Below are 220,712 nucleotides of genomic sequence, written 5' to 3' on the forward strand. Positions count from 1 at the left end.
GAGGCCGCCGTGTTCGACGCCCACGTGCAGTTCCTCAACGACCCGCAGATTACCGACGGCGTCACCGACGCCATCGAAGGCGGATTACCGGCCGAACATGCCGTCCAAGAGACGTTCACGGGGTTCGTCGAGCAGTTCGAGAGCATGGGCGGGCGCATGGGTGAACGCGCAGACGACCTGCGTGACATCCGTGACCGACTCGTCCGCGTTCTCTCGGACGGCGAACGTGTCGACCTCTCGTCGCTCCCGAAAGGGAGCGTCGTCGTCGCCGAACGTCTCACGCCGAGTGACACGGCGCAACTCGACCCGAAGCGGGTTGCAGGATTCGTGACCGTGACCGGTGGACGAACTTCGCACGCGGCCATCTTCGCTCGGTCGCTCGCCCTCCCCGCCATCGTCGGCGTCGGGGACGAACTGGAGTCGATAGAAGACGGGACTGAAGTCGTCGTCGATGGCGACGCGGGTGACCTCATCGTCAATCCCGACGACGACACGAAAGCGGCCGCCACCGCCGAGGCGGACGTTCACGTCAGAACCGGTCCTGCGGAGACGGCCGACGGCGTCGGCATCGAAGTCGCGGCCAACGTCGGGACACTCGCCGACCTCGAACCCGCAGTCGACCGTGGGGCCGACGGTATCGGCCTGTTCCGAAGTGAGTTCCTCTTCTTAGACCGGGAGACGCCACCGGACGAAGACGAGCAGTTCGACGCGTACGTCGACGCACTGGAGTCGTTCGAACACGGCCGCGTCGTCGTCCGAACCCTCGACATCGGCGGCGACAAACCGGTTCCGTACCTCGACTTGCCGGAAGAGGAGAATCCGTTCCTCGGTGAGCGCGGGATTCGACGGTCACTCGGCCCCGACGCGTCGCTCTTCGAGACACAGATTCGCGCGCTATTGCGGGCCGCGGGAAGCACCGACGGGACGCGTCTCTCGGTGATGCTTCCCCTCGTGACGACGCTGGACGAACTCCACGAGGCACGCGAGCGATTCGAATCCGTCGCGTCCGACCTCGCCGAAGAGGGACTCGCCCACGAGGTGCCCGAGTTCGGCATCATGATAGAGACGCCCGCCGCGGCGTTCATGGCCGACCGATTCGCACCGCACGTCGACTTCTTCAGTATCGGGACGAACGACCTCGCCCAGTACGTGATGGCCGCCGAACGCGGTAACGAACGCGTCTCTGAACTCGGCGACTATCGCCAACCCGCGGTCCTGCACGCCATCGATGCGACTGTCGCGGCAGCAGACGGTCACGACTGTTGGGTCGGCATGTGTGGCGAGATGGCAGGTGACCCGGACCTCACCGAACTCCTCGTCGGTCTCGGGTTAGACGAGTTGAGCATGAGTGCCGTCACGGTCCCGCACGTGAAAGCGGCCGTCACGGAGACGAACACGGGAGACGCCGAAGCGCTCGCCGCGAACGTTCTCGCGGCTGACACCAAAGATGAAGTCACTAACATCCTAACCTCAGACCAATGAAATTAGTCGCAGTCACATCCTGTCCGACGGGTATCGCACACAGCCAGATGGCGGCAGAGAACCTCCTGCAGACCGGTGAGCGTCTCGGCCACGACATCGACGTCGAAGTCCAAGGTGCCATGGGGACTCAAGACGAACTGTCGTCTGAGGCCATCGCGGAAGCCGACGCGGTCATCATCACCTCAGATACGTCGGTTAGTCGCGACCGATTCGATGGCAAACTCGTCGTCAAAGGCACCGTCAAAGACGGCGTCAACAACGCCGAGGCAATCGTCGAGCAGGCAGTCGAACTCGCCGAAGCAGGGAAGACCGGGTCCGTCTCGTTCGGTTCCGACGGAAGCGACGCCGAGTCGGCGGACGACGAATCGGGCGACTCCGAGCCCGAAGTGGAATCTGAGGAACCGGTCCGCCGTGGCGGCGACCCCGAAAAGGGCCTGTTCGCACGCCTGAAGAAACTGTTCTCCTAACTCTCGCCGCGTTGTCGCTCCGTTTTCTTCACGGTTCTGAGCGGCGCGTCTCGTGCTCGCTGAAAATTAACTCGAAAATGAACGAACGAGAACGTGCAAAACCGAAACCGGTTTCCCATAGATTATTATCCTCGCGTTCGTTGCCGAACACGAGGTGAACGCATAATGCCGTTTTACGGCGGGGAGGAACTCGCCACTGTATACGACGAGGCGCTCGACGAAGGGTTCGGTCTCATCGCGAGTAACGTCGCGGAACCGAACGTCATGATGGGACTCATGGAGGGTGCCGACCGGATGAACTCGGACCTGCTGCTCCAACTCAGCGGCGGTGCGTGCAAGTTCGCCGGTAACGGTGACCCCGTCGCGGGCCTGAAGTCCATGGGTACCTACATCGAGGCAATCGCCGAACAGTACGACATCGGCGTCTTCCTCAACATGGACCACCAGACGGACCTCGAGTTCATCGAACAGCAGATAGAACTCGACATCCCGTCGTCGATTATGATAGACGCTTCCCACGAACCGTTCGACGAGAACGTCGCGACGAGTCGGGAAGTCGTCGAGATGGTCGAGGCCGCGGACTCCGACACCCTCATCGAGGCCGAACTCGGCCAGATCAAGGGTGTCGAAGACGAAATCGAGGCTGAAGAGGCGTTCTACACGGACCCCGAGCAGGCGGTCGAGTTCGTCGAGAAGACGGGCGCTGACCTCCTCGCTATCTCCGTCGGCACGCAACACGGCGTCGCCAAGGGCAAGGACCTCGAACTCCGCCCAGACCTCGCACACGACATCCGGCAGGCCCTCAAGGACCACGGCCTCGACACGCCACTCGTCCTCCACGGGTCGTCCGGCGTCCAACCCGACCAACTCCAAGAGATGCTCAAACACGGCATCTGCAAGGTCAACAAGGACACGCGCTACCAGTACGAGTACACGCGTACCGCCTACGACCTCTACCGCGAGAACCCCGACGCCATCGTCCCGCCGGAAGGCGTCGAGGACGCTCGTGACACGTTCTTCAACGAGACCGAGTGGTCGCCAGACAAGTCGGTGTTCGACCCACGCGTCGTCGGACGTGACATCCGCGCCCGTATCGCGGACGTGCACGCTGGCCTGACGGAAGTCTCCGGCAGCGCCGAACAGACGCTGTTCAAGTAACGCCGCGTCGTTTCAGGTGCCGGTCTTCCGCCGTCACCTTCGCCGCCGTCTTTCATTTTCGCTGCCGCCTACTCGTTTCGAGGACCACCCGCGACACACCGATTCGCCGGTCGTCGATTCGATTTCCCCGGCCGCTTAAGGTGTCACGTGGCGTGGGAGTACGTATGCCACAAATCCACGTCGACGACTCCACCATCGAACGACTCGACAACCTGCGCGAAGAAGACGAAGACTACGACGAACTCATCAACGAACTGATGAACATCTACGAAGCGAGCGAGCGGACGCTGTTCCACGCCGGCGACGAGTACTGAGAGACGGTCTCGTCGACTCGTGGCCTCCTCGTCGTGCTACTGAACAGTCACTCTTGATACGCGATTCTGACCTGTTCCCACTTGCCTTTCTTCTCGAGATGGTCCTGTAGGGCGTCCGCGTAGGCCTGTGTGAGTCGCTCGGCGTCTTCGAGTTTCTCCTGTTGTCCCTGTTTTCCTCCGTCTCCGAGTCCGAGTGCGCCTTTGATGGAATCGACGATGCCACCACCCGACGACGAGTCCTGTTGCCCGCCGGCACCGCCCATCGCCCCCATCTGTTTGCGGATGTTGTCGAGTTCGGGGATAATCTGTGGAACTTTTTCGGTGTCTGCGACGATTCGCGCCGCCTCCGGGTCGTCCGCGTTCTCGATTTCGAACTCCGTCGCCGTCATGATGAGGCCCCACTCTTGACTGTTGAAGCGAGAGTTCATCACGTGGTCGTTGAACTCGCGGTCGACCGTCATCCGGTCACCCACGATACTGTCAGTCCAGTGTGCCATGTGCACACGTCGTCGTCCAGTCAGTATCAGGGTTGCGGGGTCGGTCGACGACGGCGCGCCGGGTCCCGACACGAATCGCCGGCCACGCGGGTTTAATGCGACTGCGTAACCACCCCGTCACATGGAGCGGTACGACCTCCTGTACCGACTGTACGGGAACTTCGACGCAGACGCAGTCCGCGACGCACAGGATTTCGTGGACCTCTTGCCCCCACTCGACTCCTCGGTGGCACTCTCACACTGGCAGGAGGTCGACGACGAACTGACCGACAGAAAAGACCGTATTCGACGTGGCATCCCGGACGGCGACCGGTACGCCGAACTCGCCGCCCGAGCGACGAGAGACCAGGCGTTCACCGCCCTCGACCTGTACACGAAGTACGGCAAAGCGGTCAACGCACTCGTGCTCGACGTGGACGAGACGCTTCGGTCGGCAGGGCGGACTGACAACGAGATTCCGCGCGAGGTGCTCCACCTCCTCACCGAATTCCACGAGATGGACGTTCCCATCGTCATCTGTACCGGCCAGACGTTAGAGAACGTCAAGGGATTCGCCATTCAGGGCCTCGGCAACGAACTCGTCCACTCTGGCGACGTGAGCATCGTCTACGAGGCGGGGACGGGCGTCTTCACGCCCGGACACGGGCCGAACACGAAGTGCCTCCTGTACGAGACGCTCGACGACGCGGTGCAGTCTGTCTTCGAGTCGGTTCGCGGCCGTGTGATTCGTGACCTCCCGGACGGCCTCCGAGGGCGCGTCCACCTCCAAGGCAACGAGTTCAACGTCACGCTCAAGCCCAACTTCGAGACCGGAAGCGAGGACGCGGAAGGAGTTATCGACGACTCACTCGTGTACATGTTGGACCTCCTCGGTGAGGCAGTCACCGACGACCCTGACGGGCCGACGTGGACGCGTGCGTACTACGCCGAACGCGACCCAGAAATCGAAGGCGTCCTCGCCGACAGAGACGAACGTCCAGACCCAGAGACGACCGTTCCCGACGACGTCGCTGAGACGTTGGACCGAGTCACCGTCGCCTACTACCACGCCGACGCCGCAGAACTGTCTGCGGTCGATTTGAACAAAGCGGCAGGCGTAGAGGCCGCACTGGAGGTTCTCGGCGTGGACGACCCGTTCGTGCTGGTCATGGGTGACTCGAAGTCGGACCTCGACGTGATGCGGTGGGCCGCAGACGGGAACCGTGGACTCGCCGCCGCACCGGACCACTCGTCTCCCGGCGTCCTCGAACACGTCGAAGAGACAGATGGCCTCGTCTTCGACAGAGGCGACGCGGCGTCGATGCTCCGAACCGCCTTCGCCCTCAACGTACTCGTGGAGTAAGGAGAGAACAGAACGAACCGTGCGGGAACGACTCTGGAAAAGTGGGGGCGACCGGTGAACTCCGTGGGGTGTTCTCGCCGAACACCTGACTGTGTCTCAGACGTTACACAGTGCACATCCCTCCTGAGTCGTCGTTCGGCGTCGATTCGTCATTATCGTCGTTCGGCGTCGATTCGTCGGCCGGCGTTGAGTTGTCGTTGTCGTCGTTCGGCGTCGATTCGTCGGGGGTGTCAGTCGGTGTGGAGTCGCCATCGGTCGACGACGAGTCGTCGGTCGTGGTAGACTTTGTGTCGTCACTGCGGTCGTTCGTGGCCCCGGTATACGGCGGGTCGTCGTCTTCATCGTCGTACTCAGAGGAACTCTTGTATCTGAGGACCGTGGTCGTTTGACTCTTCGACGACGACGTCGAGTCGTCTGTCTCGTCGACCGATTCGAACGTTCCGCTCGCACGTTCGGTGTCGTCGGCGTCACCTGACGAGTCCTCGCCATCTGTCGCCGGGTCGTCTGGACCGTCGTCTGCGACGAGGGGTTCTTCGACGTCTCCACCGTCGTCGGTGCGTGATTCGTCAGTCGGGTCTGTGGTCTCTGCACCGAGACTGGCGTCTGCATCCGATGCAGGTCCTTGCTCGTTGGGGGCGTTCAAGCCGCCCGAGAGGAACGCAAAGGCAACGACGACGACGACGATACCGGCCACACCGAGTTGTACTCTGTTCATCGGTGGGCACTCCCTATACTGCCGTCGTCGTGGGCACGAGCGTGACTGAACTCCGCGGGGAGTGTGGCGACTCGAACCGGGATGGAACCACCGAGGACTGTTCTTGATGACAATGCAACCGAGGGGGTCGAAGACATGTTCACCCTCGTATTCGTGTTCCGTCGGTTTCGTTACGAGTCATCTACCCGTCGGTGCGCACAGACAGTGGTGTGACCCATCGACTGTCTGGCTGTCTCCCACCCCACTGACGACCATGGACATTCCCTCAGCCGATAATTACCGTTCCTAACGAGTGTTAATGCGAGAATACCCGTGCCAGCAGAGTGTCTGTGAAGTTGCAACTTTCACGAGTTCATGATAGTCGTGATGTCGTGTGGTTTTTGCTTCAGACCTGTCCATACGTGTCTGGATACCTACTAGTTCCTCCGTGGGAAAATAGTTCTCTATTGATAACAAATGAGATGACATGGGTATCTCGTTTCACCGGGAGCAAGAAGAGACGGACCGATTGCTCGCGTTGAGCGACGGCGTCATCGCCATTGCAATCACGCTGTTGGTTCTCGAAATCACTGTTCCGGAGATTCCGGTGGGGAGGCCCGTGTCGATACTCTCGAATCTTGTCTTCGACCAGTGGCACGAGTTCTTCTCGTACGTGTTGAGTTTTCTCGTAATCGGGAATTACTGGGTGTTACACCGCCGGATATTCCTCCACATCGAAGCGCACGACAGAAGCGTCGTCTGGCTGAATCTGTTGTTCTTGCTCCTGGTGGCGTTCGTTCCGTACGGGACGAGTCTGTTCAGCATGTATCCGACACGATTCGGTGTCGTGTTCTACGCGGGCATCTTGGCGCTCACCGGTCTGATTCTCACGCTGTTGTGGAGTTACGCCTCGCGGCACGATATCCTCGAAGAAGGTCTCACGTCGACGCTCGTCGTCCTCGAAGGTGCGCGGTTCCTCGCATCGCCGCTGGTGTTCGTCTTCTCCATCGTCGTCGCAAACTTCGACACGACACTCGCAATCCTCTCGTGGTTTCTGTTGCTTCCGATAAACGGCGTCTTGCAGTCGCGGTTGGTCGAGAACCTCGAACAGCCAGAACCGGTCTGACCGCGTTCCGATTCTCTAACACTCGCTTATGCTCTCGGCGAGCGTACGTTCTCCATGACCGCTACGATAGACAGCATCGTCTCACACGTCCGGCAGTGGCCGGGCGTCGACACCGCACCGCACCGATTCGGTGGCACCGAGTTCCTCGTCGCCGACAAAGAGATTGGTCACGTCCACGACGTCGGTATCGTCGACCTCGCCATCACCAAGCGGGTCCGTGATAGCCTCGTCACCGATGGCCTCGCTGACCCCCACCATGTTCTCCCGGACTCTGCGTGGGTGACCTACCGCGTCCGAAGCGACGCGGACGAACGGGACGCGATACGACTGCTCAGACTCGCGTATCTCTGGCGTGTGCTCGCACTCCGTCGCCGCGGCATCGACGTCGACCCATCGGTGGCCCCTGAGGACGAACTCGTCCGACTCGACTTCCCACCCGAACTCGACACTCTCGTTCGAACGACGTTCAGTGACTCACTCGACGGACGCGCATCGGCCTGAACGCCTAGTAGACAGCCTGTTCGTCCGCCGGCGCTGACAGCAGAACCAGTGCCTCTGTCGCAAAAACTTTACTAATGACCGAGTAAACCCCTATTCATGGGAAAGAATTACGCGGACCTTCACGACCCCAACGCGGAGTATACGATGCGAGAACTCTCCGCAGACACGATGGGCGTGACCGCGACGCGCGGTGGCGGCCGAGACGTGGAGATTACGGACGTACAGACGACGATGGTCGACGGCAATTTCCCGTGGACACTCGTCCGCATCTACACCGACGCGGGCATCGTCGGCACCGGTGAGGCCTACTGGGGCGCTGGCGTCCCCGAACTCATCGAGCGCATGAAGCCGTTCATCATCGGCGAGAACCCACTCGACATCGACCGTCTCTACGAGCACCTCGTCCAGAAGATGTCCGGTGAAGGCTCCGTCGAGGGTGTCACCGTCACGGCTATCTCCGGCATCGAAATCGCGCTGCACGACCTCGCGGGCAAGATTCTCGACGTTCCCGCGTACCAGTTGCTCGGCGGAAAGTACCGCGACAAGGTTCGCGTCTACTGTGACTGCCACACGGCCGACGAGGCCGACCCGCAGGCCTGTGCCGACGAAGCAGAGCGTGTCGTCGAGGAACTCGGCTACGACGCCCTGAAGTTCGACCTCGACGTGCCGTCCGGTCTGGAAAAGGACCGCGCGAACCGCCACCTCCGTCCCGGCGAAATCCGTCACAAGGCCGAAATCGTCGAAGCCGTCACCGAGCGCGTGAAGGACCGCGCAGACGTCGCGTTCGACTGCCACTGGACCTTCTCGGGCGGCAGTGCGAAGCGTCTCGCGGCCGCCATCGAGGACTACGACGTGTGGTGGCTCGAAGACCCCGTCCCGCCGGAGAACCTCGAAGTCCAAGAAGAAGTCACGAAGTCCACGCTCACCCCCATCACGGTCGGTGAGAACCGCTACCGCGTGACCGAACTCCGCCGTCTCATCCAGAATCAGGCCGTCGACATCGTCGCGCCCGACATGCCCAAGGTCGGTGGGATGCGCGAGACGCGGAAGATTGCCGACGTCGCGAACCAGTACTACGTGCCGGTCGCCATGCACAACGTCTCGTCGCCTATCGCGACGATGGCGTCCGCCCACGTCGGTGCGGCTATCCCGAACTCGCTGGCCGTCGAGTACCACTCCTACCAACTCGGCTGGTGGGAGGACCTCGTCGAAGAGTCCGTCATCGAGGACGGTTACATCGAGATTCCCGAAAAGCCGGGTCTCGGCCTAACGCTCGACATGGACGCCGTCGAAGAGCACATGGTCGAAGGCGAGACCCTCTTCGACGAGGAGTGAAACGACTCGTCGAGCACGTGAGTCCCTGCCTCACATTGTTCGACGAAGCGTAAGCCGCGACCACTCTCTCCTCGATACGGTTGCGTTTTCGAACTCGCCCCTCGACAGCTAGCTAGCTTTTGTCACTATGGAACGTTACTCGCTAGCGCATGCCATCGTACACCGTCGACTACGAACTGAGCGACGCCGACGAGAACATCCACAACAAGTGGGACAACAGTCTGGACCCACTCGTGACGGTCGAACCCGGCGAAGTCGTCCGGTTCGAGTGCCGTGACGCGCTGGACAGACAAATCACACCGGAATCGACTGCCGACGACCTCGCGAACGCGAGTTTCGACCCAGTGCACCCACTCACCGGTCCTGTCGCCGTCGAAGGTGCAGAACCGGGCGACGTACTCGCTGTCGAGTTCCTCGACTTCGAACACAAAGGCTGGGGATACACTGGTTACATGCCCGGTGAGATGGGTCTGGGCCTCCTCCCCGAGGACTTCGAGGAGGCCGGCCTCCACATCTGGGACCTCGACGACGACGTGGCGCACTTCGTGAACGGAATCGAGGTGCCACTGGACATGTTCCCCGGTATCGCGGGCGTCGCACCCGAGGAAAACGGCGCACACAACACACTTCCGCCGCGTGACACTGGGGGGAACTTCGACATCAAGCACCTCACGAAAGGGTCGACGCTGTACCTGCCCATCGAAGTCGAAGGGGCACTGTTCTCAACTGCCGACTGCCACGCCGCACAGGGTGACGGCGAAGTCTGTGTGACGGGCATCGAAGCGCCGATGTTCGTCACGGCGCGGTTCGACGTACTCAAAGACAAGTCAATCTCGCAACCCGAGTTGAAGACGACGGGACCGTTCACCCCGACCGGGTCGGACGAACCGATGTACGGCACGGCCGGTATCGCGGACGACCTGATGGAGGCGACGAAGAAGGCCGTCCGCCACATGATTTCGCACCTCGAAACCGAACGTGGTCTGACCCGTGGCGAGGCGTACATCCTCTGTTCGGCGGCGGTAGACCTCAAGATAAGCGAAGTCGTGGACGCGCCCAACTGGACGGTCACAGCGTACTTGCCGGAGAGTATCTTCCCCGAGTGAGTCGAGTCCGTTACAGCGCGTCGACCAACCGGACACCGCCACTCGGGCGGCACGAAAACACCTGTGCGTCTGCTCCGACACGCTCCGGGAGTGCTGCCCGAACCCCCGCTTCTGTCCGGCCGAGTGCATCTTCTGTGACCAGTGCAACCGCGCTCCCGCCGAACCCGCCGCCAGTCATCCGAGCACCGTAGACACCGTCGAACGCTGTGAGAAGGTCGATGGCCGCGTCGAGTTCCGCGCAACTCACTTCGTAGTCGTCTCGTAAGCTTTCGTGTCCGGCGACCATCTTCGCTCCGACCTGCTCGAAGTCGTGCGCAGAGAGCGCCTCACAGGCGTCTCTGACGCGTTCGTTCTCGGTCACGACGTGTCGGACGCGTCGGTACAGAACGTCTCCCAGCGCGTCGACGTGGGCTTCGAGCAAGTCGACGTCCGCGTCTCTGAGTGACTCGACGGGGGTTTCCGACGACTCTCGAAGTATAGAGACGGCCCGTCGACACTCACGAACCCGGTCGTTGTACCCCGAGTCAGCCAATTCGTGCGAGACGCCGGTATCGACGACGAGGATTCCAACGTCGCCGCTGAAGTGGACCTGTTCGAATTCGCGCGTTCGGCAGTCCAAGAAGAGCGCCGAGTCGGGTTCACAGAGGCCGACGGCGAACTGGTCGAGGATGCCGCACTCGACGCCGACGCCCTCCCGCTCGGCCCGCCAGCACGCGAGGGAGAGGTCGATGGTGGGAATTTCTGTACCGGCGACACCGAGCAGCGCTCGTCCCACGGCGAGTTCGACGGCAGCGGACGACGAGAGACCGGCCCCAGAAGGAACGTCCGACGCGATTGCGAGGTCTGCACCGGGAATCGACTCGTCTTCACGGAGGACCCGTGCGACGGCGGCGACGTAGGCGACCCAGCCGTCCGGGTCGTCGTCAGGGCCGAACGTCGCCGTCTCGCCGAAGTCAGTCGCGTGGACGCGAATCTGGTCGTCGTCGCGTGCCCTGGCCGCCACCGCGACGGTTCGGTCGACGGCCATCGGAAGACACAGGCCGTCGTTGTAATCGGTGTGGCCGCCGACGAGGTTCACCCGGCCGGGAGCGAGGGCGACGACCGGGTCGGGTGTGTCGTCAGCGCCGGCGCCAAATGCCGCTTCGAATCCGTTCAGCGCGCGCTCGACCGGCCCCTCGGATACCTCAGATGCGCTCTCGCTCACGCTTCGTCACGCTCCGTGTGTGTCGTCTCTTCGTTCGTGCCTCCCAATCTGGCGGCGATTCGCTGCCCAATCTCTCGCGGGTTCGCCTCGGTTATGCGAATCTCGTCGCCGACGCTGACCTGTCCGGACGTGACCACGTCGGCGCAGATGCCGCCGCGGCGCTCCCGAAGTGCCTCGACGACGCTCTCGTCGCCGACGAGTTCGCCGAGGTACGCGCACGGTGGTCTAAGCCGAGTCCCGCGAAGTTCGGCGGTGCCGACCCTGAACGTCGCGTCGAGGAAGTCTGTCGGGTCGATACCGCGGACGACGATGTTCCGCCGATGACGACCTTCCGAGAGGTCGATGTCGAACTCGTCGTGGGCATCGTCGAGAACTGCGGCGTCGACGAGCGTCACCTGACACCCGTCGGTGGCCGAGTAGTACCCCGTCCCACGGAGGTAGCGGTCACCGTCGATACCACCTTCTCTGACGGCTATCGCCTCGTGTGCAACCATCGGTTCGCCCTTCGACGGTGCGGTGTAGAGGCCTTCGACGACTCCGTCGGCCGCTGTAGTCATAGCTCTGGGTAGCACCGGTTGGGATGAATACGTTGGGTCGCGGCGAGTGCGTGCTGAAACGTCGGTGTGACCGGACTCAACAGAGTGGCTTCGGGTCCACGCCGAGTTCTGCGAGACCGTCGGCGTAGTCGTCGTACGCGACCTGGACGACGTACTCGGCGACCATCTGCGCACGCTGCCAGTCGTCGTCGTCTTCACACAACTCGTCGAGTAGTTCGAGTCCCGTCGTGAGCGTGTCTTCGGTCTCGGTCTTCAATTCACGAAACAGGTCCGCGCCCTGCCTGTCAGCCTCGTTGACGAAGAACCCGATGACCTGCGTGTGCGTCCGTAGCGAGACGAGTCCCCTCCCGACCATCCCGGCGGCGATTCGCTCGACGGTGTCGTCGCGCCCGCGGAGGTAGGCGTGCATCGGCCCTGCCGCGTCAGGGAGTTCGATATCATCTTCGAGACTGTCGAGGACGCGACGCAAGTGCTCGGCTTCCTGCTGTGCCGTCTTCTCGAACGCCGCTTTCGCGCGTTCGTCACGCTCGTCGGTGGCCCACACCCGAAACGTCTCGCGAGCGGCGTGTTCGGAGTTCGCGGCGGCGCGGAGCACGGCCGACTCCGAGAGGTCCGCATTCGTCACCGAGAGGAGCAACTTCGAGGACCCGAGGCGGTCGAGTTGCGTTCGCTTCGCCGACTCGACAGCCTCACGAAACGATAGAGCGTTCATACACGACGTATCGGGCGCTGAAGACGTGAACCTTGGGCCGAGGGTGTCTGAGCCGTGTCGGATATATTGCCCCACGCTATTGTGGTATCAGTCCTGATAGTGGGCAGTGAGGGTTCAAATACGGGAAGGGACGATTCGTTCAGTATGACGGATTCCTTCGACCGAGTGACGGCCGACGCCCGTGCCAACGTCGACGGGGCACATCTCCTCTCTCAGTTGGGTATCGGCGAGTCTGAAATCGAGCGCAGAAAGTCGTTCGTCCGCCTCTCGGACGAAGACGAACAGTGCCTGCGCGAGTGTAAACCAATCTTCGACGAGTTCGCAGAGGAGTTCGCCGAAGAGTTCTATCAGCACCTCGGTTCACACCCCGAGGCCGAATCGTTCTTCGACAAATCGACCAAGACCGTCGAGATGTTGAAGGCCGACCAAGCGGCGTACCTCCGCGAACTTGGTCGTGGAGAGTACGACACGGAGTACTTCTCGCGGCGGGCGCGCATCGGGAAGATACACGACATGATAGACCTCGGACCGAAGTTCTACCTCGGGGCATACTCTGTATACTACGAGGGACTCACCGAGGCACTCGCGGCAGAAGTCAAAGACGAGTTCGCCACCACGACCACGGCAAGCGGGGGATTCCTCGATGGACTGGTCGGCGGCGGCAGCGAAGACGAACCCGACGCGGTCGAAGCAGCTATCGACACACTCGTCGAGCGTCTCCTCCCGGTCTTGAAACTTCTCTCGCTCGACCAGCAAGTGGCGATGGACACGTACATCCAGTCGTACAGCGAGGCCGCACGGGAGGCCGCAGCACGCCGGAAGGAACTCGCTTCGGAGGTCGAATCCGACGTCAGCGCCCCCATCGAAACCTTGCTCGAGACGTCCGAAGAGGTCACAGACCGGACGACCGATATCAAGGAAATCGCCGAGTTCCAGGCCGACGACATGTCTACCGTCGCCGACGAGGTGTCGAACATGAGCGCCACCGTCGAGGAGATTGCAGCGACTGCGGAGGAAGTCGAACGGACCAGTTCCGACGCCGCCGAACGCGCCGCAGAGGGCGAAGATGCCGCCGACGAAGCAATCGACGTGATGCGTGACGTGAGTGAGGCGGCCGAGACGGCGTCTGCGGACGTGCAGGGCCTCCACGACCAGATAGAAGAGATAGACGAAGTCCTCGACGCCATCAACGACATCGCCGAGCAGACCAACTTGCTCGCGCTGAACGCCTCTATCGAAGCGGCACGTGCGGGTGATGCCGGTGAAGGGTTCGCCGTCGTCGCGAGCGAAGTGAAGAACCTCGCCGAAGAGTCGCAGGCCCGTGCGACCGAAGTCGAAGAGACGGTCGACCACATCCAAACCGAGGCACAGGAGACTATCGAGAGTCTCTCGCAGACGACCGACCGCCTCTACGACGGTATCGACCGGGGTGAAGACGTGATGCGCAGTCTCACGGACATCTCGGCTGCGGTCGAACAGACCTCTGCCGGTGTCAGCGAAGTCGCTGCGGCCACAGACGACCAGGCGGTGAGTGCCGAACAAATCGCCGACATGGTCGACCGTGCGAACGAGATGGCCGTCGAAGTCTCCGACCAGATTGGAGAGATTGCCGAGGCGAATCGCTCGCAGACCCAGCAGGTACTCACCATCCGTGATGCGGCACACCGTCTCGGCGGTGACAACGCCGTCGACGGAGACTCGACTGCGGACGAACCCACGACAGACCCTGCGGGGGAGGTGCCCGTCGATGGGCCACCGGCCGACATTCTCGAATCGGAGGAATTCGACGGCCCACCCGACCACCTACTTAGCAACGACGGCGGAACCACACAGTAGACCTGTCGCACTCGACGGAGTGTTCTTGCGGCGCGAGTGCGTAGTGTGACGGATGACCCCCGACGAACTCGCCGCCCGCCTCCACCGCAGGACACCGACAGCGATTCTCGACGTACGCGACCGCGACGAGTTCGACGAGTGGCACGTCGATGGGCGGTTCGTGACCGCGACACAGATTCCGGCGATTCGTTTCACGCAGGCGGAAGTCCTCGGGACGGTCGACGACGTTGCCGACCAGTTCCGCGACGCGCCCTCGCCGGTCGTGGTCGTCTGTGGGGAAGGACGCGCGAGCGACCACGTCGCCGACCTCCTCACAGATGCCGGTGTCGAGGCTGTGAATCTCGAATCAGGCATGAACGGGTGGGCGCGAGTCTACCGGGTGTCGAGGATTCGCCACGCAGATGCGACAGTGCTCCAGTACGACCGGCCGTCCAGTGGGTGTCTCGCGTACCTCGTCGTCGACGGTGACGAGGCAGTCGTCGTCGACCCACTTCGGGCCTTCGCCGACCGGTACGTCGAAGACGCACACGACCACGGTGCCGAACTCGTCGCCGCTATCGATACACACGTCCACGCCGACCACGTCAGCGGCGTCCGCGCCGTGGCCGAGCGAACGGGCGCAGCAATCGCTCTCCCTGCTGGCGCGAAGGCGCGCGGTCTCACGTTCGATGCCCGACTGCTCGAAGACGGGGACGCCGTCTCTCTCGGCGGCGTCGAGCTCGTCGCCGTTCACTCCCCGGGGCACACGAGCGAGATGACCGCATTCCGTCTCGGAGACCTCCTGTTCGTCGGTGACGGCCTCTTCGTCGAGAGCGTCGCGCGACCCGACCTCGAAGCGGGCGACGAAGGGGCACCCGCCGCCGCACGGCGACTTCACCGGACGCTCGTCGAACGGTACGGCGAGTTCGCCGACGAAACACGAATCGCGCCCGGCCACTACAGCACTGCTGCGGTCCCGAACGAAGACGGCGTGTACGTGGCGACGCTCGGCTATCTCCGCCGACACCTCGATGCGCTGTCGATGGACGCTGACGAGTTCGTCTCGTACACGCTCTCGGAGATGCCACCTCGGCCGACGAACTTCGAGCGTATCGTCGCGACCAACCTCGGACAGGAGTCGCTCGAAGACGACGACGCGTTCGAAGTCGAGTTAGGACCGAACAACTGCGCCGCGACGACGACCCGTGCGTGAAGTCACTGGACAGTCGGTGCGTATAGTCAGTCCGTACGGTCAGTCGTGTGTGCACTCGCACGTCAGTCGTGGTGGACCGAAGCGAAACGAATCGACTGGTGACACGGCCACCCGTGTCGGACTTCACCGTCGTCAGTCGTCTGCGGCGGCGTCTGCGGCAGCAGCGTCCTCTTCGATGCTCGGTGGGTAGACGCCGCGTTCGAGTTTGAGGTCGCTCTGTGGACGTGCCATACAGGTGAGCGCGTAGTTCTCGGCTTCTTCTTCGGTCAGGCCACGGGCGGCGGGTTGGGTGACCTCACCTTCGAGAATCTCGGCGGTACAGGCGATACACATGCCGACGCGGCACGAGTACTCTTGTGCGATACCCGCTTCGAGACAGGCTTTGAGGATGGTCTGCTTGTCGGAGACCGTAATCGTGTCCCCCGTGCCGACGAACTCGACGGTGTACTCGGTCATACCGCGGCGTATGAGCGACCACACCAAAACTGTTTATCAAAGCAGTGCCGCTTGCTCGATTCTGACCTCGGTCGAGGGAGTTATTCGTCCGCTTCGTCCGTCGGTGCCGTTTCGGCTTCCGCTTCTGCCTCTGCTTCTTCGTCTCCCAGTCGGACAGTGAGCACCGGAACCGGTGCCGTGCGGACGACGCGTTCGGTGACGCTGCCGAGCAGATAGTGGCTGAGGCCGGTTCGGCCGTGGGTCCCCATGACGACCAGGTCGATGTCGTGGTTCTCGATGTAGTCGTGAATCGACCGGTACGCCGTCCCAGTCACGACTTCGGCGTCGACTTCGACGCCCGCTTCTTCGGCGGCCTCTCGGACGTGCCGAGTCGCAACCTCGCCCTCGCGTTCGAGTGCGTCGATGACGACGTCGGCCCCGGCGTCGAGGGAGGTGTAGATACTCGTATCGACGACGTACAGCGCGTGGATTCGTGCACCGTAGGTCTCGGCGATGTCGAGTGCGTGTTCGATGGCCCGTTCGGCGGCCTTGCTCCCGTCGGTGGGCACGAGGATTTCGCTGTACATGACAAATTACACTTAGTCCGGAACGGGGTTAATTCTACTCCTCGTTCTCGTCGTTCTGGAAGGACCGGACGGCGTCCTCACAGGCCTGCAGGCCGTCGATTCTGGCAGTCTCATCGTCGAGCGCGACTGTCTCGACGAGCGTCCACCCCGACACGTCGTCGTAGGCGACACCTTTGACCCACGAGTCGGTGGCGAACAGGACGCCGCGTGCCGGCCCGTCGCTCTCGACGGCGACCACGAGTTCGAACGCCTCGGCGCGATTCAGCGAGGTGAGTTCCTGCGGTTCGAGCGGTCGCGGTGGAAGCGAATCGATGAGCGTCATATTCCTGTGCTACCGGTCGGCGGGGTTGACGCTTTCGAAGGCATCGACGCCGGGACTCGGGGCGGTGCCTCCGAGTCGTAACCTTTCTGGCATCCGGCGCGACACGGTACCTCATGATACCCTCTCGCGCCGAGTGGCGCGCCGACCGACCGACACTCGCCGTGGGTGCACTCGCCCTCGTCGCACTCGTCGTCCGTCTGGTCGGCCTCGGCGACCGGCCACTCCACTGGGACGAGGCCCGCGTCGGGTACTGGAGTCTCCGTTATCTAGAGACGGGGTACCTGACGTACCGGCCAGTCGCCGGTGGGCCACTCGTCTACCTCCTCGGTCGGACGTCACTCGCCGTCTTCGGTCCAACCGACTTCGCGCTCCGTCTCCCCGTCGCCGTCGCTGGTGCCGCACTTCCGCTCGTCTCCCTCCTCTTTCGGTCCCATCTGGAGGACGACGAGACTGTCGCATTCGCCGCCGTCCTCGCACTGAGTCCGCTCCTCGTCTACTACGGACGGTTCGCCCGCGGTGACCTCCTCGCGGTAGGCTTTACGCTCGCTGCCTTCGGCTTCGCCCTCAGATTACTCGACGGCGACGGCCGGCACAACGCATACGGCCTCGCTGCGGCGAGTGCGCTGGCCCTCGCATCGTCTGGCTTGGCCGTCGTCACACTCGGGTGTCTCGGAATCGCCGGTGTGCTCGTCTTCGACCACGCGGCACTCCTCCAGTCGTCACGTCCCGCCGCGACGCGACTCGGAGAATTCGCCGCACGCATCCGTGGTGAATCGACGTACGCAGCACGCTCGGTGCTCGTCTTCGTGGGCCTCTACATCTTCACCTTCGCTCCGCGGGCCGGCATCACCGACGACGCTGGACTCTACACGCCGGGGACGATTCTGGCGGCAATCGACGTGGCACTGTTCGAGTCGGTTCGCCGTTTCCTCGGCGTCCGTGTCGCCGACCGCTACCCCGAGGGCACCCACGAGTACCTCCCGTACCTCGGTGACTTCGTCGAGACACTCGCCGTGGCGGCGTTGCCGGTGACGCTCCTCGCCGTCGCAGTCTTCGTCGCCGACCGCTACACGGCGGGGGGGCCACGACCCGTCGTCTCTGCGGCCGCCTACTGGGCCGGTGCATCGCTCGTGTTCGTCCCGATGCTGACCGAAGTGTCGGCCCCGTGGCTGGGTGTCTACGCCGTCGTTCCACTCGCCATTCCGGCGGCCATCGGCCTCGCTACCCTCGTCAGGTGGGGACGAGACGCACTCGATACGGGGAGTATCCCGCGGGTCGCCGCCGCGGCACTCGTCCTGTTGGCACTCGTTGCCCAGACAGGTGCCGTCGCGACCGGAGAGGTCTACGCACCGAGCGACCGCGACACCCGCCTCGCGCACTACGCCCAACCGTCGAGCGAGTTCACCGAGTTCCGCGAGAACCTCTCGACGTGGGTCGGACCGACCGACGACGACGAAGTCGACGTGCTCTACTACGGCAGTTCGATGTACGTCGCCGACGGCGCGGCGGACTATCCTCCGGTCCCCGACCGATGGGGTGAGCGACTCCCGATGGCGTGGTACGTCGCCCGAATCGGTGCGGATACTGCGTCTGTCACTACGCCGGTGGAACTTCGAGAGCGTCCGAACGAAGCACCAGTGGTCGTCGCACCCGCTGACGAGCGGTCGACGCTCGCACCGATACTCGATGGCTACGTCGCACACGAGTACGACACGGCGCTCTGGGGGAGGCCTGTCGTCGTGTTCGTCAAAAAGTAGTCGCGGGTTCTGTGCTGAACTGAATCTTGGCCGCGGCGCTGACTGGACTTAGCGGAAGCCCATCGCTTCGATTTGCTCTTGGTAGCGGTTGCGGATAGTGACTTCCGTCACCTGCGCCACGTCGGCGACTTCGCGCTGGGTCTTCTTCTCGTTACAGAGCAGCGAGGCGGCGTAGATTGCGGCGGCGGCGAATCCCGTCGGCGACTTGCCCGAGAGCAGGCCCTGCTCGGCAGAGACGTCGATGATTTCGGTGGCCTTCGCCTGTACCTCTTCGGACAGGTCGAGGGCGGAGGCGAACCGGGGGACGAACTGCTTGGGGTCGACTGGCTTGAGTTCGAGGCCAAGTTCTTGGGAAATGTAGCGGTACGTGCGACCAATCTCCTTCTGCGGGACGCGAGAAACTTCGGCGACTTCGTCGAGCGAACGTGGGATGCCTTCCTGCCGACACGCGGCATAGAGGGCGGATGTGGCGACGCCCTCGATGGAGCGTCCCCGAATCAGGTCTTCGTTGAGTGCGCGTCGATAGATGACCGACGCGACTTCACGTACGGACCGCGGGACGCCGAGTGCGGACGCCATACGGTCGATTTCGCTGAGGGCGAACTGCAGGTTTCGTTCACCGGCGTCTTTGGTCCGGATTCGTTCCTGCCACTTTCGAAGACGGTGCATCTGCGACCGTTTCTCCGACGAGAGCGACCGGCCATAGGCGTCTTTGTCCTTCCAGTCGATGGTCGTCGTCAACCCACGGTCGTGCATCGTCTCCGTGATTGGTGCGCCCACGCGCGACTTCGACTGTCGTTCTGAGTGATTGAACGCGCGCCACTCTGGCCCTCGGTCGATCTGTCGCTCGTCGAGAACGAGACCACAGTCGTCACACACCAGCTCCCCCTGGTCTGCATCTGTGACGATCTGGTCAGACCCACACTCCGGGCAGTTGAGTCGCTCGTCCTCTTGTGCCGTTGCCTCCTCTCGTTGACGCTGCCGGCTCGGACGTTCCATTAAAAGGTTTCTGGTGGAGCTCGAATTTAAACCTTTTTGTCACAATCATGATAGACTGCGCCGTCCCCCGATTACCGGCTCGCGAGTTTCGACGTGTTTGCCTCTCCTACTTATACGGTTCCCTGACTAACGGTTAATCGAATGGTAAGAGGTGCTACCGCGACACTTGTCATCGTACTACTCGTGGTGTTTTCGGGCTGTCTGGGTGGCGGAGGAGTGGCCACAGACCCTGCGCCGACACCCACGGAACCGCCATCGACCACGGCCACGTCGTCGCCGACGGACGCGACTGCGACCGGTGACGTATCTGTCGAAGTCGTCGAAGTCGTCGATGGCGACACCATCAAAGTCGTCATGCCCGACGGTGCGCGCGAGACGGTTCGACTCCTCGGCGTCGACACGCCCGAGGTGTACGGTGAGAACACACCCGGCGAGTTCGAGGGCGTGCCAGATACCGACGAGGGAATCGCGTGTCTCCGCGATGCCGGCCACGACGCGAGTGACTTCGCGAAAGACAGACTCTCCGGGAAGACGGTCGAACTCCGCTTCGACGAGAAAGCGGGTGAGCGAGGGTACTACGGCAGACTCCTCGCGTACGTCGTCGTCGACGGGTCCGAGTTCAACTACGAACTCCTCACCGACGGCCACGCTCGGTTCTACGAGAGTTCGCTCGAAGAACGCGAGCGATACGAACGCGCCGAGCGTGACGCACGCGAACGCGGTGTCGGCCTCTGGGCGTGTGCGACCGAAGGGTCGGCAGCAGGTGGGTCGGACGCGAGTACCGACGACGGGTTCTCTGTCACCATCGTCGCCGACGCACCCGGGAACGACAACGACAATCTCAACGAGGAGTACGTGACCTTCAGAAACGACGGCGACGAGGTACTCGACCTCTCTGGGTGGACTGTCTCCGACGCCGCCGGTGCGACGTACACCTTCGCCGAGGGGACGGAACTCGCCCCGGGTGGGGTACTGCGACTCCACACCGGGTCTGGAACCGACTCCGCCGAAGACGTCTACTGGGGGCGGTCGGGAGCAGTCTGGAACAACGGCGGTGACACGATTACCGTGCGCGACGCGTCTGGTGAAACGGTCCTCTCGTACACGTACGAGTAGCGAGGCAGTCGACCAGCGAACGCGAAACTCGTCACGGCTGACCAAACGGGCCCCAACGACTCCACGTCGCCGTCAGGGGGAGGGGGCTGAAGCGTGTGACCCCCAGAAATTCTACGGTGTAATGCCTAATGAGTCTCTAGGCCGGCCATACCCTCCGATTCCGACGTTTTCCAGACAGTCTCCCAGATTGATGTATTACCTCTGCGCATTCACAAAGTTATATGTATAACCAAAGGAAATGTGTGAACACCATGAGCACACTCGAGACGTCCCCCGTCGAAGCGGCCCTCTCGGCAGGCCGACCCACCGACCTGACGCCACTCACTATCGACGCAACGTCGCTCGACTCCACCGCTCCAGACCACTTGCGCGACCTGAAAGCCGGACTCGCAGACGAAGGGTACCTTCCGGCGGAACTCGCCGTCGACGCACGATTCGACGAGGACTGTCCGTTCGCGGTCCAGTCGGAGTCGGACCGTCTTCGTGAGTACGTCCGCGCGGCCTCGTTCCTCGGGGCCGGCCGTCTCGTCGTCGACGTTTCAGAATGTTGCCGACCAGACGACGTGGAGACGACACTCGCTGCCCTCCAAGAGCGTGCCCACCGCGAGGGTGTCGCTTTTGAGGCTCGAGGTTCCATCGACGCCTGATGGCAACCAAAGCCGCGTTGGAGGCGCAGTTGGCGGTGGTCGCTGGCTTCGAGAACCCGAAAGTCGCCCTCGAACAGTACCCGACGCCCCCGGGCCTCGCCGCGCACCTCGTCCACCTCGCAGACCTCCGCGGCGACGTCGAGGACACGACAGTCGTCGACCTCGGGTCCGGAACCGGGATGCTCGCCCTCGGTGCCGCCCTCCGCTCTCCTGCTCGCGTCGTCGGCGTCGAACTCGACCCCGAGGCGTTACAGACGGCGACGAGCAACGCCCGTCGTGTCGGCGCGAGTGCGCCCATCCACTGGGTCCGCGGTGACGCGACCCGCCTGCCACTGTGTCTCCCCGAGGACCAGCCAGTGACAGTTCTGATGAACCCGCCGTTCGGCGCACAGCGCGGTAACGAACACGCCGACCGTGCCTTCCTCGAATCGGTCGCCGACGTCGCCGACGTGTCGTACTCGGTCCACAACGAGGGGAGCAAGGAGTTCGTCGAAGCGTTCGTCGCCGACGCCGGCGGCGAGTTGACCGACGCCTTCCGGGCGACGTTCGACCTCGAACGACAGTTCGACTTCCACGACTCGGACCGAAAAGAACTGGACGCCGAAGTGTTCAGAATCGAGTGGTAGCGACGGGCTGACCGCGACGGTCGGTGTTTCGTCCTACTGGTACGTCTCTTGCCGAGCGACGCGAACGCGCGTCCCCTCGTACTCCGCGAAGACGAACGTGTCCTGCCGGACGAACCGAATCCCGTCGAGCGTCGTCGTCACGTTCTGCGACGGCATCGGGCCGCGAACCGACCCGTTTGCGGACGATACAGCGAGGTCGTATCCCGACTCCGTCGGGACGACTGAGATGTTTCGTCCGGCCACGACTGGTTCTGCTTGGATTGGGTCCGTCGTGTGCGCGAGCGTCACCGAGTCGTTCGACACGAGGAAGACTCGGTACGCCGACTCACCAGTCCCCGAGACGACGAATCCGTCGCGCACGGCGGTGACCGTGTCTCGCCACCCGAGGCCACCGACCCTGACCGTCGACTCACCGTCGAACGCCAAGCGTCCGGTCGAGACGGCAGTCGTCCAGATACCCCGCTGTTGGCTCTTGACGATGACGCCAGAGGTGTTCGTCGTCGTCGATTCACCGAACAGTTCCACGTCGACGACGGCAGTCAAGCCGTTCGGCACGTCTTCGGCGTAGGTAATCTCGTAGTCTCGGACCGAGACGCTCTGTCCGGGCAGGTCGTCTGCGGCGGCGGTAAACAGGTTGGGGAGGATTGCAGGCCCGGTCAGTGCCGCCGTCGCGAGGAGGAGGACGGCCACGCCGACTTGCCAGCGCTCCGCGGCGAACAACGAGTTCGCAGGTGCGTGGTCACGAAGCGGCTTGTTGGAAGCCGATACCGTGAGTGCGACCAGTAGCGCGAGCGAGACGACCAGTGCGACTCCGATAGCACGAAAGAGGACGAACGTGTCGGTTCCACGGAACCAGTACACCGCCCACATCGACTCGCTGACTGCAAAGAGGAGAACCCCGGCGAAACTCCGGTATGCGCTCGGGCGGTCGGTTCCGCGTCGGTGGACCAGCCAAATTCCGAGGAGGACGCCGAACAGGAGACCGATAGCGTGGCCTTGGATGGCGATTTGCGCCCACCACGGCGTCGAGAACACCGGACGCGCCGTGGCGACGACTTCTGGATTCTGTAAGGCATCGTAGAACAGTCTGACGACGCGCCCGGAGACGAACGCGAGAATCGTCGTCAGGGGACGCGTGACGAGTGCGAACCCGGCGAACGCGAACACGACGCCGGAAAAGCCGATGACCGGCCCGAGGGCGAACACCGACGTGAGAAGGCCGACGCCGAACACGGCCAGCGGGAAGATGACGAGCGCCCGTGCGTACGGGTTCTCGGCGAACGACCCAAACGACGTCGACCCGCGGCGTGTCGGATAGTGTCCCCACGCGTACTCGGCAATCGGGGCCAACGTCAACGTACCGACGAGGTTGCCGACGAGGTGCCCGGCGCTGGAGTGAGCGAACGCGGCGGTGACCATACCGAGCGGATAGAAGTACGACCACGCCCGAAACGGGATGACGAGTGGTCGGTACCACGTCGAGAGTCCTCCCTGAACGAAGAGGTACACGGAGAGGACGCCCCCGATGCTGACGAGCGTTCCGAGGGGGAGTCCGAAGAGGAACCGACGGCGCAGTGGTGCCGTCAGGCGACGCGGCCGGTCGACGAGCGAGAGAACGACGAAGGCGACGAGGAACGCGGCGACGGCAGCGAGCCGGTGGAACGGAATCCAGCCGGGGATGTCTAGCATTGGCTACCTGTGTCGTGCGAACGGGTGATAAAGAAACCCGCGGAGAACTGCTTGAGCACTGCTAACGAGCGACACAGCGGCTGACGAAGCGTGACGCACGTAGCCGAACGGACGAGCGTCGCTCGCGGTCAGATTTTGCCTTCGGCGTCTTCGGCCAACTCCTCCATCCGCTTGCCGACGCGGCCAGCACTCGAGAACTCGTCTTCGCTCATCGCAGTCGCGAGGGCGTTCCCGAGGACGAAGACGGCGTGTTTGTGCTCGCTCTTGGACTTGTGGACGTGAGACGGGTCGACGCCGAGTTCGTCGTACGGGTCGAACAGCGAGGAGTCTACGTGTTCGCGGGCGGAGAAGTGGTCTTTGATGATAACCATCTGTTCGTGCAGCTCCAACAGTTCATCCTTGTGCATGAGAGTCCGTTAGGCGCGAGGATGTTTTAAGAGTTATTGGGTACTGCTGTCATTCGGTTCAGAAGACGTACTCGTCTTCGTGACCCATCATCCCGTCGTCTTCGAACGCGCGGTCCTCGTCGGACATCGGACCGCTGGTCTTGTACGCACGGATGCCAGTCGAGAGCAAGTCTTCTATCGCTTCGTCACGGTTGACGAACTCACCTTTCTCGACGAGCTGGATGATCTGCATCTCCAGGTGTTCCGGCACGGTAATCTCTACTTTGGGCATCTGAACGTCCGACGGTTTGGAAGGGCCGTATATAACTCTACCGGGGTGACAATAGTGAATGTTGAACTTAGCCTTCCCCTAACCGAACTTCTGTTTTCGTTCTCCCGACTCTTGTTAGTAAATCCGATAGTCATCCGGTTCCGGAGTCGTTACAGATAGGTGCGTCGGGTCGAAGCATCGAACATGACCAAAGACGTCACGCACCTCTACGAAGAGTTCGGCGGTGACCGCTTGCCGCCGGGCCAACGTGAGACACAACGATTCCCGGTCCTCTCGAAGAGCGGAACCCCGTCGTGGGACCCCGAGACGTGGTCGTTCGACGTATGGGGTGCAGTCGACAATCCACTCGACCTCTCGTTCGACGAGTTCCGCGACTTGCCGTCCGAGACGCAGCGACAGGACTTCCACTGCGTCACCGGGTGGAGCAAGTTCGACTGCGAGTTCGAAGGCGTCACGTTTCCGACCCTCGCCGAGGAAGCGGGCGTCACCGACGACGCAGTGCACGTGATGTTCCACGCGCTGGATGGCTACACCACGAACCTTCCACTCGACGCGTGTATGCGGGACGAAGTGATGTTCGTCTGGGGCTACAACGGTGAAGACCTGCCAGCAGACCACGGTGGCCCGCTTCGGGTCGTCACCCCACACAAGTACGCCTACAAGGGCGCAAAGTGGGTCTCGGGCGTCGAGTTCCTCACCGAACCCGAACGCGGATACTGGGAGAAGCGCGGGTACTCGAACACTGCGAACCCGTGGAACGAAGAGCGGTACAGTTAGGTCGTCTTCTTTTTCCCCCTGTCGAGTCACCGAAGGGAGACTCTGACAGCGTCCGCGTGCGGCGCGAACGTCACCCTCGACGACCGAACATGTGGACTAATGGACAGAACCGTCGGCTCGGGGCCGCCGAGCGACACCGATAGCCCTCGGGACAGAAGGGAGAGTTTCAAGCGTCCCCGGTCCTGACCGTCCATCGATGGAACCGTTGCGGACAGACGAGGTCGCCACACGCCTCGTCAGCAGGTCGGTCCGACTGTCGTTGCCGCCAGTGACGGCATCTCTCGCGGCGGTAGGTCGCCCACGAACGCTGTGGACTGCCCCCGACGAACCAACAGTCGTCGGCGGCGGCGCGGCCGTGACCGTCGAGGCAGATGGTCCTGACCGCCTCACACAGGTTCGTGAGTCGGCGTCTGCCCTCCTCGACGGGGCAGACGTGGACGGCCCTGCTGCTGCGCGCCCCCGATTCTTCGGTGGTCTCGCCTTCCACGAGGAAGCGACTGGTCGCGACCCGTGGGCAGACTTCCCGGCGGCACGGTTCGTCGTCCCCGAGGTCCAACTCGTCTTCGACGACGACGCGGCGTGGCTGACCGTCAACGCAGTGGGTTCCGACCCCGAAACGGTCGAAGACAAACTCGCGGCGGTTCGAACGACGCTCGCCGACCTCGACGACTCGCCGCCAGAGTCACCGCCGGGCGTCTCGACACGCCACCGAACCACCTCCGTTGAGGCGTGGCGCGAAAGCGTCGATGCGGCCGTCTCGCGTATCCGCGCAGGCGACTTACGAAAGGTGGTCCTCGCGCAGGCACTGGAGGTCGAACTCGACCGTCCCGCGTCGGTGCCGGACCTGCTCGCTCGCCTCGGTGAAACGTATCCCGAGTGTCACCGATTCCTCGTCGAACCCGCCATGGGCGCGAGTTTCCTCGGCGCGACCCCCGAACGACTCGTCTCACTTCGCGGCCGAGACGTCGAAACCGGTGCGCTCGCCGGGACGACCGGTCGCGGCGACACCGACGACGAAGACGAGTGGTTGGCGAACGAACTCCTCGCGAGCGAGAAAGACAACCACGAACACGAACTCGTCGCGGAGACGATTCGGGAGCAACTCGACTCGCTCTCGGCCGAGATTCGCGTCGGCGAGCGCGGGGTTCGAAAACTCGCCACCGTTCAGCACCTCTGGACCCCAATCGACGCGACCCTCGAACGCGACGAACACGTCCTCTCGCTCGTCGATGCGCTCCATCCGACGCCCGCCGTGGGGGGCTTGCCACCCGAAGCAGCCCTCGACGTCATCCGCGACACGGAACCGTTCGACCGCGGATGGTACGCCGCACCTGTCGGCTGGTTCGACGCCGAGGGCGACGGCAGTTTCGCGGTTGCTATCCGTTCGGCAACCGTCGAAGACACGATGGCGACGCTCTTCGCCGGCGTCGGACTCGTCGCCGACTCCGACCCCGACGCCGAGTGGGACGAGGTACAACTGAAGTACCGACCCATCCTCGACGAACTCGAACGCGACGACTGACCGACCGTCTCGCCTCCGAGCACTGTCTTTTGACTACTCCACGCACACGACGACTTGCAACGAAACGAGATGACACACCCGAATCGTAACACCCTCTGGGCACGGACCTTCGTTGACGAACTGGCACGCACCGACATCGACGCGGTGTGCATCGCACCCGGCAGTCGCTCGACGCCGCTCACCGAAGCGTTCGACCGACACGACGATATCGAGACGTTCTCACACCTCGACGAACGGTCTGCGGCGTACTTCGCGCTCGGACGCGCCCGGCGAACCGGCACGGTCACACCAATCGTCTGCACGTCTGGAACCGCCGCAGCGAACTTCCACCCCGCGGTCATCGAGGCGTCGCAGGCGCGTGTTCCGATGCTCGTCCTCACCGCCGACCGACCGCCGGAAATCCGCGACAGCGGTGCCAATCAGACCGTCGACCAAGAGAAACTCTACGGCGACGCCGTCCGCTGGTACAAGGACATGCCCGAACCGGAGGCGACTGACCGGAAACTCCGCAGTCTCCGCACCACCGCCGCGCGGGCCGTCTCCGAAGCGACGGGCGTCGACGCGGGACCGGTCCACCTCAACTTCCCATTCCGGAAACCACTCGAACCGACGCACGTCGAAGGCGACGTGCCGACCGACCTCGACAGCGTCGCACTCGACGGGCGAGAGGGTGGCACGCCCTACGTCCGAACGACCGCCGGTGCACCGGAACTCTCCGAGGACCATCTCCGAAAACTCGCCGACGAAGTCTCTGTGGACCGTGGACTCATCGTCGCCGGCCCGGCCGACCCACCGGGATTCAATACCGAGGCCATCGCGGCGTTCGCGCACGCAACCGGGTTCCCCATCGTCGCCGACCCACTGTCGGGACTCCGATTCGGCGGCCACACGCGGACGACGACGGTCCTCGGTGGATACGACGCTTACCTCGACGACCGAGTCACCGCTAACTGGCCGGACCCCGAAGTCGTCGTCCGAATCGGTGCGTCTCCAACGTCCAAGCCGCTCCGAAAGTACCTCGCACGAACCGATGCTCGGCAGTATCTGGTGGACCCGACGGGCGGGTGGCGTGAAGCCGAATTCACGGCGACAGACCTCGTCGAGGCCGAACCGTCGGTCCTCGCGTGGCGACTCTCGCAACTCGTCCGCAACCGACCCGACACCGAGTGGAACCAGTTGTGGACGGACGCGGAGGCGGCGCACTGGGACGCCGTCGACGACGAGACTGCGGCGTTCGAAGGCCGACTCGCCGCCGACGTGGCCGAAATCGCACCAGAACCCTCGACCATCTTCGTCTCGAACTCGATGCCCGTCCGCGAACTCGACCGGTTCGCTCGTCCATCGACGAAAGCGCGAACCGTGCTCGGGAACCGCGGTGCGTCCGGCATCGACGGTATCGTCTCGTCCGCCCTCGGTGCCGGGTCGGCAGTGACGGACCACCTGACGCTCCTGACTGGTGACCTCGCGTACTACCACGACATGAACGGCCTCCTCGCACTCGGCCGACTCGGTGTCGATGCGACTATCGTCCTCGTGAACAACGACGGCGGCGGCATCTTCCACATGCTCCCCATCGAAGACTACGAACCCCCGTTCACAGACCAGTTTAAGACACCGCACGGTCTCGACTTTGCGGCCACCGAAGACCTCTACGACCTCTCGTTCGCCTCCGTCGAGATGGACGACTTCCGTGACACCTACGCCGAGTCTGTCGCGTCCGACGGCACCCACGTCATCGAGGTCAGAACCGACGCCGAGTCCTCACACCGCGTCCGCGACGACATCCGCGAACGTGTGGTGGACGGGTTGTCCGACTGACTTTTCCGCCGCCGGTTCGATGGCGGGTCTATGTCCTCCAATTTACGTCGCCAGTACGAACTGAGTGTGTACGTGGTCGCCGCAGTCGTCGGCGTTGCCGTGTTCGCCTACGGGGTAGTCGTCGTTCTCGCCCCGACGACCGGTTTCTTCGCCGGGACGACTGCCGGCCTCGGTGTTCTCCTCCTCTCGGACTTTGCCGAACGTGGCTATCCACGCACGCTTGGTCGTCGTGGAACGCTCGCTCTCGTCGCCGGTGTCGTCGTGTTTCTGGTGCTGTGTGTGCTGTCTCAGCGACCGCTTCGGGGCCTCGCACTCGCGCCACTCGTGGCCGTCCTCGTGTGGGGACTCACCCGGTTCCGAGAGCACGGCTATCCCGACTCGATGGGGCGCAGGCGGTCACTCACGACTGGACTCGTCTCCGGTGGTCTCGTCACCTACGGGTCGCTCTCGGGGGTGACAGGGTTTCTCGTGGGGATTTGCGCCGCCATTCTCGTCGCTATCGCCTCGTGGGTGACGAGTCCGCGTGGACCGGTCGCAGGCAGGTCAGTCGGTGAGTGACGCGTCAGATTACGACGGTTGACGGACGACGAAGTACGTCGAAACTCGGAACAAAAGAACGTCTACGAGGACGAGGACGGTACCGACGAGTCCCCCGACGAGTGCCGCTATTCCGCCGCCCAAGAGCGTGATGAGTGCGAACGGGAGTACGCCGTCCAACCGAACGGTCCACGCCATCGAGACGAGATTGACGAAGGCCACCGCGAGTATCGTCCCGACCAGAAATCCCGCACCGATGAGTGCCCCCGCAATCGCGCCTCGAACGAAGAGGGAACGGAGTTCTCCCGTCTGTCCCCTGTCGAGACCACCCGTCGACAGAGCCCATCGGGTCGCGAGTATCGTGAGCACCCACAGGTAGCCGAATACCAACACCCCTTCGAGCGTGCCGAACCCGCGAAGGACGTCGGCGAGCGACCCACTCAGATGCCCCGTGAGTACTCCGAGAAGCGAGAGGAGGACGACGTTGAACGTCGAAACCGCCCAGATTTCGAGTCGAGGGGCGTCAACCATGAGCGAGTGCCTCCGCCAGTGCAACGACGAGTATCAGTACCAGCGACGTTGCCGAGTAGAACTGTCTGAAACGGTCTTCGATGACCCTCCCGACCCCTCGACGTCGGGTGGTGAGAACGACCAGCGTCCGGACGAACGAACCCACGACAAACACCGTGACGACGCCAAGTTTCGCCGTCAAGATAGTTCCCCAACGGGTCGTCGGGCCGGGCGCACCGAGCGAACCGAGATTGCCCACGCCGGTGACGACCATCACCGCCATCGTCCCCCAGAATAGCCACTCGTAGTGCGTGGCGAACCGAACAGTATCGTACCCAACACCGACAGTCCGAATCGCGTTCCACACGAAGACCGACCCTCCGACGAGGAGTGTCACCCCCAGAACGTGGACGAATCGGACGACGAGGGGTGCCGTGGAAGACATATGATTGACATCTTCTCTGCGAGGGTACAATACGGTTTGGTTGAGGCGAGGGGACGACGCGGTGTGCGCCAGAGCGACACCGACGCAAGCGAATCTTTTTGCGCCGCCCGCGCCGCCTCTCGGTATGGTCTCGGAGATTTTCGACCCCGACCGCTGGGAACCGGTCGACGGGTCCGACGAGTTCGACGACATCACCTACCACCGCGCCGTCGACGTGCCGGCGGTTCGCATCGCCTTCGACCGGCCGGAGGTTCGAAACGCCTTCCGCCCGGGGACGGTAGACGAACTCTACGCCGCACTCGACCACGCCCGCAAACAGGCCGACGTTGGCTGTGTCCTCCTGACGGGCAACGGGCCGTCAGAGAAAGACGGTGGGTGGGCGTTCTGTTCCGGCGGCGACCAGTCCGTTCGCGGTGGGTCAGGCTACGAGTACCGCGACGACGACGAAGCGGACGCCTCGGACGACCCACTCGTCCGCGAGGCGAAAGCCGGACGACTGCACATCCTCGAAGTCCAGCGACTCATTCGCTTCATGCCGAAACCCGTCGTCGCCGTGGTTCCGGGATGGGCCGTCGGCGGCGGCCACTCCCTCCACGTCGTCTGTGACATGACCCTCGCGTCGGAAGAACACGCGAAGTTCCTTCAGACCGACCCCGACGTGGCTTCGTTCGATGGCGGCTTTGGCTCAGCGTACCTCGCCAAACAGGTCGGCCAGAAGAAGGCCCGTGAGGTGTTCTTCATGGGCAAGACCTACTCCGCCGAGGAGGCAGTGGATATGGGAATGGCGAACGAGGCGATTCCCCACGACGAGTTAGAAGATGTCGCGCTGGAGTGGGCCGACGAGATGACGAAGAAGTCGCCGACGGCGATGCGCATGCTCAAGTTCGCCTTTAACATGACCGACGACGGACTGGTGGGCCAGCAGGTGTTCGCCGGTGAGGCGACTCGACTCGGCTATATGACCGACGAGGCGCAGGAAGGCCGCGACGCGTTCTTGGAGAAGCGGCAACCCAGATTCCGCGACTACCCCTGGCACTACTAACTCACCGTTTTTCGGTTCGGGGTCGCTTCACGACCCACTCATCGTAAAACCCGGTCTTCGTGAGCGGCAGTGAGCGAAGGTTCGTGAGACGCGCCGCGTCTCACGGTGGGGGAAAAAATATCGAAAGTCTCGCTTCCCTCGCTTTTGGGCCACTGCAGACAGGATTCTACAGCACGGTCTCAGAAACCTACACAGACTCTGTCACAACTCGGGCGCAACAGACCGAGGATGAGTTCAGCAAACGGCCATTCATTTGTTTTTCGTTACGAGACGAAAGCGTGACAGCGTCGGTATATTCTCTCGTCAGGCCGAATAAAAGACTATGCCGAAATGGGGCCTATGACGATGTACGGTTGGGTATCGGCCGGACAGGGCCGACGTGGACGAAGCACGTTCGGCACGTCAGGTTCGTACTCCCGACGGTGATTCGGACATGAAACTAGAAGACAAACGAATCGCCATGTTGGTCGGCCCCGGTTTCGAGGACCTGGAGTTCTGGGCCGTCTACATGCGCATGAAAGAGGAAGGGGCACAAATCGACGTCGTCGGCATGGATGCCGGTGTGGAGTACACTGGAAAGAGCGGTGGACTCACCGCCGAGACCGAACTCGCGGCAGGTGAGGTTGACCCGGCAGCCGTCGACGCGGTCCTGGTCCCCGGCGGCTGGACGCCCGATAAGATTCGCCGCGACCAGTCGGTGCTCGACCTCGTCCGGAACGTCTACGAAGACGACAAAATCATCGGGCTGATTTGTCACGCCGGGCTGGTCGGAATTTCTGCCGGCATCGTCGAGGGTTCGGACGCGACAGGTTCGCTGGGTATCAAGGACGACCTGATAAATGCCGGCGCGACCTGGGTCGACGAACCGGCGTTCCGCGACGACAACATCGTCTGGGGACGCGTCGTCGAGGACATCCCCGATTACTGCCGCGTCCTAGTGGACGCACTGGCCGAGCACCCCGCCTAGGAAGCCGTTTCGACCGACTATGCACGCTGTATCGAGCACGACCACAGGAACCTACCCGGATACTGTGAGAGACGTTGTGTGAGAGACAGCGGGTGAGTTCATCACGCGAGTGCTGTTCGTTTCACGTGATTGTTTGCTTGATAGCCCGGCGACGTTGAGTGAGGTACACACTTACAGTTAGCAGATTCACGAGCGGAATGAACGAAACAACATACAGGATATTTGGTGTCCAGTCTGTATACTCTGCGAGGAACCTCCGGTCGTGGTAGATGACGACTGGAGCATACATTGAAACGGCAATGTTTGCTATGATTAGCCACTCTTGGAGAGTTACGACGTAGCCAGAGAGTCCGATGCTATAATCGGAGACGACGACAGTATTCAGCACGAAAAGGACTTGATGCAGAAGGAACAGCAAGGGTATCAAGAAGAGCACCTTCCACCACCCTCGGTTTGCAAAATGACTCTGAATATTCATCTAGCTCGGTAGTCTCAGTCCGGACTGGTGCGCAATAAGTCCTCGCAGGGAGGTTGATTTTATTACTTCATTCGCTCCTACAACTCGGGGTTTCCGTGTTGTCGGTGCGCGCTGTATGTCTCGATTGAACAAGGCAGATTCTGTGACCGACTCGCGCTCTCTATTCAGCACGGTCTCGTGCAATCATCAGTATCCAAACAATTCGATAGCGACTAGAACCCACGCGGTTCGTCGAGTCGTCTACAGTCACCCGTCTCACCCCCGCCACGGAATGCAAAATTTGACCCTCCCCGGTCCCTGAGTAACGCGCAATGAGTACGCAGGACATCTCTCGCAGGCAAGCGTGGGTGATGGCGTCGCGGCCTCAAACCCTTCCGGCCGCCGCCGCGCCCGTTTTCGTCGGCACCGCGCTCGCCGTCCACGAAGGCGTCTTCGCACCCCTACCGGCGCTCGCGGCACTCGTCGGGGCGCTCCTCATCCAGATTGGCACCAACTTCGCGAACGACTACTACGACGCGATTCAGGGTGCCGACACGGAGGCACGCGAAGGATTCACCCGCGTCACCGCGGGTGGTCTCATCCCGCCAGCGGACGTGAAGCGCGCGATGTACCTCACGTTCGCCATCGCCATCGTCCTCGGAACCTATCTCGTCTACGTCGGCGGCGTTCCCATCCTCGTTATCGGTCTCCTCTCTGTCGCCTCGGGCATCGCCTACACCGGCGGGCCGTACCCGCTCGGTTACCACGGGCTGGGCGACCTGTTCGTCTTCGTCTTCTTCGGCCTCGTCGCCGTCGTCGGCACCTACTACGTGCAAGCCGCGAGCGTCCTCGCAGACCCGTTCTCGATGGGCATCCCACCGGGAACGGTTCCGCTTGTCGCCATCCTCGCCAGTCTCCCAATCGCGGCCATCTCGACGAACATCCTCGTCGTGAACAACGTCCGCGACAAAGAAGAGGACGCGACGACGGGCAAGCGGACGCTCGCGGTCCGATTCGGCTACGGATTCGCCCGCGCGGAGTACGTCGGAATGCTCGTTGTAGCATACGCGATTCCGGTCGCCCTGTGGACGCAGTTCGACTTCGAGTGGTTCGTCCTGCTTCCGGTCCTCTCGATGCCCATCGCGGCGCGTATCGCCCGGACCGTCGTCACCGAGACGAAAGGCGCGAAACTCAACCCGGCGCTCGAAGACACCGGGAAGTTGCTCGCGCTGTACGCCGTCCTCTTCTCGGTCGGACTGGTCTTCGCGTGATGCGCGTCCGCGAGTTCGCTCTCGACTTACGACGCCCGCTCTCGACGGCGAAAGGCGATATCGACCGGCGTGAGGGATTTCTCGTCGCCGTCGAGACGGCGAACGCGACTGGCGTCGGCGAGGCGACGCCGCTCCCCGGATGGACCGAATCGCTCGCCGAGTGCCGCGACGCCCTCGAATCGGTCGACGACCCAGAAACGGTACTCGCCGGCGGAGCGCTGGACGACACACCGGCGGCCAGACACGCCGTCTCCCTCGCACTCGCGGACGCTCGTGCCCGCGGTGAAGGCCGGTCGCTCGCGTCGTCGCTAGCCACCGAGTCACACACCTCGGTTCCGGTGAATTCGACCATCGGCGACTCGGGTGTCGAATCGACCGTCGAGGCCGCCAAGGACGCCGTCTCCGCCGGATTCGACTGCCTGAAAGTGAAGGTCGGCGCGCGCGCACTGGCGGACGATATCGACCGTCTTCGCGCGGTCCGCGAGGCAGTCGGTCCGACCGTCTCCCTCCGGGCCGATGCGAACGGTGCGTGGGACCGCTGGACGGCAGACCGATTCTTCGATGGCGTCGCGTCGCTCGAACTCGAATACATCGAACAACCGCTCCCCGCCGAAATTCTCGACGGGCACGCCGCGTTACGGCGACTCCACGACACACCCATCGCGCTCGACGAATCGCTCGCGGCGGTGTCCCCCGAACGGGCCATCGCGTCCAATGCGGCTGACGTCCTCGTCTGTAAGCCCATGGCGCTGGGCGGGCCGGACCGCGTTCTCTCGGTCGCTGAACGGGCAACTGACGCCGGTGTGGGCGTCGTCGTCACGACGACAATCGACGCCGTCGTCGCCCGACTCGGTGCCCTCCACGTCGCCGCCGCAGTTCCCGGTAATCGGGCGCACGGTCTCGCCACCGCGTCATTCCTCGATTCCGACCTCGCTCCCGACCCTGCCCCTGTCGAAGCCGGAACGATGGCTGTTCCAGAAACCCCGGGTCTCGGCATCGACGTGACCTCACGCTTCGACTGAAGTTGGTCGACGGGGCTATTCAACTCTCCACGGGCCAAACGTTTTTCACGATTCTGCACGTCTGCGTCGAAGATGACCGAGGTGGAACTCGATTCCGACGCGGTACGACTCGATATCGACGCGGGCGTCGCCACAGTGACGCTGGACGCCCCAGCGGTACGGAACGCACTCACTGTGGAGGTGACAGCGGGCGTCCGCGAGGCACTCGACTCGCTCCCCGACGAGACGAGGTGTGTCGTCTTCCGCGGTGCCAACGGTGCATTCTGCGCCGGTGGCGACGTGAACGCCATGTTAGAGTTACAGGCCGGCGCGTTGTCGCTGCCTGACGCCGTCGACCACGTCGTCCACGACACCGCCGACTGTGTCCGTCGCGTCTACAACTGTGACCTCCCGACTATCGCCGCTATCGATGGGCCGGCGGTCGGTGCCGGGGGCGCGCTGGCTATCGCGTGCGACCTTCAACTGCTCCACGAAGACGCCCACGTCGGGTTCGGATTCCGCCGCGTCGGACTCGCCGTCGACTCGGGACTCTCGTATCTCCTCCCGCGACTCGTCGGTCGGAACGTGGCGATGGAACTCGTCTACACCGGCGAACTACTCGGTCCCGAACGGGCACTCGAACTCGGTGTCGTGAACCGCGTCGCTGGCGAGGGCGAATTCGAGGCCGAACTCGACGAGTTGACCGACCGAATCGCTGGCGGTCCGACGAAAGCACTCACCGCTTCTAAACGTCTGCTCCGCCGACCGGACGACTCAATCGAGGCGGCAATCGAACACGAGGCGGCGGCACAGGCTGTCATCTTCGAGACTGACGACCACACCGAAGGTGTTGAGTCGTTCATGGAGCGCCGAGACCCAGAATTCGAAGGGCGATAGTCCCCCACGGCGAGCGGTGCGGGGGGCCAACCGGTCGGGGTCGGTGCATACTTGACGCCACCGAGCGACGGCGAGTGTATGGTCACCGTCACCGTCTGGAACGAATTTCGCCACGAACGCGACAGCGACGAAGTCGCCGCAGTCTACCCCGATGGCATCCACACCGTCGTCGCCGACGCCCTCCGTGAGGATGGTCACGAGGTGGATACGGCGACGCTCGACGAACCCGAACACGGCCTGCCTGAATCCGTCCTCGACGAGACGGACGTGCTCGTCTGGTGGGGTCACAAAGCCCACGACGAGGTAGACGACGCCGTCGTCGAGCGCGTCACTGACCGCGTCCGCGACGGCATGGGACTGCTCGTCCTCCACTCGGGGCACTACTCCAAGCCGTTCAAGCGCCTGATGGGCACCTCGTGTTCCCTCAAGTGGCGCGAAGCGGGCGAGAGAGAACGCGTCTGGACGGTCGAACCCGGCCACCCCATCGCCGAGGGTATCCCCGAGTCGTTCGAAGTGCCGAACGCCGAGATGTACGGAGAGCGGTTCGATATCCCCGCGCCCGACGAACTCGTCTTTCTCTCGTGGTTCGAAGGCGGTGAAGTATTCCGAAGTGGGTGTTGCTACACCCGCGGCAAGGGCCGCATCTTCTACTTCCGACCGGGGCACGAGACGTACCCAATCTACGAACAACCCGAGATTCGGACCGTCCTCCAGAACGCCGTCGATTGGGCGGCACCCAGTGACGGGGCCGACCCGTACTTCGGTAACGCCGACCCACTCGAAGACCTGAACTGAGCCACGTCTTCCAGACTCGTTCTGTGTTTGTTGACTGTCTGCACCGCCTGAAAAGCGATTATTCTCTCGTGCGACTAATTCACACGGGCAGCGCCGACTACCCGCAGATTGGTGGTCGGTGTCGCGGTGATACTATGAAAGGAATCGACGGTAAGGTGGCACTCGTCACGGGTGCCGCATCGGGTATCGGACGGTCGACTGCGCTCCGTTTCGCAGAAGAAGGGGCGAAGGTCGTGGTTTCGGATCTTCAGGTAGACGCCGGTCAGCAGGTGGTCGCCGAGATAGAGGACGCAGGTGGTGAAGCAGTCTTCATCGAGGCTGACGTCTCGAAAGAGTCCGACGTCGCTCGTCTCGTCGACGAGACGGTGAGCGCCTTTGGGGGACTCGACTTCGCGCACAACAACGCGGGTATCGAGGGGAAGGCCGGCCCCATGGCAGAGATGGAACTCGAAGACTTCCAGCAAGTCATCGACATCAACCTCACCGGGGTCTTCCTCAGCATGAAGTACGAGATTCCACGTCTCCTCGAACGCGGCGGCGGGGCTATCGTCAACACCGCATCGGTCGCCGGGATGACCGGCGGCCCGAGTCTCTCGCACTACTACGCGGCGAAACACGGCGTCATCGGTCTGACCCGCTCTGCCGCCCTCGAAGTGGCGACGGAGAACGTTCGCGTCAACGCGGTCTGTCCCGGCGTCATCGAGACACCGATGATAGAACGGTTCACGCAGGGCGACGACGAAGCGAAAGCCGGACTCCTCGAAGACGAACCAATCGGACGCCTCGGAAAGCCCGAAGAGATTGCGAGCGCCGTCGTCTACCTCTGTTCCGACGACGCCTCGTTCGTCACCGGCCACCCGATGGTCATCGACGGCGGCTACGTCGTCCCGTAACGTCTTCTCGACCCCGTCGTTTTTGACCACGAATCGAAAGTTGACAACTCGCCGACTACGATAAGTACCCACAGAACGGAAGAATGCACATGGCACAACCGACGAGTGGGCAACGGCGACTCATGTTCGCTCTGTTCGCCGTGGCGACGCTCATCTTCCTCCTCGGCATCGTGGTTATCGGTTATCTCTCCGGCGCGATTTAAGTAAGCTGACGGGATGCGAACTGTTGCGTGCTGGTGTCAGCGCGTCGCGTCTTCCGGGCGGAACGTCTTCCCCGCTTTGCCGTCGGCAGTCATCCGGCGGAGCGTCGCGGCGGCGTTGCTCGCGTCGTACCCGAACAGCACGTCTTTGGCGTACTCGTCTGCGACTTCGATGGCGTGTACGAGGGCGTCCACGTCCACGTCCACGGCGTACAGTTCGATAGAGAAATCCACGTCGTACGGGTCGAGAAGCGAGACGAACCCTCTCGCGATGGTCTCGAGCCAATAGGTCGTCCCGTAGTCGATGTCGTAGAGAGGGACAACGAACTCGTCGACGTACTCGGCGAGGAATTCGATGTCGAGGCCAGCACGGCGGTAGAGGTGGCCGGGGTAGGGGTCGGGGTAGAGCGTCAGGTAGACGCGCCCGGGAATTCGGTCGGCGGCGTCGGCGACGAACTCGGTGATGACCGCGGCGCGCCACTCGAACCACGCGTCTTCGTCGTCCGCGTCTCGGCCGTTCTCGTCGGCCCACTCTGCGAAGCGTCGAGAACACCGCTCACAGTGGCAGTACTCGTCGCGCGGGAATCCAACGTCGTCGAGTCGAACGTCGCCGTTGGCGGCGACGGCGTCGTCGATGATTTCGAGCAGACCGGTGCGGTACTTCTCGTTCGTCGGGCAGATGTACGCCCAGTCGAAGTACGTCCGGTCGCGGGTGGCGAGGTTGCCGTCGGCGTCCACGGGAACGAGGTCCGGGTTCTCGTTGGCGGCGGCGTTGTCACCGAAACACGACACCATGTTCACCGCGTTCGACAACGGTTCGGCGGCGCGTCCGGTCACGTCTTTGACCTCGTAGAACGCGCGGTCGAACTCGGGCCAGTCGATTTCGTCTGCGTTGCGTGTGACGACCCCGTACATGCCCACCCGTTTGGGTGGCCCGCGGGTAAGTCGTTCGCTCCCGTGTCTGGACGGCGACTCTCCCACTCTCGCACGACGCTGGTCGTCACTCACGAACGAAGGAGGGCGGCACTCGGTCCGATGGAGACCGAGTGAAGGAAAACGGGGTTACTCTTCGATTTCGACTTCGACCGATTCACCGTCACCGGAGAAGACGGTGTACAGGAGTGCGACGACTGCCAGAACCAACACGAGTTTGGCTTTCTTGGACATGACTCGAAGTACGGTGGCACTGCACTAAGTGATTACGACATGATTTGTTTCGCGTCGAACGGTATCCTGAGCACTGGCCTCTCGGCAGGACAGCGTGACTTTCGGGTTCCGGACAGATACGAAGAGACCCGTCGAAGAATTAGTTGACGTTGAGGTTCGCCGCGACTTCGTCTTCGCGGACGATAGTGTCGCAGTAGTCGCAGCGAACGCCGTCCGAGAGGACGGTAAACCGGGCATGGATGGGTTCGTCGGCGTTGCTGATGCAGTTACGGTTCGGACACGAGATGATGCCCGAAACGACGTCCGGGCGGACGACGCGGTTCTTCTCGACCACTTCGTAGTCGCGGACGATGTTGATGCTCGCCGCCGGAGCGATGAGTGAGAGCACGTCCACTTCAGATTGGCTCAGTTCGCGTCCTTCGACCTTGACGATGTCCTTGCGGCCGAGGCGGTCCGAGGGGACGTTCATCCCGACGGAGACTGTCTCTCCTTTCGTGCCGTCGATGCCGAGGATAGCGAGGACGTTGAGTGCTTGCCCGCCGGCGACGTGGTCGATGACGGTACCGTTCTGAATCTTCGAGACGCGGAGTTCGTGGTCGTCTGTCATCGGTCTTGGGTGAGGAGGATGTCCAACAGCGCCATCCGGACAGGGATGCCGTTGTGTGCCTGTTCGAAGTACGTCGCGTGGTCGGTGTCGTCGATGTCGGGCGAGATTTCGTCTACCCGTGGAAGCGGGTGCATGATGGTGAGGTCGTCAGACGCCGCGTCGAGTGTCTCGGCGTCGATTTGGTACTCACCGGCCACTTTGCGGTACTCGTTCTCGTCGGGGAACCGTTCGCGCTGGATGCGCGTCACGTAGAGGACGTCGAGACTGGGGAGAATCTCGTCGAGTTCAGTGTGCTCTTTCACCTGCGACCCGGACGCGTGGAGGTCGTACCGGACGTTCCGTGGCAGGCGGAGACTCTCTGGGCTGATGAAGTGCTGGCGCGCGTCGAAGTTCGTGAGCGCTTCGGCCAGCGAGTGAACCGTCCGGCCGTACTTCAGGTCGCCCATGATACCGACGGTGAGGTCGTCGAGTCCCGCGTTCTCTCGGATGGTGTAGAGGTCGAGGAGCGTCTGACTCGGGTGCTGGCCGGCACCGTCGCCCGCGTTGATGAGCGGAACGTCGACGAACTCCGAGGCCATTCTGGCCGCGCCCTCACTTGGGTGGCGGAGGACGAGGCTGTCCGCGTAGCCTTCGACCACGCGGACCGTGTCGGCGAGCGTCTCGCCTTTCTTGACCGACGACGACTCGACCGGTCCCATGTCGACCGTCTGGCCGCCGAGGCGTTTCATCGCGGTATCGAAGCTCATCCGGGTTCGTGTGCTCGGTTCGAAGAAACAGAGCCCAAGAACTTTCCCGGCGTGCTGCTGCCGGAATGCTGCCGGATTCGCGTCGATTTCAGCCGCGCGGTCGAGCACCGCCTCGATGTCCTCCCGCGAGAGGTCTGTCGCGGAGATGAGGTGGTCCTGACGCATCGGTGAATGGAGCGACCTACACCGACTTGAATCTCCCGGCATCGGTCGGCGCGCGTGATATACAGGGGCGTGTATAACTCTACCAAGGAAACGGGTGAAGTGTCGAACGAAGAAGAAAACGGACGTCAATCGAGGGCCACGACAACCCAGTCAGTCGGCGACAGGCCCGTGTTCAGGGCCAGTTGCCGCTGGAGTCGTACGCGTTGACGACGCGCTGGATGGCGACGACGTACGCCGCGGTACGGAAGTTCGGCAGGTCGTGCGTCTCGTAGGCGTCGACGAGGTTGTCGAACGCGTTGACGATGACCCGTTCGAGTTCGTCGTTGACGCGTTCTTCGGTCCAGTAGAACCGCTGGCGGTTCTGGACCCACTCGAAGTACGAGACGGTGACGCCGCCGGCGTTAGCGAGGATGTCGGGGAAGACGTGGACGCCACGCTCAGTCAGCACGTCGTCTGCACGGGGCGTGAGCGGTCCGTTCGCCGCTTCGGCGATGATGTCGGCCTGCACGTCCTTTGCGAGGTCACCGTCGATGGCGTTTTCGAGTGCGGCGGGGACGAGGAGGTCCACGTCGAGCGTGAGCAGTTCTTCGTTCGTGAGGGGTTCAGTACCCTCGTAGTCCGAGACGGTTCCGGTCTCGTTCTTGAACGCCTTCACGTCGCGGGTGTCGAGGCCGTCGGGGTCGTAGATGCCACCGGACGAGTCGGAGACGGCGACGACGTTCGCGCCGAGGTCCTCGATGAGTTTCGCGGCGACGGACCCGGCGTTCCCGTAGCCCTGCACGGCGACGGTTGCGCCTTCGATATCTCGGTCGAGGTATTTGAACGCCTCACGCGCCGTGAGCATCGTGGAGCGGCCGGTCGCTTCGACACGGCCTTCGCTCCCACCGTTTGTCAGCGCCTTCCCGGTGATGACGCCGGGTGCGGTGGTGTTTTCGAGCGTCTCGTAGGTGTCCTTTATCCAGTTCATCTCGCGCTGACCGGTGTTCACGTCCGGTGCGGGAATGTCGCGGTCCACGCCGATGAACGGGCGGAGTTCCTTGGCGAACGACCGGGAGACGCGTTCGAGTTCGCCCTCGCTGTAGTTCTTTGGGTCGATGACGATGCCACCTTTGCCGCCGCCGTACGGGATGTCTACGACGGCGCACTTGTACACCATCCAGCCCGAGAGGGCCTTCACTTCGTCGCGGGTGACGCCCGGGTGGTAGCGGATGCCGCCTTTGTACGGTCCTCGGTCACCGTTGAACTGAGACCGATAGGCGCGGAAGAGTTCGATGCTGCCGTCGTCCATCTCGACGGACAGGTTCGTCTCGAGCACCCGTTCCGGATTCTTCAGACGCTCGATGACGTCGTCGCGCACGTCGAGGTAGGCTGCTGCGTCGTCGATCTGCTCCTGTAAACTCTCGAATGGATTCGCCTCTTGTGCCATGTCATAATACGCTCACGGCAGGCGTTTAAGCGTAGCGGAGATTTTACCATACGATAATGATAATACTCGTACCCATCGATAAAAGGAGACATGCAACGACGAGGTGTCGGTCGATTTCACCGACGAGTCGATTGAGCCGATTCGTCGGCGACGCAGTACGGTTCGTTCGTGGACCTCTCAGTACGATTCGCCTGCTCGGTCCAAGATGTTCTCCGCCTGTTTGACGAGTGGCGCGTCTATCATCTCGCCGTCGACACCGAAGACGCCGCGGCCCTCGGCCGCCGCCTCGTCACGGGCGCGAAGCACCTTCTTCGCCCACGTCACGTCCTCGGGGCCCGGCGAGAACGCCTCGTTGATTGTGGCGACCTGTGCCGGGTGGATAGCGAGTTTCCCGTCGTAGCCGAGTTGACGGCCGAATCGAGCGTCTTCGCGGAGGCCGGCGTCGTCCTGATAGTCCACGTGGAGCGTGTCGATTGCGTCGATACCCGCTGCTGCGGCAGCGACGACGACGCGTTCACGGGCGTAGAGTACCTCGGTCCCGTCGTCTGTTCGCGTCGCGCCAACGTCTGCGGAGAAGTCTTCTGCACCGAAGATGACCGCGACGGTGTCTTCTGCGGCGGCGACTTCGGGTGCAGCGAGCACACCGGCAGCGCTCTCGACGATGGCGATGACCGGACAGTCGGTCCCCGCGTCGCGGGCGGCGTCGGCGACGCGGGCCACGTCGTCGGCACTCGTGGCCTTCGGAACCACGAGTGCATCGGGCGGGTGGGTAGCGCAGACGGCAGCAACGTCGTCGAGGCAGTCGTCACCCGGGTTCACGCGGACTGTGACCTCCGCGTCGGGGTCGAACGCGGGGTCCGAAAGCACGTCGACGACGGCGTCTCGCGCCTCCGTTTTGCGCTCGGGTGCAACGGCGTCTTCGAGGTCGAAGACGAGTACGTCTGCGCCCGCGCCGGGGGCTTTTCGCATGAGTTCGGGCCGGTCTCCGGGTGAAAACAGGACGCTCCGTCGTGGCATAGATGAGAGTTGAATGGGGTGGAAATGAGTGTTTGGTGGGGCGGTATCGTGAAGCGTGTGGTGTCAGGACCGCAGAGCGCGTAGTGCCGTGAAGTCCGTCGGTTCGTGAACGACAGTGGGGGGACGCGCCGTGTTTAGGGCCAGAGGCCGCGGTGTTCGTGGGCGGCGGCGACGCGTTCGAGTGCGACCATGTACGCGGCGTCACGCCACGTCACGTCGTGGGTTTCGACCTGTTCGCGGACGGCTTCCCACGCGCGGAGCATCTCGGTCTCCAGTTCGTCGTGGACGCGTTCGAGCGACCACGAACGGTGGTTGAGGTCCTGCAACCATTCGAAGTACGAGACGGTGACACCACCGGCGTTGGCGAGGATGTCCGGGACGACAGGGATTTCGCGTTCTTCGAAAATCTCGCTCGCCGCGGAGGTGGTCGGGCCGTTCGCACCTTCGACGATGAGGTCTGCCTGCACGTCGCCGGCGTTCTCGGCGGTCAGCACGTTGCCGATGGCGGCCGGGATGAGTACGTCCACGTCGAGTTCGAGGAGGTCTTCGTTCGAGAGCGTCTCCGGCGCGTCGTACTTCATGACGGCTTCGGGTTCTTCCTCGTGGGTCGGCACGTCGTGGGTGTCGAGGCCGTCGGGGTCGTAGATTGCGCCGTTCACGTCGGAGACGGCGACGACCGTCGCGCCGTGGTCGTCGAGGAGTCGCGCGGCGGGTGCGCCGACGGACCCGAATCCTTGGACGGCGACGGTGGTGTCTTCGATGTCCCAGCCGAGGTAGTCGATTGCTTCGCGTGCGACGATTGCGACCGAACGGCCGGGTGCCGTATCACGGCCCTTGCTGCCGCCGACGACCGGTGGCTTGCCCGTGACGACGCCTGCCTGCGTCTCGCCTTCCTGCATCGAGTAGGCGTCCATGAACCACGCCATCGTCTGCGCGTCGGTTCCCATGTCGGGGGCAGGGATGTCTTTCGTGGGGCCGATGAACGGACGGAGTTCTTCGGCGAAGCGGCGGGTCAGGCGCTCCTTTTCGTCCGTCGAGAGGTCCTTCGGGTTGACGACGATGCCACCTTTGGCACCACCGAAGGGGATGTCCATCACTGCGCACTTCCACGTCATCCACATGGAGAGGCCGATACACTCGTCTTCGGTCACGTCGGGGTGGAACCGGAGGCCACCTTTGTAGGGTCCGCGGACGCTGTCGTGCTGGGCGCGATAGCCGGTGTAGACAGCGGTCGTGCCGTCGTCGCGTTCGAGCGGAACCGAGACGCGGTGGACTTGATTGGGGTGGTGGAGGCGCTCGATGACACCCGGGTCAACGTCCAGGTGCGCCGCCGCACGCTGGAGTTGGCGGCGTGCTGTTTCGAGCGCTGTCTCTTCCGTCGGTTCGTCGTCTTTCGCGGTGGATGATGCTGCGGATGCCATAGTGCATTCGTGCCGGTTTTTCGCCGGCGATGCCGGTCGACCCGGTTTCTGTCGCACACGACCACCGGCCGCCGGTTACGGGCGGCCAGTGAGCGCTTTCGCGACTCTCGACTGTGGATAATTATAATGGTTGTTATCTGCTTTTGCTCGGGGCAATAGTTGTCACACCTGCCGTTGCCACACCACGTGACGCCTCGCTGACCGGCACGGTTTTATCATGGTCTTACACAACCTGGACTATGACCGGTCTGTACTACGAGGAGTTCGAAGTCGGCCAGACCATCGAACACGAGAAGCGCCGCACCGTCTCCGAGTCGGACAACCAGCAGTTCTGCGACATGACGATGAACCAGCAACCGCTCCACCTCGACGCGGAGTTCGCGTCCCAGACCCAGTTCGGCGAGCGACTGGTCAACGGTCTCTACACGATGAGTCTCGCCGTCGGCGTCTCGGTTCCCGACACGACAGACGGAACCATCGTCGCCAACCTCAGTTACGACAACGTTTCGCATCCGAACCCCGTCTTCCACGGCGACACGCTCCGTGCCCAGACGACGGTCCTCGACAAGCGCGAAACGTCTGACGGCGAACGCGGCGTCGTCACGATGAAAGTCGAGGTGTTCAATCAGGACGACGAGTTGGTCTGTGAGTTCGAGCGAACGGCACTGTCTTTGAAGAAGGAGAACGTCGACGGCGAGTAACTCGCGGCGACTCGCTCACACCGCCCCTGAATCCTCTCGTCTTCGTCACTGCACTCGAATCGTTTCTCTCCTGCCACCCACACCGCTTTCTCTCCAGCGTCGCTACGACATCTATGGACTTCGACGCTGTCGGCGCGCGTCTCTCGGCGAGTGTTGCTCGTGCTCCTCCCCCGGCGTCCATCGCTCGAGTCGGCCTCGGGTCGATGGTGTTCGCTGCCGGCGTCCACAAACTCTTCGACCCTCTCGCGTGGACCGTGTACGTCGTGGACTGGCTTGCGCCCGTGCTCGTCGTCTCGCCTGTCGTGTTCATGCTCGTCAACGGCGTCCTCGAAATTGGCTTCGGGGCGGCACTCGTCGCCGACCGGTACACCGCCGTTGCGAGCGCCGTCGCCGCCGTCTCTCTCACGGCGACGTGTCTCTATCTCGGGGTCGTGTTCGTCCTCGAAGGCGGCCTGTTCGGCGACGTTCTCGCCCGCGACGTTGGTCTCGCCGGCCTCGCGTGGGCCGTCCTTGTCGACGCACTCAGTCGACCTACCCGAACAGGGTGACGAGGATGAGTTGCGTGTTCATCAGGCCAGCGACGCCCCACGGCACTGCGACGCCGATGGGTATCGCTGCTCGATAGTGGTTCGGGAGGACGACCCACGCGACGAGTGCCACCGTCAAGACGACGAGTTTCAAGAAGAGGAGTGCACCGACAGTGCCCATGCTGGGGATGAACGCGAGCACGACGGGGTTCAGTTCCGCCAGTCCGCGGCCGAGTCCGTACAGGGTCGTCACGACGTCGAGAATCAACGCCAACATCGTCACGGCCCAGAGGACGTTGTCGTCACTGACGACGTGCGAAAGAACGGAGCGTGGTGTCTCGGCCTGTGGAATTCCGTGACTCATTGTGGGCGCACCGAAGTGCGATACCCCACAGAGGCAGGCGACCTACCTCAGTATCCTCCGCTTAGGTCAATTATCGAGAGGTTACCTGCCGGAAAAACAGAATATTAACTCAGAGTATCGTCCCGTGTTTCTTGTCGGGAAGCGACTTCTCGACGGAGGCGTAGAACTCGAAGCGGTTGACGAGTTCGTCACGGAGCGACGACGGCGGGACGATTTCGTCGATGACGACTTCGCTCGCCATCCGGTGGACGTCGATGTCTTCGCGGTACTCCTCGCGGAGTTCGTCTTCGCGTATCTTGCGCTCGTCCGGGTCGTCGATAGCGGCGAGTTTGTTCGCGTACACGGCGTTGATAGCGGCCTCCGGGCCCATGATGCCAATTTCGCCGGACGGGAGCGCGATGACGCTGTCCGGGTCGTAGGCGGGGCCGCCCATCGCGTAGATGCCCGCGCCGTAGGCTTTGCGCACGATGACCGTCTGTTTGGGAACCGTCGCCGACGAGGTGGCGTAGATGAACTTCTTGCCTTTCTCCAGGATGGCGTCCTCTTCGACTTGCGACCCGGCCATGAACCCCGGCGTGTCACAGAGGTAGAGCAGTGGAATCTCGTATGCGTCGCACGTCCAGATGAACTCGGCCGCTTTCTCTGCGGCGTCTGGGAAGATTGCACCCGAGCGCTCAGTGGGTTGGTTGGCGACGATGCCGACCGGTCGGCCGTCTATCTTCGCGAACGTGGTGACGATTTCCTTCCCGTAGTCGGGTTTGAGTTCGAAGGCCGACTCGGCGTCCACGATACGCTCTATCAGGTCGTGGACGTCGTAGGGGCGGTTCGGCGACTCGGGGATGAGTTCGTCGATGCCCTCGGGCGAGAAGCGTGGCGGTTTCGGTTCCGAACGCGGTGGTTTCTCGCCGGCCTTGTTCGGGAGGTACGTGATGAGTTGCGAGACGAGTTCGCGGGCGTGCTCTTCGTCGCGGGCGACCAAGTCGGCACTGCCCGATTCTTGGGCGTGCATCTGTGCCCCGCCGAGGTCCTGCATCGAAATCTCCTCGCCGGTGACCATCTTCACCATGCGCGGCGAGGCGATGGCCATCGCGGACATGCCTTCGACCATGATGGTGAAGTCGGCGAAGACGGGTGTGTACGCGGCACCCGCGATACACGGCCCGTATAGGACGCAAATCTGCGGGACGTATCCCGAGAGCATCGAGTGGTTGTAGTAATACTTCCCGATGCCTTCGCGGTTTGCGAAGAACCCAGACTGCTGGTCGATACGACCTCCCGATGAGTCCATCAGGTACAACACCGGTTTCCCGGTCTTGAGGGCACGTTGCTGCATGCGGAGGAACTTCTCGACGCCGCGACGGGCCATCGACCCTGCCTTGACGGTGAAGTCGTTGGCCATGAAGTGCAGGTCACGGCCATCGAACTCGGCGGCACCGGTGAGGAGGCCGTCACCGGGCAGTCGCGTGTTGGGGTCCGTGCCGTCCACCTCGGGGGAGTTCTCGTGCCACGAATCGAAGTTGGCGAACTTTCCGTCTTCGAACTTCAGGCCCTCGGGGAACCACAGGTCGAGACGGTCACGGACGAAGAGTTTACCCGCTTCGGGAAGTCGCTCTTTGTACTTCTCGGGGCCACCACCGAGGATGTCGGCAATCTCCTCGCGGAGTTTCGCTTCACGCTCGGTCGGTTCCATGTCGTCTTCGAGCGGGAAGGTGTCCGCAGGCGGTTCGGCGTTCGCGACGGCCTCCTCGCCCTCGCCGACGAACACGTCCACGTCGGTCGCGAGATGTCGGGCAAGCGCGCTCGCGATGGCTTCGGCCTCTTCGCCAGTCGCGCCGTCGCCGATTCTGACCTTCATACCTTGGGATGCGACACCGTATTCAAAATGGTTTTCCATGCACGATTTGCCACCGAGTCGAAACAGCGATGTGTCACCTGAGGCAACACCTCGGTCGTGTCCCCTCCCTGGCCGTCCTCTCGCCGGTCGTTCCTCCACGCGACGGGTGCCGCCGTCTTCGCCGGTGTCGCCGGATGTCTCGGTCGCCCGAAGTACGACGCAGAAGCGCTCAGGGAGGTACTCGAAGACCCGATTCCACGACCCCCACCGGCGAGTCTCCCGCTCCCCGACGGCTACCTCGGTGGCGCCCGCGACACCGCAGAACGGAGTGCGGCGGCGCTGGCCGAGCGTCTGTCCTCGCTCCCCGACGATGTCTCTCCAGACAGTCTCTCCGTCGAGAGAGCGTCGAACCACTTGAAGGGAGGACGAGCGTCCATCACTGAGAGCACCCAGCAACAGTCCACAGACGCGATGCGGTCGATTCGTGAGGCACGGAGCACGCTCAGTGAGGGACGCGGATGGCTCGACACCGCCGTTGGCAAGGTGGAGACTGACGCGCTCTGGGAGCACGACGTCGACCTCGGCCGCGTGCTCGCCCGTTCGTGGACGGACGTGGAGTATCGTGCGACGACAGTTCCGGTCGGTATCTACGCTGCCGCCGAGACTGAGGCACTCCTCCTCGAAGCGGGGTCCTCGCTCGAATCGGTCGACCGAGCGCTAATCGGCACCGACAGCGTCGACGACGAGACGGAACGATATCGTCTGTTCGCTGCTGCGATGGGTGAACTCTCGCACGCCCGTGCCGCACTCGCGGACGCGAACGCCGTCATCGGCGGGCAACGCGAACGGGTCTTCGAGGGAACGCCCTCGCTTCGAGACCCGATGGCTACCGCGGCGCAGACCCTCCTCGAAACGACCGAAGCGGACATCGAATCGATGACCCCAGTCTCGGACGAACAACCACGGGTCGTCCACGAGGTACTCGACGAACTGTCCGTCAGGCCACCGCGAGACGTTCGAGACGCTCTCGACGCGAATCGGCCGGCGACGGCGCTCTCGAACCTTCGATGGCGGCGACAACGACTCACCGCACGGGAGGGAGTCGATAGGGAATCGCTGTCTGTTCCGGAGTCGAACGAGGCACTCGTCTCGTCTCGACGGGCGGCTATCGACGCACTCCGGCAGGCGCGTTCGACCGTCGGTGACCCAGTCGAGCACACCTGTATTCGACAGGCACAGTTCGAGGCGATACGTGGTGACCGTGACGTGGAGAACGTCGCCAACGAAGTGGGGAGAAGCGAGTCACGGGCCACCGAGTTTGCGACTCGGGGGTACGCCCACTACGTCGCCGCGAAGCACCTCGCGACGGCGGCGAAACCGACGGCTACGAGACTCGTGAGCGCAGTCGAAAACGAACTCGGTCGGTAGTCCAGCGCCGAGTCAGTCCAGCGCCGTTTCGAGTTTCTCTACGAGGTCCGAGTTCCCGATGTGGAGGGGCGTCCGAGCGTGGAGGTCCGGTTTGTCCACGTCGAGGAGTGACTGCGTACCGTCGGAGGACGCGCCACCGGCGGTTTCGAGGACGTAGCCGATGGGGTAGCCTTCGAACTGGACCCGGAGTTTTCCTTCGGGTGCCGACTGGAGGGCGGGGTAACTGAAGATGCCGCCGTAGGTGAGAATCTGGTTCACGTCGCCAATCATCGACCCGCCGTAGCGGAGTTTCCGGGACTCGTCCTGTTCGACGTCGCGGGCGAACGCTTCGAAGTCCTCGGTCCAGTCGGGGACGCGCCCGCCGAACCCGTAGACACTGCCGTCCTCGGGGAGGGTGATGTCCTCGCGGACGAGTTCGTAGGTCGCGTCGTCGTAGATAACGTACTCGTCGACGACGCCGTCGCGGGCGACAATCATCGTCATGACGGGGCCGTAGAGGACGTAACCTGCGGCCACGATGTCGCGGCCGTGTGCCGGAAGTGGCCCGTCGTAGACGGCGAAGATGGTCCCCATCGTATTGTTCGGCTTGAGGTTCGACGACCCGTCGAGTGGGTCGAGTCCGACAGACAGTGACCCGTTGCCAACGTCGATGGTATCGGGTCGCTCTTCGCTCCCGTACTCTCCGACGCCTTCGAGGGCTCCGATACGCTCGCAGAGCAAGTCGTCGGCGAACACGTCGGCGGCCATCTGCGTCTCGCCACTCGGGTTCTGTGCTTCGGATTTGACGCGTCGGCCGGGGAGGCCGGTGCGAATCTCTGGGGCAGTCGTCGCGATGACGTCGACCACTTCGTCGATGGTCTTCGTGTCGCGGGGGGAATCTGCGGTGTTCACGTCTTTGGTCGCCATTATAGACACCTCTCGGACGAGGCGTGTGATGGATACGGTTCGACCCCACCGAGACAGGACCGGCCAGCGGGGACGTTCGAGGACGTGGGGACCGTCTGCGGGGAGACGGCAGTCGTGTCGGCGCCGGGTATCATCTGGTTCAAAATCGTGTAACCAGATATTTAAAGACTGTGTATACGTGGATTTGGAAGAGAGTGCTGAATTTGGACAGTAGGACACCCATAACCGAATATTGCGACTATTTTTGAACCGAATATAACTTACTACTCAGATAGTAAAAGTTCGGGTCGGGGGGTCGTCACTTCGAGACTGGCTACTCGGTCGCGTCGCGTGCCTGCGATTTCCACTCGCTGATGACCGCGTGGTCCATCTTGAGTGCGTCCGCGACGTGTTCTGGGTCCGCCGTGGCGAGTCGGCGAACAGACCGGACACCAGCCTCGGCGAGGCGTTCGGCGTCCTCTTCACCGATTCCGTCGAGAGTCGTGAGCGGCGTCGGTTTCGACCGTTCACGCCACGCTGCCTCCGCAGCAATCGCGTCACCGGACCCGTCTGCTGACGCGTCGTTCTGCCCGCGGGGCGTCCAATCTCCCTGTCGCGTCGGACTCTCTGTCTGGGAGGCCGTCCCCGACGGGGTCCAGTCGCCGTCTGTGGTCGGGTCGTCCGGCGTGTCCGTCTCGCCAGTCGGAGTCCAATCGCCGGTCTGTTCGTCTTCGTCGGCGGCATCTTTCCACTCGCCAGAACTCGCGGCGACCCACGCGCGTTCGTCGTCTCCCAACCCGCGAACTTGTGACGAACGTCGGTCGAGGTCGTCGCCCGAGTTGAACGACCACGACAGGGAGTGCCAGCGACGAATCTTCGCTGCGACCCCCGGATTGGTCCCCGCTTCGACCAGGTCGCGGTAGCACACCTGCCCGTCGAGAATCGACTCGACGTCGATACCTGCCGACTCCAACGAATCCGCCGTCGCTGGGCCGACGAACTTCAGGTCTTGAAGGTCGGACGGTGCGTCGGTCTGCTCGTCGTCTGCTCGTGGCTTGAGTAGGTTTTCGATGGCCTCGTCGGTGTTCGTCGGGTCCCCCTCTGGTCCAGTCGGTTGGCCCGTCGCATCGACTGGGTTCCCATCGGCGTCGAGCGACTGGCCGTCGGTATCTAACAGGTTCTCGTCGACGTACAGTGGGTTCTCCGCAGTGTCCGTTTGGTGCCCCTCAGCGCCGTCTTCGTCGTGTGTGCCCGTGTCGTTCTCGCCAGTCACCGTTGCATGTCCACATTTCCGCGCGTGACTTGACTGTTTCCGTGAAAGTCATACATTTGTCATTATTTTGGACGGGTCGGCAAGTTTTACTTTGCCACCTCGCGCAGTCCAGCGCATGCGCGGCATGAACGAAATCGACACGATTGGCGTCGTCGGCGCTGGGACGATGGGCAACGGAATCGCACAGGTCGCGGCGATGGCCGGGTACGACGTGGTCATGCGTGACCTCGAATCCGAGTACGTCGAACGCGGCATCTCCGCCATCGACGACAGTCTCTCGCGGTTCGTCTCGAAAGACAAACTGAGCGAAACAGAAGCGGAAGCGACGAAAGAGCGTATCACGGGCACGACGGACTTCGCGGACCTCGCCGAGTGCGACTTCGTGGTCGAAGCGGCCGTCGAGAACATGGACATCAAGCGCGACATCTTCGCGGACCTCGACGACCTGCTCCCCGAGGACGTGATTCTCGGCACGAACACGAGTACGCTCTCGATTACGACCATCGCGGCGGCCACCGAGCGACCCGAACAGGTCGTCGGCCTCCACTTCATGAACCCCGTCCCCATCATGAAGGGCGTCGAAGTCGTCCGCGGCGAGAAGACCGACCCCGCAGTCGTCGAGTTCGCCCACGAACTCTCCGAGGACCTCGGAAAAGAGACGTGGGAGTCCGACGACAAGCCCGGATTCGTCACCAACCGCATCCTCATGCCGTGGTTGAACGAGGGTATCCGCGCCTACGACGAAGGCGTCGCCTCGAAAGAAGACATCGACCGCGGCATGACGCTCGGCACGAACGTCCCGATGGGACCGCTCACGCTCGCCGACCACATCGGTCTCGACATCTGTCTGGACGCGTCCGAGACGCTCTTCGAGGAACTCGGCGACCGCTACAAGCCCGCCTATCTGCTCAAGCGAAAGGTCGACGCGGGTGACCTCGGTAAGAAGACGGGCAAGGGCTTCTACGAGTACGAATAACAGCGAACGAGACGCGCGCAGCGCAGGAATTCACGCTTTTTTCAGGTATCGCATCACCCCCGCACCGACGACGCCGACGACCAGAAACACCCCGCCAATCCCAGCCAACGCCAGCGCCAAGCCAGTCACAATCTCCACACCGCCGCTGACGACGTAGGCGAGAATCGCCCCAGCGAAGAAAATCGCCGCCACGAATCCACCGACGAAGAGGACGAACGTCGGCGTGAGATAGTCGTCTGCAGGCATACCTGCCCCTTCGCAACCGGGGGACGAAACTGTTGTCCTACAGAGGGGGAAGTCTATCAGTTCTGAAACCCCGCGCGAACCCTTTTATCCCATCCCGCGTGAAGGTCTGCCAATGATAACGGTCGAGAATCTCCGAAAGACCTACGGCGACTTCCCCGCCGTCGTGGGCAGTGACTTCTCGGTCGAGTCGGGCGAGGTGTTCGGCATCGTCGGACCCAACGGCGCGGGCAAGACGACGACGCTGAAGATGCTCGCCGGACTCGTCGAACCCACCGCCGGCACGGCAGCAGTCCTCGGGATGGACCCCGAAGACCCCGAGATGCGACGCAAACTCGGCTTCCTCCCCGAAGAGTCGCCGCTCTACGAGGACATGACCCCACGGTCGTACCTCCGATTCTTCGCGGACCTCTACGACGTGCCCCGCGACGTCGCCGACGACCGAGCCGACGAAGTCCTCGACAGACTGGACCTCGAGTACCGCGACAGACGCCTCGGTGACATGTCGAAAGGGATGAAGCGCAAAGTGGCCATCGCGCGGTCACTCGTCAACGACCCCGACTTGCTCATCTACGACGAACCGGCGAGTGGTCTCGACCCACTGACGACGAACGTCGTCCTCGAATTCGTCCGTGAACTCCGCGACGAGGGAAAGACCGTCGTCTTCAGCGCGCACAACCTGTTCCACGTCGAGTCGGTCTGTGACCGCGTCGTCATCTTGAACCGCGGTGAGATAATCGCCCGCGGGACTGTCCCCGAGATTCGTGCAGAACACGGTGAGACGACCTATCACGTCTACACGACGGTCGAACTCCCGGCGAGCGACGACCACCCGGCGACAGAGCCCGAGGGTGACCGATTCGTCGCCACCGTAGACGACATGGCCGACGTGGAAGCCCTCCGCGAGACGGCCGAATCCGCCGACGGACGCGTGGTGGACATCCGAACAGACGAGGCGTCGCTCGAAGATATCTTCCTGCGCCTCGCTCGTGAGTCGCCGACGACGAGCGCTGCCGAAGGGGGTCGCGGTCGGTCGTGAGTGACCACGACTCGAAGAGAGACGACTCGACTGCCGCCGGCTCGTCCAGTTCCCGATTCGGTGACCTTCGAACGCGTACCGTCGCACACCTGCGCGCAGTCGCCCGCATCGCACGATGGGAAGTCTCGCGGTCCGCAGGAACGGTCGACCGAAAGACGATAGCACTCGGACTGGTCGCCGCCCTCGTCGCTGCCGGTATCGCCGCAGGCGCAGTTGGAAGCGGCGTCGCCATCGACCAGAACCTCTACCGCGTCGGCATCGCGTCCGATAGTCCGTACTACGACGCTGTCGACCAGTCGTCGGTCCTCGAACCACGACCACTCTCCGACCCGAACGTCGAACTCGTCGTGTCGGAGACGCACGTCTCTGTGGCGGACACGCAGACCGGCCGGGCGGCGTATCAGGCCTACCGTGAGGCGGTCCAATCGTACAACGAACGGCAGATGCGTCTCGAAGCGAATCAATCGGCGGCGTTCCCCGTCGTCGTGACGCTCCAGTACCGCGAGCGCGGAGCGCTGGTTCCGGCCGGGAGCCGAGTCGATGGTGGGAACGGTGGCAACACAGTGTCGGGAGACGGGTCGGTCGCTGCTGACGGTGGCGACGGTGCAGGGTCCGACGCAAGTGGTGGAACCGGTTCGGCCGGTTCGGGGACCGGCGTCGATTCGTCCGACGCCGCCGCCGCGGACGACACGAACGTCGGCGCGTCTGCGCTCGGTGGGGCCGCGGGTCTCTTCGGCGGCGACGCCAGTGGGTCGCCGGCGAGCATCAGTCCGCCGTTCCCCTTCGCGTCGCTCGTCCTCGCGTTCGCGTTCCTCGTCCCGATGAACTTCGTGATTCAGGCGTACGGGTCGAGCATCCTCAACGAGCGCGTGAATCGCCGCGGCGAACTCCTGCTCGTCGCACCCATCTCGCCGGGGGACATCGTCGCCGGAAAGACGCTCCCGTACCTCGCGGGCATGGTCGGAATCACCGTCGTCATTGCGGCGGCCATCGGCGGCGGCCCCGTCTCCGTCGCGGCGGTCATCCCAATCGGGTTGCTGTTCCTCTCGTCGACGTTCGTGGGAGCGATGTTCGCCCGTTCGTTCAAGGAACTCACCTTCGTGACGGTCACCGTCTCCGTCTTCTTGACGACGTACACGTTCGTGCCCGCCATCTTCACGAACGTAACGCCTATCGCGCTCATCTCGCCGTTGACGCTCGTCGTCCGTGACCTCGGTGGTGACGCCGTCTCGCTTGGTGACTTCGCGTTCTCCGTCGGCCCGATTCTCCTCGCCGCACTCGTGTTGTTCCTCCTCGGAACCGGCGTCTACCGCGAAGAGGACATGTTCACCCAGCGGTCGGTCCCGCTCAAGTTCCTCGACGCGCTCGACAGTCGAATCTCGCGCCCGCGGTCGATTGCGACGCTCTCGGCGCTGTCGATTCCGTTCGTGTTCATCGCCGAACTCCTCGCTATCGCCGTGTTGTTCGTCCTTCCAGTGGACGTGACGGTTCCGCTCGTCCTCGTCGCCGTCGCCGTGGTCGAAGAACTCGCCAAGAGCATGCACATCTACGCGGCCTTCGAGAAGGCGCGGTTCGCCCGAACGGTTCGCGTCTCACTCCTCCTCGGTGGTCTCTCTGGACTCGGGTTCTTCCTCGGCGAGAAGTTCACCGCCATCGTCCAACTCGTCGGACTGCCGTCGCTCACGCTGGGGCAGGCGGCCTTCGCACCGTCCGGCATCGGCCTCGCCACCGCCGCAGGATTGCTGGTCGCACCACTCGTCCTCCACGCCGTCACGGCCAGCGTCACCGCACTCGGCGCGAGGTGTGGCAAATCGACGTACGCCCTCGCGCTCGTCGGCGCGATTGGCATCCACGTCGTCTACAACATGCAGGTGGTGACGAACCTTGGGTAACCCACGACTCGCCATCGCACGGCGCGAACTCGGGAGTCTCCGCAAGGAGAAGACCATCGTGCTGGCTCTGGCTATCCAACTGTTCGTGGCGGCGTTCTCCTCGTTCCTCGTCGTCGGACTCGTCTCGCTGTACGACCCCAGTGCAGCGAATTATCAAGTCGATGTCGCCGTCACCGGTGGCGAAGCGGCGGTGAACGACCTCATCGTCGCAATCGACGGCGAGTCGGGTCTGGCCGCGCGGCCGTATCCGTCCGTCGACACCGCGATGACAGCGTTCGAGGAGCGCCAGGTAGACGCGGTAGTCGAGGCGTCGACCGGGCCGAACGGACGCGTCCACCTCGTCGCAACCGCTCCGGACTCGGGCGTCGAGACGACTGCAGTCGTCGTGCGCCTCCGGGATGCACTTCGGGCACTGGAGCGCACCGAACGCGCAGAGCGGAGCGCGTTCCTGTCGACGGACCCGCTTCCCGTCCCACCGGCAACGGAGTCGAGTCCGTACTTCGGGTTCACCTACACGGTACTCGTCCCGCTCCTGTTGTTCCTCCCGGTGTTCATCGCTGGGTCGCTCGTCGTCGACTCGTTGACGGAAGAAGTCGCTCGGGGGACGCTCGAACTACTGCGCGTCGCCCCGGTGAGTTTCTCGGCCGTCGTCGATGGCAAGCTCCTCGCTGCGGGCGGACTGGCACCGATTCAGGCCGTCGCGTGGATGGCTCTTCTCCAACTGAACGGCACCGGCATCGACAACCTGGCGTGGTTGTTCGGGATGGTCACTGGACTCACGGCCGTCGTCGTCACGCTCGGGGCAACAGTCTCGATTACGGCACCCGACCGGCGAATCGCGCAACTACTCTACTCACTGGGTGTCCTGCTCGTCTTCGCAGGAACGTCGTTGCTGCCGCTCAGCCCCGCAAACAGTGCTGCGAGACTCGCGCTCGGAACTGCGGGGCTCAGTGCGAGACTCGCTGTCGTCGGACTCGTCGTCGTGGGTCTCGTCTCGCTCGTGGGACTGCGTGTCGTCGTCGGACGGGTCGACCCGAACGAACTCGGGTGATGCCACGACTCAGCCTCGGGGTCTCGTCGCCCGCGGCGATTCAGCACCGGAAGGCGTACAAGGGCTGAGTTCGACGGGCGACACATGGGTATCGGAGGCACTGCGAAGAAGCTCCAGAAGGTCGCAGAGATGGCCGAAGACGTCTACAAGAAGCTCAACGAACTGCGAGAGCAAATCGTCGAGGTTCGTGAGACGGTCGGCGAGACCAAACAGCGTGTCGACCGCCTCGAAGCCGAGAACGCCGAACAACGGGCGATTCTCGAAGCAATTGCCGAGGAGCAGGACATCGACACCGACGCGGTCATCGCGAACACACACATCGCCGAAGCCGAGGAGTCGACGTCGACGACCGATTCGGACACCGACGACGCCACGAGCGCTTCCGACGACGACGACACCGAGACGACCGAAGAGTAACACTCAGTTTTCGCTCCGCCTCACACCGGGCTCGCGTCGCTACGAACCGGGATGATAACGTTCAGGACCGGGGGCAACATTTGCCCCTGTATGACCACGCACCGCGAACCCCTCGAATCGGTGCTCGACACTGTGGGCGAGACACCGCTCGTCAGGGTCCACGCGTCCCCAGACGAGGTTCCCGTCTACGCCAAACTCGAGTCGTTCAACCCCGGCGCGAGCGTCAAAGACCGCATCGGGACGTACATGCTCGAACAGATGCTCGACTCGGGCGAACTCCCCGAGGGGGGGACTATCGTCGAACCGACTGCCGGAAACACCGGTATCGGACTCGCCGTCGCCGCCGGACAACTAGGAATCCGAGCCGTCTTCGTCGTGCCCGAGCGGTTCAGCGTCGAGAAACAGACGCTCATGCGCGCCCTCGGTGCCGACGTGGTGAACACCCCGACTGAAGACGGGATGGGCGGCGCAATCGACAAAGCGCAGCAACTCGCCGACGAACTCGACGACGCCGTCGTTCCCCAGCAGTTCTCGAACCCACTCAACCCCGAGGCGCACTACGAGACGACGGCACCCGAAGTGTACGACGCTTTCGACGACGAAGTCGGTGCGCTCGTCGCCGGATGTGGAACCGCTGGGACGCTCATGGGGATGGCCCGCTACGGGCGCGAGAACCACGAGGACACGTTCGTCACCGCTGTCGAACCCGTCGGGTCGCTGTACTCGACACTCCACGGTCGTGACGTGGAGGAAGCGGCCTACAAGACCGAAGGTATCGGGACGCACAACCCCGCGACGAACGAGTTGTTCGAGCCCGAATTGGTAGACGAAATCGTCCAGGTCGGTGACCGCGAGACGCACACCGAGATGCAGCGACTCGCCACCGAAGAGGGCCACCTCGTCGCATCGAGTTCTGCCGCGAATTGCCTCGCCGCGCTCGACGTGGCCGAACGTGCTGCCGCCGGTGACCTCGACTTGCCGTACGACTCTGTCGTCACGGTGTTCCCCGACTCCTCGGAGCGGTACCTCTCGAAGGGCGTCTACGGCGACTTCGAGTCTTGGGAAGGATAAGACCGCCTCGGAGGCTCACTACCTCTCAGACGGCGAGTCTGGCGTGTTCGACTTTGTAGCACTTGTTCTGGACGAATTCGAGGCCGGCGTCTTCCGCGCGTGCCGCGGCATCGGCGTCTCGGATACCGAGTTGAAGCCACACTGCCTTCACGTCGCCCCGTTCGGCAGCGCGTTCGATAGCGGCGTCGACGACGGCACCAGCCTCACCCGACGGCCTGAACACGTTCACGAGGTCGATGTCTTCGTCAACGTCCGCCAGCGAGTCGTAGGCCGTCTCGCCGAGAATCTCGTCACGGAACGGATTGACCGGGATGACGCGGTAGCCGTGCCGTTGCATGTACGCCGGAATCTCGTGGGCGGCCTTCCCCGGCGTGGCCGAACACCCGACGACGGCAATCGTCTCGTAGTCGAGCAATGGACGCAGGTCGTCGGCACTCGTGATGGGCATAGCTACACCCACGTGGTACGCGGCTAAAAACCTCGGCCGAGCGTGCGTCGTTCGCACAGTCGCAAACGGTGGCGTGGCTCCAGTGTCGTGGTCCTGTGTCTCCCGAGTCTCGCTGTCGCGTGGTCAGTCGCCGGCGAGACGAACGTCGGGGTCGGCGTCTTCGTACGTCGTGATGATGCCGTCGAACAGTTGCTTGATGGTGTTCATCGTCCGGTCATCGTGGGCGTCCGCGTCGATAGCGAACAGACCGAGGCCACCGACGCTCTGGATTCGCCCGGTGAAGACGTGGAGGAAGCGGAACACCGTCTGGAGGTCGGCGTACATCAAGAGCGTCGACAGCGAGTGGAGCATGATGCGGTTCTGCTTGAGGCCGCGCTCTTGGTAATACTCCTGTAGTACCTCGGAGAGTTTGATACCGATTCCAGTCATGTCGACCGGAGACGACGTGTACTTGATTCGGTCGTCGTCGCGAACATCACCGACACCCTGTTGTCTGGTGACGCAGTCGACGACGGAGACCGGGTTCCCCTCGTAGGGGACGCGCTTGGCGAAGTCCTTGAGGACGCGTTCTGCGCCGTCTTTCGTCGTGACGATGATGGCACCTTCGCCCTGTTTTGTCCCCTCTGTGAGGATGTCGAGCGCCAACGACCGCTTGCCGGTCAGCGGTGGGCCGCTAATCAGAAGGTTCGTTCCCGGTTCAACCTCGACGTCGAGGTCGGGGCCAAGGTCATACATAGGAGTACCCCGGTTGAAGAGTGGTGACTCCGAGGTGTACTAACGCATGACGCTTCCGCTCGCCGGGGGTCATCGGATAGTACGACCATTCGGTGTGCCGGTAATATTCTTTTTGATTGGAGGGTGGAAGATTCCAGAGACGAATCGTGTCAGTGCGGTTATTAGATTCGACAATTTCAGACGGCGAGAGTGAGCGACGTCGCCCGCCCGACGATGAACGCGAACGCAGCGAGGAACATCCCGTGTTTGAGCCGGCGTTGTGCAGCACTCGGATTCTCGAACGACTGGGCCGACGCGAAGAGCATCACGCCATCCGCGGGGACGACGAAGCCGAGATACGCCAGTCCGAAATCCCCACGGGCGAACGGGACGACGCTCGCGGCGACGGCGACGACGAGGACGGCGACCCCAATCCACAGCGAGGGTCGTTCACCGACGACGATTGGCAGGGTGCGAAGTCCTTCTTCTCTATCGCCAGCGATATCTTCTACGTCTTTGACGATTTCACGGGTGAGCGTCGCTAACGCCGCGAGGATGCACAACACGAGTGCCCCCAAGGGTTCGCCGATGGACGCACCACCGAAGAGGAACGTCGACCCCGTCAGCGCCGCGACGACGACGTTTCCGACGCCCGGTAATCCTTTGAAGAACTCCGTGTACGCGAGGAGTGCGACGAGGTTCACCACCGCGATGGCGATGGCGACGAGGGGTAACGCGAGCGCAGACACGACAGCGCCGCCGAAGAGGGCGACGCTGAACCACTTGGTTTCGCCAGCAGTGACCGCGCCGCGGGGGATGGGTCGGTCGGGACGGTTGATAGCGTCGATGTCGCGGTCGAAGTAGTCGTTGACCGCGTTCCCCGCTCCTGTCGCGAACACCGTCGCGAGGACGGCGGCGACGACTGCGAGCGTATCGCCGAGCGTCGCGCCGGCGACGAACGCACCCGTGAAGGTGAGCACGCCCGCAGCGAGCGCGTTCCCCGGTCGGGTGAGTTCGACGAATCCGCGCGCCCGCGCTCCGAGAGACATACCGGGTAGTGTTCGGACGCTCCGTATAAATCGCGCGGAGTCGCCGCCGCGAATCAATCCATTTAAAACAATCCACGACAGACGAAGTGATGTAGGGCGCTTAGCTCAGTCTGGACAGAGTGCTTGGCTTCGGACCAAGTTGCCGTGGGTTCAAATCCTGCAGCGCCCATGATTCTTCCGCGAACAATGTGAGCGGAGAATCATCTCCGCGAAGGATTTGAACGAGACCGAGGTTCTGCGCGAAGCGCGGGTTCTCGGGCGTAGTTCACAATCCTGTAGCGCCCTTTCGAACTCCGATTCTACAGCGACTCCCGACACTATTCGAAACGCCTCACAACACCGTCGCGCCTCTCGAATCACGCACCCACCGACTCACCACCCATCCACGGAACCACAACCTCGGCAAGTCGTCGATGCGCTTCGTCGTACGAAATCGAAGCGGGCGAATCACCCCGCTGCCCCTGATACGAACCGAACTGTGAGTGGTTCATGCCCTGAATCTCGTAACTCGTCGCAGTCGGCGGTAACCGCGACTGCGCCGCCCGATAGTTCTCGCGGTTCAGAACGGTGTCTGCGCTCCCGGTGACGCTCAGCACAGCAACCGACTCCGTACTCAGGTCCACGTTGCAGTAGGACGCGAACAGGACGAGGCCCTGTACCTCGTGTGAACTGATGTACTGGCAGGCGGCGACACCCCCGAGTGAATGGCCACCGACGAACCACGTCTGAATCGCGGGGTTCTGACGCTGAATCTTCGCAGCAGCATCGGTGTCGAGGAGGGCAGTGTTGAGCGGCATCGCGGGGATGAACACCGTGGCATTCGTCTGTTTGACTACCGGTGCGAACGTGCTGTAGTAGGCGTCAGGCGCGACACGACCACCCGGATAGAACACGAGCCCGACAGTCGAGTCGGCATTCGTGGGGGAGAGGACGTGGACGCCGTCGGTCGTCTCGACGGACACCTGTGGGTCGTCTACGACCGCTTGGACCGACGACGACGGACCGTGAAACGGCAGCGAGAAGTAGACCACGGCACCGCCGATGGCGACGAGAAAGACGACAACCACGACGACAACTGCTCGCTTCCACCGACTCATACTATCTGCGAAGACGTGTCACGTGTATAAACAGTAGGCGTTTGGAGAACTCAGTACCCTCTCACTCGATTTGGACTCCCGTTGTCCGTCGAATTCACCACTGTCATACGTGTCGTACAGCGCCACCATTCGGTCGAAGAACACGAACATGGACACCATCGACGCGACGGCCCCGACCACAGTCCGGCCGAGGTTCAAATCCTGCAGCGCGTATCCGTGTCTCGATTCCCCGAGGTAGACTCGACACCGACTGTCTCGAACCTCCGCTATCGACGTATCAGACGAAAATCAAACTATCTCACACGATACGCGGAGAAGAAGGCTCAAATACTGTCCAGTTAAGCCGAAGTTAGAATGAGGCACTGCTCGCATCCCGGGTGTTCGTGGCAAGCGATTGCCCCCACAGCGGATGCTGCGCTGACGCAATACGCCGAACACCTCGTCGAGGAACACACCAGAACAGTCGACGTGGACATCCCAGACGGGATGGTCCAAATTAGGCTCGAAGAGGACGGTGAATGGATTACCACGACGTTCGAAGAGGCACGAAAACTCCACGACGCGGCCCACGACGAGTAATCTGGTGACGGTACAAATCGGATTGGCTCGCCGTCACCGAGGGGGCTCTCAAATAACGCGACGTTTAGCAGACACTCTGTCCAAACGTCATCTTCTCACGCGGTTGCTAACTAATAGCCAACACCACCGTGTCTCTGGTGGAGGGACACGAACGATGGCCAGAGAAGTCACCTGCAGAGATGCAGGATACGATTGCGACTTCGTGATTCGATCCGAGAACGAAGACGAACTCATCAAATTCGTCCAAGAACACGCGAAACAAACGCACGACGCCGACATGTCGAGTGCCGACATACGGAACGCGTGGAAGACCGTCTAACCCAGTTCGTTCGAACTCGACAGTCGAGTAGAGGCCGTGTTCATACACGGAACGTCATCCGATTTTTAGTCGATATTGCCAGCGGGCGATACCGATACCTGAGTGATGACTTCGTCACAGACTCTGCCGACTCGCTCACTCCCGGCGCTTCGCCCACGTCGATGGCACGTCACTCCCCCCTTCTACTGAAATCCGGCCTTCGAACTTCGCGAACGTCGGGTTCTGTACGAACTTGCCCCCCAACACCGTCTCACCCAATCCAAATTTCGTCGCCTCGTCGAGGAGACTCGCGGGCACGTGCGAGAGGATAGCCGACAGGTGGTCCAAGTCAGACTGCGAGTTCATCCGCATCAAGAGCAAGTTGTCACACTGCGAGAGGATGTTGTCGTGAATCTTTCCCGGTCGTTGAGTCGAAAGCAAGAGATACAGTCCGAACTTTCTGCCTTCCGCGGCGATACGGACCGAGGTGTCGGTCGAAATTGCCTGTAACTCGTCCGCCGGTTCCTGCGGGCAGATGTTGTGTGCCTCGTCCACGACGACGAGGGTAGGCCGGCGTCGGTTGCGCTCCCGCCAGAGGTGCGTCAAGACGGCGTTGGTGACGACCATCTTCTCCGATGCCGACCCGAGTGTCCCAACGTCGAGGACGAGACAGCGCCAGTCGGACCGGTCGAGCGTATCGACGAGCGACGATTCGCCGGGCGAACACCACACGTCCCAGTCTGCCAACCCGAGGTTCTCGATACGCAGGCCGAGTTGGCGGGCCTCCGCCGTGAAGTTGTGCGCGATTGCGTCCTGTACTTCGTCCCACGAATACTCTCGGTCGTCGAGGCCGTCGAGGACGTGCCAGAACGTGTTGAACTCCTCGCGGTCGTCGAGTGGGTCGAGTTCGAGGACTGTTCCTTGTTCGGTTCGACTGAGGTCACCGAAGCGAACCCGTAACACGTCGTCGTCCTCACTCGCCACTGTCTTCGGACGATAGACGTGCAACCCCTCGGTTGCTTCTCGATAGCGCCCGACCAACTCGTCGTACGCTTCGGGGGAAAGCGGGTCCGGACGGAAGTGATTCACTTCCTCGCGGGGGCGCGGTTCGTCCAGACCGATGAAGTCAGAGTTCGGGTCGACGACGATGATTCGTAAGTCGGTCTCGAGGAGTAACTGCTCGAGGACGATACCGAGCGAGAACGTCTTTCCCGACCCTGATTGTCCACAGAGGAAGGTGTGCCGATTGAACCCTCCCGCGTCGAGCCGGACCGTTGCGTCGCCGTCTACGTACAGCGCCTGTCCGATAGGGAGACTCGCATTTCGACGCGGTCCAGCCAAGTATCGACTCACCAGCGCGGCGTCTGCTCGGTCCAGCGTGGCTGTTTGAAAGGTGTCTGTGTTCGATGTCGGAGCAATCGAATCTGCGGTGACTGTCCCGAGGAGGACGCCAGTTCCTTCCAACGCCGAGACCCGCAACCGGTCTGTGACACTGGACATGTTCACGCCTTCGGGAAAGACGTCTCGTTGGATGTCCAGTTCGAGACCCAGTTCCGCACCCTCGCGCTTGACGACCGATTTCGTAATAATCTGTCCCAGATAGTGCTGGTCGTCGTCTGTCACTATCTGGACGTAACTCCCGACGGGGATGGGAAGTGTCAGCGGCGCTTCGTAGTGGAACGTTCGCCCGTCGATAGAGTACGCGAACTGCGCGACGTTTTGCGCCGCCCGCGATTGAAGATAGTCGTGAAACGCCCGGAGGTTGCCGCGAAGTTTCTCTAGTTGCTGTTCGTTCAGTTGGTTCTCGTCGTCTCTGTCGTGGTCGTTCATCGACGGTGTTTCTCCCGTACTACTCGCTGTGCGGCTTCGATACGGTCGGCTAGGAGTTCCGTACTCACTGAGAGCTCTTTGTTAGACTGTCTCAAACAGGGCGTGTGGAAGGATAGACGAGCGGTCTCGGGTCGGTGACAGTCGACCAGCGGGTGTCGAACACGCGCCACTCGACTCCCTCTCGCAGTACCTGGGTGCCGTTCGTACGACTGGAGTCGTCAGTACGAGTGAAGAGTGTGAACTCTCATCGCTCACTCTCGGTATGTGGAAATTATATCTCAATGTTTTTAGTGATATTGACGTCTATTCACGTATGACTCAACGCCCTCCTACTGCAGAGACCAGTGACGGTTCCACCGACCCAACTGTGCCCGCAATCCGGGCCGAAGGGCTGACGAAGCGCTTCGGCGACGCTGTCGCCGTCGACCACCTCGACCTCTCGATTCCGCAGGGACACGTCTACGGATTCCTCGGCCCGAACGGTGCCGGGAAGACGACGACGATGCGGATGTTGACGACGCTGATGCCGCCAACCGAGGGGACGGCATCGATTATGGGTACCCCGCTGACAGACCGGTCCGCAGTGACCCGGCATATCGGGTACCTCCCAGAGAACGCTCCAGTCTACGAGGAACTCACCGGAAGAGAGCAACTGTCGTACGTCGCCTATCTGCAAGACGTTCCCGACGACGTCGCTGCCGACCGAATCGACGAACTTCTCGACCGATTGGACCTGACAGAAGACGCTCACAGACCGATTTCGACGTACTCCAAGGGGATGCGCCAGAAAATCGGCCTGATTCAGGCGCTTCTCCACGAACCCTCCGTGCTCTTCCTCGACGAACCGACGAGTGGACTCGACCCCAGAGCGGCCCGTACCGTCCTCGACGTGATTCAAGAGTTGTCGGACGACGAGACGACTGTGTTCCTCTCGACACACATCCTCTCCGTCGTCGACGAACTCGCGGACACGATTGGTGTGTTGCACGAGGGACGCCTCGTCGCCGAAGGTGCTCCGTCTGACCTCAAACACCGCGCCGAGACGGGCGAAGAGCGTACCCTCGAACAGGCCTTCCTCGAAGTGACTGCCGACCACAGTGAGGAAGCGACAGTCGAGGCTGGCCGATGACCTCACTTGGTCACGACGTGCGTCACGGCGGGCGAATCGCACGAATCGAACTCCGGCGCTCTCTCAGGAAGTCGTTCGGAACCCGAAAGCGGCAACTCACCGCACTCGGCTTCGTTCTCCTGTTCAGCCCCACCCTTCTCTTCTGGTTTCGGGCCGCCTCCGACGCGGGTCGGGTCGCTGCCGAACAGGGAACGATGGCGCTCGACACACTCGGGATACAGGTGACGTTACTCGTCGTTGCATTCGCACTCATGGGTGCGCTTCGTGTCGTCCAGCAGGGGCGGCCTGACGGTGATGCACTCCTCTTGACGGCGACGAGTACACGCGCTGTTCTCATCGGGACCACCATCCACGCGACTGTCCAACTCGTGTTGTTCGTGATGATTCCCACACTCCTGTTCGCCGCCGGGTTCGCACTCGGTGCTGAGATGCCGACAATCGTCCTCACGACCACGATTGCAGCGATTCCGCTGTTCACAGCCGTCACGATTCTGGGGACCGTCGGTGGCCAACTGGTCGTCCTCGGCTTACTGAAGAGTCATCTCTTCAGGTCGGTGAGTCGGGTCTTCGGCCTCGTACTCCTCGTGGTGCTGCTGGCCCTCGGGTACGCTGCGATGGCACCGCTTCTCGGCGTCACCGAACCGTTCGCACTGCTGTCTCCCGTGGCGCAACCGGCCATCGAGTACCTCGCGTTCGCGTTCGTCGGGACACCACTGAGTCCGGGGCTCGACGGTGGTTCGTTCGTCGTCGGTGCTGCCGTCGTTCTCAGCATTCCCGTCCTGTTCGTCGTGGCGAACCGTCTCGCACCAGCACTCTGGTTCGCAGACGCGACACCGACGAAACTGATCCAACGCGACGTGTCGACGTCACGTGCCGACGCGACAACGTCAGTCGAGGGTGGACAGACCGACTCCGGACGCCCGTTCCCCTCGCGATACGGACCGCGTCCGGTCGTAATTGCACTCGGCTTGTGGACTCGTTGGGTTCGGATTCCCGTGCGATTCTCGACGCTCTTTCCGCTGACCATCATCCTCGCGATGGCGGTCATCGGTAGCATCGGCGACCCCGAGTCGCTCCCACTCGCGTTGGGCGCTGCGCTCGTATTCGCGGCAGTCTACGTCTCCGGCGGCGTGTTTGGGTTGAACCCGCTCGGTGAAGCGGGCGAGATGCGAACTGTCGAGTCGCTCTCGGCCACCCGTCCTCGAACACTCGTGTTCGGACACGCGATTGCCGGACTGTTCGTCGGGACGCCACTCGCCGTCGTTGGGACGCTCTTGCTCACGATAGCGGCGGGGACGCCTGCGCCACTCGTCGTCATCCTCGTCGCACTCGCCGTCGTCTCGACAGTCGCCGGTGCGGGCGTGGCACTCGGGATTGGTACCGTTCTTCCATCCGAAGACGCCCAGCGGACGTACCGTGGCTACGACGTGGCGACGCCGAGTCAGTGGGCACTCGTCGGATACATGTTCGCGACGACACTCCTCGTTGGAATCGCCGCACTTGGCTCGATTTTCGTCTTCCTCCCTGCCGAAGGTGGGAGTCTGTCACTTCTCCGTGTCGGTGCCCCAGTCGTCGCCGCAGTGGTCTTGGTGTTGGTCGGCGCGTTCGGGTACCGAACTGCGACACGGCGCTTCGTGTCACCCGTCTACCCCGACACGTGAGTGCCCGAAGAACGTGTCTGTACCGCGTGCCAGACGACACCGGGTTAGGAGAGACATACCCACTTGAGGAGAGCACAGAACCCGGGGTAGTCGTCGGCGTATGTCCTCTCGTCCGTGTGAGCAAGCATGCTGTAACCATGCTGTAGATAACGATTGTATAACAATACAGACAGTCTGCGAATATCGGTGCAATATGAGTCATCTTCCTCGACAAGAGGAACGCACTGATGGATATCGCATCCAACAGTTCACTCAGGACCACCTGGACGGATTTTTAGCTCTCCACGAACTCACCTACGGTGGTCACCCGTCGACGGCGCTCTTCGAGTGGCGGTACAACAGTCCGTACCTGGACGAGATTCCGATATTCGTCGCGGTCGACGACTCGGACACAGTCGTCGGTGCTACCGCGTTCTTACCCTTCAGAATCGCCGCGGGCGGTACCACGGCCCTCGCACTCCAACCGGCGAACGCGATGGTCCACCCAGACCACCGTCGGAACGGTCTCTTCAGTCGGACGTTGACCAGCGCAATCGACCACTACGAAGACAGCAACGCCGAGTTCTTCTTCAACTTCCCGACGGCCCCTGCACTCCCTGCACTCACGAAACTCGGCTGGAAAGAAGTCGGGACAGTGCCGACGTGGTTCCGTCTTCAGCGACCCGTCGAGGTACTCGACGGAGCGGTTCCAGAGTGGATTACCCCCGCCGCGTCTCGAATTTCGACGACACTCGCCAAGGCCCACAACCGAATCCGCCGTGGATTCGCGACAGGTGACGCGAGCGTCGACGTCCAACGATACGACGAACTCCCAGTAGGCCTGTTTACCGAACTGTACGAGGAGAACGCCCCGGAGCACATTCACGTCGTCAAAGACAGAGCGTTCTTCGAGTGGCGGTTCGGGAACCCCGAATGGGATACCGTCTCGTACGTCGCACGTCGGGAGGGCCACCCAGTCGCCGGGTTGGTCGCGTGTACCCGGAAGGCCGATGGCATCACCGCAACTGCGTTGATGAGCGTCCTTCCACCGGCGGGTGCCGACCCGGATACCGACGCACTGGTGGTCTTACTCGACGCTGTCGTCGGTGACCATCGAGACGTGGACGTAATTCGCGTGAGTGAGTCGTCGCTCCCCACGTCGATTCTCGAACGATTCGGCTTCCTCAGCAATCACGCGTTCCCGCTGTCACGAGTGGCGAACAAGACGCATCTGGTGACGCGTCCAATCGTCGACGACGCCGAGCACAAGTGGTACCTCGGTGAGCACCTCGTCACTTCACAGAATCAGTGGGCCGTCGAACTCGCCGACCAAGACGCTCCGTTCTGACCGCTCGATGGGGGAGCATCCGCTCACACGCCGGACTGCAACCGACGCCTGACGCGGATGCTGCCGGGGATGAGTCTACTCGTCGAGGTGTTCGATACCCTGTTTCGACACGTTCGAACGGGTGACGTAGTCGTCCATCCACTCGGGGGCGTCGTCACCCTTCGCTTCGGTCCACGCCCACCCTTCGTAGATGTGGACCTTGTCTGTTCCTCGCTCGCGGAGTCTGAGCGTCGCGTGGCCGTCGACTTCGTCGCGACTCGGTGCGGGGTGCAGTCGTCGTGCGGCCTTCAACGCCGCCTGTCGTGGGTATCGACCGCTGAACACGCTCGTCTCTTCGCCGTCGTCCTCCACGAGGACGAAATTTCGCTTTCCATCTTCTCGGACCATGCGTGAGCCTACCACGCACTCCAAATTAGTAGTTCGTATCGGCACACATTCTTTCGAACGTGGACGACGTACCTGTCAGGAGACGAGTGACGCGCCAAATTCGGTCCCTCGGCCCGTCTACAAGAGGTCTTCGAGGCGCCGCCGATGGAACGACACCGCACGCGACCCAGTTTGCTCTGGATACCCCGGCCGTGTCACCTCGCCGGCCGAATCGACTGCCGACCTGAGAACTGCCGTGATTCGATAGATTGGTTCGACAGTTGGGTACGGTCGAACACTCTCGTACCCCGCACGAAACGCCCGTCGAAGCGACGTGCCGTCGGAGACGTACCAGTCGGTGACGAGGTGTTCGACTTTGGCGACGGCGAGTGCCGGTTCGGCAGCGAGGGGATTGCCCCAATCGAGGACGGCGGAAACCCCGTTCGACCCGACCAAGGCGTTCCCCGGTCTGAGGTCCCACGGGTAGAGACGAGACGGTGGATTCTCGGGCACAGAGGCAGATTCGGTTGCCTCCAAGAGTGCGTCGCGAATCGAGTCGAAGGCGGGAGGCAGTGCCTCGATTCCCCCGTGAACGTACGACGAGAACCACGTCTCCCAGTCGGTCGCTTCGACGGCACGGAACTCGACGCCACTCTCGCCTCCGGTGTCCGCAGTGACCGCGCCGTACCCGTCGAGTGTGAAGGAGTCGTGGATCTCCCCGAGGCCGCGGCCGAACGTTCGAGCGACGTTCTGCTGCGTTCTCTCGTCGAGGCGAACGAACTGTTCGTGGAGTTCGTCACCGGACGCCCGTTCGACGACTGCGTATCCGCGGTCGGCAATCGTCCCCGTCGTGAGAACTCGCGGGACCGGAATCGAGGTCCGATTTCCGACTGCTCGGGCGACTGCGGTTTCGAGGTGAATCGCCTCCTCGTCGGTCGAGAGTTGGACGACGACTGCACCGCCGTCGACAAAGTCCACTATCGTCGTCTCCTTGTGGTTCCCGCGTCGCACTGGCGTCATCGACGCGACGGTGCGGTCCGGGAACTCGTGTGCCAACACGGCCACGACGTCGTCCATCGAATCAGTCATAGGTTCGAGTACCGGAAATGTTCGTCGGAGCGACACCACTCAGTCGAGAATATCCGTGAATTCGTGCAGTGACGAGAGGACGTACTCCGGCGAGTACGTTCCCGTGTCGAAGTCACTGTCTGGGTCGTCCGGACACCACGCTGCGTCGAGTCCGGCATCCTGTGCGCCACCGACGTCGTATTCGAGCGAATTCCCGACGTGGAGACTCGCGTCCGCGCCCACGCCAAGTTCGCTCAACGCTCGGTCGAAGGGGTCGGGGTACGGTTTCCGACGCGGCATGTCACCCGCGTAGACGACTACGTCGAACGCGTCACTGAGGTCTAACGCATCGAGCTTGACCGATTGTCGGCGTTCGGGACCGTTCGTCACGAGTCCGACGTGCGCGTGCGTCCGAGCGACGTCGAGGGCGACACTGGCACCGGGGAGGAACGAGACGGCCGTGTGGTCGACCGTCTCGATGAACCCACGGGCCAGTGCCTCCTCGTCGACAGTGCGACCGTACTTCGTGGCGACTCGTTCGAATCCGGTCGTCAGATACGACTCGGGGTCGTCGGGGTCCGGCGGGCCGTCGAGCGCCGACCAGAGGTCGGATGGGTCTCCGAAGCGGTCGTCATCGGCGGCGGCGAACGCGCCGGCGTAGATGTCCTCGCCGGACTGGTCGTTCTGGATGAGTGTCCCGTCGAGGTCGAACAGGACCGCGTCGAATGATGCCACTCTCGGACTAGGGGTGGTGAGGATAAAACGTTCGTCCCGCGTGACGGCGACAGTAGCAAACTCGCCACGCTCTGCTACGGTGGGACAACCCGTCTCCCTCGTCGTATTCCCAGACGTGGTCTTTCAGTTCTTCTTCGGTGTCGAAGTGGTCGCCGCACATCTCACACGTGAACTCGGATGCGTCGCTGTCTCGGGCACTCATGTTCTAAAATTGACGTTCGAGTGGTGTAACGGTACGTCCGAAACTGCCTGCGGTCGCCGGGCGTTAGAAGCCCTTGCCAAGCAGTTCGCGGGCGATGATGGTCTTTTGAATCTCCGTGGTCCCCTCGTAAATTTGCGTAATCTTGGCGTCGCGGTAGAGACGTTCGACGTCGTGGTCGTTGACGAACCCAGCGCCGCCGTGAATCTGGACCGCTTCGTCGGTGACGTCGGTGGCGACGTTCGAGGCGAACTCCTTCGCCATCGACGCGAGTGCCGTCAACTGACCCTCGTCGTTGTCGACGCTCCACGCGGATTTATAGGTCAGTTGCCGGGCCGCCTCGGTGGCGGTGTGCATCTCGGCGAGTTTGTGCTGGATGGCCTGGAAGTCGCTGATGGAGCGACCGAACTGCTCGCGTTCTTTGGCGTATTCGAGCGCCTGTTCGCAGGCACCCTTGGCGATACCGACGCCCTGCGCGGCGACGGCGGTTCGCGTCTCGTCGAAGAACTGCATGAGTTGGAGGAAGCCCATCCCACGCGTCCCGACGAGGTTCTCTTCGGGGACGCGAACGTCGTCGAGGATGAGTTCGGCGGTGTCGCTGGCACGGATGCCCATCTTCCCCGTAATCTTGTCCGCGGAGAATCCATCGCGGTCGGACTCGACGATAATCTGGGAGAACCCGGAGTACCGGTCGTCCACGTCGGGGTCCGTCTCACACATCACGACGAAGTAATCGCCGACGCTGCCGTTGGTAATCCACATCTTGTTACCGTTGAGGACCCACTCGTCGCCGTCTTTCTCGGCGCGCGTCTTCACGGAGGTCACGTCGGACCCGGCCTGCGGTTCGCTGATAGCCGCGCCCATGACGGACTCTCCCTCCACGATTGGCGGCAGGAAGCGCTCTTTCTGCTCTTCGGTCCCGAAGTTGATGATGGCTTCAGCGCCAAAGCCAGCGCTCGTGATACAGAGGCCGATGCCGGGGTCGACTGCGAACAGTTCCTCGGTGACGATAGCGTTCTCCAGCGAGGAGTACCCGACGCCGCCGTACTCGACAGGGAAGTGCGCTCCAGTCAGGCCCATCTCGGCCGCCTTCTTCACGATGTCGTAGGGATACTTCTCTTCGACGTCGTACTCGCTGGCGACCGGTGCAATCTCGTTCTCGGCGAACCGACGAACCTCGTCTCGAATGGCTCGTTGCTCGTCTGTGAGTTTGAAGTCCATGATTGATAGACACAAACGCGGCCAATAATGTTTGTCACACTCGGAACAACGTGCAACGAGTGGAAACGGGAAAACACAGGTGGACGGTTCGAGAGACGACCGACGAACGGAGTAGTGAAGAGTAACCGATGGGAGTGGAGTGGTGTGGTGTGGTGTGGTGATAGCGAGGATTACGGCTCTTCGTCTTAGTCCGTGTCCTCGTCCGTGGTGGACGCCGATACGAGTTCGATGACGTTCTCACGACCCAATCGGAGTTTCTCGATGGTGCCGTCGTCTTCCATCCGTGAGAGGACCCGCGACACCTTCGACTTCGACCAGTCGAGTTCGGTGACCACGTCTTTTTGCCGAATCCGGCCGTCAGACGCACGCAGTAGGTTCTGGACGCGGTCTTCGTCGGTCAGAATTGGGTCTACGGACACGTCGTCGTCGACACCGTCTTCAGCCGAGACGCCGCCGGCGTCTTCGACCTCGTCGCGAGCAACTTCGCCGTCGTGCTCTGGACTGCCGTCGTCCGGGTGGCCGGCGCCGGCCTCGTGGCTTTTGTCCTTCCCCACGTCTCGTGGACCTCGAGCAGTCTGCTCGTCGGCGCGCAGAGCGCGTTCGTGTTCGCCCTCGGTCTCGTCGCCAGCGACTCGTCGCCAGTATCCCACGGCGACGAAGACGACGAAGAACACGGCACCGACCGTGCCGCCGATGGTCTGCCAGTTCGTCCCGTTCGGTTCTGCGGCGGTCGTTTCTACACTGGTCGTCTCGACGGGTCGGGGTTCGAAGACGACGAGCGGTTCTCCGTCGGCGAACGTCTCTGGTCCGTTCCACGTGAGGACACCGTCCTCTCGACTCGTTGCGCTCGGAGTGGCCGACGCGACTCGGTACTCTGCGGGAGCGACGACTTCCAGCGTGTCGTTTTCCGCGATGAACAATCCGCTCTCGAAGACGTCGCCGACGACGAGTCGGCCGTCGTCTTCGTCGGTGAAGTTGCGCCAGCGGAACTGATAGCTGACCACTCCCCACTGTCTCGGGACCGTCTGGATGCTCGTCGACGCCGAGAAGTCCGTCGCGTTCATCTCGCGTCCGGTCGCTCGACTCGCCGCATCGACAGTCCCGTTGATTCGCGTGGCGAACGGGCCGAGAAACGCGCTCGTGTCGTTTTCAAAACGTCGCTGAAACGCCCGATACTCGGCTTTCTGTTCGCTCGTCCGCAATCGCGTCCGAATCTGCAGTTCCCACGTCGCAGAGGCGTTTTCGTGGACTTCGATTCGAAGAACCGTATTGTCCACGTCGGGTTGTGTCTGCGCTTGCGCGACGCCAGTGGTCGAGAGTGGTCCGGCGACCAGACTGAAGAGGACGACGAAGGCGACAGCGATGCGCGCGAGGGACCGACCCATGTTGGTATTTCGAGGTTCCGCGGTGGATTATATAAACAGCAGGGACCGTTTCTCGGAGTTGAGAGTGTGACAGAGACGACCGTTCAAAACTCGTGACTGACACGCTCGGACGATTTCCCACTGAAATTCGGCAGCTTCAACGGTTCGAAACGGTCTGCAACGGTTCGGAACACGCCGGAAAACACCACCACGGTTCTCCCGGTTTATGCTACTGTCGTCGTGATTGCCGACCAACGATGAAGAGACAACTCCTCTCGGTACTGCTCGTCGGTGCCCTACTCGTCGGTGTGGTGACGCCGACTGCCGCCGCCGCGGGCGTGGCCCCTGATACGGATACCGAACCCGCCGCACTTGGGTCCGCTTCAGACGGGTGGTTCGCGACGAACAACACGACGACCACTGCGACGAACGATACCACGACCACAGCCTCGAACACGACGACGAACGACACGGCGTCCGATTCGAACGCGACCAGCGGAACGGTCGAGGTCACTGTCGGCCAGCAACTCACGACCATCGTCGCACAGACTGACAGCGAAGTCCGGACGGAAGTCGAAGAGAGCGCGTTCGAGGTGCGCTTCGAACGTGGTGAGGACGACGACCGAGCCGAAGCGCTCGAAGAACGGGCAGAAGCGCTCGAAGAACGCGGCGAGGAGATTCGCGAATCGTACGAAGAAGCCAGTGAGGCGTACGAAGCCGGCGAACTAACTCGTTCAGAGTACGCCCAACGCATCGCGACGCTCAACGCGCGCAGTGAAGACCTCTCGACGAGCATCGCACGCCTCGATTCTCGCTCGAAGAACGTCTCCAACGAGAGCCTCGCGGCCGCCGGATTCAACGAATCTGCCCTCGCCAGCATCAACGACTCCCTCGAATCCGTCTCTGGTGTCGGTGCGAGGGCCCTGCTGAAGCAGTTCACCGGCGTCAGCGAAGGTGAAGTCGAACTCGAAACCGAGGGTGGCCTCTCCATCAAGGTGGAGAGCGAAGACGGCGAAGAATCACGTGAAGTCGAGCGTGAACGCGACGACGACGCGAACTTCTCTGTCAGCCAATCGGACGCCCTCGATACCGCCCGAGACGAACTCGGAACGCCGTCTGTCGGGTCGTGGTCGCTCGTCGAGAGCGACAAACACGACGACTCCGGATACTACGAGTTCGAGTTCGAACTGACCGGGACGAACTCCACCGGTGATGCCGAAGTCCGCGTGGACGGGTCATCTGGTACCGTCTACCGCCTCGAATCCGAGATTGAATCGCCTGACGAGGACGAGGAAGACGACGACGTTGAAGACGAAGCAGAAGAAGAGGACGAGGAAGACGACGACGAAGCAGAAGAAGACGGAGACGACGTCGAGGATGACGAAGACGAGGAAGAGAAAGAGAATGAAGATGCAGAAGAAGACGAGAAAGACGACGACGAAGCAGAAGAAGACGGAGACGATGTCGAGGATGACGAAGACGAGGAAGACGACGAAGACGACGAAGAAGATGGTGAAACGGAGACCGAAGAAGAAGAAGACGACGAGGACGACGACGAGTCCGAGACGGAAACTCCGGAGAGTGAATGACGGGCGAATCGACGGAATACGTGACCACTGTGGAGGCGACTCGTGATGGCCGATAATGGTCGCGTCCGAGCAATCGGCAGATTGCTCGCCGCACTGGTCGTGTTGAGCACCCTGTCCGGGTCGGGGGTTGCGGCACCCACTACGGTCGGAAGCACCCACGCATCCACAGTCGATTCGACCGCCTCGCAATCGTCGATGCAGACGCTCAACGACACGTCGGCGTTCGTGGTGACACTCGCACCCGACGGGTCGGCCCGCGTCACGCTTCGCCTGCTGTACGACCTCACCGAGGACGCGGAACGAACCGGATTCGAGCGCCTCAAATCGAACGCCTCGACGTTCGCGGATTCGTACGCGACTCGTCTCGAACCGCTCGCAACGCGGGCGTCGAACGAGACTGGCCGGGAGATGACCATCCGCGACCCTGTCGCGCAGTTCGACAAACTGAACGAGGGGACCACTGGACTGGTCGAACTGTCCGTGACGTGGACGAACGTCGCGTCCAGCACTGACGAAACCCTCGTTCTCGCCGAACCGTTCGACGAGGGGTTCGACCCTGACCGGGCGTTCGTCGTCCGCGCGCCCGACGGGTACCAAGTCGCGTCTGTCGCACCGAATCCGGACGTGAAGTCATCGTCTGTCGTCGCGTGGAACACGAGTGGTCCCCTCGATGGACTTTCCGTGTCGTTCGAATCCACCGACTCGACCGACGACCAGTCGAGCGACGTATCCACGTCATCGACCGACATGCCCGTCGGCCCTGAACCGGTGATTGCACTTCTCACCGTGGCCGTCGTGCTCGGTATTCTGGGCCGTCGGCGCGACTGAGACCCGCTTTTTCCCTCCCCGAACTCGTCTTATGGTTCGCTGACGTATTGGGTCCATGAAGCGCCGTACAAAATTCGTCCTCGCCGGCCTCGGCCTCGCACTCGGGGCTACAGCGCTCTCACGGGCCACTCGTTCGACGGACACCGAGACGGTTCCGTACACCGTGGTGGAGTCTGTCGACGACGTGGAGATTCGTCACTATCCGACGACGGTGACCGTCGAGACGACGGCACGGAACACCGGCGTCGCGTTTCAGCGACTCTTCCGCTACATCTCCGGGGCGAATCAACGCCGGGAGGAAGTCTCGATGACGGCACCGGTGGCGACTGAACTGGTTGGCCCAGAATCCGGAACGAAGATTCCGATGACGGCCCCCGTCGCCACTGACAGAACCGACTCGGGCGTGCAGATGGCGTTTTTCCTCCCGTCGTCGTACGAGTACGATTCCGCGCCGCGTCCGACTGACCCCGACGTGGAACTCGTCGAACACCCCGCGCGAACGCTCGCAGTCCGGCAATTCTCGTGGTACGCGACTGGTCGGCGAACCCGACGAGAGGTGGACTCGCTCCTGGACACACTCGCTGAAACCGGCATTGCTGTCGTCGGGAAACCGTTCCTCATGCAGTACGACCCACCGTCGACGCTGCCGTTCTTCCGAACCAACGAAGTCGCCGTCGAGGTTCAGCGCCGGGAGCGAGGACAGGAGACAGCGTAGCACGGGGTGACCAGCACGAACCCCGAGCGGTCGAGTGACACCAGTGTCACAGGTTTATCAGTCGAGCGACCGAACCTCGGACTGATGAGTATCGTGACTGCCGTCAGGCGAGGCGATTGGGAGACCCTCTTCGGGTACGCCTTCTTCGTCGCGCTTCTCACCGGCGGATACTACTACAACGTCACGTTCGTCCAACTCGGCCTGTTGGACCTCGGAACCCGTCTCGTCGGGTTGTCAGAGACGGCAGTCTCGGGATGGATGGCGACGCTCGCACTCGTGACGCTCGTCACTGCCGTCGCCTTCGGTGTCACGATGGACCGACGCGGGTGGTCGTCGTCGTTGCACGCCAAACTCAGAATCCTGCTCGGTGTCGTCGTCGTTCAGGTCGTGCTCACGTCCGTCGCGCCGTTCGTCCGGACTGCCCCGCAGTTCGGCGCGTGGATTGTCCTCGCGTCGCTCTCGATGGGCGTCGGTTTTCCGGCGACGTTCGCGCTGACCATCGACTTCGTCGCGGTCCCTGACCGAGGGGCGGTTGCGGCGGCGGCGACGGCCCTGACGTACTTCCTCGCGAACGTCTATCCACTCGATTGGCACATCGAGTCGTTCAGTCGAGTCGTCGTCGCGGCGATGGTTCCCGGTGTCGTCCTCCTCGCCGTCCTCGTGTTCAGACCACCACCGTTTCTCGAACGACTCGCGCGCCAGCACGAACAGTTCGGCGTCGGCCGATTCTGTCGTGAGGGTCCGGTATCGATACGCGAGGCGGCGTTTCTCGTCCCCCTCGTGTTGATGTTCGGCGTCTTCTTCGTCGACAGTCTCGGATTCCTCCGAATCCTCGACACGCCGTCGCTGGTTCTCGCCTCGTGGCAGTCTCCAGAATTTTCGATGCACCTGCTCTTGGCAGTGGTCCACGTCGTCGGCGCGGTGATGGCGGGCGTCCTCTACACGACGTTCGACCGCCGAGTGCTATTTCTCGCCACGTTCGGCCTGTTCTCGTTCACGCACCTGTTGTACACGTTCGACATTCGCATCGCGATGTGGTTCCCGGCGCTCGCTACCGGGCCGAGTTCGCCGCTCAACCCAGCGTTCTACGCACTCGCGGTCAGTTTCTACACGACACTCAACTTCGCGCTCTGGCCCGACCTCTCGACGCCAGAGACGATTGGCACTCACTCGGCGGTCGGTATCGGTCTGGCCGGGTTCCTCTCGACGTTCCTGAGTACCGCACTCGCGCTCTACTTTCAGAGTACGTCGGTGACGTTACTCGACCACCTGAACCTCGTGAACGCACTCGCATTGCTACTGTTCGTCGGCCTCGCAGTCGGTATCTACGTCAGGCGAATGCACTCACTCTGGACGGAGGGACATCGTGGCGAACCCAATTGAACTGATTCCACTCCTCGTCGTGGTGCTTCTCCTCGTCGGGGTACAAGGCGGGACGGTCGAATCGATGGAGATTATCACCGACGGAACGCACTCTGTCGGCGAGATTCCCGACGTGTACGTGGTTGGCGGCGGAACGGTGACGATACCGGCGAATACCACGGTGTCGGGAGACGTGTACGTCATCGGCGGGACTGCCGACGTACAGGGTACAATCGACGGCGACGTGACACAGTTGAGTGGAAATCTGACGTTCGCCTCGTCTGCCGTCGTCGCCGGTGACGTGCAGTACATCGCCGGAGCGCTCGATATCGCAGACGGGGCGACGCTCGAATCGTTCACCACCGCCGAGACGCTGGCAGCGCAATCGTCGTCGCCCGCGAGCAGTCTGGCATTCAAAGTGGCGCAGACGCTCGGACTCGCACTCGCGGCGGCGCTTCTCGTTCGACGGTTCGAGTTCGCTTTCGCCACCGTCGGACGAGCAGTCACCGCCCACCCAGTCGTGAGCGGCGTCGTCGGCCTCCTCGTCGCCACGACGACGCTCGCACTCGTCGTGTTCATGGCGATGACGATTATCCTCATTCCGGTGAGTGTCCTGGGAGTCGGCGTTGGTGGCCTGACAGTCGCCTACGGCTACCTCGTCTACGGCTACCTCGTCGGCCGACGAGTCCCCGTCGACCGACCGGACGTTTCTACGGCCGTTGGAGTCGTCCTGTTCGCCGTCGTCCTCGAACTCCTCGGCACACTCCCACTCGTCGGGAGCGCCGTACAACTCGGCCTCCTCGTGGTCAGTCTCGGTGCGATACTCGTGACGTATTTCGGCCTTCGAGAGTTCGAACCGGTATCGTTGCTCACGTGACTCGGTTACGCTTCCGAGGTGACAGCAGGTTCTGCGAGTGGTAATTCGACGGAGAACGACGTCCCACGCGGGTCGTTATCTGCTATCGAGACGGTGCCGGAGAAGTTCGAGACGATGGTTTCGACCAGATAGAGTCCGGTTCCGGTTCCGGGGCTTTCGAGGCCTTTGGTGTCTTTTTCGAATACGTCTGGCTTTCGGTCGTCGGGGATACCCGGTCCGTCGTCGGCGAAGTCGACACAGACTGTCTCGTCGTCGACTACGACAGAGATGTCGATAGTCGGTTCGTCCAGGTCGCTGTGGACGACTGCGTTCTTCAGGATGTTCACGAAGACCGAATCGAGCAGGTCGTTGGCGAGGACTATCGCAGTCGGAGCGTCGTCGACGGAGATATTCGCGTTCGGGTAGCCGTCCCGGACGCTCTCGACGGCGCTCGTGAGAACGGCGCCCGCGTCGACGGGGTAGCGCCGTTCGTCGTCGTTGGACGCTCGTATCAACTGCCCCAAGAGGTCGGTCAGTTCGACCGTGTGTTGCGCCCGTCTGTGCGCAGTCTCCAGATAGGTTCGACTCTCGGAGGCGAGTGATTCTCGGTCCATCACGAGTTCGATGTACGACGTGACGAGTTGCATGTCGTTTCGGATGTCGTGGCGGACGATTCGATTGAGAACTTCGAGTTCGTCGTTTCTGGACTCGAGCGACAGTTCGTGCTGCTTTCGCAGGGACACGTCCCGAATCGACAGTACCCATCCGACGAGACCACTCGGTTGTTCGAGCGGGATGCGCGTCACTTCGACGTAGCGATTCCCGTCGACGAGCACATCGACTGAGGTCCGTCCGCCTCCGAGTTCGTCGTACCGCGGGATGGCCGCACTCGCGTGTGTCCCCACGAGTGACTCGTCAGTGCCGAGGAGGTCCGCCACGTGGTCGTTCGTGTGGACGACGACTTCGTCAGTGTCGAGGACGACGAGGCCATCGGTCACGTGTTCACCGATAGTCGCGTGGGCGAGAGGGAGGATGTCGAGGAGTTTGAACTGGGAGGCGGCGAGACCGAAGGTGACCGCTGGAACCGCCAACGACGCTGGAATCAGGTTCACCCCGCCACCGAATGGCGGTGTGTCTGTGAGTTCGAAGATGGCGACGACAGTCGGCACGGCCATCCCCACGAGAAGGAGTCCAGATTGCGTCCTGAACGTGCGGTCTAACTCCAGTGCGTACTGCGTCAGGATGCCGAGCGCGACGAAGAGAACGACGAATCCGTAGACGAGTCCGAACACGCTCACCGGGCCGTCGATAACCGACAGGGTAGCCACGCCGTCCGTGGTGGCGATTTCTACCCCGGTGTAGCCCAAGTCTCGGGGGTTGCTGAACAACACGGCGAGGAACACGACCGGAACCACGTACAGGGACGAGACAATTCTGCGGTCGAGCCACTCGTGACGGTCGGTGTACGCGAGTGCGAAGACGAGGAAGGTCGGTGGTGCCAGCGCCGCACCGACGTGAAGGAACTTGTAGGCGAGCAGTTTCGCCGCCGGGTCGAGTACGAGGAGTTTCACCGTCGTCAGTGCCGTCCAGAAGGTGACCGTCGCGGTCAACGCCGCGAACGACACGGCGATGGGATTTCGACCGTTTCGACGGGTGTACTCGATGGCGTATCCTGTGAGGATGGCGGCGACGACTGCCGCGAAGACCATCGGGTAGGCGTAGAGCGTGTGTTGCCACTCCATCGCCACTAGCCACTCGTCGTCACTGGTGGTGACCCAGTCGTTCGGTCGTCCGTCTCGGTATCATCGGCCTATAACACCGGATTGTACCCGGGTATATTAGACTTTCTCAGACCGGAGAAGATTGGGACACCTGCTGGACACTCCACGAACCAGCGCCTCTCCTCAGGTGTTCATCTCTTCTTCGACGAGCGCCACTGCCCGTGAGACGGCCCCGACGGACGTGAGGTGGCCGGCACCCACAGTGGCCTTCATGGCCTTCGCTGCACTCCCGCGGAAGATACTCGGGCCGACCTGTGCGACAGCGCCGTCACCGACCGAGACAATCCATCCCGGAACCTCGAATCGGTACGGTTTCGGACGTGGTGGGAAGTCGCCGGTGTCTCCCGATTGCTCGTAGGCGACTTGGGTCGCGACGTTGGCGGCGACGACTTTCGCCTCGCGGAGGGCGGCAGACGCACTCGCAGGGACCGGTTCTCCATCGGCGTCGACGACACGGGCGGCGTCACCGACGACGAACGTTCTGCTGTCGAGTCGGAGGTCTGCCCTGACCGACGGCCGTTGGTTCCCCATCGCCTCGTCACCGGTTATCCCACCTGTCCAGACGAGCATGTCGTAGTCGATGTCTCCGGTGTCTGTCTCGACAGTCGTTCCCGTGACCGACTGGACTGTCGTCTCGGTTCGGAGTTCGACACCTCTGTCGAGCAACTCGTCTCGGACTGCCCGCTGGAAGTTTTCGGCGAACGACGGCGCGACAGTGTCCAACTGCTCGACGAGGACGACGTCCGTGTGGGCGTTCTCTTCGTCACGGAGGGCGGCGAGTTCGCCCGCGGCCTGAATCCCGGAGAGACCGGCCCCACCGACGACGACGGTTCCGCCCTCGTCGCACTCGTCGAAGAACCGCGCGCGGATTGCTTCGGCGTGGTCGAGTCGCTTCAGCGGGAGGGCGTGTGCTTCGAGCCCCGGAATCCCGTAGTAGTTGGTCTCCGCCCCGAGACAGACGGCACAGTAGTCGTAGGAAAGTGACTCTCCTTCCGCGAGGTGGACCCGGTGGGACTCGGGGTCCACGTCCGTCACTCGGTCGACCACCACGTCGGCGCGGGTCAGCGCTTCGTCGAGTGGAACGTGGATGGGGTCGGCGACGGACGGACGCCGAATCGCGCGGTGGACTTCGTGTTGGACGAGGTGATACGGCGAGTCGTTCACCACGGTCAAGTCGGCGTCGGCGGGGAGTCGGCGTTCGAGTTCACGGGCGAGTGTGAGGCCCGCGTACCCGGCACCGAGGACCAGGACACGCATGGCTAACACGTCGGGCGCGAGAGAAATGAGGGTGACGGCACCGGACACTCGGTGCCGACACTGGTCGGGCCGTCGTGGTTAGAACAGCGCTTCGGACTCGTCGAGAATCTCGGCGGGGCCGCCGACGGACCACACGTCGGTTTCGACGCCGCAGTCGGCGACGACTTCCTCGACACGTTCGACGTAGTCGGCCGTCGTGTTGACGTAGACGCTCGCGCCGGTGTCCGTCGAGAAGTAGACGGGGATGTCCTCTTCTTTGCGCAGTTTGCGGACGGCGTTGAAGACGGCGATGGTGCGCGGTTGCCAGTAGACCCACCCGGCGGGACCGGTCATCGTGGTCGCCGCGAGCGACAGCGAGTCGTGTTCGGCGAGTTCGAAGGCGGCGTCGAAGTCGGCCTCGTAGAGGTACTCGCGCATGTCGTCGATTTGCGCGTGGATGTGGGCCATCCGGGCTTGGAACATGTGACTGTCCGCCGCCTCGGCGTGTGCCTGTTCGGTTTCCTTGTACGCGGGGACGTGGGCGGCCACGATGCGCAGGTCGTCTTCGAGGTCCGTCTCGATGCGTTCGGACCGGCAGTCCGTGTCGTTCATACCCGAGTAGAGGTGCGAGACTGCACCCGTGACCGCACGGGCAGCAGACGCCGACCCGCGCCGGGCAATCGTCGAGATGTCGGGGCGCGTCATGTCGAGTTCGGCCGCCTCGGCGAGTGCCATCGCGGCGGCGGCGAACCCGGACGCTGACGACCCGAATCCGATGTTCGAGGGGAAGGAGTTCTCGCTCTCCAGTCGAACCCGGTGGTCGAAGCCGGCCAGTTCTCGGACCCGGTCGACGACGGCGCAGATTCGCTCTGCGCCGCGTCCCTCGACTTCCTCGCCGCCGATAACGTAGACGTCCTCGTCGGCGTCGGGGAGGAATTCGACCGTCGTCTTCGTGTGACTCGGCGCCGTACAGACGCTGATACTGTCGTGGTACGGCATTCGACGCTCCGTGTCTCGCATCCCGTGATACTTCACGAGGCCCTGAATCGGGTGGGCCTTAGCGGTGGCCTTCATGCTCGAATGGCGGTCAGACTGGGGGTTAAACGTCCCGATAGGTGGCGGACCTTCTGGTCACAGAAGAGCGGTCAGGTTCCCAGTGATTGGTCGCCGGTCACGTTCGGCGCAAAGAGAATGGTTGTGCTACTGACTCCAAACAGTAGCGGTGATGGTCTCTCGAGGATTCGTTATTCGTCGTCCGTGTCTAATTCGTTTCCGCGTTCCCAGACGTTCGTGACGCTCTCGCCTGTCGGTGGTGTGTGGCTAACGTCTCGCATGGTCGGTTTCGGTCGGTTTTCGGTGTGCATCGTGTGTACCTTGCTACTGACTACCACGGTTCGAGTATAAGCCTTTCGCCAATATTATATTACGACTTATTAGCATACTAGGTTCATGAAACACGACAGACGGGGGGATACGAACGCGAGTGGAGCAGACGCCCAGTGGGAGGCGTCTCGTCGTCTCTCGCGTCGTCTCTGCACCGGCGGCCGTCGTCTGGGACGTGTTGGTGTCGGTCGACGACTGGACGGAGTGGGGGCCGAGTGTCTCGGCGGTCCGCGGCGTGGAGGGACGAATCGAGGCGGGGAGTCGGGGAGACGTTCGAGTCGCAGGTGTCTGGGTCCCGTTCACCATCGAGGCCTGTGACGAGTATCGGTGGACGTGGCGTGTCGCCGGAGTGCCTGCAACTGGGCATCGCGTTACGGCCGTCGGTGTAGACCGCTGTGAAGTCGCGTTCGAGATACCGGTCGCCGCCAGTCCGTACGCGGCGGTCTGTGCGATTGCACTCGGGCGAATCGAACGACTCGCGACGTCGAACGTGAGGAAGTAAGCGGCAGACGAGCAGAACAGTAATCGGAGACTGGCCTGAGGAATCTCTTCAGAACACGCCCAACAGCAGGCCCCCGACGAGTGCGAGTGCGACGAGTGCGACGAGTGCGACGACGATGCCGACACCAGAACCAGCGTTCTGGTCCGACGCTTCTGCTTCCGCCGCTTCCGCGGCGTCGACTTCGTTCAGGACTTCTTCGAACTCGGGTTGGTGTGGTTCGTGGTACTCGTCGACGATGTCGTCTGTGAGGTCGACAGATTCGACGTCGTCCACGAGGTCGTCGAGTGTCTCCAGCGTGATGGGGACGGCAACCTCGTCCGGTTCGACGAGGAGACGTGGTTCTTCCTCTTCCGACCCGGGTTCTTCGAGTTGGTCTTCGGTAGCGAACGCGAACGCGAGTGTCTCTCTGGCCTGTGCTTCGTCGCCCGTCGTCAGGAGTGTCCCGTGGACACCCTGTGACTCGCACCGTTCGGCGAAGACTTCGACAGTCCGTTCGTCGAACTCGGCGGCTACGTCGACCCACGTGACGCCAGTTGGTTGCGTCGCGCCTTCCGGTGCGACGAAGAGGAACGTTCGCCCGTCTCGCTCGGTTCGTTTCGTTCGCTCCCCGCGTTCGGCGTGGACTCGCCGGACTACCGTCGCCACATCGTCAGCATCGAGAAACGAGAGTACACTCGACAACGACACGTCGCTCATTGCGTCAACAGACAAAATACCTCGAAATAAAGCTTCCCCGCTACTCCGGGCGGACGAGTTCGAACCGGTCGCCGGTTCTCGTGTACTGACTGCCGGCGAGTCGGCCGATTGCGTCGAGTTTCGTCGTGTCGAGTTTGCCGTCGGTCAGCACCTCGTCTGCGACGTGGGCGTAGACGACTTCCCCGAGGACGAGCGTCGAGGACCCGACTTCCATGCTGTCGTACAGTGTGCACTCGAAGGACACGTCTGCCTCGGCGACGCGTGGGGCATCGACGCGGACTGCTTCGGCTTTCTCGATTCCGACGTGTTCGAACTCGTCGACGCCGGCGGGGACTGTCGCAGCAGTTTGGTTCATCGCCTCGACGAGGTCGCTCGTGACCACGTTGACGACGAACTCGCCGTGGTCGATGGCGTTGCGTGGCGTATCTTTCAGCGACGACCCGTGGCCCACGGGGGCGAAGACCAGAATCGGTGGGTCGATGCTGGCGACAGTGAAGAAACTGTACGGCGCGAGGTTGTCACCGTCGTCGCCGCGGGAACTGACCCACGCAATCGGCCGGGGAACGACGGAACCGGAGAGCAGTCGGTACGCCGACCCGAATGCGGTCGGTTCACCCTCCATCAGTGTGCCTCCGTCGTGTGTTGTCGGAACTGGTCGAATCTGAGAGTAGTCATGTAGTGGAAAGGGGAGTGTGAGTGGATGAATCTGTGGTGTGGTCGTCGCCTCAAGCCGGGGTGAGGTGGACCGAACCGACGACAGTCGTCAGAACAGGCCGACGCCGATTGCGTAGGGCCACGTGACACTACTGAGTGCGAGGAAGACGAGGGCGCCGCCGAGCATGACCACGTTCTTGAGGAAGTCGGTCATCTCGGACTGCTGTTGGTCTTCGGGGACGGCCCAGAAGTTGTGGAACAGTGGCGTGCTGACGAGCAAGAACAGCGCAACTGCGCCCGCGGCGAGTGCCGGGAAGACGCCGGCGGCGATACCGAGACCACCGAACACGAGCATCCCTCCGGAGAACACGACGCCGAAGCGTGGTGCCGGCAGACCCTTCATCTCTGCGTATCCTGACATCTGGTCGACATTCATGAAGTGGTTGAGCCCCATGAACGCGATGACCGCACCGAAGAGGACTCGAGCGGCGAGGAACGCGACGTCGGTTCCCGCGCCGGCAAACTGGAGTGCGGTACTCATGCGCGAACCTCCGTCGTGGCATCGGTCGTGAACTGTTCCGTCTCGGCGACTGGTGCTAACATTACGTTATCTGGTACGAGTCGGAACCGAAATATATGTTTGCTGACACCAGTGTCACCGGGTAACCGAGGGTGTACCGGGTAACACCTCCATCACTGAACTCTCACACGACAAACACGATGGTGGAATCGTGTGGTTCGGTAAATCTATTATTTGACCGAGGCCGTGTCGGCTGATTTTTGAGATACAGACTCGATATGGTATAAATATGGTATTTCAACCCGCGGCGCGAAAGATATACACGGCTACACGGTGATATCTATTTGGGACGTGTCAGTAATGATGAAAACAACCGCGGGTACTGAGAGCCATGACTGAGACATGGGACTCTGCAGGATACATTGCAAGTTCCCGCTATCGCCTCACCGTATGTGAATATCTTTCAGAACACGGGTCCGGACTCCCGTCGCGTATCGCGACTGAGACTGGCCTCGCACAACCCCACGTATCACGCGCACTCTCGGAGTTGCGCGACGAGGGTATCGTCGAACTCCTGGTTCCGGAGTCGCAACAGAAGGGGCGTCTGTATGGCCTGACTGACCTCGGTGAACTCGCCTACGAACGGGTGGCGTTAGACCAGCGTGTGGACCTCACTGTCGTCGATGCTGACGGCTTTCCCGCACCTGAGTTGGTCGATAAACTCGAAGCGACGTACGGTGACTCACTCCGGGCCATCGCGTGGTGTGAACCGAGTCAAGCGTGGGTTCACTTCTCGTCACCGACGTTGTTCGACGAATACGACGAAGAGACGCTCAAGACAGTCGTCTCGACGCTCGCCAACGAAGAACCGCTCGAACAACCAATCGGGGAACTTCCGACGGGTGGTCCCGAGTACATCGCCGTCGGCCTCGAAAAAGCGCTCGTCGTCCGCGTACCGATGAATGACGACGTGAAACTCCTCATCTCGGTGCAAAAGACATTCGAAACCGCTATCGAAGGACTGGTGGACACCTGTATTCAGGCGACTAGCCCCGTCACAACCGACGCTGACGACTGACCACTTCTTTGGTCACCGGTCCGTAACAGTGGGCTGTGCCTGCCTCACGAACTGTCGTCGGCGTCGATGGGTGCCGGGCGGGATGGGTCTGTGCGTACTATTCACCCGACGGGTTCGCGATTCGTGTCGTCTCTGATTTCCAGTCCGTGTGGGATGACGCACACGACCGAGACGTGAACCTCGTGTTGGTCGACGTGCCAATCGGACTCCCCACGTCCGAGCGCCGAGCGTGTGACGTCGAGGCCCGAACACGACTCGGGAGTCGTGCATCGACCGTCTTCTTCGCCCCTGTCAGGGATGTCCTCGACGTATCCTCACACGAACAGGCGAGTGCACGGAACCGTGACCGAACCGGTGCCGGACTCTCGATTCAGGCGTGGAATCTGGTCCCGAAGATTCGCGCCGTCGACTCAGTGCTCCAATCGACGCCTTGCGCTCGCGAACGAATTCGCGAGGCCCATCCAGAACTCGCCTTCGCGGCGTTCGCCGGCGAACCACTCGCCGAGTCGAAGTCGACTGTCGAGGGACGCGAGCGTCGTCTCGACGTGCTGCAACGCGTCGCCCCCGACGACGACCCGAGAGGAGTCTACCGCGACACGCTGGCTGACACGCTCCGTCGGGACGTCGCCCGCGACGACATCATCGACGCTCTCGCCCTCGCCGTGGCGGCGACGTATCCGCTCGTCACACTCCCCGAGTCACCACCCTCCGACGCGACTGGCCTCCCGATGGCGATACACGTCCCGCAGACCTCGAAAAAGTGCGCATCCATAAACTTGTAGAAGCAAAATATCTATACAGATAATTTGGGCGTAGGAATATATAGTGCGCTATATCTGGACATATGGGGGTTGCAAGAAGATATTTATGGCTGGTTCACAATTATGCTGTTGGCGTGGCCGATGCGACAGCCAAAGTGCGCCCAGCCTAGCCCAATCGCGTGATTCAGTGCCAGCTTTTCCGCCGGTCGCGCCACCCGCTGCCAAATCTGGGTTCGATTGTCCCCGCCCCGGGCGTCGAACCCCGTGCCTTTTCACCTCGTACTAACCAGTCTTTTCGCCGCCGAGAACTCCACTGCACTGCTCTCTCCCGCCCCAAACGTACATCTCTCCGGACTCCCTACCCCCCCGGCATGTACACCGGCAGGACGGACCAACCGTGCTGTCTCTGCGACGACCCCAGAACCGTCGCACGGATTGCCGTCCCTCCACGGGCAGTGACGCTCATGCGAAACGCCGCACCGATTGCGTGGCGAGACATCGTCGGCGACGTGACGCTCCAGTTCTGTGAGAGTGACTGGGAACTCGTCTCCGAATTGGTTCTGGACGTGGGGATGCACCCACTCTCACGGTGTAACGTCGCTCGTGCAGACTTCAGCATCCGCGAGGACTTCGAGGCACTGTTGAATAGCACTCGGGCGGAACCCGACCAGACCGAACAGGAACGGCGACTCCTCGACGACGCCGTCGAAGTCATCGAGAACGCCGAAGACCCGATGGTCGAGCGACGTGACCTCGTCGAGGCGTACGTCGTCGTCCGCGCGATAGACGAACTCGGCGTGGACGAGCACGTTCGGTGACGACCCCACGCGAACGCCCTGACAGACTGACAATCAGCAACTGCCGACAGTCAGGAACGAACCGCATACCGCTATTTGCCTGTTCGTGACGTATCAACGGCTAGTTGGGTCGCTCTCAGGGCGCCCTCCACCGAGACCCGCGGTACCGGGACGCGGTCTGTCCACCCTCCCCGGACACATACAATGAAGAGTCACTTCCCAATCCTGTTTGCTGTATTGCTCGTCCTCGCTTCGGTCCCCATGGGTGTCGTGGCACAGGAAGCACCGGAAGAAGAAGAAGAACGGACACCGAACAAAGTCCCCGTGTTCCGTGCGTACGTCGTCAACCCAGTCGTCACACCGGGTGAGGAGACGACGGTTCGTGTCGGCTTCTCGAACGACCCGGTCGACCCCGAGGACGTGTCGAAGACGGCGGAGAACGTCCGGGTCAAACTCAGGTCCGCGAACACTCCGTTCGTCGTCAGAACCGGTGACGTGTTCGTCGGGACGATGAACGACAGTGACACCAGAGAAGTCGAGTTCGCAGTCGAAGCCCCCGAGAACATCGCTGCCGGCGAGTACGACCTCCGACTGCGAATCACCTACGAGTTCGACAACGCCCACCGCCGGACGTACGACCTCGACGTTCCCCTCCGCGTCGAAGAACGCGTCCGGTTCGCCGTCGTCGGGTCTGACTCCACCGTCCCCGTCGGCGGGCAAGGTGCCGTTGCACTCACGATTCGGAACGTCGGCGAACTCGACGCCCGAAACACCGTCGTCGCCGTCACCTCGCAGTCTCCAGAGGTGACGTTCGACGGAACCGAGACGGCGACGCAGTTCGCGCCGGAGTGGCCCGTCGGTGAGAACCGTACCTTCGTCTACGACACCTCACTCAGTTCGAATGGGTCGATGCGCGGGTACGTCATCGCTGTCGACATCGTCTACGAGGACCCAGACGGTGCTCGGTCGCAGTATTCGCCACTCGCCGCCGGGTTCCTCCCGGTTTCCGAACAGTCGTTCAGCCTCGAGAACGTCGAGAGCACTCTTCGCGTCGGTGACGACGGCAAACTCGTCGGAACCGTCGTGAACGACGGTTCGACCCCTGCTCGGAACGTCGTCGTGGAACTCTCGCTCCCCGAGGGAAGTGCGACAGCGACCGAGACAGAGTACGCCGTCGGTGACCTCGACCCCGGTGCGAGTGCACCCTTCTCCTTCGACGTGCAAGTCGCCGAAGGTGCCGACGCCGGCCCGCGGCAGTACACGGCAACCGTCACCTACCGCGACACCGAAGGTGAACGACGGACGAGCGACGACATCGACATCCGTGTCGACGTCGCACCCTCGTCGCCCGAGTTCGACGTGACCGTCGACGAAGGAACGGTCGCACCCGGTCGCTCCGGCGAACTCCGCGTGACCGTCGTCAACGACCGGAACGAGACGCTCCGCGACATCTCGGCGAAGATTTACCTCGAAGACCCACTGTCGTCGAGTGACTCCGAAGCGTTCGTCGACGAACTCGGACCGGGTGAGTCCGCGACGCTTGTCTTCGACGTTGCCGCCGCAGGGAGCGCACTGGAGAAAGACTACCCGGTCGAACTCGACTTCCGCTACGAGAACGAGGAGGGTGACACGACGATATCCGACGCCTACCGCGTCCCCGTCCGGGTCGAAGCGGTCGAAAACGGTGGGTCGCTCCCGTTCGGTCTGTCATTCCCCATCGTCGGCGCGGCGGTGCTCCTCGTCGCCGTTGGCGGTGCCGGGTTCCTCGTCGTTCGCCGACGGGGGCGGCGCTGAGTCGTGGCCAGACTGGACCCCCAGTGGTTCATCGACTGGGCGGACGACAAAATCGTCAACCACTCGCGGCGAGTCATCCTGCTCTTCGTGGTCCTCACGGCAATCTTCGGGGCAGGGCTGAGCGCCGTCGAGACGGAGTCGGGAACCGACCAGTTCGCCGAGGAAGTTCCCGAAGAGGAGGCGTTCACGCGAATCTCCGAGGAGTTCACACCGCGATTCCAGGAGGGAACGGGGAGTACGCAACTCATCCAGCGAGCGCCGAACGTCCTGAGCAGACGCGAACTCTTGCGGATGCTCGAAGCGCAGAAGCGACTCGCAGACCGCGCGGACTTACGTGTCACTCAAACCGCCAGCGCGGCGTCTGTCGTCGCCCAGACGCTCGACCCTGACGCCGAGACACTCGACGCGCAGGTCCGTGCCATGGAACGAGCGACCGATGCCGAAGTCGCTGCGGCGGTCCGTGAGAACGCCGAGAACCCGCGGTTCGTTGGCCTCCTCGCCGACGACTTCAACCCGACCGAACCGCGAGCGACTGCCACCATCGGCGTCATCACGCACTCGATTCCGCTAGCCGACGAGTCGGGTGCTGGACAGGGTGGGGACAGTCCGCTGACTCCTATCCAGCAGAAGGCGACGCGCATCGTCGCCACTGTCGGTGGTGACATCTCGGTCTTTGGGTCCGGAGTCATCGCTGACGAGTTCGGGACGGTCATCACCGATTCGCTCATCATCGTCGTGCCTGCGGCGGTGTTGTTCATCGTGCTGTTCCTCGTCGTCGCGTACCGTGACCTCGTGGACCTCATGTTGGGGACACTCGCACTCGGGATGGCCCTCGTGTGGACGTTCGGGTTCCTCGGCCTCGCGGGTATCCCGTTCAACCAAATCATGATTGCTGTCCCACCGCTCTTGCTCGCGGTCGGCATCGACTTCGGTATCCACGCCGTCAACCGGTACCGCGAGGTCAGAACAGAGGGCTACGACGTGGGCGAAGCGATGCGAAAGGCGACAGACCAACTACTCGTCGCGTTCTTCATCGTCACCGGGACGACGGTCATCGGGTTCCTCTCGAACCTCGTGAGCAACCTCACGCCGATTCGGGACTTCGGCGTCGTCGCGGCCATCGGCATCGTCTTCACGTTCTTCGTGTTCGGCGTCTTCTTGCCCGCCGCGAAAGTCGAAGTGGACCGCCTCCGCCAGCGGTACCCGATTCCAACATTCAGTCAGGCACCGCTCGGCCGCGAGGGGAGTTCACTCGGGACGGTGCTTCGTATCGGCGTTCGACCCGCCTTGCGAGCGCCCGCAGTCGTTCTCGTCGTCGCTCTCATCCTCTCCGGGAGTGCGATGTGGTACGCGACCGGTGTCGATACCGAGTTCGGACAAGAAGACTTCCTGCCACCGTCGGAGGCCCCCGCGTACCTGAAGGCGCTCCCCGAACCGTTCGCACCGGGTGACTACAGCGTCGTCGCCGACATCGAATTCCTCGAAGAACGCTTTTCGTCCTCACAGAGCGGCGTCGTGACGGTGTTCTTGGAAGGTCGGTCGACAGACGACGCCTTCCTCCAAGAACTCGACCGGGTCGCACAGGACCCGCCGGAGACGTTCATCACGGTGGACCGGCGCGCCGACTCGACGAGTATTCTGACCGTGATTCGAGACGAGGCCGAGCAGAACGACGAGTTCGCCAGCGTCGTCGCCCGACACGACAGAGATGGTGATGGCATCCCGGACCGCGATATCGTCGAAGTGTACGACGCCCTGTTCGCCACCGACTCGGCGGACCGAGCGGCCGAGTACATCTCGGAAGATTACGCATCGTCGCGTGTCGACTACCGCGTGAAAGCGGATGCCGACGACGATGCTGTCGTCGCCGACACGCGCGAGATGGCCGACCGCTTCCGAACCGAGGGCACCGCGACGGGTGCCGTCGTCGTGTTCTCTGCTATCTCCGACCTCATCCTCGACTCGGCGGTGCAGAGTCTCATCATCTCGATGCTCGGGACCGGCCTCTTCCTCATCTTCATCTACTGGTGGCTGGAGGGCCGACCCTCGCTCGCCCTCGCGAACCTCGTGCCAATCCTCGTCGCCGTCACGTTCGTCGCCGGGACGATGCGTCTCTCGGGTATCTCGTTCAACGCGTTCACTGCGACGGTGCTCGCGCTGACTATCGGTCTCGGCGTGGACTACTCCGTCCACATCGTCCACCGGTTCATCGACGAACGTGTCGAACACGACCTGGAGACGGCACTCGACCGGACGGTTCGTGGAACCGGCGGTGCCCTCGCCGGGAGTATGCTCACGACAGTCTTCGGGTTGGGCGTCCTCGTCCTCGCCGTCCTCTCCATCCTTGGCCAGTTCGGCCTGCTCACCGCGGCGAGTATCGTCTACTCGTTCCTCGCGTCGGTTCTCGTCCTCCCGTCGGCGCTCGTTCTCTGGGACCGGTTCAGCGGTAACGACCCAGTCGTGCCTCTCGGTGGCACTGACATCGACACTGGCGCATCTGCGACCGCCGACTGACCGACGCGAGCGCGAACCTTTTTATCAGAAAGCGGGGCCATCCCGTCTCGTGCCCACCCTGCCCACTGTTCGTCTCTCTCGCACCTCAGTGTCAGGCGGTCGTTCCGACGCCGAACAGTCGCGTCGTCCCCCACGAGACGACGAGGATACCGACGATGAAGACGGCGAGGACGCCCATCATCGGAAACGGGTCCAGTGCAGGCCCACCAAAGAACGGCCCACGAACGATGAGAAACGCCGTCCCAAGCGAGAGACCGAGACCCACCCCCGTGACGATTGTGAAGAAGAGCTTTGCCACCCCGATGCCGCGTGTGTCGTTCCGGAAGCTCATGGGTCCACTTCCTCTCGTTGGCCTCTTGAACGATTTGGCCGCCTCACTGACTCATCGGCGGTTCGCACGGGACACCGAACGCACACTACCGCTCGACTCGGAACCCCGTCTCTCCCTTCGGGTCCTCGTAGGTCACGTCCACGTCGTCGACGCTGGCCATCGGACTCCCGTCGTGACACCACTGCACCATCGACTCCACGTCGTCGCGAGGGCCTTCGAAGACCGCTTCGACACGGCCGTCGGAGAGGTTCTTCACCCACCCGTCGACGCCGAGGTCACGGGCAGTATCGCGCGTCGTCGCTCGGTAGTACACTCCCTGTACGTGGCCGGAGACGTACACGTGGGCGCGCGTACGACTACTATCGCTCATACCGAACGATTCGACCCGCGACGGCAAAGGCGTGGTGTCTCTCTCACTGCACGTCGGAGTTGTCCTCGCTTCGACACCCATCAACCGTGAGGCCGGGTCGCACGCATCCAGCGAACCGTCAGCATCTAAGTGGAGCCCCGACGACGCAGAGGTATGGAACTCTTCGGCACCGCGGGTATCCGCGGCAGTGTCACAGCGCGCGTCACGCCGGAACTCGCGCTCAGCGTCGGCCGGGCCGCCGGCCACGCCGCACTCGAATCGGACTCGTCGGCCGAATTCGTCGTCGGCCGAGACGGCCGCACGAGCGGACAGGGACTCGTCGCCGCCGTCGAAGCGGGCCTGCTCTCTGCGGGCGCTGACGTGACTCGAATCGGTGTCGTTCCCACGCCGACGCTCGCGTATGCGTCGCAGGGTCGCCGCGGCGTCATGCTCACGGCGTCGCACAACCCACCGACGGACAACGGTATCAAGATGTTCGTCGACGGACAGGAGTACGACCGACCCCTCGAACAGGACATCGAAGCGCGCGTCGAATCCGAGACGCCCCCCGTCGAGTGGGACCGCTGGGGAACGAGCGACACGAACGACGTCCTCGACGCCTATCGTGACACAATCACCGAGTTCGCCAGCGGCCACGGGTCTGCCCCCGACGAACTCAGTATCGCCGTAGACTGCGGAAACGGGATGTCTGCGCTCGGAACACCGCAGGTACTCCGCGAGATGGGTGCGCACGTCGTCACACTGAACGCGCAAATCGACGGCCACTTCCCCGGACGCGAGTCGAAGCCGACGCCCGAGTCGCTGAAAGACCTCCGCGCGTTCGTCGCCGACGGCGACTTCGACTTCGGCATCGGACACGACGGCGACGCCGACCGTATCGTCATCGTGGATGCCGACGGCGACGTGGTTCACGAGGACACCGTCATCGCCATCGTCGGCGAGCACTACGTCCGAACCAGCGACGTGGACGACCCAGTCGTCGTCACGACACCGAACGCGTCGGGCCGTATCGACGAACGAGTCCGTGCGGCCGGTGGACGCGTCGAACGCGTCCGTCTGGGTGCCCTCCACGAAGGAATCGCCAGCGCCCGTGCAGCAGGCGGTGACGTGGTCTTCGCGGCAGAACCGTGGAAGCACGTCCACCCCTCGCTCGGAGGATGGATAGACGGCATCGCCTCGGCGGCGCTCATCTCGCGTCTCGTCGCCGAGTCGGGTCTGGATGGCCTCCGAGAACCCGTCACTGAGCGCCCGTACCGGAAAGTGAGCGTCTCGTGTCCCGACGACGCCAAGGCGACGGCGATGGGGGCACTCGAAACGTCACTCCCGGACGCCATGGACCCCGAGTCGGTCGACACCGAGTACGGCGTCCGTCTCGAATTCGCCGACGCCTCGTGGACGCTGGTCCGCCCGTCGGGGACCGAACCGTACATCCGCGTCTACGCCGAAGCAGACGACGTTGACAGTCTCGTCGAGCGAGTCACCGAAGTCGTCGAAGCCGAAATTTCTCGCGCCTAATCGACAGGTCGGGCGGGAAAACTATCTCTCTGTTCTCCCGAATTTGTTGTGAACGGCTCGCATACGCCTCGAAACGACACCTTTAACCAATTTTCCACTCCCTTTTACCAGTAGGTGTACATAGCTATGGACAGACGTTCTTTTGTCAAAGTGACCGGACTCGCAGGACTCACAGGACTCGCTGGATGTACCGGCGGTCCCGGTGGAAGTGAAGAGACGACTACCACCGAATCGTCCGGTGGCGAGGGCGGCGAAGAGACGACGACGGCAGCCGAAGAGACGACGCAATCGTCCGAGGACACGACGAACGTCGGGATGGTCTACGCGACTGGTGGCCTCGGCGACGGGTCGTTCAACGACCAGGCCCAGCAGGGTGCCATCCGTGCTCGCGACGAACTCGGCGTCTCGTTCGACGAGTCGCAGCCTGACGAAGTCTCCCAGTTCAAGACGTTCCAGCAGCAGTTCGCGGAGTCGACGAACCCGAACTACGACCTCGTCTGCTGTATCGGCTTCCTGCAGACCGACGCGCTCATCGAGACGTCTGAGGCGTACCCCGAGCAGAACTTCATGCTCGTCGACAGCGTCGTCGAGTCGCCGAACGTCGCCAACTACGTCTTCGCGGAACACGAGGGTTCGTACCTCGTCGGCCAGATGGCCGGTCTGCTCACGACGCAGGAGTTCTCTGCGGGCACTGGTGCGACGTCCCCCGACTCCACGAGCGTCGGGTTCGTCGGTGGTGTCGAGTCCGACCTCATCAAGAAGTTCGAAGCCGGATTCAAGGCCGGTGTGAAGGCCGCCAACGCGGACGTCGAAGTCCTCACGAACTACACGGGGAGCTTCAACGACCCCGCTGCGGGGAAGGAAGCGGCACTCGCGATGTACAACAGCGGTGCGGACATCGTCTACCACGCCTCGGGTAACACCGGGACGGGCGTCTTCCAGGCGGCACAAGAGCAGGGCAAGTTCGCCATCGGTGTCGACCGCGACCAGTCGGTGACGAAGTCCTCGTACGCGGACGTCATCCTCGCCAGCATGGTCAAGCGCGTCAACACGGCCGTCTACAACTCCATCGAGTCCGTCGTCAACGAGGAGTTCCAGGGTGGCGGCATCGTCTCCCTCGGCCTCGAACAGAACGGTGTCGACATCGTCTACGGCGACTCTCTCAGTTCCGAGATTCCGACTGAAGTCAAAGACGAAGTCGCGGCCTCCCGCGAGTCCATCGTCGCCGGCGACGTGACGGTCCCGACGGACCCGTCGGACGTCTAAGTCCGTACGGACTCGTCAACCGTCTGAACCGGCCCGACAGCGAACCTATCCGCTTATCAACGAACCACAGGAAACCACACATATGGCTACAGCCGTCCATCTCGACGGGATTACCAAACGGTTCCCCGGCGTCATCGCCAACGACGACGTGGACCTCTCCGTCGAGCGCGGGACAGTACACGCACTCCTCGGCGAGAACGGGGCCGGCAAGACGACGTTGATGAACGTCCTCTACGGCCTCTACCGACCGACCGAGGGGCGTGTCGTCATCGACGACGAGGAACGACGATTCGAATCGCCACGCGATGCAATCGACGCGGGCGTCGGGATGATTCACCAGCACTTCATGCTGGTCGACCCGATGACTGTCACCGAGAACATCACGCTCGGCAACGAACCAACCAAGTGGGGCAACCTCGCCGTCGATAGGGACGCCGCCCGCGAGGCTGTCGTCGAACTCTCCGACAAGTACGGGTTCGACGTCGACCCGGACGCACGGGTCGAAGACATCTCTGTTGGCGAACAACAACGAGTCGAGATTTTGAAGGCACTGTATCGGGGTGCCGAGATACTCATCCTCGACGAACCCACGGCGGTGCTGACACCGCAAGAAGTCGAGGAACTGTTCGACGTTTTCGAAGAACTGACTGAGCAAGGAAAGACCATCATTTTCATCTCGCACAAACTCGGCGAAGCGATGCGCGCCGCCGACGAGATTACTGTCCTTCGAGATGGACGGAACGTCGGAACCGTCGAGGCCGACGACACCACGCGTGAGGACCTCGCGAACCTGATGGTCGGTCGCGAAGTCCTCCTCGACGTGCAAAAGCCCCCGACGGAGACGGGCGAAACCGTCCTCTCCGTCTCCGACCTCAGCGTCGACGACGACAGAGGCGTTCGCGCCGTCGACGACGTGTCGTTCGACGTCAGCGCTGGCGAAGTGTTTGGTATCGCCGGCGTCGACGGCAACGGCCAGTCGGAACTCATCGAAGCGCTCACGGGACTCCGCAAACCGAAACGCGGCGGCATCACCTTCCGGGGTGAGGACGTGACGAAGCGCTCGCGCCAACACCGCATCGACAGCGGGATGGCGTACATCCCCGAAGACCGCCACGAACGGGGCCTCGTGATGGACTTTGACCTCGTGGAGAACGCGCTTCTCGGGAGTCAACACAACCCCGCGTTCGAGTCCGGCGGCCGAATCGACTGGAACGCGACGCGCTCACACGCAGAAGACATCATCGAGAAGTACGACGTCCGACCGCCGAACCCGGAGGCAATCTCCGAATCGCTGTCGGGCGGGAACCAGCAGAAGTTCATCGTCGGCCGTGAGTTCGAACGCGACCCGGCGCTGGTCGTCGCCTCCCACCCGACACGTGGGGTCGACGTTGGCTCTATCGAGTTCATCCACGAGCAACTCCTCGAACTCCGGAGTCGCGGCGTCGCCGTCCTGCTCGTCTCGTCGAAACTCGACGAGGTACAGGGCCTCTCGGACCGACTCGGCGTCATGTACGAAGGAGAGATAATCGACGTGGTCGACCCAAGTAACACGACAGAAGAGGAACTCGGCTTGCTCATGGCCGGGGAACACCCGGACGATGCGGACACCGACGTTTCGGCCGCGGACGTAGACAGCGTGGCCACGGGCGGTGAGGGCCAGTGAGCGTCGGTGACCGCGCCCGCGATGCGCTGATTCGATTCGTCGACGCGTCGGCCGCCGAACGCATCCTCATCAGCATCGCGTCACTCGTCCTCGCTATCGCTGTCGGGACGGTCCTCATCCTCGCCGCCGGGCGCATGACGACGTGCGCACCCTCGTCGGCAGTCTACTACTTCAACGTCGGGTTCTGTTACGACCCGGTGTTGGTGTTCGACCGACTGTTCCTCGGGGCACTCGGCGACCCACTTCGCGGTGGGTGGTCGCCCGACGGTCAGTTCGCAATCACGATGCGTGAGACCACGCTGCTGATATTCACGGGCCTCTCCGTCGCGATGGCGTTCCGCGCGGGTATCTTCAACATCGGAACGCAGGGTCAGATGGTGGTCGGTGGTCTCGCCGCCGCACTCGGAACTCTCTGGGCCTCGCCGTTCCTCTCGGGTGTCACGGGCACGCTCGTGCTGGTCCCGTTCGGTATCCTCGTCGGTGCCGTCTTCGGCGGCCTCTACGGTGCGATTCCGGGCCTGCTGAAGGCGTACGCCGAGGCGAACGAGGTCATCACGACCATCATGCTCAACTTCATCGCCACCGGGGTGACGCTCTACCTCGTCAGCGACGTGTTCAAAGACCCCAACAGCCCTGCCAATCAGACCGTTCCGCTCCCGGACTACGCGCAGTTCCCCGCGCTCTTGTTCGGTGCTCGTCAGGACTTCTCGCTGTACGCGCTCTTCTTCGGCGTCGTCACGCTGTTCGCGCTGTACTACGTCCTCGAACACACCTCGTTCGGGTACGACGTGCGGACGAGCGGGATTCAACCCGAAGCGGCCGAGTACGGCGGTGTCGACGCCGCCAAGACCATCGTGTCGAGTTTCGCCCTCTCCGGTGCCCTCGGTGGCGTCGCGGGCGCACTCTACGTGACGATGGTCATCGGGAAGTTCCAGTCGGGCGTCCCGGCGTACGGGTTCGACGGCATCACCGTCTCTATCCTCGCTGGCAACAACCCGCTCGGCGTTGGCTTCGCTGCACTCCTCTTCGGTGTGTTGAAGAGCGGAACGACCGCCGTGCAGTTCGCCACCGACGTGCCGCCGCAACTCGTCGGCGTCCTGCGTGGCCTCATCATCCTCTTCGTCGCGATGCCCGAGTTCTTCCGTCTCATCGGCCGCCGTCTCGTAAAGCCAAACGACCAGTCCAAGACCGTCGCAACTGACGGCGGGTTCACCGTCGGTGAGCACACGTCAGACGCGCAGTCTGACGGTGGTGAGCGAATCGAAGGTTCGCGAGCCTCGTCGGACCGCAGGTCCGACGGCGGGCGACAGGGAGGTGAGTCCGATGAGTGAAGAGAACACGACCACGCTCTTCGGGCGTGACTTCGGGGAGTTCTCCTCGCGCACGACGGCCGTCGTCGCCGCTATCGTCGCCCTCGCGGCCACCTTCGCGGCAGGCATCGTGTTCCCCGATTCGATTGCGGGGACGCTCACCGACATCCTCACGAGCGAGGGGACGCTCTCGTCTGCGCTTCGCCTGTCGGTGCCAATTGCACTCGCCGCACTCGGCGGTATCTTCGCGGAGAAGTCCGGTGTCATCAACATCGGGCTCGAAGGCCTGCTCATCATCTCGGCGTTCACCGCCATCTACGTCACCGACATCACCGGTGGCGTCTGGATTGGGTTCGTCGGCGGCGTCGTAGCCAGTGTGTTGCTCGCACTCCTGTTCGCCATCGTCGTCATCGAGTTCCGCGCCGACCAGATTATCGCCGGCCTCGCCGTGTGGCTCATCGCCCTCGGCCTCGCGCCGTTCGCCTCGCAGGTCATCTACGGTCGGCCGAACTCCCCGAGCGTCGACACGCCCGGGACCATCACCATCCCGGTGCTCTCGGACATCCCGTTCTTCGGGGCACTGTTCGACGCCTCGCCGACGGTGTACCTGATGTTCGCCGCCGTCGCACTCTCGTGGTACGTCCTCAACCGGACGACGTTCGGCCGCTGGGTCCGCGCCAGCGGTGAGAATCCGAAGGCGCTCGACACCGCCGGTGTCGACGTGTCGCGCATCCGCTACGCCGCCGTCCTCCTGTCCGGCGTCCTCGCCGGCATGGGCGGCGCGGCACTGTCGCTGGACCTCGGGCAGTTCACCGGGAACGGCCCGACGATGGTCAACGGGAAAGGATTCATCGCCATCGTGGCGTACCTCTTCGGGAACTACAACCCGGTCGGAGCGTTCTTCTCGACGCTCCTGTTCGCCGGTCTCGACGCCATGCAGACCGTCCTCCAACTGCAGGGTATCGGGCTTCCCCGACAACTCATCCGCATCATCCCGTTCGTGATGGTCATCGTCGTCCTCGCGTTCGTCGGCCGCACCCGCATCCCGGCCGCCGCGGGCGAGCACTACGACACCGGCGACGACAACCGGTAACGTCGCCTCTCACGGTTTCGCCGCTCGAACACTGTTTTCGACACGTTTCGTCACCTGACTACGCACTCGACTCGTCCGAGCACGTGTCAACCGAGTAACCAACAACCGATGCGGGAGTAAAGAGTTTTCAGCCCGCGATATGCAGGTGATACCATGACCACACACGAGTTCGATGTGGTAGTCGTCGGCGCAGGCACCTCCGGGTGTTACGCCGCTGCGACTATCGCACGAGCGGGCTACGACGTGGCAATCGTCGAGCGAAAGTCCGCCGAGGAAGCAGGACACATCGCCTGTGGTGACGCGCTGAAGGGTGCGGACGCCTTCCCCGAGGCGATTCCGAAGTCGAAGATTGAACCCGCCTTCACGAATACAGAGGTCGACCACGGTCGGTTCGAGATTCCCCAAGAAGACACCGTCCTCGACATTCCCGTCCCCGGCGAACTCGCAGTCATCGACCGCTGGGAGTACGGCCGCCTCATCATCGAGGGTGCTGACGAAGCGGGCGCAGAGTTCTACTACGATACCGTCGTTCAGGACGTGTTGCAGGACGACGACGGCCGTGTGACGGGCATCGTCGGCAAACAGAAGGGCGAGGACGTTCAGTTCGACGCCGACATCGTCATCGACGGCGCAGGGTCGCTCTCGCTCTTACAGGACAAAGTCGACTTCTCTGGGTCGACGTTCGACACCAACGTCTCCTACTCGCACTTCTCTTCTGCCTACCGCGAAGTCGTCGAGGTCCCCAAACCGGTCGAGTGGTCCGACGCCCTCGTGTTCAAACCGGCCGAGATTGCGGCGGGCTACGTCTGGTACTTCCCCCGCACGGAGACGACCATCAACGCCGGCCTCGGATTCCAGATGACCGAAGAACCGATGAAACTCGTCGACGACCTGAAGAAGGACCTGCGCGAACGCCCCGAGTTTGAGGGCGCAGAGGTCATCGACAAACTCGGTGCCGCCCTGCCGACCCGCCGCCCGTACGATTCGGCGACTGCACCGGGGTACATGGCCGTCGGCGACGCCGCGGCCCACGTCAACCCGACGACCGGTGGCGGCATCGCCGGCGCGGCGTACGCCGGGAAGTACGCCGGCGAGCAGTCGATTATCGCACTCGAAGAAGGCGACGTGAGTGAGGAGGTACTCTGGCGCTACAACCAGCGCGTCATGGACCACTTCGGTGGTCGCTACGCCAGCCTCGACGTGTACAACATCCTCTCGACGGCCGTCGACGTGGACGACCTGATGGGCCTCATCGCCTCACTCCCCGGTGAGAAACTCGCCGAAGCGCTCTACTCTGGGACCACGTCGTTCGGACCCAAACTCCTCGTCCAGACCGCCGCGTCGAGTTACGGTCACTGGGGACAGATTTGGAACTTCTTCAAGGTGAAGCGACTCGCAGACGAACTGCTGACCCACTACGAACGCTACCCGAGTCGGCCGAGTGCGCTCGCCGGATGGCAAGACGAACGGGACCGCATCATGGACGACATCTACGAAGTCACTGGCGCGGACCCGAAGTACTGACCGCGTCTTCGAACACGACGTCTCGAAACTCGAATCGGGCACCACCCGTTTTTCCCGTCGTAATCGACACCGACCAGTCGTGCGCGTCGGCGACGCCGGAGACGATTGCGAGACCGAGTCCCGTCCCGTTGGGGTCGGTCGTGTACCCGGAGTCGAAGATTCGGTCGCGTTCTTGCGGTGGGATGCCGGGACCGTCGTCTTCGACGAAAAAGCCGTCTTCGAGTGGGCCAACGCGGACGTGGACGTCTGACCCGGCGTGCTCGACAGCGTTGCGAAAGAGGTTCTCGAAGACGGCGGTGAGTCGCTCTGGGTCGGCCATGAGTTCTGTGTCCGATTCGACGGTGAGTCCCGCCGCGTCGAGTCCGGTGTTCGCCACGGCGTTCGCCGCGACGCTCGCGAGGCCGACCGGTTCGGTCTCACCCACCGTCTCGCCGGTCCGGGCGAGTTCGAGGACGTCCTGTATGAGTGCCTCCATCCGGTCGTGCGCGTCGGCGACCGTCGAGAGGTGCTCGATACCGTGACCTTCGCGAGCGAGTTCGAGGCGCATCTGCGCCACGTTTAGCGGATTCCGCAGGTCGTGGCTCACGACGGAGGCGAACTGGTCGAGACGTTCGTTTCGCCGTTCGAGTGCTGCTCGGTACTCGTTTCGCCGAGAGGTCCACCGGGTCGCCCCGACGACGAGTGCGACTGACCCGGCTAACAGTGCTACGTCTTCGAAAACGAGAGCGAAGAGGTCTGAGTGGACGACGACTTCGCCGAGCGCATCGGTCACGGCGTAGATGCCGACGAGGACAGTCCCGGCGTAGAGCGGTCGCCAGATAGCCTGTAGTTCGCGGATTCCGGAGAGGGCGTACGACCCAGCGAGTGGAATCGGGACGAGGAGTAACTCGACGACGACCCGCACCCACGGCACGTCCGAAGCGTCTGGAAAGAGGACGACCTGCAGACCGGCGACTCCGACGACGACTCCCACGGCGACGAGCGTCGGTCGGAGGCCAGCGTCCTCTGTCGATTCACTTCGGAGCGGCCCCATCGCTGGCGGCTATGCACGGGGGGGACAAATAAGCGCTGGCGGTTTGGATTCGAACCACCGGGCCGGACTCGGTCGGTGCGACCCTGCGAGACGCCGATTCAGGGCCGTTCTGCGGCGATGCGGTCGATGCTCCCGGAGAGAACGTCGATTGCGATGCGGATAGTCGCCTCGTCGACGTCGAACGTCCGGGTGTGGTGACCGCCGGGGTGGTCGGTTCCGACACCGACGTACGCGGCGAGTCCGCCTCGGTCCTGCACGTACTGCATGAGGTACGTCGCGTCTTCGCTGCCGCCGAGTTCGTCGCTGTCGAGGATGGAGTCGACACCTTCGACGCTCTCACTCACGTCGCCGACGAGTGCTCGGAGTGCGTCGTCGCTGCGGGCACTGGGTGCCTTCCCTTCGACGGAAATCTCGACGTCGCAGTCGTGCATCGTCGCCGCCGACTCGATGATGGTGTGGGCGCGGCCTTCCATGTACTCCATGAGTTCGGTCGTCGCGCCGCGGACTTCGCCTTCGATGTACGACTCTTCGGCGACGATGTTCGTCGCAGTGCCGCCTCCCATCAGGCCGACGTTGACTCGTGTTGCGCCGTCGGAGTGCCGAGAGATACCGTAGAGGTTCTGGATGGCCGCGGCGGCGGCGAGGTTTGCGTTGTCTCCTTCTTCGGGTTTCGCGCCCGCGTGGGCCGGTGCGCCGGTGAAGTCGGCGCGGAAGTGCGAGACGGCGAGAAAGCCATCGACACCGCAGACGACTTCGCCCGTCGGGTGGTCGAGGCCGACGTGGAGGGCCAGCAGGTAGTCGACGTCGTCGAGGTGGCCGCTCTCGGCGACTGCTTTGCCGCCGGCGACGCGTTCTTCGCTCGGTTGGAAGAACACCTTGAACGTCCCCTGGAAGTCGGAGGCGGCGACGGCGTCGAGGATGCCGAGGCCGATGGTCGCGTGGGCGTCGTGTCCACAGGCGTGCATGAACCCCTCGTTCTCTGAGCGGAACCCTTCCGCCGCGGGGAGGTGGTCTTCGTCTTCGGACTCGGTGATTGGCAGGCCGTCGATGTCGACGCGGAGGCCGATAGTCGGGCCTTCTCCTCGTTCGAGGACGGCCACCGCGCCGGTGAACCCGCCGGCGAGTCGTTCGAGGATGTCTTCGCGTGCGCCGGCGACGCGGGCCTTCTCGAACCACTCGTCGAGTTCCTCGTCGTCGGGGACGGCCATTCGCTCGTCGGCGTCGAGAATCTCCGGGCCAACGTAGAGTGCGTCGAGGTCGCGTGTCTCTAATTCGTCGACGATGCGGGCGGTCGTATAGAACTCTCGCCACGCGGGTTCGGGGTGGCGGTGGAGGTCGCGTCGAAGAGAGATGAGGTCGTCGAAGGTGGCCTGTTGGCTCATGCTACGAATTTCCGCGTGGGCGTTGATAAACACTCGCGCCACTCTGGCACTCTCTCGTGTCGACCTAGCGATAAACTCAAACTTTCGAATGAAAGTTGGCGGCAATTCGTGTGCCTTTTATCCCCGACCGAAAGTGTGACAGACGATGCCAGAAGAACCGGACATCGAGCTTCGTTTCCGCGGGGGGAGACTCGTCAGTGCACTCCCCATCGCTCTGTTCATCGCGTGGGCGATTTTCCAGAGCGGTATCCTCGGCATAGGCGATACGACCGGCCTCGTCGCGGGGATGCTGACAGGACTCATCGTGGGACTGCTGTTCGTCCGGGGAGACTGGAAGGACTACGCGGACGTCATCTTCGCTGGCATGACCCGGCGAGTCGCCGCGACGGCAGTCGTCGCGTGGCTCTGGGCGGGGATGTTCGCAGAGACCATTCAGGTCGGCGGCTTCGTCGATGGCCTCGTCTGGGCGGCGACCATCCTGAACGTCGGTCCCGGGTTGTTCCCGGCCGTGACGTTCCTCTTGGCCGCGCTGCTCGCGACGGGCATCGGCACTGGATACGGCACCGCAATCGCCTTCACGAGCCTCGTGTTCCCCGCAGGGCTTCTCCTCGGTGCAAACCCCGTACTACTCTTCGGCGCGATTCTCTCCGGCGCCGTCTTCGGAGACAACCTCGCCCCTGTGAGTGACACGACAATCGTCTCTGCCGTGACGCAGGATGCCGACATCGGTGGCGTCGTCGCGTCTCGTGTGAAGTACGCCGTCGTCGCTGCGGTACTCGCAATCGCGGCCTACCTCGTCGCCGGGTTCGGGATTCCCGGCGTGTGGGGCGGCATGCCGCACGCGAGCGTGACCGGACAGGTCGACGCGAGCGTCTCGCCGTGGGGCCTCGTCCACCTGCTCGACATCGCTATCGTCATCGTCCTCGCGATTCGCGGCCGGCATATCATCGAGGCAATCTCGTGGGGCCTGTTCGCCGCCGCGTTGTTCAACCTCGCACTCGGTGCTGCGGGCGTCGTCGACGTGTCCGCAGCGAGCATGCTCCTGTTCAGTGCGCCGCAGAACGGCCTCACGCAAGCAGTCGAGGCACTACCACTCGTCGGTGCACTCGTCGAGACAGTCCCGGCCGCGGAAGTCGGCGTCGGTGGGAGCATCTACTCCGGTGCGGCGGGCTTCTTCCCGCTCATCGTCCTGACGCTCCTCCTCGTCGCGGGCGCGGAAATCATGCGTGCCGGCGGTGGGTTCGACGCGATTCAGGAGATTCTCATCGACCGCGTCGCGACGACGGTTCGCCGCGCCGAGACCACGATGGTGCTCGGGACGGCACTCGTGAACGCGACGGTCACCATCAACACGGCCGCAGAAATCGCTATCGCACCCTACATCGCCACGCTGGGCAAGCGATTCAACATCAACGGCTACCGGCGCGCCAACATCCTCGACGCCAACACCTCGGCGCTCGGGTACATCTTCCCGTGGGGCGGTGGACTCCTCGCTGGCCTCGGTGCCATGCAGGGACTCGTCGGCGGCGAGGCGACGCCGTGGTTCACCCAGCAGATGGTCGTGAACCCAGCAACTGTCTGGCCGTACGTGTTCCACGGCTGGTTCCTCGTGGGCGTCTTCCTCTTCGCCGCGTGGACCGGCTACGGCCGCGAATACGTCTCTGACCGCGTCAGTGAGGAGGTGAGTCGCGTATGAGTCGTCTCGACAAACTCCTCGCCGGGTGGACCTTCCGTACCGCGACACCCACGTTCGACGCCGGCGAGGTCATCACGGCCTACGTGACACACCGTGATTCGGATGGGTACTCCGTCCGCGTCGGTGACTCCATCATCCGAGTCGGCGACGCCGACGACGTCGCTATCGAGACCAAAGTCCGTCTGAAAGTCACCTCGTTCGACGACGCGACGTACGAGGGGACTGGCGAAATCGTCGACGTACTCGGGGCAGACGGGTAGACGCCGCAGAACAGCGATTCGACTCACACGTTTTTGCGTGGTTCGACCGCCGGTAGAAGAATAGCGTCTGTCGACAGCGCCGGAACCGTCGTCACGAGCGGCGCCGGTGGGGCGTCGTCAGCGACGCGTGTCAGTCGCGGGTCGTCGGTGACGTGTCGTCAGTTGCGACGGTGGCCGAGCGGTTTCTTCTGTTCGACTTCTATCTCGACGTGGACGCTGTCGGGGAACTCCTTGTGTCCGACTTCGCGGGCGATGTGGTCTGCACCGTGGATTTCGATGCGGCGCGTGTAGACGGTGTAACTCCACGACGAGAACTCGTCGCCCGGTTGGAGCGTCCGGTACTGCGGGACGTTCGTGCGCTTCGGTTGGTCGGCGTGAGGGCCGCGACACTCGGCACCCTTCTTCTCGACGAACTGCTTCAGGTCGCCCACGACTCTGTCGAGGACGGTCTTATCACCGCTTTGAAAAGTGAGTTTCGTGACGAAGGTCATAGCTGGGTACTACCAGTGTGTTGGTTGCTCCGACCGTAAAAGCGCATCTACACGGACGTGGGGAGGCACACACTCCCACGGGGAACCCGAACGAACGACCGTGTGAACGGTGTACATCCTCCGATACCCTCTTAAAGGGTGGCACATTTATTTCGGGTAATGGCAGTCGAAGCGGTCAGCGCTGGTGCCATCCTCTTCCGCGACACCCGCGGCCGGAGGGAGTATTTACTCCTGAAGAGCCGTCCCGGGGACTGGGAGTTCCCAAAAGGCGGGGTCGAGGGGAACGAGGAGCTCCAGCAAACGGCAATCAGGGAAGTCAAAGAGGAGGCGGGAATCGAAGATTTCCGTCTCATCGACGGCTTCCGCGAAGACTACAGCTACGTCTTCGAAGCGAACGGTACGACCATTCACAAGACAGTTCACCTGTTCATCGCGCGCTCGTTCGAAGCGTCCGCGGAACTCTCGACAGAACACCGCGACTTGCAGTGGCGCGACTACGAACAGGCCATCAACACCATCACGCAGGATGGTCCGCGCGAGATATTCGAGCAAGCACACGACTTCCTCGACGAACTCGCCGCGCGGAACGAAGGCGAACACAAGTACCTGAAGTAACGTCGACCGGACGACTCACCGTCGGTCTTCGGGGACAAGGAAGCGGCAGCGCTGTTTCTCCGTGGACCGAAACGCCTTCCGTCCCGCACACTGAGTCCCTGTCGTGAGCGACACCGCCGACCGTGACCCGGAGTTCGCCTTCGAACTTCGCGTCTGCCGCTGGGCAGAGCGCGCGTGGCACCCCGACGGTCCGCGCCCCGCGATAGTCGCCCGACAACTCGGCACGCGAAATCGCCGGTGGGACACCGTCGTCGTCGAAGTCGACCCCGAAGCGTTCGCCGCGCGGTACGCCCTCTCGACCGATGGGTTCGACTCGGACCTCTTGCGTGTCGTCCGCCACGCCCCCGCCGACTGGCAGTGGTACCGCGATGCGATTCCAGAACCTGACTTCCCGTGGCGACACGTCGTCCCGGCGGTCCACCGTGCGGCGGGTCTCGATTTGGTCGACAAACGCCGCGGGTCACGCAACCGAGTCGAGTACAAGCAGACTGCGCCCTATCCAGACTGGGTCGAACGCATCGTCGCCATCGAGAACAAACCGAACCTCGACGCCTCCGCCGCCCGTGCCCTCGCCGACCAGTTAGAACACGACGTGTCGCGAGCACTCGCGGACGAAGTGTGGGTCGCCACCGAGGCGACCGGTGACCGCGTCCAACCCGCGCTCTTGGAGGACCTCCCAGTCGAAGTCGGCATCCTCTCGGTGGGTGACGAGTCGACAGAAGTGCTGTGGCACCCGAGTAAACTCACGCCCGACGACGCCGACGCTCGCCGCCGACTCGTCCTCGCCGAACGGGCCTACGACCGGGGATGGCGGACGTACCTCGATACGATGCGCCCCGACTGCCGACACTTCGAACTGAATCGGCGAGGAATGGCACTCGTCCCCCGGTGTGGGGCCAAAGCGTGTTATCAGAGTCAGCGCGAGTGCGCCCACTCGTGTTCGTCGTTCGAACCCGAACCACCCGCGTGGCGGACGAGAGGGTGGCCAATCGAAGGCGGGCCGGGAAAGGGACTCCGACGGATTCTCGAATCACGACGGGAGCGTGCCCGAACGCGGGTGTTCGAGGACGTCGAACGTGGTGAGGGCCACGAAGTGTAATCACACCGCCAATTTAACCGTCACTGCGCGAAACCGTCCTCGTAGAGACGGCGTTCAGAAAATGTCCAACCCAGCCGAAGTGATCAGTGTCGTCGTCGCGCTCGAATTCGTCGTCGTGTCCTCGATAGTCTTGCTCTTGGTGCCGTTCGACGCCGCAGCGCCCCTCATTCCCCTTCTGTTGGTCTTTCTGGTCGCATTGCACGCGTATCGGAGTTGACCACGGGTGGGAGGCACTCGGCACACCCACCGTTTGGCAGTGTGCGTCTGCGAGGTCAGACGACTTCGACGTCCACGTCGTCGCGGTCGACTGCGAGTTTGAACGTCGGGACTGTTCGGTAGACGACTTCGACGACACCTTTTCGGCGGAGACTCTGGAGCGCTCGGCGGACGTCGTCTACGTCTGGGTCGATGTCGAACGCCTCGCGGAGTTTGTTGAGGACGCTCACGACGCTCTCGGAGCGCTCGTCGGGGCCGGCGACGACTTCGAAGACACGGGCTTCGAGAGTCGGGACCCGGATGACGCTCGGCACCGACTCTTCGTCGCCGTCGCTCTCGACGCCGGGTTCGACGCCGACGAGTTCTGCGGCCTCTGCCGTGGCGCGAATGAGACTGTTGTCGTCGCGGTAGTAGTAGTCCTTGAGGTCGGATTCGAGGTACTGATGGACCTCGCTGCCGCTTTCGAGGTCCCACCGGTCCTGCAACTCCTTGTTCTTCGTCGGTTGGAGGCGGACGATGTCGGCGAGTCGTTCTTTCGCCTCGTCGGAGAGCGTCATACTCGGACGATTCGATGGAGGAAGTATAACGTTGTTCTGGAATCTCCAGCAGAGGGGACCAATCGTTAATCATTATCCCTCCACCACCCGTGGCCTCTGCCATGAGCTGGGAAACACTCCGACTCGACTGGGACGACGACGACGTTGCCACCATCACCATCGACCGACCCGACCGGATGAACGCCCTCAACACGGACACGCTCGACGCCCTCGAAGAGGCGCTCGACGAGGCCGAAGAACGGGGCGCGCGCGTCCTCGTGCTCACCGGGGCCGGCGACAAGGCGTTCATCGCGGGCGCAGACATCAGCTACATGAAGGATATCGGGACGCCAGAGGCACAGGAGTACGCCGAGCAGGGCCACCGCATCGCCTCGCGCCTCGAAGAGTTCCCGGCACCCACCGTCGCAGCAATCAACGGGTACGCCTTCGGTGGTGGCATGGAGTTCGCACTCGCCTGTGACCTTCGCGTCGCCTCCGAGCGAGCGCTCCTCGGCCAGACCGAAATCGACCTCGGTATCATGCCCGGGTGGGGTGGCAGTGTCCGTCTGCCGACCCTCGTCGGCGACGAACTCGCGCGCCGACTCATCTTCTTCGGTGAACGCGTCGATGCGAGCGACGCCCACGAGTACGGCATCGTCGGCGAAGTCGTCGCTCACGACCAACTCGATTCGCACGTCGAAGAACTCGCCGCGGACCTCGCCGCAAAGCCACGACACGCACTCGCCGGCGCGAAGGCGGCCATCAACATGTCGCACGACGCGCCCCGCGACGCCGCACTCGATTTCGAGGCCCGCGTCTGGAGTGGCCTGTTCGGCACGCACGACCAGCGCGAAGGGATGGACGCGTTCCTCGAAAAGCGAGACCCAGACTTCGAATAGAACCAGCGACGCCGTTTCAGCGGTCTTCGATTTCGGCCATCGCCGCTTCGAGGTCACGAACCGACTCCGAAATCTCGGCGACGATTTCGATTTGAGTGTCGTTCGCGGCGACTGCGGCACTCGTCTCTTCTTGCACGTCGGTCGACTGTTGGTACGCGTTGTCGACCATGCTGGCGACTTCTTCGGTGCGGACCGCCTGGTCGTCGGTGGCGTCGGCGATGTCGTCCATGCCCGTCGCCGCTTCACGAATCGTCGCGGCAATCTCGGTCTGATTTTCGATGAGCGTGTCGATTCGTTCTGCGCCGTCGCGAACGTCTTCGGTGAGTGACTCGATACCGGCCACAGTCTCGGTGGCGTCGTTTCGCGTCTCGCTGATAATCTCCTCGATACGTTCGGACTCGGATTGTACCTCGTTCGCGAGCGACTTCACTTCGTCCGCGACGACGGCGAATCCGGCACCTGCGTCGCCGGCGCGGGCCGCTTCGATGTTGGCGTTCAGTGCGAGGATGTTCGTCTGGTCGGCGATGTCGTTGATGACCTCGATGATTTCGCCGATTTCCTCGATGTGCTCGGCGAGTTCGTGCGTCCGGTCGGCGACGTGTTCGCCGCCTTCTGCGACGCGGTCCATCGCTTCGGCGGCGACTTCGCCGTCTTCACGTGACTCTTCGGCGAGGTGCTGTGCTTCGGTGCTCTGTCTGTTGATTTCGTCGGCACTGGCAGCAATCTCTTCGACTGTCGCCGACAGCGACCCGACTTCGCCGGAGACTTCTTCCATCGCCTCGGCTTGTTGACTCGCGATTTCGTTCGCGGCGGTCACGCTCTCGGAGACGTCGTCCGCCGAGGCCATCGCTCGGTCGATAGACGCGGAGACTTCCTCAGAGACCTGTTCTTGTGCTTCGCTCATCATCTGGTTCTTTTCCACCATCTCGGTCGTCTCGGTGGTAAGTTCGACTGCGCCGACGACTTCGCCGTCGGGTGCGTACAGCGGTGTCCCCATCGCTCGCACCCAGAGCATCCCGTCGTCCGTCTGGACGCCGCGGTACTCGTCTTCGCGGATTACCTGGTCGGTTCGTGCAATCTTCGTCGCGAGAATCTCGTCTTTCCCCTCGGTGCCGAACGCGTCGATGCCGCGCTTGCCGATATCCGTCGCCGGGTCGATACCGTACGCATCGGTCGCGTATTCGTTGATGTGCGTCAGGTGCCCCGACGAATCGACGGTGAACATCGGTTCGGGAACGTTGGCGATGACCTGTTCGAACAGTCCTTTCCAGAAGTCTCGCTCTGCTTCGAGACGTGACGTCTCGTCCAGCGACTCGCTGGGTTCCCAGCCCAGTCCAGCCCCGTTCTCGTGTGCCTGCATGTCTACCGATGCCCACGAAAACGGGTCTAATAAAGCCTACACGCCGTCTATCACGAACGATATTGGCGCTCGGACGCGGCAATACTGACGACACTGGACTGCAACTGGTAGCCTCCGGAGTTGTGTTAGCACGCATCCTGCTACGGCTAAATACTCGTGTATGTAATGAATAATCATGCAGGATAGAATCAAACTGAGTCGTGTCGAACCCGCCTTAGAGGGTATCTCCTACCCGACGACCCGACGAGACGCCGCCGCCGCGTTCGACGGTGTGACAGTCCTGCTCGCCGATGGAAACGCCGACTTAGGTGAGGTTATCCGTGGGTGTTACACCGACGAGTTCGCCGATTCGAGAGAACTGTACTACGAACTCAACATGGCGATGCCCATCGAGGCAGTCGGCGAACCGGGCCAGTCGGACGGCGACGCCTGAGTGCGACTGCCCCCTCGGTCCCCACCCGAGCACCCTTTTGCGACGACGTAATCCGGACGCTTAAGTTCCTCAAGCGGTAGGACGTACTATCATGGAGTTCTGCGACGAATGCGGGTCCCTCATGACACCGCAGGACGGTGTCTGGGTCTGCGCGAACGGCCACGAGAAGGCACGCGACAGCGAGAAAGAGAAGACGATGGTCACCACCGAGGGCCAAGAGTCGAGCGAAGTCGTCGACATGTCCGACGTCGACGCCGGCGAGATTGGCCCGACGACGAAGGCCATCTGTCCGAGTTGTGGCCACGACGTAGCGCGCTACGAGATGAAGCAGATTCGGTCCGCCGACGAGTCCGAGACGCGCTTTTTCACCTGCGTCGAGTGCGACCACAAGTGGCGCGAAGACGACCACTGAGCGGTTCGCCTTTTTCCTCTCTCCGTCCGTAGTGGGGGTTATGGCAGATGTGCCGCCTCCGCCCACACTCCCTTCGCTCGAGGGGTGGGTCCGCGTCGACGAATCGACCGACCGCCCGTTCGAATTCGGGTTCATCCACGTCCTCGCGCGGACCGTCATCTACGAGGACGCGACCATTCGAGAACGCATCCCCGCCATAGCCGACGGACCGTGGCGCTTCCTCTTCGCCACCCGTCTGGAAGTCCGGCCACGGACGCCGCCCTCGAAGGCGCTCACGCGACTGGTTGTCAGTGGCGCCGCCTCGGGATTCGAAGAGCGACTCGCCGAGCGCGGCTTTTCGGACGTGCACCGAAGTTGGACTCGTTCTCTCGCGGTGCACGACGGTGAAGCAGAAGTCATCCGCTACGACACGAAGGTCACACTGGCCGGGGTTCGACTTGCGGCGGACGCCTACCTCGCAGTCGTCCCCACCGATGGTGAGTACCTGTTGTTGGGCGGTGCGTACCCCCGAGAAGTCGTCGACGGTGCGGGTGAGACGGCCGAAGCGCTCCACGACGCCATCGACCCGGAGCGGTTCAGAGAAGAGTTGTTCCGCGTGATTCGGCGCATGGAGTGAAGCGTCTGCGTCGCGCGCAGACGCCCCGCCGATTACTCGTTGCGAGCGAAGACGAGGTAGCCAGTGTGGCCGACACCGGCAGTGGATGGGCGCGACCCACGCTCGCCGAAGTCCATGTGTCGCTGAATGGTTTCGAACGTTTCCACGTCCGAGAGACCCGCCTCGCGCGCCGCCTCGACTGTCGCGCGCGTCCCTTCGACGAAGGGTGAGTAGACGGCGACGTAGCCTCCTGTCACGAGCAGGTCGGGTGCCTCGCGGACGACTTCTGGTGCGTTCTCCGTGTCGAGAGTGAGCACGTCGAAGTCGTCTTCGCGGAGGGCGTCCAGTTCGTCGGTGATGTCGCCCGTGCGAACGTCGACTCGGTCTTCGACGCCTGCGAGTCGCATGTTCTCGCGGGCCACGTCGGCGAAGTCGGCGTTTCGCTCGAACGTCGTCACGTCGACGTCGAGTCGGCCGAGGTACGCAGAGAGGACGCCCGTCCCGGTTCCGGCGTCGAGGACGCGTTCGCCCGCCGCGATGCCGGTGTGGCCGACGATGAGGCCGATATCTCGCGGCATCATCGGTGCGCCGGTTCGCTCGAAGTGGTTGAACAGGTCCGGCCCGCGGGGTTCGCGGACGAGGAATTCCTCACCGATGTGGGTTTCGAGCGTCTGGCCCGCTTTCACGTCCTCGGGGACGGTCAGCATCCCGAGGTCGGTGTGTAACTCCTCACCGGGAGCGCGGAGGTACTCTCGGTCGCCGTGAACGAGGAGTATCACTCCAGACGTGCGATGGCCGCGGCGAGGTCGCCGTCTTCGGCCTCGAGTGCTTCGCGCGCGTCGTCCTTCGAGACGCCGGCACGTTGTGCGACGATTTCGATGTCGGACTCCGGAATCGCCCCGTCTGCCTCGTCGCTCTCGGCTTCGTCGTCACCGGCACCGAGTTCGCGCGTCTCGGGTTCGCCGACGATTTGGTAGGTCTCTTGGCCCTGCGCGTCCATGCGCGTGACCTGCGCGTCCGAGAAGACGAGTTCCTCGTCGGCCGTCTTGATGACGACTTCCTCGGCGTCTAACTCGGTGACGTCGATACCCATCTGCTTCATCATCTGCTTCATCTTTCGCGGGTTCATCCCGCCGCCTCCAAACATACCCGAAGGGTCGGGGTCGCCTCTCAAAAGCGTGGCGAACGTCGCTGGCGACGTGTCTGCGAATCCGACCCTCCTCGGAGTCTGAATGCGTCACTCCAGACGAGAACTGACCGCGAGTCCGTTCCCGACGGGGAGGACGATGGTCTCGTACCGCGGGTCGGCACGGACAGCGTCCAGATAGGCCGCGATGCCGCGCGTGTCGTCGTTCGTGCCATCGAGTGCTTGCGCGGTTCCGTCTCCCCACTCGACGAGGGCGCCGAAGTCGATGGGGCCGCGCATCACGTTGTCGGCGACGACGATGCCACCGACGGCGACCCGGTCGCGAATCACGTCGAACGCCTCGGCGTAGCGGTGTTTCTGGTGGTCGAACAGCACGAGGTCGAACTCGCAGTCGACGGACTCGACCAGTTCGAGTGCGTCACCTTCGAGGAACGTCGTCCTGTCGGCGAGTCCGGCGCGTTCGAGGAAGTCGCGTGCCATGTCGAGTTCCTCGGGGTCGTGCTCGGTCAAGAACAACTCTGCCTCGTCGGTCATCCCTTTGGCGAACCACGTCGCCGAGTACCCGAACCCGGACCCGAACTCGAAGAGTCGGGTCGCGCCAGCCAGTTGGGCGAGAAAGCGCAAGACTCCGCCCGCTTCGGGGCCGATGATTGGGAACCCGTGTTCGGCGGCGTACGCTGCCATCTCGACTTGCACCTCGTCGTGGTCGGGTGCGGTGGCGGTGAGGAAGCGCTTGGTCTCGTCGGTGAGGATATCCATACGAACAGAGGGTCGGCATCGCGGATAAAGTTCGACATCCTGTTGACGTGAACGCCCGATTACGTCCTCTGTCACCCCTGCGTTCGGGGGACACCCCGTGGTACTGAGACGTCTCTGTGTGGCCAGTCGCACCGACGCTGGCAAACGTTACCGTCCACGTGTATCCCGCCTACGCTTAAGTCACGCCGTCTCTCATCTTCGTCCATGTTTGATCCCGACGAACTCGACCAGATTCGGGAGGCCAAAGCCGAGTGGGAGGAGGAGACACTCTCGCCGACGCTCGACCGGTTCGGGGAACGAAAAGACGAGTTCACGACCGACACGGGTGGAAACGACGTCGAACGACTGTACACACCTGCCGACGCCGACGTCGATTACGAGGAGGACATCGGGTTCCCCGGCGAGAAACCGTACACGCGCGGCGTGTATCCGACGATGCACCGTGGGCGACTCTGGACGATGCGCCAGTACGCCGGATTCGGCACCGCCGCCGAGACGAACGAGCGATTCCGGTACCTCATCGACAACGGGTCGTCGGGACTCTCGCTCGCGTTCGACCTCCCGACGCAGATGGGGTACGACTCCGACGCGACGATGGCCGCCGGCGAAGTCGGCAAGTCGGGCGTCGCTATCGACAGTCTCCACGACATGGAGACGGTCTTCGAGGGCATCGACCTCGGCGACGTCTCCACGTCGATGACCATCAACGCGCCCGCTTCGGTGCTTCTGGCGATGTACGTCGCACTCGGCGACAAACAGGGCGTTCCGCGCGAACAACTGCGTGGGACCATCCAGAACGACATCCTGAAAGAGTACATCGCGCGCAACCTCTACATCTACCCGCCCGAACCGTCGATGCGTCTCATCACGGACATCTTCGAGTTCTGCGCACAGGAGACGCCGAAGTTCAACACGATATCTATCTCCGGCTACCACATCCGCGAGGCGGGTTCGACGGCGGCACAGGAAGTCGCGTTCACGCTCGGCGATGGCATCCAGTACGTCCAAGCCGCAGTCGACGCCGGCCTCGACGTAGACGACTTCGCGCCGCAACTGTCGTTCTTCTTCAACGCGCACAACAACATCCTCGAAGAAGTCGCGAAGTTCCGCGCCGCCCGCCGCATGTGGGCGACGATTATGGAAGAACGCTTCGGCGCGGAGAACCCCAAGTCGATGCAACTGAAGTTCCACACCCAGACGGGTGGGTCGACACTCACCGCTCAGCAAGTCGAGAACAACGTCGTTCGCGTCGCCTATCAGGCCCTGGCGGCGGTCCTCGGTGGCACCCAGTCGCTCCACACGAACGGGAAAGACGAGGCGTTGTCGCTACCGACTGAGAAATCCGTTCGGACGGCGCTCCGAACACAGCAGATTCTCGCCCACGAGTCCGGTGCGGCCGACACTATCGACCCACTCGCAGGAAGTTACTACGTCGAAGCCCTTACCGACGAAATCGAGGCGGAAGCGTTCGACCTGCTCGACGAAGTCGACGAACGCGGAGGGATGCTCGACGCCATCAAGAACCAGTGGGTTCAGCGGGAGATTCAGGACGTCGCCTACGAACGCCAGCGTGAAGTCGAGGCGGGCGAACGCGTCATCGTCGGCGTCAACGAGTATCAGGTCGACGAGGAACCGAACCCGGACGTTCAGGAAGTCTCCGAAGAAGAAGAACAGAAACAGGTCGAGTCGCTCGAAGCGGTCAAAGACGAACGCGACTCCGAAGCGGTCGAGCAAGCACTCGACGACGTGCGTGCCGCCGCGAACTCCGACGAGAACCTCCTCCCACCCATCGTCGAGGCGGTCAAGGCGTACGCGACGGTCGGCGAAATCTGCGGCGTCCTCCGCGAAGAGTTCGGCGAGTACGCCCCCGAGATGGCCTGAGTCACGGTACCAACCTCCGTGACAAAACGTAACTAATTTTATACTTTCACTCGGCTAAGAAGACTTATTATCGACCCCCGAGTGGCCGATAACGAGGATTGACGATGCCTCTTACTGGATTCTGACCCCCCGTCACACGCCCGGTCGCTCCCGCGTCTATCGCGGCTTCCACTACTTCAGCGGCGCACAGCCGTGCGGCCGGCGCGTCGTGGGGCATCTCACATTCGAGAGCCCCCGGTATCGTATCCGACTGTCCCCACCAGAACACAGATGTCACGAAGACACCTCCGACACTCTCGTACCGTCTCCGACTACCCCCCAACCCACCACAAACCCGCGCCCTCGTTTACGGTGCAGGCTATCGTGCTGGCCCTCGCCGCCGGTGTGGTCGTAGTCGCTAGCTACCCCGTGCTGTCGCTGGTCGCTACGACTGCGCTCGTCGGCCTCGTGGCCGCCGCTCGCGTCCTCGTTGCTCGCATCGAGCGCTCGTCGATGAAGGTTGCCGTCCCCGGGTTCCCCGTCGAAGTCACCGTCGCGCGTACGACGCGCGACTGAGTCGACAGTGACTCGCCGCTGACGCTCGGCCCTCCACACGCCCGCTGACGCCCAGTCCGCCACAGTCTCCGCCGATGCTCGGCCCTCCTCCCTCCGGTTCGCCCCGCGTTCCACCGCTTCAGCCCTCCACCTCACCTGTTTTTTTACTGCCCACCGACGAGACGCCTCACTCGCCGACGCTCGGGTGGCCGAGTCGACGGCGGAGGACACGCACTCCTGTCGCGACGAGCATCGCCTGTACGTATCCGAACACCACGAGCGCCGAGTAGAATACTGTGTTCTCGCCGACTCCGAATTCGTTGAACGCGAGTGTATCGAGGAAGAACGCGGCGGCTAACGCCGGGAAGTCGACAATCCACACCTCTTTCGGGAGCACGCCGACGAACCCAGCACCCCACGCGAGAACGAGGACGACGAACACGGCGAGTGTCTCCGGTGCCGTGGCCAGTCGAACTGCGCCACGAGCGAACCGGGTCGCGATGTCGCTCACGGTGAGTCTCGCTTACGCGACGTCTTGATTCGAATCGGACTCGTCTGCGAGCGTGACCGCCGTCCCGTACGCGAGAATCTCCGCCGCACCCTGTGCGACTTCTGCGGTGACGTACCGGACGCTGACGATGGCATCTGCACCCATCGACGCTGCTTCTTCTATCATCCGGTCTGTCGCTTCGTCGCGCGAGTCGGCCAAGAGACCAGTATACGACTTGAGTTCACCACCGACCACGTTTCGAAGTCCCTGCGTGATGTCACGGCCGACGTTTCGCGCTCGGACCGTATTTCCACGGACGGTTCCGAGGGATTCGGTAATCTCTCGGCCTGCGACAGTCTCAGTAGTGGTTACTATCATGACAGTACCAACGAATCGTCTGGGTTTATCCGTTGCGCCCGTAGAGTTGTTGGCATGCACTTCGACCACATCGGAATCGCCACGCCGGACGCCGCCGGGTTGGCCGCGTTGTTCGAGGAATTGTTCGACGCGCCGGTGGCCCACGAGGAGACGTTCGACGGGATGACCGTCGTCTTCCTCGAACTCGAAGACGGGTACTTCGAACTGCTCGAACCCCACGAAGATGGCGCGATTGGGAAGTTCCTCGAGAAGAACGGTGCTGGTATCCACCACGTCGCACTCGAAACCGACGACATCGAGGGCGCACTCCAAACCGCCCGTGACGCGGGTATCACGCTCATCGACGAGGAACCGCGCCCGGGTGCGTGGGGACACGACGTCGCGTTCCTCCATCCGAAATCGACTGGCGGCGTACTGGTCGAGTTCGTCTCCCATTAGCCTCAATCGCCGCCCTCCACGGCAGTCACACCCCGAACCTTCCGGCGACACGAGGACGACCCGAACTCCGATTCACGGAGGTCTCTGATGACCGAAGATACGACAGACGACAACACCCCGACGAGACAGGCACTCTCGGGCACGATGCGCGATTGGCTTTCGCACCGTGTCGCGACGACGCCAGACCACCGAGCGCTCATCTACGCACCGACCGGTGACTCGTGGACGTTCCGCGAACTCGATTCGCTCGTCTCCGAGACTGCGGGGCAACTCGCTGCACTCGGCGTCAAAGCCGGCGACCACCTCGGCGTCCTCCTCGAACCGGGAGTCGAATACGTTCGTCTCATCCACGCCGCAGGACGCCTCGGAGTCACGCTCGTCCCACTCAGCGAACGTCTGACGCCGGGCGAAGTCGCTCGAAACCTCGAAATCGCCGACGTGACTGCGCTCGTCTGCGGCGACTCGACAGAGTCCACTGCCGTCGAAGCGACAGTCGACGTCCCTGTCGTCTCAGTCGACGAACCGCGCTGGGAGGGCGTCATCAACCTCTCGTCGATAGCACCGAAGAGTACCACGCCAGCCCAGTGGAACCTCTCAGATACGATGTTGCTCCTGTTCACCTCGGGGACGACGGGGACACCGAAGGCGGTTCGACTCACGATGGGGAACGTACTCGCGAACGCCGTCGCCTCGTCGTTCAGACTCGGCCTCTCCCCCGGTGACCGCTGGTTGGTCACGCTCTCGTTGCACCACATGGGTGGCATCGGGCCGATTCTCCGGAGTCCACTGTACGGGACGACCATCGTCCTCCGTGACGGATTCGACGCAGGCGGTGCAGCCGACGACATCGGTAAGTACGACGTGACGGGTGTCTCCGTCGTACCGACGATGCTCAAACGGATGCTCGACAGTCGAGGGACGCTCTCGGATTCGCTCCGCGTCGTCCTTCTCGGTGGCGCGCCTGCCTCCGAAGAACTCGTCGAACGATGCCGGAACTACTCGGTCCCGGTGTACCCAACCTACGGGATGACCGAGACGGCCTCACAGATTGCGACTGCGACGCCCCGTGAGGCGTTCTCGTCTATCGGAACCGTCGGACGCCAACTCTTCTTCGTGGACCTCGACATCGTGAACGACGACGGGACTCTCGTCGAACCGGGGACCGCCGGTGAAATCGTCGTCTCCGGACTCACGGTCTCACCGGGATACTACGGGGACCCCGAGGCGACTGCCGACGCGTTCACCGACGCCGGTCTCCGAACGGGGGACATCGGATACCGGGACGACGACGGCCTCCTGTACGTGCTCAACCGCAAGGACGACCGTATCATCACCGGCGGCGAGAACGTCGACCCCGGCGAAGTCGTCCACGTCCTCCGCCAGTACCCCGCCATCGACGATGCAGTCGTCCTCGGCATCCCCGACGCAGAGTGGGGCGAACGCGTGAGTGCGCTCGTCGTTCTCTCCGACCCGGAGATGCGACTCGACCGGTCCGCGCTTGACGCGTTCTGCCGCGAACACCTTGCCGGATTCAAAGTCCCGCGCCTCGTCGAACCGACCGACGAACTTCCACGGACCGTCTCGGGGACTATCGACCGAGAAAAGGTCCGAGAGCGCTTGCAGGCTTCCCAACCGGTCACGGAAGCAGAACCCGAGTGGACCGGTGACCCGCAGGGCGACGGTGCTATCGGGGCTGACCCAACCGTCGTCGCCGACGCCGAACGTGGCGACGAAGAAGACGCAGAAGAGCGTGAACCAACTCCTGCCGACGAATCGGACGAACCCGAACCCGCAGGCGTGACCGAGTCGACGAACTCACGCGACTCTCAGGGCAACGAAAGCGACGTCCCGGACGAGGACGACGACAAGGAGGGCCCAGAAGACTCTGCCGACGAGTCTGAGATGACAGACGACGGTGGCATCGACGCCAGCGACGACAGTGAAGGTGGCAGTGGCGGGGCCGACGGTGGCAGTGACGGGGACGCAGACGCCGGTGGCAATGATGGGGACGCAGACGCCGAGGCGAGGACGACGCACCACGACGAGGAATGAACGCGACGGCGCGTGTTCGATAATCAATAGCCCGCGTCTTGCCGGTTCCTGTCCAAACAATCATTACGTTTTACGGCAACAGGGACGTATGGTAGGTGCTACCAACCAGACACTTCGACCGTTTCTGTGGCGTGCAGGTAAACTCTTCCCGGACCGCGAAATCGTCTCCCGAACGTCCGAGGGCATAACGAGATACACGTATTCGGAGTACGAGGGGCGCGTCGCACAACTCGCGAACGCCCTCGCAGATGCGGGTATCAGCGACGGTGACCGCGTCGCGACGTTCTGTTGGAATCACGACCGACACTTCGAGACGTACTTCGGTGTCCCGTCGATGGGTGCGCAACTCCACACCATCAACCCACTTCTCCCGGACCACCACATCCAGTACATCGTCGAGAACGCAGAAGACCGCATCATCTTCGTCGACCCGTCGCTGGCACCGAAACTCGCCGGCGCAATCGACGAAGACGCCTTCGCCTCCGTCGAGCAGTTCGTCGTGATGGCGTCAGAGGTTCCCGACACGGACCTCGACCCAGTGACCGACTACGAGTCGTTCATCGGCGATTACTCCGACGAGTACGACTGGCCGGACCTGCCGGAAGACCAACCGGCGGGGATGTGTTACACCTCTGGGACTACGGGCAAGCCGAAAGGCGTCGAGTACTCCCAGCAGATGCTCTGGGCGCACACGATGGCGACGCTCCCGCAGGCGGGTCTCGACATCGGCGCAGACGACGTCGTCATGCCCGTCGTGCCGATGTTCCACGTCAACGCGTGGGGACTCCCGTTCTCCATGACTGCCGCGGGTGCCAAACACGTCTACCCCGGCCCATCGCCGACGCCGGAGGACCTCGCGAAACTCATCGAATCAGAGGGCGTGACGATGACCGCAGGGGTCCCGACTGTCTGGCTTGGCCTCCTCGAATATCTCGACGAGCACGACACCGACATCTCGTCGCTCGAACGCATCGTCATCGGCGGCGCGGCGGCACCGAAGTCCGTCATCCGCCGCTTCGACGAAGAGTACGACGTGGAAGTCGTCCACGCGTGGGGGATGACCGAGATGTCGCCGGTCGGAACCGTCGCACACCTCAAACCCGGCATGGAGGACCTTCCGGCCGACGAACAGTACGAAAAGCGCGGCATGCAGGGGCTACTCGTCACCGGTCTGGAGATGCGCGTCGTCGACGACGACGGCAACGAAGTGCCGTGGAACGGCGAAGACTTCGGTGAACTGTGGGTCCGTGGGCCGTGGGTCACGACGGAGTACTTCGAGCGCCCAGACGCGAACGAACAGGACTTCGAAGGTAACTGGCTGAAGACGGGCGACGTGGTGACCGTGGACGAAGATGGCTACGTCAAAATCGTCGACCGTGCGAAGGACGTCATCAAGTCCGGCGGTGAGTGGATATCGTCTGTCGAACTGGAGAACACCATCATGGCGCACGACGGCGTCGCGGAAGCGACAGTCGTCGGCGTCCCCCACGAACGATGGCAGGAACGCCCCGTGGCGTTCATCGTCCCGAAGGCAGGGTCGGACGAAGACGAACTCAAGAGTGACGTCGTCGAACTCGTCCGCTCGGAGTTCCCCAAGTGGTGGACGCCCGACGAAGTCGTCTTCATCGAGGAAGTTCCGAAGACAGCGACGGGTAAGTTCGACAAGAAGGTGCTCCGCGACCAGTACGACGACTCCTCGCTCATCGAGGGGAAGACGCCCGACGAAGACGCCCCGTCCCAGAACTGACTCGGCTATCGCGTCTCGACTTTTCTGTCCTCACCGTCGAGCAGAGTCACGACGCCCCTCTTACTCACAATGAATTAGTTTGAAGTTTATACTGATTCCATACAGTATATGCCTGTTCGACCCTACCAGTGGATATGGACCTTCTCGACGAATCAATCGTGCCAGAGCACGCCCGCGCCGTCAAGCGTGAGGCGCGCGAGTTCGCCGAAGAACACATCGTCCCCGTCGCAGAGGAGTACTACGAGTCCGGTGAGTACCCCCGTGACGTCCTCGAAGCGGGGATGGACGCAGGACTTGTTGCACAGGACATCAGTGAGGAGTACGGTGGCAAGGGATACGACCTCCAGCAGATTCTCGCCATCTCCGAGGAGTTCTACCGTGCCGACGCTGGCATCGCACTGACGCTCCAACTCGCCTCCTTCGGGTGCGAGATTATGGAACACTACGGGTCTGAAGAACAGAAAGAGACGTGGCTCCGCCCCATCGCCGAGAACGAGCAGATTTCGGGACTCGCCGTCTCCGAACCACAGACCGGGTCCGACATGGCCGGGATGGAGACGACGGCCGAGAAGACCGACGATGGATACGTACTGAACGGCGAGAAGTACTGGGTCGGCAACGCCGTCGAGGCCGATTGGCTCACCGTCTACGCCAAGACGGGTGACTCGGACGACCGATACTCGAACTACTCCATGTTCGTCGTCCCGACGGACACGCCGGGGTACGAGGCCGAGCACATCCCCGAGAAGATGGGCATGCGGGCGTCGAAGCAGGGCCACATTGTCTTCGACGACTGTGAGGTTCCCGAAGAGAACCTCATCGGCACCGAGGGTGGCGGATTCTACATGCTCGCGGACTTCTTCAACCACGGCCGAATCGTCGTCGGTGGCCACAGTCTCGGACTCGCCGCGTCCGCCATCGAAGAGGCGTGGTCGTTCGTCCACGACCGACAGGCGTTCGGGCGGAGTGTCTCGGACTTCCAGGCAGTCCAGCACATCCTCGCCGACATGCGCATGGAGTTCGAAGCGGCGCGCGCACTCAACTGGCGTGCCGCGGAGAAGGTCGCAAACGGCGAAGACGCAGGATTCTGGGCTGCGACTGCGAAGACGAAATCGACCGAGATGGCAGTCGACGTGGCCGAACGTGGCATGCAACTCCACGGTGGTCGCTCGGTCCTCAACGAGAACAAAATCTCTCGCGTCTACCGTGACGTTCGCATCCCGGTCATCTACGAGGGTGCAAACGAGATTCAACGCAACCTCATCTACCGGCAGGGCGGCCTCTAAAACGTCTTCCGGCAATCATTTCTCGGCGAATAGAATTATAGGCTGGTCCGATAGTCCTCTATCCAGAGTCGTCCCCGTTACGACTCGGTGACTATCATGCAACTCGAAGAATTCGTTAGCTCTCACGCACCGAACGACGGCGACAAAGCATTCGAACTGGAGAACTCGAAACTCCTCGACGTCGCACTCGACGGCAGTATCATGGCCAAAGCCGGCACGATGGTCGGGTACGAGGGAGACATCTCGTTCGAACGAAAGTCCGCCGGCGGCCTGAAAGGGATGTTGAAGAAGAAAGTCTCAGGCGAAGGCGAGGTGATGATGCAAGCATCCGGGTCCGGAAACCTCTATCTCGCCGACCAGGGCAAGGAAGTCCAGATTCTCGAACTCGACGCGGGCGAAGAGATTAGCGTCAACGGAAACGACGTGTTAGCCTTCGAATCCAGCGTGAACTGGGACATCAAGATGCTGAAGAGTATCGCCGGGACTTCGACCGGCGGTCTGTTCAACGTCTTCCTCGAAGGGCCGGGGCACGTCGCCATCACGACGCACGGGAAACCGCTCGTCCTCGAGACGCCCGTGAGCACAGACCCGAACGCGACTGTCGCGTGGAGTGGGAACGTCTCGCCGTCGTCCAAGCGCGACGTGAACGTCAAGAGTCTCATCGGTCGCTCGTCGGGTGAGACGTACCAACTCGAGTTCGCGGGCAACGACGGATTCGTCATCGTCCAACCGTACGAGGAAGTCCAACCCGGACAGTAACCCGTCTTCGTCGTCGCCACCGGCCATTTTTTCTAGCGCGTCGTGACTGACTCGCCTTCCTGAGTGACCAGTATCACAGAAAAATGAGCTAATTGGTCATCTGACGTATCTCGCTCCGAGTTATGTCGACAGCACAACCACTCGAGGACAAGGTATCGATTGTGACTGGTGCAGGCGGACAAATCGGAGCGGGAATCGCGGTCGAACTCGCCAAAGCGGGGAGTGACGTCGTCATCGCGGACGTGAACGTCCTCGACACGGAGTACAACCAACAGTCGTCTACAGACGTCGGCGGTGCGGACCGGGCGCAAGAAGTCGCCGGACGCATCGAAGAACTCGGCCGCCGTGCGCACATCGTCGAGTGCGACGTGACGCACGCCGACCAGGTCGCTGCGATGGTCGAAGAGACAGTCTCAGAGTTCGGCGGAATCGATGTCCTCTGTAACAACGCGGGTATCATCACCGTCGACCCGGTCGAAGAGATGAAAGAAGAAGAGTGGGACTCGGTGATGGGTGTGAACGTCAAAGGGGTCTTCCTCCCGTCGAAGGCGGCGATTCCACACCTCAAAGAGTCGAACGGAGCGATAATCAACACCGCGTCGATTGCGGGAAGTATCGGTGCATCGGGATTGGCTCACTACTGCGCGTCGAAGCACGCCGTTCTCGGGTTCACGAAATCGCTCGCCCTCGAACTCGCGGGTGACGACGTGACGGTGAACGCAATCTGCCCCGGCATCGTAGACACACCGATGTGGAACAAGGTGTTGACCCCGACACTCGACGAAGCGTACGAAGACACCATCAAACGGGTCATCCCGCTGGGACGTGACCAGACGCCCGAAGACATGGGGAAACTCGCCGTGTTCTACGCGACGAACCGGAACGTGACGGGGCAGGCACTCGCCGTCGACGGCGGTATCCTGCAGAACGTCATCTGAACTGGGGCACAACCCCTTCGCGAACTAACAATTATCTCCGCTGCCTCCTAAGCGTGAGCATGGGTGACATTAGCGTCCACCTGGTCGACCGCGGTCGCGTCCACGCTGACATGGGATACGTCCTCTCTGGCTACTCCATGGGGAGCGCGTCGAATCCGAACCCGGACCACGAGATGGCCGAGTTCGTCGTCTGGAACGCCGTCATCGACGGTCCAGACCAGACAGTTCTGTGGGACACCGGGTCGAATCCGGATGCAGGGAACGGCTATTGGCCCGCGCCGTTGTACGAGGCGTTCGCACACGTCGATTCCGCAGAACACACGCTGGAAGCAGACCTCGATGCAGTCGGATACTCGCTTTCGGACATCGACGCCGTGGTGATGAGCCATCTCCACCTCGACCACGCGGGTGGCCTCAGGGAGTTCGCCGGGACGGACGTTCCAATCTACGTCCACGAGGAGGAACTGAAGTTCGCGTACTACTCGGCGAAGACGACGGAGGGGTCGATTGCGTACCTCGCGTCCGACTTCGACCACGACCTGAACTGGAACGTCGTCCACGGCGACGAGTACACACTGTTCGATGGGATGCGTCTGTACCACCTTCCGGGTCACACACCCGGCGTGATGGGGGCACACATCCAGACGCCCGCGGGTGATGTGTTCATCGCTGGTGACGAGTGCTACGTCGAGGGGAATTACACGGACGAGGTGCCACTCGGCCCGGGATTACTCTGGAGTGACCGTCACTGGTTCGACAGTCTCCAGAAAATCAAAGAGATGGAACGGCAGACCGGTGCGGACGTGTTGTTCGGACACGACCTCGACCGGTTCCGTTCCTTCGAGAAGGGGTGGAACGTCTGAGAAGGCGCGGGGGAGCGCACCTCTCAGCATCTCAAGGGGGGAGTGTGGTGGTGGTGGGAGGTTGGTTGCGAGTCGCTTCGAATCAGATCATGAGTTGGACGTCGGACTCAGCCATGTGCTGGAGTGCCGTCGCCGCACCGACGCCGGTGGTGACGCCGTCGTAGAACGCATTTTCGTCGTAGCCCATCAGTTCGATGGTCATCTGACACGCCTGCAGGTCTACGCCCATGTCGAGAGACGTCTCGATGAGTTCCTCGACGGTCGCAGTCCCGTTTTCTTTGATCTTCTTCTCCATCATGCTCGTCGCGACGTTGTCCATGAAGGGCAACGCGGCGACGGCGTTGGGCATCGGCATGCTCGGGTTGCCGATGGCGCTGAGTTTGAGGTTCTTCGACTTCTCCTCGTGGAGGATGTCGAGGCCCCAGAACGTGTGGAAGACCACGACGTCCCACCCGAAGGCGGCCGCCGTACTCGCGAGGATGAGCGGCGGGTACGCCATGTCGAGGGTGCCTTTCGTTGCGATGATGGTCATCGACTTCTGCCCGCCGTCGTCGGTCGCCTCGCGGAGGTCAGAGACCTCTTCTTCCAGCGCCTGAATCTGTGCCTGGAGTTCTTCGACGGAGGCGGTCGTCGTGTCGACGGGCGCGTCAGCGTCCGAGCTCATTCCTTCTGGATGTAGTGGACAAAGAGCGCGTCGCCGCCCTCTTCGGTCTCTTCTTGGTCGAGCATGGCGACACCGTCAGTCGTGTCAGCCCAGCCTTTCAGGTCGCTCATGCTGCCGGAGTCTGTGGAGACAACTTCCAGAATCTCTCCGGACGAGAGGTCGTCGACCGCACCGCGGGTCTTGACGACGGGCATTGGGCAGGACAGTCCTTTCACGTCGAGGGTTTCGGTAGGTTCGTACTCACTCATTTTTCGGGTTCACCTGTGTTGGGTGTATCCCACAATATCAGGGTGTTTCCTAAAAGTGTGTCGGTTCTTGGGCAGACTGCGCAATATCAGAGTCGGTTCGAGCGACTGGCTGGATTCTCGCGCTCTCTACAGGGTTAGTATCATTCGTCGCCTACGCGAGTGCACAATCACACTAACTTCACCGGGACAGATACCTGATTTAGTATTGCAGGAAAATCGAACGACTATGCAAACCCTTAAGTCAGACCATCTAATAGTGGGTGATGCATACATGACTGCTCCAGACCTCCCGGAACTGGAAACCGAAGTTCCCGTCATCGAACCCGAGACGCTCAAAGAGCGCATCGATAACGGAGAAGAGCTGACGATCCTCGACAACCGCGTGCCATCCGAACACGAGGAGTGGCGCATCGAGGGCGAAAACGTCTCGCACGTCAACATTCCGTACTTCGACTTCCTCGACGAAGACCTCAGCGACGACATCTACGAAGACCTCCCCGAGGACGAGGAGTTCGTCGTCCTCTGTGCGAAGGGGTCGTCGTCTGAGTACGTCGCCGGGCTGCTCATTCAGGAGGGCTACGACGCGGTCGCCCTCGAACGCGGCATGAACGGCTGGGCCAGCATCTACGAGTACACCGAACTGGAGACCGACGGTGACGCCACCATCGCACAGTACCAGCGTCCCTCCAGTGGCTGTCTCGCGTACCTCATCGTCGACGGCGACGAAGCCGCCGTCGTCGACCCGCTTCGCTACTTCTCGGACGAGTACGTCCAGGACGCGAAGGCGATGGGTGCAGAACTCAAGTACGCCATCGACACCCACATCCACGCAGACCACATCAGTGGCGTCCGCACGCTGGTCGAAGACGAAGGCGTCACGGGCGTCATCCCCGAGGCCGCCGAAGGCCGCGGCGTCGACTACGACGTCGACTACGACACCATCGCGGACGGCGAGACGCTCACCGTCGGCGACACGGAAATCGAAGCAATCCACACGCCCGGGCACACGACCGGCATGACGACCTACAAGGTCGACAACGTGCTGTTCACGGGTGACGGCCTGTTCATCGAATCGGTCGCCCGCCCCGACCTCGAAGACGGCGACGAGGGTGCCCCGGACGCCGCCGGCATGCTCTACGACTCGCTTCAAGAGCGCGTCCTCAACCACGACGACCACTTCATCGTGGCCTCCGCTCACTTCAGTGATGCGGCAATCCCCGCCGAAGACGGCAGCTACACCGCTACCCTCGGGGAACTCAAAGAAACCATGGGCGCACTCTCCATGCCGAAAGACGAGTTCGTCGAGTTCATCCTCTCGGACATGCCGCCTCGGCCGGCCAACTACATCGACATCATCGAGACCAACCTCGGTGTGCAGGAGTCGGACGACGACCGCGCGTTCGAACTCGAGCTTGGCCCGAACAACTGCGCGGCCAGCAACGAAGCCCTGACGAACTAAATGTCGGGACTGACGCCGCTCCTCGTCGATAGCCTCTTCCCGAACGGGATAGCGCACTACGCGCTCGGTGGTCTCCTCATCGGTCTGGGGACGGCCATCATCTACCTCGGGACGGGTATCATCGCGGGCGCGAGCACCTTCCTCGAGTCGACGCTCTCGTACGTGTCCGACCTTCCGCGGTTCAACAAGACGAAGTACGTCACGTCACGCGACTGGCGCGTCGTCTTCACCCTGAGCATCGTCGCTGGTGCCGCCATCTACACCGTCACACTCGGTGACGGCTGGTGGGTCTCCGAAGTCCAACCGTGGCGCTTCGCCGTCGGCGGCGTGCTCGTTGGCATCGGAACCCGCATCGGTAAAGGGTGTACGTCCGGGCACGGGGTCTGTGGCGTCGGCTCTCGCTCGCGAACCTCGTTCGTGAACGTCGCAACCTTCATGCTCGTCGCCATCGGCGTCGCACAACTCCTCCAGGCGCTGGGGGTGTCGCCATGAGCGACGACGAACGCGGACTCGGATTCATGCTGCTCATCGTCTTGGGCGGTCTGATATTCGGGTTCGGCCTCGGACTGAGTAACATGGCTCGACCGGAAGTCGTCATCGACTTCCTCCAGTTCGACGACTTCGGCCTCCTCTTCGTCATGGGCGGGGCCGCAGTCACCACCGGCGTCGTCTTCGCCCTCGCGGAGACGCTCGGTGACCGGGCACCTCTCACCGGAGCGAACTATGGCCGCCGTCTGAAGTCGTTCGACAAGAACGTCGTCGTCGGTGGCGTCATCTTCGGTGCCGGATGGGGTATCTCAGGAATCTGCCCCGGGGCGGCGTACGCCAGCCTCGGTGTCGGTAACTACCCCATCCTCATCGCCATCGGTGGGATGTTCGTCGGCGCCTACCTGCAGGGCCTCTGGCGCGCTCGGCGTGCCGAGAGTGCTGCCCGCGGAACGTCTGCTGACTAACGCTCCCCCATCTTTTCTATTCGTCTTCGCATCCAGCGCCGAGTCCCCACTGTGAACGTGACGGGCTCGATGGGCCGTCCAACGAAGCGCCGTGTCGTCCCCCTCGCTACCAACCACCTCGCTCGCCACTCCCCCGTCCCCGGTACCTCTCACGAACCAGACAGCGACTGCGTCACTGGTTGCTCGAGCGGCCGTACGTCTGCAGTCACAGAGTGTTGTACACACCACGAAATATTACTCCGTCATAGATAGCGGCCATATCTGTTCGTAACACTCTGATGTACAAATGAAGCCACAGTTTAGCGGTATTTCTATGTTCAATCTATAACTTATGAGTATCCAATCGCGATATGGTATTGTACGGTGTTCCCAAAAGCGTTATATCCTCTCTCCGGTTAGCCAGCAGTGTACAGGAAAGCATGATTCGTACAATATCAGTTGGGCGCCCCACGGGGTGCTGGTAAGATGTTCGGAATCGAAAATCTAACTGGGAGTACCCAGGCAGCAGCACTCGTCGGAATCGTTCTCGTCGAGGCCATGGTGCTGTACGTCGGATACGGCGCACTAGAGAGCGTCCTCGGCTCTACCGTGTTGAAACTCCTCGGGGGTGAATGACCATGATGGAGATTTTCGGAATCTCGGCCGCCATGTTGGTGATGTTCGCCGGATTCGGCCTCCTCATCGGCATCCTCTTCGGCTTCTTCGGGATGGGCGGGTCGTTCCTCGTCACGCCCGCGCTCCTCGTGATGGGTTACCCATCGCGCGTGGCCGTCGGTTCTGGTCTCGCGTTCGTCTTCGGTACCTCTGTCATCGCGACGCTCAAGCACCGTGACCTCGGCCAAGTCGACTACAAACTCGGTGTCTCGATGATTATCGGGACCACCGTCGGGTTGGAAGTCGGCAAGGAAATCGTCCTCCACCTCGAAGAACTCGGTCTCGCCGGCAACATTATCAGCATCACGTACGTGCTGTTGCTCGGTGGTATCGGCGCGTTCGTCACCTACGAGGCACTGAAAGGTGGCGGCGACGGCGGCGTCAGCCACGATGTCGACGAAGACGCCGAAATCAACGCCGACGACATTCCCGAGATAGCAAAGAAGATTCAGAGCTACTCGCTCCCGCCGATGATTACCCTGCGCGGGGGCATTCAGGTCTCGCTCTGGATGGTCCTGCTCGTCGCCTTCGCGACGGGTCTTCTCTCGGGCTTCCTCGGCGTCGGTGGCGGCTTCATCCGCATGCCTGCGCTGTTCTACCTCATTGGCGTGCCCGTTCCGATTGCGGTTGGGACTGACCTGTTCGAGATTATGTTCTCTGGCGGTATCGGGTCGTTCCTCTACGCGCAGTCCGGCGGTGTCGACCTCTCTATCGTCGCTCCCCTCCTCGCTGGCTCCGCGCTCGGTGCCCGCGTTGGTTCCGCGGCGACGTCCATCGTCAACGAGGACGAAATCAAGATTTACTTCGGCCTGATGCTGCTCCTCGGCGCCCTCGCAGTCGCCGTCCGGCAGGCCGGTAACTACCTCGGGATGGGTGTTCTCGACTACGTCAGCCTCGCGCTGATTCTCGGGTCTGCGCTCATGGTCGCCGGCGCTGTCGTCTACAGTGCCCTCAAGTCCATGCGCGCTCGCACGACTGGCGCAACATCCACCGCCGACTAACCCGAGCACCACACGCTAACTATCCGCGGTTCGACCTCGTTTTTTGGCTCGGTGTTGTACAAAGCATACAAACCCTTTTGAGTGCTGACCACGTAGCGCGACGTGATAATGGCTAGCTCGATGGTCGAATATCTGCAATCCGACATGCAGTGTGAGGGGCTCCTCGAGTGTCTCCACGGACTCAAGCAGCTCGACCGACGGTGCTTCGAGGTTCTCGTCGATACAGAGGACCCCATGACCGTCGACGAGGTTGCGGAGGCCGTAGAGCGCGAACGCTCGACCGCATACCGCTCCATCCAGCGTCTTCTGCAGGCTGGACTCATCAAGAAAGAACAGGTCAACTACGAACACGGCGGGTACTACCACGTGTACCTCCCGACGGACCCCAACGAAGTCGCAGACGAGATGCAGCGGATGCTCAACGACTGGTACGCTCAGATGGGCACGCTCATCCAGGAGTTCCGCGACAAGTACGACGAGAAAATCATCACCGCCGAGTGAGGAAACTCACCCGACTGCGTGCCGCCACCAAGCGGACATTCTTCTATCCCAAACTGATTAGGCTCTGCGTTCAACCGCTATCAGCCCGTAGCTTTTTCTACGACCCCTCTATGTCGAAGAGTAAAAGCAGTCCCCGAAACAACGAGTTCGTCGAAGAGTGCCCCTCGTGTGAGACTCGGACGTCACACGACGTCTCGATAGAGATCAAGACCGAGAGCCGGAAACGTGAGAACCGCCAGTTCTCGCGCGAACCCTACCGAGTCACGCAGTGCACTCGCTGCGGTGACAAGCGGTCTCAGCGTATGAACGACGCGTGACCACACCGTTCGTCACGACACCAACCACGTCGGTTCGGTACCGAGGGACACCCCGTTCGTCCACGCCCTGCACCCAGAGATGACACATGCACCATCGACCGACCCGCCGACCATCCTCCTCGTCGACGACGAGGTAGCCCTCGCTGACAGTCTCGCACTGTGGCTCGAACGACAGTACGAGGTTCGGGTCGCCTACTCCGGGCGAGAGGCCCTCCAGGCGTTCGACGACGACGTAGACGTCGTCTTCCTCGACCGGAACTTACCGGGCCTCCCAGGTGAGACTGTCCTGCAGGAGGTACGACGCCAATCCACCTCCGACACGCCGGCAGTCGTCATGCTGAGTGCGACACCGAGCGACGAACTCTCTGACCTCCCCGCTGACGACGTCCTCACGAAACCGGTCACGAAGGCAGATATCTTCGACGCAGTCGCTCGCTTTACGGCCGACACACAGGAAGTTCCCGTCGAGTAACTCGTCAGTCGTCCGCTGGCGCAGGATTCAGTTCTTCGAAGTACGCCTCGATGAGTTTTCGCTCTGCGGACCGGAGGTGTTCGTGGAGCGTCGGCGGCGAGATACCGAGTGAGTCTGCGACTTCTTCGGCCGTACTCCCTCGCGGCCACTCGAAGTACCCCGAGACGAAGGACGTTTCGAGGACCGTCTTCTGCCGGGCGGTCAACTTTGCGTCGAGTTCGTGGCGGAACGACTCCGTCGATTGTGTCGACTGTTCTACCTCGCGTTTGGCGACGACGGAGACGCCGGGTTCTGACCCGGACACCGCGTCGACGATTGCCCCGTGGTCGGCGTCTGCCGCGACGTGAAGCGCGAGACTGCCGCTTCCCTCCGAGAGTTCGAGTGCCTCGATACTCGCGCCGTGGTCGATAGCCGTGAGGAGGACCGACGACTCGTCGAGTCGAATCTCCAAGACCGACCCGTCGGGTGCGTCGGTGACGACGCGAACGGTCGTGATTCGGTCGGAAGCGACTGCCGCCTCCACGAGGTCACTTCCCGGCACGCCTTCGACGGTGACGAAGCAGGTGATACCGTCGTCGACTTGGGCGACACCGTTCAACGAGAGGTCACACCCGATTTCTGCACTGAGAACAGTGAGTGCGTCGGCGTCCACTTCGAGACGGAATTCGAGTTCGACGACGCTGTCGCCGTTGAGGAGGCGCTTACTCTGTGCGGCGTTGATACCGTTTCCGACCGTGGCACCGAGGTCCGAGAACAGCCCTGCTGACTCCTCGTCGAACTCGCCCCGTTCGTCGAAGACGGTGAGCGCACCGTAGACCGTTCCTTGATAGGAGATGGGGACACACAGCCCAGACACGTCGTCGAACTCCGCTGCTCGTTCACCGAACACCGCATCCCGGTGGTCGGCCGAGATATCGTCGAAGACGTACACCTCGTCGGGGTCGTTGGGGTCGAACACGTCGTCGACGACGCTGTGGTCGACGTCCGTGGGTTCGCAGTCGAGACCGGTCTGGGCAGTACACCGAAGTACACCGGCCGCAGTCCGGCGGAGGACGTAGGCGGCCTCGTGGGCGTCGGCGACGGCGTCGCAGACGGTCTGTTCTATCTCGTCTCGCGTCCGCGCGTCGATGAGCGCCCGGTCGACGTCGCGGATGAGGTCGTTGACGCGGTTCAGCCGGTCGAGTTGCCGTTCACGATTCTGGATTGCGGCCTCGTGTTCCGCGCGAACCGCGCCGAGTCGGCTACGCAATTCGTCGAGCGCCTCCGGTTCGCGGAGTTCGTCGACTTCACGGCTGTCGAGGACTTCTTCGGTCGATTCGAGCGCGAAGTACTCGCGGACTTCCGATTCGAAACTCGACCGGAAGAGGAGTTCCTCGACGGTCTCTTTGACCTCCGTCTCGGTGACGGGCTTGACGAGGTACGCGTCGAACGGCATGTCCACGATGTCCGTGTCCGGTTCGACGGCGGTCATCATCGCCACACGGCAGTCGATATCGCGCGCGCGAATCTCGTCGAGGACGTCGTCACCGGAGATAGTGGGCATCCGGCGGTCGAGAAGGACGACGTCGACACTGTCGTCGATGCGGTCGAGTGCCGCTTCGCCGCCGTAGGCTGTCTCGACCGAGAATCGTTCGCCGTCGAGCCAGTATCGACAGGTGTCTGCGAGGTCCTCGTCGTCGTCGACGACGAGAACAGTCTGCTCGGCAACCCGTTGGTCTGGGTGCCCCCCGGCCGAGCGTTCGGTGACCATCGTATCGAACACACAGTACCATTGGACAGATATATATCTGCCCATCGGGTGAGGTGGAATTTAGGTCCCGTAGAGTCCCGATTTCTCCGTCGCAGACCGTCTCGGTCGCACCTCACAGAACGTCGCCAACCGACGACTACGACCGGGCGCTCACGCCTGCGGGAACGTCACGACGAACGTCGACCCAGTCGGGTGGTTGTCTTCGATACGAACCTCGCCGCCGTAACTCTCGACTATCTCGCGGACGAGGAACAGACCGAACCCGTTTCCGGGGTCCGAGAGGTCTTCGATTCGCTGGTCGACGATGCGGCGTTTCTCTTCGTCCGGGATACCGGGGCCGTTGTCGGACACGCGGAGTTCGACGAACTCGTCGGCGGCGGCAACGTCCACGTGGACTTCGGGCACGGCTTTGTCGTTGTGCTGGACGGCGTTCTTCAGCAGGTGCTCGACGACATCGTCGAGCAGTTCGTCGGCGAGGACGGTGGTTCCGATAACGCACTCGACGGTGACGTCCACCTCGGTGCCCCCCGCTCCGAGTTCTGCAACAGTATCGTCGATTGCGTCGTCCAGTGACCGCGGTTCGAACTCGTGAGACTCTCGCTCGACGATGACCTTCATGAAGGTCCGCATCGTTCGGACGAGGTCAGTCATCTCGTCGACGCGGTTCCGTATCGTTCGGAGGTGTGACTCGCCCTCCGGTTCGACGAAGTCACCGACGATGTCCGAGCGTGCGCCGACCACGTTGAGACCGTTGAGGAGGTTGTGGCGGATGATTCGGTTCACGAACTCTAGTCGCTCTCGTTCCCGCCGTAGGTCGTGTTCGCGTTCCTTCCGGTCGGTGATATCGTGGCCTTCGGGGACGACGAGAACGACTTCCTCTCCGTCATCGTCGAAGACCGGTGTCACGGAGAAGTCGATGGTCGACTCGGGTCTCTCTGGGTCGTCGCCGATGTCGACTTCGTACCTGACGAACTCGCCGTCTGCGGCCCGCGAGATAGCATCTTTGAGCGCCGCGATGCGGTCCTCGTCACCGCGCCACCACAACGTCTCCCACGCGGGGCGTCCGACGACCGACTCACGGTCGGCGTCGGCGAACGCCAGTGCGGCGTCGTTCACCCTGAGAACCGTCCCGTCAGGGTCGAGAAGTCCCATGTACTGGAACGTGCTGTTGAACACGGCGTTCAGTTGTCGCTCACGCTCTTTTCGCTCAGTCATGTCGCGAGTCACCTTCGCGAACCCGCGAATTTCCCCGTCGCCGTCGGTCAGTGCGGTGATGACGACTGATGCCCAGAACGTCGACCCATCGGCACGGACTCGCCACCCTTCGTCTTCGACGCGCCCGTCACGTCTGGCCGCATCGAGGAGACAGTTCGGTACTCCTTCCGTGCGGTCTTCGCCTGTGTAGAAGGTTCGAACGTGCTCGCCGAGAATCTCGTCCGTGGTGTACCCCTTGATGGCCTCGGCACCCCGGTTCCAACTCGCAACGTGGCCGTCGGCATCGAGGCGGAAGATGGCGTACTCCTCGATGTCGGCGACGATGCGCGAAAACGCGGCCTCACGGCGTTCGAGTTCGCGCTCCCGTTCGCGTCTCGCGTGCGAGTCGATTCCGTGCGCGACGACGTGTCCGAGATTCCAGATGGGCTCTGCTAACTCGTCTGTGAACGCTCCCTCGTGGTCGGCGTACATGGTGAGGACGCCGTACTCCTCACCGTCGTACCTGAGGGGAACAGACGCAGCAGAGCGAAACCTGCGTTCGAGTGCTGGGGCCCGATACGGCCCGAAGTCCGACTCGTCTGCGATGCTGTGTGTCGTCTGGACGGACTGCGACCGGATAGCGCGCCCGATTGGACCGTTCCCACCGGGATGTGACGCAGAAACAGAGACCTCGATTTCGTCGAGGTAGCCATCCTCCTCTCCTGCCCACGCGTTGGGGACGACTCGCCCACTCTCTCCGTCGATGGCCCCGACCCACACGAACCGAAGCGTCTCTGTCTGGACCAGTCGGTCACAGACGTGTTGTTCGATGTCTTGACGCTCCGACGCGCCCGCGATTGTCTCACTCACGTCGGCGATGACCTCGTTGAACGTCGCGAGAATGTCGAGGCGTTCTTCGAGTTCTCTCGCTGTTGACGAAGGCTCACCTGCTGGTCCGTGAGCGTCGCCGGTCATCGACTGCCGTCCCCCGAACAGGCGCGCCTCTGTGGGTGCATATATCCCGACTCGTTCGCCCACCGACTTGTGCGTTTCCCGGTCCAGCCTGACCGTCCCTAATCACGTAGGGCCGTGAGTTAGTATCGTCGCATCCCTTCTCGTATATGGCCACAGTGACCTGCCCGGGTCACTCGTCGTGCCCGCACGTCCCTCTGTACGGCGGACATCATCCGACCCCCCCCTCTCCGCCCTGGGGGACGTGTCCCTGCCCAAACCCCAACTCCCTTTGGTGAACTCACCCGACGAGCGAGACGCCTACGCCTCGAACACACCGACCACCGTGACAATCGTGTCCGATGTTCGGACTTTCATTCATGTTCGGAGAGATTACATTCATTTCTAGGTGAGTCAGATACAAGACCTAAATCATACTTTACCGCTTATTTTACGCCTGATAAGCACATATGTGCAATCCATGAGAAAGAACGAGCTCATTCACTTGCACACTCTGCTCGTCGAAATCGCTGGGGACTTCCTCGAACGAGGGGTCACCACACCCGACGACCTCGAACCGTACCACCGTCTCGAAATCGGGCCGATGGCACTTCGGTCCTGTCGAGACGACCACGAAACCGCAGTCAGAACACTTTCGACCACACTCGCCGTCTGTGCCGCCCGTGACCTCGGCCGCGACACCGACGTGGTCCCCGGACAGCACCTCCTTCACCCCCACGAAGGACCCGAACAGTCGGATACCGACCAGCGCGTCCGTTCTCACTGAGTTCTTCTCTCTGCGGTCACTCGAATCGAGAGCGGTGGCACTGCGTGACGAGAGGACCTAAGACACCCCGGTGAGACGCCCCGGTATGCGACTCGAAGATTACTGGGGGGTCGGCCCGAAGACGTCGACCCGGCTGGAATCGGCACTCGGCAGGGAGGGCGCGGTTGCCGCCATCGAGTCGGCCGACGTGCGAGCACTCGTCGATGCGGGCGTCACCCGTGGACGCGCCGTCCGAATCCTCCGGCGCGCCGATGGAAACAGCGGCATCGATACACTCGCCACCCGCGACGCGAGGGACGTGTACGACGACCTGTTGACCCTCGCGAGCGATTGCGCCCTGACGGAACACGCCGCAGACCGAATTCGGGTGTTGACGCCGCTTCCGACCACCGAGGCTCGCCGCGCCCGACTCGAACGCGTTCTCGCCGCGAGCGAAGCGTGGGACGCGCTTTCTGACGACGCCCGTGAAGCAGTCGAGGCGGCGTTCGAGGCCTACGACGACGAGGGCGAAACCGAACGGGCCGCCGTTCGCGCCGCACTCGAACTCCGAGACGCCGGTCTCCGCGGTGAGACGTTCGACGCACTCGACGAAGCAGACCCCGACGCACTCCGAGACGCCCTCGGTGCACTGGGGTACGTCGACCCCGATGGGTCGGTCGCTCCCGGTGCCGACGAACGACTCGACCGGATGCGCGCCCGACTCGACGCGGTCGAAGAACTCGAATCCAACGCGTTCGACGTATTGGAGACCATCCAACAACGCGGCGTGCGGTCGTTGGACGACTTCCGCGCCGCATTCGTCGAGTACGTCGCACACGAGACGGACCTCGCGCGCGGCGAAGTCGAATCGGCCGCCGCAGACGATGCCCGCGACGCGACCGACTTCGTGAGTTCGTCGCTTCGGTCGCTCGTCTCCGACCTCGCAGCGGACGCCGAGGAACGAGAGGAAGTCGTCGCCGAGGAACTTCGTGACCGAATCTGGGCCGCCCGCGACGACGTGGATATCGCCGTCGACGCAGTCGACGAGGTTGCTCTCTCGCTGTCGCTCGCACGGTTCGCCGTCGAGTACGACCTGACGAACCCCGTCGTCACCGAGACTGGCCTCTCGGTCTGTGGCGCGCGCAACCTCTTTCTCGACGACCCGCAACCCGTCTCGTACGCCGTCGGGGACCACGAACTCTCGTGTTCGTCCGGGCCGGTTCCCCCGTCAGGCGACCGCGTCGCCGTTCTCACGGGGGCGAACAGCGGTGGGAAGACGACACTCTTGGAGACTCTTTCGCAGGTCGCTATCCTCGCGTCGATGGGGCTGCCGGTCCCGGCCGAGTCTGCGCTCGTCGGTCGATTCGACTCCGTCGTGTTTCACCGCCGCCACGCGAGTTTCAACGCGGGCGTCCTCGAATCGACGCTCAAATCTATCGTCCCGCCACTGTCGGACGAGGGACGGACGCTCATGCTCGTCGACGAGTTCGAGGCTATCACCGAACCCGGCCGCGCGGCGGACCTGCTCAACGGACTGGTGAACCTCACCGTCGAACGCGACGCCTTCGGCGTCTACGTCACCCACCTCGCGGACGAACTGAGTCCGCTCCCACCCGAGGCGCGCATCGACGGCATCTTCGCCGAGGGGTTAACCGACGAGTTGGACCTCCGCGTCGACTACCAACCGCGGTTCGGAACCGTCGGCAAGTCCACGCCGGAGTTCATCGTCTCTCGATTGGTCGCGAACGCGCGTGACCGCGCCGAGCGTGCTGGATTCGAGGCACTGGCGGCAGTAGTCGGAGAAGAAGCGGTTCAAAAGACACTCTCCGACGCTGAGTACGTCGGATGAGCGAGTACGAGAGACGTTCGTGGTGACCGTCGCGTGCGTCGGTTATCGCATCTCGTCGAGCGCGACGAACGCTTCGACGTCGGCGGTCAACCACGCCTCCATCTGGTTACAGCAACTGTCGCGCCGGGGGTAGATTGTGACCTGGTCAGCGCTTCCTCGATACGATACGACGACGCTATGGAGGAAGCACTCACCGGTCGAGTCCGAACCGGAGCGGTCTGTCGTCCCTGCAACCGAATCCTGAGAGGCGGGTACTTCGGACATTCGCCGTCACGTGTACAGAGGAGACGGTCCGTACATAACCTTCACTAAGTGTGGTAAGCATTGACAATATCAGAAGGGACCAGCACGTTCCCGAGGGGGGAAGTGTGCTGTGATACATAGCCACGCCACACGTTCACGTGGCCTGCCGCGTCTCACAACCGTCTGCGGGGGTGTCCAGACTCGCCGGGAGAGAATATGTGGGGCGACTTCTGCCGGCTGAGACGACTTGAAGTGCCCTGACCCGCCATCTGCGTGTCGATGGTTGACCCGACGTCCGACTTAGAAGAGAACGTAGACCCCGAAGACGCGCCGACCTGTGCGACGTGTGGCGACCCAATCGTGAACGTCCCGACACACCGCGTCGTCACCTGGGTCGACGACGACGGTGCCGTCCAGTACCGACACTTCTGTGACGACGAGTGTCGGGCAGACTGGGACGACGAGGGATAAACGGACTAGTCGACGAACGACCAGAACTGGTCGAGGCCGAACCCGAGCATGTCTGGACTGACTGGCCTGAACTCGTCTCGTTCTTGTGCGGGGAGATAGTCGCGGACGCCGTTCCACGAGTCTCGCGCGTAGCGGGCGTCGACGAAGACGCGAACGCCTACTTCGTCGGTGCCGCGGATGACGCGCCCGATTGCCTGTCGCGCCTTTCGGACTGCGGGCACGGTCAGCGCTGTCTCGAACCCATCTCCGAACTCTTTGTCGTAGGCCGTCTTCACCGCCCGCGTTCGCGGCGACGACGTGTTGATGAGTGGGACGCCACAGACGACTGCTGCCGAGAGTTTGTCACCGCTGTAGTCGACACCTTCGGTGAGTGTCCCGCGGAGACTCGTGACGAGGACTTTCCCCGTTCCGCCGAAGAAGTCCCGCTTGAGGTCTTCTGTCGCCCCGTCGTCGGACGCCTCGTCGAGGAGGACGGGCTTGTCGACCCGTTCTTCGAGGACGCTCGCCATCCACTCTGCCTCGGCGTAGTTCGGCATGCCCACGAGGACGTTTCCGGGCGACCGCTGGCAGACTTCGGTAGCGGCGTCGGTGTACGCGAGACGCGTCTCGTTCTCCTCGCCCGGCGGACCGCGGTTGCTGTGGGTGAACTTCGGCACGTCGACGGCGAAACTCGCGCGGTTCGACTCGGGGAACCCGAGGCCGAAGGTCCGTTCGGCAATCGGTCGTCCGTCGTCGGCCAGGGCGTCGAGGCCGGTCACGCGGCGGAACACGTCGATGGGTTCGAGCGTCGCACTCATCAGGACGCCGCCGCCGAAGTCGCCCAGTCGTTCGGCGATGGCCTCACCGGGGACGCAGTTGTGGACCGAGAGGCGGGCGTTGTAGGCGCGCCGCCACGACTCGGGGGGTTCCATCTCGTCCCACGTCCGTTCGAGGTCGATGGCGCGGAAGTGCTTCTCGTGGTCGGCGTAGGCCCACGTCGCGAGAGCACGACCCGCGGCGGGTGCCGCACGCCGTTTGTCGTCTTCTTCGACTGAGTTGAGGATGTGCGCGACGGCCGACCCGGTCGCTTCGGCGCGCACCCACGTTCCTTCGTCGTACCCGGCCGACTCGGCCCACTCGGTGAGTTCGTCGACAGCGGGTTCTTCGGGGTCGCGTAGTGGTATCTCTTCGTCTGCGAGTTCGGTCAGGTCGGCGCGCCACCCGACATACTCCGTGTCGAGGTGCGCCGTCACGCGCCGGTCGAGTTCCTCGCGCAGGTCGCGGATGAAGTCGCGCGTCTCTTTGAGTTCGCGCAGGGTCACGTCTGCCTCTTTCAACTCGCCGCGGACGAGGTCGGCGTCTGCGGTCGATTTGCCTGCGTCGTCGAACTCGACAGGTTGGATGACGCGCGTGAATTCACTCTCGGCGTCGCGGAGCGTTCGGTCGCCGACGCCGACGGAGACGAGGTCTCGGACGCGCGGTTCGAGCATGTGTGCCTCGTCGCAGATGACGAACGTCGAGTCGTCCACGAGTGCGCCGGTGAACGTGCCGACAGTCGTCGGGTCGAACGCGTGGTAGTAGTTGCCGACGACGACTTCGAGGTGGGGCAACAGTGCGCCCATCACGGAGTGCGGACACGACCCTGCACCGGCGGCGAGCGAGACGAGGTCCTCGGGCGTGATGAGACCCTTGTCGTCGAACTCGAATGGGACCGCCTCGATTGGGTCGCCGTCGTCCGGAAGGTCAGCGAGGAAGTTCGCGTAGAAGGGGCAATACTCCACGTCCTCGTACTCGGGCATCGACTTCGGGTAGGGTGTCGGTTCGTCCGCCGTTTCGAGGTACGATGGGCCGGCAGTGGTCGCGCCCGTGTCGAGGAGGCCGGTCTGTTGCTCGCGTGCATCTTTTGCCAGTGCCTCGGCGCTCGTTCGTCCACCGTCGCCGACGAGGCCGCGCGTTCGGTCGCGGAGGCCTTCACAGCGGTCGTAGACACTCGACTCGTCGATGCCACCACAGCGCTCTCTGCTGTACGGACAGACGTCTGCTTTCCCGACGAGGGTGAGTCCGGAGACCGGTTTCCACTCGGTCGGGAGGTTCTCGTTGATGGTTCGGAGGTCCGCTTCGAACTGCCGGAGTTGCTGCTTGACGCTCGTCAGCACGAACACCCGTTCGTAGTCGGAGTCGGGGTCGCGGACGAGTTCGATGCCGGCGGTGAGTGCGAGCATCGTCTTGCCAGTCCCGCACGCGCCTTCGACGACGGCGAACCCGTCGTCTCGGGCGGTCGCTATCGCAGTCTCGATTCCGTCGGCTTGCTCCGGGTACGCCTCCGGGTGGCCGAACACCTCCTGCCAGGTCACGCTCTCAGGTCCAGTTGCGACGGCCATAGGGGTGTCGGTGACTGGCCGCGAATTGGTACTTGAACCTTCGCAGGAATTGGTGGCGCGTACCGCCGTCTCACTCCAGGAACGAGGAGATGGCGTCTGTGAAGTCTTCGCGGTTGTCCTCGTTGCCGCCGACACAGACGACGAGGGGACCATCGGTGGGTGCGTAGACTTTCATCTCGCGGCCCTTCTCGGAGTAGCGCGTCCCCGCGACGCGGGCTAACTCTGCGTCCTGAAGGTTGCCGAGGTGGTGCCTGACGTTTTGAATCGACGTCTCGACCACCTCGGCGAGTTCTTTCGCGGTTGCGGGCGAGTCGTGGAGGCTGGAGAGAATGTCGCGGGCCGTACTCGACGAGAGACTCCCGATGAGTTGCTCCGTCTCGTCGTCGTCGAGCCAGTGGACACGAGGTGTCCCTTCCCCACCGGTATCGACGTTCCCCTCGGACGGTAGCAACCCTGACATGATACGGACAATCAGGTGAAGTAAGTAAACCGTTTCGGACGGTCACACGGTGGCGTCGTCGTGACGCGAAATCCCCGGAAGTCGGTCGATTGCGTACAGGAGTGCGAGCGCCGCCACGACGACGAGCAGACTCGCTGCGAGCGTCCGAAAGACCAGTTCGAACCCGACGTTCGCCTCCGTCAGGAAGCCGACGGCACCGCTCCCGTTGGCTTCGAGGAGAAGGGCAGCACCGCTGAAGACGGCGTAGGCGCTCCCGCGAGCGTCGCTCGGGAGCGACGAGAGCATGAACGTGTCCAGCGCGGGGAACAGGCTGTGGACGACGTATCCCAAGAGTGCGACGACGACGGCGACGGTGAGGAACCCCTGGGCGAACGTCAGCGCGAACAGCATCCCCGTGAACGCGACGAGCAGGGCGAAGATGTAGGGGACGTGCGGAAGTTTGTCCGCGAGACGACCCGACAGCGAGAACGCCGGAACGCCCGCCGCGAACACGATAGTGAGCATCGTACTCGCCACGGCCGGACTGAACCCCTTCGCCTGCGTCATGTACGAGACGAGGAAGTTGAACAACCCTTGCCAGATGAACCCCGCGGGTGCGATGAGGAGGATGCCAGTGAGGATAATCTTCCAGTGGCCGAGTGCGGCCGAGAAGTCTCGGTCTGCGCCGGTTCCCGTCTCCGTACTCCCGTCGCGGGAGACGACGTAGAGCGTGACGGTGATGATGGCGGCGGCCACCGCCAGCGCCCAGAACGTCTCGCGCCACGAGAACGCGGCGAGGATGGCGACGACGACGGGCGCGGCGACGACGGCGGCGACTTGACTGGCCGCACCGTGGATACCGACCATCCGGCCGACGCGTTCGGGGAACAGTTCGCCGACGAGGGGGACGGCGGAGACGAAGTACGCACCGGACGCGAGTCCGAGGCCGAACGCACCGATTTGGAGCGTCAGAATCGACGTAGCACTCGCGGTGAACGCCGCCGCCGCGACGAGCAGCGTCCCCGCACCGAGGACGACGCGGTCACGTGGGACGCGCGTGAGCAAGTACCCAATCGGGATGCGCGGAAGCGCCGTCCCCAACCAGACGAGACTCGTCACGACACCGATGGTCGCGGGGCCGACGCCGAACTGCGCCTGCAACGTCTCGACGAGTGGTGGAAACGCGACGCGACCGAAGTTGACGAGGAAGACGAGTCCGCAGAGGGTTCCGAAGAGACGACGGGTCACTGACGCCTGTTCTGTCGGCCGCGAGTCAAACGTTGCGGAAGCGTCCTGTGACGAGTCCCTCTCTCTCCGCACGACCACATGTGTTAACGCGGGGCCGGGCGAACGACTCTACATGATTACGAGTCGACGCATGGCCGCGGTCGACGTCAACGCCGAATCGCTCGGCGTCCCGCGGAAGCAACTCATGGAGTCGAGCGGAAACGCCGTCGCTCGGGTCTGTCGTGACCTCGCCGACCCCGGGTCGTCGGTCGCAATCGTCGCCGGACGCGGCAACAACGGCGGTGACGCCCTCGTCGCCGCGCGGTTCTTGAAAGCGTACGACGTGACAGTCACCCTCCTCGGTCGCCCGGAGACAATCTCGACGGACATCGCCCGCGAGAACTGGGAGGCACTCGTCGCGAGCGAGGTCGACCTTCAGACTGTCACCGATTCTGTGACGTTCGAACTCGGCGACCCCGACCTCGTCGTAGACGCAATGCTCGGAACCGGCGTGACGGGCGCACTCCGCGAACCTGAGGCGACGGCCGCCCGAGCAATCAACGAATCATCGGCGACTGTCCTCGCCGTCGACGTTCCATCCGGCGTCGATGCCGACAGCGGCGAGGCCGCAGGCGTCGCCGTCGAAGCCGACCACGTCGTCACCTTCCACGACGACAAACCCGGTCTCGAATCGCTCGACTGCGATGTCACAGTCGAAGACATCGGTATCCCGGCGGCGGCAGAGTTGTTCACCGGTCCCGGCGACCTGCTCACGCTCCGCCGCGACCCGCAGAGCCACAAGGGCGACCACGGCGACGTCCTCGTCGTCGGCGGCGGACCATACACCGGTGCGCCCGCACTGGCCGCACAGGCGGCCCTCCGCGCCGGTGCGGACCTCGCTCGTGTCGCGTGCCCCGAATACGTCGCCCGTGAAGTACAGGGGTACTCCGAGAATCTCATCGTCAGCGGATTCGACGGCGACCACCTCACCACCGACCACGTTCCGGGCCTCCTCGACGTCGCCGCAGACCGCGACGTGGTCGTCTTCGGACCCGGTCTCGGAGACCACGACGAGTCACTCGCGGCGGTTCGCGAGTTCCTCTCTGCGTACGACGGAACCGCCGTCGTCGATGCCGACGCCCTGCAAGTCGTCCCCGACGTGGACACCGAGGCGACGCTGATTTGTACGCCGCACCAAGGAGAGTTGGTGAAGATGGGCGGCGAGACGGACGACGACTGGGAGACGCGACGCGAACTCGTCCGCGAGTTCGCCGCGGACCTCGGCCACGTCCTCCTCGTCAAAGGTGCCTACGACGTGGTGTCCGACGGCGACGAGGACCGAGTCAACCGAACCGGGAACCCGGGGATGACCGTCGGCGGAACCGGTGACGTGCTCGCGGGGGCGACTGGCGCACTCGCCAGTGTCCTCCCACCCCTCGACGCGGCCGCCGTCGCGGCGTACGCGAACGGCCGTGCGGGCGACGCCGCCGCCGACGAGTTCGACGGCGGACTCGTGGCGACCGACCTGCTCGAACGACTGCCTGCCGCCCTCGAAGGATACCAACATGAGTGACGAGACACGACACGACGAGTCGAACAGCGGCGAAGAACGAGAACTGACGCACGTGGACGAGCGCGGAAACGTCCAGATGGTGGACGTGGGAGCGAAACCCGACACTCGCCGCCGAGCAGTCGCGCGCGGGACGATTCACCTCAGCGAGTCGACTGTCGGTGCGATTCGCGACGACCAAATCGGGAAGGGTGACGTCCTCGCCACCGCCCGTATCGGCGCGATTCAGGCCGTCAAACACACGTGGGAGACGATTCCGATGTGTCACCAGATTCCTATCACGAACGTCGACACCGAGTTCGAGGTGGCAGACGAGTCGGTCACACTCACCGTCACCGTCGGGACGACCGGAAAGACTGGCTGTGAGATGGAAGCGTTAGAGGGTGTGACGACTGGCCTGAACGTCGTCTGGGACATGGTGAAAGCCGCCGAAAAAGACGACGACGGGCAGTATCCGGGAACGAAGATTACGGACGTGGAAGTCGTGACGAAGGAGAAAGAGACGGTCGAGTGAGCGTCTCAGGTCGAGTCTGCAGTTACTGACAACTTCGCCGCCTTCGCCCGCGCCTTCTCGACGATTTCAGGGCGTGCCTCGAATTCGAGGTGGACTTGTTCGCCCTCGTACTCTTCGGTCTCGACGTGGGCGTGGTCGTAGAGCCACGAGACGAGACTCATCGTGTCGTCGGCCATCGGGAGCAGGAGGCGTTCACGTTCCCACGCCGGTAGTTCGCGCTCGACGCGTTCGGTCAACTCGGAGATGTTCTCGCCGGTCAGTCCCGAGACGGCGACGGGGTTCGGCGCGAGTGCCGAGAGCGCGGCGCGCTTTTCCTCCAGTTCCTCGTCGTCCACCTTGTCCATCTTGTTGAACACGGTGACGATGGGTGCCTCGTTGCGCTCGTAGAGCGTGTCGTGGCTCGTGATGAGTTTCTCGCGCATCTCCTCGACAGGTTCCGATGCGTCGACCACGAGGAGGACGAGGTCGGCGCGATACACCGAGTCGAGCGTCGACTTGAACGACTCGACCAGCCAGTGGGGCAAGTCGGAGACGAACCCGACGGTGTCGGTGAGGAGCACGTCGTGTTTGCCCGTCTCGGCCCGGCGCGTCGTCGTCCCGAGCGTCGTGAACAACTTGTCCTGCGACTCGGCGGTCGGGTCGAGGTCGGGGTGCAAGTCGTCGTTCTGGCCGACTTCGAGGTCGGCGGCGAGTCGCTGCATCAACGTCGACTTCCCGGCGTTCGTGTAGCCCGCGAGGGCGACGAGGTCGAACCCCGATTCGCGGCGCTGTTCGCGTCGGGTCTCTTCCTTGTCGGCGATGGCGTCGAGTTCGTTCTTGATGCGCGAAATCTGCGCTTTGATGTCGCGTTCGCGACTCTCGTCGTACTCCCCGAGACCCATGAATCCGGGGCGCTCGTCACGCTTTGCGAGCGAGGCTTTCGCCTCGGCGCGCGGAAGTTCGTAGCGTAACTCGGCGAGTTCGACCTGTAACTGCGCTTTGCGGGTATTGGCCCGCTGACCGAATATCTCGAGAATGAGCGTGAAGCGGTCGATGACTTCGACGTCCGATGGGAGTTTCTGGGCGATGTTGTACGTCTGGTACGGGCCCAATCGGTTGTCGAAGATGACAGCTTTCGCGTCTTCGCGGGCGACGAGCGCCGCTAACTCTCCGACCTTCCCTTCACCGAAGTGGTAGGCCGCGTCCTCCTCGCGGGTCTGCGAGAGGTGTCCGACGACCTCGTACCCCGCCGCGCGGGCGAGGTCCGTTATCTCGGTGAGTTCGGCGTCTCCGCGGTCGACGCGCTTCGCGACGATGACGCGCGTCATCGTCCCACCTCGATTGTGTGGTACGTTGCCTGCACTGTGTCACGAGGTACTACTTGCCCGAGACACTTAAGCCCCGCTCGGAACTGGTCACGCGGCGAGATGGTTTCCCGTCACCTCCGAGTCCATACCGGACGTTACGGAGGCGCACTCTTGTAGGTTCCCCGCGGGCGAGGCCGAGTCTCGGTTCTCCAGACAGTCCCCCACAAATGACTTATACGAACGGGCAGGATGTTCGGCGTATGGACCCCTTGCAACTAAGCTTGGACCCGCAACAACTCGGCATCGAGTTCGGGAGTGGGGCCGTCATCGGTGGCATCATCGGATTTGCCGCCAAGAAGGTGGCGAAGCTCATCGCCGTCATCGTCGGTCTCGAACTCGCGGTGTTCAAGTTCCTCGAATCGCGCGGCATCCTCACAGTCGACTGGGAGCGTCTCACCGGCGGACTGGTGAAAGTGACGCAGGACGCGGCGACCGGCGCGCCGCCGGACTGGATATCGACGATTCTCTCTACGCTCTCCATCTCCGCCGGGTTCTCCGGTGGGTTCCTCGTCGGATTCAAGAAAGGATAATCGCAGGGTGACAGCGTTCGACCGCTGTCGAATCGGTCGTCTTCGACGACCTCAGAGGTCGTCTTCGTCTTTGACGATTCGCGTCTCTGCGGTCCCGCTGGTGATGTTGTTCACCTTGTCGTAGAAGTCGTTCTGCATCCCGGCGGGGAACGTGATGACGCCGACCCACGACCCATCGTTTTGCCACTCCTCGCGTTCGAGTTCGCCGTAGCTTCGAATCTGCGCCTGTCCGCTCCCAGCGTACTCAGCAGGTAACTGGACAGCGATGGTGACTTCGGCGAACTTGATGGGCAAGACCGGGCGGAGCGCTTCGAGTGCGTCGTCGACCTGCGATTCGACCGGTTCCATCGGGTCGATTTTGAACCCGGCCTCTTCGAGCGCGCGCTCGATGCGTTCCGGCGGGTGCGGCGAGTCGTTCATCTGCGGGTTGACCGCGTTACGGGCGATGCGGTTGATGAGCGACTTGCGCTTCTGTTCTTGCATCTCGCGGCGCTGCTCGGCCGTAATCTGAATCTCTCCTTGCTTGACGACCTCGGGGATAATCTCCATCGGATCGGTCGTTCCGAACACCTTTTCGAGGTCGTTCTCGGCGGGGCGGTCGCCACGCGAGGCGTCTTCGAACACGTCCTCGGCGGCGATGACATCTTCGAGGTCACCGTCGAACTCGTCTCGCTTGATGGCCAGTGCTGCGTCGGGGTCGATGAGTACCTCGAAGCGCGCGCCGTGAGATTCCAGGCGGGCGGTGACTGCCTCGTCGAGTGAAATCATAGGTTCCGATACTCTCTCCGTGGTAAAAAGCCCTCGCCGACCGAGTGCCTGCAGTGTCGTCTGCCGAAATCAGTCGTTTCACGGACCGAAGAAACCGTTATGCTCGCCCGACCCCCACGATGCAGTATGAGTTCGCAAGCCTCCGAGAAGTCACTCGAAGAACGCATCGAGTTGTTCATGCGCCGCAACTTCCCGCAGATTCAGATGCACGGTGGGAGCGCCGGCATCGAAGCAATCGACAAAGAGACGGGCGAAGTCTGGATTTCGCTCACTGGCGCGTGTTCCGGGTGCGGTATCTCGCCCATGACGATTCAGGCGCTCAAGTCGCGCATGGTCGTGGAGTTCGACGAAATCGACGCCGTCCACGCCTCGACCGGCGGATTCTACGACGACGAACCGGGCGCGGGATTCGAACCCGACGTGTCCGACGCACCGTTCTAACTCCGATTTCTCTCTCGTTGTCTCTCTCCTTCGCGTTCGAGTCTTCAGTCTCGACTGACACTGGGAGCGGTCGCTCACGCCGTGCGATACGCGCTGGGAACCGAGACGCGCGAGAAGAGAGCGCTTACGCGAGTCGTTCGACGACGTCGACTAAGTCGTCCTTGCTCTGGACGCCGATGACCTGGTGGGCCTTCTCGCCGTTCGCGTAGAACTGGAGCGTGGGGACGCTACGAATCTGCTGGTCGCGGGCGAGTTCCTGCAGTTCGTCGATGTCGACTTTCGCTACGACGGCGCTCGTCTCCTCGGCAATCTCTGCGACAGTGGGTTCGAGCATCTTGCACGGCCCACACCACTCGGCGTGGTAGTCGACGAGGACGACGTCGTTGTTCGCGATGAGTTCGTCGAGGTGGTCCGCACTCTCGACGTGGATGGGAGCGTTAGTCGATTCGGGTGTACTCATGCAGAATCTTATCGGCGCGACACTCTTACTCGTTGCGCCCGTTTGCGCGGGGTCGCACGACCGCGAAACAGTGGGTTCGACGGCCTGAGTGCCGCCGTTAGAACCTGTACCACAGTAACACGCCGTCGTCGACTCGCTCGACCGACTGGAGCGACAGACGAGGGAAGTCCTCGACGAACCCGTCGCCGTCGGCGAGGGTGGGTGCGTCGCGGCCACCGATAATCATCGACCCGACGTAGAGTGTGAGTTCGTCCACGAGAGCATCGTCGAACAGCGAGAAGATGACTTCGCCGCCGCCTTCGACCATCACGCGCTCGACGCCGCGCGATTCGAGGACGCCGAATGCCTCCGGGAACGAGACGCGGCCCTCGCCGGCGACGACGACGACTGCGCCTGCGTCTTCGAGCGCCGTACATCGGTCTTCGGGAGCATCCTCGGAGACGAGGACGTACGTCGTCGCTACGTCGTCGAGGATTCGGGCATCAGTCGGCGTCCGGGCGCGTGAGTCGGCGACGACTCTGGCAGGGTGTGGTTCCTCACCGCGCGACTCGCGGGCAGAGACGAGTGACGAATCGTCGAGCGTGAGATGCGGGTCGTCGGCGAGGACGGTGCCGACGCCGACGAGGACGGCGTCGGATGCCGCGCGAATCTCGTCCACGCGGGCGAAGTCGTCGACGCCGCTAATCCTCACCTGCTCGCGGCGACGCGACGAGAGTTTTCCGTCTGCGCTCGTGGCGGCGTTCACGTGGACGTGCATACCCGACGGTCGGTGGGGCGGTGAAAACGCCTTTCGGTGAGACGTGTCGAGCGGGATTCACTCGGACAGGAATTAAATAGGGTTGTGTGGTAGATTGTGCCATCAATGAAACCGAAGGTCCTCATGCTGGGTTGGGGCTTCCCGCCGAACGTCAGCGGTGGTCTCGACACACACGTCGGCGAGATGTTCGAGCGACTCGAAGACCGGGACGACGTCGACATCGAACTCGTCCTCCCCGCCGAGTACGCGCCCGAACGAGAGGGCATCGTCGGTGTCCCGACGGGCGAGGGAGACATCATCACGCGAATCGGCCGGTTGGGAACGACGTTCGCCGAACGTGCCGCGGACGCCGATATCGTCCACACGCACGACTGGTTCGGTTACGGTCCCGGGTCGCGCGCGAAGTCGAACAACGAGGACGTCGAGTGGGTGACGACGTTCCACTCACTCTCGTCGGACCGTAACATCGACCCGCCGCAGCGTGAAGTCGAAACCGAACGCCGCATCGCCGAACGTTGTGACCACCTGCTCGCAGTGAGCAACCTCCTCGCCGGGAAGGTCAAAGAAGAGTACGGCGGCGACTGTCACGTCATCTACAACGGCTTTTCGGAGTGCGAGACGACCGGCCGCGACATCAAAGCAGAACTCGACATCGACGGGAAGATGCTCTTCTTCGTCGGGCGACACACCGACCAGAAAGGCATCTCACACCTCGTCTACGCGCTGGAGAAACTGGACCGCGAGGACGTGACGCTCGTCATGGGCGGGTCGGGACACCTCACGGACCAACTCAGGCGATTCGCGGAACTGCTCGGCGTCGAAGACCGAATCGAGTGGGCGGGCTACGTCCCAGAAGAGGAACTCGGCGACTACTACGCCTCTGCGGACCTCTTCGTCTCTCCGTCGCTCTCTGAACCGTTCGGTATCACCATCGTCGAGGCACTCTCGACCGGCACCCGTGTCGTCGCCACCGAGAGTGGCGCGGCGGAGGTGCTCCCGGAAGATTGCGTCATCGAGGTGGAACCTGACTCGCGTTCCATCGCCGACGGCATCGAGTACGGTCTCTCACTCGAAGGCGAACCAGAGTACGAACCGTACACGTGGGACCGCGTCGTCGACGAGACAGTCGCGTACTACCACCAGATTCTGGACGCAGGCGAAGAAGACGAAGAATAAGTCGCGGTCGAATTCGGGGCCTCGCTTTCGTTATCGGAGCAATCGGAGGTCGGTCACCGGTTCGGGGTGTCGAATCCGGTAGCCATCGCGGGTCGGAACCATCCCTTCGCGAGGCATCGTGCCGCGTGCAGACTGATACGGCGAGTCGTCGGTCTGGACCGACTGGTACGGAGAGTCGTACGCCGTCTGGTACGGACTATCCGAGCGCTGGTACGGACTGTCGTCCGACTGGCCGGCGTCGAACCCTTCCGGCGGGAGATAGATTCGCTCGCCCGACGCCGAGCGGACGACGACTGCGGTGTCCTTGTCGCCTTCCATCAGAATCGTCGTCCACCCGTCTTCGATGGTCACGGAGAAGGAGACGTCCTCCTCTGTCTCGGGCGTTTCGTCGTTCGTCATACGTCTCCAACTGACACGCGTACACTTAGTGATTCGCCCACGGTACCCGACTCGGTGGTGGGGTCTCACCCCCGCCGGCAATCCTTTTTATCCGAAGGGGGCGAATGCCTCATCGATGGAAATCGACCACCATGCCGAGGAGCTTGCCTCCGCCCTCGGTGTCGACAAAGAGGAGGTCAAATCCGACCTGCAGAACCTCTTGCAGTACAGCGTCCCACTGGACGAAGCCAAACAGAGCGTCCGCCGGAAGCACGGCGGTGGCTCCTCTGGAAGCGACGCACCGCCGTCGTCCAAGCGCATCGCCGATATCGGCCCGGACGACGGGAACGTGACGGTGTCGGCCCGCGTCCTCACCGTCGGGACGCGGTCTATCGTCTATCAGGGTGACGAACAGACCATTCGTGAGGGAGAACTCGCCGACGAATCGGGTGTCATCTCCTACACGGCGTGGCAGGACTTCGGCCTCGAACCCGGCGACTCGGTCACTATCGGGAACGCCGGCGTCCGCGAGTGGGACGGGAAACCCGAACTCAACATCGGCGCGGCATCGACTGTCGGCGTCGAATCCGAGACGGTCGAGACGCCGTACGACGACCGAATCGGTGGCCACGCGAACCTCATCGACTTACAGGCCGGTGACCGCGGGCGTGTCGTGGACGTTCGCGTCCTCGAAGTCGAATCACGGACAATCAGCGGCCGTGACGGTGAGACGACTATCCTCTCGGGCGTCCTCGCCGACGAGACGGGTCGTTTGCCCTTCACCGACTGGATGCCTCGCCCGGACATCGAAGAAGGCGCCAACGTCCGCCTCTCGGACGTGTACGTCCGCGAGTTCCGCGGCGTCCCGCAGGTGAATCTCTCCGAGTTCACGACGCTCGACGTCCTCGACGAACCGGTCTCCGTCACCGACTCCGCGCCCCGACTCAAGATTGGCGAGGCAGTCGACGCCGGCGGGATGTTCGACGTGGAAATTCTCGGGAACGTCCTCGAAGTGCGCGACGGGTCCGGCCTCATCGAGCGCTGCCCCGACTGTGGGCGCGTCGTTCAGAACGGCCAGTGCCGCCAGCACGGAGAGGTCGACGGCGAAGACGACATGCGCGTGAAGGCGATTCTCGACGACGGCACCGGGACACTGACCGCGATTCTCGACCACGACCTGACGACCGACGTCTACGGTGGCACGATGGAAGACGCGATGGCCGCCGCCCGCGAGGCGATGGACAAGGAAGTCGTCGCCGACGACATCGCGTCGAAACTCGTCGGCCGGGAGTACCGCGTCCGCGGCAACCTCTCGGTAGACGAGTACGGTGCGAACCTCGAAGCCGACGAGTTCGAAGAGAGCGACGACGACCCGGCCGACCGTGCGACGGCCCTCCTGACGGAGGTGCGCGCATGAGTTCCTCGCCAGTCGTCGGGACGCGCGAAGTCGCCTACCGCGTCTTCGCCGCCGAGTTCGACGACGCGTCGCTGTCGTACTCGGAGAGTGACGAAGAACGCGCGCCGAACTACGTGGTCACGCCGACGGGTGCCCGCCTGAACCGCACCTTCGTCGCTGGCGCACTCACCGAAGTCGAACACGTCAACGACGAGGTGCTCCGTGGTCGCATCGCAGACCCGACGGGTGCGTTCGTCACCTACGCCGGCCAGTACCAACCCGACCCGATGGCGTTCCTCGACCAGGCGACGCCGCCGGCGTTCGTCGCACTCGCTGGAAAGGCCCGGACGTACGAACCGGACGACGCCGACGTGGTCTACACGTCGATTCGCCCGGAGAGCATCAACACCGTCGACGCCGACGTGCGTGACCGATGGCTCGTCACGACGGCCGAGGCGACGCTTGACCGTATCGCGGTGTTCGACGAGGCACTCTCGATGCCGCAACGAGGGGACGAACTTCGTCGCGCCCTCGAAGCACGGGGCGTCGAGTCGACGCTCGCCGCGGGTATCCCCCGCGCTATCGACCACTACGGGACGACCCGCGCGTACCTCGAAGCGGTCCGGACGCTCGCCGTACAGGCGCTCGAACTCGTCGCCGGCGAACGCGACCACGTAGAGAACCTTGCAGTGTCACCGGGTGACGACGGCGACGCGACGCTCGGTCGCCTGCCGGAACTCGACCTCCTGCCTGCCGACAGCGTCGACGTCGCATCCGCCCCCGAAGCAGATGCTGACCCGGCCGAATCCGAGGGAGTCGAGACAGAGACAGCCGATGCGGAGGCAGTCGATGCGGAGGCGGAGACAGCCGATGCGGAGGCTGAGACAGTCGATGCAGGGGAAACTGAATCTGTAGCGTCTGCCGCCGACACAGAACCTGTCTCTGACGTGGACTCCGAACCAGTCGCGGAAACCGAGACCGAACCAGTCGCGGAACCGGTCACAGAACCTGATTCCGAGCCTATCGCTGCCGAGGCAACGACAGAGACGACAGAAACCGAGTCGCCGACCGAACCCTCGACCCTCGACGCAGACGACGAGACGCCGTCGGCGACGACCACGAGTGCAGACGAGACGCCGTCTGCAGACACGGTCGAGTCAGACGTGACGGCCGACACCGACCCGTCGGTCGAGTCGGATTCGAGTGGAACGCTCGGCGACTTCGACGACGGTGTCGCGGACGACGACCCACTCGACGAACCCGAACTCGACGAGTTGGGTGACTTCGACGACGACCTGCCTGACATCGACGAGACGGACTCGGAAGCCGACACAGGTGCCGTCGCCGACCCGGCAGAGACCGCCGACACAGACGCGTCTGCGAGCGACGTCACCGACCCGTCCGGCATGTACGAGATGGGCGACGAGGAACGCGCCGAAATCGAATCCGAGTTCGGCACGGAGTTCACGACGGGGACCGACGTCGACCCCGCTGGTGAGGCGGACATCGACGTGCCCGACGTGGACGAACTCGAATCCGAATCTGCGGCCGATGCTGAACCGGCGTCGGCAGCAGAACCCGAACCATCGTCCGAACCTGAACCGGCCTCTGAATCCGACGACGCCGAACCCGAGTCCACCGATGTCACGCCGGCGGAAGACGTCGACCTCGAATCGGCAGTCGTCGCGACGATGGAAGACATAGACGACGGCGACGGTGCCGCCCACGACGATGTCGTCGCTGCCGTCGTCGACGAGTACGGCGTCGACGCGGATGCCGTCGAGGACGCAATTCAGGACGCACTCCTCGGTGGGCGCTGTTACGAACCGCAGGACGACGTGCTGAAGGCAATCTGAGGCGGTGAGCGGCCTGCTCGTCGAACCGATTCCCGGCGAACCCGCCGCCGTCGCCCAGACGACGCGCCGCGGATTCCCGGAGCGCTCGCTCGTCGTCGCGGACTACCACGCCGGCATCGAGGCCGGACTACGGTACGAGCGAGGTGTCGAACTCCCGTCGAACGCCGCAGTTCGCCGTGAGCGACTGCTCTCGCTCCTCGACCAGACCGACGCAGACCGTCTCGTCGTCCTCGGCGACTTGGGCCACCGCATCGGCGACCCAAAGGGTGCAGAAGCCGAGGAGTTGACCGACCTCGTCGAGGCCGTGACCGACCGAGCAGAGATGATGCTCGTCCCCGGCAACCACGACGGCGGGCTGGCAGACTTCTTCGGCGACAGCGTCGAAGTGACAGACCGGTCCGGCGTTCGACTCGGCGATGTTGGCTTCTGCCACGGCCACACGTGGCCCTCGCGAGACGTGCTCGCCGCCGACGTGGTCTGTTCGGCCCACGAACACCCAGCGGTCAGACTCGAAGACGAAGTCGGCGGTGCGCGAAAAGAGCGCGCGTGGCTTCGAGGCCGACTGGTTCCCGACGTGTTCGCCGAGCACTTCGACGTCGACGTGGCGGAGTTGGAGTGGCGCGACCCGGAACTCGTTCTGTTTCCGGCGTTCAACAACACCTCCGGGGGGACGTGGGTCAACGTCCCCGGGCAGGGCTTCCTCTCGCCGTTCCTGCCCGACGGCCTCGCGGACGGGGAGGCCTACCTGCTGGACGGGACGCGGTTGGGCGACTACCGGAACGTGTGACGAACGGAGAGCACAGGCTACGAGAATGCGACAACGAGGACACCGAGAACGAACACGACCACACCCACAATCTGCGCCAGCCGCTGCCACCCTGACCACTCGCGGAAGTATTCTGGAACGCCTCGCTCTCGTTCCTGCACGGCGTAGACGACGAACACACCGCTAAGCGCGACGAGACCTGCCCAGAAGACGATTTCCCACAGGGCAAGTTCACGAGTTCCGACACCGAAGGCGATGAGGGCATTTCCTGCCAGAAACCCGGCTTGCGACAGCCAGAACGACCGCTCGGGAGTCACGTCACCACCGAGTACAGTTGGAGAGCGACGCCGAACGTGTAGAGCGCCGCGCCGAGGACGACGAGATAGACGAGTGGGCCCCAGTCCGACGGGACTCGGGCACGGTCGGGGTCGCGGAGGGCGACGACCGACGCGTAACCGACCGTGACGATGCCCGCGGTCGCCGCCGCGGTGTTGATACCCACGTCTCCCGCAGACACGTCGAGCGCGACATCGGCGGCGGCACAGAGACCGAAGACGGCGAACGCGGACCAGTAGACTCGTTTCGGGGACACGCCCGAAATTGAGTCACGAGCGACATGAATCATCCGGCTGTGGCCGCCCCGAGCGGTGTGCTCAATAGCCTCGAACCGTAACCTCGGGCGATGCCAGACGGCGAGGCCGCCGCCGGAATGGACGCGTTCACGACGCTCTCGTCGCCGGTCCGTGCGGCGCTCTCGGAGCGTGGGTTTTCGACGCCAACAGAGCCACAGCGTCGGGCGATTCCACCACTCGCCGCCGGGAAGAACGGCCTCATCATCGCGCCGACTGGGACCGGAAAGACAGAGACCGCGATGTTGCCAGTCTTCTCGGCTATCAGCGACGCCGAGGACCGATTCGGTATCTCGGCGCTCTACATCACGCCCCTGCGGGCGCTCAACCGCGACATGCGCGAACGCCTCGACTGGTGGGGTGAGGTGCTCGATATCGACATCGACGTTCGACACGGCGACACTACGCAGTACCAGCGACAGAAGCAGGCCAACGACCCACCGGACGTGTTGGTGACGACGCCCGAGACGTTGCAGGCGATGCTCACCGGCAAGAAGTTGCGGAAAGCGCTCTCAGACGTCCACCACGTCGTCGTCGACGAGGTTCACGAACTCGCGTCGGCGAAGCGCGGGGCGCAGTTGACTATCGGGCTCGAACGCCTGCGAGAACTCGCGGGACCGTTCCAGCGAATCGGCCTCTCGGCCACCGTCGGGTCGCCTACCGAAGTCGGCAAGTTCCTGACTGGGGACCGAGCGTTCGAAATCATCGAAGTCGACGTGGACAATCGCGTCGAGTTCGACGTGGTCCGCCCCGAGGTGACGAACGAAGACGAACGACTCGCCGGTCGACTCGCGACAGACCCCGAGATAGCGAGTCACGTCCGGACGATACGCGATATCGTCCGGACGCACGAATCAGTCCTCGTCTTCGTCAACACCCGACAGACCGCCGAGGCACTCGGGTCGAGGTTCAAAGCCCTCGACGACCCAATCGAAGTTCACCACGGGTCGCTCTCGAAGGACGTTCGTATCGACGTCGAAGACCGGTTCAAAGCAGGCGAGTTGGACGCACTCATCTGCACCTCGTCGATGGAACTTGGCATCGACGTTGGCCGAGTCGACCACGTCGTCCAGTACAACAGTCCTCGCGAAGTCTCCCGACTCCTCCAGCGTGTCGGCCGTGCCGGGCACAGACTCGGCGTCGTCTCCCGCGGGACCATCGTCACCGACCACCCAGACGACACGCTCGAAGCACTCGCAATCGCCCGCCGCGCGGAGTCGGGAGCGGTCGAACCCGCCCGCGTTCACCACGGAAGTCTCGATACTGTCGCCAACCAAATCGTCGGCGTCGTCATGGACTACGGCGACGTGTCCGCCCGGCGAACGTACGAACTCATCACGCGGGCGTACCCCTTCCGCGACCTGTCGGAAGACGACTTCCGTGCCGTCGTCCGCGAACTCTCGCAGAACCGGTTGCTCTGGTTGGACGAAGACAAAGACCTCCTCGAAAAGTCGAGCGGCACGTGGCAGTACTTCTACGCGAACCTCTCGATGATTCCCGACGAGGAGACGTACGACGTCCACGACATGTCCTCGCGCCGGCAAATCGGCACGCTCGACGAGAAGTTCGTCCTCAACTTCGCCTCGCCGGGCGCGACGTTCATCCAGCGTGGCGAGATGTGGCGCGTCAACGACGTCGACGACGACGAGGCCCGCGTCAACGTCTCGCCGATAGAGGACCCCGGTGGCGAGGTGCCGTCGTGGGTCGGGTCGGAGATTCCGGTCCCTGCTCCAGTCGCCGGTGAAGTCGGCGAACTCCGCGACGTGGCGGCACCGCAGTTCGAATCGGGTGCGGACCGCGACGACGTCGCTCGCGACATCGCTCAGCGATACCCGACCGACGCGGCGACTGTCTCGACGGCACTCGGTCCCATCGAGCGACAGGTGGAGACGGGAGCACCGATTCCGACGGCAGACCGCCTCGTCCTCGAAGGGTCGCCCAGAAACGTGACGCTGAACTCCTGTTACGGCCATCGGGTGAACGAGACGCTCGGTCGACTCCTGTCGGCGCTCATCGGGCAACGAACCGGGTCGTCTGTCGGGATGGAGGTCGACCCCTACCGAGTCGAGTTCGACGTACCGGGGAAGGTCAGTCCGACGACGTTCGCGGAGGTGCTCCGCGAGACAGACCCCGAACACGTCGAAGCACTCCTCGAACTCGCACTCAAGCGGTCCGACTCGCTGAAGTTCACGCTCGCGCAGGTCGCCGCGAAGTTCGGGGCGCTCAAACGCTGGCAGGGGAAGGGCCGGTTCGGCGGTGACCGACTGCTCGCCGCACTCGAAGACACGCCGGTCTACGACGAAGCGGTCAGAGAAGTGTTCCACACCGACCTGGCCGTCGACGATACGGTCGAACTCCTCCGGCGACTCCGCGACGGTGACGTGGAAGTCGTCGTCGCCCGCGAACCGACGCCAATCGGAACCGGTGGTCGCGGATCTGGGACTGATTTACTCGTGCCCGAGAACGCCGACGCGAGCGTCATCGAGACGATTCGGGACCGGATTCAGAACGACCGCGTGTTGCTCGCGTGTCTCCACTGCAAGGAGTGGACGCGGAAGACGAAGGTCGAACGCGTCCGCGACCCACCGGAGTGTCCGAAGTGCGGCGCGACGCGGATTGCGGCGCTCAACCTGTGGGACGACGAGACGGTGAAGGCAGTTCGCGCGACGGAGAAAGATGACGAACAAGAACGCCTCACGAAGCGGGCGTATCGGTCGGCGAGTCTGGTGCAGGCCCACGGGAAGAAGGCGGTCATCGCCCTCGCTGCGCGGGGTGTCGGCCCGCACAACGCGGCGCGCATCATCAACAAACTCCGAGAGGACGACGACGACTTCTACCGCGACATCCTCGAACGAGAACGCGAGTACGCGCGGACACAGTCGTTCTGGGACTGAGTCGTCTTCGACACGCCGCTAGGTGCGCTTTACTCCGCTATCGCCCACTCTTCGAGAATCGTCGTGACGGCGGTTCTGAGCGCCTCGAAGTCCTGCATCGTGATGCCGTCTGTCGTGACGAACACGCCGAAGTCTTCGAGGGTGATACGGACGAGATAGCCGTTTTCGAACACGCGAATCGTGTACTGGTAGTCGCCGAGTTCGGACCCGCGGTAAGCGTCCTGCGTCATCTTGAAGTCGTGCCACTCGTTTCCGATGAAGGAGTTGAGGTCGGCCTCCTGTTCGAGGTCGTCGCGGAGGTACACCTGCAGGTAGTCGAATCGGTTGAAGTACGTCAGCGAACGGAGACTGTCGCCGGCGGCGGCACGACACGTCGAAATCAGTTTTTCCTGTGCTTCCTCGGGGAGGAGATTTGACATTGCCTTTCGGTGTGTGACCGAGTGACAAATAGGCGGCGCATCCGGCAGGTGACGTGACCGGTGTCCGAAGACGGAGTCGTCTCAGTCCGACGAGTAGGCGTCGCGGTAGTCACGCTCTCGCCGAATGAGTTCTTCGACGCCGTATTCGTGGATATCCTCCCGAGAGACGTGGCTCGGACTCAGTAGCATGTCTGTCGCTACCGACTAGCTCACCAACGTTATCTGACACAATCCCGACTGTCTCGTTGTCATGCCCGACGACGCGCTCGGACTGGCGATGCTCGATAGGTTTCGTGGGTGTCTGCGTGCACCTTGCGTCTACCACGACGGTGCGGACGTCGGCGACGCCTCCATCTACGAGCACTATCTCGTCCCCGAGGAGCGCTGGCCCGACGAGAAGTGGGAATTCGTGGATTCGCTTCGGACGCCCGTGCTCGACGTTGGATGCGGTGCGGGACAGCACGCACTCGCCGTCCAGAGACGCGGCGACGTCGTCGCGTTCGACGTGAGTCCGAACGCAGTTCGCACGGCGCGGAAACGCGGTGTCGAGGCCGCATTCGTGGGTGACATGTTCGCCCCAGCGGTCGAATTCGGGCGATTCGAGACAGTGCTCGCGATTGGGACACAAATCGGCCTCGCACGGACTATCGACGGCCTCACTGACCTGCTCGCCTCACTCGACGAACGCACCACTTCGACGGGTGAACTCGTCGTGGATTCCTACGACCCCCACCGAATCGACTCCACGCAGTTCTTTGGGTACCGACCCGACTCACGTCCCGGCCTCGCGCGCCGTCAGTTCCACGTCGAATACGGTGGGTTGCGAGGGCCTGACCTCGACTTTTTACTCGTCTCGCCGGACCGTCTTCGAGATGTCGCGAACACCGTCGGACTCGACGTCCAAGGCGTACACTACTCGCACCCCGAATCGAGTTACTACCGGGCGCGACTTCGGTGACTCGGCGCGTGGGGAGCAGGCCCGCTACTCCCACCGATTCGTCGCCTGATTACGCCGCGGGAGAAACGGCAACAGGAGTGCGACGACGAAGACGATAGCCGCGATGACGAGGTACTCGGGCGTCGTCAAGACGAGGACGAAGAGCGAGAGAACCGACGATTCACCGGCGTTGACCGCCAAAATCGCGTCCGCATCGCTGTTCATCAGCACGAGGAACATGAAGATGACCTCGGCGAACGCGACGCGGAGACCCGCTTTCGTGAACCACCACCCCGCAGAGAGTGGCCCACCTGTGAGTGCGTCCAACTCGCGGCGGACTTTTCGCCGCCACGCCGCGTTCACGACACACCTCTGTTGCATGTGAACATGCAACGCAATAGGTCGTGAGACCTGATAATCTCGCCTGTCAGGAGAGCGTCGGCGAGACGGACACGAGTGCCGCGTCGAAGTGCTCACGAGTGATGAGAATCTCGTCGGCGTGGTCGTTCGCGGCCGGGCCCTCGTAGGCATCGGCGACGTCCTGGATTGCTCGTAGTGCCGCCTCACGGCAGACTGCAGCGACGTCCGCACCGGAGTAGCCGTCCATGTGGGCGGCCACGTCGTTCAGGTCGATATCGGTACCGAGTGGCTTGTCCCGGATATGAACGTCGAGGATGGCACGCCGGGCCTCGATGTCGGGTGCGGGCACTTCGACGTGGGTCTCCAGTCGTCCGGGGCGGAGGAGTGCCGGGTCGAGGGCGTCTCGTCTGTTCGTCGCCGCGAGGACGACGAGGTTCGGGTTGTCGGCGGCGTTGTCCATCTCGGTCAGGAGTTGTGAGACGACGCGTTCCGTCACGCCGGAGTCGGACCCCATACTGTCCCGGTTCGTCGCCAACGCGTCTATCTCGTCGAAGAAGAGGATGCTCGGTGCGGCTTGCCGTGCCCTGTCGAACACTTCGCGGACGGACTTCTCGGACTCACCGACGTATCTGTCGAGGAGTTCGGGCCCGGCGACGTGGATGAAGTTGACTTCGCTCTCGGCGGCAATAGCGCGTGCGAGAAGCGTCTTCCCCGTCCCCGGCGGGCCGTAGAGGAGCAGTCCGGTCGGCGGGTCAGTCGCCGCCGCCTCGAAGAGCGGTGCGTAAATCAACGGCCACGTGACGGCGCGTTCGAGCGTCCGTTTCACGTCGTCGAGGCCGCCGACGGCCTCGAATCCCTTGGTCGGTTGCTCGGCGACGTACTCGCGCATCGCAGAGGGTTCCACCGACGCCATCGCCGACTCGAAGTCGGCGCGCGTCACCGTCATCTCGGAGACTGACACGCCATCACCGGTCCGGCGGGAGCGACGGAGGGCCGTCATCGCCGCTTCCTTCGCCAGCGATTCGAGGTCGGCACCGACGAACCCGTGCGTCCGAGACGCGAGGCGGTCGATGTCCACGTCGTCCGCGAGCGGCATCTGTCGGGTGTGCACGTCGAGAATCTCGCGGCGACCGGCGATGTTCGGGACGCCAATCTCTATCTCGCGGTCGAATCGACCACCACGTCGGAGGGCAGGGTCGAGGCTATCGACCCGGTTCGTCGCGCCGATGACGACCACGTCGCCGCGGGCGTCGAGGCCGTCCATGAGCGAGAGGAGTTGGCCGACGATGCGGTTTTCCACGTCGCCGCCGTCGTCGCGCTTCGCCGCGATGGAGTCGATTTCGTCGAAGAAGATGATACTCGGCGAGCGCTCGCGGGCCTCTTTGAACACCTCGCGGAGCTTCTCTTCTGACTCACCTTTGTACTTCGAGAGGACTTCGGGTCCCGAAATCGTGATGAACGTCGCGTCGACTTCGTTGGCGACGGCTTTCGCGATAAGTGTCTTGCCCGTTCCCGGTGGACCGTGCAGGAGGACGCCTTTCGGTGGTTCGATACCGAGGTGTGCGAACACTTCGGGTTCCGAGAGCGGAAGTTCTATCATCTCGCGAACGAGTTCGAGTTCGTCGTCGAGTCCGCCGATGTCCTCGTACGTCACACCCGTTGCGCGCCCGCGACTCCCCTCGGTATCGGCTCCAGCCACTCTCTTGACCGCGTCTCGGACCGTCTCGCTCGCACCCTTCGACTCTTCGGCCGTCACGGTCACGCTCGTGGCGTCGGTGATGCGAACGACGCCTCCCGGTCGTGTCTCGCTCACGACGAGGGCAGCACCACCGAGTCGCTCGACACGGACTCGGTCACCGGCTCTGAGGGGACGATTCCGAATCTCTGACTTTACCACCTCTTCGATGGTCTCACGGCTGACGCTCGTTCGCTCGAACGCGCTGGGTCCGGCGAGTGTCACCGACTTCGCGTCGTCGACGTCTATCTTCCTGACGCGGACGCTGTCGCCGATTTTCACGCCGGCGTTCGCCCGCGTGTCGGCGTCGACGAGAATCTCACCGGCGTCGGCACCGGGGCGGGCGGGCCACATCTTGGCGACCGTCTCACGACTCCCTTCGATGACGACTGTCTCACCACTCAATACGCTGAGTTCGCGGCGTGCCGCTTCAGGGAGGCGGGCGATGCCGCGTCCCGCGTCGCGCTTTTCGGCGGCACGGACCACGAGCGTCACCCCGTCTTCTGTCATAGCAGTGCGTTCGGCACGTCGAGCCTTGAGCGTTCGCCCGGGGTAACCGTTTTCCGGGTTCGTGTGATAGCTCTACGCATGGTGACCACGACGGAAAAAGACGGGGAGACGTGGTTCCAGTGCGAAGAATGTGAGATGCTGTTCGACGTCAGGTCAGACGCCGAGGCGCACGAGAGAAACTGCGACACCGATAGCCCGTCGTACTTACAATAGTGAGCGCACGGGGCACGGCGTATCTCGACTGTTAGTGACTACTCCGGGTCGTGTTCTGCGGCGATTCGTTCGGCGTGGTCGAGCGACGTCGCTCGTTCCCATCGGACTCGCTCAGCGTCGCCGTACGCGAGGGCTTCTTTCAGTTCGTCGCGGAGGACGCCGACGCCGCGGCCGACGAGTTCACCATCGGCATCGCCGAGTTCGTAGTAGCCGTAGGCTTCGGGTGCGTTCCCGATAGTCCGCTTCTCCAGTGGTTCCCAGCGTTTTCGGAGCATCACTCGGCGACGAACTCGTAGGCGTCTTCGCTCCAGTCGTCTTCGACGAAGACGAACACGCGGCCACGTGCCACCTCCGGGTCTGCGTCGATTTCGAATCGGTGGCCGGGGATGCGGCGGACGACGACGCCCGGGAACAGTTCTTCTTCCTCACCCTCTGCGAGGATGACGCGGCCGACACCGCTCGATTCGAGCACGTCGTCGTGCGTCTTGAGGTCGTTGACGTACATCATCACGCCTTCCGTCTCCGTCGGGTCGGTGACGAGGACGTGTACTTCCTTGCTGGGCGGGGTGCTCAGCGTGTCCGTAATCGCCTCGGGAACACCTCGGTAGACTGTCGTCCGATTGTCGATGTACTCGACTTCGACGCCGTAGTCGTGGAGTTCGATGCCGAGCGTACTCGGGGCGATGTCGTTCCGGGCGCTCATACCACGCGATAACGCCGGAGTGGTGAAAAGGGACGCGATACCACCCATCGAATCGACGCGAGTGTGGGTGGATACCTGACGTGTCGGCATCGATGGCCCGCGGCTGGTCCCGCGGCGGCACCCGTCGTCGCCGACTCGACACCGGTCGATATGGCACCGACCGCCACTTCTTTCTCTTCGCTCGTTTCGGTAGAGATATGCACGGCCGAGCCACCGCCCTCGGAGCGGGAACCGTCTTGAACGCCCTCGCGACGGGCACTGGCTCCGCGTTCGCCATCGACGCAGAGACCACCGCGACGGTCGAGTTGGACGACACAGACCGCGTTCGCGGGGCCATCGCGGAGGCACCGGACGCCGACACGCGACTCATCGAGCGCTGTGTCGAACTCGTCGTCGAGGAGTTCGGCGACGGCGAAGGTGGGACTGTCGAGACCGAGAGCGACGTACCGATGGCCGCGGGTCTCAAGAGTTCCAGCGCCGCCGCGAACGCGACAGTTCTCGCCGCGCTCGACGCCGTCGGTGCATCGCTCGGCCCCGCACCCGACGACGACATCTCGCGCATCGACGCCTGCCGACTCGGCGTCCGCGCGGCCCGCGAGGTTGGCGTCACCGTCACCGGGGCGTTCGACGACGCCGCCGCATCTATGCTCGGTGGCGTCGTCGTCACCGACAACGCCGACGACGAACTCGTCGTCCGCGACGAACTCGACTGGGACGTCCTCGTCTGGACGCCGCCGGAACGCGCGTACAGCGCCGATGCCGACGTCTCCCGCTGTGAGGATGTGGCCTCGATGGCGAACCTCGTCGCAGAACTCGCCCTCGAAGGGCGCTACGCCGAGGCGATGACGGTCAATGGCCTCGCCTTCTCGGCCGCGCTGGACTTCCCGACTGACCCCGCCGTCGAAGCGATGCCCATCGCCGAGGGCGTCTCACTCTCGGGAACCGGCCCGAGTGTCGTCGCAGTCGGTGACCGCGACGACCTCGAACGGGTCAAGGACCTGTGGGACGCCCGCGACGGCGAGACACGACTGACCACCACCCGAACCGACGGAGCACGAATCCTATGACAGACGACACCGCAGATGCAGGCGAATCGATTCAGGACATGACCCTCGACGAACTCCGCGAGGAGATAGAAGATATCGACCGTGGCATCGTCGAACTCATCGCTCGCCGAACCTACGTCGCCGACGCGGTGGCGCAGGTCAAAGCCGAACAGAACCTCCCGACGACCGACGAATCACAAGAAGAACGTGTGATGGAACGTGCCGGTGAGAACGCCGACCACTTCGAAGTGGATTCGAACCTCGTGAAGGCGATTTTCCGATTGCTCATCGAGATAAACAAGGCAGAACAGCGGCAGAATCGTTGATTCTGACGAAGTCATTGTTGTCCTCCCACGAAACGGTTTGGCAGAGATGACCGACTCGAAGACGAGGGACCAATCCGACTTTCTCCGTACACTTCAACAGTTGGGAATCATCGTCGGTATCCCGGTTTGGGCCTTTCTCTGGTTCTGGCCGATGATTGGCCAAGGGATCACTTCGTACGCCGGCATCGATTACATACTCAAATCAGAAGGTGTAGTGGCGAATTTCTTCTTCACAGGCCTCTTCGCCGAACTGGTCGTTGTCGTATTGGTTTATAACGTAGCTCGGCAGTGAGTTGAGTCAAACTCACTCCTCGTCGGTCGGCTCCAGTGGAATTCTCGACACGTCTATGTCCTCGTAGTCTTTCTCTGACGAGAGTACGTCCATGCCTCGTGTCTCCGCTGTCGCGGCGTGGAACGCGTCGAACGGTGTCATCCCTTCGTCGTAGTAGTTGACGCCCTTCAGGACGATTTGTTTCTCTTCTTCGTCTTGGACAGGAACGAGTTCGAGCAAGTTCGCCACGAGTGGAACGAAGTCGAACTCGTAGCGTTCTCGGGCGAGGACGAGTTCGAGATACGAGAACGCCGACGTTTCGACCTCGTACTCGTCGAGCGCTTCTTCTGCTGACCCCTGCAACCAATCTGAGTCTTTGGCGAGTGCGAGTAAGAAGTCCGTCTCGACGTACACCGTCATCTATCGCTGTCCTTCTCTCGGGCGTCGGCTTTCGCCTCTGATTCGACGCTTTCTCGTATCTCTTCGATGGACGCATCACGGAGGTCACCTGCTGCCTCACGGACGGCAGCGAGCGGGTCGTCTGCGACCGGGATGAGTTCGATTCTGTCTTCGTACGTCACGATGTGATACTTCTCTCCGTATTTTTCCCGCACCTCTTTGGGGATGTACAGTCGCCCCTGTCGGTCCGTCTCTGCTGACATACGATGAACTACGATGGCGCGAGAATTGAATTTTACCATTATATTGAATTCTATGGTACGAAAAAGGACTTGTGACAATTTATGCGAAATTTCAGCTTCCTAAACAAGGCTGAGCAACGCCAGAATCGGTAGCACATCGAAGAGTCCAAGGAACGTGTAACGGAGAACGATGCGTCGTTCCGGATAAAGGCTATGTAGAGAGTCTACGTCATCGCATTGGATGAGTCACGACGAGGACGGTAGCGGCGAGAGAGAACTCGACGAGGATGCAATCGGAGTGGGAATCGCTATTGGTCTGAGTGTCGGCGTCGCACTGGGCCTCGTGTTCGATAATCTAGCGGGAGGTCTGATAATCGGTCTGGCTATCGGGACTGGAGTCGGTGTTGGGTTGAATTATCGGTGAGTAGCGTCGCCCGGTGCGTTCTCGGCAACAGATAGATAGGTTCGGTGTGACGACCATACACGAGACTCACGACACATGCAACTCACCGAGGCAACGACAGACGACATCGACGTTCTCATCGAATACTGGTACGCCCTCGCGTCGGGCATGGAACAGTACTCCGAGTTCAACACGCTCTCGTACGACAGCGTCGGCGACGTCCCCGAAGACGGATTCGAGAGGCACTTCGAACGCGACGATATCACCGACTATCTCGTCGAAGAGGCTGGTGAGACGATTGGCTTTCTCACGCTTGCAGAGGGTGAACACCCCTCTCGCGAGTTCACGAGATACGTGCGCATCGTCAACTTGTTCGTCGAAGAAGGATACCGAAATCAGGGGTACGGCAGTGCGGTGGTCTCACAGGTCAAAGAACTCGCTCGGGCAAACGACTGTGACCACCTCAAAGTCTCCTGTGAGTGGCACAACGACGGAGCGAGGCGGTTCTATCGTGAGACAGGATTCGAAGAGAAGCAGGTCACGTTCGTCCAGCAGGTAGACTAACTCAGCCAAGCCCGTGGCCCACCGGAGGAAGTCGGAGACTCCTTCTCAGGGGGAGTCCCGAAGCCGTCGAGGAGAACCACCCTCCCACGACCGTTTGCAAGTGATATAACTCCGAATGCGGACACTTACAGTCGATTGTGACACACGGCAGAGTGGTAAATTATTAAATATAACTATTTTTAGTGACATTTAATAGGGCCGCCAAAAAACAGTACCCTGATTCCAGCGAACACGGTCTCGATTCGACTATCGAATGGGGCGCTCAGGTCGTGTTCGCCGGAATCATCGGGAGAACGAGACTATGGCAACGACATCTGAGGGGGACGCGGTCGAACAAACCCGCGACGACATCGAAGAGACACTCGGGTTTGTTCCGGGCTTTTGGGAACTCAACGACGAAGACCTCGTCAACGAGTGGCCGAACTTCAAGCGACACGCCTTCGAAGAGACTGCGATTCCACCGAAGTACAAGGAACTGATCGGACTCGCCATCGCGGCGAACATCAAGTGTCCGTACTGCCAGCACTTCCACAAACAGGCAGCGAAGATGCACGGTGCGACCGACGAGGAACTCAAAGAGATTGCTTTCCTCTCCAGTTGGACCGCGCGATACAGCGCCATCATCCACGGACAGGACTACGACCTCGACACGTTCGAGGACGAGTTCGCCCGGATGGCCGAACACCTCGAATCACAGATGAGCGCTGACGACTGAGTATCCGTCTGGCAGACACGGATACGTGACAATTTTTGTCGACCTGAACGTGTGATTCCGCCGGTATTTCCATACTGGTGGAACCCCATGGTACTGGTGGAATGCCCGTTAAACAAGCCGAGACGACGTGGACAGGTGGAAAGGACGGACGTGGTGACTTCACGACCGAGAGCGGCGAAATCGAAGGAACGCTGACGTTCCCGACCCGCTTCGAGGACGAAGCGGGGACGAACCCAGAAGAGATAATCGGAGTGGCTCACTCCGGGTGTTTCTGCATGCAACTGACGGCACTCCTCGAAGGTGAGGGCTACACAGCGAACGAACTTCACACGGTTGCAGACGTTCACCTCCGCCCCGCAGACGGTGGTGGCTTCGAGATTCCGCAAATCGACCTGACGCTGGAAGCGGACATCCCCGACATCGACGAAGCGACGTTCGAGGAGATTGCCCAGCAGGCCAAAGAGACCTGTCCGGTCTCGAAAGCGCTCGCAGGCCCGGAAATCACGCTCGACGCGACGCTGGTCAGCTAAGGCCGCGACCAGACTGACGCTTTTTCTATCGCACAGTCACAGACGAGGGTACAGTTCGCATACAGAACGGTTATCACACGACGGTCCGTCGGGACTGCAACGAGGTGACCTGTATTAACGACGACAACCGAAATTTTGTTGCAGGGCATCGTTCTCGGCGTCTCGATTGCGGCACCGGTCGGCCCAATCGGCGTCCTGTGTATTCAGCGAACACTCTCTAAGGGGAGGCCATCTGGCTTCGTCAGTGGCCTCGGAGCGGCGTCTGCGGACGCCGTCTACGGAACAATCGCCGGGTTCGGCATCACGGCACTCTCGTCGCTTCTCTTGGACTACCAGACTGCGATTCGTCTCGGCGGTGGGGTGTTGCTCTTGTACCTTGGAGTGCAATCGTTTCGGGCCGAACCTGCGGAGGCGGCGGCGTCCACGTCCGACGTGCGGACGCTCGGTCAGGACTACGTGTCGACGTTTCTGTTGACGATAACGAACCCGGTGACGATTCTCGCGTTCGTCGGCATCTTCGCCGGGCTAGGAGTCGGTATCTCGGGCGACTATCTGGACGCCACCGTCCTCGTCGCTGGCGTGTTTACGGGGTCTGCGCTCTGGTGGTTCGCCCTGAGTACCGGCGTGAGTCTCTTCCGAACGCGGTTCACCCCCTCGGTGATGCGGCGCGTGAACCAACTCGCTGGTGTCGTCATCGCCGGGTTCGGCCTCGTCGCGTTGGGGAGTGCGGTGTAGCCACGCCGCGGCATCGGTCACGTCCGGTCGCTGTCGTGGCGGTTACGTACCGCAGTAATCGATGGCGTCGCTTCGAAGATGGTGTCGCAGACGGGACAGCGCGCTTCGGTGGTCTGGAACCACTCGGCAACTGTCTCGTCGTCTGCATCGGTATCGGCGTCGAGCGAGACGCGAATCTCTCGAAACCCTGACGCGGCTCCATCGTCCCCGCGCGGGTCAGTGTCTGCTTCGACAGTGACCACTAGGTCGGTGAGTTCGAGGCCCATCTCGTCGGCGACGACGTGCCCGACGTGGTTGTAGCAGGCCGCAAGCGACCCGAGCAGGTACTCGCTCGGTGACCCATCGTCGCCGATAGTGAATCGATTCCCGGTGGACGTCTCGAACCGCATCGCTTCGGCGTCGATTCGTGACCCTTCGACCGACGTCGTCTCCAGATGGTTGGCACACATGGACAGTCTCCAACGGCCAGTACGGTGACGACAACCTTAGCCGTGACAGGCGATTCGGTCACCAATCGGTGGTTTGCGTCGGCCCGCTCAGTGGTTCGCGCCGACCTACTCAGCGATTCGCGTCGAACCAGTCGACGGCGAAGTCGACGAGTTCGGGTTGAGCCATCAGTTTAGCCGTACTCGCTCCGACTGGCCCCTCGGTGAGTCCGACCTGGGACTCGAAGTCGGCACCGACTGCTTCGAAGTCTTCGGTATCGATTTCGATGTCCTCGTACTCGAAGACGACTCGCTCGCCGTCTCGGAGAAGGGGTGCCGCTGACTGGACGTGTTCTTTCTCGAAGTCGGCGCGGTACTCTGCGAGGTGGAGCGAGGTGTTGTTGTCGTGGCCGACGCCGAGGAGTAACACCTTCCCACCACGCTCATAGATTCGAGCGAGCGGTGACTCCTCTCCGAGGCCGTAGTCGAGTCCGTGGTCACCGACGATGTCGTCTGCCTCAGCACCCCACGCGGCGAACGAGTTGGTCGGGTGTTCGCTTCGGACCACGTCAGGGTAGTTCCGGAAACACTCTGGAATCGCGCCCATCATGCGCGTCGGCGTCACGTCGGGGCGGAACGGCGGCATCGACTCACGGATTATCTGGACCCACTCGTCGGGAACCGGCGGCTGTTCCCACGTCGCCGAGTCGGTGTACTGCCCGGTGAACGTCGGCATGACGAGCGTTCCGTCTTCGGTGAGCGTGGTCTGGAGGGCGTCGACGACTGCTTGTGGGCCACCGGCGACCCACCCAAGCGAGCGCAACGACGAGTGGACGAGGAGGGTGTCGCCGGCGTCGATACCGAGGTCACGAAAGTCGGAGACCAGAGACGTGACAGTACCCGGTTTGTCGACCGCCTCGATGGCGTCTGCTTCTGTCATAGAATCAGCGAGATGGGGGTCCGGCATGAGCTTTCTCATTGGCGAGTTGATGGGTGGTCGAGAGAACGAAACATCGATAAATCGTCATCGAGACGAGAGGAATATGTCTGACCTCTCCGCTCGTGTGGCCCTCCGATACGCGACCGAAGACAGCATGCTCACGCTCTTCGCTGTCGTCCTCGGCGGATGGCTCTCGTTGACGTTCGCCGGATTCGCGTTCAGTAGCTACAGTTTCGGGATGATGTTCATCCTCGCCGTCTTCGCCTTTCTCGCAGGAGGACTCGCACTGTTCAGTGGGCTAGTCGCAATTACGTACAAGGTACTGGCGGACAGCCGAACCGCCTGAGTGACCCCGAACTCAGTCGATGTACGTCTCGGCGAGTGCGTCGAGTGCTTCGTGGTGGTGCGTCGTGTGTGGTGCGGTCAGCGGCGAAACCGACACGTGACCATCGACGACGGCCCGACGGTCGGTCCCTTCGGGGTCGGGGATGTCGCCGGACTGCATCCGTTCCCAGACACGGTCGTGAAGCCGCACGGTTCCGTTCTCGTACTCCGCGGTCATGTCGTACATCTCCGATGGATACGTCACCCGCATGTCGGCGGGTTCTCCGTCCGGGTTGGGCATCGGCGCGTTGACGTTCAGGTAATCGCACTGCTCGAACACGCCGGCGGATTCCGCGTGCTTGACGAGATACGAGGCGGCGCGCGTCGCCTCCCGAAAGTCACGCGGGTCGCTCGCTTTCTCGTGCCACGGTACGTCACCTCCCGGTGGAACGTACATCGACAGCGCAATCGCGGGCACGTCGAAGAACGCCGCTTCGACGGCGGCGCTGACGGTGCCCGACCGTCCGAGGACGTACGCTCCGATGTTCGCACCCTTGTTGACGCCGGAGACGACCATGTCCACGTCTGGACAGAGAGCTTCTAATCCGGCGACGGTGCAGTCGGCCGGTGTGCCTTCTAACGCGTACCCGAGTTCGTGCTCGACCACGACTGCGTCCGACGACATCTTGCGTCCAACCGCGCTCTGGTCGGTTTTTGGGGCGACGGCCGTCACGTCGGCAAACTCCGAGAGGGCATCGTAGAGGGCCTGAAAGCCGACGCTCTCGATACCGTCGTCGTTGGTGAGGAGGATGGCGGGTCTGCTCATGCCTTCGACTCGGGAGGGAGCGCGCAAAAAGCCACCCGTCGATTTCGGTTCGCTGCCGATGTCTCCCAATTACGCGACGGTATCGACGACCGTCTCGCCGTCTACGACGAGGTTGTAGGCTTCTTCGTCGTCGTTCCAGAGGGCGAGCACGTTCTCGAAGAGGAGAACGTCCCCGTAGTCCGCGTCTTCGAGGTCGGCGTTCAGGACCGTCGGGTTGGTTCGGACTGCGTAGTGGTCGACCGTCTCGCTCCCGTCACCGACTTTGAACAGTTGGTTTCTGCCTTCGGAGAGGTCGTGACTGAGTTTCACCGCCAGCAGGTCGATGCGGTTGGTGACGTGTCTGTCCATCTCCGCCATCTTCGCGAACCGTGCCGCGTTCGCGCGGATGTCGAGACGCCGTTTCCCGTCGGTTCGGAGGATGCTGTAGGAGTACTGTACGTCGACGTTGACGAACGTCCCTTCGTCCTCCTCGGCGTCGCGGCCTTCGTCGAGTCGGCGCTGGAAACCGGGGACGTCGAGGTCGGGTTTGACGTCGAACGACCATCCGCGGTCCGAGGGCGCGTACCCATCCCAGAGTCGGAGCGTCGGTGAGTAGACGGTCACGTCGCCGTCTGCGGGGGCAACGTCGCGTTCGACTTCGCGGAGACCGATACTCGTGTTTCGGTCGGCGGGGGCGATGGCGACGATGGTCCCGTCGTCGGCGAGGACGTCGAGGTACTTCCGGACGACTGCGGTGGGGTCGTCGAGTTCGCTCAGGACGCTCGCGAAGACGACGAAGTCGTACTCGCCCGTGGGTTCGAAGTCCTCTGCCGTCTCGCGGTGGATGGTCGTCCGGAAGTTTCGGCGTGTCTCGCCGAGCATGTGTTCGAGGACGTCGGCGGAGGCGCTCGGTTCGACCGCGTGGTAGTCGACCATCGAGTCGTCGGGGAGGTACTCGTGGAGGCCGAGCGCAGGACCCCCGGTTCCCGCGCCCACGTCGAGGACGCGTACGTTGCGTGAGAGCAGGCCACCTTCGGCGATGTCGTCGAGGACGTAGCCAACAGCGGCGTAGTAGTCCGGGAGGTGGTAGATGGCGTACCCCAACGCGGCGTCGTCGTCGTACTCGACGGGATTCCCGCGGTAGTAGTCCTCTTTCAACTGCCGGACGCGCTGACGGAGTCGGTCACCGTCGTCGCCGACGTGCCAGTTCGCTCCGTACCGCTGGATAAGCAGGTCTTCGAGGGCGAACGAGTAGTCGTCGGGGAAGGCCTCGGGAGACCATCCCGGCGGCGTCACGGGGTCCTGGTTCGTCGGGACGAACGTTCCGTCGTCTCGCTCGAAGAGGCCCAAGTCGTAGGCTTCCTCGCGGAGCGTCTGTTTGACGACTGCCGGGTGAGGGGCGCTTTCGATGTACTCGGCAATCTCGTCGGGGTCTATCGGGCGAACGTTTCTGAGATACTTCGCGTTGTCGCGGACGGCGTCTCTGTCTATCATCGTCGGGTGAACTCTGGAGGGTGGCGGTGGCGCAGTTGGAATGCAGTCGCGGGGGTCATCGGCGGCGTCTACACTCTCTCATCGCTCGGCAGGGTCGTGGTTGTCGGTCTGGTCGCGTCCGCGAGCGACGGCGCGGTAGAGGTCGGAGAACTCGTTCGGGTCGGCCATCGCGAGTGCGCGTGCGGCGTCGGCGACCCTGTCTGTCCCGTCCCCGAAGGTCGATTGGATGTCTGCGTACACGCGGGGCGTCCCACCCGAGACGGCGGTGACGAGTTCGTCGAGTGCGGCCGAGATGGGGGTGGCGAACTCGTCGCGGACGTCGTCGGCAGCGAGGCCGAACGCGAGGACGGCGGCGTGGGCGGCGGCCTGTACTGTCTCCATCGCCTCGTCGTGCTCTGCCGGTGTCGTCTCGAAGACGTGGTTTCCGGCGGCAGTCAGGTCGTCGAGGATGGCGTCACCGCGTGGCCCCGGTTCGTCGGCGACGACGGCGACGTTCCCGGGCGCGTTTTGCGGTGCGAAAAGCGGGTGGAGACTGAGTCGTTCTCGGACCGGGAGGTGTTCGCGCATCGCCGACACCGGCGTGGTCATCGCTCCCGTCACGTCGCACATCGCCTCCTTGGCGCGGTGGGCGTTCGCTTCGATGGCCTCGGGAGCGAGGGCCATCGGCACTGCGAGACAGACGACGTCGAACTGCTCGTCGCCGTCCAGCGGAACGGCGCGGCCACCGAGTTCGTCTGCCGCGGCAACCGCTGCTTCGGGGTCTGCGTCTGCGAACGCGAGGTCAGCGTCGACCGTGCTGCCGAACCAGCGACCCATCGCACCGGCACCGACGACGAGCAGTTTCATCGGTACGGAGTGGACGCGGACCGCCCAAAAGAGAATCGGTGCCGGCGGAGTCCGCGAGACGAGCGACACTCACCTTTGGGTGTGCCACGTCGATGAACCGCCGACCGGGCAAACGTCGGTGAACGCACTTCCCGTGTACGAACCATCAAGTGGCCGTTTGACAATGTGATTCTATGGCATTCGATGATGTTGATTTCGAGGGCAAGACGGCCTTCATCACGGGGACGAGTCGCGGTATTGGCAAGGCCATCGCACTCGACTTGGCAGACCGCGGTGCGAACGTCGTCTCGACCGGGAAGACGGTGGAGGGTCACGACGAACTCCCCGGAACCATCGTGGAGACGACCGAGGAGATTCGTGAGCGCGGCGGAAACTCCATCTGGTGTCAACTCGACGTTCGCGACGACGACTCTGTCGAGGCGGCGATTCAGGAGACAGTCGACGAGTTTGGCGGCATCGACTTCGTCGTCAACAACGCGGGTGCGATTCACATCGCGAACTTCGAGAACACGCCACCGAAGCGATTCGACCTGCTCGTGGACGTGAATGCCCGTGGTGCGTACGCGACCACCTACGCCGCACTTCCGTACCTCCGCGAGAGCGACCACGCGCACGTAGTCACGTTCTCGCCGCCGATGCCGGCACGTCCCGCACCCGGGAAGATTGCGTACGCACTCTCGAAGTACGGGATGACCTTCATCGCGGAGTCGCTCGCACAAGAACTCGCCACCGACGATATCGCCGTGAACGCGCTCTGGCCCGTCGCGGCCATCGAGTCGGAGGCGACGCGTCACTTCGGGATGGGAACGCCCGAAGACTGGCGGACGCCGCAGATAATGTGTGACGCACTCACCGAACTCTTCTCGCGCGACCCGACGGAGTGTACGGGCAACACCTTCTACGACGAGGGGATTCTGGAAGACGCAGGTGTCGAGGACTTCTCCTCGTACGCCGTCGTCGAGGGAACCGACCCCGGACCGATGTCGGCCCAACTGTTCGACCCCGACTACGAACGCTGAGACGTCTCGTTATCGGGTCTGAGACTCGGCACCGGAGGTTTATGTCGAAGAACGTGTTACCAGTGGTAATGCGTTTCCGCGTCGCACTCGCTCCGGAATCCCTGTCTACGACGCGATATTTTTCTGAATCGGCAATTAGACTTAAATACTCGTGGAGTTTCGCCTAGTCCATGGACTTCCCTCGTCTGCCGTCCCGAGATACGAACGGCCAAAAGGTCGTTCTCCCCGACGACCTGGAGGGGGAGCAGACGCTCGTACTCATCAGTTTCGACCGCCGCCAACAGTCACTCGTGGGGTCGTGGCGGGGGTTCGCAAAAGAACTCTGTGAGACCTACAACCACTTCGGCTACTACGAACTGCTCGTCCTCGGTGGCCGAAGTGGGATGATGCCGCCGATGTCTGGCGGTGGGATGACCCCCGGTTCGGCGCGGAGTCGCCCGCACGAAAACGCACTGGTCACGCGCGTCGACAAGACTGCGCTCCAGCGTCGTCTCGGCCTCCTCGGGGAAGGAAACATCTACGCGCTTCTCATCGAAGACGGGAGCGTCGTTCGACAGGCCGCCGGCGTCCTCACGCCCGAGACGGGTGACGCGCTGGAGAACCTGCTCAAGCAGTGGCGCGAGGTCAACTCCGGGTGGACCGACGCCTCGGGTGTCGACCCGTCCACTGGCGGTGGCGCACTCGACAGCTAACTCGACGGACGCTCTCCGAGTGGTCCGCCGACTCTCTTATTCGACGACGAGTTCGACTGGGTACTCCGTGAGGTTCTCGTAGCCGTCTTCGGTGACGACGACGAGGTCTTCGATACGGACGCCGCCGATATCGGGGTCGTACAGCCCCGGTTCGATAGTGATGACGTGTCCCGGTTTCAGTTCCTCGCCGTGTTGGCTCACGTGCGGGAGTTCGTGTACGTCGAGGCCGATGCCGTGCCCCGTGCTGTGGATGAATCCAGTCTCTGCAGACTGGTCGGCGCGGAGGGTGTTCTCCCCGGCCGCTTCGTACACGTCGCAGACCGCGTCGTGAACGTCTTCGCCCGTCGCTCCAGGTTCGACGGCGTCGAGTGCAGCGTGGAACGCCTCTTCGGTCAGGTCGAACCACTCGCGAATCTTCGCGGACGGTTCACCCTTCACGAAGGTTCGAGTCATGTCGCCGTTGTACTTGGTCTCCTTGTCGCGCGGGAAGATGTCGATGATGATGGGCTCGTTGGCGGAAAGCGGGCCGCTACCGCGGTTGTGCGGGTCGGCGGCGTCGGCACCGCAGGCGACGATTGTCTCGTCGAGCGCGCACCCGTGGCGCAGTAACGTGACCTCGATTTCTTCTTTCACGCGTTCGCTCGTCAGCGGTTCGCCCTCGTAGCGAAGCGTCCCGTCGTCGGCGATGTCTGCGGCGCGGATGAGGTCTTCTGCGGCCTGCATCGATGCCTCGTTGGCGTCCTGCGCGTCGTGGATGTACTCGACTTCGTCGTCGTCTTTCACGGCGCGGATGGTAGTCAGCACGTCGTCAGTCTCCGCTTCGATGGAGACGCCCTCGTCACGGAGGGCGTCGGCGACTCCGAGCGGGAAGTCCTCGGGGACGGCGAGTGTCTCGACTCCGTGGTCGGCCACGAATTCGGCGACAGTCTTCGCCTTCGCGACGACGTGCGGATTCTCGGCAACCTTCTCCATGTAGTCGTAGTCCGAGAGGCGCGAGACGGTGGCCGCGCGACTCTCCTTCTTGGCGCGTCCGTATTCGAGTGTGGAGACGAGGAGATGTGTCCCCTCTGTGGTGTAGAGCGTCGTGTACGGGTCCGGGGCGTCGAATCCAGAGAGGTACAACTGGTTCGAATCGCTCCCGTCCGCAGAGATGAGGTAGCCATCGAAGTCGTCGCCGAGGAACTCGGCCAGCGGTGAGAAATCGGGTTCCATACTCCGGAGTTCGCCCGGTCGGTAGTAAAGCCCTCGCGTCGCGGGCGACGGATTCCGGTTTCGGTCTAGCGGACAGTCGTTTCGGGCTGACGAGCGTCCGCGAGTTTACCGCGGGAATTCGCCGCGGACGACGTCAGCGAGTTCTTCGAGTTGCTTCGAGAGGTGACACAGCAGGTCGTCCAGCGTGACGATGCCGACGAGGTCACCGTCGGACATGACGGGCACACGGCGCACGCCTTCGTCGTGCATCTTGTCGACGACTTCGGTGATGCCGTCGTCGGGGTCGACGTTGAAGACGTTCGTCGAGAAGATATCGTTGGCGACGAGGTCACCGACGGGTCTGTCGCCGGCGAGTCCGTAGACGACGAGGTCACGGTCAGTCAGCAAGCCAGCGACGACACCTTTCGCGTCGACGACGACGACGCTCCCGACACGTTCGTCACGCATCGTTCGGGCGACGTCGGCGAGCGGTGTTTCGACTTCGACTGTGACGACGTCCGTCTGGGCGATGTCCTTGACGAGCATACCTCTGCTTTGGCGTGTGGGGACAAAGGAATGCTCGTGATTCTAACAACTCGGGAACGAGTGTCGCCCCCAACGGCCGGCGGTTCCAGTGGTCGACGTGCGGGAGAACGTCGCCGCCTCCGGTACCCTGATACTACGTCCTGACGACGCCCGCGTATGGACGTTCGTCTCTCGCAGTCCCGGGTTCGGGGTCGAACCCGCGCACCGCCGTCGAAGAGTTACACACACAGAGCGATTCTCGCCGCCGGGTACAGCGACGCAGCAGTCGTCCGCGACGCCCTCGTCAGCGCCGACACCAAAGCGACGATGCGCGCCGTTCGAGCGTTCGGCGGAACCGTCGAACGCGACGGCCAGACGGTAGACGTCGAAGGGTTCGACGGTCGCCCCGAGACGCCAGATAACGTCATCGACTGCGCGAACTCGGGGACGACGATGCGACTCGTCACCGCGTGTGCGGGTCTCGGCGAGAACCTGACTGTCCTCACCGGCGACGACTCTCTCCGCTCGCGCCCGCAAGGACCACTTCTCGATGCCGTCTTCGACCTGGATGGTCGCGCCGAGAGTACGCGCCGAAACGGACAGGCACCCCTCGTCGTCGGCGACGAGATGGTCGGCGGAACCGTCGAGATTCCCGGCGACGTCTCTTCGCAGTACATCACGGCGCTCCTGATGGCCGGTGCGGTCACCGACGAGGGCATCGACGTCGAACTCACGACCGAACTCAAGTCCGCGCCGTACGTCGATATCACGCTCGAAGTGCTCGACGACTTCGGCATCGAGGCGACGCAAACCGACGACGGATTCTCGGTCGCTGGCGGCCAGTCGTACCGCCCCGCCGGTGGCGAGTACAGCGTCCCCGGTGACTTCTCGTCTATCTCGTACCTCCTCGCCGCGGGTGCCGTCGCGGGTGCCGACGACGAACCGGTCGTCGTCGAGGGAGCACGCCCCTCCGCACAGGGTGACAAAGCCATCGTCGATATCGTCCGCGACATGGGCGCAGACGTCGAGTGGGACCAAGACGCCGGTGAACTCGTCGTCTCGGTGGCCGACCTCTCGGGAACCACCGTGGACGTTGGCGACACGCCCGACTTGCTCCCGACCATCGCCGCACTCGGCGCGATAGCCGACGGCGACACCGTCATCGAGAACTGCGAACACGTCCGGTACAAAGAGACCGACCGCGTGACGGCGATGGCGGAAGAACTCGCCAAGATGGGCGCGAACGTCACCGAACAACAGGACCGACTCACCATCCACGGCGGCGACACCGACCTCGTGGGTGCCGAAGTGGACGGCCGAGGCGACCACCGCATCGTGATGTCACTCACCGTCGCCGCTCTCGTCGCCGACGGCGAGACGACTATCTCTGGCGCGGAACACGTCGACGTGTCGTTCCCGAACTTCTTCGAGACGATGCGTGACCTCGGTGTCGACGTGACCGAAGACTGACCCGCGAGAAGGGATAGAATACTGCGTCGACCGAACCTTTTTGCCACCGCCGTCCGGCGACTGTTCCATGCAGCGACCCGACAGTTCGGCACTGCGTGAGCGCCAATCGGACGGAGACTACCTCCTTCCCGCCTACGAAGACTGGTGTTTCTCTCGCATTCCGGGGACAGTCGCGGACGTGCTCGGTGCCGACGTCGGGCCACGCCTTCCCGAAGCAGCAACCGACGTGTACGACGATATCTCCCGCGTCGTCGTCTTCCTCGTCGACGGATTCGGCCTCGCCCAGTGGGACGGCGAACGCGAGCGAATCCCGTTCTTACGACGGTTCGAACGTGCAGGGAGAGTAACGCCGCTGACGGCCGTCTATCCGTCGGAGACGGCCGCCGCGATGAACACGTTTCACTCCGCTTCGCTCCCGTCTGAACACGGCGTCGTCGGGTGGTACGTCTACGACCCGGACACCGACGAGCAGTTCGAGGCACTTCCGTTCCTCCGAAAAGACGGCAGTACGCCGGAGCGAATCGACTTCGAGGACGTTGCCGACGCCGAGAGCATCTATCCCGAACTCGCCGATGCGGGCATCGAGACACATCAGGTGACGCCGTTTCCGAACGACTCGACGGTCCCACACACCTACGACCCCGAGGACCTGTCGACGTTCTCCGAGTCGTTCGCGGACGCCGCACGGGAGGCGTCGGACCCGTCGTACATCTTCGCGTACCTCCCACAGACCGACGCGGTTGCGCACGCTGAAGGTGTCGACTCCGACGAGTACCGCGAGACGGCCGCGGAGACGTTCGACCGGGTCGCCGAGGCCATCGAGACACTCGCCGAGACCAGCAACGACGACGACGGACAGACACTCGTCTGTCTCACGGCCGACCACGGACTCATCGACACCGTGCCCGAGGAGAACGTCGACCTCTCGGCCCCGCCGTTCGAACTCGTTTCAGACCTTCGAACACTCACCGATGGGACGCCGATTCGATACTCGGGGAGTGCACGGAACGTCCACCTGCACCTCCGACCGGACCGAATCGACCCTGTGTACGACCTCCTCACGGCCGAACTGGACGCGAGAGTCCTCCGGAAGCAGGACGTTCTGGAGTCGGAGCTCTTCGGACCGAATCCGTCCGAGACGTTCGAGCACCGACTCGGTGACCTCGTCGTCGTCCACCGCGACAGCAGTGTCTGGTACGGCGACGAGGACCGCGGCAAACTCGACTTCGTCGCCATGCACGGTGGGATGCACCCCGACGAGATGCTGATTCCGTTCGCGACGGCGACGCTCGACTCACTCGGCGACTGAGTCGTCGGAGACGGTGGGGATATCCGCTGGTCCCTCACCAGTCACGCCAGTCTCTTTCACGATGGCGTCGGTCCACCAGAGTTTGATGGCCATCACACCGAGCGTTCCGAGGAGCGTCCCGACTGGCTTTCGTCGTATCGCGGCGGCGAACGCGTAGAACGTCACCGGGATGTTGAGGACGTTGAGAACGTTCGGGTAGTCGAGTCCCATCGTTCCCTTCCCCTCGTCCAACCACTCGCGTTCGGCGAGTACGATTCGACTGAGGTAGTTGTCCGTGCGCTTGGGGCGCGGGAAGAGCACGGGATTGACGGTGATGAACGCCAGCGTCGCGGCGAAGAGTTTCGCGTCGCGCCGGTAGATGGCGTACATAAACACCGGATACACGAGGATTCGGGTCCCTGCACTCCACGGGTTCGCGTGTCGCTCCCAGAACGTCGCTTCGAGGCGTTCGCGGACGCTATCGGTCGAGAGAATCGACATACAGGATGGTATGTGCGGGCAGGCTATGAGCCTACGTACTGCGCGGCCGCAGGTCAGTCGACGTACCTCGCTGGGCGCGACAGACCGAACTCTTCGGCCGTCTCTGCGTCGATTCCTTTGGTCGTGTAAATGTCGGGCTTGTAGTACAGTTCACGGGTGATACCGTACTCCTCTCGTAGATGGGACCGCACACGCGTTACGTCGTGTCGTTCGAAGTAATTGGGCGTGTACACGGTGAGGACGTAATCGTCGTACATCGGGAGGTTTCGATACCCGAACGTGGTCATCGCCTTCACCGCCCAGATGATTCCCGCCTCGGCGTCGGCGACGAGGTTCGGCCAGAGTTCGTCGGTACGGTCTGCCGACCCAGTTATTTGCCACTTACCGATGGTCTTCTGTTGGTCGAGGGCCTCACGGTCGAGTTCGCGAACTGCGTTCGTGTCTGCCGGTGGGAGGTCCGCCGCAGTCACCTCTGCTGGTCGCCGCACGTCGTGTTCTGTGAAGTAGTCTTCACTGCCGATTTTCGGAGAGTCGCTTACGTCTCGGCTACGGAGCCAATACTGCTCGGAATCGGTGATTGTCGTCGGAGAGCGCATCTGGTTACGACAGTGTCACGTCCGAGAGGAACGAACAACAATGCTCGCCAAACGGAGTGAAAGTAAAATCACATTCACCGTGGTGTCCAGTCGTCCTCCAAGACCACGACGCGACACACCTGCACACTCCCGTCCACGATTGCACCTTTCTACAAACACTAAATGGGCGGACGCCCGAGGGTCGGGGTAATGAACGGGAACGAATTCGGTCGCCTCTTTCGGGTGACCACCTACGGCGAGAGTCACGGCGACGCCATGGGTGCCACGATATCCGGGTGCCCCGCCGGCGTGGAACTCTCCGTCGAGGACATCCAGAAAGAGCTCGACAGACGAAAACCGGGCCAGTCGATGATTACGACGAGTCGCGGCGAACCGGACGCCGTCGTCGTCAACTCTGGCGTCCAAGACGGCTACACGACGGGGACGCCGATTGGGATGGTCGTCCAGAACAAGGACGCTCGCTCCGGCAAGTACGAACCCTACGTGACCGCACCTCGCCCGTCCCACGGCGACTTCACCTACTCGGCGAAGTTCGGGACGCGCAACTGGGGCGGTGGCGGACGCTCGTCTGCGCGTGAGACAGTGAATTGGGTCGCTGCCGGCGCAGTTGCCAAGCAGGTTCTCGAACAGAGCGAGTACGACGTCGAGGTCAAAGCTCACGTGAACCAGATTGGTGACGTGGAAGCACCGCCGGTCACGTTCGAGGAGATACTCGAACACTCCGAAGAGAACGACGTTCGGTGCGCACACCCCGAGACGGCGGAGAAGATGTTGGAGGTCATCGAACAGTACCAGAAGGAAGGCGACTCCATCGGTGGGTCGATTTACTTCGAAGCGCAAGGTGTCCCCCGTGGCCTCGGTGCCCCCCGATTCGACTCCTTCTCGGCGCGACTCGGACAGGCGATGATGTCTGTTCCGGCGGCGACGTCGTTCGAGTTCGGCCTCGGCCGCGAGGCCCGCGAGTGGACCGGGTCAGACCGAAACGAGGACTGGGAGTTCGACGACGAAGGTGACCCGCGTCCAGTCGGCAACAAGCACGGCGGCATTCAGGGTGGAATCACCACGGGACAACCGATTTTCGGCGAGATGACGCTGCACGCACCCACGTCGATTCCGAAGAAGCAGCGGACTGTCGACTGGGAGACGGGCGAGGAGAAGGAGATTCAGGTCGTCGGCCGACACGACCCGGTGCTCCCCCCACGCGGTGTGCCGGTCGTCGAGGCGATGCTGTACCTCACCATCCTCGACTTCATGCTGCTCGCGGGCTACATCACCCCCGACCGACTCGATGGACAGGCCGGCGAGTATGACACGCCATACCATCCATCGAGTCCCGAGAACGAGTAATCGACCATCCGTCGAAAAATCGAAGAAACCACTCTAAACCGAGTTATTAGTTGGTCTACTCGGTGTTTTCGAACTCGCCATTCGTCCACTTCTGTTGGGTGTCCGAGGGACCAATTTAACAATATTAAGTCCTTCATTATCTTTCCTTGTCAATCCATAGCAAAGTCTTTATTCGGACCCACCCCAACTTTTCAAATAGCGCCCCAGCGGGGCCGTGAGCTCAAATTATGACTGACCACGAACTTATCTGGCGCATCGCAGGGGGTTCCGGTGACGGCATCGCCTCGACCAGCCAGAACTTCGCAAAAGCCCTGATGCGAGCGGGGCTACACGTTTTCACGCATCGCCACTATCCATCGCGAATTCGCGGAGGTCACACGTACACGGAAGTGCGCGTCAGCGCCGACCCCGTGAAGTCGCGTGGTGACGGATACAACTTCCTCCTCTCCCTCGGGGACTCGTTCGCTCGCAACCCGAGTGAGGGTGCCTACTACGGCAACGAGGAAATCAAGCCGCTCTCGGAGAACCTCGACGAACTCGTCGAAGGTGGTGTCATCGTCTACGACTCTGGTCTCCTCGACACCGACGAAATCGAGAACTTCGACGAGCGTGTCGAAGAGAACGACTGGCACGTCTACGACATCAATCTCCGTTCCATCGCCCGCGAACACGGCCGCGAAGTCATGCGTAACACGGCCGGTGTCGCAGTCACCTGCGCCATCGCGGACATCGAACCCGACGTCATCAAGAGTCTGATGTCGGACGCGATGCCGGAGAAGATTCTCGAACCCAACCTCGAAGTCTTCGACGACGCCTACCAACAGGTCAAAGAGGACTTCGACGTCGACGCACCCGACATCTCCGCACCGACGGGTGAACACGACGAAGAGCAGGTTCTGCTCTCCGGTTCCGACGCCATCGCGTACGGTGCCATCGACGAAGGGTGTCGCTTCATCTCCGGGTACCCGATGACCCCGTGGACGGAAGTCTTCGTCATCATGTCGCAGAACCTCCCCGAACTCGGTGGTATCTCCGAGCAAGTGGAAGACGAAATCGCCGCCGCGGCACTGGCCATGGGTGCCTCGCACGCTGGTGTGAAGGCCATGTCCGGGTCGTCCGGTGGCGGGTTCTCGCTCATGTCCGAGCCTCTCGGTCTCGCAGAGATTACCGAGACGCCTATCGTCCTCGTCGAGGCCATGCGCGCCGGCCCATCGACGGGTATGCCGACGAAGCCCGAGCAGTCCGACATGGAGCACGTCCTGTACACTTCGCAGGGCGACTCCCACCGCGTCGTCTTCGCCCCCGCAACCGCCGCGGAGGCGTACGACCAGACGCGTAAGGCGTTCAAGATTGCCTACGAGTACCAGATTCCGGCAATCGTCCTGTACGACCAGAAGCTCGGTGGCGAACTCTCGAACGTCCCGGCCTCGGTCTTCGACGAAGAGCCGAACCCGGACCTCGGGTCGGTCCTGACCGAAGCGGAACTCGCGGACGCACCGCACGACGACTCCGGCAAGTACCAGCGCTTCCAGCACGACACCGAGAACGGTGTCTCCCCGCGCTCGCTGCCGGGTCAGAAGGGTGGTCGCTACCTCGCGACGGGTAACGAGCACATGCCCGCGGGTCACATCTCGGAAGACCCCGACAACCGCGTCGCTCAGATGAACCGCCGCATGCAGAAAGTCGAGTCCATCCGCGCGGAACTCGACGAAGACGGCGATTTCAACACGGTCTACGGACCGGAAGACGCCGACTACGGTCTCATCACCTTCGGTAGCCAGCAGGGTACCGTCGAAGAGGCCGCCGACGTCCTCAACGAGAACGGTCACTCGGTGAAGGTTCTCGGCGTCTCCGAACTGATGCCGTTCCCGAAGACACAGGTTTCGGAGTTCCTCGACAGCGTCGACGAGGCGCTCGTCGTCGAGATGACGGCCTCCGCCCAGTTCCGCGGCCTCGCGCAGAAGGAACTCGGTGGCTACGGCGACAAGATGTCGAGTCTCCTCAAGTACAACGGTAATCCGTTCGAGCCCCACGACATCGTCGAGGGATTCGAGACGGCGCTCCTCGAAGGCGAGGAGCTCCCAGACAACCGCACGAAGTTCGTCCCCAAGGTGGGTGAATAAATCATGAGTGCATTCAGCGCAATCGGTGAAGAAACGGAGAAGGACCAAAACGAGTTCACGCCCGGACTCGAACCCCAGCCGACGTGGTGTCCTGGCTGTGGTGACTTCGGTGTCCTCAAGGCTCTGAAGGGTGCAGCGGCCGAGCTCGGCCTCTCGCCCGACGAGATGATGGTGGCGACCGGTATCGGCTGTTCCGGCAAGCTCAACAGCTACTTCAACAGCTACGGATTCCACACCATCCACGGCCGCTCGCTCCCCATCGCCCGCGCCGCCAAGCTCGCGAACCCCGGTCTGACCGTGGTCGCGGCCGGCGGTGACGGTGACGGCTACGGTATCGGTGGCAACCACTTCATGCACACCGCTCGTGAGAACCACGACATCACCTACATCGTGTTCAACAACGAGATTTTCGGCCTCACGAAGGGACAGACGTCCCCGACGTCGCCGATGGGACACAAGTCCAAGACCCAGCCCCACGGCTCGGCGAAGACGCCGCTCCGCCCACTGTCGCTCTCGCTCAACGCGGGTGCGTCGTACGTCGCGCGGACGGCCGCAGTCAACCCGAACCAGGCGAAGGACATCATCGTGGAAGCCATCCAGCACGACGGCTTCTCCCACGTCGACTTCCTGACGCAGTGTCCGACGTGGAACAAGGACGCACGCCAGTACGTCCCGTACATCGACATCAACGACTCCGACGATTACGAGTTCGACAAGACGAGTCGCTCGGAAGCCTCCGAGATGATGTTCGAGACGGAGAACGCGCTCCACGAGGGAACCGTCCTCACCGGCCGGTACTACGTCGACGAAGACCGTCCGTCCTACCAGCAGGAGAAACAGCGCATCGGCGAAATGCCCGAAGAACCGCTCGCTGAGCGCTACTTCGACGACTCCTACGAGTGGGAGCGGTCCTACGACAAGTTCCTCGACAAGCACAAGTAACCGTCCGACACCGGCACGTCACCACACCGGTCATCTCACCGGTTCGACGTGACGGATATGCGTTTTCGGATTCGCAAGATATTTTTCTCCCGTACAAAAAGAAACGGGCATGGAAACCACGTCCACGGAGGGACGCATCCTCGCAGTCTTGGAAGAAGACGCGAAAGCGTCGTACGCCGAGATTGCAGACCGGGCGGGCGTGTCGAAGCCGACGGTTCGAAAGTACATCAGTAAACTCGAAGACGACGGCGTCATCATCGGGTACTCTGCGGACATCGACCCGAAGAAACTCGCCGGACAATCGATTGCGATGGTCGGCATCGAGTGCGCGAGTGAGCGCTACGTCGAAGTCACACGCGCGCTGAAAGAACTCGACGACGTCGAATCACTCTACACGTCGTCCGGCGACCACATGCTGATGGCCGAAGTCCGTGCCGTCGACGGCGACTCGCTCGGAGACGTCATCTCTGACAAGATTCTCTCTATCGATGGCATCGAGGCGGCCCACCCGTCGTTCCTGCAAGAACGACTGAAGTAACGACCCACGCTTCCTCGCCCTCCGGTTCACTTTCACCGCGGTATCTGAAGGTTCAGGTGCGTCGCCCGTCTACACCCACCCGATGGCGGAGGAGACGCTTCCGGGGACGGAGACGGACGCCGACGTGGATAGAATCGTCCTCCACGTCGACATGGACTGTTTCTACGCCTCCTGCGAACGACTCCGAGAACCCGAACTCGTCGGCGAACCGGTCGTCGTCGGGATGGGCTACGAACCGGGCGAAGGCCACGGGGCCGTCGCAACCGCGAGTTACGAGGCCCGCGAGTTCGGCGTCGAGAGCGCGCAACCAATCTCGACGGCACTCGACAGACTCCCCCGAATCGACGAACGTGCCGGTGACGACGAACCCCTCGAAGACACCGAGGGTGTGGGCTACTACCGCACGGTGGACCTCGACTTCTACAAGTCCGTCGCCGCCGACGTGAAGGAGATTCTCCACGACTGCGCCGACGTGGTCCGCGAGGTGAGTATCGACGAAGCGTACCTCGACGTGACCGACCGAACCGCGTGGGACGTGGCCCCCACGGGTGACAGGACACTCGCCGAAGGCTACGCTCGCTACGTCAAACAGCGCATCGCCCGCGACGTGGGCGTCGAGGCGTCTATCGGCGTCGCACCGAACATGTCCACCGCGAAAATCGCCTCCGACTTCGACAAACCAGATGGCCTCGTCGTGGTCAGACCGGGGGAAGTCAAGTCGTTCCTCGCGCCAATTCCCGTCGAAGAGGTCCACGGTGTCGGCCCCGTCACGGCCCGCGAGTTGGCGAGTTTGGACATCGAGACAGCGGGCGACTTGGCCGATGCCGACCCGAACATCCTCGAATCGAACTTCGGGTCGCGGGGCCGCGAACTCCACGAACGAGCACGAGGGCACGACGACAGGCGCGTCACCCCGACGGGCCGACCGAAGAGTCTCTCCAGAGAGTCCGCGTTCACCGACCCGACCGCCGAGATGGAAGCCAAAAGCGAAGTCGTCCGCGCACTCGCCGCCGACGTGGCAGACCGAGCGCAGTCACGCGGGGCGATGTACCGAACCATCGGTATCAAAGTCGTCGTCCCGCCGTTCGACATCAACACCAGAGCGCGGTCACTCCCCGGTCCCGTCGACGACCCCGACCTCGTCGAATCGGTCGCGCTCGACTTACTCGACGCGGAGTTCGCCGACGAGACGGTCCGAAAACTTGGCGTTCGCGTCTCGAACCTCTCGTTTTCGTCGGCCGACCAGTCGAGTCTGGACGGATGGAAGTCCGCTGCTGGAGTGTCGCCGTCAGAACGGATTGACGGAGACGCAGGCGAGTCCTCGACTGGCGACGACCAGTCGTCTGCAAGACGGCGGAAGCACCGCGGTCAGTCATCGCTCGTGGAGTTCGATTAGGGGATTCTCACAGGGTCGAACCCGATGTTCGCGATGATTTCGAACCGCGCGCCACCCGCTTCACTCTCGATATCGGTGGTTGCCCCGGAGGGGAGGAACTATGACCCCCGCGCCAGTCGTCAAAACCGGATGACGGATTCGGACACGGAAACCATCTCGGTTGCCGAAATCAGTGACGGACCAGGGGGAGTGGGCACAGAAGACCCGGGGACGACTGTCGAACTGCCAGTCGTCGACATTCTCACCGGACGAGGGTTCATCACGGGCAAGTCCGGGTCCGGCAAGTCGAACACGGCGTCAGTGATGATAGAGAACCTGTTGTCGTCGAATTTTCCGGTGCTCATCGTCGACACAGACGGCGAGTACTACGGCCTCAAACAGGAGTTCGAACTCCTCCACGCGGGGGCGGACGAGGAGTGCGACATTCAGGTCAGCCCCGAACACGCCGAACGACTCGCCACGCTCGCCCTCGAACAGAACGTCCCGATTATCCTCGACGTGTCGGGCTACCTCGACGACGCGGCGGCGGACGAGTTGGTGACGGAGGTAGCGAAACACCTCTTCGCCAAGGAGAAGAAACTCAAGAAGCCGTTCTTGATGCTCATCGAAGAGTGCCACGAGTACATCCCGGAGAAAGGCGGGATGGACGAAGCGGGCAAGATGCTCATCAAAATCGGGAAACGCGGGCGTAAACACGGTCTCGGCGTCGTTGGCATCTCACAACGCCCGGCCGACGTGAAGAAGGACTTCATCACGCAGTGCGATTGGCTGGTCTGGCACCGTCTCACGTGGCGAAACGACACGAAAGTCGTCGGCCGTATCCTCGGGTCCGAGTACGCCGACGCTATCGAGGATATGGGCAACGGCGAGGGGTTCCTCGTCACCGACTGGTCCGAGTCCATCCGGCGCGTGCAGTTCCACAAGAAGCAGACGTTCGACGCCGGTGCGACCCCGGGTCTCGACGACTTCGAGCGCCCCGACCTGAAATCCGTCGACGGCAACCTCGTCTCGGACCTCAAAGAGATTTCAGACGAGAAAGAACGCCGCGAGAGCCAAATCGCAGACCTGCGCCAACAAATCGAGAAGAAGGAAGCCAAAATTCGCCAACTCGAACGCGAACTCGAAGAGGCCCGTGACCTCTCGCGGATGGCCGACCAGTTCGCGCAGGCGATGTTCCAGAAGGCCGAGGCACCCTACCGCGGTGGAGAGGGCCGCAACCTCAACCGACCCGAAGAGAAGCAGGCGGCACTCGGCGAGTACGGCGCGGCAGACGGCGACACGGAGCGTGCGAGCACGGCGGGCGACGAAGACGGCGAACCCGCCACGGACGCGACCCCCGACGAAGTCGCGCGGGCCGTCGCCGCCAACGACGAGGATATCTCGCCCCATCCGCGCCCACCACTCGAAGCGCCGGACGGTCCGCCGTGGCCCACGCACGGGTTCGACGTGCCGACCGGTGACACCGATGCCGACACCGAAGACGAGGACGCGTGGGAAGCGGCGGCCAACATGGGCGACTTCGAACCCGCCGACCTCCAACCGGCACCGGGTGCCGAGAACAGACGCGACGTGGTCGACCGAATGACTGCCATCGTGAACGCTCTCGGAGAGGTACACCACGGGATGCTCGAACACTACCGCGAACGCGGTATCTCCGACCCCCTCGCGGCACACGTCGCGGCGGGCGAGACGGGCGACCAGCACCTCGCATATGGCCGTAACCGGTCGCTTCGCCGAGCAGGGTTCATCCGCCACGCTGGCCGTGGACAGTACGAGTACGCCCTGCCGGACCTCGTCAGCGACGAGTACGCGGACCTTTTGGACGCCGAAGAACTCGCCGAGACAGTCGCTGCTATCGAGAAATCGTTCGTCGACGAAACAGAAACCGCCGACGAGTAATCGCCGGCAACGCGGGGCTTTTCGCTGTGCTTACAGTCCGGAGACGAGGTCTTCGAGGGCCGCGCGCGGGTCGTCGGCCTTGGCGACACCGGACGCGAGGAGGATACCGGACGCGCCGAGTTCTTCTGCGGTCACGACGTCGTCACCGGTGGAGATACCAGCACCGCAGTACACGTCCACGTCTTCGTCCACGTTGGCCGCTGAGTCGACGGCGTCGGTGACGATACCGGGGTCTGCGGTTGCGACGGACACGTCGCCACCGATGAGTTCCGGCGGTTCGACAGCGACCGAGTCAGGTCCGAGCGCGGAGACGGCACCGATTTGTGCGGGGTTGTTCGCACAGACGCAGGTCTCCAGCCCAGCGCGTTCGGCGGCCCGGACCGACCCGTCGATGTCGGCGAGTTTCATTCGCTTCTCAGAGTGGTTGATGAGCGTCCCGACGGCACCGGCCTCGGCGACTGCTTCGGCGAGTGTGCTGCCGGTGTGACTCCCGTAGTCGTTCGGGTCGACGTGTTGCGCCCACGTCTCGACGCCGGTGTCGGCGACGCGCGAGATGTCGGCCGCCTGGGGCGACACCGCGATGCGGACGCCGGACTCCTCGGCGACGTCGCGCGCGGCAGTCGCTACTTCGATGGGGTCGCACGGGTACGCCTTGAGGTTGACTAGGATGAACACAGAAGAAGTCGCGTCCGACGAGACTAATAAATTGGTTTTCGGGGCCGCGATTGCCACGAGACGGCGTCTCGCGGGTGAATATTCCTGATAAACGTCCCGGCGGAGTCGCGCCGAGTCGATGCTCGTCGGTCGTCAGTCTTTGCGCTTGACCACGTCGCCGAGCGTCGTCTTGGTGCTGCCGCCACCAGACCACTCGGAGTCGTCGTCGCTCGCACCCTCGACGAGCGAGATGTCGAGTTTGCGTTCGAGTTTCTTCCGGACGGTGTCCGGGGGCATGATGTCGCCACGTTCGAGTTTGCGGATGAGACTCGCCTTCTCGTTGAGCGACTTCGCGAGTTCTTCCTGACTCATGCCACGCGACTCGCGCGCCTGCCGGATACGCGAGTCGTAATCGGTGGCAATCTCGTCCATGTCGTCGAACATGTCGCGGCGACGGCGCTTCTTCGACGAGGACGAAGACGACGACCCAGACGAGCGAGACGCCTTCCCACTCGACGAGGAGGTAGAGTACTTCGTGCTCGCGCTGGAAGTCGACTCGGTGCGGACCTCCGTGCCGAACTGGGCGCAGTCGTCACACAACTGTAGTTCTGCGCCTTCGACCTTCACAGTCTTCAGAGAGGCTTGGTCGGAGCCACACATCTCGCACTGAGGCATACACTGACGTACCGTCCCGCCGCGTATAAAAGGCACGCCACCGGCCGGTGTCAGCGGGTCGAACACGGCGTCGTCGTTCGGTTCACTCGTGGCTACGGAGGCCGGACACACGTCGGGCGACTGGCCGCGTCACGTGTCGGTACCCCCGACGGTAGACGACGAGATGCGAAAGCGGCAGGAGTCCGACGTACGCGACGACGAACCAGAACCCCTGAGACGACGGGTCGGGTGGCAGGCCGACGGACCCGACGAGGAACGACCCTGCGCCTGCCAGCAAGACGGTGAGTGCCCATCGCTCGGTCGTAGTCGGTGGACGCTGTCGGGGATTGTTGGGCACGAACACGAGGAGATAGGCGACCACACCGACGGGGACGAACGCGAGAATCGCGCCGAGCAAGTTCGGAAAGCGGTGTCCCCGAGCGGCGGCGTTCTGTGAAATCCACAGCGACGTCGCGACGAGAACCACGAGAGGGACGAACATGAACGCCGCTTCGGACGGCGTCGGAACGATAGAGGGCACACGACTCCGCTTGTGCTGTCAGAAAATAGTTGTTTCTACGTCAGGTCGCTCCACGCGCCCCAGAACCGCTGGAGTGCGGTGAAGTGACCGATGATGGCGAAGACGACGAGCAACCATCCGACGACGGTGAACCCGGCGATAGTCCCGGTGTAGACGGCGGCGACGAGACCAGTGATGCCGATGAGGGCGAGTCGGTCGGCCCGGCCGACGAGTCCGCCGTAGGCGCGCCCGAGGCCGACGGCCTGAATCTGCGTCCCGAGGTACGAGGTCATGAGGACGCCCGTGACGGCGGCGAGGCCGAGTGCGAACGAGTCGATACCGGCGGCGAGACCAACGAGGACGACGATGTCGGCGTAGCGGTCCAGCACGTGGTCGAGCATGTCGCCGGCCTTCGACGAGACGCCCTGCTCGCGGGCGAGAGCGCCGTCGACGAGGTCCAACCAGCCATTGAGGAAGACGAAGACGGCACCGAGGCCGTACCACAACGGGTCGGCGATACCGAACGCGACGCCCGCCGCGACGGCGAAGGCGAACGCGATGACGCTGACGCCGTTCGGTGAGAGTCCTGCGGTATCGGCCGCCGAGACGAACGGTGCGAGGAGTTTGTCTGCCGTGTCGCGATATTGGTCCAGCGTCATAGGTATTCGATGAAGTCGACGGTTCCTGCCGACGGTTCGCGCTTCCCTTCGGCGACGGCCACGATTTCGTCGGCCACTGCCTGCGGGTCGCGCTCGGTGGTGTCTATCTCGTAGACGGCGTCCTCGCCGTGGAACTCGACCGCTTCACCGAGGATAACGTCGAGGGCTTCCGACTCGCGGTTCTCGCGTGCTTTCGCCTCGGCCTCGCCTCGTTCGACGAGTCGTTCTTCGAGTACGTCTGGTCGGCAGCGGAGGACGACGACGCGGTCGGCGTCGAGGTGGTGGGCGAGGTGACTCTCGACGATACCGTCCCAGTCGCCGAGGTGGTCGCGGACTGCGTCGAGGTCCACGACGAGTGTGTCGCGGTCCTCGTCGCGTTCGGTCCAGAGACCGTCGTCCTTCACGAGTTGGTTGAGGTGGACGACGGTCTGGTCGAGTGCGTCGGCGACGAGGTCCGTCGCCGTCGTCTTTCCGGTTCCGGGAGTCCCGGTGACGACGAGTCTCACGCCGTCGGCACCTCCGAGACGACACGGTTGAGGACTTCGACGGCGCGTTTCGTCTGTGCGTCCGTGCCGCAGGAGATGCGGATGCACTCGGGGAGGCCGAAACTCCCGCAGTCGCGGACGATGACACCCTCTCGCTGTGCGGCCTCAGAGACGGCAGTGGCGTCACCGACTTCGGCGAGGACGAAGTTACCGGCGCTCTCCCACGTCGGCACGTCGAGTTCTTCGCGGAGGTACTCGCGGGCCCACGTCGCGGACTCGACCGACTTTTCGACGTGGTCTGGGTCGTCGAGAGCGGCGAGTGCGGCGCGGCACGCAACCTCGCTCGCGGCGAAGGGGGTGTTCACCCGGGCGTAGGCGTCAGCCCACTCTTCGGGGACGCACGTGTAACCGACCCTGAGGCCGGCGAGGCCGTAGGCCTTCGAGAAGGTGCGCAGGACAGCGATGTTGTCGTACTCCGAGAGCAGGTCGATTGCCGACGGTTCCTCGGAGAACTCGCCGTACGCTTCGTCCACGACGAGGAGCGTGTGGTCTTCGACTGACTCGGCCAGTTCGACGAGTTCCGTTCGCGGGAGGACAGACCCACTCGGGTTGTGCGGCGTGGTCAGGTAGACCATGCGCTCGCCGTCGTAGGCGTCGAGCACCGCGTCTGCGGTCTGCTCGAAGTCGTCGGCCTTCGACACCTCGTACTGGATGGCATCGCCGTGGTGGTAGCGAGCGCTCATCGAGTAGTACGAGAACCCGGGTGACGGTTCGAGGATGGTGTCACCGGGTTCGAGCATCGCGCGGGTCAGATAGTCGATAGACCCGTCGGCACCGGGAGAGACCCACACCTGTTCGGGGTCGAGACCCCACTTGTCGGCGAGGGCCTCCGTCAGGTCGGTGTGCGCCGTCTTCGGGTAAACGCTCACCGTCGGCGCGGCGTCTTCGATGGCCGCGACGGCCTTCGGACTCGGGCCGTGTGGATTCTCGTTCGAGGAGAGTTTCGTCAATTCCTCGGGGTCCAACCCGAGTTCGCGGGCGACCTCCTCTGTCCCGCGGCCGGGTACGTAGGGAGCGTGCGCGGAGAGGTCCCGTGGTTGCATGGTCGAAGGATGCGGGTCGCGGTTCTTAAGGGTGCGTACTCTGGGCCGATGCCGCCGGCCACACCGCGTCGCTGCCACTCTCGTCTCTTCTCTCAATCGCCGCCGGAGAGTGGTCGATACTGGTCTGGCGGGGGACTCTCGTCCAGTGCGTCCGGGACGAACAGCGTCGAGTCACCGAAGTCGCGGATTATCCCTTGTCCTTCCCGGCCGGTGAGGAACCCGATGTACGCCATGGCGAGCGTGTAGTTCACGTCGTGTCTCGCGGGGTTGGTGGCGATGACGGCGTACTCGTTTCGAAGGATTTCGGGCCCGCCACCGAGTGGACCTTCGACGAACGGGACGAGCGACGACGAATCGGCCACCACGCTGTAGGTTCCTCTATCGACGAGCGTGTACGCACCGCGCCGACTCGCCTGTCTGAGCGTGTCGCCCATCCCGTCACCGGTGGCCTGATACCACCGACCCGCCGGGGTGATTCCGGCTTCGGTCCACAACGCCTGTTCTTTGCGGTGCGTTCCGGAGTCGTCGCCGCGGGAGAGAAACAACGCCTCAGAGTCGGCAATTGCCCGAAACGCACCAATTGGGTCGTTTCCCACCGAGTCGATACCGGCCGGGTCGTCGCTGGGGCCGACGACGAGGAAGTCGTTGTGCATCAGGTCGCGCCGATTGACGCCGTGGCCCGCGCGGAGGAACGCGTCTTCGGCGCTCCGGGCGTGTGTGATGACCACGTCTGCGTCGCCGTCGGCGGCGGTTCGCAAGGCCGCGCCGGTTCCCTGAACCAGCGTCTTGACCCGCACGCCGAACCTGGCTGAAAATGCGTCGTGAAGCGCGTCGAGCAAGCCAGTGTCGTAGGCAGTCGTCGCCGTCGCGAGAACGAGGTCACCCGTCCCGGCGTCGGCTTCGGTCGTTGCGTCTGCCGTCGAGCGACTGCCGGTGTCCTTCATCTCGGTACGCTCGTCTCCGCCCCCACCGAGACACCCTGCGGTAGCGACAACACCGACCGTCCCGACTGTCTGGAGGTACCGACGCCGCAGCATTGCATCGTGGGTTCGTCCGCGAGGTGGTAAATTAGTCTGGTATCGTTCGAGCAACTGGGAAACTACCGCTGGTTACTCGACGTCTCGCCGGAGCGATTCGGCGAGACGGACTGATAACGCGGCGATGGTGAGCGTCGGGTTCATCGCGCCCCCCGTCGGGAAGACACTGGACCCAGCAATCCAGAGGTTTTGCAGGTCGTGCGTCCGGCACTCGGCGTCGACGACGCTCGTCTCCGGGTCGTCGCCCATCCTCGTCGTTCCCATGTGGTGAAACGCCGGGCCGGTGTTCTCCGGGCCGACAGTCCAGTCGACACCGACACCGAGTTCGTCCAGCACCGACGCCTGAATCTCGTTCGCGCGAGCGAGTGCCGCCTTCGTCTCGTCGTCGACCGACCAGTGGACCTCCGGGACCGGGTCGCCCAAATCGTCCGTCGTCTCCGAATCGAGCGTGACGTAGTTGTCTTCGCGTGGAAGTTGTTCGACCAACGCACCCATCGCGATGTGTGTCCCGTAGGACTCCGCCAACTGCGTCCGCAACTCGTCGCCCCACGTGTCGGCGTGGAGCGCATCGACGACCGGAGAGGGGCCGGCGTAGTTCAGAAACTCCAGTTTGAGACCGTTGACGGGGTCGGTGTCGTCGTAGAACTGGTGCGTCTCGCTGGTGTTGAAGCCGACGTGGTTCTGTCTGGTCGACCTGTCGAGGCGGCCACCCATCCCGGCGAAGAGGTGGTCCATAAAGTAGCGTCCGACTACGCCCGACGAGTTGGCGAGGCCGTCAGGATACGCGGCAGACGCCGAGAGCAGGAGCAATCGGACGTTCTCGACGCCGCCGCAGGCGAGGACGAACTGGTCTGCCTCCTGCCTGTGAGTCTCTCCGTCGGGTGTGGTGTACCTCGCGGCCACGACGCGTTCGCCGGACTCGTCGTGTTCGAGGCGTCGGACGCGAGCGTGGTCGATGACGCGCGCGCCAGCGGATTCGGCTTTCTCGACGTGCGACTCGGCGGTGTACTTCGCGCCCGACGGACAGACCGGTTTGCAGGTCCCGTATCCGACACACGACGAGCGCCCGTCGTACGGTTCCGAGTTGCGCGCGTTGGGAACCGAGTGCATGTCGATGCCGAGTCGCTCGCACGCCTCGGCGAAGATGGAGTCAGAGTGTGACGGCGGAAACGCGGGCAGTGGATACGGTTCGTCACGCGGCGGCGCGTACGGATTATCGACCGCACCAGCGACCCCAAGTTCACGCTCAGCGGCGGCGTAGTACGGTTTCAGGTCGTCGTACGAGATGGGCCAATCGACGCCGACACCGTGGCGCGAGGCGAGTTCGAAGTCACGTTCGTGGAGCCGCATGACCATCCCCTGCCAGTGGAGCGTGGTCCCACCGACTCCCTTCACGCGGGCGTCGTTCAGCGGATAGAACGACTCACCCGACGACGTGAACTCGTCACGGGGGCCACCCATCTCCCACGGGTTGCCGAGGCCGGGACGGAGGTGTCGGTCCAATTGGTTCCGCCTGTCACCGTCGAATCTGGGTCCCGCTTCGAGGACGACGACGCTCACGCCTGCTTCTGCCAGTCGGTGGGCGACGATGCCGCCCGCCGGTCCCGCTCCGACGATACAGAGGTCGGCATCCTCGACGGGTGTTCGGTCAGTCTCGGCGGCGTCACTCATCGTCTCGCTCTCCTTCGGCCGCAAGCGTCTCCATCGTCGCTCGTCTGTAACTTTCCGTCCCGCCGGGGTGTCCGATGGGGTTCTCGATGCCGACGAGGCGGCCGCCAGTCGGTGAGGCGTAGAACGCGTAGAGGAGTTCGTTCACGACGTGGAAGCGGAGTCGCTCCGAGATGGTGCCGTCCGGGACGGGGTCTGCGGTGTCGACGCCGAGTTCACGCAGCAGCGAATCTCGTTCATCGGTCGGCAGGTCGAAAAACGGCGCGTCGTACCAATCGCGGGCCACGCCGTCGAGTTCAGCGGCGGCCGCGTGCATCTGCGAGTCGCGTTCGTCGTCTCGCACCCGTCCGAAGACGTACGTCTCGACGAATTCGGGAACGCCGGTCGCCTCGCTCGGATAGACGACTTCTGCCACGGCGACCATCGTCGGCAGCACGTCCGTCGCCGGGCCACCGTCGTCGCCCGTCTCGGCGGACTGGTCGTCCGCCGTCGGCGGGGTGAATCGGTCGGCGGCGACTGCTCCGCCGCCGACGATACCCATGCCAGCGAGAACTGTGAGTGCGTCCCGTCGAGTCAGTCGCATTCGGCGGGGATTAGGCAAGCCTAAACTTATGGCTTGTCCTCTGTCGGTGGTCCCGCGTCGGAACGCAGTGATTCCCGTTCAGTCCTGTCGCACGTCGTGTTCGAGGACGCCGACGCCTTCGATTTCGACTTCGACGTGGTCGCCGTCGACGAGTGGGCCGACGCCTTCGGGGGTCCCAGTCGAGATGACGTCGCCGGGTTCGAGCGTCACGTACGTCGTAATCTCGGCGATGAGTTCCGGGATGGAGAAGATGAGGTGCTCGATACTGGAGTCTTGTCGGGTTTCACCGTCGACCCAGAGGGTGATGCTCGCGTCCTCGGGGAGGTGTTCCGGGTCGGCGAGGACTGGGCCGAGGGGTGCCGCACCGTCGAAGGCTTTGCCGCGGACCCAATTCGACTCGATGTCCTGGTCGTCGCGGTTCGACACGTCGTTCATGATGGTATACCCCGCGATGACCGACTCGGCGTCTTCGACAGCGACGTTCCGGCACTGCTCGCCGATGACGACGGCCAGTTCGGCCTCGTGCTCGACGTTTTCCTTCCCTGCTGGGAGGGTGACGGTGTCTTGATGACTCGCCACGGCGTTTGGCGGCTTGAGAAAGAGCAGTGGTCGGTCTGGAACTTCCTCGTCGCGTTCTTCGGCGTGCTTGGCGTAGTTGCGACCGATGCAGACGATTTTGGTCGGGTCACACGGCGGAAGGACATCGACTTCGCCGAGGTCGTACCTCTCGCCACCGAACGAGACGGTGTCTCCGTGCCACTCGCCCGTTCGGACTGCGCCTGCCGGGTCGCGGAATCGAACGTGGTGCATGGGCGACGAGTCTGTTTCGGGCGTGATAGGTCTTTACATCCCAGCGCTCACTTCGGTGGTGATTCAGTTCCCGAAGACAGGTACTGAACACCGAGTCTCCGTGTGGAGATTCAGTACCCACTGACTGTCTGACCACCGATGATGTGTGAGAATGTTGATATTATCTCCGGTACATCCTACTAGCACGAAATATGTCTTCGTCGTACATCATCGAGTGTCGAGACTGTGAATTCGAGAAACGAACGATTGGCGACGAGTTCGCGCAGTGGGCCGCCGACAGACACGAGCGTGGTGAACAGCACTCCGTGACCATTCGCGACGTTTCGTCGGGGATGACAGTCTACTCGTCGCCACTGTGAGTGGCGGACGAGACAGCAGACTCGTCAGTTCGTGCTTCTCGGTCTGTCCGGTCTTGGTGACGGAGCGACGAACGGACAGTTACACCCGCGTCGTCTCTCAGGCTACCGGGCTTGTATCGCGACTTCGGCACTCTCGCACTCGATTGCGAACTCACTGACTTCGAGTGGGTCCACAGGGATGTCGTGTGCCTCTTCCATGTGTTCTTTCAGTCGCACACCGACTTCCTGAGCAGAGGTTCCTTCGACCGTCGTACCGCAGTGAGAGAGACAACTCGATTTGAAGGGCATAGGTATCGTCTCAGGGACTCTGTGCGGATATATGTTGCTACACACGCAGGTTCGTTTCCGCGGGCAACTCGTCTCTCACCGCTACCGAACCGAGAGAGTCCGCTCCGCTCACCGAAGGTCCATCCCGACATCGAAGATGGCGAAGGCGCAGACGACTCCGAAAGCGAGTGCTGCGCTCGGCATCCCAATCGAGAGGTCCAAGACGCGCGTCGTCCCAGCGACGACAGCGAGACTGACGACGTAGTAGAGCGTCCGAATTACGACCGACTGAGTGCGAGGGAGTACCCGAATACTCGGCAACGCCAGTATGGCACCGAACGCGAACCCGCCAGCGACGAGGAACGCACCGACCAGTCCACCACCACCGGCGTCGGCGAGGGCCCCGGCGAACGTTCCGAGTCCTAACGTCGCGTTTAGATACGCCGCCCGTCGGACCAGAAAACCGTAGCCAGCGTCGGGGCCGAGGCCCAGTTCGTTGTCGTCGATTCGGTGCCACGGCGGGCCAACCGAGAGGGCACCCATTCGGAACGCACCGATAGTTATCGACGCGACGCCCAGCGAGATGATGGCGCTCGTCGTCACCGCGACGGGTGTGACGACGGCCGAGAACGTAATCCAGAGCATTGGGAGGGCGAGAAGCAGGTGTTGGCCGAGGCCGTAGTAGATGATGGCGTCTAGCCACGCGTCGATGCTGCCGCGACGGTCGTCGAGGGCGGCGGTCTGTCCCCCGTTTTGACGGTATCCCTCGTCACTTGGAGCCATCACACAGTCAATGTGACTGTAGAATGAAAAGTAGTCCCCCGTCTCGGTACCCGCGACACTGGAGCGCGGCCAGACCACCCCACGCGAATAGCTTTTTGTGTATTTCGTGTGTAACTCCGAGACGCTATGGAACTCACCTGGCACGGTCACTCGACGTGGTACGTCACAGTCGGAGACACTTCGCTCCTCATCGACCCGTTCTTCGACAACCCCTTCACCGCTCTCGACCCGAGCGACGTGGAGACGCCGGACTACATCCTTCTCACTCACGGTCACGCCGACCACATCGCCGACGCAGCCGAGTTCGACGGCGCGACTGTCGTCGGGACGCCCGAAGTTGTCGGCTACGTCGAAGCCGAGATGGGCGTCGACGAGACGCTCGGTATGAACATCGGCGGGACCGTCGAACTCGGCGACGCGTTCGTCTCGATGGTCCGTGCGGACCACACGAACGGCCTCGGAACCAGCTACGAGTACGACGCCGGCGTCCCGGGCGGGTACGTCGTCAGCGACACGAAACCGACGCAGGTGTCCGACAGCGACTCGACGACATTCTACCACGCAGGCGACACGGGGCTGATGACGGACATGCGCGAGATATTCGCTCCGTACCTCGAACCGGACGCCGCTGCCCTCCCTGTCGGTGACCACTACACTATGGGGCCGTGGCAGGCCGCCATTGCCACCGATTGGCTCGACGTCGACCACGTGTTCCCGATGCACTACGACACCTTCCCCGCCATCGAAATCGACATCCGTGATTTCGAACGCGAAGTGAAAGCGGTCGGGAGCGACGCGGACGTACACGTCCTCGAAGCGGACGAGTCGTTCACTCTCGACTAGAACGCCGCGTCCATTTCTCACGGTCTTTCACGGTCGTTTGTGCACGAGAGCGCCCGAGTGAGCAACTTTTACGGTCGAATATTCCTTCTGGCACGATGGATGTCCGACATTCAAACCTCGACCGTCAGTGACGAAGGGTTCGCAACTACGAGCCAAGTCGGCGGCTTCGACCTCCAAATCGACGCGCTCGACGAAGAAGGGCCGAACCCGAACGCAACGCTCGTCGCGACGTACGCCTCCTGTTTCCTCCCCGCCTTCCGTGTCGGTGGTCAGAAGACGGGCTTCGACGACCTCGGCAAGATTCAAATCGATGCGGACGCCGACCTCGACGAGTCCGACGACCTCACCGAGATTCGCTTCGACGTGTACGTCGAGGCTGACCTCTCCGACGAGGAGTTCGCAGCGATTGCGGACCTCGCCGAAGACATCTGCCACGTCCACACGGCACTCCGCGACGACCTCCGGGCGGACGTGACCGTCGTCGGCGACGCGTTCTAAGTAACTACTGTCCGGTTTCTTTTCGCGACCGAAGAAGAGCGCGTGTGGTGTTCGACAGCCCAGTGCGTCTCGACTGATTAGTCCTGACGCTGTCGGTATGTCCGAAGACTCATTGCTTTTCCTTCCGCGATGATGACCTCGCCATCTTGCGGGTCTGCTTCGACGACGTCGTCGACTTGCTCGGGAAAGTATGGGCTGTTCGGTTCTTCCATGGCAGACACTACGCTTCGGGTGTTAAAAATCTTTGTCAGACATTCTCACGCGCGATTTTGCTTCGCGTGAGGTGTCGTTCAGTCGTCTGCGGCCGCTGCGGCGGGTTCGTGGCTGATTTCGGTCCCGAGCACGTCGAGGAACGCCGCCAACCACTCGGGGTGGTCCGGCCACGCCTGTCCGGTGACGAGATTGCCATCGACGGTCACTTCGTCCACCCACGAACAGACTGCGCGTTCGACTTCAGGTTGGACCGCCGGATAGGAGGTCATCTCGTACCCGTCGAGGACGCCCGCGGCAGCGAGAATCTGCGGCCCGTGACAGATTGCGGCGACGGGCTTGTTCTCGTCGAAGAAGTGCCGGACTGCATCGAGTACCTCGTCGTAGCCACGGAGATATTCGGGTGCGCGTCCACCGGGGACGACGAGTGCGTCGTAGTCCGCGGGGTCGACGTCGGCGAACGTCGCGTTCAGCGAGAAGTCGTGGCCGCGAGTCTCCAGATAGGTCTGGTCGCCGCGGAAGTCGTGGACGGCGGTTTTACACGTGTCTCCATCCGATTTCTCGGGGCACACTGCGTGTACCTCGTGACCCACCATCTGGAGCGCTTGGAACGGTACCATCACCTCGTAGTCCTCGACGAAGTCGCCGGCGAGGAGCAGAATTTTCTTTCCGGGCATGGGCTTCACCCAGGCCGTACTTGTTGGCTCAGAACGATAATGATTGTGCAGGGGACAGCGGGGGAGCGAGAGCGTGGTCGGCCGAGTTAGCGTGGGGAGCGATAGCCTACCGGCCGAATTCGGCCGTGTGTCCGAGGCGACCCCGCACCGATTAGGCGAAGAGCACTTGGCCGATGTCCCCCAGACTGTCGAGTACGTGGTCAGGTTCGTACTCGCTGTTCGCCAGTGCCGCGTCGTCGGTGACGCCTGTTCTGACGACTGCGGTTCCCATCCCGGCGTCGAGGCCGAACGCGATGTCGGTGTCGAGTCTGTCGCCGACGATGAGAACGTCTTCTGGCGGGAGTCCGAGTCGGTCGAGGACGATTCCCTGTGCGACTGGCGACGGTTTCCCGAGAATCGCATCTGGCTCTCTGCCAGCGACGCCGGCGACGGCGTGGATGACAGCGCCAGACCCGGGGATGTCGCCGTCTGCGGTGGGGATGACGATATCGGGGTCGGTCCCGTAGAACTGTGCACCGTTTCGGAGGGCGACGTAGGCGTCGCGCATGTCGTCGAAGTGGAAGTCTCGGTCGATGGCGACGACGACAACCTCCGGGTCGTCGGTGGGGCCGACGAGTTCGAGGCCCGCCTCACGGAGTTGGTCGTGGAGTCCAGACTCGCCGATACAGAACGTGCGCGCACCGGGATGTTCGTCGGCGAGGAAGACAGTGGTCGTCGTCCCAGACGTGACGATTTCGTCGGTGGATACCTCGATGCCCGCGCCGCGAAGTCGGGACTCGTACGCAGGCGGTGCTTTGGTCGGATTGTTCGAGACGAAGAGGCGGTCGAGTCCAGCGTCTTCGATGGCCGCGAGACCGTCGAGCGCGCCCGGTATGGCTTCGTCTCCGCGAACGACTGTCCCATCCACGTCGAGGACGACACCTCGGTATTCCATCGTCCGAGGTAGGGTCCCACCGCTGTTGAACGTTCGCCCGGAGAACTATTATGTGGAATGGTGACGTACCTCAGTGTATGGGTGTCTCTTCGAAGCGGCTGGTCGGATGGTTGCGCGGGCCGGCGACTGGAAATAGTGCCATGGGCGTGTACGGGCTCGTGACAGCGATGGTCGCGGTCTTTTTGACCTACTCCATGATTGCGACGCTATCGGTCGTCGTGCCGTTGCTGTCGACGACGGCGATACTCCTCACGACCATAATCGTCTGGGTCGTGACGTGGGCGATTCTCGACGTACTCGCCAGTAAATTCGTCCACAAACCGCCCCAGTAACACGACTCGTAAGTCTCCGCCCCAGACCCGGCCGGTTCGTCCCAGAACCAAAGAACGATATGCGCGAACCTCTACCGTTCTACCGTGACGAATACGCAGCTGACACTCGTCCAGATCGACAACTACGGGCCGTGGACGGTCACGCCTGACCCGCGACGGGAGATGGACCTCCAGACGCTCCAATCGCGGCTCTTCGCCGACTTGGCCCAGTTCGTCGGCTCTCGTGACGGGTATGTCTTCTTCACCCGCTTCGACAACATGGTCGCCGTCACGAACGGTCTCGACCGTGAAGACCACCAACTTCTGCAGGAATCCATCGCCAACCGATACCCCGTGACGCTCAGTCTCGGTATCGGCACCGACCGGAACCCTGCTGTCGCACTCGAACGCGCCACCGACCACGTCCAGCGCGCCGGAAGCGCACAGGACGGTGACCGCCGCGAAGTCCTCTCTGGCGACACACTCGCCGAGGCTGACCGGTCGTCCTCCGACGTGCAGATTGCGCACTTCGACGTGAACGACGCGACGGGGAAGTACACCGACCGACTCAACGAGTTCGACACGTTCATCCACATCGAGCAGGGCTACGCCTCGCTCATGCGCTACCTCCGAGAAGAACACGGTGCGCTGTCGTTCTTCGTCGGCGGCGACAACATCATCGCGGTCACGCCCGACCTGACCACCGACCAGTACCGGGCGGCCATCGACCACGTCGAAGCGGAAGCAGACGTGGAACTCAAAGTCGGCGTCGGAACCGCGAGCAACGCCCACGAGGCAGGATTCGCCGCGAAACACGCCCTCGAAGATTGCCGGCACCTCGGGACGACCGTCGAGTTCGCAGACGCCTCAGTCGAACCTGCAACCGACTGACCGATGATGGGGCGCGCGGTCTACTTCGTCGGTCCCGAACGCGTCGAAGTCCGTGACCGCGCTGTTCCCGAACCCGGCCCCGGCGAAGTTCGCGTCCAGACACTGACCTCGGCCGTGAGTTCTGGAACCGAACGACTCGTCTATCGCGGTGAAGCCCCGACAGACGTGCCGGCCGACGAGTCCATCGCCGCCCTCGACGGCGACCTTTCGTTCCCACTCAGATATGGCTACGCGGCCGTGGGTGAAGTCGAAGCGGTCGGTGACGACGTTGGCTCCGAATGGCTCGGTCGTCGCGTCTTCGCGTTCAACCCCCACGAGACACGATTCCTCGCGACCCCCGGTGAACTGTATCTCGTCCCAGACGACGTGAGCGACACGCAAGCCGCGATGTTGCCGACGATGGAGACGGCGCTCAACTTCGTGATGGATGGGAACCCACTCATCGGTGAGCACGTCGTCGTCTTCGGACAGGGTGTCGTCGGCCTCGTGACGACTGCGCTCCTCAGCCAGTTCCCACTCGCGAGTCTCACCGTCGCCGACTGTGTCCCGGAACGGCGTGCTCTAGCACTCGACCTCGGAGCGACGGCGGCAGTTCACCCCGAATCACTCGACCCACCAGCGGACGGTGCAGACCTTACGTTCGAACTCTCCGGAAACCCGGACGCGCTCGACGACGCCCTCGCAGTGACGCGATACGCCGGGCGGGTGCTGGTCGGGTCGTGGTACGGGACGAAACCGGTGACACTCGACCTTGGCGGGCGCTTCCATCGCTCTCGAATCAGCGTCGAGAGTAGTCAGGTGAGTACGATAGCCCCCGAACTCAGAGGCCGATGGGACGCCGACCGACGGTTCTCACTCGCGTGGGAACACCTGAGTGACCTCCCACTCGACTCGCTCGTGACCCATCACGTGGCCATCGAGAACGCGCCCCGCGCCTACCGTCTTCTCGAAGACGACCCGGACGAAGCCGTCCAAATCCTCTTTACCTACACGGACGATTGACAGGTCATGTACCGTGTCTCGGTCCGTCGGGACGTAATCGCCCAGCACTACCTGACGGTCCCCAACCCCGGACCCGAAGGAGAACTGCACTCCCACGCGTTCACCGTCGAAGTCGAACTCTCCGGCCCGGAGTTGAACCAGTACGGGTACCTCGTCGACATCGACGACGTGAAAGCCGCGCTCGACGCGACGCTCTCGCGATACCGCGACGTGACGATGAACGAACTCGTGGAGTTCGCCGGACAGAACCCGAGTGTCGAGCGGTTCGCCCACCAGGTGTGCGAGCAGTTCGTCGAGGCCGCCACCCTCGAAACCCCATCGCACATCTCGGTTCGTATCTGGGAGGACGACGTCGCGAGTGCAACGTACGAGACGCCACTCTGACGTGGACGTTGGACTCGTCGTCTACGGTCCACTCGACGACCGCTCCGGAGGGTACCGCTACGACCTCGAACTCGTTCGTGGCCTCCGCGCCGCGGGCGACGAGGTGACGGTCGTCTCGCTCCCCGAACGGTCGTACCGTCAGCGCCTTCGAGACAACGTCTCGGCGCTCAGGCGACTTCGCGACATCGACGTAGACGTCCTCCTTCAGGACGAACTGTGCCACCCCTCGCTCGCCGCGGTGAATTCCCACCTCGACGACACGCCCGTCGTCTCCATCGTCCACCATCTCAACTCACGAGAGGCACACCCACCGTGGCGACAGCACCTTCAGCAGGCCATCGAGTCGCGTTATCTCCGGTCTGTCGATGCGTTCGTCTTCAACAGCGAGACGACGCGGGAGACTGTCGCTGCCGTGACCGACCCGGACCCGAACGTCGTCGCGTACCCCGCAGGCGACCGATTCGCTTCCGACGGTGTTCCGCTGGACGACGACGAGATTCGTGCGCGCGCTACCGACGGACCACTCCAAATCGTCACTGTCGGGAACCTCGAACCACGGAAGAACGTCGATGGGTTGCTCCGCGCACTCGCTCGAACCAACGGCCAGTGGCGGTTGACCGTCGTGGGTGCGGCAGTCGACGATAGGTACGAGCACTCGCTTCACGCCCTCGCCGACGAACTGGGAATCACCGACTGGGTGACGTTCACAGGCCGACTCTCGGACGCAGACCTCGCCGCGACACTTCGGCAGTCACACCTCTTTGCGCTCCCCTCGCACTACGAAGGGTTCGGCATCGCCGCCCTCGAAGCGATGGGGTTCGGACTGCCGGCACTCGTCTCTGCTGCTGGCGGCGGGAGTGAACTCGTCACCCATCGCGAAGATGGGTTCGTCGTCGACCCGACAGACACCTCGCAGATTACCGACGCGGTTGCTCCGTTGGTCCGGAACCGCTCTCGACTCGTCTCACACTCGCTCGCCGCCCGTGACCGGTTCGTCGAACACGAAACGTGGGACGAGACGGCGCAGACCGTCCGGTCGTTTCTGACAGACCTCGTCGCAAACGTCGAGTGACGCGTCAGTACACTCAGTCGGTGGTCGCTCTGACCCACTCTTGAAGCGTGAAACGGTCGTAGGGGGTCTCCGATTCGAGTCGCCACTCGTCGTCGTCCCACTCGGGATAGAACGTGTCTCCCTCGTACTCGCCCGGGACTCTGCTCAACACCATCCGGTCGAGGGACGGTTGAAAGAGGGTGTAGATTCCTTCGCCGCCGATGACGTAGGCCGTCTCGGCGTCGAGCGACTCGGCTATCTCGATTGCGTCGTCGACGGACCGAGCGTGGTGGGCCGTCTCCACGTCGAACTCCCGCGTACTCCTGCTGAGGACGATTTGGGCGCGTCCCGGCAAGTCGTCCAGCATCGATTCGAACGTCTTTCGGCCGAGAATCACCGGGTCGTCGGCGATTCGACTCCGGTACTGTCTCTTGTCTTCGGGGATGCTGGGCCACGGGAGTTCACCGTCTCGACCGATGACGTTGTTCTCGGCGAGGGCAGCGACGGAGACGAGTTCCATTACCGACCCGACGAGTCGTTCGACAATGATGCTTCCGCCACTGGTCGTTTCGTCCGACCCGGTCGTGTGGGCCGACGACTGGAGGGCGAGCGACGGTGTCTCTGTTCAATTCACGTCTAGCGTCCCGTCAGACCCGACGACGATATCGTACCCGGCGTATTCGAACACGACTGTCACGGACGACCGAGTGTCGGTCGAAGTCGAAGAGAGGAGGGTTTCGAGTGCGTCCGGGTCGATTGCGTCGTAGAGTTGTGGGTTCAAGTCGGTAGGGTCGACGCCTTCCCGGTCGGCAACTGCTCGGACGACTGCTGCGGAGACGCCGTGTCGCGGGGGGACCTTGTGTTGCGACGTTGATTCTGACATCGTCGGCTAGTTCAGTATCTGACCGGGTTAGCGTTGCTCTTACCTATGTAAGAGGATTTTTCAGGGGGAGCAGTGGTCTGTGTAACCGTCGAAACGTCGAGGGAACAGCGAGTGGTCACTCAACGTAGTCGTCGACGATATCTTCGGTGAGTGTCGCGAACGCTCGTCGGAGTCGTCCACTGAACGCCTGCCGGGAGACGCCTACCTCGTCGGCCAGCGTGTCGAGACTACTGCCTCGTGGGTCGTCGAAGTAGCCTCGTTCGTACGCGAGTTGTACTGCTTCGTACTGTGGGCCAGTGAGTCGGTTCTCGCGGTCATCTCGCTTCGGCCTGTCCTCTGCGAGTCTAACCACCCGAATCGGGATGCCGTCCTCTCTGAGTTCTGTGATGAACGCAGAGAGCGGTGCTTTGCTCCCGCCTCGGAACTCGAAATGCCACTGCTCTGCCGTTCCGCTCCCAGATAATAACGCGAGTTCCGAGTCGCTTATCGAGACCATCGTGTCGTTGAACGTGCGGTTCCACACGACGCGATAGAGCGTTCGCTCGTCGTGTGTACTGAGTACCGAAATCTCTTGGACAGCACCCTGTTCACGAGTCGCGCGAACGACGTCCGCCGGAGGTGCGCCCCGAACCCAGATGAACGGAACCACGGCATCCATCGTCGGAACGACCCGGTCCAGTTCGACCCGAACGTCGGGGAGCGTACTGAACGCCTTCCCGATTCGAAACCCGTCGGCAGGAATCGTGAGTTCGGCGTAGACTACCATACCTCGCGTTTCGACGCGAGAGTGCTTGTATCCGTGCCAACGAGTCGCATTCTGCCAGTGTCACGGTATCGAACGACAACGGGAGTCTCAGGTGAGAAGCGTCGGAGAGGACGAGGTGGGACGAGACTCCCCACCGAATGGTGTGCCTCTGACAGCAGCAATCGTAAATTCGTCACAGAAGAACTTATGTATTCTCTGAGTCACTATAGCACGCCACCACATCGTCTCGATACTCGCCGACTCCTGTGACCCATCGTAATATATACCCTCCCACCGAGATACTGTGCATGACCGAGCGTCGGGACCGATTTACCGGTGATGCAAGTATCCTGTATCACACTGCGGTCCGAACGCCACTCTCGACGAAGCAGGCCGAGCGGATGTTCTACGAGAACATGACGAACATCGCCGAGGCACGAGAGCAACGGGCGGAGATGCTCGCAGACCCCGACGTCCCACTTCTGGCCGCCTACGAGGCGGAACTCGACCGTGTCGCGGCGAGTTTCAAACGCCGACTCCGCCGTATCGCCGGCGAGGAGTACGCAGAGGTTGCGATGGCCTACCACCGGGGCGAACGAGACGATAGAATCGGGAGACTCACCGCGTACTACATGGAGGGCCTCTGGCGGATTCAAGAGCGCACGACCATCACCGATATGCTGTTCTTCCCGCTCATCCTCCGGTACCCCGATAGCTTCACCGTGAACGTCCGGTTCGCCAGCGGATACAAGACCACCGAGTCGGTCATCTACGAATCTCCCGAACACTCCTCGGAAGAACTGGACGACGAGCACGCCGAGACGTACTACAACGAGAGTCAGTATTCGCAACGAGAGGCCGCAGCGTACGTCCGCGAGACTGCACAACTCATCCGCGAGGAGTTTCCCGACCCCGACGAGACTCCGTTCGAGGACCGAAAGTACGGTGGCATCGTCTCCGCGGGTGGCCGGCGAGAGTCGGCTTTCTCCTCGATGCTCACGTCTGTCGAACCGGACCCGGAACGGTTCGACGAACCAGTTTCGGAGCCAGTGTTGGTCGACGCGGGGCGCGAAGCAGAGCGGACGGAGCAAACGTTGTTGCCAGAGTGCGAGATTATTTTGTGAGTAGGACCACGTCGACACTATGACCGAAACGATTCAGGGCACAGTCTTGCACGTCGTCCCGCCGGACGAACTGGACGACCAAGACCTGGCGCCCGGTCTCCACGAGTTAGCCGAGTCGCGATACGTGGTCGTACTCCGACGCGGAGGACACCCCTCGTTACTCGACCTCATCTGGGCGTTCATCCGTCGCGACCCAATCGAGGCGGTGACCGTCGTGACAGACCAGCGTGTCCACGAGGACGACGAACTGACACTCACTGTCGAGGAGACGGATATGGCCGGCGTCTACGTCACAGCGTCCGTTGGACGGGATGTGGACTAGTCTCGTTGATTGGGCGGCATCCTGCCGTCTCGTTGGTGGTTAGTTCGCAGGACGGTGTGTGAGCACCCACCACCCTACCCCGTGCAGGGAGTGGATGGGTGGCAAAATCGGTGATTTTGCTGGCGTTGTGGTTTCTCCGGTACGCTCAGTGCTCAGGATACCATTTCTTATCAGCACCACCGACAGCACAGACGTTTTGTGAGAGACCGATGGCGAATACCTCAGAATGTGGCACGAACCGCGCGACACAGACAGAGGGTGTATGCAGCAGTTGGGGGGAGACAATTCTGGCCAACCATCACGACATACCCGTGAAACTCGAAGGTCAGCGTTCCGATAGTGTTTCGAAACAGTGTGTTGAGGGCGTCTGGGGGACCGCCTGGAAAAGCGAATACTGGAGGTCCTCGCTACTCTCGCCTTCACGGGCCGCGACGGCCTCGACGACCGCATACTCACCGACCCGCTCGTCTCCATGACTCTCACCAGCGGTTCACAGTTCTTCAAACTCTCACTCCACGCAACCCCCGAATCCATCGAGTGCATTGCCGGCCACCTCGGACGTCAGGGCCAGGTGCCGGGGAGCGCATCCGGGTGCGCTGTGAGGAGCTCGAGGGCCGGTTCGATGGCTTCGAAGTCCTGCCCCCGACGAATCGTATCGGTGGTTTGGTCCCACTCGAGATATCCTTCGGCCTCGAGCTTGGGCAGATGGACGTGATGGAGTCCGATGCGGATTCGTTCTTCTTCCCTTCCACCCTCCCGTGACCCGAGACAGACCTGCGTGACTGCATCGACGGTTCGTGGATTCGAGGCGGCGAGCAGAACCAAGATTTGCCGGCGATAGTGGTGACTGAGAAGAGCGAACAGTTGGTCGAGTGACTCACGGTCCGAACGTGCGGTATGAGGTTCCCCAGACATGTTTGAGGTCATGGTCAGATTCCAGAACGGGTGTGGTACCCCCCTGATTCACTCGTGGCAAGAGAAGAAAGGAATAACAATGATATAATCGTTGCCCCAATTGCAGATTTCAACAATTCTATCCAGCAAATTCGCACATTTGAATGACAACAATGCGAATTCCACAATTGTATAATTGTAATGTTACGTTTAATCGGAAATAAAATCGGGCGTCTGGAATTCGAATTCTGCCCAGGGCCGGACGTGGTGACTCGTGATAATCTCCGAGGAGAGCACCTCGAGTTCCATCGATGCGAGCTTGTTTGTGATGGTCGTAAGGTTACGGGTGTCAGTCGCGACGGTCTCGATGTAAAGATTGCGCGTGCTGGTGAGCATCTCTCGGACGTCGATGACCCCCTGTACCTCGATAGCGGCGGCGGCCAGCTTTTCGCGTTCCATCGGGTTGGCGTTGCAGACGAACAGTACGTGGAGCGGGAAGTTCGCGAGTTCGTAGTCGATTTTGGGGTAGTAGCCCTCTATAATTCCGACCTGTTCGAGTTTCTCGATTCGATTGCGGACGGTGCTGGCGGAAACCTCTACCTCCTCGGCTATCTCTGCGGTGGTGGTATTTCGGGCGTCGCGCTGCAGCGCGTAGAGGATGCCGTGGTCGATGTTGTCGAGTGAGAAATTGCTCACACCCCCACGAGGGGCTCAATAACTATAATCCTCAGCCGGGGTAGTAAGCTGAGCACGGAACGATTCGAAGGTGCTCAGTACGTGCGCTGAGTTCAGCACGACTTCAATATAATGTCACAAATTGGGGAGTTCTACACAGCTGCTTCAGACTATTCCGCAGGATGTCGCATACAGCGTCTGTCTCGGTCGTAGTAGTCCTCAACGCGCAACACGTGCTCCGCACTCTTCGGGTCGTCTACACCGTCGTTGACGAAGTGGCGAGCCACCGCCGCCGTTCGGGGCGTGCTCTTCACCGTCGCGGTCGATGATGGTTCTCGTAGAAACGGACTGAAGGGATTTGAACCTCAGTCGCTCACTGCGTTCGCTCCTTGGTTCAAATCCTCCTCTGTTCATATTACACTCGCTCACGAGTGGCGAGCACACGAGGTGCTCGCCGTGTGGTTCGCGGTAGAAAGTATGGGGCCGGAGGGATTTGAACCCCCGATCGACTGATATCTCCGGTGGGCACCTCGGAACTCCAGAGGGTCGTCAACACGACCGATGATCAGTCGGCCGCTCAGTATATCAGCTGGAGTGTCGTCCCGGGCGCCAAGCCTCTGGAGTCAGTCGCCATGCCGGGCTTGGCCACAGCCCCGATTCGCTCTATCTGCACTCTCTCGTATGGCGATTTTTCTTAAAGGGGTTTCGATTCTACTCGTCCCGGTCGTCGTCCGCCCAGTCGCACTCTTGGCACTTGTAGGCGGTCACGAACTCGGTGACGCTCGGCATGTAGCCGACCTGAATGACGTTCTCTCCACACTCTGGACAGTCGAAATCGGCGTCTTCGATAGCCTCGGCCTCCATCGGGCGTTCGCCTTCGACGAGTTCGGCGAGCGTCTCTGGAGTGACCATCCGACCTTGCACGACGCGGTTGCTCATACTCCGACGAATCGTCCCGAGGGACGTAAGCCCATCGTCAGCGACAGACCGAGTCAAGGCGTCGCCACAGTCACCGTCCGCGTCCGCGGACCATCACACTCGACGAGGAGGACTGATTGCCACGTACCGAGGTCTATCTCGCCATCGACGACCGGAATCGAGACGCCGTTCCCGACGAGGAGGGCGCGGAGGTGCGAGTCGGCGTTCCCGTCCAGTTCGTCGTGTTCCCACCCGTCGTCGGCGACGCTCTCTGCGAGCATCGACTCGATATCACTCAGCAGACGCGATTCGGCTTCGTTGACGCAGACTCCGGTCGTCGTGTGCCGTGAGAAGACGGTACAGATGCCGTCGTAGTCGGCAGGGAGTACGTCGGCGACCCGGCCGGTGACGTCGAGGGCCTGCAGTCGTCGCTCTGTTCGGACGTCGAAGGTACGGTGCATGTGACGAGATTCGCCACAGAGGCAGAAAAATCCGACCGGGACTCAGAGCCACGGGGCGCGAGAGCCTTCTTCACCGGGATAACCGTATCCCGGTTCGGTGGCGTCTTCTTCCGTGGATTCGTCCGAGAGGTCCTCGAACTCGTCCGAGTCCACGTCGTCGTCTGCGTCGACCGTGGTGTTCGGTTCCTCGACAGCGTCGGCGGCGGCGACGTCGTCGCCACCGTCTGCGACTGCGCCTGCAGCCATCCTGCCGTCGGTCGCTGGACCGTCGGTGACGGTGATGTCGTCGAACTCGGCGACGTCGTCACCGGATGCACCGGGGTCGAAGGCGAACAGCGCCGTGACGCCGAGGACGCCGAGTGCGACTGGGGCCTTCGTCGGCATCAGACCGAGCACGTCGAGTGCCAGCATGCCGAGTGCGACGGAACTTCCGAACCGGAACAGGTCGATATCGACCGACCCGCGCAGACGGGGGGCAAACATGGCGACGGACCCAGCGAACGCGACGCCGGTCCCTGCCGCCGCGCCAGCGCTGACGAGGCGCGTCATGTCGGGCCTGACGATGAGTTCGAAGCCCGCGGGGTTGAAACTCGCCACGAGACCGAGGCCGACGATGACGCTCGGCGAGGGGAGGTACTCACCCACCTTCGACGAGGCCGTCTTTGCGGCGATAGCCAGGATGACGAGGCCAGCGAAGCGGTGGAACACTTCGAAGTTTATCAGCGTCTCGATGGTCTCTGCGACGGCGGCCTCTGCGACGGCCACGGGGACGAGAAGTGCGCCGAGCAGCAGGATAGACGTGAGTTGCTCGCGGCGCGTTCCGTCCATCTCAGCGAGGATGACCGCGACGGTGGCGGACCCACCGAAGATGAGCAGTCCGGTCTGGAGGATACCCGTGACAGACGGGTCTCCCGACGCAGTGGTCAGTGCCCCCGCGATGATGAGCGCAGGGAAGATTCCGTCGACGAGAGGCAGACCCATGACCGTCGCGAGCAGGCGGGTGGCACCACCGACCTGCTGCTCGAGACGAAGGGCGACTGGGTGACGTGAGACACTCATTCGATGTTACTGGCCTTCACCATGGCCCAAGCGGCGATATGGACGCAATTCGGACGTCGGCGTACGAGTGTGTCGTACAGTGAGTCCATTTCGTCCGATATTGAACTCCCGTTTAAATGTCTGCCACATCTGTGTAAAGAGAATGCCGGAGTCGGAGGTCGTTTGACCGGCAATACGCGATGCAGCGGGACACGTGGAGTCCATACACGATAAATTTAGGACAGGAGTATTAAACGTTGTGTGGGATACGACCGCATGGGACACGAATATCAGTGCCACTATTTTAAAAGTGTCCTACGAATCGTAGATATTGGGTCAGCTTTACCTATGATGTTATGATACACAATCGTGAATATGGTGATTATTCACGATGGACCAGAGGGTCGTTAGCTAGTGCCGTGGTGGCAGTCGAAAGTTCGAGACTCCTGGCGGAACGTATCCACCACTGTGTATACATCGTCGGATTCTTTGCGACACATCGACACGCCCGTGCTATCTCGCAACCCTTTTGTCGTCCCCGAGACCACGCTTGATATGGCGAACGACGTTCCTGACCGAGAACCCTTCTCTGAGAAGCTCCGGGTACCTGAATCGCTGACATTCGACGACGTGCTGCTCCGTCCGATGGAGAGCCGTGTCGAACCTGACGACGCCAACGTCTCGACGCGCGTCTCGAAGAATGTCGAACTCAACATTCCGATTCTCTCTGCGGCGATGGACACCGTCACCGAGAGTGGAATGGGTATCGGGATGGCCCGTGAGGGAGGTCTCGGCGTCCTCCACCGAAACATGGACGCCGACCAGATGGTCCACGAGATAGAACGCGTCAAGCGCGCCGACGAACTGGTCATCCGTCGCGAAGACGTGGTCACGGCAAAGCCAGAACAGACCATCAGCGAGGTGGACGAGATGATGGAGCGTGCTGGCGTCTCCGGTGCGCCCGTCGTCGACGAGAACGACATCGTCCTCGGCATCATCTCCGGCACCGACATCCGCCCCTACCTCGAAGTCGGTGAGTCCGACGAAGTCCGTGAGGCCATGACGGACGAAGTCATCACGGCCACGCGCGACGTGACCGCCCGCGAGGCGCTCGAACTGATGTACGACCACAAGATAGAGCGCGTCCCCATCATCGACGACGACAGCCACCTCGTGGGCCTCGTGACGATGCAGGGCATCCTCCAGCGCCGCGAGTACGAGAACGCCGCCCGCGACGAGGACGGCCGTCTCGTCTGTGGTGTCGCCGTGGGTCCCTTCGACCGCGAACGCGCACAGAAGGCCGACGAAGCCGGTGCCGACGTCATCTTCATCGACTGCGCCCACGCACACAACCTGAACGTCATCGACACCGCTCGCGAAATCAAAGAGACCGTCGAGGCAGACGTCGTCGTCGGGAACGTCGGCACCCGTGAGGCCGCCGAGGAACTCGTCGACTTCGCCGACGGTATCAAGGTCGGCATCGGTCCCGGTTCCATCTGTACCACCCGCGTCGTCTCTGGTTCCGGGATGCCGCAGATTACCGCCGTCGCAGAGGTCGCAGACGTCGCTTCCGAGTACGACATCCCCGTCATCGCCGACGGTGGCATTCGGTACTCGGGTGACGCCATCAAGGCTATCGCCGCCGGTGCCGACGCCGTCATGCTCGGGTCCTACTTCGCCGGAACCGACGAAGCACCGGGTCGGGTCATCACGATGAACGGCAAGAAGTACAAGCAGTACCGTGGCATGGGCTCTGTCGGTGCCATGCAGTCCGGTGGTGCCGACCGCTACCTCAAGGAGGACGACGAAGACGAAGAGTACGTCCCCGAAGGGGTCGAGGCCGCGACGCCGTACAAGGGTTCGCTCGCGTCCGAACTCCACCAACTCGTCGGCGGCATGCAGTCCGGGATGGGCTACGTCGGCGCCGAGACGATTCCAGAGGTCAAAGAACGCGCCAAGTTCGTTCGGGTCTCTGCCGCGGGGCAGACGGAAGGACACCCCCACGACGTGATGATTACCGACGAGGCGCCGAACTACAGCCCGAGCGAGTAACACAGGACCGCGTTCGCTTTTCGGCCGTCTGCATCTCCGCTCTCAGACCACCGACTCGATAGCGTGACCAGTCACCACTGTCTGTTCTCTCGACACCCGCCGCGTACAACGACGATATAGGGATGATTAATAGGGATGTATGTCGTGCATCTACAAAGCGATGGATACTGCGGAGCTACGCACCGCCCTTCGGAACGCTGGGTTGTCACAATATCAGGCAGAGGCCTACGTCGCCCTCCTCCAGTTAGGTGCCGCGAGCGCAACAGAATTGGCCGATGCGTGTGCGGTCCCGACAGCACGGATTTACGACGTCCTTCGAGACCTCGAATCGAAGGGCTACATCGAGACCTACGAACAGGACAGTCTTCACGCACGAGCGTGCGACCCGAAATCGGTGATGGAAGACCTACAGAGCCGTGCCGTCCAACTGGACGAAGCGGCGACAGAGATAGAGACCCGATGGCAGCAACCGTCGGTCGACCGGCACATGCTGAGTATCGTCAAACGGTTCGAGACGGTGTTCAATCGCGCCGAGGAACTGATTCGCGACGCGACGAGTGAGGTGCAACTCTCGGTCACACCCGAACAGTTCGCGGCGCTCAGACCAGCGCTGACAGAGGCGTACGAGAACGGCGCTCTGGTGAAAGTCTCACTCCACCCCGAACAGGGAGACGAGTTGAACGACATGGATGAATCCGCCTTCCGGGGAGTGACGTCGGAAGTTCGCAAGCGGACACTCCCGACGCCTTTCGTCGCAATCGTCGACCGAACGGGGGCGTGTTTCGCACCGCACGCAGGGTCCGTCAACCAATACGGTGTCCTCGTCGACGACTACACGCTCACGTACGTGTTCTACTGGTACTTCCAGACAGCACTCTGGGAGGTGTGGGACGTGGTCTACACCGCACAGACGCCGGAACCCCCAATCGTCTACTCAGATATTCGGCACTTCGTGCAGGACGCCGAACCGCTCTTTCAGAGTGGCAAGCGCATCGTCACTCACATCAACGGCTACGAGACGGACAATCGGGAACCGATAGACGTCGTTGGCGAACTGACAGACATCTACTACACTGCCGTGTCAGAACCGAAAGAGACGCTATCGTTCTCCGAACTCGCAGGTCAGGTCTGTCTGACCATCGACGCCGGCGACGAGACGTACACTGTCGGTGGATGGGGCGCGGTGTTAGAAGAAGTCGAAGCGAACCGCATCACCGTCGAGTCGATTTCCTGAACACATCAGGGGAGTTGGAATATCCTCTCGCCGGAATGTATAACAACTCCCCGTTCTCATACTCATTACAAGACGGGTTCCGGGCACGCACTCGCCAAGGGGTATTTTGATATACCACCACACGACATTCTGTCTCGTGAGTGTTCCCGGAACACCACTACACTACCAATGAGTGCAGAACAGCCCATGGTGCTCATCGTCGAAGATGAGCCTGACCTCGCCGATCTGTACGCAACCTGGCTTAGGGACGACTATCGCGTTCGTGTCGCCTACGGCGGACGCGAGGCGCTCGACGAACTCGACGACGAGGTTGACGTTGTTCTCCTCGACCGTCGGATGCCCGACCTCTCGGGCGACGAAGCGCTCACCGAGATTCGCAGTCGCGGCTTCGACTGCCGTGTCGCGATGGTGACTGCTGTCGAACCGGACTTCGACATCATCGCGATGGGCTTCGACGATTACCTCGTCAAGCCCGTCTCTCGTGAGGCGCTGACCGAAACTGTCTCTAATCTCATCTTGCGAAACGCCTACGACGTCGGAATTCAAGACTTGTTCTCACTCGCCTCGAAGAAGGCCCTCCTGGAGGCTGAGAAGGATGAAGCGACGCTCGAAGACAACGAAGAGTACCAAGCCCTCACGGAACGACTCGATGAACTCAGGGGCGAACTCGACGACACTCTCGGCCAACTCGACGAGAGCAAGGGGCTCTCTGCGGTCTACCGCGACATCGGCGACTCGGCACAGTCCGACGAATAACGGACACGCCGTCGCTCCGGGAACGTACTTTTCTCTCTCTGTTAACGGATTCGTGACGCACGGCGTCTGTCTCTGTCTTGTTCGGATTTCTTACATTAGTATTTCTGTTAATTAAGTTAATTTCATATCAGACATACACGAAAAATTATAATTCGCATCCACTCTTCGGACTACTTGCACATGTCCGAAGAGACCAACACGATGATCTCGTACCTCCGCAACAACCCCCGCATGATGGGCGTCCTGTTCACGCTCACCCTGCTTCTCACCCAGGCAGGGAACGCGGCAGCAGCGAACACGGGTGTCATCTACGGCCCGTAATCACGCGAGAAAACTATCAGACCAGTAGACTTCGCTGTCGTAGACGACCGGTATCTCTTGTAGCGCGAGGAAGTCTTTAAGTTCGTCCTCTGTCACCTCGATGTTCGAGACGCCCGCAGACGACAGATAGTACCGCGAACCACCGGGGAGTGCTGGGATTATCAGCGAACCGATTCCTGCCCTCGACGTATTGAATGCGTGGTACGAGAGTTCCAGTGGTCCATCGGTCGTTTCCGTCACCTCACAGTAGACCGCAACGCCACTCTCTGCCTGGACAACAGAGAGACTCCCGTCACCGACCACTCCGTACTGATGCGCGATGTCGCTGTCCGTTCTGACCACGTCGAGCGACGCTTGAAGCGGGAATCCACCATTGAGAAGTCTGGCGAGTGTCCGACCGACGCCGACTGCCTGACTGTTGATAACTTCGCTGAACGTGACGATGCCACCGATAGCGCCCGCTTCGACGAGTGCGAGGCCCTGGTCGTAGGACTGACAGGCATTGAGGAAGAACGCGCCCGTCCCGACGTGGTCGAGCGTCTCTGCGTCGACTTTTCCATCGCGGCACTGGAAGCCATCGTCGTCGATGTGGCCGATGTAGTGGAGGAAGTCTGTCGGTTCGGCGAGTATCTCTCGCAGTTCAGCCCGACTGAGATTGTAGTAGGCGTCGACGTCGAACGAGAGACCATCCCGCGACCCGTATACGTCGTCGACGATATCGCTTTCGGCGAGCATCTCCTGGTCGTTACAGACGACGGTGATTCCGATGTCTCCCGTCGTCGGTTCCCGTTGGAGTCGGTTGCGGTAGGCCGCAGGCGTCGTCTTACTCGCACCGACAGGAGTCCCCTCGCTTATCCACGCCTGTTCGACAGAGTTTGACGACTGGGGGCGAACGTACGTGTCGTTGGCAGTTGTCGTGCCTGCGCTCCTGACGATGTCGTCGCGGAGGAAGTCGTCGACTGCTGCGGTCTGTACTTCCGAGTGAGATACTTCGGTCCCAGACGGGGTCCGCACCACAGCGAGGTCGTTCGTGACGAATGGAAGTAGCTCGATGTTATCTGATTCCGGCGCGACGTGCGTCGTCAACTTCCACTCGGGGACGAGGTCAACGATGGAGTCGTATGGAACGTCGAAGTATGCCGCCAATCGTTCACTGAGCGACGCATCGTACAGACCTTCGATGTCGAGAGTCGTCCGTGACTCGACAGTCTGGCGTTCGTGGAGTTCGACGTCGTAGATTCCTTCGGTTCGGACCACACAGTCAAGGAAGAACGTCTGCTTCAGCGTGCGTGCAACGTTCTCTTCGAATCCGTGTGGGCCGTCGAACTCGTGTACGAATCCGGTTTCGGTGACGAGTCTCGGTGACTCACTGGGGACGAGTTTCGCGCCGAGGTAGTACGCGAGTGGCGTCGCGACGAAGATGTGACGCAGTGTCGGAGGTAGTTCGATTCGGATACCCGTGTCAGGGACCGTCAATCCGTCCGGAATGTGGAGTTCGTCACCAAGTTCGAGGAGCGGTGGGTGGCCGCGGAGGGTCGGGTACGAGCGCTCGACACTCGTCGTCTTGAGCGCCGAACTGAAGACAGAGACGGCACGCATCACGTCCAGTGGGTCGTCCGTCGTCGTAACTGTCGTCGCCGGACTCTCGTGGGATGACCGGGCGCCCACCAAAACCTCCCGTGTATCTTCGAACGAGACGACGGTTTCGAGTGGTTCAGCATCGATGGATAGCGGCCCATCAACTTCGAGATAGGTTTTGACTCCACCGAAGAGTTCGAGACTGTAGGACCCAGCGCCGAATCGTTCGGCACCCTGTTGGTCGATTTGCGCAAGCATCGTCCCAGACGCGTCCCGCACACACACGACTGTGTTCGCGGTCAACGCGATACGATCCGTCTCGATTCGCACTGCGGCATCTGTCGGAAGCGAGAACTGAGTTCTGTCTGCCGGTTTCGGGGTGACCGACGACGGCGTCCGTAAGAGGAACTGGTGTCGTTCGACGTTGTCACGAACGACCAGACCAGTCCCGTCTGAAGGGAGCGAAAAGCCGACCTCTAACGTCGAGGACTCAGGGGACTCCTCGCTCTGCCCGGACTGTTCCATTGTGTACTGATGACACGATTCGAGTTGAAAAACGTATTGGTGACCTGAAATTCACGAATCGAGTGGGAACCACCCAGACGAGACGTCGATATCGAGGAGGTGCCACCGCTGCATCGCGTCGGTTCCGTGTACGTCGAGTTCGACGACGGCGTCGAACAACGGCGTGAGCATTCGGTTGAGTTCGTCGTCGCGGCCACCGGGTGACCAGACGTGTAGCATCCCCTTCCGCGAACGGACGTGGGTCGCCGTTACGTGAAGGAATCTGAACACCGTCTCACGGTCGTACTTCGAGAGGAGTGCTGGCAGGCAATCGAACGCGACACGGAGTTCGGCGGGCGACAGCATGTTCGCGAAGCTATCGAACTCCTGAATGTCGGTGGCGATTTCGGACCCGAGGCGGCCGACACCACCGCTCACTCGCCGCTCGTACCTCTGTTGGACTGGATCTGGCGTGTACGCCGTACTCGCTGCACTCCGTTCGAGCGTCGAGTATCGGATTACACGCGTCCACTCTGTTGAGCGACGAACCGCAGGGTCGAGACGAGCGTCGAGAGAAGCAGATTCGTTCAGGACGACGAGGCGACGACGGGGTTCTGTGGGGGCACCGAGCATCTGTTTCGAGGCCCGCGAATAGAGTTCCGTCGGGACAGAACCCACGACGAGGAGCGCACTTCCGCGTCGCTTGAGGTCGTCCAATCCCAGTTGGAATGCGGACGCTTCCTTCGCTGGTGCGTCCATGTCACCTCTCGACACCATTCGTCTTGGACGACGAAACCATATTTAATAATACTTTGCGTGTTTGTGCAGCAGAATGTGCTAGTCTGTGCCACGACTGTTAGCCCCGGCTCACCCCAGTATCCGATACCGACGGGAACTGACGACTTCGTTACGAGTCAGTCGGCGGCGTGAACCGTCAACACCGGCACTGGTGCGGTTCGGACGACGCGTTCGGTCACACTCCCGAGGAGGACGCGTTCGACACCGCGTCGGCCATGTGTCGCCATCACGATGACGTCCACGTCGTGCTCGTCTGCGTAGTCGATAATAGCCTCGTACGGCGTTCCTCGGATTACGTCACCGGTCGCCGAAATGCCGTGTTCTTCGGCACGTGCGACGAACTCGTCGACGACACGTTGGCCTTCCTGTTCGAGTGTGTCGAGTATCGACCCACCCATGACGCTCACGCTGTCGCGGGTGTCGTCTGCGACGAACAGGACGTGAACCGTCGACCCGTACTGCTCCGCCAGTCCGAAGACGTGCGGAATCGCCTGCTCTCCGGCAGGACTTCCGTCGACTGGAAGCAGAATCTCGTCGTACATACGATACTATTCGTGCCCAGAGTGTGTGAATGCTTCGCACGGGCGTGTGCAAAAAGTAGGCGGTGAGTGGGCCTGATTACCCGTTCACGTACGCTTCGATTCGGTCCATCGCTTCGCGGAGTTCGCGCATGCTCGTCGCGTAGGAGACGCGGAGGTGGCCCTCCCCGCCCTCCCCGAAGACGCTCCCCGGAACGAGTGCGACGTTCTGTTCTTCGAGGAGTCCCTCGGCGAACGCCTCGTCGTCACCGTCCGGGGCCTCGGGGAAGACGTAGAACGCGCCTTTCGCCTCGAAACAGTCGATGCCCATCTCCTCGAACCGAGCGAGGACGAATCGACGCCGACGGTCGTATTGGCTACACATTTCGTCGACGGCGTCGTCACAGGACCGTAGTGCTTCGAGCGCCGCGTACTGCGCCGTCGTCGGGGCAGATAGCATCGCGTACTGGTGGACCTTGTTCATCGCGTCGATGGCCTCTGGCGGGCCCATCGCGTACCCGAGGCGGAGTCCCGTCATCGCGTACGCCTTCGAGAACCCGTTGAACACGACGGTTCGCTCACGCATCCCCGGATGGGTCGCGATGGAGGCGTGGTCGTCTTCATAGCGGAGGTCCGCGTAAATCTCGTCGGAGAGGACGATGAGGTCGTGTTCGCGAACGAACTCGGCCACGTCGGAGAGTTCGTCGTCGGTCATCACCGCGCCAGTCGGGTTGTTCGGGTAGCACAGGACGAGCA

Annotated in this window: 239 protein-coding genes, 2 tRNA genes and 1 pseudogene (2 of these 242 cut by a window edge); 129 read left to right on the forward strand and 113 right to left on the reverse strand. The window is 62.6% G+C overall.

The window, feature by feature from the left end:
- The 4 genes from ptsP to GJR96_RS18170 all read left to right on the forward strand — a co-directional run.
- A protein-coding gene (gene ptsP, locus GJR96_RS12895; RefSeq protein ID WP_151163293.1) for a phosphoenolpyruvate--protein phosphotransferase crosses the window boundary here: on the forward strand, positions 1-1,482 show its 3' portion. 216 nt of this gene lie to the left of the window's left edge; 1,482 of the gene's 1,698 nt are visible here — the last part of the coding sequence; its start codon lies off the left edge, out of view; its stop codon occupies positions 1,480-1,482.
- Positions 1,479-1,949 (forward strand): fructose PTS transporter subunit IIB, encoded by a 471-nt coding sequence (gene ptfB / locus GJR96_RS12900; RefSeq protein WP_151163294.1) that lies wholly within the window; start codon positions 1,479-1,481, stop codon positions 1,947-1,949. Before ptsP ends, ptfB begins: the two co-directional genes overlap by 4 nt.
- Positions 1,950-2,114: 165 nt before the next feature.
- Positions 2,115-3,107 carry a class II fructose-bisphosphate aldolase gene (fba, locus tag GJR96_RS12905; protein ID WP_151163295.1) on the forward strand — a complete coding sequence of 331 codons (993 nt, stop codon included), beginning with the start codon at positions 2,115-2,117 and terminating at the stop codon, positions 3,105-3,107.
- 164 nt (positions 3,108-3,271) lie between these two features.
- A complete protein-coding gene (locus tag GJR96_RS18170) occupies positions 3,272-3,421 on the forward strand; it encodes a DUF7557 family protein (RefSeq protein WP_191965864.1) in 150 nt (49 codons plus the stop codon).
- A 47-nt stretch (positions 3,422-3,468) separates the two neighbouring features.
- Here the strand turns inward: GJR96_RS18170 and GJR96_RS12910 are convergent, their stop codons facing one another.
- The gene (locus GJR96_RS12910; RefSeq protein WP_151163296.1) at positions 3,469-3,918 is read right to left on the reverse strand and encodes a DUF5799 family protein; all 450 of its coding nucleotides are present in this window, start codon (positions 3,916-3,918) and stop codon (positions 3,469-3,471) included.
- A gap of 121 nt (positions 3,919-4,039) precedes the next feature.
- On the opposite strand from GJR96_RS12910, the gene GJR96_RS12915 reads away from it, so the two are divergent.
- Positions 4,040-5,260 (forward strand): HAD family hydrolase, encoded by a 1,221-nt coding sequence (locus GJR96_RS12915; RefSeq protein WP_151163297.1) that lies wholly within the window; start codon positions 4,040-4,042, stop codon positions 5,258-5,260.
- 103 nt (positions 5,261-5,363) lie between these two features.
- On the opposite strand, the gene GJR96_RS12920 is transcribed toward GJR96_RS12915, so the two are convergent.
- Complete coding sequence (locus GJR96_RS12920) at positions 5,364-5,975, reverse strand: hypothetical protein (RefSeq protein WP_151163298.1); 612 nt, start codon at positions 5,973-5,975, stop codon at positions 5,364-5,366.
- Between the two features lie 466 nt (positions 5,976-6,441).
- On the opposite strand from GJR96_RS12920, the gene GJR96_RS12925 reads away from it, so the two are divergent.
- The 4 genes from GJR96_RS12925 to GJR96_RS12940 all read left to right on the forward strand — a co-directional run bounded on the left by GJR96_RS12925 (position 6,442) and on the right by GJR96_RS12940 (position 10,022).
- On the forward strand, positions 6,442-7,080 hold the full coding sequence (locus GJR96_RS12925) for a TMEM175 family protein (protein ID WP_151163299.1): 639 nt from the start codon (positions 6,442-6,444) through the stop codon (positions 7,078-7,080).
- Between the two features lie 54 nt (positions 7,081-7,134).
- Positions 7,135-7,581, forward strand: a complete 447-nt coding sequence (locus GJR96_RS12930; protein ID WP_151163300.1) for a luciferase domain-containing protein — start codon at positions 7,135-7,137, stop codon at positions 7,579-7,581.
- A gap of 96 nt (positions 7,582-7,677) precedes the next feature.
- On the forward strand, positions 7,678-8,916 hold the full coding sequence (locus GJR96_RS12935) for a mandelate racemase/muconate lactonizing enzyme family protein (protein WP_151163301.1): 1,239 nt from the start codon (positions 7,678-7,680) through the stop codon (positions 8,914-8,916).
- 149 nt (positions 8,917-9,065) lie between these two features.
- Positions 9,066-10,022, forward strand: coding sequence for an acetamidase/formamidase family protein (locus tag GJR96_RS12940; RefSeq protein ID WP_151163302.1), 957 nt, complete (start codon positions 9,066-9,068; stop codon positions 10,020-10,022).
- Positions 10,023-10,032: 10 nt separating this feature from the next.
- On the opposite strand, the gene galK is transcribed toward GJR96_RS12940, so the two are convergent.
- From galK to GJR96_RS12955, 3 genes are all read right to left on the reverse strand, one after another.
- The gene (gene galK / locus GJR96_RS12945; RefSeq protein ID WP_151163303.1) at positions 10,033-11,226 is read right to left on the reverse strand and encodes a galactokinase; all 1,194 of its coding nucleotides are present in this window, start codon (positions 11,224-11,226) and stop codon (positions 10,033-10,035) included.
- Positions 11,223-11,783, reverse strand: coding sequence for an MOSC domain-containing protein (locus GJR96_RS12950; protein ID WP_151163304.1), 561 nt, complete (start codon positions 11,781-11,783; stop codon positions 11,223-11,225). The genes galK and GJR96_RS12950 overlap by 4 nt, the downstream gene beginning before the upstream one ends.
- 76 nt (positions 11,784-11,859) lie before the next feature.
- Positions 11,860-12,495, reverse strand: a complete 636-nt coding sequence (locus GJR96_RS12955) for a rubrerythrin family protein (RefSeq protein ID WP_151163305.1) — start codon at positions 12,493-12,495, stop codon at positions 11,860-11,862.
- A 144-nt stretch (positions 12,496-12,639) separates the two neighbouring features.
- Between GJR96_RS12955 and GJR96_RS12960 the strand changes: the two genes are divergently transcribed.
- Positions 12,640-14,331, forward strand: a complete 1,692-nt coding sequence (locus tag GJR96_RS12960; RefSeq protein ID WP_151163306.1) for a globin-coupled sensor protein — start codon at positions 12,640-12,642, stop codon at positions 14,329-14,331.
- Between the two features lie 52 nt (positions 14,332-14,383).
- Positions 14,384-15,523 carry an MBL fold metallo-hydrolase gene (locus GJR96_RS12965; RefSeq protein ID WP_151163307.1) on the forward strand — a complete coding sequence of 380 codons (1,140 nt, stop codon included), beginning with the start codon at positions 14,384-14,386 and terminating at the stop codon, positions 15,521-15,523.
- Positions 15,524-15,655: 132 nt separating this feature from the next.
- Here the strand turns inward: GJR96_RS12965 and GJR96_RS12970 are convergent, their stop codons facing one another.
- The 3 genes from GJR96_RS12970 to GJR96_RS12980 all read right to left on the reverse strand — a co-directional run bounded on the left by GJR96_RS12970 (position 15,656) and on the right by GJR96_RS12980 (position 16,867).
- Positions 15,656-15,979 (reverse strand): 2Fe-2S iron-sulfur cluster-binding protein, encoded by a 324-nt coding sequence (locus tag GJR96_RS12970; protein WP_151163308.1) that lies wholly within the window; start codon positions 15,977-15,979, stop codon positions 15,656-15,658.
- Between the two features lie 80 nt (positions 15,980-16,059).
- Entirely contained in the window at positions 16,060-16,545 is a 486-nt protein-coding gene (locus tag GJR96_RS12975) for a universal stress protein (RefSeq protein WP_151163309.1), read from the reverse strand.
- A gap of 34 nt (positions 16,546-16,579) precedes the next feature.
- Positions 16,580-16,867: a hypothetical protein gene (locus GJR96_RS12980; protein ID WP_151163310.1), complete on the reverse strand. Its 288-nt coding sequence runs from the start codon at positions 16,865-16,867 to the stop codon at positions 16,580-16,582.
- Between the two features lie 113 nt (positions 16,868-16,980).
- Between GJR96_RS12980 and GJR96_RS12985 the strand changes: the two genes are divergently transcribed.
- Positions 16,981-18,624 (forward strand): flippase activity-associated protein Agl23, encoded by a 1,644-nt coding sequence (locus GJR96_RS12985; protein WP_151163311.1) that lies wholly within the window; start codon positions 16,981-16,983, stop codon positions 18,622-18,624.
- Between the two features lie 48 nt (positions 18,625-18,672).
- Here GJR96_RS12985 and GJR96_RS12990 read toward each other — a convergent pair whose 3' ends face one another.
- Entirely contained in the window at positions 18,673-19,623 is a 951-nt protein-coding gene (locus tag GJR96_RS12990) for a transcription initiation factor IIB (RefSeq protein ID WP_058570526.1), read from the reverse strand.
- Positions 19,624-19,764: 141 nt separating this feature from the next.
- Between GJR96_RS12990 and GJR96_RS12995 the strand changes: the two genes are divergently transcribed.
- The 3 genes from GJR96_RS12995 (at position 19,765) to GJR96_RS13005 (ending at position 22,012) form a co-directional block, all read left to right on the forward strand.
- Entirely contained in the window at positions 19,765-20,739 is a 975-nt protein-coding gene (locus tag GJR96_RS12995) for a lamin tail domain-containing protein (protein WP_151163312.1), read from the forward strand.
- A 251-nt stretch (positions 20,740-20,990) separates the two neighbouring features.
- Positions 20,991-21,386 carry a hypothetical protein gene (locus GJR96_RS13000; RefSeq protein ID WP_151163313.1) on the forward strand — a complete coding sequence of 132 codons (396 nt, stop codon included), beginning with the start codon at positions 20,991-20,993 and terminating at the stop codon, positions 21,384-21,386.
- Positions 21,386-22,012: an METTL5 family protein gene (locus GJR96_RS13005; protein ID WP_151163314.1), complete on the forward strand. Its 627-nt coding sequence runs from the start codon at positions 21,386-21,388 to the stop codon at positions 22,010-22,012. The genes GJR96_RS13000 and GJR96_RS13005 overlap by 1 nt, the downstream gene beginning before the upstream one ends.
- 33 nt (positions 22,013-22,045) lie before the next feature.
- Here the strand turns inward: GJR96_RS13005 and GJR96_RS13010 are convergent, their stop codons facing one another.
- From GJR96_RS13010 to GJR96_RS13020, 3 genes are all read right to left on the reverse strand, one after another.
- Positions 22,046-23,701, reverse strand: coding sequence for a rhomboid family intramembrane serine protease (locus tag GJR96_RS13010; protein ID WP_151163315.1), 1,656 nt, complete (start codon positions 23,699-23,701; stop codon positions 22,046-22,048).
- Positions 23,702-23,829: 128 nt separating this feature from the next.
- Positions 23,830-24,108 (reverse strand): UPF0058 family protein, encoded by a 279-nt coding sequence (locus tag GJR96_RS13015; protein ID WP_058570521.1) that lies wholly within the window; start codon positions 24,106-24,108, stop codon positions 23,830-23,832.
- Between the two features lie 58 nt (positions 24,109-24,166).
- The gene (locus tag GJR96_RS13020) at positions 24,167-24,379 is read right to left on the reverse strand and encodes a ribbon-helix-helix domain-containing protein (protein ID WP_058570520.1); all 213 of its coding nucleotides are present in this window, start codon (positions 24,377-24,379) and stop codon (positions 24,167-24,169) included.
- 183 nt (positions 24,380-24,562) lie between these two features.
- Between GJR96_RS13020 and GJR96_RS13025 the strand changes: the two genes are divergently transcribed.
- From GJR96_RS13025 to GJR96_RS13040, 4 genes are all read left to right on the forward strand, one after another.
- Positions 24,563-25,156, forward strand: coding sequence for a sulfite oxidase-like oxidoreductase (locus GJR96_RS13025; RefSeq protein WP_151163316.1), 594 nt, complete (start codon positions 24,563-24,565; stop codon positions 25,154-25,156).
- Positions 25,157-25,352: 196 nt separating this feature from the next.
- A complete protein-coding gene (locus GJR96_RS13030; RefSeq protein WP_151163317.1) occupies positions 25,353-26,678 on the forward strand; it encodes an isochorismate synthase in 1,326 nt (441 codons plus the stop codon).
- A gap of 69 nt (positions 26,679-26,747) precedes the next feature.
- Complete coding sequence (menD, locus tag GJR96_RS13035) at positions 26,748-28,496, forward strand: 2-succinyl-5-enolpyruvyl-6-hydroxy-3-cyclohexene-1-carboxylic-acid synthase (RefSeq protein ID WP_151163318.1); 1,749 nt, start codon at positions 26,748-26,750, stop codon at positions 28,494-28,496.
- A gap of 30 nt (positions 28,497-28,526) precedes the next feature.
- The gene (locus tag GJR96_RS13040; protein WP_151163319.1) at positions 28,527-29,054 is read left to right on the forward strand and encodes a hypothetical protein; all 528 of its coding nucleotides are present in this window, start codon (positions 28,527-28,529) and stop codon (positions 29,052-29,054) included.
- A 9-nt stretch (positions 29,055-29,063) separates the two neighbouring features.
- Here the strand turns inward: GJR96_RS13040 and GJR96_RS13045 are convergent, their stop codons facing one another.
- Together GJR96_RS13045 and GJR96_RS13050 are read right to left on the reverse strand one after the other, a co-directional pair.
- Positions 29,064-29,564, reverse strand: coding sequence for a hypothetical protein (locus GJR96_RS13045; protein ID WP_151163320.1), 501 nt, complete (start codon positions 29,562-29,564; stop codon positions 29,064-29,066).
- Positions 29,557-29,988, reverse strand: a complete 432-nt coding sequence (locus GJR96_RS13050) for a CopD family protein (protein WP_151163321.1) — start codon at positions 29,986-29,988, stop codon at positions 29,557-29,559. Before GJR96_RS13050 ends, GJR96_RS13045 begins: the two co-directional genes overlap by 8 nt.
- A gap of 124 nt (positions 29,989-30,112) precedes the next feature.
- Here GJR96_RS13050 and GJR96_RS13055 point away from each other — a divergent pair, with 124 nt between their 5' ends.
- The 7 genes from GJR96_RS13055 (at position 30,113) to GJR96_RS13085 (ending at position 37,311) form a co-directional block, all read left to right on the forward strand.
- Complete coding sequence (locus tag GJR96_RS13055) at positions 30,113-31,030, forward strand: 1,4-dihydroxy-2-naphthoyl-CoA synthase (protein WP_151163322.1); 918 nt, start codon at positions 30,113-30,115, stop codon at positions 31,028-31,030.
- Between the two features lie 433 nt (positions 31,031-31,463).
- A complete protein-coding gene (locus GJR96_RS13060; protein ID WP_151163323.1) occupies positions 31,464-31,997 on the forward strand; it encodes a type 1 glutamine amidotransferase domain-containing protein in 534 nt (177 codons plus the stop codon).
- A gap of 828 nt (positions 31,998-32,825) precedes the next feature.
- On the forward strand, positions 32,826-33,725 hold the full coding sequence (locus GJR96_RS13065; protein WP_394349494.1) for a 1,4-dihydroxy-2-naphthoate polyprenyltransferase: 900 nt from the start codon (positions 32,826-32,828) through the stop codon (positions 33,723-33,725).
- Positions 33,725-34,747, forward strand: a complete 1,023-nt coding sequence (locus tag GJR96_RS13070) for a mandelate racemase/muconate lactonizing enzyme family protein (protein ID WP_151163325.1) — start codon at positions 33,725-33,727, stop codon at positions 34,745-34,747. Before GJR96_RS13065 ends, GJR96_RS13070 begins: the two co-directional genes overlap by 1 nt.
- 72 nt (positions 34,748-34,819) lie before the next feature.
- Positions 34,820-35,623, forward strand: a complete 804-nt coding sequence (locus GJR96_RS13075; RefSeq protein WP_151163326.1) for an enoyl-CoA hydratase/isomerase family protein — start codon at positions 34,820-34,822, stop codon at positions 35,621-35,623.
- A 78-nt stretch (positions 35,624-35,701) separates the two neighbouring features.
- On the forward strand, positions 35,702-36,418 hold the full coding sequence (locus GJR96_RS13080; protein WP_151163327.1) for a ThuA domain-containing protein: 717 nt from the start codon (positions 35,702-35,704) through the stop codon (positions 36,416-36,418).
- Between the two features lie 134 nt (positions 36,419-36,552).
- A complete protein-coding gene (locus tag GJR96_RS13085) occupies positions 36,553-37,311 on the forward strand; it encodes an SDR family oxidoreductase (protein WP_151163328.1) in 759 nt (252 codons plus the stop codon).
- Positions 37,312-37,550: 239 nt separating this feature from the next.
- Here GJR96_RS13085 and GJR96_RS13090 read toward each other — a convergent pair whose 3' ends face one another.
- From GJR96_RS13090 to gdhB, 6 genes are all read right to left on the reverse strand, one after another.
- A complete protein-coding gene (locus GJR96_RS13090) occupies positions 37,551-38,426 on the reverse strand; it encodes a hypothetical protein (protein ID WP_151163329.1) in 876 nt (291 codons plus the stop codon).
- A gap of 391 nt (positions 38,427-38,817) precedes the next feature.
- Positions 38,818-39,285, reverse strand: coding sequence for an aspartate carbamoyltransferase regulatory subunit (pyrI, locus tag GJR96_RS13095; protein ID WP_151163330.1), 468 nt, complete (start codon positions 39,283-39,285; stop codon positions 38,818-38,820).
- The gene (gene pyrB / locus GJR96_RS13100; RefSeq protein WP_151163331.1) at positions 39,282-40,196 is read right to left on the reverse strand and encodes an aspartate carbamoyltransferase; all 915 of its coding nucleotides are present in this window, start codon (positions 40,194-40,196) and stop codon (positions 39,282-39,284) included. The genes pyrI and pyrB overlap by 4 nt, the downstream gene beginning before the upstream one ends.
- Before the next feature lie 172 nt (positions 40,197-40,368).
- On the reverse strand, positions 40,369-41,622 hold the full coding sequence (locus GJR96_RS13105) for a Glu/Leu/Phe/Val family dehydrogenase (RefSeq protein WP_151163332.1): 1,254 nt from the start codon (positions 41,620-41,622) through the stop codon (positions 40,369-40,371).
- A 177-nt stretch (positions 41,623-41,799) separates the two neighbouring features.
- Positions 41,800-42,639, reverse strand: a complete 840-nt coding sequence (locus GJR96_RS13110; RefSeq protein ID WP_151163333.1) for an HpcH/HpaI aldolase/citrate lyase family protein — start codon at positions 42,637-42,639, stop codon at positions 41,800-41,802.
- Positions 42,640-42,773: 134 nt separating this feature from the next.
- Positions 42,774-44,060 (reverse strand): glutamate dehydrogenase GdhB, encoded by a 1,287-nt coding sequence (gdhB, locus tag GJR96_RS13115; RefSeq protein WP_151163334.1) that lies wholly within the window; start codon positions 44,058-44,060, stop codon positions 42,774-42,776.
- A 239-nt stretch (positions 44,061-44,299) separates the two neighbouring features.
- On the opposite strand from gdhB, the gene GJR96_RS13120 reads away from it, so the two are divergent.
- Positions 44,300-44,761 (forward strand): MaoC family dehydratase, encoded by a 462-nt coding sequence (locus GJR96_RS13120; RefSeq protein ID WP_151163335.1) that lies wholly within the window; start codon positions 44,300-44,302, stop codon positions 44,759-44,761.
- 113 nt (positions 44,762-44,874) lie between these two features.
- Positions 44,875-45,309 carry a DoxX family membrane protein gene (locus GJR96_RS13125; protein WP_151163336.1) on the forward strand — a complete coding sequence of 145 codons (435 nt, stop codon included), beginning with the start codon at positions 44,875-44,877 and terminating at the stop codon, positions 45,307-45,309.
- On the opposite strand, the gene GJR96_RS13130 is transcribed toward GJR96_RS13125, so the two are convergent.
- Positions 45,293-45,652, reverse strand: a complete 360-nt coding sequence (locus tag GJR96_RS13130) for a DUF5658 family protein (RefSeq protein WP_151163337.1) — start codon at positions 45,650-45,652, stop codon at positions 45,293-45,295. The genes GJR96_RS13125 and GJR96_RS13130 overlap by 17 nt on opposite strands.
- 109 nt (positions 45,653-45,761) lie before the next feature.
- A complete protein-coding gene (locus GJR96_RS13135; protein ID WP_151163338.1) occupies positions 45,762-47,507 on the reverse strand; it encodes an acyl-CoA carboxylase subunit beta in 1,746 nt (581 codons plus the stop codon).
- A gap of 96 nt (positions 47,508-47,603) precedes the next feature.
- Here GJR96_RS13135 and GJR96_RS13140 point away from each other — a divergent pair, with 96 nt between their 5' ends.
- Positions 47,604-48,914, forward strand: a complete 1,311-nt coding sequence (locus GJR96_RS13140; protein WP_151163339.1) for a hypothetical protein — start codon at positions 47,604-47,606, stop codon at positions 48,912-48,914.
- Positions 48,915-48,926: 12 nt separating this feature from the next.
- Here the strand turns inward: GJR96_RS13140 and GJR96_RS13145 are convergent, their stop codons facing one another.
- Positions 48,927-49,820 (reverse strand): class 1 fructose-bisphosphatase, encoded by an 894-nt coding sequence (locus tag GJR96_RS13145; protein ID WP_151163340.1) that lies wholly within the window; start codon positions 49,818-49,820, stop codon positions 48,927-48,929.
- Between the two features lie 313 nt (positions 49,821-50,133).
- The gene (locus tag GJR96_RS13150) at positions 50,134-51,072 is read right to left on the reverse strand and encodes a helix-hairpin-helix domain-containing protein (protein ID WP_151163341.1); all 939 of its coding nucleotides are present in this window, start codon (positions 51,070-51,072) and stop codon (positions 50,134-50,136) included.
- 115 nt (positions 51,073-51,187) lie between these two features.
- On the opposite strand from GJR96_RS13150, the gene GJR96_RS13155 reads away from it, so the two are divergent.
- Positions 51,188-52,048: a 3-hydroxyacyl-CoA dehydrogenase family protein gene (locus GJR96_RS13155; RefSeq protein WP_151163342.1), complete on the forward strand. Its 861-nt coding sequence runs from the start codon at positions 51,188-51,190 to the stop codon at positions 52,046-52,048.
- Between the two features lie 30 nt (positions 52,049-52,078).
- Here the strand turns inward: GJR96_RS13155 and GJR96_RS13160 are convergent, their stop codons facing one another.
- Positions 52,079-52,294, reverse strand: coding sequence for a hypothetical protein (locus GJR96_RS13160; protein ID WP_151163343.1), 216 nt, complete (start codon positions 52,292-52,294; stop codon positions 52,079-52,081).
- A 112-nt stretch (positions 52,295-52,406) separates the two neighbouring features.
- On the opposite strand from GJR96_RS13160, the gene GJR96_RS13165 reads away from it, so the two are divergent.
- The 5 genes from GJR96_RS13165 (at position 52,407) to GJR96_RS13185 (ending at position 57,761) form a co-directional block, all read left to right on the forward strand.
- Positions 52,407-53,330, forward strand: coding sequence for an ABC transporter ATP-binding protein (locus tag GJR96_RS13165; protein WP_151163344.1), 924 nt, complete (start codon positions 52,407-52,409; stop codon positions 53,328-53,330).
- Positions 53,331-53,419: 89 nt separating this feature from the next.
- A complete protein-coding gene (locus GJR96_RS13170) occupies positions 53,420-55,222 on the forward strand; it encodes an ABC transporter permease (protein WP_151164045.1) in 1,803 nt (600 codons plus the stop codon).
- Positions 55,215-56,273: an ABC transporter permease gene (locus GJR96_RS13175; protein WP_151163345.1), complete on the forward strand. Its 1,059-nt coding sequence runs from the start codon at positions 55,215-55,217 to the stop codon at positions 56,271-56,273. Before GJR96_RS13170 ends, GJR96_RS13175 begins: the two co-directional genes overlap by 8 nt.
- An 84-nt stretch (positions 56,274-56,357) precedes the next feature.
- On the forward strand, positions 56,358-56,690 hold the full coding sequence (locus tag GJR96_RS13180) for a DUF5798 family protein (RefSeq protein ID WP_151163346.1): 333 nt from the start codon (positions 56,358-56,360) through the stop codon (positions 56,688-56,690).
- 90 nt (positions 56,691-56,780) lie between these two features.
- Complete coding sequence (locus GJR96_RS13185; protein ID WP_151163347.1) at positions 56,781-57,761, forward strand: PLP-dependent cysteine synthase family protein; 981 nt, start codon at positions 56,781-56,783, stop codon at positions 57,759-57,761.
- 25 nt (positions 57,762-57,786) lie between these two features.
- On the opposite strand, the gene GJR96_RS13190 is transcribed toward GJR96_RS13185, so the two are convergent.
- The 3 genes from GJR96_RS13190 to GJR96_RS13200 form a co-directional block, all read right to left on the reverse strand.
- On the reverse strand, positions 57,787-58,209 hold the full coding sequence (locus GJR96_RS13190) for a CoA-binding protein (RefSeq protein ID WP_151163348.1): 423 nt from the start codon (positions 58,207-58,209) through the stop codon (positions 57,787-57,789).
- A gap of 123 nt (positions 58,210-58,332) precedes the next feature.
- On the reverse strand, positions 58,333-58,944 hold the full coding sequence (locus GJR96_RS13195) for an RAD55 family ATPase (RefSeq protein WP_151163349.1): 612 nt from the start codon (positions 58,942-58,944) through the stop codon (positions 58,333-58,335).
- Between the two features lie 176 nt (positions 58,945-59,120).
- Complete coding sequence (locus tag GJR96_RS13200) at positions 59,121-59,972, reverse strand: geranylgeranylglycerol-phosphate geranylgeranyltransferase (RefSeq protein ID WP_151163350.1); 852 nt, start codon at positions 59,970-59,972, stop codon at positions 59,121-59,123.
- 94 nt (positions 59,973-60,066) lie between these two features.
- Between GJR96_RS13200 and GJR96_RS13205 the strand changes: the two genes are divergently transcribed.
- A tRNA-Arg gene (locus GJR96_RS13205) sits at positions 60,067-60,141 on the forward strand.
- 187 nt (positions 60,142-60,328) lie between these two features.
- On the opposite strand, the gene GJR96_RS13210 is transcribed toward GJR96_RS13205, so the two are convergent.
- Positions 60,329-61,069 carry an alpha/beta hydrolase gene (locus GJR96_RS13210; RefSeq protein WP_151163351.1) on the reverse strand — a complete coding sequence of 247 codons (741 nt, stop codon included), beginning with the start codon at positions 61,067-61,069 and terminating at the stop codon, positions 60,329-60,331.
- A gap of 354 nt (positions 61,070-61,423) precedes the next feature.
- Between GJR96_RS13210 and GJR96_RS13215 the strand changes: the two genes are divergently transcribed.
- Both GJR96_RS13215 and GJR96_RS13220 read left to right on the forward strand, forming a co-directional pair.
- Positions 61,424-61,648: a hypothetical protein gene (locus tag GJR96_RS13215; protein ID WP_151163352.1), complete on the forward strand. Its 225-nt coding sequence runs from the start codon at positions 61,424-61,426 to the stop codon at positions 61,646-61,648.
- A 154-nt stretch (positions 61,649-61,802) separates the two neighbouring features.
- Complete coding sequence (locus GJR96_RS13220; protein ID WP_151163353.1) at positions 61,803-61,967, forward strand: DUF1059 domain-containing protein; 165 nt, start codon at positions 61,803-61,805, stop codon at positions 61,965-61,967.
- Positions 61,968-62,102: 135 nt separating this feature from the next.
- Here the strand turns inward: GJR96_RS13220 and GJR96_RS13225 are convergent, their stop codons facing one another.
- Entirely contained in the window at positions 62,103-63,776 is a 1,674-nt protein-coding gene (locus GJR96_RS13225; protein ID WP_151163354.1) for an ATP-binding protein, read from the reverse strand.
- A 313-nt stretch (positions 63,777-64,089) separates the two neighbouring features.
- Here GJR96_RS13225 and GJR96_RS13230 point away from each other — a divergent pair, with 313 nt between their 5' ends.
- From GJR96_RS13230 to GJR96_RS13240, 3 genes are all read left to right on the forward strand, one after another.
- Positions 64,090-64,905 carry an ABC transporter ATP-binding protein gene (locus GJR96_RS13230; protein WP_151163355.1) on the forward strand — a complete coding sequence of 272 codons (816 nt, stop codon included), beginning with the start codon at positions 64,090-64,092 and terminating at the stop codon, positions 64,903-64,905.
- The gene (locus GJR96_RS13235) at positions 64,902-66,566 is read left to right on the forward strand and encodes a hypothetical protein (RefSeq protein ID WP_151163356.1); all 1,665 of its coding nucleotides are present in this window, start codon (positions 64,902-64,904) and stop codon (positions 66,564-66,566) included. The genes GJR96_RS13230 and GJR96_RS13235 overlap by 4 nt, the downstream gene beginning before the upstream one ends.
- Before the next feature lie 193 nt (positions 66,567-66,759).
- Positions 66,760-67,893: a GNAT family N-acetyltransferase gene (locus tag GJR96_RS13240; protein ID WP_191965865.1), complete on the forward strand. Its 1,134-nt coding sequence runs from the start codon at positions 66,760-66,762 to the stop codon at positions 67,891-67,893.
- A 75-nt stretch (positions 67,894-67,968) separates the two neighbouring features.
- Here the strand turns inward: GJR96_RS13240 and GJR96_RS13245 are convergent, their stop codons facing one another.
- From GJR96_RS13245 to GJR96_RS13270, 6 genes are all read right to left on the reverse strand, one after another.
- Positions 67,969-68,280 (reverse strand): non-histone chromosomal MC1 family protein, encoded by a 312-nt coding sequence (locus GJR96_RS13245; protein WP_058573860.1) that lies wholly within the window; start codon positions 68,278-68,280, stop codon positions 67,969-67,971.
- A gap of 117 nt (positions 68,281-68,397) precedes the next feature.
- Positions 68,398-69,336 (reverse strand): phosphotransferase family protein, encoded by a 939-nt coding sequence (locus GJR96_RS13250; protein WP_151163358.1) that lies wholly within the window; start codon positions 69,334-69,336, stop codon positions 68,398-68,400.
- A 51-nt stretch (positions 69,337-69,387) separates the two neighbouring features.
- Positions 69,388-70,062, reverse strand: coding sequence for an HAD family hydrolase (locus GJR96_RS13255; protein WP_151163359.1), 675 nt, complete (start codon positions 70,060-70,062; stop codon positions 69,388-69,390).
- 7 nt (positions 70,063-70,069) lie between these two features.
- Positions 70,070-70,264, reverse strand: coding sequence for a hypothetical protein (locus tag GJR96_RS13260; RefSeq protein ID WP_151163360.1), 195 nt, complete (start codon positions 70,262-70,264; stop codon positions 70,070-70,072).
- A 63-nt stretch (positions 70,265-70,327) separates the two neighbouring features.
- The gene (locus GJR96_RS13265; RefSeq protein WP_151163361.1) at positions 70,328-71,482 is read right to left on the reverse strand and encodes an acyl-CoA dehydrogenase family protein; all 1,155 of its coding nucleotides are present in this window, start codon (positions 71,480-71,482) and stop codon (positions 70,328-70,330) included.
- Positions 71,483-71,667: 185 nt separating this feature from the next.
- Positions 71,668-72,867 (reverse strand): helix-turn-helix transcriptional regulator, encoded by a 1,200-nt coding sequence (locus tag GJR96_RS13270; protein ID WP_151163362.1) that lies wholly within the window; start codon positions 72,865-72,867, stop codon positions 71,668-71,670.
- A gap of 236 nt (positions 72,868-73,103) precedes the next feature.
- Between GJR96_RS13270 and GJR96_RS13275 the strand changes: the two genes are divergently transcribed.
- The 5 genes from GJR96_RS13275 (at position 73,104) to GJR96_RS13295 (ending at position 78,217) form a co-directional block, all read left to right on the forward strand.
- Positions 73,104-74,435, forward strand: a complete 1,332-nt coding sequence (locus GJR96_RS13275) for a DUF7096 domain-containing protein (RefSeq protein ID WP_151163363.1) — start codon at positions 73,104-73,106, stop codon at positions 74,433-74,435.
- A 45-nt stretch (positions 74,436-74,480) separates the two neighbouring features.
- Complete coding sequence (locus GJR96_RS13280; protein ID WP_151163364.1) at positions 74,481-75,263, forward strand: DUF7345 domain-containing protein; 783 nt, start codon at positions 74,481-74,483, stop codon at positions 75,261-75,263.
- A 55-nt stretch (positions 75,264-75,318) separates the two neighbouring features.
- A complete protein-coding gene (locus GJR96_RS13285; RefSeq protein ID WP_151163365.1) occupies positions 75,319-75,978 on the forward strand; it encodes an SOUL family heme-binding protein in 660 nt (219 codons plus the stop codon).
- A gap of 84 nt (positions 75,979-76,062) precedes the next feature.
- On the forward strand, positions 76,063-77,361 hold the full coding sequence (locus tag GJR96_RS13290; RefSeq protein ID WP_151163366.1) for an MFS transporter: 1,299 nt from the start codon (positions 76,063-76,065) through the stop codon (positions 77,359-77,361).
- Positions 77,345-78,217 carry a polymer-forming cytoskeletal protein gene (locus GJR96_RS13295; protein WP_151163367.1) on the forward strand — a complete coding sequence of 291 codons (873 nt, stop codon included), beginning with the start codon at positions 77,345-77,347 and terminating at the stop codon, positions 78,215-78,217. Before GJR96_RS13290 ends, GJR96_RS13295 begins: the two co-directional genes overlap by 17 nt.
- Before the next feature lie 5 nt (positions 78,218-78,222).
- On the opposite strand, the gene GJR96_RS13300 is transcribed toward GJR96_RS13295, so the two are convergent.
- The 3 genes from GJR96_RS13300 to mvaD form a co-directional block, all read right to left on the reverse strand.
- On the reverse strand, positions 78,223-79,938 hold the full coding sequence (locus GJR96_RS13300) for a sensor histidine kinase (protein WP_151163368.1): 1,716 nt from the start codon (positions 79,936-79,938) through the stop codon (positions 78,223-78,225).
- 162 nt (positions 79,939-80,100) lie between these two features.
- Positions 80,101-81,234 (reverse strand): NAD(P)/FAD-dependent oxidoreductase, encoded by a 1,134-nt coding sequence (locus GJR96_RS13305; RefSeq protein WP_151163369.1) that lies wholly within the window; start codon positions 81,232-81,234, stop codon positions 80,101-80,103.
- A 78-nt stretch (positions 81,235-81,312) separates the two neighbouring features.
- On the reverse strand, positions 81,313-82,287 hold the full coding sequence (mvaD, locus tag GJR96_RS13310) for a phosphomevalonate decarboxylase MvaD (RefSeq protein ID WP_151163370.1): 975 nt from the start codon (positions 82,285-82,287) through the stop codon (positions 81,313-81,315).
- A 409-nt stretch (positions 82,288-82,696) separates the two neighbouring features.
- On the opposite strand from mvaD, the gene GJR96_RS13320 reads away from it, so the two are divergent.
- Complete coding sequence (locus tag GJR96_RS13320) at positions 82,697-83,098, forward strand: SRPBCC family protein (RefSeq protein ID WP_151163371.1); 402 nt, start codon at positions 82,697-82,699, stop codon at positions 83,096-83,098.
- Positions 83,099-83,146: 48 nt separating this feature from the next.
- Here the strand turns inward: GJR96_RS13320 and GJR96_RS13325 are convergent, their stop codons facing one another.
- From GJR96_RS13325 to GJR96_RS13335, 3 genes are all read right to left on the reverse strand, one after another.
- On the reverse strand, positions 83,147-83,794 hold the full coding sequence (locus GJR96_RS13325; RefSeq protein ID WP_151163372.1) for a hypothetical protein: 648 nt from the start codon (positions 83,792-83,794) through the stop codon (positions 83,147-83,149).
- A gap of 40 nt (positions 83,795-83,834) precedes the next feature.
- Positions 83,835-84,416, reverse strand: coding sequence for a flavin reductase family protein (locus tag GJR96_RS13330; protein ID WP_151163373.1), 582 nt, complete (start codon positions 84,414-84,416; stop codon positions 83,835-83,837).
- Between the two features lie 141 nt (positions 84,417-84,557).
- On the reverse strand, positions 84,558-84,989 hold the full coding sequence (locus GJR96_RS13335) for a DoxX family protein (RefSeq protein ID WP_151163374.1): 432 nt from the start codon (positions 84,987-84,989) through the stop codon (positions 84,558-84,560).
- Between the two features lie 370 nt (positions 84,990-85,359).
- On the opposite strand from GJR96_RS13335, the gene GJR96_RS13340 reads away from it, so the two are divergent.
- From GJR96_RS13340 to GJR96_RS13360, 5 genes are all read left to right on the forward strand, one after another.
- On the forward strand, positions 85,360-86,046 hold the full coding sequence (locus tag GJR96_RS13340; protein ID WP_151163375.1) for a winged helix-turn-helix domain-containing protein: 687 nt from the start codon (positions 85,360-85,362) through the stop codon (positions 86,044-86,046).
- A 35-nt stretch (positions 86,047-86,081) separates the two neighbouring features.
- Positions 86,082-86,828, forward strand: a complete 747-nt coding sequence (locus GJR96_RS13345; protein ID WP_151163376.1) for a DUF429 domain-containing protein — start codon at positions 86,082-86,084, stop codon at positions 86,826-86,828.
- A gap of 350 nt (positions 86,829-87,178) precedes the next feature.
- Entirely contained in the window at positions 87,179-87,625 is a 447-nt protein-coding gene (locus GJR96_RS13350; RefSeq protein ID WP_151163377.1) for a hypothetical protein, read from the forward strand.
- Positions 87,626-87,808: 183 nt separating this feature from the next.
- Positions 87,809-89,398, forward strand: coding sequence for a COG1361 S-layer family protein (locus tag GJR96_RS13355; RefSeq protein ID WP_151163378.1), 1,590 nt, complete (start codon positions 87,809-87,811; stop codon positions 89,396-89,398).
- A 3-nt stretch (positions 89,399-89,401) separates the two neighbouring features.
- Positions 89,402-91,912, forward strand: a complete 2,511-nt coding sequence (locus GJR96_RS13360; protein ID WP_151163379.1) for an efflux RND transporter permease subunit — start codon at positions 89,402-89,404, stop codon at positions 91,910-91,912.
- A 91-nt stretch (positions 91,913-92,003) separates the two neighbouring features.
- On the opposite strand, the gene GJR96_RS13365 is transcribed toward GJR96_RS13360, so the two are convergent.
- Both GJR96_RS13365 and GJR96_RS13370 read right to left on the reverse strand, forming a co-directional pair.
- Complete coding sequence (locus GJR96_RS13365) at positions 92,004-92,243, reverse strand: hypothetical protein (RefSeq protein ID WP_058573842.1); 240 nt, start codon at positions 92,241-92,243, stop codon at positions 92,004-92,006.
- A gap of 85 nt (positions 92,244-92,328) precedes the next feature.
- Entirely contained in the window at positions 92,329-92,613 is a 285-nt protein-coding gene (locus tag GJR96_RS13370) for an acylphosphatase (RefSeq protein ID WP_151163380.1), read from the reverse strand.
- A 153-nt stretch (positions 92,614-92,766) separates the two neighbouring features.
- On the opposite strand from GJR96_RS13370, the gene GJR96_RS13375 reads away from it, so the two are divergent.
- From GJR96_RS13375 to GJR96_RS13400, 6 genes and pseudogenes are all read left to right on the forward strand, one after another.
- A complete protein-coding gene (locus GJR96_RS13375; protein WP_151163381.1) occupies positions 92,767-94,128 on the forward strand; it encodes a phosphopentomutase/phosphoglucosamine mutase in 1,362 nt (453 codons plus the stop codon).
- Between the two features lie 126 nt (positions 94,129-94,254).
- Positions 94,255-95,394 (forward strand): BMP family lipoprotein, encoded by a 1,140-nt coding sequence (locus tag GJR96_RS13380; RefSeq protein ID WP_151163382.1) that lies wholly within the window; start codon positions 94,255-94,257, stop codon positions 95,392-95,394.
- Between the two features lie 82 nt (positions 95,395-95,476).
- Entirely contained in the window at positions 95,477-97,057 is a 1,581-nt protein-coding gene (locus tag GJR96_RS13385; RefSeq protein ID WP_151163383.1) for an ABC transporter ATP-binding protein, read from the forward strand.
- Positions 97,054-98,388: an ABC transporter permease gene (locus tag GJR96_RS13390; protein ID WP_225317741.1), complete on the forward strand. Its 1,335-nt coding sequence runs from the start codon at positions 97,054-97,056 to the stop codon at positions 98,386-98,388. Before GJR96_RS13385 ends, GJR96_RS13390 begins: the two co-directional genes overlap by 4 nt.
- Positions 98,381-99,460: an ABC transporter permease gene (locus tag GJR96_RS13395; protein WP_151163384.1), complete on the forward strand. Its 1,080-nt coding sequence runs from the start codon at positions 98,381-98,383 to the stop codon at positions 99,458-99,460. Before GJR96_RS13390 ends, GJR96_RS13395 begins: the two co-directional genes overlap by 8 nt.
- A gap of 141 nt (positions 99,461-99,601) precedes the next feature.
- Positions 99,602-100,984 (forward strand): annotated as a pseudogene (locus tag GJR96_RS13400) (geranylgeranyl reductase family protein); the annotation flags it as partial.
- Here the strand turns inward: GJR96_RS13400 and GJR96_RS13405 are convergent.
- Together GJR96_RS13405 and GJR96_RS13410 are read right to left on the reverse strand one after the other, a co-directional pair.
- Positions 100,959-102,017, reverse strand: coding sequence for a sensor histidine kinase (locus tag GJR96_RS13405; RefSeq protein WP_151163386.1), 1,059 nt, complete (start codon positions 102,015-102,017; stop codon positions 100,959-100,961). The pseudogene GJR96_RS13400 and the gene GJR96_RS13405 overlap by 26 nt on opposite strands.
- Before the next feature lie 98 nt (positions 102,018-102,115).
- Positions 102,116-103,399 (reverse strand): amidohydrolase, encoded by a 1,284-nt coding sequence (locus GJR96_RS13410; protein WP_151163387.1) that lies wholly within the window; start codon positions 103,397-103,399, stop codon positions 102,116-102,118.
- Positions 103,400-103,544: 145 nt separating this feature from the next.
- Between GJR96_RS13410 and GJR96_RS13415 the strand changes: the two genes are divergently transcribed.
- Positions 103,545-105,095, forward strand: coding sequence for a Na+/H+ antiporter NhaC family protein (locus tag GJR96_RS13415; RefSeq protein ID WP_151163388.1), 1,551 nt, complete (start codon positions 103,545-103,547; stop codon positions 105,093-105,095).
- The gene (locus GJR96_RS13420) at positions 105,092-105,355 is read left to right on the forward strand and encodes a DUF7513 family protein (RefSeq protein ID WP_151163389.1); all 264 of its coding nucleotides are present in this window, start codon (positions 105,092-105,094) and stop codon (positions 105,353-105,355) included. The genes GJR96_RS13415 and GJR96_RS13420 overlap by 4 nt, the downstream gene beginning before the upstream one ends.
- A gap of 158 nt (positions 105,356-105,513) precedes the next feature.
- On the opposite strand, the gene GJR96_RS13425 is transcribed toward GJR96_RS13420, so the two are convergent.
- Positions 105,514-105,846 (reverse strand): uS10/mL48 family ribosomal protein, encoded by a 333-nt coding sequence (locus GJR96_RS13425; protein WP_151163390.1) that lies wholly within the window; start codon positions 105,844-105,846, stop codon positions 105,514-105,516.
- Positions 105,847-106,005: 159 nt separating this feature from the next.
- Between GJR96_RS13425 and GJR96_RS13430 the strand changes: the two genes are divergently transcribed.
- Both GJR96_RS13430 and GJR96_RS13435 read left to right on the forward strand, forming a co-directional pair.
- On the forward strand, positions 106,006-106,461 hold the full coding sequence (locus GJR96_RS13430) for a bis(5'-nucleosyl)-tetraphosphatase (protein ID WP_151163391.1): 456 nt from the start codon (positions 106,006-106,008) through the stop codon (positions 106,459-106,461).
- A gap of 103 nt (positions 106,462-106,564) precedes the next feature.
- Complete coding sequence (locus tag GJR96_RS13435) at positions 106,565-107,560, forward strand: DUF5787 family protein (RefSeq protein ID WP_151163392.1); 996 nt, start codon at positions 106,565-106,567, stop codon at positions 107,558-107,560.
- A 272-nt stretch (positions 107,561-107,832) separates the two neighbouring features.
- Here the strand turns inward: GJR96_RS13435 and GJR96_RS13440 are convergent, their stop codons facing one another.
- Positions 107,833-108,333, reverse strand: coding sequence for a DUF5797 family protein (locus GJR96_RS13440; RefSeq protein ID WP_151163393.1), 501 nt, complete (start codon positions 108,331-108,333; stop codon positions 107,833-107,835).
- Positions 108,334-108,434: 101 nt separating this feature from the next.
- On the opposite strand from GJR96_RS13440, the gene GJR96_RS13445 reads away from it, so the two are divergent.
- Positions 108,435-109,211: an enoyl-CoA hydratase/isomerase family protein gene (locus tag GJR96_RS13445; RefSeq protein ID WP_151163394.1), complete on the forward strand. Its 777-nt coding sequence runs from the start codon at positions 108,435-108,437 to the stop codon at positions 109,209-109,211.
- A gap of 16 nt (positions 109,212-109,227) precedes the next feature.
- Here the strand turns inward: GJR96_RS13445 and GJR96_RS13450 are convergent, their stop codons facing one another.
- Positions 109,228-110,571 carry a methyl-accepting chemotaxis protein gene (locus tag GJR96_RS13450; protein WP_151163395.1) on the reverse strand — a complete coding sequence of 448 codons (1,344 nt, stop codon included), beginning with the start codon at positions 110,569-110,571 and terminating at the stop codon, positions 109,228-109,230.
- A 175-nt stretch (positions 110,572-110,746) separates the two neighbouring features.
- On the opposite strand from GJR96_RS13450, the gene GJR96_RS13455 reads away from it, so the two are divergent.
- The 3 genes from GJR96_RS13455 (at position 110,747) to GJR96_RS13465 (ending at position 112,032) form a co-directional block, all read left to right on the forward strand.
- A complete protein-coding gene (locus GJR96_RS13455; RefSeq protein ID WP_151163396.1) occupies positions 110,747-111,004 on the forward strand; it encodes a DUF5789 family protein in 258 nt (85 codons plus the stop codon).
- A 91-nt stretch (positions 111,005-111,095) separates the two neighbouring features.
- On the forward strand, positions 111,096-111,416 hold the full coding sequence (locus GJR96_RS13460; protein WP_058573825.1) for a transcription factor S: 321 nt from the start codon (positions 111,096-111,098) through the stop codon (positions 111,414-111,416).
- 40 nt (positions 111,417-111,456) lie between these two features.
- Positions 111,457-112,032 (forward strand): DUF6517 family protein, encoded by a 576-nt coding sequence (locus GJR96_RS13465; RefSeq protein WP_151163397.1) that lies wholly within the window; start codon positions 111,457-111,459, stop codon positions 112,030-112,032.
- A 32-nt stretch (positions 112,033-112,064) separates the two neighbouring features.
- Here GJR96_RS13465 and GJR96_RS13470 read toward each other — a convergent pair whose 3' ends face one another.
- From GJR96_RS13470 to GJR96_RS13480, 3 genes are all read right to left on the reverse strand, one after another.
- A complete protein-coding gene (locus GJR96_RS13470) occupies positions 112,065-112,790 on the reverse strand; it encodes a tRNA (adenine-N1)-methyltransferase (protein ID WP_151163398.1) in 726 nt (241 codons plus the stop codon).
- Positions 112,787-113,158 (reverse strand): nascent polypeptide-associated complex protein, encoded by a 372-nt coding sequence (locus GJR96_RS13475; RefSeq protein ID WP_151163399.1) that lies wholly within the window; start codon positions 113,156-113,158, stop codon positions 112,787-112,789. Before GJR96_RS13475 ends, GJR96_RS13470 begins: the two co-directional genes overlap by 4 nt.
- A gap of 90 nt (positions 113,159-113,248) precedes the next feature.
- Positions 113,249-113,917 carry an O-methyltransferase gene (locus GJR96_RS13480; protein WP_151163400.1) on the reverse strand — a complete coding sequence of 223 codons (669 nt, stop codon included), beginning with the start codon at positions 113,915-113,917 and terminating at the stop codon, positions 113,249-113,251.
- 204 nt (positions 113,918-114,121) lie between these two features.
- On the opposite strand from GJR96_RS13480, the gene GJR96_RS13485 reads away from it, so the two are divergent.
- Both GJR96_RS13485 and GJR96_RS13490 read left to right on the forward strand, forming a co-directional pair.
- Positions 114,122-115,798 carry an acyl-CoA mutase large subunit family protein gene (locus GJR96_RS13485; protein WP_151163401.1) on the forward strand — a complete coding sequence of 559 codons (1,677 nt, stop codon included), beginning with the start codon at positions 114,122-114,124 and terminating at the stop codon, positions 115,796-115,798.
- Between the two features lie 270 nt (positions 115,799-116,068).
- Positions 116,069-116,353 carry a hypothetical protein gene (locus GJR96_RS13490; protein ID WP_225317742.1) on the forward strand — a complete coding sequence of 95 codons (285 nt, stop codon included), beginning with the start codon at positions 116,069-116,071 and terminating at the stop codon, positions 116,351-116,353.
- 166 nt (positions 116,354-116,519) lie between these two features.
- Here the strand turns inward: GJR96_RS13490 and GJR96_RS13495 are convergent, their stop codons facing one another.
- The gene (locus GJR96_RS13495) at positions 116,520-116,843 is read right to left on the reverse strand and encodes a hypothetical protein (protein WP_151163402.1); all 324 of its coding nucleotides are present in this window, start codon (positions 116,841-116,843) and stop codon (positions 116,520-116,522) included.
- A gap of 12 nt (positions 116,844-116,855) precedes the next feature.
- Positions 116,856-117,200, reverse strand: coding sequence for a YbjQ family protein (locus GJR96_RS13500; RefSeq protein ID WP_151163403.1), 345 nt, complete (start codon positions 117,198-117,200; stop codon positions 116,856-116,858).
- A 54-nt stretch (positions 117,201-117,254) separates the two neighbouring features.
- On the opposite strand from GJR96_RS13500, the gene mce reads away from it, so the two are divergent.
- The 7 genes from mce to GJR96_RS13535 all read left to right on the forward strand — a co-directional run bounded on the left by mce (position 117,255) and on the right by GJR96_RS13535 (position 125,283).
- Complete coding sequence (mce, locus tag GJR96_RS13505; RefSeq protein ID WP_151163404.1) at positions 117,255-117,638, forward strand: methylmalonyl-CoA epimerase; 384 nt, start codon at positions 117,255-117,257, stop codon at positions 117,636-117,638.
- A gap of 87 nt (positions 117,639-117,725) precedes the next feature.
- Positions 117,726-119,690 (forward strand): o-succinylbenzoate--CoA ligase, encoded by a 1,965-nt coding sequence (menE, locus tag GJR96_RS13510; RefSeq protein ID WP_151163405.1) that lies wholly within the window; start codon positions 117,726-117,728, stop codon positions 119,688-119,690.
- Positions 119,691-119,778: 88 nt separating this feature from the next.
- Entirely contained in the window at positions 119,779-121,437 is a 1,659-nt protein-coding gene (locus GJR96_RS13515; RefSeq protein ID WP_151163406.1) for a long-chain fatty acid--CoA ligase, read from the forward strand.
- Between the two features lie 134 nt (positions 121,438-121,571).
- Entirely contained in the window at positions 121,572-122,723 is a 1,152-nt protein-coding gene (locus GJR96_RS13520) for an acyl-CoA dehydrogenase family protein (RefSeq protein WP_151163407.1), read from the forward strand.
- 96 nt (positions 122,724-122,819) lie between these two features.
- On the forward strand, positions 122,820-123,482 hold the full coding sequence (locus GJR96_RS13525) for an AIM24 family protein (RefSeq protein WP_151163408.1): 663 nt from the start codon (positions 122,820-122,822) through the stop codon (positions 123,480-123,482).
- A 122-nt stretch (positions 123,483-123,604) separates the two neighbouring features.
- On the forward strand, positions 123,605-124,420 hold the full coding sequence (locus tag GJR96_RS13530; protein ID WP_151163409.1) for an SDR family NAD(P)-dependent oxidoreductase: 816 nt from the start codon (positions 123,605-123,607) through the stop codon (positions 124,418-124,420).
- Between the two features lie 59 nt (positions 124,421-124,479).
- On the forward strand, positions 124,480-125,283 hold the full coding sequence (locus GJR96_RS13535; RefSeq protein WP_151163410.1) for an N-acyl homoserine lactonase family protein: 804 nt from the start codon (positions 124,480-124,482) through the stop codon (positions 125,281-125,283).
- Between the two features lie 82 nt (positions 125,284-125,365).
- On the opposite strand, the gene GJR96_RS13540 is transcribed toward GJR96_RS13535, so the two are convergent.
- Both GJR96_RS13540 and GJR96_RS13545 read right to left on the reverse strand, forming a co-directional pair.
- A complete protein-coding gene (locus GJR96_RS13540) occupies positions 125,366-125,947 on the reverse strand; it encodes a DsrE/DsrF/DrsH-like family protein (protein ID WP_151163411.1) in 582 nt (193 codons plus the stop codon).
- Positions 125,944-126,195 carry a sulfurtransferase TusA family protein gene (locus GJR96_RS13545; RefSeq protein ID WP_151163412.1) on the reverse strand — a complete coding sequence of 84 codons (252 nt, stop codon included), beginning with the start codon at positions 126,193-126,195 and terminating at the stop codon, positions 125,944-125,946. Before GJR96_RS13545 ends, GJR96_RS13540 begins: the two co-directional genes overlap by 4 nt.
- Before the next feature lie 271 nt (positions 126,196-126,466).
- On the opposite strand from GJR96_RS13545, the gene GJR96_RS13550 reads away from it, so the two are divergent.
- The 8 genes from GJR96_RS13550 (at position 126,467) to GJR96_RS13580 (ending at position 131,552) form a co-directional block, all read left to right on the forward strand.
- Positions 126,467-127,654: an MBL fold metallo-hydrolase gene (locus tag GJR96_RS13550; RefSeq protein WP_151163413.1), complete on the forward strand. Its 1,188-nt coding sequence runs from the start codon at positions 126,467-126,469 to the stop codon at positions 127,652-127,654.
- Positions 127,655-128,146 (forward strand): YeeE/YedE family protein, encoded by a 492-nt coding sequence (locus tag GJR96_RS13555; protein WP_058573806.1) that lies wholly within the window; start codon positions 127,655-127,657, stop codon positions 128,144-128,146.
- A complete protein-coding gene (locus GJR96_RS13560; protein ID WP_151163414.1) occupies positions 128,143-128,607 on the forward strand; it encodes a YeeE/YedE family protein in 465 nt (154 codons plus the stop codon). Before GJR96_RS13555 ends, GJR96_RS13560 begins: the two co-directional genes overlap by 4 nt.
- A gap of 465 nt (positions 128,608-129,072) precedes the next feature.
- On the forward strand, positions 129,073-129,222 hold the full coding sequence (locus tag GJR96_RS18175; RefSeq protein WP_191965866.1) for a DUF7512 family protein: 150 nt from the start codon (positions 129,073-129,075) through the stop codon (positions 129,220-129,222).
- Positions 129,219-130,262, forward strand: a complete 1,044-nt coding sequence (locus GJR96_RS13565) for a sulfite exporter TauE/SafE family protein (RefSeq protein WP_191965867.1) — start codon at positions 129,219-129,221, stop codon at positions 130,260-130,262. The genes GJR96_RS18175 and GJR96_RS13565 overlap by 4 nt, the downstream gene beginning before the upstream one ends.
- A gap of 120 nt (positions 130,263-130,382) precedes the next feature.
- Complete coding sequence (locus GJR96_RS13570) at positions 130,383-130,763, forward strand: helix-turn-helix domain-containing protein (protein WP_058573804.1); 381 nt, start codon at positions 130,383-130,385, stop codon at positions 130,761-130,763.
- A gap of 110 nt (positions 130,764-130,873) precedes the next feature.
- Complete coding sequence (locus GJR96_RS13575) at positions 130,874-131,080, forward strand: DUF7835 family putative zinc beta-ribbon protein (protein WP_058573803.1); 207 nt, start codon at positions 130,874-130,876, stop codon at positions 131,078-131,080.
- A 79-nt stretch (positions 131,081-131,159) separates the two neighbouring features.
- Positions 131,160-131,552: a response regulator transcription factor gene (locus GJR96_RS13580; RefSeq protein WP_151163416.1), complete on the forward strand. Its 393-nt coding sequence runs from the start codon at positions 131,160-131,162 to the stop codon at positions 131,550-131,552.
- Between the two features lie 4 nt (positions 131,553-131,556).
- Here the strand turns inward: GJR96_RS13580 and GJR96_RS13585 are convergent, their stop codons facing one another.
- Both GJR96_RS13585 and GJR96_RS13590 read right to left on the reverse strand, forming a co-directional pair.
- A complete protein-coding gene (locus GJR96_RS13585) occupies positions 131,557-133,302 on the reverse strand; it encodes a bacterio-opsin activator domain-containing protein (protein WP_151163417.1) in 1,746 nt (581 codons plus the stop codon).
- Between the two features lie 150 nt (positions 133,303-133,452).
- Positions 133,453-135,471, reverse strand: coding sequence for a sensor histidine kinase (locus tag GJR96_RS13590; protein WP_151163418.1), 2,019 nt, complete (start codon positions 135,469-135,471; stop codon positions 133,453-133,455).
- A gap of 457 nt (positions 135,472-135,928) precedes the next feature.
- Here GJR96_RS13590 and GJR96_RS13595 point away from each other — a divergent pair, with 457 nt between their 5' ends.
- Entirely contained in the window at positions 135,929-136,234 is a 306-nt protein-coding gene (locus GJR96_RS13595) for a UPF0058 family protein (RefSeq protein ID WP_151163419.1), read from the forward strand.
- Between the two features lie 85 nt (positions 136,235-136,319).
- Positions 136,320-138,062 carry a DNA mismatch repair protein gene (locus GJR96_RS13600; protein ID WP_151163420.1) on the forward strand — a complete coding sequence of 581 codons (1,743 nt, stop codon included), beginning with the start codon at positions 136,320-136,322 and terminating at the stop codon, positions 138,060-138,062.
- 42 nt (positions 138,063-138,104) lie between these two features.
- Here GJR96_RS13600 and GJR96_RS13605 read toward each other — a convergent pair whose 3' ends face one another.
- Positions 138,105-138,326 carry a DUF7511 domain-containing protein gene (locus GJR96_RS13605; RefSeq protein WP_151163421.1) on the reverse strand — a complete coding sequence of 74 codons (222 nt, stop codon included), beginning with the start codon at positions 138,324-138,326 and terminating at the stop codon, positions 138,105-138,107.
- A 258-nt stretch (positions 138,327-138,584) separates the two neighbouring features.
- Here GJR96_RS13605 and GJR96_RS13610 point away from each other — a divergent pair, with 258 nt between their 5' ends.
- On the forward strand, positions 138,585-138,776 hold the full coding sequence (locus GJR96_RS13610) for a DUF7576 family protein (RefSeq protein WP_151163422.1): 192 nt from the start codon (positions 138,585-138,587) through the stop codon (positions 138,774-138,776).
- Between the two features lie 5 nt (positions 138,777-138,781).
- On the opposite strand, the gene GJR96_RS13615 is transcribed toward GJR96_RS13610, so the two are convergent.
- The 3 genes from GJR96_RS13615 to GJR96_RS13625 form a co-directional block, all read right to left on the reverse strand.
- Positions 138,782-141,136 carry an ATP-dependent DNA helicase gene (locus tag GJR96_RS13615; protein WP_151163423.1) on the reverse strand — a complete coding sequence of 785 codons (2,355 nt, stop codon included), beginning with the start codon at positions 141,134-141,136 and terminating at the stop codon, positions 138,782-138,784.
- 70 nt (positions 141,137-141,206) lie between these two features.
- Positions 141,207-141,596: an ArsR/SmtB family transcription factor gene (locus tag GJR96_RS13620; RefSeq protein ID WP_151163424.1), complete on the reverse strand. Its 390-nt coding sequence runs from the start codon at positions 141,594-141,596 to the stop codon at positions 141,207-141,209.
- Positions 141,597-141,638: 42 nt separating this feature from the next.
- On the reverse strand, positions 141,639-142,823 hold the full coding sequence (locus tag GJR96_RS13625) for an MFS transporter (protein ID WP_151163425.1): 1,185 nt from the start codon (positions 142,821-142,823) through the stop codon (positions 141,639-141,641).
- 112 nt (positions 142,824-142,935) lie between these two features.
- On the opposite strand from GJR96_RS13625, the gene GJR96_RS13630 reads away from it, so the two are divergent.
- Together GJR96_RS13630 and moaC are read left to right on the forward strand one after the other, a co-directional pair.
- Positions 142,936-144,375: an NAD(P)H-hydrate dehydratase gene (locus GJR96_RS13630; RefSeq protein ID WP_255471309.1), complete on the forward strand. Its 1,440-nt coding sequence runs from the start codon at positions 142,936-142,938 to the stop codon at positions 144,373-144,375.
- On the forward strand, positions 144,368-144,886 hold the full coding sequence (gene moaC, locus GJR96_RS13635) for a cyclic pyranopterin monophosphate synthase MoaC (RefSeq protein ID WP_151163427.1): 519 nt from the start codon (positions 144,368-144,370) through the stop codon (positions 144,884-144,886). Before GJR96_RS13630 ends, moaC begins: the two co-directional genes overlap by 8 nt.
- 5 nt (positions 144,887-144,891) lie before the next feature.
- Here moaC and hflX read toward each other — a convergent pair whose 3' ends face one another.
- On the reverse strand, positions 144,892-146,193 hold the full coding sequence (hflX, locus tag GJR96_RS13640) for a GTPase HflX (protein WP_151163428.1): 1,302 nt from the start codon (positions 146,191-146,193) through the stop codon (positions 144,892-144,894).
- Between the two features lie 239 nt (positions 146,194-146,432).
- Between hflX and GJR96_RS13645 the strand changes: the two genes are divergently transcribed.
- Positions 146,433-146,762 (forward strand): FUN14 domain-containing protein, encoded by a 330-nt coding sequence (locus tag GJR96_RS13645; protein WP_151163429.1) that lies wholly within the window; start codon positions 146,433-146,435, stop codon positions 146,760-146,762.
- Between the two features lie 51 nt (positions 146,763-146,813).
- On the opposite strand, the gene GJR96_RS13650 is transcribed toward GJR96_RS13645, so the two are convergent.
- Complete coding sequence (locus tag GJR96_RS13650) at positions 146,814-147,530, reverse strand: ribosome assembly factor SBDS (RefSeq protein ID WP_151163430.1); 717 nt, start codon at positions 147,528-147,530, stop codon at positions 146,814-146,816.
- Positions 147,531-147,656: 126 nt separating this feature from the next.
- Here GJR96_RS13650 and GJR96_RS13655 point away from each other — a divergent pair, with 126 nt between their 5' ends.
- On the forward strand, positions 147,657-147,971 hold the full coding sequence (locus GJR96_RS13655) for a NifU family protein (protein WP_151163431.1): 315 nt from the start codon (positions 147,657-147,659) through the stop codon (positions 147,969-147,971).
- Between the two features lie 124 nt (positions 147,972-148,095).
- Here GJR96_RS13655 and trxA read toward each other — a convergent pair whose 3' ends face one another.
- Positions 148,096-148,431: a thioredoxin gene (trxA, locus tag GJR96_RS13660; RefSeq protein ID WP_151163432.1), complete on the reverse strand. Its 336-nt coding sequence runs from the start codon at positions 148,429-148,431 to the stop codon at positions 148,096-148,098.
- A gap of 97 nt (positions 148,432-148,528) precedes the next feature.
- A complete protein-coding gene (locus tag GJR96_RS13665) occupies positions 148,529-149,188 on the reverse strand; it encodes a 2,5-diamino-6-(ribosylamino)-4(3H)-pyrimidinone 5'-phosphate reductase (protein ID WP_151163433.1) in 660 nt (219 codons plus the stop codon).
- Between the two features lie 123 nt (positions 149,189-149,311).
- Between GJR96_RS13665 and GJR96_RS13670 the strand changes: the two genes are divergently transcribed.
- Complete coding sequence (locus GJR96_RS13670) at positions 149,312-150,364, forward strand: glycosyltransferase family 4 protein (RefSeq protein WP_151164051.1); 1,053 nt, start codon at positions 149,312-149,314, stop codon at positions 150,362-150,364.
- A 30-nt stretch (positions 150,365-150,394) separates the two neighbouring features.
- Here the strand turns inward: GJR96_RS13670 and GJR96_RS13675 are convergent, their stop codons facing one another.
- Positions 150,395-150,763: a DUF7510 family protein gene (locus tag GJR96_RS13675; RefSeq protein WP_151163434.1), complete on the reverse strand. Its 369-nt coding sequence runs from the start codon at positions 150,761-150,763 to the stop codon at positions 150,395-150,397.
- A gap of 115 nt (positions 150,764-150,878) precedes the next feature.
- On the opposite strand from GJR96_RS13675, the gene GJR96_RS13680 reads away from it, so the two are divergent.
- Genes GJR96_RS13680 through GJR96_RS13690 form a run of 3 tightly spaced genes read left to right on the forward strand, consistent with a single transcriptional unit; the run spans position 150,879 to position 154,781 of the window.
- Positions 150,879-152,159 (forward strand): Single-stranded DNA binding protein, encoded by a 1,281-nt coding sequence (locus GJR96_RS13680; RefSeq protein ID WP_151163435.1) that lies wholly within the window; start codon positions 150,879-150,881, stop codon positions 152,157-152,159.
- Positions 152,156-153,994: a rpa-associated protein gene (locus GJR96_RS13685; RefSeq protein WP_151163436.1), complete on the forward strand. Its 1,839-nt coding sequence runs from the start codon at positions 152,156-152,158 to the stop codon at positions 153,992-153,994. Before GJR96_RS13680 ends, GJR96_RS13685 begins: the two co-directional genes overlap by 4 nt.
- 4 nt (positions 153,995-153,998) lie before the next feature.
- On the forward strand, positions 153,999-154,781 hold the full coding sequence (locus GJR96_RS13690; RefSeq protein WP_151163437.1) for a metallophosphoesterase: 783 nt from the start codon (positions 153,999-154,001) through the stop codon (positions 154,779-154,781).
- Between the two features lie 17 nt (positions 154,782-154,798).
- Here the strand turns inward: GJR96_RS13690 and GJR96_RS13695 are convergent, their stop codons facing one another.
- Together GJR96_RS13695 and GJR96_RS13700 are read right to left on the reverse strand one after the other, a co-directional pair.
- The gene (locus GJR96_RS13695) at positions 154,799-155,077 is read right to left on the reverse strand and encodes a hypothetical protein (protein WP_151163438.1); all 279 of its coding nucleotides are present in this window, start codon (positions 155,075-155,077) and stop codon (positions 154,799-154,801) included.
- Positions 155,074-155,352 carry a hypothetical protein gene (locus tag GJR96_RS13700; protein ID WP_151163439.1) on the reverse strand — a complete coding sequence of 93 codons (279 nt, stop codon included), beginning with the start codon at positions 155,350-155,352 and terminating at the stop codon, positions 155,074-155,076. The genes GJR96_RS13695 and GJR96_RS13700 overlap by 4 nt, the downstream gene beginning before the upstream one ends.
- A 90-nt stretch (positions 155,353-155,442) precedes the next feature.
- Here GJR96_RS13700 and GJR96_RS13705 point away from each other — a divergent pair, with 90 nt between their 5' ends.
- The gene (locus GJR96_RS13705) at positions 155,443-158,283 is read left to right on the forward strand and encodes a DEAD/DEAH box helicase (protein ID WP_151163440.1); all 2,841 of its coding nucleotides are present in this window, start codon (positions 155,443-155,445) and stop codon (positions 158,281-158,283) included.
- 29 nt (positions 158,284-158,312) lie between these two features.
- Here GJR96_RS13705 and GJR96_RS13710 read toward each other — a convergent pair whose 3' ends face one another.
- Positions 158,313-158,702, reverse strand: a complete 390-nt coding sequence (locus tag GJR96_RS13710) for a DUF7522 family protein (protein WP_058573775.1) — start codon at positions 158,700-158,702, stop codon at positions 158,313-158,315.
- Positions 158,703-158,952: 250 nt separating this feature from the next.
- Here GJR96_RS13710 and GJR96_RS13720 point away from each other — a divergent pair, with 250 nt between their 5' ends.
- The gene (locus GJR96_RS13720; protein ID WP_151163441.1) at positions 158,953-159,660 is read left to right on the forward strand and encodes a class I SAM-dependent methyltransferase; all 708 of its coding nucleotides are present in this window, start codon (positions 158,953-158,955) and stop codon (positions 159,658-159,660) included.
- Between the two features lie 24 nt (positions 159,661-159,684).
- Here GJR96_RS13720 and GJR96_RS13725 read toward each other — a convergent pair whose 3' ends face one another.
- The gene (locus GJR96_RS13725) at positions 159,685-160,002 is read right to left on the reverse strand and encodes a hypothetical protein (protein WP_191965902.1); all 318 of its coding nucleotides are present in this window, start codon (positions 160,000-160,002) and stop codon (positions 159,685-159,687) included.
- 64 nt (positions 160,003-160,066) lie between these two features.
- Positions 160,067-162,244 carry a CDC48 family AAA ATPase gene (locus tag GJR96_RS13730; RefSeq protein WP_151163443.1) on the reverse strand — a complete coding sequence of 726 codons (2,178 nt, stop codon included), beginning with the start codon at positions 162,242-162,244 and terminating at the stop codon, positions 160,067-160,069.
- A 78-nt stretch (positions 162,245-162,322) separates the two neighbouring features.
- Between GJR96_RS13730 and GJR96_RS18610 the strand changes: the two genes are divergently transcribed.
- Positions 162,323-162,457, forward strand: coding sequence for a DUF7128 family protein (locus tag GJR96_RS18610; protein ID WP_449271780.1), 135 nt, complete (start codon positions 162,323-162,325; stop codon positions 162,455-162,457).
- Positions 162,458-162,495: 38 nt separating this feature from the next.
- Here the strand turns inward: GJR96_RS18610 and GJR96_RS13735 are convergent, their stop codons facing one another.
- Together GJR96_RS13735 and GJR96_RS13740 are read right to left on the reverse strand one after the other, a co-directional pair.
- A complete protein-coding gene (locus tag GJR96_RS13735; protein ID WP_151163444.1) occupies positions 162,496-162,732 on the reverse strand; it encodes a DUF7508 domain-containing protein in 237 nt (78 codons plus the stop codon).
- On the reverse strand, positions 162,732-163,160 hold the full coding sequence (locus tag GJR96_RS13740; RefSeq protein WP_151163445.1) for a DUF5796 family protein: 429 nt from the start codon (positions 163,158-163,160) through the stop codon (positions 162,732-162,734). Before GJR96_RS13740 ends, GJR96_RS13735 begins: the two co-directional genes overlap by 1 nt.
- A gap of 197 nt (positions 163,161-163,357) precedes the next feature.
- On the opposite strand from GJR96_RS13740, the gene GJR96_RS13745 reads away from it, so the two are divergent.
- Both GJR96_RS13745 and GJR96_RS13750 read left to right on the forward strand, forming a co-directional pair.
- Positions 163,358-164,227 (forward strand): shikimate kinase, encoded by an 870-nt coding sequence (locus GJR96_RS13745; RefSeq protein WP_151163446.1) that lies wholly within the window; start codon positions 163,358-163,360, stop codon positions 164,225-164,227.
- On the forward strand, positions 164,224-164,532 hold the full coding sequence (locus GJR96_RS13750) for a chorismate mutase (RefSeq protein ID WP_151163447.1): 309 nt from the start codon (positions 164,224-164,226) through the stop codon (positions 164,530-164,532). Before GJR96_RS13745 ends, GJR96_RS13750 begins: the two co-directional genes overlap by 4 nt.
- A 304-nt stretch (positions 164,533-164,836) precedes the next feature.
- On the opposite strand, the gene GJR96_RS13755 is transcribed toward GJR96_RS13750, so the two are convergent.
- Positions 164,837-165,223 carry a PIN domain-containing protein gene (locus GJR96_RS13755; RefSeq protein WP_151163448.1) on the reverse strand — a complete coding sequence of 129 codons (387 nt, stop codon included), beginning with the start codon at positions 165,221-165,223 and terminating at the stop codon, positions 164,837-164,839.
- Positions 165,220-165,465 (reverse strand): AbrB/MazE/SpoVT family DNA-binding domain-containing protein, encoded by a 246-nt coding sequence (locus tag GJR96_RS13760; protein WP_151163449.1) that lies wholly within the window; start codon positions 165,463-165,465, stop codon positions 165,220-165,222. Before GJR96_RS13760 ends, GJR96_RS13755 begins: the two co-directional genes overlap by 4 nt.
- Positions 165,466-165,685: 220 nt before the next feature.
- Here GJR96_RS13760 and GJR96_RS13765 point away from each other — a divergent pair, with 220 nt between their 5' ends.
- From GJR96_RS13765 to GJR96_RS13785, 5 genes are all read left to right on the forward strand, one after another.
- Entirely contained in the window at positions 165,686-165,868 is a 183-nt protein-coding gene (locus GJR96_RS13765) for a hypothetical protein (RefSeq protein WP_151163450.1), read from the forward strand.
- Positions 165,869-165,943: 75 nt separating this feature from the next.
- The gene (locus GJR96_RS13770) at positions 165,944-166,411 is read left to right on the forward strand and encodes a GNAT family N-acetyltransferase (RefSeq protein ID WP_151163451.1); all 468 of its coding nucleotides are present in this window, start codon (positions 165,944-165,946) and stop codon (positions 166,409-166,411) included.
- A 301-nt stretch (positions 166,412-166,712) separates the two neighbouring features.
- Positions 166,713-167,126, forward strand: a complete 414-nt coding sequence (locus GJR96_RS13775; RefSeq protein ID WP_151163452.1) for a carboxymuconolactone decarboxylase family protein — start codon at positions 166,713-166,715, stop codon at positions 167,124-167,126.
- 101 nt (positions 167,127-167,227) lie between these two features.
- Entirely contained in the window at positions 167,228-167,656 is a 429-nt protein-coding gene (locus GJR96_RS13780) for an OsmC family peroxiredoxin (protein ID WP_151163453.1), read from the forward strand.
- A 138-nt stretch (positions 167,657-167,794) separates the two neighbouring features.
- On the forward strand, positions 167,795-168,391 hold the full coding sequence (locus GJR96_RS13785) for a LysE/ArgO family amino acid transporter (RefSeq protein ID WP_225317743.1): 597 nt from the start codon (positions 167,795-167,797) through the stop codon (positions 168,389-168,391).
- A 17-nt stretch (positions 168,392-168,408) separates the two neighbouring features.
- Here the strand turns inward: GJR96_RS13785 and GJR96_RS13790 are convergent, their stop codons facing one another.
- Positions 168,409-168,840 (reverse strand): OsmC family protein, encoded by a 432-nt coding sequence (locus GJR96_RS13790; protein WP_151163455.1) that lies wholly within the window; start codon positions 168,838-168,840, stop codon positions 168,409-168,411.
- 109 nt (positions 168,841-168,949) lie between these two features.
- Positions 168,950-169,756, reverse strand: a complete 807-nt coding sequence (locus tag GJR96_RS13795; RefSeq protein ID WP_151163456.1) for an aminoglycoside N(3)-acetyltransferase — start codon at positions 169,754-169,756, stop codon at positions 168,950-168,952.
- Positions 169,757-169,859: 103 nt separating this feature from the next.
- Here GJR96_RS13795 and GJR96_RS13800 point away from each other — a divergent pair, with 103 nt between their 5' ends.
- Positions 169,860-170,102: a hypothetical protein gene (locus GJR96_RS13800; protein ID WP_151163457.1), complete on the forward strand. Its 243-nt coding sequence runs from the start codon at positions 169,860-169,862 to the stop codon at positions 170,100-170,102.
- A 12-nt stretch (positions 170,103-170,114) separates the two neighbouring features.
- On the opposite strand, the gene surE is transcribed toward GJR96_RS13800, so the two are convergent.
- The 3 genes from surE to GJR96_RS13815 all read right to left on the reverse strand — a co-directional run bounded on the left by surE (position 170,115) and on the right by GJR96_RS13815 (position 173,225).
- A complete protein-coding gene (gene surE, locus GJR96_RS13805; protein ID WP_151163458.1) occupies positions 170,115-170,906 on the reverse strand; it encodes a 5'/3'-nucleotidase SurE in 792 nt (263 codons plus the stop codon).
- A gap of 69 nt (positions 170,907-170,975) precedes the next feature.
- Positions 170,976-172,379 (reverse strand): small ribosomal subunit Rsm22 family protein, encoded by a 1,404-nt coding sequence (locus GJR96_RS13810; protein ID WP_151163459.1) that lies wholly within the window; start codon positions 172,377-172,379, stop codon positions 170,976-170,978.
- 78 nt (positions 172,380-172,457) lie between these two features.
- The gene (locus tag GJR96_RS13815; protein ID WP_151163460.1) at positions 172,458-173,225 is read right to left on the reverse strand and encodes a prephenate dehydrogenase/arogenate dehydrogenase family protein; all 768 of its coding nucleotides are present in this window, start codon (positions 173,223-173,225) and stop codon (positions 172,458-172,460) included.
- A 173-nt stretch (positions 173,226-173,398) separates the two neighbouring features.
- Between GJR96_RS13815 and GJR96_RS13820 the strand changes: the two genes are divergently transcribed.
- Both GJR96_RS13820 and GJR96_RS13825 read left to right on the forward strand, forming a co-directional pair.
- On the forward strand, positions 173,399-174,244 hold the full coding sequence (locus GJR96_RS13820) for an SDR family oxidoreductase (RefSeq protein ID WP_151163461.1): 846 nt from the start codon (positions 173,399-173,401) through the stop codon (positions 174,242-174,244).
- Positions 174,245-174,414: 170 nt separating this feature from the next.
- Complete coding sequence (locus GJR96_RS13825; protein ID WP_151163462.1) at positions 174,415-174,936, forward strand: hypothetical protein; 522 nt, start codon at positions 174,415-174,417, stop codon at positions 174,934-174,936.
- A 36-nt stretch (positions 174,937-174,972) separates the two neighbouring features.
- Here the strand turns inward: GJR96_RS13825 and GJR96_RS13830 are convergent, their stop codons facing one another.
- Both GJR96_RS13830 and GJR96_RS13835 read right to left on the reverse strand, forming a co-directional pair.
- Positions 174,973-176,148, reverse strand: coding sequence for a M24 family metallopeptidase (locus GJR96_RS13830; protein WP_151163463.1), 1,176 nt, complete (start codon positions 176,146-176,148; stop codon positions 174,973-174,975).
- A gap of 105 nt (positions 176,149-176,253) precedes the next feature.
- Positions 176,254-176,673 (reverse strand): CBS domain-containing protein, encoded by a 420-nt coding sequence (locus GJR96_RS13835; RefSeq protein ID WP_058573749.1) that lies wholly within the window; start codon positions 176,671-176,673, stop codon positions 176,254-176,256.
- A 156-nt stretch (positions 176,674-176,829) separates the two neighbouring features.
- Here GJR96_RS13835 and aroA point away from each other — a divergent pair, with 156 nt between their 5' ends.
- The gene (gene aroA / locus GJR96_RS13840) at positions 176,830-178,122 is read left to right on the forward strand and encodes a 3-phosphoshikimate 1-carboxyvinyltransferase (RefSeq protein WP_151163464.1); all 1,293 of its coding nucleotides are present in this window, start codon (positions 176,830-176,832) and stop codon (positions 178,120-178,122) included.
- A 67-nt stretch (positions 178,123-178,189) separates the two neighbouring features.
- A complete protein-coding gene (locus GJR96_RS13845) occupies positions 178,190-179,431 on the forward strand; it encodes an alkaline phosphatase family protein (RefSeq protein ID WP_151163465.1) in 1,242 nt (413 codons plus the stop codon).
- Here the strand turns inward: GJR96_RS13845 and GJR96_RS13850 are convergent.
- Together GJR96_RS13850 and GJR96_RS13855 are read right to left on the reverse strand one after the other, a co-directional pair.
- Positions 179,417-179,911: a DUF6653 family protein gene (locus tag GJR96_RS13850; RefSeq protein WP_151163466.1), complete on the reverse strand. Its 495-nt coding sequence runs from the start codon at positions 179,909-179,911 to the stop codon at positions 179,417-179,419. The two genes, GJR96_RS13845 and GJR96_RS13850, sit on opposite strands and share 15 nt — an antisense overlap.
- A gap of 53 nt (positions 179,912-179,964) precedes the next feature.
- The gene (locus GJR96_RS13855; protein ID WP_151163467.1) at positions 179,965-180,507 is read right to left on the reverse strand and encodes a putative phosphothreonine lyase domain-containing protein; all 543 of its coding nucleotides are present in this window, start codon (positions 180,505-180,507) and stop codon (positions 179,965-179,967) included.
- A 189-nt stretch (positions 180,508-180,696) separates the two neighbouring features.
- On the opposite strand from GJR96_RS13855, the gene aroC reads away from it, so the two are divergent.
- From aroC to GJR96_RS13885, 6 genes are all read left to right on the forward strand, one after another.
- Positions 180,697-181,854, forward strand: coding sequence for a chorismate synthase (aroC, locus tag GJR96_RS13860; protein WP_151163468.1), 1,158 nt, complete (start codon positions 180,697-180,699; stop codon positions 181,852-181,854).
- Between the two features lie 227 nt (positions 181,855-182,081).
- Complete coding sequence (locus GJR96_RS13865; protein ID WP_151163469.1) at positions 182,082-183,977, forward strand: 2-oxoacid:acceptor oxidoreductase subunit alpha; 1,896 nt, start codon at positions 182,082-182,084, stop codon at positions 183,975-183,977.
- A gap of 3 nt (positions 183,978-183,980) precedes the next feature.
- Positions 183,981-184,919, forward strand: a complete 939-nt coding sequence (locus GJR96_RS13870; protein ID WP_151163470.1) for a thiamine pyrophosphate-dependent enzyme — start codon at positions 183,981-183,983, stop codon at positions 184,917-184,919.
- Between the two features lie 109 nt (positions 184,920-185,028).
- Complete coding sequence (lrpA1, locus tag GJR96_RS13875; RefSeq protein WP_151163471.1) at positions 185,029-185,457, forward strand: HTH-type transcriptional regulator LrpA1; 429 nt, start codon at positions 185,029-185,031, stop codon at positions 185,455-185,457.
- An 82-nt stretch (positions 185,458-185,539) separates the two neighbouring features.
- The gene (locus GJR96_RS13880) at positions 185,540-186,853 is read left to right on the forward strand and encodes a DNA polymerase Y family protein (RefSeq protein WP_151163472.1); all 1,314 of its coding nucleotides are present in this window, start codon (positions 185,540-185,542) and stop codon (positions 186,851-186,853) included.
- A 129-nt stretch (positions 186,854-186,982) separates the two neighbouring features.
- Positions 186,983-188,752, forward strand: coding sequence for a helicase HerA domain-containing protein (locus GJR96_RS13885; RefSeq protein ID WP_151163473.1), 1,770 nt, complete (start codon positions 186,983-186,985; stop codon positions 188,750-188,752).
- Between the two features lie 30 nt (positions 188,753-188,782).
- On the opposite strand, the gene tpiA is transcribed toward GJR96_RS13885, so the two are convergent.
- The 10 genes from tpiA to GJR96_RS13935 form a co-directional block, all read right to left on the reverse strand.
- Positions 188,783-189,427, reverse strand: a complete 645-nt coding sequence (tpiA, locus tag GJR96_RS13890; protein WP_151163474.1) for a triose-phosphate isomerase — start codon at positions 189,425-189,427, stop codon at positions 188,783-188,785.
- Positions 189,428-189,559: 132 nt separating this feature from the next.
- A complete protein-coding gene (locus GJR96_RS13895; RefSeq protein WP_151163475.1) occupies positions 189,560-190,081 on the reverse strand; it encodes a multiprotein bridging factor aMBF1 in 522 nt (173 codons plus the stop codon).
- Positions 190,082-190,163: 82 nt separating this feature from the next.
- On the reverse strand, positions 190,164-190,601 hold the full coding sequence (locus GJR96_RS13900; RefSeq protein ID WP_151163476.1) for a hypothetical protein: 438 nt from the start codon (positions 190,599-190,601) through the stop codon (positions 190,164-190,166).
- Between the two features lie 35 nt (positions 190,602-190,636).
- The gene (locus GJR96_RS13905; RefSeq protein ID WP_151163477.1) at positions 190,637-191,239 is read right to left on the reverse strand and encodes a CDP-alcohol phosphatidyltransferase family protein; all 603 of its coding nucleotides are present in this window, start codon (positions 191,237-191,239) and stop codon (positions 190,637-190,639) included.
- Complete coding sequence (locus GJR96_RS13910) at positions 191,236-191,745, reverse strand: adenylate kinase family protein (protein WP_151163478.1); 510 nt, start codon at positions 191,743-191,745, stop codon at positions 191,236-191,238. Before GJR96_RS13910 ends, GJR96_RS13905 begins: the two co-directional genes overlap by 4 nt.
- The gene (hisC, locus tag GJR96_RS13915; protein WP_151163479.1) at positions 191,742-192,827 is read right to left on the reverse strand and encodes a histidinol-phosphate transaminase; all 1,086 of its coding nucleotides are present in this window, start codon (positions 192,825-192,827) and stop codon (positions 191,742-191,744) included. Before hisC ends, GJR96_RS13910 begins: the two co-directional genes overlap by 4 nt.
- Positions 192,828-192,919: 92 nt before the next feature.
- Entirely contained in the window at positions 192,920-193,864 is a 945-nt protein-coding gene (locus GJR96_RS13920; RefSeq protein ID WP_151163480.1) for a substrate-binding domain-containing protein, read from the reverse strand.
- A gap of 72 nt (positions 193,865-193,936) precedes the next feature.
- Positions 193,937-195,535, reverse strand: a complete 1,599-nt coding sequence (locus GJR96_RS13925) for a GMC family oxidoreductase (protein ID WP_151163481.1) — start codon at positions 195,533-195,535, stop codon at positions 193,937-193,939.
- The gene (locus tag GJR96_RS13930; protein ID WP_151163482.1) at positions 195,528-196,115 is read right to left on the reverse strand and encodes a gluconate 2-dehydrogenase subunit 3 family protein; all 588 of its coding nucleotides are present in this window, start codon (positions 196,113-196,115) and stop codon (positions 195,528-195,530) included. Before GJR96_RS13930 ends, GJR96_RS13925 begins: the two co-directional genes overlap by 8 nt.
- Before the next feature lie 78 nt (positions 196,116-196,193).
- On the reverse strand, positions 196,194-196,925 hold the full coding sequence (locus tag GJR96_RS13935; RefSeq protein WP_151163483.1) for a fumarylacetoacetate hydrolase family protein: 732 nt from the start codon (positions 196,923-196,925) through the stop codon (positions 196,194-196,196).
- A 191-nt stretch (positions 196,926-197,116) separates the two neighbouring features.
- Between GJR96_RS13935 and GJR96_RS13940 the strand changes: the two genes are divergently transcribed.
- Positions 197,117-197,284 (forward strand): hypothetical protein, encoded by a 168-nt coding sequence (locus tag GJR96_RS13940; RefSeq protein ID WP_154326236.1) that lies wholly within the window; start codon positions 197,117-197,119, stop codon positions 197,282-197,284.
- A 102-nt stretch (positions 197,285-197,386) separates the two neighbouring features.
- On the opposite strand, the gene GJR96_RS13945 is transcribed toward GJR96_RS13940, so the two are convergent.
- Positions 197,387-197,572 carry a DUF1059 domain-containing protein gene (locus tag GJR96_RS13945; RefSeq protein WP_151163484.1) on the reverse strand — a complete coding sequence of 62 codons (186 nt, stop codon included), beginning with the start codon at positions 197,570-197,572 and terminating at the stop codon, positions 197,387-197,389.
- Positions 197,573-197,680: 108 nt separating this feature from the next.
- On the reverse strand, positions 197,681-198,334 hold the full coding sequence (locus tag GJR96_RS13950; RefSeq protein ID WP_151163485.1) for a hypothetical protein: 654 nt from the start codon (positions 198,332-198,334) through the stop codon (positions 197,681-197,683).
- Between the two features lie 126 nt (positions 198,335-198,460).
- Between GJR96_RS13950 and GJR96_RS13955 the strand changes: the two genes are divergently transcribed.
- A complete protein-coding gene (locus GJR96_RS13955; protein WP_151163486.1) occupies positions 198,461-199,177 on the forward strand; it encodes a metal-dependent hydrolase in 717 nt (238 codons plus the stop codon).
- Between the two features lie 99 nt (positions 199,178-199,276).
- Entirely contained in the window at positions 199,277-199,675 is a 399-nt protein-coding gene (locus GJR96_RS13960; RefSeq protein ID WP_151163487.1) for an OsmC family protein, read from the forward strand.
- Between the two features lie 77 nt (positions 199,676-199,752).
- On the opposite strand, the gene GJR96_RS18420 is transcribed toward GJR96_RS13960, so the two are convergent.
- The 3 genes from GJR96_RS18420 to GJR96_RS13970 form a co-directional block, all read right to left on the reverse strand.
- A complete protein-coding gene (locus tag GJR96_RS18420) occupies positions 199,753-199,887 on the reverse strand; it encodes a hypothetical protein (protein WP_255471312.1) in 135 nt (44 codons plus the stop codon).
- A gap of 78 nt (positions 199,888-199,965) precedes the next feature.
- Positions 199,966-200,562: a DJ-1/PfpI family protein gene (locus GJR96_RS13965; RefSeq protein WP_151163488.1), complete on the reverse strand. Its 597-nt coding sequence runs from the start codon at positions 200,560-200,562 to the stop codon at positions 199,966-199,968.
- Between the two features lie 151 nt (positions 200,563-200,713).
- On the reverse strand, positions 200,714-201,496 hold the full coding sequence (locus GJR96_RS13970; protein WP_151163489.1) for an HAD-IIA family hydrolase: 783 nt from the start codon (positions 201,494-201,496) through the stop codon (positions 200,714-200,716).
- A 77-nt stretch (positions 201,497-201,573) separates the two neighbouring features.
- Between GJR96_RS13970 and GJR96_RS13975 the strand changes: the two genes are divergently transcribed.
- From GJR96_RS13975 to GJR96_RS13995, 5 genes are all read left to right on the forward strand, one after another.
- Positions 201,574-201,828, forward strand: a complete 255-nt coding sequence (locus tag GJR96_RS13975) for a hypothetical protein (RefSeq protein WP_151163490.1) — start codon at positions 201,574-201,576, stop codon at positions 201,826-201,828.
- An 84-nt stretch (positions 201,829-201,912) separates the two neighbouring features.
- Positions 201,913-202,698 carry a GTP cyclohydrolase III gene (locus tag GJR96_RS13980; RefSeq protein WP_151163491.1) on the forward strand — a complete coding sequence of 262 codons (786 nt, stop codon included), beginning with the start codon at positions 201,913-201,915 and terminating at the stop codon, positions 202,696-202,698.
- A gap of 3 nt (positions 202,699-202,701) precedes the next feature.
- Complete coding sequence (locus GJR96_RS13985; protein WP_151163492.1) at positions 202,702-203,700, forward strand: zinc-binding dehydrogenase; 999 nt, start codon at positions 202,702-202,704, stop codon at positions 203,698-203,700.
- 6 nt (positions 203,701-203,706) lie between these two features.
- Positions 203,707-204,084, forward strand: coding sequence for a 6-pyruvoyl trahydropterin synthase family protein (locus tag GJR96_RS13990; RefSeq protein WP_151163493.1), 378 nt, complete (start codon positions 203,707-203,709; stop codon positions 204,082-204,084).
- A gap of 1 nt (position 204,085) precedes the next feature.
- Positions 204,086-205,156 carry a glycosyltransferase family 4 protein gene (locus GJR96_RS13995; RefSeq protein ID WP_151164053.1) on the forward strand — a complete coding sequence of 357 codons (1,071 nt, stop codon included), beginning with the start codon at positions 204,086-204,088 and terminating at the stop codon, positions 205,154-205,156.
- A 13-nt stretch (positions 205,157-205,169) separates the two neighbouring features.
- Here GJR96_RS13995 and GJR96_RS14000 read toward each other — a convergent pair whose 3' ends face one another.
- From GJR96_RS14000 to GJR96_RS14010, 3 genes are all read right to left on the reverse strand, one after another.
- On the reverse strand, positions 205,170-205,655 hold the full coding sequence (locus tag GJR96_RS14000; RefSeq protein WP_151163494.1) for a dihydrofolate reductase: 486 nt from the start codon (positions 205,653-205,655) through the stop codon (positions 205,170-205,172).
- 105 nt (positions 205,656-205,760) lie between these two features.
- Positions 205,761-206,018: a HalOD1 output domain-containing protein gene (locus GJR96_RS14005; RefSeq protein WP_151163495.1), complete on the reverse strand. Its 258-nt coding sequence runs from the start codon at positions 206,016-206,018 to the stop codon at positions 205,761-205,763.
- A 115-nt stretch (positions 206,019-206,133) separates the two neighbouring features.
- Positions 206,134-206,784, reverse strand: coding sequence for a helix-turn-helix domain-containing protein (locus GJR96_RS14010; RefSeq protein WP_151163496.1), 651 nt, complete (start codon positions 206,782-206,784; stop codon positions 206,134-206,136).
- Between the two features lie 287 nt (positions 206,785-207,071).
- Between GJR96_RS14010 and GJR96_RS14015 the strand changes: the two genes are divergently transcribed.
- Together GJR96_RS14015 and GJR96_RS14020 are read left to right on the forward strand one after the other, a co-directional pair.
- Positions 207,072-207,887: a hypothetical protein gene (locus GJR96_RS14015; protein ID WP_151163497.1), complete on the forward strand. Its 816-nt coding sequence runs from the start codon at positions 207,072-207,074 to the stop codon at positions 207,885-207,887.
- Positions 207,888-207,906: 19 nt separating this feature from the next.
- Positions 207,907-208,209, forward strand: a complete 303-nt coding sequence (locus tag GJR96_RS14020; RefSeq protein WP_151163498.1) for a DUF7526 family protein — start codon at positions 207,907-207,909, stop codon at positions 208,207-208,209.
- A 561-nt stretch (positions 208,210-208,770) separates the two neighbouring features.
- On the opposite strand, the gene GJR96_RS14025 is transcribed toward GJR96_RS14020, so the two are convergent.
- The 6 genes from GJR96_RS14025 to GJR96_RS14050 form a co-directional block, all read right to left on the reverse strand.
- On the reverse strand, positions 208,771-209,136 hold the full coding sequence (locus GJR96_RS14025) for a DUF7344 domain-containing protein (RefSeq protein ID WP_151163499.1): 366 nt from the start codon (positions 209,134-209,136) through the stop codon (positions 208,771-208,773).
- Positions 209,137-209,313: 177 nt separating this feature from the next.
- Positions 209,314-209,799, reverse strand: a complete 486-nt coding sequence (locus tag GJR96_RS14030; RefSeq protein ID WP_151163500.1) for an Lrp/AsnC family transcriptional regulator — start codon at positions 209,797-209,799, stop codon at positions 209,314-209,316.
- Positions 209,800-210,256: 457 nt separating this feature from the next.
- Positions 210,257-210,433 (reverse strand) — tRNA-Trp (locus tag GJR96_RS14035).
- Positions 210,434-210,489: 56 nt separating this feature from the next.
- Positions 210,490-210,717 carry a DUF5795 family protein gene (locus GJR96_RS14040; protein WP_225317744.1) on the reverse strand — a complete coding sequence of 76 codons (228 nt, stop codon included), beginning with the start codon at positions 210,715-210,717 and terminating at the stop codon, positions 210,490-210,492.
- Between the two features lie 53 nt (positions 210,718-210,770).
- Positions 210,771-211,157, reverse strand: a complete 387-nt coding sequence (locus tag GJR96_RS14045) for a secondary thiamine-phosphate synthase enzyme YjbQ (RefSeq protein ID WP_151163501.1) — start codon at positions 211,155-211,157, stop codon at positions 210,771-210,773.
- A gap of 42 nt (positions 211,158-211,199) precedes the next feature.
- On the reverse strand, positions 211,200-212,138 hold the full coding sequence (locus tag GJR96_RS14050; protein ID WP_151164055.1) for a DUF5794 domain-containing protein: 939 nt from the start codon (positions 212,136-212,138) through the stop codon (positions 211,200-211,202).
- 612 nt (positions 212,139-212,750) lie between these two features.
- On the opposite strand from GJR96_RS14050, the gene guaB reads away from it, so the two are divergent.
- From guaB to GJR96_RS18180, 4 genes are all read left to right on the forward strand, one after another.
- Positions 212,751-214,247, forward strand: coding sequence for an IMP dehydrogenase (guaB, locus tag GJR96_RS14055; RefSeq protein ID WP_151163503.1), 1,497 nt, complete (start codon positions 212,751-212,753; stop codon positions 214,245-214,247).
- A gap of 160 nt (positions 214,248-214,407) precedes the next feature.
- Complete coding sequence (locus tag GJR96_RS14060; RefSeq protein WP_151163504.1) at positions 214,408-215,481, forward strand: TrmB family transcriptional regulator; 1,074 nt, start codon at positions 214,408-214,410, stop codon at positions 215,479-215,481.
- 168 nt (positions 215,482-215,649) lie between these two features.
- Positions 215,650-216,237 carry a HalX domain-containing protein gene (locus GJR96_RS14065; protein ID WP_151163505.1) on the forward strand — a complete coding sequence of 196 codons (588 nt, stop codon included), beginning with the start codon at positions 215,650-215,652 and terminating at the stop codon, positions 216,235-216,237.
- A 180-nt stretch (positions 216,238-216,417) separates the two neighbouring features.
- Positions 216,418-216,558 carry a DUF7503 family protein gene (locus tag GJR96_RS18180; RefSeq protein WP_191965868.1) on the forward strand — a complete coding sequence of 47 codons (141 nt, stop codon included), beginning with the start codon at positions 216,418-216,420 and terminating at the stop codon, positions 216,556-216,558.
- Here GJR96_RS18180 and GJR96_RS14070 read toward each other — a convergent pair whose 3' ends face one another.
- The 4 genes from GJR96_RS14070 to GJR96_RS14085 all read right to left on the reverse strand — a co-directional run.
- Positions 216,559-218,577, reverse strand: a complete 2,019-nt coding sequence (locus GJR96_RS14070; RefSeq protein WP_151164057.1) for a hypothetical protein — start codon at positions 218,575-218,577, stop codon at positions 216,559-216,561.
- A gap of 135 nt (positions 218,578-218,712) precedes the next feature.
- Positions 218,713-219,417, reverse strand: coding sequence for a DUF7504 family protein (locus GJR96_RS14075; RefSeq protein ID WP_151163506.1), 705 nt, complete (start codon positions 219,415-219,417; stop codon positions 218,713-218,715).
- Positions 219,418-219,554: 137 nt separating this feature from the next.
- Positions 219,555-219,980 (reverse strand): universal stress protein, encoded by a 426-nt coding sequence (locus GJR96_RS14080; RefSeq protein ID WP_151163507.1) that lies wholly within the window; start codon positions 219,978-219,980, stop codon positions 219,555-219,557.
- Positions 219,981-220,056: 76 nt separating this feature from the next.
- Positions 220,057-220,712 carry the 3' portion of a pyridoxal phosphate-dependent aminotransferase gene (locus GJR96_RS14085; RefSeq protein WP_151163508.1) on the reverse strand. The gene runs 496 nt beyond the window's last position, so only the last 656 of its 1,152 coding nucleotides appear in the window; its start codon lies beyond the right edge, outside the window; its stop codon occupies positions 220,057-220,059.

The sequence above is a fragment of the Haloferax litoreum genome (genome assembly GCF_009674605.1).
Classification (GTDB): domain Archaea; phylum Halobacteriota; class Halobacteria; order Halobacteriales; family Haloferacaceae; genus Haloferax; species Haloferax litoreum.

Bases quoted from the DNA above. Each gene is read 5' to 3' on its own strand.
- GJR96_RS13245 (WP_058573860.1), bottom strand. From the start codon at position 68,280: ATGGTCCGAGAAGATGGAAAGCGAAATTTCGTCCTCGTGGAGGACGAC.
- surE (WP_151163458.1), bottom strand. From the start codon at position 170,906: ATGAGCAGACCCGCCATCCTCCTCACCAACGACGACGGTATCGAGAGC.
- GJR96_RS13010 (WP_151163315.1), bottom strand. From the start codon at position 23,701: ATGCTAGACATCCCCGGCTGGATTCCGTTCCACCGGCTCGCTGCCGTC.
- GJR96_RS13485 (WP_151163401.1), top strand. From the start codon at position 114,122: ATGTTTGATCCCGACGAACTCGACCAGATTCGGGAGGCCAAAGCCGAG.
- GJR96_RS13195 (WP_151163349.1), bottom strand. From the start codon at position 58,944: ATGTATGACCTTGGCCCCGACCTCGACGTCGAGGTTGAACCGGGAACG.
- GJR96_RS13720 (WP_151163441.1), top strand. From the start codon at position 158,953: ATGCCCGACGACGCGCTCGGACTGGCGATGCTCGATAGGTTTCGTGGG.
- GJR96_RS13630 (WP_255471309.1), top strand. From the start codon at position 142,936: ATGATTACGAGTCGACGCATGGCCGCGGTCGACGTCAACGCCGAATCG.
- GJR96_RS13395 (WP_151163384.1), top strand. From the start codon at position 98,381: ATGAGTGAAGAGAACACGACCACGCTCTTCGGGCGTGACTTCGGGGAG.
- GJR96_RS13305 (WP_151163369.1), bottom strand. From the start codon at position 81,234: ATGCGTGTCCTGGTCCTCGGTGCCGGGTACGCGGGCCTCACACTCGCC.
- GJR96_RS14060 (WP_151163504.1), top strand. From the start codon at position 214,408: ATGGATACTGCGGAGCTACGCACCGCCCTTCGGAACGCTGGGTTGTCA.
- GJR96_RS12975 (WP_151163309.1), bottom strand. From the start codon at position 16,545: ATGTACAGCGAAATCCTCGTGCCCACCGACGGGAGCAAGGCCGCCGAA.
- GJR96_RS13520 (WP_151163407.1), top strand. From the start codon at position 121,572: ATGGACCTTCTCGACGAATCAATCGTGCCAGAGCACGCCCGCGCCGTC.
- GJR96_RS13935 (WP_151163483.1), bottom strand. From the start codon at position 196,925: ATGCACCACGTTCGATTCCGCGACCCGGCAGGCGCAGTCCGAACGGGC.
- hflX (WP_151163428.1), bottom strand. From the start codon at position 146,193: ATGACGCGCGTCATCGTCGCGAAGCGCGTCGACCGCGGAGACGCCGAA.
- GJR96_RS13120 (WP_151163335.1), top strand. From the start codon at position 44,300: ATGACCGGTCTGTACTACGAGGAGTTCGAAGTCGGCCAGACCATCGAA.
- hisC (WP_151163479.1), bottom strand. From the start codon at position 192,827: ATGCAACCACGGGACCTCTCCGCGCACGCTCCCTACGTACCCGGCCGC.
- GJR96_RS13475 (WP_151163399.1), bottom strand. From the start codon at position 113,158: ATGTTTGGAGGCGGCGGGATGAACCCGCGAAAGATGAAGCAGATGATG.
- GJR96_RS13575 (WP_058573803.1), top strand. From the start codon at position 130,874: ATGTCGAAGAGTAAAAGCAGTCCCCGAAACAACGAGTTCGTCGAAGAG.
- GJR96_RS13130 (WP_151163337.1), bottom strand. From the start codon at position 45,652: ATGAGTCACGGAATTCCACAGGCCGAGACACCACGCTCCGTTCTTTCG.
- GJR96_RS13260 (WP_151163360.1), bottom strand. From the start codon at position 70,264: ATGAGTGCCCGAGACAGCGACGCATCCGAGTTCACGTGTGAGATGTGC.
- GJR96_RS13780 (WP_151163453.1), top strand. From the start codon at position 167,228: ATGCCCGTTAAACAAGCCGAGACGACGTGGACAGGTGGAAAGGACGGA.
- GJR96_RS13545 (WP_151163412.1), bottom strand. From the start codon at position 126,195: ATGAGTGAGTACGAACCTACCGAAACCCTCGACGTGAAAGGACTGTCC.
- lrpA1 (WP_151163471.1), top strand. From the start codon at position 185,029: ATGGAAACCACGTCCACGGAGGGACGCATCCTCGCAGTCTTGGAAGAA.
- GJR96_RS13525 (WP_151163408.1), top strand. From the start codon at position 122,820: ATGCAACTCGAAGAATTCGTTAGCTCTCACGCACCGAACGACGGCGAC.
- GJR96_RS13235 (WP_151163356.1), top strand. From the start codon at position 64,902: ATGACCTCACTTGGTCACGACGTGCGTCACGGCGGGCGAATCGCACGA.
- GJR96_RS18420 (WP_255471312.1), bottom strand. From the start codon at position 199,887: ATGGAAGAACCGAACAGCCCATACTTTCCCGAGCAAGTCGACGACGTC.
- GJR96_RS13210 (WP_151163351.1), bottom strand. From the start codon at position 61,069: ATGAGTCGGTGGAAGCGAGCAGTTGTCGTCGTGGTTGTCGTCTTTCTC.
- GJR96_RS13065 (WP_394349494.1), top strand. From the start codon at position 32,826: ATGGCGTCGCGGCCTCAAACCCTTCCGGCCGCCGCCGCGCCCGTTTTC.
- GJR96_RS13365 (WP_058573842.1), bottom strand. From the start codon at position 92,243: ATGAGCTTCCGGAACGACACACGCGGCATCGGGGTGGCAAAGCTCTTC.
- GJR96_RS13200 (WP_151163350.1), bottom strand. From the start codon at position 59,972: ATGTCTCTCGGAGCGCGGGCGCGCGGATTCGTCGAACTCACCCGACCG.
- GJR96_RS13675 (WP_151163434.1), bottom strand. From the start codon at position 150,763: ATGACGAACGACGAAACGCCCGAGACAGAGGAGGACGTCTCCTTCTCC.
- GJR96_RS13090 (WP_151163329.1), bottom strand. From the start codon at position 38,426: ATGTACGGGGTCGTCACACGCAACGCAGACGAAATCGACTGGCCCGAG.
- ptfB (WP_151163294.1), top strand. From the start codon at position 1,479: ATGAAATTAGTCGCAGTCACATCCTGTCCGACGGGTATCGCACACAGC.
- GJR96_RS13335 (WP_151163374.1), bottom strand. From the start codon at position 84,989: ATGAGTACCGCACTCCAGTTTGCCGGCGCGGGAACCGACGTCGCGTTC.
- GJR96_RS13280 (WP_151163364.1), top strand. From the start codon at position 74,481: ATGGCCGATAATGGTCGCGTCCGAGCAATCGGCAGATTGCTCGCCGCA.
- GJR96_RS14025 (WP_151163499.1), bottom strand. From the start codon at position 209,136: ATGACCTCAAACATGTCTGGGGAACCTCATACCGCACGTTCGGACCGT.
- GJR96_RS13835 (WP_058573749.1), bottom strand. From the start codon at position 176,673: ATGCTCGTCAAGGACATCGCCCAGACGGACGTCGTCACAGTCGAAGTC.
- GJR96_RS13275 (WP_151163363.1), top strand. From the start codon at position 73,104: ATGAAGAGACAACTCCTCTCGGTACTGCTCGTCGGTGCCCTACTCGTC.
- GJR96_RS13850 (WP_151163466.1), bottom strand. From the start codon at position 179,911: ATGTCGATTCTCTCGACCGATAGCGTCCGCGAACGCCTCGAAGCGACG.
- GJR96_RS13765 (WP_151163450.1), top strand. From the start codon at position 165,686: ATGAGTCACGACGAGGACGGTAGCGGCGAGAGAGAACTCGACGAGGAT.
- GJR96_RS13325 (WP_151163372.1), bottom strand. From the start codon at position 83,794: ATGAGCGACGTGTCGTTGTCGAGTGTACTCTCGTTTCTCGATGCTGAC.
- mce (WP_151163404.1), top strand. From the start codon at position 117,255: ATGCACTTCGACCACATCGGAATCGCCACGCCGGACGCCGCCGGGTTG.
- GJR96_RS13185 (WP_151163347.1), top strand. From the start codon at position 56,781: ATGACCACGCACCGCGAACCCCTCGAATCGGTGCTCGACACTGTGGGC.
- GJR96_RS13070 (WP_151163325.1), top strand. From the start codon at position 33,725: ATGCGCGTCCGCGAGTTCGCTCTCGACTTACGACGCCCGCTCTCGACG.
- GJR96_RS13615 (WP_151163423.1), bottom strand. From the start codon at position 141,136: ATGGCCGTCGCAACTGGACCTGAGAGCGTGACCTGGCAGGAGGTGTTC.
- GJR96_RS12920 (WP_151163298.1), bottom strand. From the start codon at position 5,975: ATGAACAGAGTACAACTCGGTGTGGCCGGTATCGTCGTCGTCGTCGTT.
- GJR96_RS13380 (WP_151163382.1), top strand. From the start codon at position 94,255: ATGGACAGACGTTCTTTTGTCAAAGTGACCGGACTCGCAGGACTCACA.
- GJR96_RS13810 (WP_151163459.1), bottom strand. From the start codon at position 172,379: ATGATAGACAGAGACGCCGTCCGCGACAACGCGAAGTATCTCAGAAAC.
- GJR96_RS13960 (WP_151163487.1), top strand. From the start codon at position 199,277: ATGTCCGACATTCAAACCTCGACCGTCAGTGACGAAGGGTTCGCAACT.
- GJR96_RS13845 (WP_151163465.1), top strand. From the start codon at position 178,190: ATGCAGCGACCCGACAGTTCGGCACTGCGTGAGCGCCAATCGGACGGA.
- GJR96_RS13680 (WP_151163435.1), top strand. From the start codon at position 150,879: ATGGAAATCGACCACCATGCCGAGGAGCTTGCCTCCGCCCTCGGTGTC.
- GJR96_RS14065 (WP_151163505.1), top strand. From the start codon at position 215,650: ATGAGTGCAGAACAGCCCATGGTGCTCATCGTCGAAGATGAGCCTGAC.
- GJR96_RS13375 (WP_151163381.1), top strand. From the start codon at position 92,767: ATGGAACTCTTCGGCACCGCGGGTATCCGCGGCAGTGTCACAGCGCGC.
- guaB (WP_151163503.1), top strand. From the start codon at position 212,751: ATGGCGAACGACGTTCCTGACCGAGAACCCTTCTCTGAGAAGCTCCGG.
- GJR96_RS13535 (WP_151163410.1), top strand. From the start codon at position 124,480: ATGGGTGACATTAGCGTCCACCTGGTCGACCGCGGTCGCGTCCACGCT.
- GJR96_RS12965 (WP_151163307.1), top strand. From the start codon at position 14,384: ATGACCCCCGACGAACTCGCCGCCCGCCTCCACCGCAGGACACCGACA.
- GJR96_RS18170 (WP_191965864.1), top strand. From the start codon at position 3,272: ATGCCACAAATCCACGTCGACGACTCCACCATCGAACGACTCGACAAC.
- GJR96_RS13085 (WP_151163328.1), top strand. From the start codon at position 36,553: ATGAAAGGAATCGACGGTAAGGTGGCACTCGTCACGGGTGCCGCATCG.
- GJR96_RS13585 (WP_151163417.1), bottom strand. From the start codon at position 133,302: ATGGTCACCGAACGCTCGGCCGGGGGGCACCCAGACCAACGGGTTGCC.
- GJR96_RS13500 (WP_151163403.1), bottom strand. From the start codon at position 117,200: ATGATAGTAACCACTACTGAGACTGTCGCAGGCCGAGAGATTACCGAA.
- GJR96_RS12910 (WP_151163296.1), bottom strand. From the start codon at position 3,918: ATGGCACACTGGACTGACAGTATCGTGGGTGACCGGATGACGGTCGAC.
- pyrI (WP_151163330.1), bottom strand. From the start codon at position 39,285: ATGACAGACGACCACGAACTCCGCGTCTCGAAGATTCAGAACGGTACC.
- GJR96_RS13550 (WP_151163413.1), top strand. From the start codon at position 126,467: ATGACTGCTCCAGACCTCCCGGAACTGGAAACCGAAGTTCCCGTCATC.
- GJR96_RS13755 (WP_151163448.1), bottom strand. From the start codon at position 165,223: ATGACGGTGTACGTCGAGACGGACTTCTTACTCGCACTCGCCAAAGAC.
- GJR96_RS13080 (WP_151163327.1), top strand. From the start codon at position 35,702: ATGGTCACCGTCACCGTCTGGAACGAATTTCGCCACGAACGCGACAGC.
- GJR96_RS12985 (WP_151163311.1), top strand. From the start codon at position 16,981: ATGATACCCTCTCGCGCCGAGTGGCGCGCCGACCGACCGACACTCGCC.
- GJR96_RS14000 (WP_151163494.1), bottom strand. From the start codon at position 205,655: ATGGAACTCGTCTCCGTCGCTGCCCTCGCCGAGAACAACGTCATCGGT.
- gdhB (WP_151163334.1), bottom strand. From the start codon at position 44,060: ATGGCATCCGCAGCATCATCCACCGCGAAAGACGACGAACCGACGGAA.
- GJR96_RS13015 (WP_058570521.1), bottom strand. From the start codon at position 24,108: ATGCACAAGGATGAACTGTTGGAGCTGCACGAACAGATGGTTATCATC.
- GJR96_RS13855 (WP_151163467.1), bottom strand. From the start codon at position 180,507: ATGCGCTCTCCGACGACAATCACCGATTCCGAGCAGTATTGGCTCCGT.
- GJR96_RS13770 (WP_151163451.1), top strand. From the start codon at position 165,944: ATGCAACTCACCGAGGCAACGACAGACGACATCGACGTTCTCATCGAA.
- pyrB (WP_151163331.1), bottom strand. From the start codon at position 40,196: ATGCGTCAGGACCACCTCATCTCCGCGACAGACCTCTCGCGGGAGGAC.
- GJR96_RS13405 (WP_151163386.1), bottom strand. From the start codon at position 102,017: ATGGGGCCGCTCCGAAGTGAATCGACAGAGGACGCTGGCCTCCGACCG.
- GJR96_RS13905 (WP_151163477.1), bottom strand. From the start codon at position 191,239: ATGACGCTGGACCAATATCGCGACACGGCAGACAAACTCCTCGCACCG.
- GJR96_RS13270 (WP_151163362.1), bottom strand. From the start codon at position 72,867: ATGGGTCGGTCCCTCGCGCGCATCGCTGTCGCCTTCGTCGTCCTCTTC.
- GJR96_RS13825 (WP_151163462.1), top strand. From the start codon at position 174,415: ATGGACTTCCCTCGTCTGCCGTCCCGAGATACGAACGGCCAAAAGGTC.
- GJR96_RS13740 (WP_151163445.1), bottom strand. From the start codon at position 163,160: ATGAGCGCCCGGAACGACATCGCCCCGAGTACGCTCGGCATCGAACTC.
- GJR96_RS13925 (WP_151163481.1), bottom strand. From the start codon at position 195,535: ATGAGTGACGCCGCCGAGACTGACCGAACACCCGTCGAGGATGCCGAC.
- GJR96_RS13215 (WP_151163352.1), top strand. From the start codon at position 61,424: ATGAGGCACTGCTCGCATCCCGGGTGTTCGTGGCAAGCGATTGCCCCC.
- GJR96_RS13000 (WP_151163313.1), top strand. From the start codon at position 20,991: ATGAGCACACTCGAGACGTCCCCCGTCGAAGCGGCCCTCTCGGCAGGC.
- GJR96_RS13020 (WP_058570520.1), bottom strand. From the start codon at position 24,379: ATGCCCAAAGTAGAGATTACCGTGCCGGAACACCTGGAGATGCAGATC.
- GJR96_RS14075 (WP_151163506.1), bottom strand. From the start codon at position 219,417: ATGGTGTCGAGAGGTGACATGGACGCACCAGCGAAGGAAGCGTCCGCA.
- GJR96_RS13450 (WP_151163395.1), bottom strand. From the start codon at position 110,571: ATGCAGGCACACGAGAACGGGGCTGGACTGGGCTGGGAACCCAGCGAG.
- GJR96_RS13620 (WP_151163424.1), bottom strand. From the start codon at position 141,596: ATGTCAGGGTTGCTACCGTCCGAGGGGAACGTCGATACCGGTGGGGAA.
- GJR96_RS13230 (WP_151163355.1), top strand. From the start codon at position 64,090: ATGACTCAACGCCCTCCTACTGCAGAGACCAGTGACGGTTCCACCGAC.
- GJR96_RS18180 (WP_191965868.1), top strand. From the start codon at position 216,418: ATGTCCGAAGAGACCAACACGATGATCTCGTACCTCCGCAACAACCCC.
- GJR96_RS13945 (WP_151163484.1), bottom strand. From the start codon at position 197,572: ATGCCCTTCAAATCGAGTTGTCTCTCTCACTGCGGTACGACGGTCGAA.
- GJR96_RS13990 (WP_151163493.1), top strand. From the start codon at position 203,707: ATGTACCGTGTCTCGGTCCGTCGGGACGTAATCGCCCAGCACTACCTG.
- GJR96_RS13445 (WP_151163394.1), top strand. From the start codon at position 108,435: ATGAGCTGGGAAACACTCCGACTCGACTGGGACGACGACGACGTTGCC.
- GJR96_RS14040 (WP_225317744.1), bottom strand. From the start codon at position 210,717: ATGAGCAACCGCGTCGTGCAAGGTCGGATGGTCACTCCAGAGACGCTC.
- menD (WP_151163318.1), top strand. From the start codon at position 26,748: ATGACACACCCGAATCGTAACACCCTCTGGGCACGGACCTTCGTTGAC.
- GJR96_RS13240 (WP_191965865.1), top strand. From the start codon at position 66,760: ATGAGTCATCTTCCTCGACAAGAGGAACGCACTGATGGATATCGCATC.
- GJR96_RS13795 (WP_151163456.1), bottom strand. From the start codon at position 169,756: ATGACAGAAGCAGACGCCATCGAGGCGGTCGACAAACCGGGTACTGTC.
- moaC (WP_151163427.1), top strand. From the start codon at position 144,368: ATGAGTGACGAGACACGACACGACGAGTCGAACAGCGGCGAAGAACGA.
- GJR96_RS13645 (WP_151163429.1), top strand. From the start codon at position 146,433: ATGGACCCCTTGCAACTAAGCTTGGACCCGCAACAACTCGGCATCGAG.
- GJR96_RS13950 (WP_151163485.1), bottom strand. From the start codon at position 198,334: ATGGCTCCAAGTGACGAGGGATACCGTCAAAACGGGGGACAGACCGCC.
- GJR96_RS12970 (WP_151163308.1), bottom strand. From the start codon at position 15,979: ATGACCGAGTACACCGTCGAGTTCGTCGGCACGGGGGACACGATTACG.
- GJR96_RS13515 (WP_151163406.1), top strand. From the start codon at position 119,779: ATGGTAGGTGCTACCAACCAGACACTTCGACCGTTTCTGTGGCGTGCA.
- GJR96_RS13410 (WP_151163387.1), bottom strand. From the start codon at position 103,399: ATGAGCCAACAGGCCACCTTCGACGACCTCATCTCTCTTCGACGCGAC.
- GJR96_RS12980 (WP_151163310.1), bottom strand. From the start codon at position 16,867: ATGACGCTCATCGATTCGCTTCCACCGCGACCGCTCGAACCGCAGGAA.
- GJR96_RS13265 (WP_151163361.1), bottom strand. From the start codon at position 71,482: ATGGACTTCAAACTCACAGACGAGCAACGAGCCATTCGAGACGAGGTT.
- GJR96_RS13670 (WP_151164051.1), top strand. From the start codon at position 149,312: ATGCTGGGTTGGGGCTTCCCGCCGAACGTCAGCGGTGGTCTCGACACA.
- GJR96_RS13820 (WP_151163461.1), top strand. From the start codon at position 173,399: ATGGCATTCGATGATGTTGATTTCGAGGGCAAGACGGCCTTCATCACG.
- GJR96_RS13155 (WP_151163342.1), top strand. From the start codon at position 51,188: ATGCGCGGCATGAACGAAATCGACACGATTGGCGTCGTCGGCGCTGGG.
- GJR96_RS13290 (WP_151163366.1), top strand. From the start codon at position 76,063: ATGAGTATCGTGACTGCCGTCAGGCGAGGCGATTGGGAGACCCTCTTC.
- GJR96_RS13425 (WP_151163390.1), bottom strand. From the start codon at position 105,846: ATGACCTTCGTCACGAAACTCACTTTTCAAAGCGGTGATAAGACCGTC.
- GJR96_RS18175 (WP_191965866.1), top strand. From the start codon at position 129,073: ATGTTCGGAATCGAAAATCTAACTGGGAGTACCCAGGCAGCAGCACTC.
- GJR96_RS13135 (WP_151163338.1), bottom strand. From the start codon at position 47,507: ATGAAGGTCAGAATCGGCGACGGCGCGACTGGCGAAGAGGCCGAAGCC.
- GJR96_RS13800 (WP_151163457.1), top strand. From the start codon at position 169,860: ATGTCTGACCTCTCCGCTCGTGTGGCCCTCCGATACGCGACCGAAGAC.
- GJR96_RS13165 (WP_151163344.1), top strand. From the start codon at position 52,407: ATGATAACGGTCGAGAATCTCCGAAAGACCTACGGCGACTTCCCCGCC.
- GJR96_RS13250 (WP_151163358.1), bottom strand. From the start codon at position 69,336: ATGGACGACGTCGTGGCCGTGTTGGCACACGAGTTCCCGGACCGCACC.
- GJR96_RS13030 (WP_151163317.1), top strand. From the start codon at position 25,353: ATGGAACCGTTGCGGACAGACGAGGTCGCCACACGCCTCGTCAGCAGG.
- GJR96_RS13570 (WP_058573804.1), top strand. From the start codon at position 130,383: ATGGTCGAATATCTGCAATCCGACATGCAGTGTGAGGGGCTCCTCGAG.
- GJR96_RS13050 (WP_151163321.1), bottom strand. From the start codon at position 29,988: ATGTCTTCCACGGCACCCCTCGTCGTCCGATTCGTCCACGTTCTGGGG.
- GJR96_RS12950 (WP_151163304.1), bottom strand. From the start codon at position 11,783: ATGACTACAGCGGCCGACGGAGTCGTCGAAGGCCTCTACACCGCACCG.
- GJR96_RS13340 (WP_151163375.1), top strand. From the start codon at position 85,360: ATGACTGAGACATGGGACTCTGCAGGATACATTGCAAGTTCCCGCTAT.
- menE (WP_151163405.1), top strand. From the start codon at position 117,726: ATGACCGAAGATACGACAGACGACAACACCCCGACGAGACAGGCACTC.
- GJR96_RS13880 (WP_151163472.1), top strand. From the start codon at position 185,540: ATGGCGGAGGAGACGCTTCCGGGGACGGAGACGGACGCCGACGTGGAT.
- mvaD (WP_151163370.1), bottom strand. From the start codon at position 82,287: ATGAAGGCCACCGCTAAGGCCCACCCGATTCAGGGCCTCGTGAAGTAT.
- GJR96_RS13965 (WP_151163488.1), bottom strand. From the start codon at position 200,562: ATGCCCGGAAAGAAAATTCTGCTCCTCGCCGGCGACTTCGTCGAGGAC.
- GJR96_RS13665 (WP_151163433.1), bottom strand. From the start codon at position 149,188: ATGCACGTCCACGTGAACGCCGCCACGAGCGCAGACGGAAAACTCTCG.
- GJR96_RS13125 (WP_151163336.1), top strand. From the start codon at position 44,875: ATGGACTTCGACGCTGTCGGCGCGCGTCTCTCGGCGAGTGTTGCTCGT.
- GJR96_RS14020 (WP_151163498.1), top strand. From the start codon at position 207,907: ATGACCGAAACGATTCAGGGCACAGTCTTGCACGTCGTCCCGCCGGAC.
- aroC (WP_151163468.1), top strand. From the start codon at position 180,697: ATGAACGGGAACGAATTCGGTCGCCTCTTTCGGGTGACCACCTACGGC.
- GJR96_RS13350 (WP_151163377.1), top strand. From the start codon at position 87,179: ATGTACACCGGCAGGACGGACCAACCGTGCTGTCTCTGCGACGACCCC.
- GJR96_RS13760 (WP_151163449.1), bottom strand. From the start codon at position 165,465: ATGTCAGCAGAGACGGACCGACAGGGGCGACTGTACATCCCCAAAGAG.
- GJR96_RS13385 (WP_151163383.1), top strand. From the start codon at position 95,477: ATGGCTACAGCCGTCCATCTCGACGGGATTACCAAACGGTTCCCCGGC.
- GJR96_RS13735 (WP_151163444.1), bottom strand. From the start codon at position 162,732: ATGCTCCGAAAACGCTGGGAACCACTGGAGAAGCGGACTATCGGGAAC.
- GJR96_RS13190 (WP_151163348.1), bottom strand. From the start codon at position 58,209: ATGCCCATCACGAGTGCCGACGACCTGCGTCCATTGCTCGACTACGAG.
- GJR96_RS12915 (WP_151163297.1), top strand. From the start codon at position 4,040: ATGGAGCGGTACGACCTCCTGTACCGACTGTACGGGAACTTCGACGCA.
- GJR96_RS13530 (WP_151163409.1), top strand. From the start codon at position 123,605: ATGTCGACAGCACAACCACTCGAGGACAAGGTATCGATTGTGACTGGT.
- GJR96_RS13705 (WP_151163440.1), top strand. From the start codon at position 155,443: ATGCCAGACGGCGAGGCCGCCGCCGGAATGGACGCGTTCACGACGCTC.
- fba (WP_151163295.1), top strand. From the start codon at position 2,115: ATGCCGTTTTACGGCGGGGAGGAACTCGCCACTGTATACGACGAGGCG.
- GJR96_RS13555 (WP_058573806.1), top strand. From the start codon at position 127,655: ATGTCGGGACTGACGCCGCTCCTCGTCGATAGCCTCTTCCCGAACGGG.
- GJR96_RS13600 (WP_151163420.1), top strand. From the start codon at position 136,320: ATGCGACTCGAAGATTACTGGGGGGTCGGCCCGAAGACGTCGACCCGG.
- GJR96_RS13730 (WP_151163443.1), bottom strand. From the start codon at position 162,244: ATGACAGAAGACGGGGTGACGCTCGTGGTCCGTGCCGCCGAAAAGCGC.
- GJR96_RS13865 (WP_151163469.1), top strand. From the start codon at position 182,082: ATGACTGACCACGAACTTATCTGGCGCATCGCAGGGGGTTCCGGTGAC.
- GJR96_RS12990 (WP_058570526.1), bottom strand. From the start codon at position 19,623: ATGGAACGTCCGAGCCGGCAGCGTCAACGAGAGGAGGCAACGGCACAA.
- GJR96_RS13040 (WP_151163319.1), top strand. From the start codon at position 28,527: ATGTCCTCCAATTTACGTCGCCAGTACGAACTGAGTGTGTACGTGGTC.
- GJR96_RS13075 (WP_151163326.1), top strand. From the start codon at position 34,820: ATGACCGAGGTGGAACTCGATTCCGACGCGGTACGACTCGATATCGAC.
- GJR96_RS13005 (WP_151163314.1), top strand. From the start codon at position 21,386: ATGGCAACCAAAGCCGCGTTGGAGGCGCAGTTGGCGGTGGTCGCTGGC.
- GJR96_RS13045 (WP_151163320.1), bottom strand. From the start codon at position 29,564: ATGGTTGACGCCCCTCGACTCGAAATCTGGGCGGTTTCGACGTTCAAC.
- GJR96_RS14045 (WP_151163501.1), bottom strand. From the start codon at position 211,157: ATGCACCGTACCTTCGACGTCCGAACAGAGCGACGACTGCAGGCCCTC.
- GJR96_RS14005 (WP_151163495.1), bottom strand. From the start codon at position 206,018: ATGTCAGAATCAACGTCGCAACACAAGGTCCCCCCGCGACACGGCGTC.
- GJR96_RS13540 (WP_151163411.1), bottom strand. From the start codon at position 125,947: ATGAGCTCGGACGCTGACGCGCCCGTCGACACGACGACCGCCTCCGTC.
- GJR96_RS13055 (WP_151163322.1), top strand. From the start codon at position 30,113: ATGGTCTCGGAGATTTTCGACCCCGACCGCTGGGAACCGGTCGACGGG.
- GJR96_RS13180 (WP_151163346.1), top strand. From the start codon at position 56,358: ATGGGTATCGGAGGCACTGCGAAGAAGCTCCAGAAGGTCGCAGAGATG.
- GJR96_RS13745 (WP_151163446.1), top strand. From the start codon at position 163,358: ATGCACGGCCGAGCCACCGCCCTCGGAGCGGGAACCGTCTTGAACGCC.
- GJR96_RS13940 (WP_154326236.1), top strand. From the start codon at position 197,117: ATGTCTTCGTCGTACATCATCGAGTGTCGAGACTGTGAATTCGAGAAA.
- GJR96_RS12925 (WP_151163299.1), top strand. From the start codon at position 6,442: ATGGGTATCTCGTTTCACCGGGAGCAAGAAGAGACGGACCGATTGCTC.
- GJR96_RS14015 (WP_151163497.1), top strand. From the start codon at position 207,072: ATGACCGAGCGTCGGGACCGATTTACCGGTGATGCAAGTATCCTGTAT.
- GJR96_RS13885 (WP_151163473.1), top strand. From the start codon at position 186,983: ATGACGGATTCGGACACGGAAACCATCTCGGTTGCCGAAATCAGTGAC.
- GJR96_RS13440 (WP_151163393.1), bottom strand. From the start codon at position 108,333: ATGACGCTCTCCGACGAGGCGAAAGAACGACTCGCCGACATCGTCCGC.
- GJR96_RS13685 (WP_151163436.1), top strand. From the start codon at position 152,156: ATGAGTTCCTCGCCAGTCGTCGGGACGCGCGAAGTCGCCTACCGCGTC.
- GJR96_RS13605 (WP_151163421.1), bottom strand. From the start codon at position 138,326: ATGTCCGAAGTACCCGCCTCTCAGGATTCGGTTGCAGGGACGACAGAC.
- GJR96_RS13355 (WP_151163378.1), top strand. From the start codon at position 87,809: ATGAAGAGTCACTTCCCAATCCTGTTTGCTGTATTGCTCGTCCTCGCT.
- GJR96_RS13060 (WP_151163323.1), top strand. From the start codon at position 31,464: ATGAAACTAGAAGACAAACGAATCGCCATGTTGGTCGGCCCCGGTTTC.
- GJR96_RS13490 (WP_225317742.1), top strand. From the start codon at position 116,069: ATGTCACGAAGACACCTCCGACACTCTCGTACCGTCTCCGACTACCCC.
- GJR96_RS13655 (WP_151163431.1), top strand. From the start codon at position 147,657: ATGAGTTCGCAAGCCTCCGAGAAGTCACTCGAAGAACGCATCGAGTTG.
- GJR96_RS13460 (WP_058573825.1), top strand. From the start codon at position 111,096: ATGGAGTTCTGCGACGAATGCGGGTCCCTCATGACACCGCAGGACGGT.
- GJR96_RS14050 (WP_151164055.1), bottom strand. From the start codon at position 212,138: ATGGGTCTGCCTCTCGTCGACGGAATCTTCCCTGCGCTCATCATCGCG.
- GJR96_RS12935 (WP_151163301.1), top strand. From the start codon at position 7,678: ATGGGAAAGAATTACGCGGACCTTCACGACCCCAACGCGGAGTATACG.
- GJR96_RS13145 (WP_151163340.1), bottom strand. From the start codon at position 49,820: ATGGCGACCAAAGACGTGAACACCGCAGATTCCCCCCGCGACACGAAG.
- GJR96_RS13465 (WP_151163397.1), top strand. From the start codon at position 111,457: ATGGCAGATGTGCCGCCTCCGCCCACACTCCCTTCGCTCGAGGGGTGG.
- GJR96_RS13985 (WP_151163492.1), top strand. From the start codon at position 202,702: ATGATGGGGCGCGCGGTCTACTTCGTCGGTCCCGAACGCGTCGAAGTC.
- GJR96_RS13105 (WP_151163332.1), bottom strand. From the start codon at position 41,622: ATGGCACAAGAGGCGAATCCATTCGAGAGTTTACAGGAGCAGATCGAC.
- GJR96_RS14010 (WP_151163496.1), bottom strand. From the start codon at position 206,784: ATGGTAGTCTACGCCGAACTCACGATTCCTGCCGACGGGTTTCGAATC.
- GJR96_RS12960 (WP_151163306.1), top strand. From the start codon at position 12,640: ATGACGGATTCCTTCGACCGAGTGACGGCCGACGCCCGTGCCAACGTC.
- GJR96_RS13025 (WP_151163316.1), top strand. From the start codon at position 24,563: ATGACCAAAGACGTCACGCACCTCTACGAAGAGTTCGGCGGTGACCGC.
- GJR96_RS13970 (WP_151163489.1), bottom strand. From the start codon at position 201,496: ATGGAATACCGAGGTGTCGTCCTCGACGTGGATGGGACAGTCGTTCGC.
- GJR96_RS12995 (WP_151163312.1), top strand. From the start codon at position 19,765: ATGGTAAGAGGTGCTACCGCGACACTTGTCATCGTACTACTCGTGGTG.
- GJR96_RS12930 (WP_151163300.1), top strand. From the start codon at position 7,135: ATGACCGCTACGATAGACAGCATCGTCTCACACGTCCGGCAGTGGCCG.
- GJR96_RS13300 (WP_151163368.1), bottom strand. From the start codon at position 79,938: ATGGAGTGGCAACACACGCTCTACGCCTACCCGATGGTCTTCGCGGCA.
- GJR96_RS14080 (WP_151163507.1), bottom strand. From the start codon at position 219,980: ATGTACGACGAGATTCTGCTTCCAGTCGACGGAAGTCCTGCCGGAGAG.
- GJR96_RS18610 (WP_449271780.1), top strand. From the start codon at position 162,323: ATGGTGACCACGACGGAAAAAGACGGGGAGACGTGGTTCCAGTGCGAA.
- GJR96_RS13955 (WP_151163486.1), top strand. From the start codon at position 198,461: ATGGAACTCACCTGGCACGGTCACTCGACGTGGTACGTCACAGTCGGA.
- GJR96_RS13580 (WP_151163416.1), top strand. From the start codon at position 131,160: ATGACACATGCACCATCGACCGACCCGCCGACCATCCTCCTCGTCGAC.
- GJR96_RS13160 (WP_151163343.1), bottom strand. From the start codon at position 52,294: ATGCCTGCAGACGACTATCTCACGCCGACGTTCGTCCTCTTCGTCGGT.
- GJR96_RS12940 (WP_151163302.1), top strand. From the start codon at position 9,066: ATGCCATCGTACACCGTCGACTACGAACTGAGCGACGCCGACGAGAAC.
- GJR96_RS12955 (WP_151163305.1), bottom strand. From the start codon at position 12,495: ATGAACGCTCTATCGTTTCGTGAGGCTGTCGAGTCGGCGAAGCGAACG.
- GJR96_RS13610 (WP_151163422.1), top strand. From the start codon at position 138,585: ATGGTTGACCCGACGTCCGACTTAGAAGAGAACGTAGACCCCGAAGAC.
- GJR96_RS13815 (WP_151163460.1), bottom strand. From the start codon at position 173,225: ATGAAACTGCTCGTCGTCGGTGCCGGTGCGATGGGTCGCTGGTTCGGC.
- GJR96_RS13225 (WP_151163354.1), bottom strand. From the start codon at position 63,776: ATGAACGACCACGACAGAGACGACGAGAACCAACTGAACGAACAGCAA.
- GJR96_RS13595 (WP_151163419.1), top strand. From the start codon at position 135,929: ATGAGAAAGAACGAGCTCATTCACTTGCACACTCTGCTCGTCGAAATC.
- GJR96_RS13790 (WP_151163455.1), bottom strand. From the start codon at position 168,840: ATGTGTGCCAACCATCTGGAGACGACGTCGGTCGAAGGGTCACGAATC.
- GJR96_RS13480 (WP_151163400.1), bottom strand. From the start codon at position 113,917: ATGGATATCCTCACCGACGAGACCAAGCGCTTCCTCACCGCCACCGCA.
- trxA (WP_151163432.1), bottom strand. From the start codon at position 148,431: ATGAGTACACCCGAATCGACTAACGCTCCCATCCACGTCGAGAGTGCG.
- GJR96_RS13220 (WP_151163353.1), top strand. From the start codon at position 61,803: ATGGCCAGAGAAGTCACCTGCAGAGATGCAGGATACGATTGCGACTTC.
- GJR96_RS13895 (WP_151163475.1), bottom strand. From the start codon at position 190,081: ATGCCTCAGTGCGAGATGTGTGGCTCCGACCAAGCCTCTCTGAAGACT.
- GJR96_RS13830 (WP_151163463.1), bottom strand. From the start codon at position 176,148: ATGGAACCCGATTTCTCACCGCTGGCCGAGTTCCTCGGCGACGACTTC.
- GJR96_RS13710 (WP_058573775.1), bottom strand. From the start codon at position 158,702: ATGTCAAATCTCCTCCCCGAGGAAGCACAGGAAAAACTGATTTCGACG.
- GJR96_RS13415 (WP_151163388.1), top strand. From the start codon at position 103,545: ATGCCAGAAGAACCGGACATCGAGCTTCGTTTCCGCGGGGGGAGACTC.
- GJR96_RS13420 (WP_151163389.1), top strand. From the start codon at position 105,092: ATGAGTCGTCTCGACAAACTCCTCGCCGGGTGGACCTTCCGTACCGCG.
- GJR96_RS13775 (WP_151163452.1), top strand. From the start codon at position 166,713: ATGGCAACGACATCTGAGGGGGACGCGGTCGAACAAACCCGCGACGAC.
- GJR96_RS13560 (WP_151163414.1), top strand. From the start codon at position 128,143: ATGAGCGACGACGAACGCGGACTCGGATTCATGCTGCTCATCGTCTTG.
- GJR96_RS13565 (WP_191965867.1), top strand. From the start codon at position 129,219: ATGACCATGATGGAGATTTTCGGAATCTCGGCCGCCATGTTGGTGATG.
- GJR96_RS13370 (WP_151163380.1), bottom strand. From the start codon at position 92,613: ATGAGCGATAGTAGTCGTACGCGCGCCCACGTGTACGTCTCCGGCCAC.
- GJR96_RS13920 (WP_151163480.1), bottom strand. From the start codon at position 193,864: ATGCTGCGGCGTCGGTACCTCCAGACAGTCGGGACGGTCGGTGTTGTC.
- GJR96_RS13750 (WP_151163447.1), top strand. From the start codon at position 164,224: ATGACAGACGACACCGCAGATGCAGGCGAATCGATTCAGGACATGACC.
- GJR96_RS13930 (WP_151163482.1), bottom strand. From the start codon at position 196,115: ATGCGACTGACTCGACGGGACGCACTCACAGTTCTCGCTGGCATGGGT.
- GJR96_RS13285 (WP_151163365.1), top strand. From the start codon at position 75,319: ATGAAGCGCCGTACAAAATTCGTCCTCGCCGGCCTCGGCCTCGCACTC.
- GJR96_RS13430 (WP_151163391.1), top strand. From the start codon at position 106,006: ATGGCAGTCGAAGCGGTCAGCGCTGGTGCCATCCTCTTCCGCGACACC.
- aroA (WP_151163464.1), top strand. From the start codon at position 176,830: ATGGACGTTCGTCTCTCGCAGTCCCGGGTTCGGGGTCGAACCCGCGCA.
- GJR96_RS13455 (WP_151163396.1), top strand. From the start codon at position 110,747: ATGCAGGATAGAATCAAACTGAGTCGTGTCGAACCCGCCTTAGAGGGT.
- GJR96_RS13650 (WP_151163430.1), bottom strand. From the start codon at position 147,530: ATGATTTCACTCGACGAGGCAGTCACCGCCCGCCTGGAATCTCACGGC.
- GJR96_RS13590 (WP_151163418.1), bottom strand. From the start codon at position 135,471: ATGACCGGCGACGCTCACGGACCAGCAGGTGAGCCTTCGTCAACAGCG.
- GJR96_RS13870 (WP_151163470.1), top strand. From the start codon at position 183,981: ATGAGTGCATTCAGCGCAATCGGTGAAGAAACGGAGAAGGACCAAAAC.
- GJR96_RS13110 (WP_151163333.1), bottom strand. From the start codon at position 42,639: ATGCCACGACGGAGCGTCCTGTTTTCACCCGGAGACCGGCCCGAACTC.
- GJR96_RS13330 (WP_151163373.1), bottom strand. From the start codon at position 84,416: ATGGAGGGTGAACCGACCGCATTCGGGTCGGCGTACCGACTGCTCTCC.
- GJR96_RS13975 (WP_151163490.1), top strand. From the start codon at position 201,574: ATGGGTGTCTCTTCGAAGCGGCTGGTCGGATGGTTGCGCGGGCCGGCG.